Source organism: Rhizobium bangladeshense, assembly GCF_001662075.1.
Lineage (GTDB): Bacteria > Pseudomonadota > Alphaproteobacteria > Rhizobiales > Rhizobiaceae > Rhizobium > Rhizobium bangladeshense_B.
On the sequence record NZ_LYPL01000001.1, the window covers coordinates 449,044 to 674,269 of the forward strand.

A 225,226-nucleotide genomic window follows, 5' to 3' on the forward strand; every position below is an offset into this window, starting at 1 on the left:
CGGCCAGCGCTCGTGTTGCGACGTAGAGTACGGGGATCAAGAATATGCCAAGGAGCGTAGCGGAAATCATCCCACCCATCACTCCGATGCCAATTGAATTTTGACTACCGGCGCCGGCGCCGGAGGCGGTTGCCAAGGGCAGGACCCCCAAGATGAAAGCGAAGGAGGTCATCAGGATCGGCCGCAGGCGTTGACGAGAAGCCTCGAGTGTCGCTTCAACAAGACCCTTGCCCTTCGATTCCTCCGCAGTCGCAAACTCGACGATCAGGATCGCGTTTTTTGCTGTGAGACCGATTGTCGTGAGTAGCCCAACCTTAAAGTAAACGTCGTTCAGCTGCCCAAATTGCGTCGCTGCGACCAGTGCTCCCAGAATGCCCACCGGAACTGAAAGCATGACGGAAAACGGTATCGTCCAGCTTTCATAAAGTGCAGCTAGGGCTAGGAAAACGACGAGTACAGAGACGATGTAAAGCTGAAGTGCCTGGTTTCCGGCAAGCCGTTCCTCAGCTGATAGACCGGTCCATTGGTGGGAGAACCCCGCTGGCAAATCATCGACCATGCGATCGATCTCCTGCATAGCTTGACCTGAGCTCACTCCGGTTGAGGGGGAACCCTGAAGCTGGACTGCTGAGACGCCGTTATATCGCTCCAGTCTCGGTGAGCCGAAGCCCCAGTGCCCGGTCGATAAGGACGACAGGGGGACCATTTCACCTAGATTATTGCGGATATGCCAACGCTCGAAATCCTCAGGCTGCATGCGAAATTCAGCATCAGACTGCACATACACGCGCTTTACGCGACCGCGATCCAGGAAGTCATTTACGTATGTGCCTCCCCAAGCCGAAGACAATGTCGTGTCGATATCCGAGAGGTTAATGCCCAATGCGCTCGCGCGGTCCCGATCGATGGAGACTGAATATTGGGGAGTGTCGTCCTGTCCGTTCGGACGTGTACCCGTCAATCGTTCGTTTCGCGTCGCGGCGCCCAATAATTGGTTTCGGGCTGCCATGAGGGCCTCGTGTCCCGCGTTCCCAGTGTCGCGGAGAAAGAGATCAAAGCCGCTATTGTTGCCGAAACCTGGGATAGCAGGAGGAGCAAGTGCGACCACGCGACCATCGGATATCTTCGCGAAAGCGGCCATAGCGCGTTGTGCAATCGCTGCCGCCGAGGATTCCGGGGTTTGCCTTTGCTCAAAGTCTTTAAGCGCCACAAACACGGTTGCCACGTTCTGCCCTTGCCCGCCAAAACTGAAGCCAACCGAGCCGAATATGCCCTCCACGTAGTCACGTTCGTTCGTCAGATAATGTTCGATCACCTGATCAAGGACTCGCCGAGTCCGGTCAGCCGTTGCGCCCGGTGGCAGCTGAACCGCGGTTACAAGGCGTCCTTGATCCTCCTCGGGCAGGAAAGCGGAAGGCAGCCTTGTGAACAAAACACCAACTGCAACCGAGATCACGATGATCATTACGACGCCAGCGGCAATGCGGCGAAGCAGGAGTGCGGTGGTACGCTGATAGACGTTCGTGAAGCTCAAGAAGCCTGCATTGAACCAGCGAAATGGTGCAGCCCTGGTTGATCCATGCGTCGGCCTGAGGAGCGATGCGCAGAGAGCTGGCGTGAGCACCAATGCAACAAGAACAGACAGGATCATCGCCGTGACAATAGTCACTGAAAACTGCCGGTAGATGATGCCGACGGAGCCGGAGAAGAAGGCCATTGGAATAAACACAGCGGCCAGAACGGTTGTTATCCCTATCAGGGCGCTGCTGATCTCGCCCATTGACTTGATCGTCGCCTCGCGTGGGCCGAGGTCCTCTTCCTCCATCACCCGCTCGACGTTCTCGACGACAACGATGGCGTCGTCCACCAGAAGGCCAATCGCCAACACCATTCCGAACATTGTCAGCGTGTTGATGGAATAGCCGAGTAGCCCCAGAACGGCGAACGTTCCGAGCAGCACAACAGGAATGGCCAACGTCGGAATGATCGTGGCCCTTATATTCTGCAAAAACACATACATGACGACGAAGACGAGAAGGACGGCTTCGATCAGGGTCACCACCACGCCCTCGATCGACAATCGGACGAAAGGCGATGTGTCGAATGGGTAATGGACTTCGACATTCGCAGGAAAATTCACCCGTTGCCGCTCGATCTCGGCGCGAATGCCCTCCGCCGTCTCCAGCGCATTCGCTCCGGACGTTAATCTGAAACCAATTCCTGCGGCTGGTTTGCCGCTGTACGTACTCGAGTTGGTGTAGCTCTCGGCTCCGAGTTCGACCGTTGCAACGTCATTAAGGCGGGTGACCGAGCCGTCTGCGGCGCTATCCAGAATGATTGCCTCGAACTGCTCGACGGTTTGCAAACGACTGCCTGCCGTGACCGTCGCATTGAGTTGCTGACCCCGGCGTTGCGGTAGAGCACCGAGCTGTCCAGCGGAAACCTGCGTGTTTTGCGCGCGTACAGCTTGTGTTACATCGCTCACCATCAAACCGTGCTGAGCCAACTTGTCGGGATCAATCCAAATCCGCATCGCGTAACGGTCCGATCCAAGCAGCCGTGCCTCCCCTACGCCTGGCACCCGTCTGAGCGTGTCCATGAGCGATGTATCGATGAAGTCGGCGATATCGTTGCCATTGAGACCGCCGTCGGTCGAGGCAAGGGCAGCAATCAGGAAGAAGCTCGCAGTCGACTTTGAGACTGTCAGTCCGCTATCGAGAACCTCCTGCGGCAAGCGCGCTTCAACGAGCTGAAGGTTGTTTTGAACCTGCATCTGCGCCACGTCAGGGTCGGCTTCGCTGGTAAAAGTCAGCGTGATCGAAGCCTCACCGGTCGCTGTAGAGTTCGATGAAATGTAATCGACGCTGTCGATCCCGGTCATCCCCTGCTCGATCACCTTCGTGACCGAGTCCTCAACTGTCCTGGCATCAGCTCCAGGATAATTTGCGGTGATGCGAACGGCAGTCGGCGCGATTTGGGGATATTGGGATATCGACAATGTCGGGATCGACAAAGCCCCCACCATCATGATCGCTATAGCAAGGACGAAGGCAAAGATAGGTCGTTCGATGAAAAAACGGGACATGGCCGGAATGATCCTACTGAAGCGACGGGGTCAGTGTGCCGGCGAGAGCCTGCGCCTCGCGTCTTGGCTCCGGCGATGACGCAGAAGCTTCCGCTGCATCTCGCACCTCACCCGTTTCATCTTCGACCACCACAACCTTCGTCCGGACCTGCTGTCCCACTCCGGCTCGCTGAAAACCCTCAACGATGACGCGATCTCCCTCGGCCACACCATCGGTGACGAGCCAGCTGTTTCCGATGGCGCGATCAACGCTGAGGACACGCTCTTCGACCTTCATCTCGTCGGTGACGAACTTAGCGGTGGCTTGTCCCCGCGGATTGCGGGAGACGGCTCGTTGCGGTACGAGGAAACTGTTTTCGACGAAGCCTTCTTCAATCAGTGCACGCACATACATGCCCGGCATCAAGATGCCGTTCGGGTTGGGGAAAACAGCACGCAACGAGACCATGCCTGTCGACTGCGAAACCGCCGACCCTAGAAACTGCAGCTTGCCGGGATGAGGGTAGCGCGAGCCGTCCTCGAGCTTGAGCTCGACCGTTACAAATTCGCCGTTTGATTTGACGCTGTTGGATGTGCGCGCCTTGTTCAGCGCCAAGAGGCTGGCACTTGAGCGCACAAGATCGACATTGATGATATCGTGCTGACGAATGACGGTCAGGGGCTGCGCCTGGTCCCGCGTGACAAGCGCGCCTTGCGTGACGTTAGAGGCATCCACACGCCCGGCGATTGGTGCCACAATCGTCGTATAGCCAAGTTCGATACGCGCCGTTTCCAATGCCGCTGCCGCCGCTGCGACGTCCGCCTCTGCTTGAAGCAACTGAGTGCGGGCCTCGTCCAGATCCTGCTGGCTGACAGCATCATTGATGCTCAGCCTTCGGTAACGATCAAACCTGGCGCGAGCGCTGGGGACAGCGCTCTCGGCCCGGCGTAGGGCAGCCTGTGCGTTTCGGTAGTTGGCTTCGAAGGACGTCGGGTCGAGTTCGTACAATATATCGCCAGCTTTGACGACGCTGCCTTCTTCAAACACACGGCGGCGGATGGTGCCGGTCACCCGGGGCCTGACCTCGGAGATGACATGGGCGCTTGTTCTTCCCGGCAATTCGCGCGTGAGCGTCACCACCTGCTGCTCCAGTGTCTGGACGCTTACTTGCGGCTCCTGGCCCGTTCCCGATTGCTGAGCCGCGACGTCAGCGTAAAAGGCAGCCACCACAAGGGCACCGCATAGACCAACGACCATTCGAAAGGAGACTTCTCGGTAACGTCGCATCATTTGAAACACCATCGTGCAAAAGGTCATTTGCGGCGGCAAAAACCCGCCAAACGCGCCCTGCGGACGTTCGGCGGAACTTAATGGGGAGTTGTCGTGCGGCTATGCCGCAAATCCCTCAAAATGTATCAATCTGTAATTCGCCCGTCGCATCGGGAGCTGGGGAAATTCGATGCGATGTCACACAGGGCACATCTAGCAACGCTTTCACTGACCTGTATTGTCATTTCGTAAGTGACGAAGGAGTTGGTCCGAAGTGCCGGATCGCTGTTGGGCAACTTGCAGGAGTTGTTGTGCCGCCTTGAGGGCGGCCTCATCATTCAAGCTGAGGTTGTTGTCCTCACAGAAGATGGTCAGAGCCCGTTTGGCCTCGCGGAGCTGCCAAAGTCCAAGAGACATTTTCTTTCTCCAGGTTGTTTCCTTCCTCGATAGTGGCATCGCGATGTCACCTGGATGTGCCGAAGATGTAACAAGTGATGCCGGACAGTGACCCTCCAGGCCAGGCGGAGGGCTTTTGACTCAGTCGCAGCGAAAACGAGGCAGGCGATGTGCGGTCTGTTGTTGACCGCTCGTCGGGTCGAGAGCACCTAGAGCTTTTCCGGGTTAGATTGAAGCATTCTGTTGGCTCAAACGGGGGCGGATGGTCGACCGGCTGGCGCGCGTCGTAGCCCAGCTCTACGGCCAAGCCGGCCGGCCGATCAGCCGGCCCCGTTTGAGCCAACCCTGCCGCAGATTTGCCCAGCAAATCTGCAAGACTTGAAAATCGCCGGACGCACTGATCGCTTCGCCATGGCGAAGCGGTGCGGCCGGTGGGCCGGGCATCTCTAGCCAGGATCAAAGGCGATCGGCTCGGACGTACCTAGGGGTATGCCCGTCGCCAATCGCCTTTGCCCTGACGAAACCCTGCTCCGGCAGAACGCTTCAATCTAACCCGGAAAAGCTCTAGCAGCGCGTCGTATCGCGCGGCGGTGAATGCGGCTTCCAGCCGCGTTCCTCTAGCGGCGCTATCTCCATTGCAAGCAAGAACACGTCCGTTATCTGTTCGCATTCCACTTGTAGCTTCTCAAGTGGTTGAGAAACGCGCGCATAGCTGCGCTCGGAAGATGGCGGTTGGGATAATACAAGAACCAGCTTGGCAAGACGGGACTCCAGTCGAGGAGCAGCTCAACTAGCGCTCCGCTCTCGATATGCGGCCTGGCATAGTCACTCAGAATATGGGCGATGCCCCTGCTGGCCAGAGCCGCTTGAAGCTCATTGTGTGCCGAACTGAGCGTCAGGCGCCCGGTCGGCGTAATGTCGAGTTCCTCGCCCTCACGGGCAAACCGCCATGTCACAAGTGTACCCCCCGGGAACTTTCGCCTTATGCAGTCATGGCCGACGAGGTCATGCGGCGCTCGCGGCATACCCTGTTGTTGAAGATAAGCCGGTGAGGCAACAATGGAATAGCGAAGAGATGGCCCGAGCGGTACTGCGATCATGTCATGAGCGAGCTGTTTGCCGAATCTCACCCCAGCATCGAAGCCCTGGTCGACGATATCGATCACCGCCGCATCACTGATGATCTCTATCTTCACCTGCGGGTGTTTTTCCATGAAATCGAATGCGAGAGGACAGAGAAGGTGATCGACGGCAGGCGCAGGCGCGTTGATGCGCAGAGTGCCTGAGGGGCTGTCTCTGAGTTCATCGACTTCGGCGATAGCGAGCTTGATGTCCATCAAAGCCGGGGTGAGGCGGTCCAAGAGACGCTGACCTGCTTCCGTTGGAGAAACGCTCCTCGTGGTCCGGTTGAGGAGGCGAATGCCGAGCGCTTCTTCCAGCGCATTGATTGTTTGGCTCAAGGCCGAAGAGGAGACGCCGCGTTCCAGGGCCGCGGCCCGAAATCCGCCGCAGCGCACGATCGCTACGAAAACATCAAAGCTATCCAGACGAAGCGGGATCATTGCGAAGCTGACCTTATCAAGCTGATCTGGATTGGATGACTTATCAGCGCGCAGCGCGGCTGTCATCATCGATCCTATTCAGTCCCAGCGCCGTCCTTTCGTGCGCAGCTGCTTTGGAAGGAAATACCGTGAACTCGTTTAGTCTCAACAGACGTGCTGTGATGCTCGCTGCGGCCGCTGGCGCAGCAGGCATGCTTCCAACGGGGATTGGTTTCGGAAGGGGCGCCGCAAACGCACAGACCGCAACCCGCCTCAGCGACAATGCCGGCCACTATCGCTTCCGCGTCGGAGAAATCAATGCAACGGTCCTGAGCGACGGCGTGATCGGCGGTCCGCCTCGAGTATACGCGAGTGATGCCCCGGAAGCAGAGCTCCAGGAGGTGTTACGACGCGCCTTTCTGCCCACCGACCATATGACACTCAACCTGAACACTCTTCTCATCGAAACCGCTGGCCGACGAATTCTCATAGAGGCGGGCGCCGGCGCGACCATGGGGCCGAAGGGCGGTCGCATCTTCGGGAACTTGGCAGCGATTGGACTCAAGCCAGAAGACATCGACGCCATCATCATTTCGCATACCCATCCGGACCATGTCGGCAATCTGAGATCCGCAGACGGCGGCAAGGCTTTTCCGCGTGCAACTGTCTTCCTGCCGAAGGCCGACTGGGATTTCTTTGTCGGGTCAGCTCCCGATCTGTCCTACATGCCGGTTCCCGAGGAGTTCCGTGTGCGCTTTGCAGCGGCCATCAAGAGCAGTCTTGAGCCAGTCGAGAAGGATGTGGAACTGTATGAGGCAGGGGCAGAAATCGTACCGGGCCTCACGACGATCGTCGCATCCGGCCACACGCCGGGCATGGCAACCTTCCTCATCCATTCCGGAAGCGATCAATTGTTGCTGACAGCGGATCTTGCCTATCACCCCGTCGTCAACGTCGACAATCCGTGGCGCCCCGGCCCCGATCGCGACAAGGAGATGGCACTGGCCTCTCGCCAGCGCATCTTCGACAGAGCGGTCGCCGACCGCATGCTCGTACTTGGGTTCCACTTTCCGTTCCCGGGCCTCGGCCGGATGCTCAAGACCGACGGCGGCTACGCCTGGATACCCGCCGTCTGGCAGTTTGACACTAACGCTTGAGTACCAGGAGATCTCAGATGGATGAGTCCAAGTTCAACAGACGTGGATTTCTCGGGGCAATGGGGGTAGCGGCAACAGGCCTGGCCTTGACCGCCCACAGCTCCGCGCAGGGGCAGGAGACTAGCTCTGCAGCGCCTGATAGGGTGTCAAATCCTGATCTCCTTACCCGCTCCTTGCCGCGCACCGGCGAAAAAGTCTCGGCCCTCGGCCTTGGCACGTTCCTCACCTTCGATCTTAAGCCGGGCGATCGCCGCGACGATCTCCGTCAGGTGTTCAAGCGATATGTTGAAGCTGGCGGCCGTGTCGTCGACACGTCTCCGCTCTACGGCTCCGCCGAAGTCAGCGTCGGCCAATTTATGGGAGAGACAGCGCACGCTGATCAGTTGTTCCTTGCCAACAAAGTCTGGTCGACGGGAGAGTATCTCGGCGACGAAAGCCATGCGCAGGAAAGCTTCAGGCAATCAAGGCTGCGGACATGGCGTAACACCATCAATCTCCTGCAGTGCCACAGCCTCACCAACGCGCCCGTCATCATTCCATTGATGAAGGCGTGGAAAAAAGAAGGCCTCATAAGACACGTTGGCGTGACCCATCACGAGTCTGCGGCGCAGGAACAATTGACAGCAATCGTGGAGCGCGACGATGTGGATTTCGTCCAGACGAACTACTCGATCTTCAATCGCGACGCCGAACGACGGCTGCTTTCTGTTGCGGCCGACAAGGGCGTCGCGGTGCTGGTCAACCTGCCGCTTGAAAAGGCGCGGCTGATGAAGGTGGTTGAAGGCCACCGTCTTCCAGATTTCGCGCAGGAATTCGGGGCGACAAGTTGGGCACAGTTCTTCCTGAAATGGGTCATGGCCAACCCCGCCGTCACGAGCGTTCTTTGCGGAACGTCAAACCCCGATCATATGAGCGATAACATTCAGGCGATGACCGGGCCCCTTCCGGACGACCGTATGCGCGAGCGCATGGTCGCACATATGGAAACGATCCCCGGCTTCTCTTCCATCGGCTCAATGCCGTGGTATCCGGGCAAAGAACAGATGTATTCGGGCCTCATAAGAGAAGCGCAGGCAAAGGCTGCGAGACGGCTACGGTAACCGAACCGAAGTCGCCCAACGCACCGGGCGCCTCAGGGCCTTGAAACCATTTTGCCCTCGACGGAACGAAAGGACGAGGGCCGATTTGGCAAATCGGCGTCGTTTGATTGTAAATCGCAGAAACTGGAGATGAACGATCGTCGTGAAGATCGGCTCGCTCGAGGTGATATCTTCATCACGACGCGGCCTGCCGGCCTACCCGTTTCCCGCGTCGTGATGAGCTTCCGGTGGGAAACCCGATCAATGAATTGCGGCGCTCTCCCTCGGCCGCCTTGAGAAGGTCACCGTGTGGAATGGCTGTCCGTCGGACCCGCAGACTTGCCCGGCCGAGCAGCACTTTCTTGGATTGATTCAGCAATCCACCCATCGCCTCTTCGGCCCGACGTCGACATGGACGATGCCGTTGCAATAGGTGCCGATGCCGCCGATGCCCGGCGCGCTTTTTGCGGCGGCAACGATGGTGCGCTCCGACAGGCCGGGCATCCTGATGTCGGCGGCCAGGCATTTACCATGCAGAGAGCCGTGGCGGCGGGGATGCGGCCTGTGACCCGACGTCACGATCGGGCGGCGGCCGGTCTTCGCGGCGATGTGGGAGAGGATGGCCCGCAAACGGGTGGGAAAACAGCCGGCGCGAACACTGACGGTCTGCACCGCGTAAGCGAGGCGCGCCTCGTGCCTGGTGAGATGCAGGGCTTGTCTCTTGAAGTCTTGACTGACGGCGATGGTTGCTGATTGTAGGGCGAAAAGGCCTGCCATGGCGAGCGAAGCGAGGTTCTGCATGGGTCCCTCCGGGCGGTTGGCGCGGCGACCATTGGGCCGCCAGCGCGGCCGAGGATTTTCAGTTCAATAAAAGCTTTTTTGTGAAATTTTATACTCAATTTTAGCTAAACATCCTGATCAATTTGGCTTAAAATCAGGGAAATTCCCGCCTCGAAATGGAATAAACATCCACCAGGAGATCGAATGACAGCCCAGTCCCTGTTCCTCGTCACCCTCGTCGTCGACGATTACGACCGCGCCAAGGCTTTCTATTGCGATGCCCTCGGCTTCGATTGCCTTCAGGACGAACAGCAGCCCGACGGCAAGCGCTGGGTGGTCGTGAAGCCGAAAGGCGGGGACGGCGCCGCCTTTCTGCTGGCGCAGGCAGCAAACGAGACGCAGCGCGCGGCGATCGGCAATCAGACGGGCGGTCGCGTCGGCTTCTTCCTGAAGACTGACGATTTCGCGCGCGACCACGCCGCAATGCTTGCGGCCGGCGTGCGCTTTCTAGAAGAGCCGCGCCATGAGGTTTACGGCACGGTCGCAGTCTTTGCGGATCCCTACGGCAACAGCTTCGATCTGATCCAGCATGCCGCAGGCTGAACCCCTTGATTGCGACGGGTTGCCCGTGCATAAGCCGCCGCGTTAGCAACACAGGCGAAGAAGCCCTGGGGCCCTCCACCAGCCTATTGAGGACGACATGAGCGAATTCAAGAAACTCGTATTCTCCGGCGTGCAGCCGACCGGCAATCTGCATCTTGGCAATTATCTCGGCGCGATCCGCCGCTTCGTGGCGCTGCAGGAAGGCAATGACTGCATCTATTGCGTCGTCGACATGCATGCGCTCACGGCGCAGCTCGTCCACGAGGACATGCCGGGCCAGACGCGCTCGATTGCCGCCGCCTTCATCGCCGCCGGCATCGATCCGGACAAACATATCGTCTTCAATCAGTCGGCCGTGCCGCAGCATGCGGAACTTGCCTGGATCTTCAATTGCGTCGCCCGCATCGGCTGGATGAACCGCATGACGCAGTTCAAGGACAAGGCCGGCAAGGACCGCGAGCAAGCCTCGCTCGGCCTCTACGCCTATCCGAGCCTGATGGCCGCCGACATTCTCGCCTACCGCGCCACGCATGTGCCGGTTGGTGAGGACCAGAAGCAGCATCTCGAGCTTGCCCGCGACATCGCCATGAAGTTCAACCTCGATTATGCCGAGCATATCAGCAGGACCGGCTACGGCGTCGACATCACCGTCGGCGACGAGCCGGTGCATGCTTATTTCCCGATGGTCGAACCGCTGATCGGCGGACCGGCACCGCGCGTCATGTCGCTGCGCGACGGCACCAAGAAAATGTCGAAATCGGATCCTTCGGACCTGTCGCGCATCAATCTGATGGATGACGAGGATGCGATCTCGAAGAAGATCCGCAAGGCAAAGACCGATCCGGACGGCTTGCCGAGCGAGGTCGACGGGCTGCAGGGCCGGCCGGAAGCCGACAATCTGGTGGCGATCTATGCCGCGCTTGCCGACAAGTCGAAATCGGAAGTGCTTGCCGAATTCGGCGGCCAGCAGTTCTCGGTCTTCAAGCCGGCGCTGGTCGATCTCGCCATCCAGGTGCTGGCGCCGATCACCGGCGAAATGCGCCGGCTGATGGACGATACCAGCCACATCGATGCGATCCTGCGCAAGGGCAGCGAACGCGCCCGGGCTCGCGCCGAGGTGACGATGAACCAGCTGCGGGACGTCATCGGTTTCCTGTATTAAGGCACATCTCCTCTCCCCCCGGTTGGGGGAAGAGGAGCAAAAACTGAGCTTGCAATTTTTCCCCTTCGGGTGTCAGAGTCCGCCGCATGGTATCGAAGCGACTCTCACGGCTCGAAGGTCATCGCCGCAAATTCATGGCGGTGATCGACGGTACACCCGAATGCCAACGCGCCGTTCATTATGCCGGCCGGCGCGCGAAGAATTCCAATGGCGGGCTGGTGCTGCTCTACGTCATTCCCGACGGGGATTTCCAGCAATGGCTGGGCGTCGAGGCGATCATGCGGGCGGAAGCCCGCGAAGAGGCCGAAGCGACCGTCGCCAAGATCGCCCAGATCGTGCGCGAGACGATCGGCATCGAGCCGGAAATCGTCATCCGCGAAGGCGGTGCGGCCGAACAGATCAACGCGGTGATTGAGGACGACCGCGATGTGGCGATCCTCGTTCTGGCCGCCGGTTCGGCGAAGGAAGGTCCGGGACCGCTGGTCTCGTCGATCGCCGGACGTGCGGCGGCGTTTCCGATTCCGGTGACCGTGCTGCCGGATACGCTGACGAACGAGGAAATTGACGCCCTCTGCTGAGCCTATTTCTTGAGTACAAGTCTCTTGATTAGATCCGGCAATGGGCCTATTTTCTTTTGAAGAATTCTAAAGACGGCTGAGGTCTTGGGCCCGCCGCATGGAGAGCCAGATGTTCATTCAGACCGAAGCCACGCCGAATCCCGCCACGCAGAAGTTCCTGCCGGGCAAGGTGGTCATGGAAAACGGCACCGCCGAATTCCGCAGCGCCGAGGAGGCGGAGGCCTCGCCGCTCGCCGCCCGGCTGTTCGAAATTCCTGGCGTCACCGGCGTCTATTTCGGTTACGACTTCATTTCCGTCTCCAAGGACAATGCCGAATGGCAGCATCTTAAGCCGGCTATCCTTGGCTCGATCATGGAGCATTTCATGTCCGGCAAGCCGGTCATGGGCGACGCGTCCATCCTTTCCGAAGACGCCGATGCCGGCGACGAATTCTTCGACGAAAGCGACGAATCGATCGTGCTGACCATCAAGGAACTTCTGGAGACCCGCGTGCGCCCGGCCGTCGCCCAGGATGGCGGCGACATCACCTTCCGCGGCTTCAAGGACGGCAAGGTCTATCTGAACATGAAAGGCTCCTGCTCCGGCTGCCCGTCTTCGACGGCGACGCTGAAGCACGGCGTCCAGAACCTGCTACGCCATTTCGTACCCGAAGTGCAGGAAGTGATTGCCGCTTGAAAATCTCGAATTCGTTCCGGCCGTTCATCTCTCATTCGGCCGGACGGGTTTATGGTTAGCGACAAGAGTTTATTCGGAAATTGATAGCATGATCGTTCTGGCGCTCGACACGGCAGGTGTAGATTGCTCTGCCGCCGTTTATGACAGCGGCAGGAATACGGTGCTGGGGGAGGCATCGGACATGATCGGCAAGGGGCATGCTGAACATCTGATCGATATCGTCGACCGTGCGCTGGCTCAGGCCGATATGACGCTTTCCCAGGTCGACCGCCTCGCCGTCACCATTGGCCCCGGCTCCTTTACCGGTATCCGCGTCGGCGTTGCCGCAGCGCGCGGTTTTGCGCTGTCCCTGCAAATCCCCGTCGTCGGCGTTACCACACTCGAAGTGATGGCGGCCGCAGAGCGTGAGAGGACGCCCGGCCGCGCGGTGCTTGCGGCCGTGGACGCCAAGCGGGACGAAATTTATCTCCAGTCCTTTGCGGCGGATGGTTCTCCGCTCGATGCGCCGCGGGCGGCAAGCGTCGCCGATGCCCAGGCTTTCGCCGCCGGCTTCGACGGCGAGATCACTGGCTCGGCAACGCCGCTCCTGAAGGCGGACGCGGGCGGCGACCATGCCAACGTGTTTCCGATTTCGGTAGTGGCGCGCCTCGGTGCTGCCGCCGCCGATGCCGGAAAGCCAAAGCCCCTTTATCTGCGCGGACCGGATGCCAAACCGCAGGCCGGATATGCGATTGCGCGACGAGTGTGACATGCTGGAAGCCTATCTGACGCTGAAGCCGGAATTCGAGATTATCGCCATGGAGCGCGAGGATTGCCGCGACGTCGCCATCCTGCATGGCGAGCGTTTCGCAAGGCCCTGGGGCGACGGCGAGTTCCACAGCCTGCTGTCGCAGGAGACCGTGTTCGGCTTCGTCGCGCGCCAGACCAATGCCATCCTGAAAAAGCCGCTGCCCGGCTTCATCCTTGCCCGCGAGGTCGCCGGCGAGGCGGAAATCCTGACGATCGCCGTGCAGGCCAAGGTCGCCCGTTCCGGGCTCGGCTGGCGGCTGATGCAGGCGGCGATGCGGGAGGCGCGCGCGCGCGGCGGCGAGAGCATGTTTCTCGAGGTCGACAACGGCAATACGGCCGCGCTCGGCCTCTACCGCAAGCTCGGCTTCGAGAAGGTCGGTGAGCGCCAAGGCTACTACAAGCAGGAAAACGGCGCCCTTTCCACGGCGCTTGTCATGAAGTGCGTTCTTCGGTAGTTCCGTGGCAGAGAGATGACAGGCCGGCCGGCGCGACGACCGTGCGGGCGTTGTCGAAACGCGAATATTTTTGAAGGCGGGCCATGCCTGATGTAGCCAAGACCCTTGAGGAGCTTTGCGCCGAACGCGGCATGCGCATGACCGAGCAGCGCCGCGTGATCGCGCGTATCCTGGAAGATTCGGCAGACCATCCCGACGTCGAAGAGCTCTACCGCCGCTCGGTGAAAGTCGATGCAAAAATCTCGATCTCGACCGTCTATCGCACCGTCAAACTGTTCGAGGATGCCGGCATCATCGCCCGCCACGACTTCCGCGACGGGCGCTCGCGCTACGAAACGGTGCCGGAAGAGCACCACGACCACCTCATCGACCTGAAAACCGGCACGGTCATCGAATTTCGCTCGCCGGAGATCGAGGCGCTGCAGGAACGCATCGCCCGCGAACACGGCTTCCAGCTGGTCGACCATCGCCTGGAGCTCTACGGCATTCCGTTGAAGAAGGACGATCTCTGAAGCAATGGCCGCCCGGGAGCAGCACCTTTGATCGCCTGGCTGCGCATTGCCTTGGCTGCGGCCGTCATCCTTGCCGTCAGCATCGTGCTCATACCGCTGCAGCTGCTGTCGCTGCGTTTCGACTGGCGGCTGCGCCGCCGGCTGCCGCGCGTCTGGCACCGTATCATCTGCTATTGCCTTGGCATCCGCGTGCGCGTCACCGGCAGGCTGGAAGATCGCCGGCCGCTGATGCTTTGCTCCAACCATTCGTCCTGGATGGATATCATGGTGATGTCGGCCGTGGCCGACGTCGCCTTCATCGCCAAGATCGAGGTGGCCGACTGGCCGATCTTCGGAACGCTCGCCAAGCTGCAGAAAAGCGTCTTCGTCGTGCGCGAGGAGAGGCGCAAAACCGGCCATCAGGCCAATGAGATCGCCGGGCGCATGGCCGACGGCGAAATCATCGTGCTTTTCCCGGAGGGCACGACCTCGGACGGCAACCGGCTGCTGGAGGTGAAATCCTCGCTGTTCGGCGCCGCCGCGATGGCCGTGCCCGCTTCGCCGACGGGGACAGTCGTGGTGCAACCGGTGGCGATCGCCTATACCCGGGTGCACGGCATTCCGATGGGACGCTATCACAGGCCGCTCGCCGCCTGGCCGGGTGATATTGAGCTCTTGCCGCACCTGATCGACATCGTCAGATGCGGCGCCCTCGACGCGGAGGTTTCCTTCGGCGAAGCGGTGGAATACCGCGCCGACACCAACCGCAAGGAGGTGAGCGCGACGATCGCCTCGCGCATCCGCAACCTCTTGAATAGCCGCCTGCGCGGGCGGGAAATTTCCTAAAGCGCGTCGCGATCTCTCAGATTCGCCCCCCGCGCTTTAGCTCCTTGTTCCTCGCATGTCGTTGCGCGGCTGCTAAAACAAGATTTTGATTTTCTCGGGCGGCAAAAACCACTACATAGCCGCCATGACACAGGACAGCGCCCTTCTCCAGGCCCCGGAGCCGACACTCCGCGACGGCTCCAACAGCCGCAAGGTCTTCATCAAGACCTATGGCTGCCAGATGAACGTCTATGATTCCACGCGCATGAGCGATGCGCTTGCCCGCGATGGTTACGAGCCGACGGAGGACATGGAAGAGGCCGACCTCGTCCTCCTCAACACCTGCCATATCCGCGAAAAGGCGGCCGAGAAGGTCTATTCCGCGCTCGGCCGGCTGCGCGAGATGAAGAAGAAGAAGGCAGCCGACGGAAGGGAGATGATGATCGGCGTTGCCGGCTGCGTCGCCCAGGCCGAAGGCGAGGAGATCCTGCGCCGCGCACCGGCCGTCGACGTTGTCATCGGTCCGCAGACCTATCATCGCCTGCCGGAAGCGCTGCGGCGGGCCAAACAGGGCCAGCGCGTCGTCGATACCGAATATGCGATCGAGGACAAGTTCGAACATCTGCCGATCGCCGAGAGCCGGAAGATCCGCGCCCGCGGCGTCACCGCGTTTCTGACGGTGCAGGAGGGCTGCGACAAGTTCTGCACCTTCTGCGTCGTGCCCTATACGCGCGGCTCGGAAGTGTCGCGGCCGGTTTCCCAGATCGTCGAGGAAGCCGAAAAGCTCGTCGAAGCCGGCGTGCGCGAGATCACCCTGCTCGGCCAGAATGTCAATGCCTGGCACGGCGCCGGGCCGAAGGTCGAGGCATGGAGCCTCGGCGACCTGCTCTATCGCCTTGCCGAGATCCCCGGCCTCGCCCGCCTGCGTTATACCACCAGCCATCCGCGCGACATGGACGACCGGCTGATCGAGGCCCACCGCGACTTGCGGGCGCTAATGCCCTATCTGCACCTGCCGGTGCAATCGGGCTCGGACCGCATCCTGAAAGCGATGAACCGGCGCCATACGGCCGCCGAATATCTGACGCTGATCGAACGCATCCGCACGGTGCGGCCCGACATCGCGCTGTCGGGCGATTTCATCACCGGCTTTCCGGGGGAGACAGACGCGGATTTTGAGGATACACTGAGACTTGTAGAGGAGGTGCGCTACGCGCAGGCCTTCTCGTTCAAATACTCGACACGGCCGGGCACACCCGGTGCGGAACTGAAGGACCAGGTGCCGGAAGAAATCAAGGCAGAACGGCTGGAACGCCTGCAAGCGCTTCTTTTGAAGCAGCAGCAGGAATTTGCCGAATCCTGCATCGGCAAGGAGATCGATCTGCTGCTCGAAAAGCCCGGCCGCATGCCCGGCCAGCTGATCGGACGTTCTCCCTGGCTTCAATCCGTGAATGTTGATGCAAAAGCATCGCAAATCGGTGACATTATTAAAGTGCGAATCACCGGAACCGGAACGAACAGCCTGTTTGCCGAACGCGCAGAGGCTGCGGTCTAACCCAAGGAGCCCGACCGCTTGAACGGACAAGAATTGGTTTCTTCTTCACCGCGCCACCCCCGCACGCCGAGCGACACCAATCACTTCGTCCTGACGTTCGAGAACAATCGGTTCGCCAGTGAGCTCTTCGGTCAATTCGACCAGAACCTCAAGCTGCTCGAGGAGCGGCTCAACATCGATGCGCGGGCGCGCGGCAATTCCGTCGTCATATCAGGCGATGTCGTGACCACCAACCAGGCACGGCGCACGCTCGACTATCTCTATGAAAAGCTTCAGAAAGGCGGCAGCGTGGAACGATCCGACGTCGAGGGCGCAATCCGCATGGCGGTCGCCGCCGACGACCAGCTCAGCCTGCCCACAATGGAGCGCAAGGCCAAGCTGACGATGGCGCAGGTCTCCACCCGCAAGAAGACGATCATCGCCCGCACACCGACCCAGGACGCCTATATCAGGGCGCTGGAACGCTCTGAACTGGTCTTCGGCGTCGGCCCGGCCGGCACCGGCAAGACCTATCTCGCCGTCGCCCATGCCGCCCAGCTGCTGGAACGCGGCGCCGTCGAAAAGATCATCCTGTCGCGTCCGGCCGTCGAGGCCGGTGAGCGCCTGGGCTTCCTGCCCGGCGACATGAAGGAAAAGGTCGATCCCTATCTTCGCCCGCTCTATGACGCACTTTACGACATGATCCCCGCCGACAAGGTCGACCGGGCGATCACCGCCGGCGTCATCGAGATCGCGCCGCTCGCCTTCATGCGCGGCCGTACGCTGGCCAATGCCGCGATCATCCTCGACGAAGCGCAGAATACGACGTCGATGCAGATGAAGATGTTCCTGACGCGTCTCGGCGAGAATGCCCGCATGATCGTCACCGGCGACCCGAGCCAGATCGACCTGCCGCGCGGCGTCAAATCCGGCCTGGTCGAGGCCCTGCAGCTGCTGAACGGCGTCGAGGGCATCTCGATCGTGCGCTTCAAGGATACCGACGTCGTGCGTCATCCGTTGGTCGGGCGCATCGTCAGGGCCTATGATTCCACCTATGCCGTCGATGCTGCTGAAGACGTCAGCCGGCAGGACTAATGGCCGAGCTCGACATCCAGATCAGCATCGAGAATATCGGCTGGCCCGAGGAAGAGACGCTGCTGGCTTTTTGCGGCCGCGTGCTCGGGGCAGCGGCGGTCTATCTCCGCGACAGCGAACGGCAGCCCTTCCCGACGATACCGCCCGAGGTTTCGCTGGTCTTTACCGACGACGCCTCGATCCAGGACATCAACGCCGAGTGGCGCGGCAAGGACAAGGCGACCAACGTGCTCTCCTTTCCGGCCTTTCCGGTTCAGCCGGGAAAAATGCCCGGCCCGATGCTCGGCGATATCATCATCGCCCGGGAGACGGTGGAGCGGGAGGCCCATGAGCTCGAAAAGAGTTTCGACGACCACCTGACCCATCTTCTGGTGCACGGTTTCTTGCATCTTCTCGGCTACGACCATATGAATAGTACCGAAGCCGAAATTATGGAGGGGCTGGAGACTCGCATTTTGGCGCAGCTCGGCCTATCTGATCCTTACGAGGGTCAAGACCTTAAAATGGAACCATGAGCGACTTTACGACGAAGCCGGCGGCAGACGCCAAGGACTCCGAGTCATCCTCCTCTTCGGACGAGGCGGGCAGTAGTAGTCGGCCATCCGGCCGATCCCAATCCTTCTGGTCGCGCGCCGCGCGCATTCTCCGCCCGCAGCAGGGCTCGCGGCTGCGCGAGGATCTGGCCGACGCGCTGATGACCGACGCGGCCGGCGACGACGCTTTTTCGCCGGACGAGCGGGCGATGCTGCACAATATACTGCGTTTCCGCGAAGTGCGCGTCGCCGACGTGATGGTGCCGCGCGCCGATATCGAGGCCGTCGACCAGAACATCACCATCGGCGAGCTGATGATCCTGTTCGAGGAATCCGGCCGCTCGCGCATGCCCGTCTATGCCGATACGCTCGACGATCCGCGCGGCATGGTGCATATCCGCGACCTGCTCTCCTATGTCGCCAAGCAGGCGCGCAACAAGCGCCGCGGCCCGACGAAACCTTCGGTCGCCGCGCCGGCGATCGAGGTTGCGCCTGAGAATATCCAGAAGCCGCCGCGTTCGGCCAAGTCGAATTTCGATCTCGCCCGCGTCGACCTGCAGAAGACGTTGGCCGAGGCCGGCATCATTCGCAAGATCCTGTTCGTGCCGCCGTCGATGCTGGCCTCGGACCTGCTGCGCCGCATGCAGGTGAACCGCACGCAGATGGCGCTCGTCATCGACGAATATGGCGGCACCGACGGTCTCGCCTCGCATGAGGACATCGTCGAAATGGTGGTGGGCGACATCGACGACGAACATGATGACGAAGAGGTGATGTTTAAACGCGTTGCCGAAGACGTCTTCATAGCCGACGCCCGCGTCGAGCTGGAAGAGATCGCCGAAGCGATCGGGCCGGATTTCGACATCAGCGAGCAGGTCGACGAAGTCGATACGCTGGGCGGATTGATCTTCTCGGCCCTCGGTCGCATTCCGGTGCGGGGCGAGGTCGTTCAGGCGCTGCCGAATTTCGAATTCCACATCCTCGACGCGGATCCGCGCCGTATCAAACGGCTGCGCATCACCCGCAAGCGCCACGCGATCCGCCGCCGCGCCAAAGAGGCCGGCGACATCACGCCCGGCTCCGAGACCGGCGACGACCGGCCGGCCGAATCGACCGCCAACTAGTCCCTTGCTTGACCATGTTGTCAGGAACGGCTGCACGGCTCCTGACGACAGGCATTAGAGCTTTTCCGGGTTAGATTGAAGCATTCTGTTGGCTCAAACGGAGTCGGATGGTCGACCGGCCGGCGCGCGTCGTAGCCTGGCTCTACGGCCAAGCCGGCCGGCCGGTTTCAGCCAACCCTGCCGCAGATTTGCCCGGCAAATCTGCAAGACTTGAAAATCGCCGGACGCACTGATGGCTTCGCCATGGCGAAGCGGTGCGGCCGGTGGGCCGGGCATCTCTAGCCAGGATCACAGGCGATCGGCTCGGACGTACCTAGGGGTATGCCCGTCGCCAATCGCCTTTGCCCTGACGAAAACCTGCTCCTCCGGCAGAACGCTTCAATCTAACCCGGAAAAGCTCTAAAGCGTGTCGCGATCTTTCAGATTCGCTCCTTGCGCTTTAATTTAACTCTTTGTTTTTGCGCATGTCGTTGCCGCAAAACCGCGGCACACTTTTGCGCGACATGCTCTAACAGGACAAAGGGCCGCTTTTTTGAAAGACTGCGAATGGGTTGATTCGCGGTTTGATGGGAGTACGCATGGAGCGGCTTGCGGACAGGGTTATCCTCGTCTGGGGGTTCAAACGGTCGTTGCTGGCCGTTGCCGCAGGGGCATTCGCCGTGCTGGCGCTGCCGCCCTTCGGCTTTTTCGCGGCGATGTTCCTGTCCTTCACGCTGCTCGTCTGGCTGATCGACGGGGCGGCGGCTTCTCCTGAAAGCGGCCTGATCGGCAGGCTGTGGCCGGCCTTTGCGGTCGGCTGGCTATTCGGCTTCGGCTATTTCGTCGCCGGACTCTGGTGGCTCGGCCACGCACTGCTGGTCGATTCGGAGGAGTTCGCCTGGGCGCTGCCGCTCGCCATCCTCGGTCTGCCGGCCGGTCTGGCGATCTTCTACGGGCTGGCTGTTGCCCTAGCCCGCATCTTCTGGTCCGACGGCATGGGGCGGATCGCCGCACTTGCGGCCGGCTTCGGGCTGATGGAATGGCTTCGCAGCGTCATCCTCACCGGTTTTCCCTGGAACGCCATCGGCTACGGCCTGATGCCGGTTCCGCTGATGATGCAGTCGGCGCATGTGATCGGGGCGATGGGCGTCACCGCCCTTGCCGTCTTCGTCTTTTCCGCCCCCGCCCTTGTCGGGACCCGGCAGGGCGCACGCACCGGCATTGCGCTTGCCGTCCTGCTGTTTGCTGCCCATCTCGGCTACGGCGCCTATGCTCTCTATCTGGCGCCGCGGCCCGTGCCGTTGCCCGAGGACAAGCGGCCGGTGGTGCGGTTGGTGCAGCCGACCATCGACCAGGCGGCGAAGATGGATAACGACGCCGATCGCAATGCGATCTTCGAGTCACATCTCAAGCTTTCGGCCGAGGCGCCGAGGAATGGCGGGCGCAAGCCCAATATCATCGTTTGGCCGGAAACCTCGATCCCCTTCATCCTGACCGACAACCAGGATGCGCTGACGCGGATCGCCGATACGCTCGACGACGACCAGATCCTGATCGCCGGCGCGGTGCGCGCCGAGGAGATGGGACCGGGCACACCGGTGCGCTATTATAATTCCATCTATGTGATCGACGGCCGCGGCCAGATCATTGCCGCCTCCGACAAGGTGCATCTGGTACCCTTCGGCGAATATCTGCCCTTCGAAGACCTTCTCACCGAACTCGGCATCCAGAACGTCGTCGAGATTCCGGGCGGGTTTTCGGCTGCCGCAAGCCGGCACCTGCTGGCGCTGCCCGGAGGCCTCAATCTTTATCCGCTGATTTGCTACGAGATCATTTTTCCTGATGAAATGACCGGCGACATAAATGACGCCAACGCCCTTCTCAACCTCACCAATGATGCCTGGTTCGGCATGACGCCCGGCCCCTACCAGCATTTCCTGCAAGCACGGGTGCGGGCGGTCGAGACCGGCCTGCCGCTGATTCGCGACGCCAATAGCGGCATTTCAGCATTGGTGAACGCCCACGGAGAAATAATCGCCGGCCTCGATCTTGGAGAAACCGGCTTCATTGATGCAACTGTCGATAGCCTCGGTGAAGGGTTCGGAACCACATACCCCCACCAGACATACTTCTGGTTGATCGAGGCTCTGCTGATTTTGATTGCGCTGATCTCGCGCGGAGGTTTTATTTTAGGGTTGAATTGACCAAAAACCCCTAAAATTGCATAGTGATGACAATCGGCGTTCCTAACGTATGTTGGAAGGTGGGTTCCCACCGACTGCAACGTGGCGTTTTGGGATGGATCAGGGGCAATGCCGGTTGGACACAGGTTGAAATTCGTAGCTAGGGCACGACCATGATAGAAAACAAGAAAAAGCCGAATCCCATCGACATCCATGTTGGCAGCCGCATTCGCCTCCGCCGAACGATGCTGGGCATGAGCCAGGAAAAGCTTGGCGAAAGCCTCGGCATCACCTTTCAGCAGATCCAGAAGTATGAAAAGGGCACCAACCGCGTCGGCGCAAGCCGCCTGCAGAACATCTCGAGCATTTTGAACGTCCCGGTCTCCTTCTTCTTCGAGGATGCACCCGGCGAACATTCCGGCGCCATCGGCGGCATGGCCGAAGCCTCCAGCTCGAATTATGTCGTCGACTTCCTCTCCTCCTCCGAAGGCCTGCAACTCAACCGCGCCTTCGTGAAGATTTCCGATCCCAAGGTTCGCCGCAAGGTCGTGGAACTGGTCAAGGCGCTCGCGGCCGAAGCCGACGCAGACTGATCACAGCTCCCTTCACAGAATGGAAGGCGGCCGAAAGGCCGCTTTTTTGCGTTTTTGGGGCAAAATTTGTCACTTTGTCGCGGATATAAAGATATATTTATGTCCTTCTGCGCTTGTCATCGGCGCTCGAACTGAGTACCTACTAGCAGGCTTTTATTCTTTGAGGGGAATCCCGGAATGCGCGCGAATTATCTCTTTACCAGCGAATCTGTTGCCGAAGGTCACCCGGACAAAGTGTGTGACCGCATCTCCGACGAGATCGTCGATCTGGTCTACCGCGAAGCGGCCAAGACCGGCGTCAATCCGTGGGGCGTGCGCATTGCCTGTGAAACGCTGGCGACGACCAACCGCGTCGTCATCGCCGGCGAAGTCCGCCTGCCGCCGAGCCTGATGAAGAAGGACAAGGACGGCAACGACGTCATCAATCCCTCGAAGTTCAAGGCCGCCGCTCGCCGCGCGATCAAGGATATCGGCTACGAACAGGACGGCTTCCACTGGAAGAAGGCAAAGATCGACGTGCTGCTGCACTCGCAGTCGGCCGACATCGCCCAGGGCGTCGACAGCGCCGCCGACCAGCAGGGCGACGAGGGCGCCGGCGACCAGGGCATCATGTTCGGTTATGCCTGCCGCGAGACTCCGGACCTGATGCCGGCGCCGATCTATTATTCCCACAAGATCCTGCAGCTGCTGGCGGTCGCCCGCAAGAAGGGTGATGGCGAAGTCGCCAAGCTCGGCCCCGACGCCAAGAGCCAGGTGACCGTGCGTTACGTCGACGGCAAGCCGTCGGAAGTAACCTCGATCGTGCTTTCCACCCAGCATCTCGACGACAGCTGGGACTCCAACAAGGTCCGCGCCGTCGTCGAACCTTACATCCGCGAAGCGCTCGGCGAGCTGAAGATCGCCGATGATTGCAAGTGGTACATCAACCCGACCGGCAAGTTCGTCATCGGCGGACCGGACGGTGACGCCGGCCTCACCGGCCGCAAGATCATCGTCGACACCTATGGCGGTGCGGCCCCGCATGGCGGCGGCGCATTCTCCGGCAAGGACACGACCAAGGTCGACCGTTCGGCCGCCTATGCCGCCCGCTACCTCGCCAAGAACGTCGTCGCCGCCGGCCTTGCCGACCGCTGCACGATCCAGCTCTCCTACGCGATCGGCGTCGCCCAGCCGCTGTCGATCTATGTCGACCTGCACGGCACCGGCAAGGGCGTTTCCGAGGACCAGGTCGAAGCGGCGATCCGCGAGAATATGGATCTGTCGCCGTCCGGCATCCGCCGTCACCTCGACCTCAACAAGCCGATCTACGCCAAGACTTCAGCTTACGGTCATTTCGGCCGCAAGGCCGGCCGCGACGGCTCGTTCTCCTGGGAGCGCACCGACCTCGTCAAGGCGCTGAAGGAAGCCGTCAAGACCAAGGTCGCTGCATGACGGATATGGAACGCCGGGGCCGGGCGACCGAAGCCTTTTTCGGTCGCCGCAAGGGCAAGGCCCTGCGCGAACAGCAGGCTGAGACGTTAAACAGCCTGCTCCCGGCATTCCTCATCGACCTCTCGGCGGCTCCTCCGGAGCCGCTGACCTCCCTCTTCCCGGTTCCCGCCAAAACAGTGCGGCTGGAAATCGGTTTTGGCGGCGGCGAGCATCTGATGCACCGCGCCTTGGAAAGGCCTTCGACCGGCTTCATCGGCGTCGAGCCCTTCGTCAATTCCATGCAGAAGCTGTTGTCGCGCATCGGCGAGACGGGCGCGCGCAATATCCGCGTCTACAACGACGATGCGACACAGCTGCTCGACTGGCTGCCGGACGCGTCGCTCGACCAGATCGACCTGCTCTATCCCGACCCCTGGCCGAAGCGGAAGCACTGGAAACGGCGCTTTGTCTCGAAGGCCAATCTCGACCGCTTCCATCGCGTGCTGAAGCCCGGCGGCCTGTTCTGCTTCGCCTCCGACATCGACACTTATGTGAACTGGACGCTGCTCAAATGCCGCGATCATGGCGGCTTCGACTGGATCGCCGACAATGCGGCCGACTGGCTGACGCCCTACGAAGGCTGGCCGAGCACGCGCTACGAGGCCAAGGCGCGGCGCGAGGGCCGGTCTTCGGCCTATCTGACATTCCGGAAAATCTGAGATTCAACGGCAGCTAAAGGGCAATAGTGACGGGCGTGCCGTGCGGTCCCCTCGTCCGACCCTTGGGGCCACCTTCTCCCCGCTGGGGAGAAGAGAGAGAATGCCGCTTCGGCATCGGCCCCATTTGGACGGAGTGCCTTTAAGCAGACAGGTTCATTTTAGGCAGTGTCTGCACAGCTTGCTCCCTCTTCTCCCCTCGGGGAGAAGGTGGCCCGAAGAGTCGGATGAAGGGCCACAGGCACAGCACCATCGGCGATCAGCCTATCCTGAAGCAGCGTCGCGACAATTAGGCACTTTTTGACGCTCAGTGCAGGCTGACCGTCTTCAGTTCGTCCTCAGCGGCCTTGAAGAAGGTGCTGGAGCGGTTGTCCGTCAAGAGGATCGGCGTGCCGTCGGCGCCGAAGAGTGCCCAGAGATCGACGTTCGGATCGATATCCGGCGCCTCGGGGAAACACTTGGCGACCTCTTCGGTGCGCATTTTTCTGATGTAGGCGACCTCGCCGTTGCCGATGTGGGCAAGCTCGGATTTGGTCAAGTGAGACGTGGCTTCTTTCATCAACATTCCTGTTCCTCCGGAAGAAGGGACCAACGGTTCGACAAACCGTTGTGCTACTGTGAAACCGAAATGTTAATTTTCTTGACCATGCGCGCGGGTTCCGGACGAATTAGATCGACGGAGAGCAGGCCGTTCTTCAGGCCGGCGCCGAGCACCTGCATACCGTCGGCAAGAACAAAGGTACGCTGGAACTGGCGAGCGGCGATACCGCGATAGAGATAATCCCGATCGCCCTGCTCCACCTGGCGGCCGCGGATGACAAGCTGGTTCTCCTCGGTGGAGACCTCGAGTTCCTCCTCGCTGAAGCCGGCGACTGCAAGGGTGATGCGCAGACGTTCCGGCGCGCCGCTGTCGGCGGCGATGCGTTCGATATTGTAGGGCGGATATCCGTCGCTCGCCTTGGAAATGCGCTCCAGCGTCTTTTCCATGGCATCGAAGCCCAGAAGCAGCGGGCTGGCGAAAGGGGTAATGCGGCTCATCTCTTTTCAAGTCCTTGATGCAAGCGACCATCCCGGACCTCAAGCGCAGCATCCGGATGCCGCTAATATGGGGACAGGACCCCGGCGCTGCAAGGCGCAGGCCGCCTGTCGGCGACGCCGCCCCGATTTTTAAGCCCTCTCAAGTTTAAGATGGCCGGCGCCCGCCTGCTTGCTTGACAAAGCGGCTATCGCCTCGCATCAAAACATGCCCGTGGCGAAATGTGCTGATTTGTGACGGGAAATGAACAAGTGGTGCATGCCGCAGCAACCGGCATGGCGAGGACGGGACGGTCGCAATGGCAAGCGCAAGAAAAATCATCATCGACACGGATCCGGGCCAGGACGACGCGGCCGCCATCATGCTGGCCTTCGGCAGCCCCGATGAGCTGGAGGTGCTGGGGATCACGACGGTCGCCGGCAACGTGCCGCTTTCGCTGACCAGCCGCAATGCGCGCATCGTCTGCGAGCTCTGCGGCCGGCCGGAGACGGAGGTTTTCGCCGGCGCCGACAGGCCAATCGCCCGCAAGCTGGTGACGGCGGAGCACGTGCACGGCAAGACCGGCCTCGACGGCCCCGAACTCGCCGAACCGACGATGGCGCTGCAGCCGGGCCATTCCGTCGACTTCATCATCGAGACGCTGCGCCGCGAGCCGGAAGGAACCGTGACGCTCTGCACGCTCGGGCCGCTCACCAATATCGGCATGGCCTTGCAGAAGGCGCCGGACATCGCACCCCGCATCCGCGAGCTGGTGATGATGGGCGGTGGCTTCTTCGAGGGCGGCAACATCACGCCGGCGGCCGAATTCAACATCTATGTCGATCCGGAAGCCGCCGACATCGTCTTCCGTTCGGGCGTGCCGATCGTGATGATGCCGCTCGACGTGACGCATCAGTTGCTGACCCGCAAGGACCGGGTGAAGCGCATGGCGGAGATCGGCACGGCGCCGGCAAAGGCGATGGTCGAAATGCTGGAATTCTTCGAACGCTTCGATATCGAGAAATACGGCTCCGACGGTGGGCCGCTACACGACCCCACGGTTATCGCCTACCTCCTGAAGCCTGAGCTTTTCCAGGGCCGGGACTGCAATGTCGAAATCGAGGTCCGTTCGGAACTCACCGTCGGCATGACCGTGGTCGACTGGTGGCATGTGACGGATCGCAAGCGCAATGCGAAGGTGATGCGCCATGTCGATGCGGACGGCTTCTTCGATCTTTTGATCGAACGCTTCGCCCGCATCTGATTTTGTCTTTCCTTCTCTAAAGCGCGTCGCGATCTTTCAGATTCGCTTGCCGCGCTTTCGTCTCTTATTTTCTCGCATGTCGTTATCGCAAAACCGCTGCACACTTTTGCGCGACATGCTTTGGCGAAAGAGAAGGAAAGCGATCTCAGGCGTCCTTCTCATCGAAGACGGAATTGGTTTCGGCTTCGGCCGGCTTCGGGCCGCCCTTGGCGACACCGACCATGGCCGGGCGCAGCACGCGCTCGCCGATGGTGAAGCCCGCCTGCACGACCTGGACGACCGTGTTGTTCGGCACCTCGGGGTTCGGCACCTCGAACATCGCCTGATGAAAATTCGGATCGAACTTCTGGCCGACCGGCTCCAGCTTGCGCACACCATGGCGCTCGAGCGCCGACAGCATGGCGCGCTCGGTCATCTCGACTCCTTCGATCAGCGTGGTCAGGCCGGCATCGGCCGTGGCCTTGGCCTCCGGAGAGATGGCATCCAGCGCGCGGCGCAGATTGTCGGAGACGGCCAGCATATCGCGGGCGAAACCGGCGACGGAATAGGACTTGGCGTCCTTGACCTCGCGCTCGGTGCGGCGGCGCAGATTGTCCATCTCGGCGGCAAGGCGCAGGTAGCGGTCGCGCAGCTCGCTGTTTTCGGCTTTCAGAAGCTCAAGCGGGTCTGGCTGGGCGGTCTCTTCCTGCACGGTATCGTTCTCGACGTAGGCGGCGGCGTCGGCTGCGGAATCGGCCGCAGTTGCGTCAGGTCCGTTTTTCGTCGTTTCATCGATCATGACGGTCTCCGGTTGGTGTCTTCAGATGCGCCCGATATCGAGGTTTGACCGAAAAAAATCAAGTCTGCGTGACAAAGAAGCGAAAATTCCGCGGAGTTGCGCGCTAATGCATGTCGCCCGGAAGTGTGCCACGGTTCCGGGATAACGACATGCATCTAAACAAAGGGCTGATGCGCGTCAAAGCGGATTGCGCGAAAGGCGGGAGACGAGCTGGGCGGTGTAATCCACCATCGGCACGATGCGGGAATAATTGAGCCGCGTCGGGCCAATGACGCCGACGGCGCCGACGATCCGGTCGTCATCGTCACGATAGGGGGCGACGATCAGCGATGAGCCCGACAGCGAGAAGAGCTTGTTTTCCGAGCCGATGAAGATGCGCACACCCGAGCCGCTTTCGGCCAGATTGAGGATCTCGATCAGGCTGTCCTTCTTTTCGAGATCGTCGAACAGCATGCGCAGCCGGTCGAGATCCTCGGCGCCTGCGAGTCCCTCGAGCAGGTTGGCGCGGCCGCGAATAATCAGCTGAGCGGGCTTTCCTTCGTCCGGGCTGCCGGCCCGGACGGCGATGCCGCGCTCGACCAGATCGCGCGACAGCGCATCGAGCTCGTGGCGGACATCATCCTTTAACTGGCTCAATTGTTTGCGCAGCTCCGGCAGGGTCTGGCCGGACATGTGCGCATTGAGGAAATTTGCCGCCTCCGTCAGCTGCGAGGAGGTGACACCAGCCGGCAGCTCGATGATGCGGTTTTCCACCTGGTCGTGATCGCCGACGAGCACAGCGAGCGCCTTTGTCGGCTCGAGCCGGATAAACTCGACATGTTTCAGCACCGGATCGCTTTTCGAGGTGATGACGAGGCCAGCGCCGCGCGAAATGCCCGACAGCATGCGGCTCGCCTCATTCATCATCGATTCGACAGGATTGCCGCCGCTTTCAGCCCGCACCTGACGGTCGATATTAGCGCGCTCCTCGGCGGAGAGATCGCCGATCTGCATGAAGGCATCGACGAAGAAGCGCAGGCCGATCTGGGTCGGCAGCCGGCCGGCGCTGACATGCGGCGAATAGATCAGCCCGAGCTCTTCGAGATCGCTCATGACGTTGCGCACCGAGGCCGGCGACAGCGACATCGGCAGGAGGCGGGATAGATTGCGCGAGCCGAGCGGTTCGCCGCTTTCCAGATACCCTTCGACGATGCGGCGAAAGATTTCCCGGGAGCGCTCGTCCAGCACGGCAACGGCATCCGAAACCGACGTCGACCTGATGCCCATGAACCTCTCGAACCCACACTGATGATGCTTCCCGAAAATATAGTCAAACTCGCCCCCGTGGCAAAAGGGAATTTGCAAATGGGCGCTGCCAATCGTAGAAGCGGTCAGCAACTCCAGGAGATAAGAATGCGGCCTTCAGGCAGAAAAACCGACCAGATGCGCAAGGTCTCGTTCGAGCGCAACTTTTCCAAGCATGCGGAAGGCTCCTGCCTGGTGAAGTTCGGCGATACCCATGTGCTCTGCACCGCAAGCCTCGAGGACAAGACCCCGCCGTGGCTGCGCAATACCGGCAAGGGCTGGGTGACGGCCGAATACGGCATGCTGCCGCGGGCGACCGGCGAACGCATGAAACGCGAGGCCGCGGCCGGCAAGCAGGGCGGCCGCACCCAGGAAATCCAGCGGCTGATCGGCCGGTCGCTACGCGCCGTCGTCGATCTGCAGGCGCTCGGCGAACGGCAGATCACCCTCGATTGCGATGTCATCCAGGCCGATGGCGGCACGCGGACCGCGTCGATCACCGGCGGCTGGATCGCGCTTTACGATTGCCTGAAATGGATGGAAAGCCGCAACATGATCAAGGTCGACCGGGTCCTGAAGGATCATGTCGCCGCCATCTCCTGCGGCGTCTTCGCCAGCCAGGCGGTGATCGACCTCGACTACCTCGAGGATTCCTCGGCTGAGACCGACGCCAATTTCGTCATGACCGGCGCCGGCGGCATCGTCGAGATCCAAGGCACGGCCGAAGGCACGCCGTTTACCGAAGAGGAATTCACCTCGCTTATGGGTCTTGCCAGGAACGGCATCGGCGAACTCGTCGCCCTGCAGAAACAGGCGATTGCGGGATGAACCCCATGCTGGAAGGCATGCTGGAAACGGCGCTCTATGCGCGGGATCTCGATGCGGCCGAGGTCTTCTACGAAGACGTTCTCGGACTTGAAAAGATCACCCGTGCGGCCAACCGGCATGTCTTCTTCCGCTGCGGCCCCGGCGTGCTGCTGATCTTCAACCCCGAGGAAACGGTCAAGCCGCCGGCGCCCAATGCCCTGCAGGTGCCGCCGCACGGCACGCGCGGCGAAGGCCACGCCTGCTTCCGGGTCGCCGGCCACAATATCGATGCGATGGCCGAACGGCTGAAAGCGGCAGGGGTGGCGATCGAATCCGAGGTGCATTGGCCGAACGGCGGCCGCTCGATCTATTTCCGCGATCCGGCCGGCAACAGCCTGGAATGCGCGGAGGCCAAAATCTGGGGCATCGAACAGGATATCTGAATGCGCAAGCTTGAAACGAAGACCATCGTCGTCGCCAGTCACAATGCCGGCAAGATCCGCGAGATCCAGGAACTGATCGGGCCGCTCGGCTTCACCGCCAAATCGGCCGCCGAGCTGAATTTCGTCGAGCCCGACGAGACCGGCACCAGCTTCGAGGAAAACGCGACCATCAAGGCGGTCGCCTCTGCCAATGCCGCCGGCATGCCGGCGCTGTCGGACGATTCTGGGCTAGTGGTCGACGCGCTCGGCGGCGATCCCGGCGTCTACACCGCCAATTGGGCGGAAAGAGCCGACGGCACGCGCGATTTCGACATGGCAATGGCGAAGGTGGAAAAGGCGCTGCAGGATGCAGGCGCCACCATGCCTGAACAGCGCACCGCGCGTTTCGTCAGCGTGCTGTGCCTCGCCTGGCCGGACGGACATACAGAGCTCTTCCGCGGCGAAGTGGAGGGCAATGTCGTCTGGCCACCGCGCGGCACGCAAGGCTTCGGCTACGATCCGGTCTTCCAGCCGAAGGGTTACGGCGTTACCTTCGGCGAGATGAGCGGCGAGGAAAAACACGGCTGGAACATCGGCAAGCCGCAGGCGCTGTCGCACCGGGCGCGCGCCTTCAAACTCTTCGTTGAAACCTGCCTGGAGGCATAAGGTCACCACGTGGACAATTTCGATACGCCAGGATCCTCGCGCGATGCGGCGCTGCTGCCCGATACCGGCGAGCCCGGCTTCGGCGTCTATGTCCATTGGCCCTTCTGCGCGGCGAAGTGTCCTTATTGCGACTTCAACAGCCATGTGCGCCACCAGCCGGTGGATCAGGAGCGCTTTGCCGCCGCCTTCCTGAAGGAGACGGCGGCGGTGCGGGCGATGAGCGGGCCGAAGACGGTGACGAGCATCTTCCTCGGCGGCGGCACGCCCTCGTTGATGCAGCCGGAAACGGTCGCCGCCATTCTCGACGGGATTGCCCGGCACTGGCACGTGCCTGATGGTATCGAGATCACCATGGAGGCCAATCCTTCCAGCGTCGAGGCCGAGCGCTTCCGCGGCTACCGGTCGGCCGGCGTCAATCGCGTCTCGCTCGGCGTGCAGGCGCTTGATGATCGCGACCTGAAATTTCTCGGCCGGCTGCATGATGTCGCCGATGCGCTGAAGGCGATCCGGCTCGCGCGCGACATTTTTCCGCGCATGTCCTTCGATCTCATCTATGCCCGGCCGGACCAGACGGTCGAGGAATGGGAAAGGGAGCTAAAGCAGGCGATCTCCTACGCGGTCGACCATCTTTCGCTCTATCAGCTGACCATAGAGGAAGGCACGCCCTTCTACGGCTTGCACAAGGCGGGCAAGCTGATCGTGCCGGATGGCGAGCAATCGGCTGTGCTCTATGAAGCGACACAGGAGATCACGGCGCGTGAGGGGATGCCCGCCTATGAGGTTTCCAACCACGCCACGCCGGGTGCGGAGAGCCGGCACAATCTGACCTACTGGCGTTACGGCGACTATGCCGGCATCGGGCCGGGCGCGCACGGCCGGCTGACGCGCGGCCGCGAGAAGATCGCGACGGCGACCGAGCGCAAGCCGGAAGCCTGGCTCAAGATGGTCGAGCGCGACGGCCACGGCATTCTCGACGAGGAACGGTTGGGTTATGAGGAACAGTCCGACGAATTGCTGCTGATGGGGCTACGGCTCCGGGAAGGTGTCGATCTCGCCCGCTGGCAGCAGCTTTCCGGCCGCGAGCTCGACCCGAAGCGCGAAGAATCCCTGCTTGAGCATAAATTCATCGAGAGGATCGGCAATTCACGGCTGCGCTGCACGCCGGCCGGCATGCTGATCCTCGATTCCGTCGTCGCCGATCTCGCCTGCTGACATCGGCAAGCAGCGTTTCCGGCGCGGCGATAACCTTACCGCCGCGCCGATATCTTTTCAGCCGTGGTTGGTGGCGCCCGCCTTGAACAGGCTGCCGGTCGGCGTCTTCAGGAACATCTCCAGCGGAATATGCTCCTGGTGCAGGAAGCCGGTCGCCGGCAGCAGCCCGTCACGGACCATCTCGATGACGGCGACGACCGAAGCCGATGTCGTCCAGGCGATCGCCGTGCGGCGCGCGCCGGCAATCTCGATCGGATAATAGGCGCGCACGAACTCCTTGCGGCGCAGGCTGCCGTTCTCCGTCCCCTCGGCGGCGACATGAACATAGACGACATCGTCTTCGACGGGCGGCTTGGCATTGGTCAGGATCTCTCCGGCGAGTGCGCGCTTGTCGCGCATCAGAAGCTCATGGAAGAAGAAGTTCATCAGCTCCATATGGCCCGGATAACGCATGGTCTTGTAGTCGAGATTGTCGATCTTGCCGAGCATGGTGTCGCACATGGTGCCGAGACCGCCCGAGGTGGTGAAGGCTTCGAGCTTGACGCCGCCGACATAGATGGTCTCGTGCCATTCCATCGGCGAGACCAGCTTGCGCACCCCGCCCTCGATGACTTCGCAATCGTTCAGATATTCGTTGACGACGCCCTCTGGCGACCAGTTGAAGGCATAGCCGAGCAGACCGGTCGGATGCTGCGGCAGGGCGCCGACGCGCATGCGAATCGAGCGGCAGCGCTCGAAGCCGTCGGCAAGGCTTGCGCCGACAATGCCGACGAAGCCCGGCGCCAGGCCGCATTGCGGCGCCATCAGGCCGCGGGCCGTCTTCGACAGTTCGATGATGAAGTTGGTTGTGGGAACGTCTTCGGTCAGATCGAAATAATGGATGCCGGCAAGATGGGCGGCGCGGGCCAGTTCGATGTTCAGATGGTAAGGAAGGCAGGAGAGCACCGCCTCGACAGTGGAGAGCAGTTCGCCAATGACCTGAGCGTCGGAAATATCGCCGCTGCGGCACTTGAAGGGCAAATCGCCCAACGGCAATTGCGCATCGACGCCGATGACCTCGAAGCCGCCTTCATGCAACAGCGTCGCCGCCAGCCGTCCGACCTTGCCTAGGCCGAGAACGGCAATCTTTTTAAAACTCATGCATATCCTCCCACGCGCCCGCTTCGGCGCTTTCATTTTGTCCGATGCGCGCCGCTCCAAATCGGACGTGCACGGGATGGCCGGAGGTATAGAATAAAAAGCTTATAAAGGAAAACGGCCGGAATCGCTCCCGACCGCCGAATGTCCTCGAAAATCCACCACTTATTCGTTGATCAGCCGCTTCAGCAGCTCGATTTCGTGCGAAAGCTTGGTGTCGCCCGATATCAGCTCCTCGATCTTGCGCACGGCGTGCAGCACGGTCGTGTGATCACGCCCGCCGAAACGACGACCGATCTCGGGGAAGGAGCGCGGCGTCAGCGTTTTCGACAGATACATGGCGATCTGGCGCGGCTTGACGATGACGCGGGTGCGGCGATTGGAGACCAGTTCCTGGCGCGAGACATTGTAGTGCCTGGCGACGATGCGCTGGATATCCTCGATGCGCACACGGCGCGGCTCGCCGGAGCCGACGAGATGGGCAAGCAGTTCGTCGACGCGCTCGATCGACAGGTTGGGCTCGAAGGAGCGACGGAAGATCAGCTGGTTGAAGGCGCCTTCGAGTTCGCGGCCGCTGGCCGTGATGTTGCGGGCGACGTGCTGGAGCAGGTCAGCCGGAATTTCGAGCGACGGATCTTCGAGCCGGGCGGCCGCAAGGCGCCGCTTGAGGATTTCGAGACGCATTTCGTAATCCGGCGCATCGAGTTCGATTGCCACACCGCCCTGCAGGCGCGAGCGGACGCGGGGATCGAGCGATTCCAGCTCCCAGGGAGCGCGGTCGGCGGCGACGACCACCTGTTTGGCGCTGTCGAGCAGCATGTTGAGGAGATGGCAGAATTCGTGCTGGATCATCTTGCCCTGCAGGAACTGCATGTCGTCGATGATCAAGAGGTCGATATTGCGCAGCGAATCCTTCAGCGTCAGCGCGTCGTTGTCGCGGATCGCGGTGGCGAAGCGCCACATGAAATATTCCGCCGTCAGATAGACGACGCGCAGCGCCCGCGGGTTCTGCACCGCCGCATTGGCGATCGCCTGCAGCAGGTGCGTCTTGCCGAGCCCGACCGTCGAATGGACGAAGAGCGGATTAAAGCGCACGGCGCCGGAACCGGCCTCAGCAATCGTCTTGGCAGCCGCAAGCGCGACGCGGTTGGAGCTGCCTTCCACGAAGGTTTCGAAGGTGAAACGGCTATCGAGCGGCGAACCGAAGAGCGGCGAACCAAAGCTTGCCGGCCTTGCGGCGGCAACAGCCGAAACCGCCTGCTGGACGGCCTGGCCGGCCGGCTGGGCGCTTGGCTGGCGGCGCATCTGCGCGGGAGCAGCCGGCTCGGGCTGGACCACCTCGTCGGCGGCCTTCATGCCGCTGCGCGTCGCCGTGCGCACCAGGATTTCGATCTTCAAGATTTCCGGATCTTCGGCCTGGAACAGACCGGTGATGAGATCGAGATAACGATTGTTGATCCACGACTTCAGGAAGGTCGTGGGAACCGACAGGCGAACGACGCTCTTCGATACCGAATGCAGCTTCAACCTGGCAAACCAGCTGGCATAGACATCAGGGCCGACCTGGGCCTTCAAGCGCGCGCTGACGCGCTCAAACAATATGCTCTGCTTCATTTCCGCCTTTGCTTCCCCCATTTCCAGGCGAATGGAGCCGAACGCCTGCGGTGCCGCATCCCCGTTGTCGTGCCCGCCTGCCGTCATCGTATTCATCTGCATAATGCCGCCTTTCAATTCCACCGGGCGGCCTCCGCTAAAACAGCCGCCCGAGCATTCCCCGCCTTTGACGGGCTGGCGGCATCCTCATGAAGCCACTCGCCTGCCGGTTCACTCAAACATGGCGCAGAACACCGGTGCAGGTACCGCGTTCATGCGGCAACCTTCATCGGCTTCCGTGCCAGGCTGGCGGTCGATCCTCGTTTTCGGCCGACCAGCCCGAACGCAATATTACTATCCCTATCCGGCAGCTCACGTTAAACGTGTGGTTGCCATAGGCACAAAACATCCCTGCCCCGTAACAGCCACGTTACGGCTCAAATCCGTCGAGTGCTTGAAAAAACGGAAGCGCAAGGCTCCGTAACAAATGGCACAAACTTATCGCCCTGCCGACGTGGCAGTTAAGACCGAGCCTCTGCAGGTGATGTCCGCGCCCTTTGTTGGAAGCCATTTAGGCAGGATCAAATGGCAAGATCAACGATGAATTTTACGCAAAATTAAGATGCGGCCATTGACTCCGCCCGGCCTTTTCGGGCGTCACACCAGCGTCAAAAAAGAATCGCTTTTGAATCAAGGAGATTCCCCATTCGGGCTATTTTGACACGCAAAGAAAGAAAAAAAATAAAAATCCTCTTGACTCGCCCAGGGTCCCCGGAGTGCAGGCCAGAGTCGCGCAGCGCGAAAGCATCCTTGCGCAAGCCATTGTTTTTCAAAGACTTTTCCTGTCATGGCGTTGACACGAAACAGTCGTGCGATTAACCATGAAGACGCCAATCAGCGGAATCGAAAAAGCCCGGTAAAATTACCGGGCTAATCATAACGAGGAGGTCGTTAACGGAAGATTACGCGGTCGCGGAGACCGAAAGAGCCTTCACACGAGCGGCCAGGCGCGAGACCTTGCGCGATGCCGTGTTGGAGTGCAGCACGCCCTTGCTGGCGGCGCGGGCAAGCTCCGGCTGAGCGGCCAGGAAAGCGGCCTTCGCCTTGTCGACGTCACCGGATGCGATAGCCTCTTCGACCTGGCGAACGAAAGTGCGAACGCGCGAGCGACGAGCCTTATTGACGTCGGTACGGCGGGCGATCTTGCGGGTCGCTTTTTTCGCCGAAGTTGTATTGGCCATGGATGCCTCTCTCAAGAATTCGAACAAACTCCGCCATTACCGCGGGCCCTGCGGCCACAAAATCCAGCAATGCGGGAGCAATCGCGGAAAACCAGAGCGGCTTTCCGAACCGTGGGCGGGCATATAACCCTAAAGCCGGCCCACGTCAACGTGGATTTTCAAGTTCCAGCCGGAAGCGCCGAAAAGAATTCAACGGTGCTTAAAGGCAGGTTTGCGCTTCTCGACAAAGGCCGTCATGCCTTCTTTCTGATCATCGGTGGCAAAGAGACTGTGGAACAGGCGGCGCTCGAAGCGAAGCCCCTCCTCCAGCGTCGTCTCGAAGGCACGGTTGACCGCCTCCTTGGCCATCATCACCGAGGGCTGCGAAAGGGAGGCGATCTTTTCCGCCGCGGCAAGCGCCTCGTCGAGAAGACGCTCGGGCGCCACCACACGCGAAACGAGTCCCGATCGTTCGGCTTCCGCCGCATCCATCATCCGGCCGGTCAGGACAAGATCCATCGCCTTCGCCTTGCCGACGGCGCGCGTCAGCCGCTGCGAGCCGCCCATGCCGGGGATGACGCCGAGGGTGATTTCCGGCTGGCCGAATTTCGCCGTTTCCGAGGCGATGATGAAATCGCACATCATGGCCAGCTCGCAGCCGCCGCCGAGGGCAAAGCCGCTGACGGCGGCGATGACAGGCTTGCGCGCCTTGGCGATGTCGTCCCAGCCGCTGATGAAATCACTCTTATAGATGTCGGCGAACTGGAGCGACTGCATCTCCTTGATATCGGCGCCGGCGGCAAAGGCGCGTTCGGAGCCGGTGATGACGATCGCGCCGATCGCCTCGTCGGCATGGAAGCCGGCGTAGGCCGCCTTCAGCTCCTTCAGGACGGTGGAATTCAATGCATTCAGCGCCTGTGGGCGGTTCAGCGTGACGAGGCCGATATTGCCTCGGGTTTCGACGATCAGCGTCTCGTAAGCCATGCAGTTCTCCCGGTTCTCTCTTATTTCTGGCAGGCGGCGCAATAGAAGGTGGAGCGACCCGCCTGCACGATACGGGCGACCGTACCGCCGCAGCCGGGCGTGCCGCAAGCCTGACCTTCGCGATCATAGACCGAGAAGGAATGCTGGAAATAGCCGAGCGATCCGTCCGTCTGGATATGGTCACGCAGCGACGATCCGCCGGCGGCGATCGCGTCGGTGATGACGTCGCGGATCGAGGCGACGAGCAGGCCGAGCTTTTCCTTCGGCTTGCCGCCCGGAGTGACCAGGGTGCCGGCGGCGCGGATGGGCGAAAGATGCGAACGCCATAGCGCTTCGCAGACATATATATTGCCGAGACCGGCAATGTTTTTCTGGTCGAGCAACGCGCTCTTCAGTGGCTGCGCCTTGTCGCGGAACCGTTCGGCGAGATAGGCGGCGCCGAGCTCGTTTCCCGTCGGCTCCGGGCCGAGATCGCGGAAGAAGGGATGAGCAGAAAGATCGGCGCGCCCGACAATATCCATAAAGCCGAAGCGGCGCGGATCGTTATAAACAACGCGGCGCGGGCCACCGCCACCTTCGAGGTGGAAGATGACGTGATCGTGCTTCTCGTCTTTAGAACGGGCATGGTGGAATTCGCCCGGTGTTTCGGAAGCGGCCCCCTCCTCGATACGGAAGGAACCGGACATGCCGAGATGGGAAATCAGCGTATTGCCGTCGTCGAGATCGACCAACAGATATTTGGCGCGGCGGCCTAGCCCGATAATGGTGCGGCCGGAAACCCTGTCGGCCAGGGCAACGGGAAAGGGGAAGCGCAGATCCCTGCGGCGCAGCTCCAGTCTCGCGACCCGGGCCCCCTCCATCGCCGGCGCCAGCCCGCGTTTGACCGTTTCGACTTCTGGCAATTCCGGCATCTTAACCCATCTATATCGAACGTGTTTCAACCGAGGACGATGTGCGCTATAGCGCCAGTGAGCCGCGGAGAGCGCGGCCCAGTGATAACGTCGCGCGCGGTCTTTCGCTATGGCCGCCGTGCCCGAATCTTGAAGGAACGGAGCAGCCTGATGTCAGAAAGCCGCACTTCCGCCGATGGCGGCATGGAGACCTCCTACGGCTTTCGCGAAGTGCCCGGCGGCGAGAAGCAGGGCATGGTCAACCAGGTGTTCCACAAGGTCGCCAAACGCTACGACATCATGAACGACGTCATGTCGATGGGTATGCACCGGGTCTGGAAGGATGCGATGATCGCCGCGCTCAATCCGCGCAAGGAACCGGGCTACAAGGTGCTGGACGTTGCCGGCGGCACCGGCGACATCGCCTTCCGCATCGTCGAGGCTTCCGGCCGGCAGGCGCATGCCACCGTGCTCGACATCAACGGCTCGATGCTCGGCGTCGGCGCCGAGCGGGCGGAAAAGAAAAAGCTGTCCGGCAATCTCACCTTCGTCGAGGCCAATGCCGAAGAGCTGCCCTTCGAGCCCGCCAGCTTCAACGCCTATACGATCGCCTTCGGCATCCGCAACGTGCCCCGGATCGACGTCGCGCTGGCTGAGGCCTATCGTGTACTGAAGCGCGGCGGCCGGCTGCTGGTGCTCGAATTTTCCGAAGTCGACATGCCGCTGCTCGACAAGATCTATGACGCCTGGTCGTTCAACGCCATTCCGCAATTCGGCAAGGCGATCACCGGCGATGCCGAACCCTACCAGTATCTGGTGGAATCGATCCGCAAGTTCCCGAACCAGGAGAATTTCGCGGCGATGATCCGCCAGGCCGGCTTTTCGCGCGTCAGCTACACCAATTATACCGGCGGCATCGCCGCACTGCATTCCGGCTGGAAGCTCTGAGGGATGATTAGAGCTATATGTTTTCGCTCATTCCTGTGCTCGTCACAGGAATCCAGCGCAGCCCGGTCCCGGGCTGCATGGGACTCTTTCATACTTCCTGACTCATTCACCGCGCAGACGCGCGGTGGCTGGATTCCTGTGAAATCCCTTGGGCAAAGCCCGGAGGGCGCAGGAATGAGGGTAGAGAGATTGGCCACGCTTATACAAGCAGGCAAGTCTGCATGAGCACTTTCGGAGCATATCTCAGGCTCGTCCGAGTCGGCTGGATTCTCGTGCGCGAAGGGGTGATCTCGGCATTGCCCTCCGAGGGGCTGCCGCCCTCGATCAGCCTCGCCAAATCCTTCGTCGGCCTATTTGCGCGCAGCCGCGCCAAGGCGATCAAGCGCAGCGACCGGCTGGCGCAGGCCGTCGAGCGGCTTGGCCCCTCCTATGTGAAGATCGGGCAGTTCCTGGCAACGCGGCCGGATGTCGTCGGCGTCGAATTCGCCAACGACCTGTCGCAGCTGCAGGACCGGATGGCCTTCTTTCCCTCGGCTGCGGCAAAGGCGAATATCGAAGGCTCGCTCGGGCGGCCGATCGGTGAACTCTATGCGAGCTTCGGCGAGCCGATCGCCGCCGCCTCGATCGCCCAGGTCCACCCGGCCGAAGTCGAGACATCGCAGGGCCGCAAGAAAGTCGCCGTCAAGATCGTACGACCCGGCGTGCGCCAGCGTTTTGCGCACGACATCGAGGCCATGTACCTCGTCGCCCATATGCAGGAGCGCTTCATGCCGTCCAGCCGGCGGCTGCGGCCGGTCGAGGTGACGAAGACGCTCGAACAGACGACAAAGGTGGAGATGGATCTTCGCCTGGAGGCAGCAGCGCTTTCGGAGATCGCCGAAAACACCGACAGCGATCCCGGCTTCCGCGTACCGAAGGTCGACTGGGAGCGCACAGGCCGCGACGTCATCACCATGGAGTGGATCGACGGCACGAGAATGTCTGATGTCGAGGGGCTGCGCGCCGCCGGCCACGATCTCAACCTGCTTGCCGACACGCTGATCCAGTCGTTCCTGCGCCATACGCTGCGCGACGGCTTCTTCCATGCCGACATGCATCCGGGCAATCTCTTCGTCGATGCCGGTGGCATGATCGTCGCCGTCGACATGGGCATCGTCGGGCGGCTCGGCAAGAAGGAACGGCGGTTCCTCGCCGAAATCCTCTATGGTTTCATCACCCGCGATTACATCCGCGTCGCCGAGGTACATTTCGAGGCGGGCTATGTGCCTGGACATCACAATGTCGAGAGCTTCGCCCAGGCCATCCGGGCGATCGGCGAACCGATCCATGGGCAGCCGGCCGAAACGATCTCGATGGGCAAGCTCTTGACGCTGCTGTTCGAAGTGACCGAACTCTTCGACATGGCGACCCGGCCGGAACTGGTGATGCTGCAGAAGACCATGGTCGTGGTTGAGGGCGTGTCACGCATGCTCAACCCCCGCTTCAACATGTGGAAGGCCTCCGAGCCTGTCGTCGGAGACTGGATTCGCAACAATCTCGGGCCGAAGCGGATCGCCACCGATCTCAAGGATGGGCTGAAGGCGGCGGTCAAGCTTGCCGAAGCCGTGCCGGAAATTGCGGCGAAGACCGAAAAATTCCATCATCAGCTGCTGCATATGAGCGAGCACGGCCTGCGTTTCGACGAGGAGACAGCCGAGGCGATCGGCAAGGCGGAAGCACGGCACAACCGCTCGGCCAGGGTCGCGCTGTGGGTCATCGCATTGACGCTTCTCTATATTGCCTGGATGCTGAGCTGACCGCCTCTCGATAACATGCTGTGTTCGGCATTTAGGATATCCCATGTGACGGAGGGCTCGCTTAGTCTCACCGTTAGAGCATGATGCCGAAAAGTGTGAGCGGTTTTCGGGCGACACATGCTCTGGCTCTTTAATTTAGAACAGGATTCAGATTTTCGGCCGGACCGGCCTAAAATCATCGTGTTCTAGGAGATCTGGCACATGCAGCACGAACGCCCTGGCATCGAACTTTCCGGACGACCGCTCGGTTTCGCCGAGATGGTGACCATCGGTGCGGGCAAGGCGACGATTTCTGCTTCGGCAACCGGCATGGCCCGCATCGCCATCGCCCGCGAGATCGTCGAGGATGCGATTGCTTCGGGCATGCCGGTCTATGGCTCGACAACCGGTGTCGGCGCGATGAAGGATGTGGAGTGGTCGGCCGACGAACTCGACACTTTCAATCTCGGCCTAGTGCGCGCCCATCATTTCGGTACCGGCACGCCGTTTTCCTGCAACGTCGTGCGCAACGCCATGGCGATCCGCGTCAATACGGCGCTGACCGGCCAAGTCGGCTGCACCCCGGAGCTGATCGAGGCCTATATCAGGATGCTGGAGGCCGATGTCGTCCCGGTCGTGCGCCGCACCGGCTCGATCGGCTGCGCCGATATCGGCCTGATGGGGCAGATCGGCGCAGTGCTGACCGGCGTCGGCGAAGCAGTCTATCGCGGCAAGCGGATGCAGGCCGCCGACGCCTTCCGGGCGGCAGGGCTGGAACCGGTGCGGATGGCGCCGCGCGACAGCCTCGCCTCGCTCAGCATCAATGCGGTGAGCTTTGCCGCAGCTGCGGAAACGACACGCAATGCGGCTGCCTCGATCCGCATCCTGCTGGCGACGGCGATGATGGCGGCCGGTGCGCTCGGCGCCTCCCGCGATCCCTGGAAAGCCGTCCGCCATGTCGGCACGGCGCGCGAGGCGCTGATCGGCGCCTGGCTCTGCAATGCGTCGGAGGACTGGAACTGGCCGGTTGCAACACATGTGCAGGATCCGCTCAGCCTGCGCATGATCGCCCAGGTGTTCGGCGCCGTCATCGAAAACCTGCTGTCAACAGGCCACAAGATCCTTGCCGCCACCGGCCGCTCGGACGACAATCCAGTGGTGGTGGAAGGCAGGGTGATGACCTCCGGCGGATCGCTGCCGCTCGATGTGACCATTCTGCTCGAATCGGCCGCCCTCTGCATGGCGCATGCGGCGCGCAACGCCTTCAACCGCTGCGTCATTCTCGGCAACGGCCAGCGGCGCGACTTGCCGGTCAATCTCGTGCCCCCGGGACGGATCGCCACCGGCTTCGGGCCGATCATCAAGCTTGCCGGCGAGATCTTCTCGCGCGTCCTGTCGATGTCCGGTCCCGTTTCGGCGCAGTCGCTCGTCGTTGCCGCCGGCCTCGAGGACGAGGCGGCCTTCCTGCCGCTGGTCATCGAACGCTTCGAACGGCAGATGCAGGCGCTGAAGCGGCTTGCGGCACTCGAGGCACTGCTCTCGGCCCAGGCAATCGACATTCTCGGAGACGAACCGAAGGGCGTCGCCGGCATGCTTTATCAGGTCGTGCGCAAACACGCGGCTTTTTATACCGTCGACCGGCCGCTTTCGGCCGAGGTGGAGGCGATCGAGGAAGAGCTCGGATCGGACCATTTTCTGGCAAAACTGATCGAGCAGGTGCCGATCGCCTCCTTCGACGATTTCTTCGCGCTCGGCTCGCCGGAACCCATCGAGGAGCGGCTGGCCAGCCGAACAGGATGATGTCAGGCCAGGGCCTGAAAATCCGGATCCTGTTCTACATTAACCAGTCGGGGCATGAATGCCGTGCGAAAGCAGCTCGCGCTTTGGCATCCTGCTCCGGCCGGCAACGGTCTGACTTCAGTTAGGAGGAAGCGGCATGGACTTCGATCTCGTTCTGCAGGGCACGGTGGTGCTGCCGGACCGCATTCTCGAAGAGGGCTATGTCGCCGCCCGCGACGGCAAGATCGCCGAGGTCGGCCTCGGCGTGCCGCCTGCGGCGCGCGAACGGCATCTGCTCGGCAGAGCGCTGATCCTGCCCGGCGCCATCGACGCCCAAGTGCATTCGCTTTCCCAGAAGGACCAGGAGGACTTCATCTGGTCGACGCGGTCGGCAGCGGCCGGCGGCGTGACCACGATCGTCGACATGCCCTATGACGAGGGTGATCTCGTCTCCTCGGCGGCGGCGGTCAAACGCAAGATCGACCATGCCGGGCAGCAGGCGCGCGTCGACTTCGCGCTTTACGGCACCGTCGATCCGGAAGAAGGCCCGGCGCGGATCTGCGAGATGGTCGAGGCGGGGGTTGCGGCTTTCAAATTCTCGACTTTCGGCACCGACCCCAAGCGCTTTCCGCGCATCCCGCCGGCCCTGCTCGACGCCTGCTTTGGCGCCATCGCGCCGACGGGGCTGACAGCAGGCGTGCACAATGAAGACGACGAGGCGGTGCGCAGCTACATGGAACAGGTGAAGGCGAGCGGCATCACCGATTGGCGGGGGCACGGCCTGTCGCGGCCACCGATCACCGAACTCCTGGCGATGCACACGATCTTCGAAACGGGTGCAGCCACCGGCTGCCCGGCGCATGTGGTGCACTGCTCGCTCGGGCGCGGCTACGATATCGCCCGCGCCTATCGGCGTGACGGTTTTGCGGCGACCGTCGAATGCTGCATCCATTATCTGACGCTCGATGAAGAGAACGACGTCAAGCGCCTCGGCGGCAAGGCGAAGATCAATCCTCCGCTGCGGCCGCGCGCCGAGGTGGAGACGCTCTGGCGGAAGGTGGCCGACGGCGACGTCTGGCTGGTTTCGACCGATCACGTCAGCTGGTCGGAGAACCGCAAGACCAATCCCGAGATGCTCGCGAACGCATCCGGCGTGCCGGGCCTCGAGGTGATGATGCCGCTTTTCGTCAAAGGCGCCATCGAGCGCGGCATTCCACTGACGTGGGCGGCCAGGCTGATGGCGGAGAACCCAGCGAAGCATTTCCGGCTCGACCATATCAAAGGGGCGCTGACGCCGGGCAAAGATGCCGATATCGCCGTGCTGGAACCGCGGGAAAGCGTCTATGATGCGTCGGCAAGCGGCAACAATGTCGTCGGCTGGAGCCCCTATAACGGCATTGCCCTACCGTGGACGGTGGCGGCCACCTACCTGCGCGGCCAAACGATCGCCGAGGGCGGCAGGGTGCTGGCCAAACCCGGCACTGGCCGGTTCGTCCGGCCGCCGTCGCGCCACGTCATTGCGGGAGCCGGTGCATGAGCCGCAATCTTCCCGTCAATGCCAACCGGATCGCTGAGGATATCGAGGCGCTGGCGGCGATCACCGAGCCGGGGCATCCCTGGACGCGGCGGGCCTTCTCGCCGCTCTTTCGCGAAGGCCGGAGCTATCTCGAAGCGCGGATGAAAGCGGCCGGACTGGAAACGCGGATCGACGCGGCCGGCAATCTGATCGGCCGGCGCACCGGCCGCAAACCATGGCTCGGCACGATCATGCTCGGCTCGCATTCCGACACGGTGCCGGACGGCGGCCGCTTCGATGGGATTGCCGGCGTGATCGCGGCGCTTGAGGTGGCGCGTGCGCTCAGCGACCAGACCATCGAGCTCGACCACGATCTGGAGATCGTCGATTTCCTCGCTGAAGAAGTCAGCATCTTCGGCGTCTCCTGCATCGGCAGCCGCGGCATGACCGGGCAACTGCCGGAGGCCTGGCTTTCGCGCGTCAGCGGCGATCTTGATCTTGCTGGAGGTATTGTCCAGGTGGGCGGCGAGCCTGGTGTCCTGGCGCAGCAGAAGAGGCCTGACATAGCGGGCTTTCTCGAGCTGCACATCGAGCAGGGGCCGGTGCTCGAAGCCGAACGGAAGGATATCGGCATCGTCACCGCGATCGCCGGCATCACCCGCATCGAAATTGCCGTCGAGGGACGGGCCGACCATGCCGGCACGACGCCGATGGACCGGCGGGCGGATGCGCTGGTGGCGGCATCGCAGCTGGTGCTCGACATCCGCAACGCCGCCGCCGAGCTGGCCAAGACGCCGGGGCATTTTGCGGCGACGGTCGGCGAATTCAGGATCGAGCCGAATGCCGCCAATGTCGTGCCGTCGAAGGTCGTGCTGCTGATCGACGGGCGCGCGGAAATCCGCGCCGATATGGAGGCCTTCTGCCGCTGGCTCGACGGCCATGTCGAAAAGCTCGCGACCGCCTATGGCGTGAGGATCGAGGCGCCGACCCGAGTATCCGACAATCTGCCGACGCCGGGCGATGCCAGGCTGCTTTCGACGCTCGAGGCCGCCTGCGAGCGCGTCGGCGCGAAACATCGGCGCATGGCCTCGGGCGCCGGACACGACACGGCATGGATCGCCAAGGTGGCGCCGGCGGCCATGATCTTCGTGCCCTGCCGGGCAGGCCGCAGCCATTGTGCCGACGAGTGGGCCGACAATGACGACATCGCGCTCGGCGCCGCCGTGCTGTTCGAGGCGGCGCGCGAGTTGGACACGGATTCGAAGCGGGAGAAGGCTGATGGGACGCATACTGGTTGAGAAGGACGTCGAAGCCGCCGTCAAGGGCGGCTCCGTCTATGCCGCCGGCGGCGGCGGCTGGGCCGATCACGGGCGGATGCTCGGGCTTGCGGCCGTCAATACCGGCAAGCCGGAGCTGGTCTCGATCGACGAGCTGCGGGACGATGACTGGATCGCGACGGCTGCTGCCATCGGCGCGCCGGCCTCCACCACGCCCTGGGAAATGCAGGGCATCGATTATGTCAAGGCCGTGCAGCTCCTGCAGGAGGCGCTGGGCGAAAAGCTTTCCGGGCTGATCATCGGCCAGAATGGCAAGTCCTCGACGCTGAACGGCTGGCTGCCGTCGGCGATCCTCGGCACCAAGGTGGTCGATGCCGTCGGCGATATCCGCGCCCACCCCACCGGCGACATGGGCTCGATCGGCATGGCGGCCTCGGCCGAGCCGATGATCCAGACGGCCGTCGGCGGCAACCGGGCCGAAAACCGTTATATCGAACTCGTAGTGAAAGGGGCGACGGCCAAGATCTCGCCGGTGCTGCGTGCCGCCGCCGATCAATCCGGCGGCTTCATCGCCAGCTGCCGCAACCCGCTGCGCGCCTCCTATGTCCGCAGCCATGCGGCGCTCGGCGGCATCTCGATGGCGCTTGCGCTCGGAGAGGCGATCATCGCGGCGGAGAAACGCGGCGGGTCCGCCGTCATCGACGCGATCTGCAAGACGACGGGCGGGCACATCCTCGCCGAGGGCGTCATATCTCGAAAAGAGGTCGTCTACACCAGGGAAGCCTTCGACATCGGCACGGTCATTGTCGGTTCGGGGGCAAAATCGGTGACGCTGCATGTGATGAACGAATATATGGCGGTGGACGATGCCGATGGCGGGCGGCTTGCCACCTTCCCCGCGGTGATCACCACGCTGTCGCCCGAGGGTGAGCCGCTCAGCGTCGGCCAGCTTAGGAACGGCATGCAGGTCTTCATCCTGCATGTGCCGAAAGATATCATTCCGCTGTCGGCAAGCGTGCTCGATCCGACCGTCTATCCAGTCGTCGAAAAGGCGATGGGGATCGAGATCGCCCGCTACGCATTGGAAACGAAGGCCTGAGCCATGACGCGCGATCCCGGCCTCGAAGAACTGCTGCGCCAGGAACTCGGCGACCGGTCGGGGCTCACCGAAAAATCCATGTTCGGCGGCCGGGCCTTCCTGCTGAACGGCAACCTGCTTTGTGGTGCGCGCAGTGACGGCATGCTGATCCGCCTCGGCAAGGGCAATGACGGCTGGGCGCTGGCGCTGCCTGGCGTGATCCAGATGCTATCCGGCGAACGGGTGATGCAGGGCTGGGTGCGGGCGACGGCCGAGGTTTATGGCGACGATGCGCTGAGACGGCGTTTACTGGACGGCGCGCTCGCCTATGTGAAATCGCTGCCGGCCAAATAACCTGCCACTCCCCTTCTCCCCCCGGGGACAAGGGAAAAAGCAGAGAATCAAGCGAGGAAATCACCATGCCGAAGGCCAATCCGCGTCATCCGAAATTTCCGATTCCCGGCGGGCCGGAGCTGCGCGCCAGAGGCTGGCGGCAGGAAGCGCTGTTGCGCCTGCTCGAAAACGTACTGTCGGTCGGCGAGGATCCCGACAACCTGATCGTCTATGCCGCGCTCGGCAAGGCGGCCCGCAGCTGGGCGGCGCACAAGGGCATCGTCAAGGCGCTGACCGAGATGGAGGAAGACCAGACGCTGCTCATCCAGTCCGGCAAGCCGATCGGCCTGGTGAAGACGCATGCCAGGGCGCCGCTCGTCATCATGGCGAACTGCAATATTGTCGGGCAATGGGCGAAGGCCGAGGTGTTTTACGAGCTGCAGCGCAAGGGACTGATCTGCTGGGGCGGACTGACGGCGGGTGCCTGGCAATATATCGGCAGCCAGGGCGTCATCCAGGGGACCTACGAGATCTTCATGCGCATCGCCGAGCGGCGCTTCGGCGGCGATCTCGCCGGCCGCTTCGTGCTGACGGCCGGTCTCGGCGGCATGGGCGGAGCCCAGCCGCTCGCCGGCCGCATGGCGGGCGCTGCGATCCTCTGCATCGACATTGATCCGGAGCGCGCCCACAAGCGCCAGCAGATCGGTTATCTCCAGGAGATCGCGCCCGATCTTGATACCGCTCTTGAGATGATCGATGCGGCGGTGAAGGACAGGCGGGCCCTCTCCGTCGGCCTCGTCGGCAATGCGGCGGAGGTTTATCCCGAAATCGCAAGGCGCGGCATCGTGCCCGACATCGTCACCGACCAGACCTCGGCGCACGATCTGGTCTATGGCTATGTGCCGAAGGGCATGAGCCTCGATCAGGTGAGAGAACTGCGCGACGATGGCCAGGGACAATTGATGGCGGCGAGCCGCGCTTCGATCGTCGAGCATGTGACGGCGATGCTGGATTTCCAGAAGCGCGGCTCCGAGGTCTTCGACAACGGCAACCTCATCCGCACCCAGGCGAAAGAAGGCGGCGTCACCCACGCCTTCGAGATTCCGATCTTCACCGAAGCCTATCTGAGGCCGCTCTTTGCCCGGGCGATCGGGCCGTTCCGCTGGATAGCGCTGTCAGGCGAGGAGAGCGATATCGCCCGCATCGACGACCTGCTGCTCGAACTCTTCCCCGACAACAAGATCATCACCAACTGGATCCGGCTGGCGCGCGAGCACGTTCCCTTCGAGGGGCTGCCGGCCCGCATTGCCTGGCTCGGCCACGGCGAACGCACGATGCTGGCGCGGCGCGTCAATGCGCTGGTCGCAGGCGGCGAACTGAAGGGCCCCGTCGCCTTTTCCCGCGACCATCTCGATGCCGGCGCCATGGCGCATCCCAATATCATGACGGAGCGGATGAAGGACGGTTCCGACGCGATCGCCGACTGGCCGCTGATCGACGCGATGATGCTGTGCTCGTCGATGGCCGATCTCGTCGTCGTCCATTCCGGTGGCGGCGGCTATGCCGGCTACATGACGAGCTGCGGCGTCACCGTCGTCGCCGACGGCACCGATGACGCCGACGAGCGGCTCGACCATGCGCTGACCAACGACACCGCTCTTGGCGTCATGCGCTATGCCGATGCGGGCTACGAGGAGGCGCTGGATGAGGTGGCGAAGAAGGACGTGCCCTATATCCGGCTGGATTGAAATGAACCACGACATGCTATATATCAATGTCATATCTCATTGAGGTTTTGACATGGAAACAGCAAAGATTTTCTGGTCGGGACGTTCCCAGGCCGTCCGGCTGCCCAAGGAATTCCGCTTCGATGGTGATAGTGTCGCCATTCGGCGGCAGGGGCGTGCGATCATTCTCGAGCCGATTTCCGACGATTGGGAGTGGTTAGCCGACGTGATCGGTCCTGTCGATCCCGACTTTGCGACGGCGGCGGAAGAGCAGCCTGCCCCGCAGGAGCGACCCGAGCTCGACTTCTTCAAATGACGTATCTGCTCGATACGAATGCAGTCATTGCCTTGATGAAGGGTAACGAGAGGCTGATCGCCGGACTGCGCAGACACAGGCCGCAGGATTTCGCCATCCCGGCAATCGTCGCGCACAAACTCTTCTACGGTGCTTACAAAAGCCTCCGCATCGAAGAGAATCTGGCACGGATTGGCGGGCTGCAATTCGCCGTCCTGGAATTCGACCGGAACGATGCGCAAAAGGCGGGGGAAATCCGGGCCGCACTGCAAGCGTCGGGAACGCCGATCGGACCCTATGACGTGCTGATTGCCGGGCAGGCCGTCGCACGCGGCCTCATTCTGATTACCCGCAATCTCAGCAAATTCGAACGCGCGGCGGGTTTGCAGGCCGAGAATTGGGAAGGCTAAGCTCGGCACTCCAAAACTATCGGGCGTCCCTCGCAAGGCGCTGGGCGGCACAGGCGGAGGTAAAGGCAAGCGCCAGCATGACAAGGGTGAAGGTGACGACGGCGGCCCAGCCGTCGATTGCGAAGAACCAGCCGCCCGCCGACCCCATGACGCTGGAGCCGACATAATAGGCCAGCATATAGAGCGACGAGGCGTGGCCCTTGGTGCCATGCGCGAGCCTGCCGACGAGGCCGCTGGCGATGGAATGGCTCATGAAGAAACCGGCCGTCAGCACGATAATCCCGAGGATAATCGATGGCAGCGCGGCGGAGAGTGTCAACGCGGTGCCGGCGGCGGTCAGCGCGAGACCGAAGAGAAGCACGGAGAAGTGCCCGACCCGATCTCCGATGAGGCCGCCGACCGAGGCGCCGCCGATACCAAAGAGATAGACGGTGAAGATCAGGCCGAGTTCGGTCTGGTTGAGGCCATAGGGCGGAGCCACGAGACGGAAGCCGGCGTAATTGTAGATGGTCACGAAGGAGCCCATCGCCAGGAAGGCAATGGCGAAGATGAAGGGCAGCGCCGGATTTTTGAGATGGCCGAGCCAGGCCTTGGCGTGAAAGCGCGGATCGAAGCCCGGCCGGCGGACGAAATTCCGCGATGGCGGCAGCAGGGCGATGAAGCCGAGCGCGGCGGCAAGGCCGATGGCGCCGATGAGGAAGAGGGCCGGCCGCCAGCCAAGATATTCGGCGAAGATGCCGGTCAGCACGCGGCCGGACATGCCGCCGAAGGCCGTGCCGCCGACATAAAGGCCCATGGTGGCGCCTAGGCCGCGCGGGTCGATTTCCTCGGCAAGATAGGCCATGGCGACGGCGGGCACGCCGCCGAGAACGAAGCCCTGCAGGGCGCGGATGACGAGCAGCAGCTGCCAGCTCGGCGCGAAAGCCGTGGTCACCGTCAACAAGGCCGCGCCGAGCAACGATATCGACATCAGGCTGCGGCGGCCGAGGCCCTCCGAGACGGCGGCGGCGCAGACGATGGCGAGTGCGAGGAATCCGGTGGAGAACGACAGCGCCAGCGAGCTTTTCGCCGGACTGACGGAGAATTCCTGCGAAAAGGTCGGCAGCAGCGGCTGCACGCAATAAAGCAGCGAGAAGGTGGAAAAGCCGGAGAGGAAAAGGGCCAGGCTGGCGCGGCGATAGGCGGCGGTGCCGCGCGTCAGATAGTGCCTTTCCCCCTGGAACGCGGTCTTCACGGGACGGGGTGACGACATATTTTCATCCTGACGAACCTTCGACTTCATGGATTATCCGCAATATCCCAATAGGGCGGATCGCCAAAACTCTTCTTCAGATGATCGGCGATCGCGCGCAGCTTGGTCGAGGGGTTCCGGCCGGCGGGATGGGCCATGTAGATGAATTCGGCCTCCGGCCTGTGACCGACATCGATTTCGGCAAGCAAGCCCTCGCGGATGGCCGGGCCGGCAATGAAGGTGGGCAGCAGCGCAATGCCGAGGCCGGCAATCGCGGCATCGCGGAGCATATCGCCGTTGTTGATGCCGAGCGCCGGTTTTGCGCGGACGAGGATCGCACCCTCCGGCGTCTGGAAGCGCCAGTCGGCGACACCGCGATTGGTGTAGAAGATACCGCGATGGCTGTTCAAGTCGGCGAGCGAGGTCGGCATTCCCTGGCGGGCAAGATAATCCGGTGAGGCGCAGAGTAGGCGGCGGCTCGGCGCAAGCTTCCACGCGACCAACCGGCTGTCGGCGAGCGGGCCGTTGCGGATGATGGCGTCATAGCCGTCCGAGGCGGCGTCGACACGGCGGTCGTCGATATCGAGCGTCAGGTGGATATCGCGATGTTCGGCGAGAAAGGGATAGAGCGCCGGACCGAGATGCATGCGGCCGAAGGTGACGGGTGCAGCAATGCGGATCGGCCCCGACAGCGTGCCGCGCCGCTCAGCCATATCGGCGGCCGCCTCCTCGATCTCGCGCACGATGCGCCCGGCCCGTTCCAGGAAGGCCGCACCGTCCTCGGTCAGAGTGAGTTTGCGGGTCGTACGGTGCAACAGCGTGCCGCCAAGCGCCTTTTCCAGTTCTGCCAGCCTTTCGCTGACGACGGATTTTGAGAGCCGCAGCCGCCGGGCCGCCTCGCTGACCGAGCCGGCCTCGACGACGGCAACGAAAGCGGCAATGCCTTCGACCCTGATCATCGTTCGGTCTTTCCGAATTCGAATTCCCCGATCTGGAGACTAATCCGAACGAAAAGAAAATGCCATCTTCCATTCAACGGAAGGGACGGCAGGGGCCGTCTCGCTTCAACATTAGGAGATGGAACTATGAACCGCTTGAACAACAAGGTCGCAATCGTCACCGGCGCAAGCTCCGGCATCGGCCGCGTCACGGCAAAGCTCTTTGCCGCCGAAGGCGCCAAAGTCGTGGTCGGCGCCCGCCGCGAGCGCGAACTCGACAGCTTGGTGGCGGAGATCAAGGCCGAGGGGGGTGATGCCGTGGCCGTGGCCGGCGACGTCCGGTCGGAAGACTATCACAAGGCGTTGGTCGCAGCTGCCGTCGCCAATTACGGCAAGCTCGACATCGCTTTCAATAATGCCGGCATCATCGGCGAGGCGGGTCCGAGCACCGGCATCTCGGAAGCAGGTTTCAGCGAGGCGCTGGCGGTCAATCTCACCGCATCCTTCCTCGCCGCCAAACACCAGATCGGCGCGATGGCGGAAAATGGTGGCGGCTCGGTGATCTTCACCTCGACCTTCGTCGGCTACAGCTTCGCCTTTCCCGGCGTTGCCGCCTATGCCGCCAGCAAATCCGGCCTGATCGGCCTGACGCAGGCGCTCGCCGCCGAATTCGGACAGCAGCGCGTGCGCGTCAACGCCGTGCTGCCGGGCGCCGTCGATACCGATATGTACCGCGACATGAACGATACGGCGGACAAGCAGGCTGCCGTCACCAATATGCATGCCCTGAAGCGTGTCGCGACGCCGGACGAAGTCGCCCGCTCGGTCCTCTACCTCGCCTCCGACGATGCCAGCTTCGTCACCGGCACGGCGTCGCTGGTCGACGGCGGCATTTCGATCGCCCGCAACTGAGACGGCGCGGCATGATATTGGCCGGCGGGCTGGGGATTCCTCTCCAGCCCGTTCGCGATTGCATGTTCTGCGCCAAAGGCTTAGGGTCGAAGCCGGGCAAAAAAAGGCGACGGGTAGAAAGCCATGGCTCTCAGCGGCAAACGCATCCTCCTCATCATCTCCGGCGGCATCGCCGCCTATAAGAGCCTGGATCTGATCCGCCGGCTGCGTGAGCGCGGCGCAAGTGTGCGCCCCATCATGACCAAAGGGGCGCAGGAATTCGTGACACCGCTTGCCGTCGGTGCCCTGGCCGCGGATCACGTCTTCGTCGATCTGTTTTCACGGCAGGACGAACAGGATGTCGGCCATATCAGGCTGGCGCGCGACTGCGATCTCGTGCTGATTGCGCCCGCCAGCGCCGACCTGATGGCGAAGATGGCGAACGGGCTTGCCGACGATCTCGCCTCGACCGTGCTCCTGGCAACGGCGAGGCCGGTGCTTGCCGCTCCGGCAATGAATCCGAGAATGTGGGCGCATCCGGCCACCCGGCGCAATGCGGCAAGGCTGAGGGACGATGGCGTCCGCTTTGTCGGGCCGATGGCCGGCGAGATGGCGGAAAGCCACGAGGCCGGGCTCGGCCGGATGGCGGAGCCGCTGGACATCGTCGCTGCTGCCGAAACCATGCTCGACGAGGGGGAAAAGCCGCTGAAAGGCCGCAAGGCGATCGTCACGTCAGGACCGACGCATGAGCCGATCGATCCGGTGCGCTACATCGCCAACCGCTCCTCCGGCCGGCAGGGGCATGCGATCGCCGCAGCCCTTGCCCAGCTGGGCGCCGAGGTGACGCTCGTCTCCGGGCCGGTGACGATCGCCGACCCTGTCGGCGTCCACACCATTCATGTCGAGCGGGCAGAGGAGATGCGCGATGCCGTGCTGGCGGCGCTGCCGGCCGATATCGCCGTGATGGTGGCGGCGGTGGCGGACTGGCGCGTCGCCTCGGCCGCCGACCAGAAGCTGAAGAAACATCCGGGCGAATCCATCCCAACGCTGGCGCTGACGGAGAATCCCGACATCCTCAAAACCGTCGGCCATCACACGATGCGGCCGAAACTGGTGATCGGCTTTGCCGCCGAGACGCAGGATGTGGAGAGCAATGCGAGGGCGAAACTCGAGAGGAAGGGCGCCGACATGATCGTCGCCAACGACGTCTCTCCGGCGACCGGCATCATGGGCGGCAGTCACAACAGCGTCAGACTCATTCGCCACGATAGTGTCGAGCAATGGCCCGACCTGACCAAGGAAGAGGTCGCCAAACGGCTAGCGGCGCTGATCGCCGAGCGTTTCCGCGGATAGTTAGAGCATGTCTCGCAAAAGTGTGCAGCGGTTTTGCGAGACATGTGTGAAAACAAAGACCTAAAGCGTGAAAAGCGAATCTGAAAGATCGCGACACGCTTTAGAAAATCGCGTCGATTTTCGACGAGAATTATGCGGAGGCGGCCAAAGGCTGCAGCTTGGCGACGCGCCGATTTTCCGGCCGGAAATCCGCGACGTCGATGCCGTTTTTGCCGACGGTGACGGCGCTGCCATCGGGAATTTCCGCCCAGGCGTCGACATCGTCATTCAACGGCTCGGAGACGAGGCAATAGCCGGCGCCGACCGGCGAGGCATAGAGCGTCGGCGCCTTGCGATCCGTGGCATAGCGGATCGCATAGAGCGTGTTGCCGTCGGAGAAGGCGGCGGTAAAGCGCAGCAGGATCGAGCCGATGGTGTTCTCGGCCAGGTCTTCGACGAAGCCGACCATCGCAGCCATCGCGGCGATCGGCGCCTCGCGCAGGCCGAACTGCAGCGCCAGCAGGAACATCAATTCGGAATCGGTCGTGCCGCTGCGGACATTAAACAGTTCGTCGTCGAGCATCGCCTCCATCGGCCGGCGCAGGCGCTCGAAGCCTGAAATTTGGCCGTTGTGCATGAAGGACCAAGTATCGTGGGTAAAAGGGTGGCAGTTGTCGCGGCGCGTGCCGCCGCCCGTAGCAGCGCGGACATGGGCGAGGAAGAGCGGCGAACGGATCTGCCGCGCCAGGCTCTTCAGATTGCAGTCCGACCATGCCGGCAGGATATCGCGGTAGCGGCCGGGCTCTGGCCTGTCGCCATACCAGGCGATGCCGAAGCCATCGCCATTGGTCGCCGTCTTGGCGCGGGTAGCGCAATGGGACTGCTCGATCAGCGAATGGGCGGGCGAGGATACCAGCTCCTCGAGATAGAGAGGGTCTCCGCGATAGGCTGCCCAGCGACACATGGCTTTTGCTCCGGGACCCGCCGCGGCTTCGGCGGGAATGCTGAAATTGTCGAACGTCAAGGCTAATAACAGCTTAACGCGCGGCGGGTTTGCAAGCGCAAGGTGACGGTTTCGTGGCACCCGGCGCCTTCAAATTCAGCAAAGCTCTGTGTTTTTTTGTGAACGGTCAGATCCGTCGAGGCCGGGCATTGACGGGGATTTCTGCTTGCATCTCGAAAGAATCAGCCTACCTTGGGTCTATCAGCAACAGAACGAAAGGAAGGTGATCCAATGTCTAATGAGATTTCGGACCTCGTAACGGGCATGGAAGAGGTGATGAAAGCGAGGCAGCCCTCGCTCTAAAACCCGCCTTCCTGGGGCTGCTTTGACAGTCCAGGCCAGTTCGAGGCCAAACTCATGGAAAGGGTCGCTGAGGCGGCCCTTTTTTATTGCCCGGATTTTGCTTTGACGAGAAGAAGAAAGTCCATTACTCATAAAGTCATCCGATGACTTTATGAGTGGCTCCATGCGTGCGATCAGCAGGACAAATCTCGCCGATGAGGCGATCGAGGCGATCCGCGGCGACATCCTCAGCAAACGCTGGGCGGTCGGCGATAAATTGCCGAATGAAGCCTCGCTGTCGGCCATGCTCTCCGTCAGCCGCGGCACGGTGCGCGAAGCGGTACGTGTCCTCGTCTCCCAGGGCTATCTCGAAACGCGGCAAGGGTCGGGCACCTATGTTCGCTCCACCACCGATGCCGGCCGGCCGCTGACGATGGCGCGGCGGGCCAGCCTGCGAGACCAGTTCGAGGCGCGTCTCGCGCTCGACGTCGAGGCCGCCCGGCTGACGGCGATCCGCAAGACGCCGGAGACGGTAACGGAGCTTCGCCGGTTGCTTGCCGAGCGCGGCACCTATGACGGCGACGACAAGGCCGGCTTCATCGAGCGCGACCTCGCCTTCCATAAGGCTGTCATCGCCGCGTCGGGCAACCGGGCGATGGTCGAGATCTATGATTTCTTCTCGGCCTCGATCGCCGAGACCATCGCGGCGACGCTGGGCAAGGATATTCCCGAACCGGATATGCAGGCGCATGCCGATATCGTCGACGCGATCGAAACCGGCGATCCCGGCAAGGCGGATGCGGCGGTGCGCCGCTTCATGGCGCCGGTTCTCGCCGCCCTCGACCGGATGATCCTGTCATGACGCCTTCCAACGATCTCGCCGCCACGCTCGACCCGGCCGACGAACTGCTTGTAGACGCCGAGGCCGGCAGCCTGATGCCGCCGCAGGCGACACCGGTGCAGGGTGCCGCAGATCGTTTGCTGCTCGGCGCCAGCCTGGTGCTGATCGCCTTCAACCTGCGTCCGGTCTTTTCAAGCGCCTCGGCGCTTCTGCCCGAAATGCGCTTGGAACTTGGTCTCACAGCGCTCGGCGCCAGCCTGCTGACGACGCTGCCGGTTGTTTGCCTCGGCGCCTTCTCGCCGCTGGCGCCGCGCCTTGCCCAGCGCCTCGGTTCGGAGCGTACGCTGCTCGCCGTTATGCTGCTTCTCGCCCTTGGCACTGCATTGCGCGGGCTTTCTTCCCTGCCGCTGCTCTTTATCGGCACGGCGCTCGCCGGCGCCTGCATTGCCGTCGGCAACGTGCTGCTGCCGGGGCTGGTCAAGCGGGATTTCGCCACACGCACCGCCCTGATGACCGGCTTCTATACGATGGCGCTCTGCGCGGGTGCGGCAAGTGCCGCCGGGCTGACACTGCCGCTCGAGCACGCGCTCGGCGGCTCGCTTGCGGGTGCGCTCGCCATCTGGGCGCTGCCGGCGCTTGCCGTCGGCCTGATCTGGCTGCCGCAGGTTCTGCGCAGCAACGGCCAGGCAAGACGAAACGGAACCCACGTCAAAGGCCTCTGGCGGGACCGGCTTGCCTGGCAGGTGACACTGTTCATGGGCCTGCAATCGGCGCTCGCCTATTGCGTCTTCGGCTGGCTGGTTCCGATCCTGCGCGAACGCGGGCTCGACGGCGTCACCGCCGGGGTGATCGTTTCACTGTCGGTGATGGTGCAGGCCGCATCCTGCCTTGTTGTGCCGCATATCGCCGTGCGCGGCCGCGATCAGCGGCTGATCAATGCCGGCCTCTGCGGCGTCGCCGTCGTCGCCCTGCTCGGCCTGCTCTTCGCGCCGCTGTCGACGGTCTGGCTCTGGGCTTTGCTGCAAGGCATCGGCCAGGGCGGGCTGATCGCGGCGGCGATGACGACGATCGTGCTGCGCTCGCGCGATCCCGATGTCGCCGCCCATCTCTCCGGCATGGCGCAATGCGTCGGTTATCTGCTTGCCGCCGTCGGCCCGCTCATCGTCGGCCTCATTCGCGGCTGGACCGGCAGCTTTGCCTGGTGCGCGCTTCTCTTCGTCGCGCTCGGGCTCGCGGCCGCGATCAACGGCTGGAAGGCCGGCCGGCCGCTGGAGGTGAATGTACGAGCGATCGAGACGGCATCCTGAGCCGCTCGCTCACGCGCTCACTTGCTCACTCAGTCGCTCGCTCACCGGCCCATCACCATCTCTTGATGCCGGTCGCCTGCTGCGGATGCTACGCTATCTCAACCCGCATGCCGCACCGCCGGAGGAGACATTTTGCGTATACAACCCCTGTTTCTGCTGGCCGCGCTTGCCGCGTCGCTGCTCCCTGCGCTTTCTCCCGCACAGGAAGGCGGTCAACCGAAGGCGAATGTCGAGCGCAGCGTGCGCGAGGGCGTGCTGAAGCTGCTGCCGGCCGATTCCGTCACGGAACACGAGCTGACGATCGGCGATCGCAAGATCGCCTATACCGCGACCGCCGGCACGCTCGATCTCTTCGGCCAGGACGGCGCCCGGACCGGTGCGATTTTCTACACCGCCTATGTCGCGAAAGACGCGGGGGCCGACCGGCCGTTGACCTTTGCCTTCAATGGCGGGCCGGGCGCGGCTTCCGCCTTCCTGCATCTCGGGCTGGTCGGACCGAAGGTGCTCGATTTCGGGCCTCAGGGCCGCGACGGCGCCAACGCCAAGCTCATCGATAACGAGCAGACCTGGCTCGATTTCACCGATCTCGTGCTGATCGATCCGATCGGCACCGGCTGGAGCCGGACGGACAAAGCCGACGACGCCTCGAACTATTACAACGTCAATTCCGACGCCCAGAGCATCGCCAAGGCGATCGCGCTCTATGTCGCCCACAACAACCGCTCGAGCTCGCCGAAATATCTTCTCGGCGAAAGCTATGGCGGTTTCCGCGCCGCCAAGGTCGCCGCCGTGCTGCAGCAAAGCCAGGGTATCGTCGTCGCCGGCGCGGTGATGCTTTCGCCCTTGCTCGAAGGCCAGTTGATGTTCAACGCCGATCAGTTCGCGCTCGGCGCAGCACTTGAGCTGCCGTCGCTGGCGGCCGCCGAGCTCGACCGGCAAAACGCCTTCGACGAACAGAAGCAGCGCGAGGCCGAGACCTTCGCGCTCGGCGATTACCTGACGACGCTGGCCGGCCCGCCCCCGACAGGCGCCAAGGCGGCCGCCTTCTATAGGAGGATCGCCGCTATGACCGGCATCCCTGAGGATATCGTGGCGCGCAACCGCGGCTTCCTCGGCAATTCCTTCGTCAAACATTCGGATGGCGCCAGCGGCGCGGTGATGAGCCCCTACGACGCTTCCTTTGCCGCCCCCGACCCCTATCCGGAATCGGATTACGACCGCGGCGACGACGCCATCTTGGACGGTTTCACCCGCGCCTATGGCGGCGCCTTCGCCGACTATGCCCGCAACCAGCTCGGCTTCAAGACCGAGATGACCTATTCGCTGCTCGACAGCGACATCAGCCGGCGCTGGGAATGGGGCGGCGGGCGCGGCGGCGGATCGCGCTTTCAGGCCAGCGCCACCGATGACCTCAGGCAACTGCTTGCCTCGAACACGGCCTTCCACCTGCTGATCGCCCATGGCTACAGCGATCTGGTGACGCCTTACGGCGTCAGCCGCTACGTGGTCGATCACCTGCCGCCCTCGCTCGCCGGCGGCCGGGTCGGGCTGAAGCTCTATCGCGGCGGGCATATGTTCTACACCAGAGCCGACCAGCGGGCCGCCTTCACGGCGGATGCCAGGGCCTTTTATGCCACGCGCTCGCCCGCTTCGCCGGCGGATTAAGGAATGCCGATGCATATATCAGGAGGATGCCATTGCGGCGCGATCCGCTATCAGGCGGAAATCGACCCGGAGCGAGTTTCGATCTGCCATTGCACCGATTGCCAGCGGCTGACGGGTTCGGCCTATCGCGTCACCGCGCCGGTTCGATCGGAACGCTTCACGCTGATATCGGGCGAACCGCGCGAATACAGCAAATATGGCGACAGCGGCGGCCTCAGCCGGCAGTTCTTCTGCCCGAATTGCGGATCTCCGCTCTACCGCACGAATGGCGAAGGCAGCGCCATCGGCATCCGTCTCGGCAGCATCGACCAGAGGCGGGAACTGATGCCGAAGAAACAGATATGGTGCCGCTCGGCATTACCCTGGGCAGGGAATATCGAACCGCTGCCGCGGTTCGACTGCGAGGACTGAGAAACATTCCAACGCCGCCCGTCCGAAAAGACGTGAAGCGCTGCAATCGGGAGTGCCGTTTCCGACCGGCGCTTATGACATCGGCCTGTACTGTTCCCGCTTCGCTTGGGTTTCTCTCGTCGCAACCGGACGCGCGTCGGATCTTCAACTATCCGCTGCGCCGCAGTTCCCCGGCGGAAATCCCAACCCAAATGTATTCCTTTTTGGAATTAAGAAAAAATTACGTTCAAAATCAAAACATTGCACACCTTAGCTCGAAGTGGCTAAGTGAAATTTCGCCCAACTTGTAGTATAAAGAAAGCGGAGGGGAAATTCTCGTGCCGCGTTTGGTGATGGTTGCATAGTCCTACATACCTTTCTTTCGAATTTTACAAACTCTTTCTTGTGATTGCGAGAATGTAATCTTCGAAGTTGTTTTTATGGCAACCTTATGCGTAGACTTTGGTCTTAATCAATTACGGACTTTAGTCTTAATTCCCTCCAGCTGAGACGGGCTGGCGCTCTTGATCAGCGAGACAATCGCCATCGATGGAGAGCTGCGAGTTCCGATGCGCAAGGAGTGGACCGGCCGGATGCATTCGGCATCCGGGGCCTAGCCTCCCTGCGACCTAACCGAGGGAGAATTTCCATGGCACTCGACATCACAACCCAAGATCTCGTCATCGACGAGACCGCCAACTTGCAGGACGACGATATCGATCCGTCGCTTTTGCCGCATAGCACCAACACGACGCTGACATACATGTTGGGCCTCGATAGCTCAGGTGGGCTATCCTCACCCGAGGTCGCCTACCAGTCCAATTTCGTGGTCGCCTCGGCGAGCGCAGGGGAAACCATCACGTCGGTGGTTCTCACGCAAAGCGCCTCCGGCACCCCGTATTCCACCACAGTCGGCGTCAACAGCGGCATTCGCACCATCGATGGCAATTATGTCTGGCTATTCCAGAGCGCCAATGCAAACGTCGTGATCGGCGTCATTGGCACCTCTGACGTGTCCGCCGAACCTGCCGAGAGCGGGCCGCTCGCCTTCTCGCTCGGCCTGGTCAGTACCAGCGCCACCAATGCTGACCTCTACACCGTCCAATACGTGCCGCTGCTCCATCCCAATGCGGACAATCCCGACGACCGTATCGATCTGACCAACAAGGTGTTTGCCTCGGTCACAGGGACCACCGACATCAGCTTTACCGGCGACAATGCCCATCCCGGCAGCAATCAATTCAACCTGCTCAGTTCGCCCGATGACGCTTCCAAACAATTGCTGGTGACGGGGCTCGTACGGTCGAGCCAACTCGACCCCAACAGTGCGCTGGTCAACAGCGAGTGCAACGTGAGTGAGCAAGGTTTTGGTGTCGACAACCAGAGCATCAACCCGGATACCGATGGGCAGAATCAACCTTTAGGACGTGAAGTGCTGCAGGTCGATTTTGTGACAGGCGGCACACCCAGCGCGGGTGACGGCGCGGACATCGCATATGGCAGCCATCTCGACAACATCCTACAGGCCGGTTTCATCATCAACCAGCTCACGCCGTCTACTCCGACTGAACGGGTGGACATCAAGATCAGCGCTTTTGACGTTCAGGGAAACGAGCAGGGTTCAAACTTTTTTGACGGCAGTCCCACCAACCCCGTTGATATCACCAGCCTCACATTGACGGGGGCGTCAGCCTTGGCCAAAATCACCGCTGATGGCACCTACGCCACAGCAAGCGGCAACGTCACCGTAACCGGGCTCAGCGGCACCGGGAACGTCGTGACCATTACCGGGCTCGACAACATCACCACCGTCGATTTCACCACAAGCAGCCAGATGGATCGGCTGCATGTGGAGGCGATCGATGCGACCGAAGGGCTTGACATCACCGAGGTCCATTTCGCGCAGCAGACCCCCAACGCCCACAGCGAAGAGGTCGGCTCCTTCATCAACTTCGACGATGACGGGCCGACGATCACGGCAACCGGCACCCCGCCGCAACTGACGGTCGACGAGAGCGACCTGGCGACCAACGCCACTGGCAACTTCGCCGCCGTCTTCACCTCGACTCCCGGCGTCGACGGCGCCACCATCACCTATGCGCTCGGCATCAGCCAGGTCACCAATGTCAGCGGCCTCACCGACACCGCTACCAACCAGGCCGTCTTGCTCTTTCTGGAGGGCGGCAGTGTGGTCGGCCGGGCCGGAGCCGGCGGACCTGTTGTCTTCACCGTCAGCGTCAGTGCTACCGGCGTCGTCACCCTCGACCAGCAGCGGGCCGTCGTCCATGCCAATACCACCAATCCGGACGACAGCCGGACCTTGGCGGCCGCCGACCTCGTGACCCTGACCGCCACCATCACCGACGGTGACGGCGATCACGCCCCGGCCACCCACAATATCGGCCAGAACCTCAACTTCGAAGATGACGGACCGACGATCGCGGCAACCGGCACTCCACCGCAGGTGACAGTCGACGAGACCGTCCTGACGACCAACGCCACCGGCGACTTCTCAACCTCCTTTACTTCGAATGCCGGGGCCGATGGCGGCGCCGTCGGCGGCGCCATTTCTTATGCGCTCGGCATCAACGTAAACAACAATGTCAGCGGCCTCACCGACACCGAAACCGGCGCGTCCGTCCTGCTCTTCAAGGAAGGCAGCAATGTCGTCGGTCGCGCCGGCGTCGGCGGTCCCGTTGTCTTCACCGTCAGCGTCAGCGCTGCCGGGGTCGTCACCCTCGACCAGGCACGGGCAATCATCCATACCGATACCACCACCCCGGATGACAGCCGGACCCTGGCGGCCGCCGACCTCGTAACCCTGACCGCCACCATCACCGACCGTGACGGCGATCAGGCCGAGGCCACCGGCAATATCGGTCAGAACCTGAACTTCAAAGACGACGGGCCGACGATCACAGTGCCGTTCGACGGCGACCCCGTTGCCGCCGGCATCCAGCACGAGACCCTGGCCAACCTGCTCAACGCATCGGCCAGCGGCGCCTTCGGCTACAATATCGGCGCGGATAGCCACCCGGCTGCCTTCTATGCCACCGGCTCCGACTTCGTCGACCAGGACGGCGGGACAGCCGGCGTCCAGATCGGACTGACCGGCACGATCATCGGCGGCGGCGGGGGCAATCTCGTTACGTCGAATGTGACGCTGGCGTCGGAGAGCCTCACCTCCGCGACGTTCAACTTCACCTTCACCTATGACAGGGATCCGGCGGCCGGCGTCCAGGCAGGCACGGCGGGCGGCACCCTCGTCTTCGACAAGGCCGCCGACACCTATACCATCAACCTGTCAGACCCGCTGGAAGGCTTCAGCTTCGACATTCTCCATACCAGCGAGCTCCTCTCCAAGCAGCCGACGAGCAATACCGGCCACCCGCCGATCGTGCTGGAAAAGCTGCAGGCCGATGATGCGACTACGCCTGCCGATGAAGACTTCTACGTGCAGTTCACCGGCAACCTGATCAATAGAGGCAACCCGTTCAGCCTGACGAGCAATGGCGAGGGCTCGTCCACTGACACCACCTTCACCCCCGGCATCAGTCACGACATGGTGAGCAACAACAATGAGACCTGGGTCTCCGCAACACAGAGCACCAACGGCGTCGCCGGCGACACGATCCAGAAAGACGAACTGCTGACCTTGCGGTTCTTCAACAGCGATGTCGGAATCACCAACGAGGCTCTCACCCCGACGGCGACTGCCGGGGCGATGGCGATCAAGTTCGACGGCATCGGCAACAGCGAAGACCTGATGCTGATCCTCAACCTGATCGATGTGAACGGCGCCGACAACATCGCCGGCAACGGCGACGACAATGCCACGATCACGCGGGCCATGTATGTGTCGAACGCCGACATCTACAAGACCGGCCAGGTCCCGGCTCCCTACAGCAGCGAGTTCACGCTCGACAATAATGACGGCCTCGTGATCGTCGAGCAGAACGACTACAACGCGGCTGGCGAAGACTACGTGCTGCAGGGCGCGCAGATCATGCAGTCGGGCAACGGGATCACCGGCAATAATACCGCGATCGACCTCAACAGGGTGACCGGCGCCGGCGGGGGCAGCAATGCGACCTCCAGCCTGGTGAACTTCGACGCCACCGACAACGACGTGCTGAAGATCACCGATATCGGCTTCACCTCCACCGTGACCCAGACGCCGGACGCCAATCTCGACTTCGCCTTCCAGGTGGTCGATGCGGACGGGGACCAGACGGAGATGCAACACATCCTCGTCGACGTCGCCTGACGTGTCACCAACGGGGGCAGCATCCGCTCCGCTGCCCCCGTCATGCATTGCACAAGGTGTGATCTCGAGTACCAGAGATAAAAAAGATGAAAACCAAACAGCCGCACCCGGCGCTTCAGGTGGTGATGAAAGAAGCCAGACGGGCCATCCGGCCGCTTATCTGGTTCAGCGGCGGCATCAACGTCCTGATGCTGACCGGGGCGCTTTACATGCTGCAGGTCTATCATCGCGTCTTGTCCAGCCACAGCCTCGAGACGCTGCTGATGCTGTCGCTGATGGCGGCAGGCGCACTCGCGGCAATGGCGGGGCTGGAGGTGGTGCGCGGTCGCCTTCTGGCAACCGTCGGAGCGTGGATGAACGCGCGGCTGGCGCCCGTTCTGCTGACGGCATCGGTGGAATATGCCGCCTCAGCACCCGGCCAGGCCAATGCCCGTCCGCTGCGCGACCTCGATCAAGTCCGGAATTTCTTTAGCAGTCCGAGCATCTTCCCGATTCTCGATGCGCCTTGGGCGCCGCTGTTTTTCGGTGCCATATTCTTCATGCATCCCTGGCTGGGCTGGCTGGCGCTGTCGGGCGGAGCGGTGCTGTTTGGGCTGGCCTTGCTCAACGAATGGCTGACACGCAAGCCATTGACCGAGGCCACCGGCGCACAGTCGCGGGCCTACACCCAGGCCGAGGCAGCGATCCGCAACGCCGAGGTCGTCCAGGCGATGGGCATGCTGAAGCCGTTGCTCGAGGGCTGGAAGGTGCAGCAGGACGAGGCAAACAGAGGCCAGGTTCTTGCCGCCAACCGCGGCGGGATCATCTCGGCCATTGCCCGTTGTCACCGGCTGGCCCTGCAGATGGGGATATTGGGCCTCGGGGCCTATCTCGTCCTGCGCAACGAGGCTTCCCCGGCGATCATGGTCTCCGCCTCCATCCTGATGGGGCGCGCATTGTCGCCGGTCGAGCAGGCGATCGGCACGTGGAAGGCGACGGTCGGCGCGCGCGCCGCCTACCGGCGTCTCACCGCCGTCGCCGGCCAGCACCCCGAGGCCACGCCGGTTTTGGCACTGCCGCGGCCGACAGGCCGGTTCGAGGCCGACAACATCGTGCTTGCCCGACAGGGCGGCGAACATATTCTGAAAGGGATCAACTTCCGTCTCGACCCGGGTGAATCCATGGCTTTGATCGGCCAGAGCGGGGCGGGCAAGACCAGCCTGGCACGCATACTGGCCGGCGCCTGGCGCCCTTCCGGCGGACGAGCTTTGCTCGATGGCATGGATGTCGCCCAATGGGCGGCGGAGGACCGCGGTCATCATGTCGGCTATCTCCCGCAGGACATCGAGCTTTTCGCCGGGAACGTCTGCGAAAATATCTGCCGCTTCGCCACGGTCAGTCCCGTAGTCTTCGACAAGGCGGTCAAGGCAGCGCGGCTGGCGGGCGTCCACGATCTGATCAAAGGGCTGCCGAAGGGTTACTTGACCGAGATCGGCGAATCCGGCGCGGTGCTGTCGGGCGGACAGCGCCAGCGCATCGGCCTGGCGCGGGCGCTCTACGGCGACCCGGCGCTCATTATCCTGGACGAGCCCAATTCGAACCTCGACCGCGAGGGTGAGGAGGCCTTGATCGCAGCGCTCGGCACGGTCAAGGCGGCGGGCACGACCGTTATCCTGATCGCGCACCGACCGAACATCATGGAGACCGTCGACAAGATCCTGGTCCTTAACCGGGGCCAGCAGGACCTGTTCGGTCCGCGCGACCATGTCTTCAATGAACTCGCCGCACGCGTCCGCAAGGTCGCTCAGATGCCGACGATCGTGGCGAAGCAGCAAGGAACGAAACAGCCATGACGGACATGAAGGTCGTCCCGTTACCGGTTTCGCCGCCCCCTGCGCCAGTCCCCTTGCGTCTCACAGGCGTAACGGTCGCAGGGTTCGCGATCATCTTCCTGTTCTTCGGCATGGCCGGGGGCTGGGCGATGCTCGCGCCGCTGGACAGCGCCGCGGTGGCGCCTGGTGTCATCAAGGTGGCCGGCGATCGCAAGCTCATCCAGCATCTGGAGGGCGGCATCATCGCCGATCTGAACGCCGCCAATGGCGATATCGTCAAGGCGGGCAAGGTGCTCATCCAGCTCGACGGCACGCAGGCGAGGACGAAGCTCGATCTGGTCCAGAACCGGATCGCAACACGTGAGGCGTTGGCCGCGCGGCTGCGGGCCGAGCGGGACGACAAGGCCGAGATCGAATTCGACCCGGCCTTGCTGGCAAACCCGACCAGGTCGGCAAAGGACGCGGTGGCCGCGCAGCGCGATGTCTTCGCGGCGAAGCACCACAATTTGAAGGACGAGCGGGAAATCCTCAGCCAGCGCCGTCGTCAGACCCAGGAAGAGATCACGGGGCTGGAGCAGCTGATCGCCACCGAGGACAAGCAGATCGAGGTATTCGAGGGGGAAACCAAGGACCTTGAAAGTCTCCTCAAACGCGGCCTTGTCACCCGGGAGCGGTGGCTGCTGCTCCGACGGCAGCAGCGGGAGGTCGAGGGCGAACGTGCGACCAATGTCGCGGCCATTGCCCGCGCCAAGAGCGCCATGGCCGAGATCGACATGCAAATCCTCAATCTCAGCACCTTGCGGCTGAACGAGGCGGTCGAAGAGCTGAGCAAGGTCGAGGCGGAACTGTTCGATCTCAGGCAGGAGGAGCGCGCCGCCATGGACGTGCTTTCCCGTACCGATGTCGTCGCACCGGTTGACGGCATCGTCATGGACCTGAAGGTCCACACAACAGGCGGCGTCGTCAAACCCGGCGAGACGTTGATGACGGTCGTGCCGCTCGGGCAGCAGCTCGTGGTCGAGGCCATGGTCAGGCCGGAGGATGTCGAGACGATCGCGCCCGGGCAGCGCGCACGCGTCAGCTTCCCGGCCTTTGCCCGCTACAACCTGCCGCCGCTCGACGGCGTCGTCGAGATCGTCTCGGCCGACCGGATGGTGGAGGAGCGCAGCGGGGCGCCCTATTTCGCCGCAACCGTGCTGATCGACAAGAGCGAACTTGCCAAGCTGGAGGGCCGCAAGCTCATGCCCGGCATGTCGAGCGAAGCGTTGATCCGGACGGGTGCCCGCACCGTGCTTTCCTATCTGGCCGAGCCGATCACGCAGAGTTTCCGCCGCGCGCTGCGGGAAAAATAACTGAAGTCGAGGATTGAGGAACACCGACGCCGAAACGCCGCCAGCTATTCCTGTGCCGGCAGATCGGGCCAGCTGCCTGTTACGCCGGCCTGCACCGGACGTTCGAGATAGGTGGAAAGAGCGATGTAGCTGCGGGTGCCGGTTACACCGGGGACGGCATGGATCTGGGCGAGAAATGCCTCCAATGCCTGTGGGCTTGCGGTTCGGACCTTGAAGAGAACGCTGACATCACCGGCAACCGAATGCATTTCCTCGACCTCAGGAAAATTCAGGACCTGCATCAGGCGCTCGCTCTTGCCCCAGCCGGCCGCCTCGACATGCACGAAGGTAAGCAGCGGCTTTCCAAGGGCTGCTCCATCCAGCGCCGCATGTGCGCCTTTGATGGCGCCCGATTGCTTGAGCCGACGCACGCGCTCATGCACGGCCGGCGCCGAAAGGCCGACCGATTCGCCGAGCCTCTGATAGCTCTGGCCGCTGTCGGCAGCGAGTGCGGCTAATATTTTTCGGTCGAAAGCATCGATGACAGGCTGCTGCGGACGCTTCTGCCGAAGATCGTCTGTATTTTTTCCCATTCGGCAAATCTCCTTTCTGCCGAAGAATAATCAGCGATATTGGTGTTCTTCAATAGATCATTCGGAAAGGGGCGGGTCGATGGAAATGATTGAGCGCAATCCAGCCACCGGTATCTACCCGGCAAGCCCCGATTACATCCATGCGCTGGAGGTCGGACATCACGCCAGGCTGCTCTTCGTCAGCGGCACGATGGGCCTCGATGAAAGGGGAATGGCGGCGGACAGCCTTGAAGGGCAGCTGGATCTCATCTGGTCCAACCTCGGCAACATCCTCGCCTCGGCCGATATGACGGTGGACAATATCGTGCGGCTAACGAGCTATCTCCGCGACGGCGCCTTTGTCGAGGCAAACCAGAACGCCCGTCTTCGCGCACTTGGCGGCCGCGCCGTACCGACCACGGCGATCATCGTCGAAACGCTCCGCGACGACTGGCTGGTCGAAATCGAGGTCATCGCGGCCGGCTGACGACTCACCAATCTCAAACCACAACCGATTCAGGCATTAGCTTCGGCGTGTTCCGCGCCGGTGGCGATCACGCCGCCTTGGCGGCGTGATATTCCTTGATGGCGACCATCTTGATTGCCGGATAGCGCTCCGCCTCATAACGCAGCGAGAAGGCGTCCTGGGCGAGGAAGACGGGATCGCCGTCGAGATCGCGGGCGATATCTCCGCGTTTGATGGTCAGGAATTTTTCCAGATCGGCCGGCTGGTCGGCGGAGATCCAGCGGCAGACGGAGAAGCGCGACATTTCGAAGGAGACCGGCAGGCCGTATTCGGCCAGCAGCCGCTCCTTCAGGACGTCGAGCTGCAGGGCGCCGACGACGCCGACGATCGCCGGCGAGCCGTCTTCCGGCGAAAACAGCTGGACGACGCCTTCTTCCGCCATCTGCTGCAGGGCTTCCTTGAGCTTCTTCGCCTTCATCGCGTCTTCGAGGCGCACGCGCCGCAGGATCTCCGGCGAGAAGTTCGGCACGCCCTGGAAGACCAGCGATTCGCCCTCGGTCAGCGTATCGCCGATGCGCAGCGTCCCGTGATTGGGGATGCCGACGACATCGCCGGCATAGGCGGTATCGGCAAGCTGGCGCTGCGAGGCGAAGAAGAATTGCGGCGCCGTCAGGCCGAGCTGCTTGCCGGTGCGGGCGAGGCGCGCCTTCATGCCGCGTTCGAGCTTGCCGGAGCAGATGCGGGCAAAGGCGATGCGGTCACGATGGTTGGGATCCATGTTGGCCTGGATCTTGAAGACGAAGGCGGTCATCTTGTCGTCAGTCGCATGCACCGTCCTGGTATCGGCGACCTGATCGCGCGGCGGCGGCGCGAATTCACCGAGTGCATTGATGAGATCGCGAACGCCGAAATTGCGCAGCGCCGAGCCGAAGAAGACGGGCGTCATATGGCCTTCGAGGAAGGAATCGCGGTCGAAGGGGCGGCAGGCCTCGATGGCGAGCTCGGTCTCGTCGATGAAGGCCTGGCGTTCGTTTTCCGGCAGTCTGTCGGCGACGGCCCGCGGGCCGTTGACGGGCGTCGTCTCGACCTCGATGTCGGATCCGCGGGCGGTGCTGTTGGCCAGATGATAGGAGCCGCAGAAGGTTTTCGAGCGGCCAATCGGCCAGGTGATCGGCGCCGTATCGAGCGCCAGCTTCTCTTCCACCTCGTCGAGAATCTCGAAGGGATCGCGGCTTTCGCGGTCCATCTTGTTGATGAAGGTGATGATCGGGATATCGCGCATGCGGCAGACTTCGAAGAGCTTCAGCGTGCGCGGCTCGATGCCCTTGGCGGCATCGATGACCATGACGGCGGCGTCGACGGCCGTCAGCGTGCGATAGGTGTCGTCGGCGAAATCCTCATGGCCTGGCGTGTCGAGGATGTTGAAGACATTGTCGTTATATTCGAAGGTCATCACCGAGGTGACGACGGAGATGCCGCGCTCGCGCTCGATCTTCATCCAGTCGGAGCGCGTCTGCATGCGATCCTTCTTGGCCTTGACTTCGCCGGCAAGCTGAATGGCGCCGCCGAACAGCAGCAGCTTTTCGGTGAGCGTCGTCTTGCCCGCATCCGGGTGGGCGATAATAGCGAATGTGCGGCGGCGGGAGACCGCCTCGGCGAGGCTTTCGGCCATGGTGTGAATCCTGTGGAATTGCCGCGTATCTAACGATTAAAGCCCGGCTTTGCAATTGACCTCGGCCTCCATGGCGCAAAGTAATGGCCCATGACCATTCATCACGATATCAGCCCGACGCTGAACCTCATCCGCCTCCCGAACGGCGAAGGCCTCGACCTGCCCGCCTATGAAAGCAAGGGGGCGGCCGGCATGGACCTGCGCGCCGCCGTCGACGCGGATGCGCCGCTGACCCTTGCGCCCGGCAAACGGGCGCTGGTGCCGACCGGCTTCATCTTCGAAATCCCGGAAGGGTTCGAAGGGCAGGTGCGGCCGCGCTCCGGCCTTGCCTTCAAGCACGGCATCACCTGCCTGAATTCGCCGGGCACCGTCGACAGCGATTATCGCGGCGAGGTGAAGGTGCTGCTCGCCAATCTCGGCGAAGAAGCCTTCGTCATCGAGCGCGGCATGCGCATCGCCCAGATGGTGATCGCGCCGGTGACCCAGGCGCGGGTGGCCGAGATCACAGCGGCAAGCGAAACTGCGCGCGGCGCCGGCGGCTTCGGCTCCACCGGCGTGTGATCGTGAAGCGCCTCGACAGCGCAGGCCTCACGTTCCGGCAGGAATATTTCGGCGACGCTGCAGGATGGGCGGCACTTGTCCGCCTGCTCCAGGATATTTTCAGCATCGATATCGGTCCGCTGCAACGGCTTGGCGGTCCCGATCCGACCAGCATGCCGTTCGGCTGGTTTGACCCCGGCGGCGAGCTTGCGGCCAATCTCTCTGCCTTTGCACTGCCCTTCGTTCTCAACGGCAGGATCGTTCATGCCGCCGGGCTGCAATCCGGCGCGGTGCGGCCGCAGTGGCGCGGCCGCGGGCTCTATCGCGACCTGACGGTGAAGGCGCTCGACTGGTGCGAGCGGCAGGGCTTCGAAGCCGTCATCCTCTACACCGACAAACCGTCGCTCTATGAAGCTTATGGTTTTCGCGCGATGCCGCTGCACCGATATGAGGGAACGGCACCCGCCCCCGCGATTGGCGCCACACCCGCTCGGCCACTTTTGCCGGCGAATGCGGACGATCTCGCCCTGCTGCAATTGCTGCTGAAAGCACGCAGCCCGGTTTCGGCGACGCTCTCGGTGGCCACAAATGCAGCGATGTTTTTCATCAACACGCAGCTCGATGCCGATGTCCGCATCAGCTTCCTGGAAGACTGCCAGGCAGCCATCGCCTGGAAGATGGATGGGCCAGGCCGCTTCAGCCTTCTCGATGTCGTGGCAGCGGAGATCCCGTCGCTTGCCGCGATCTTCGGCGGGCTCGACATTGCCTCGGCCAGCGTCGAGGTGCTCTTCCGGCCCGACAAGCTCGACTGGACGGGCGCTCCGCAGCCGTTTGAAAGCGGCACGGTGCTGATGTTGCGCGGGCTCGGCGACGATGCCCCGCATTTTCCGGCGATGCTCTCGCCGATGGCCGATTTCTAACCGCGACCTACCTTCCGCGCGAAAGCGGCGGCAGGCGCCGCTTGACCGGCGAGGCTTTGATCATCGCGGTGTTGGTCTCGGCGCGTTCGGCGACCCTGTCCAGGAGGCCGTCGAGTTCCGCCATCGAGCGGATGACCAGGCGGGCGATAAAACAATCCTCGCCGGTCACCTTGTCGCATTCGACGATTTCAGGAATTTCCTGAATAAGGCGCTCGACGAAATGCAGCTGCCCCGGCAGCGGCCGCACGCGGACGATGGCCTGTAGGGGATAGCCGACGGCGGCAGGATCGAGATCGATCGTGAAGGCCTTGATTACGCCGCGCTCCTCCAGCCGGCGCAGACGCTCGGCCGCACTCGGCGAGGAAAGCCCCACCTGCTGTGCCAGCTCCTTCAGCGAGGTCCGGGCGTTGCCGGCCAGCGCTTCGAGAATGGCCTGATCGATTTCATCGAGCGGCTGGGCATCGTTAGGCATGACCGTGGCTTTCCCTTTTATTATTAGGCTACAGCGATGAAGTTCGTTTTTATCATTATATAATTTCGCTCGTCGCCGCAATATTATCACCTCAGCAAAACGGAGGCCATTATGAGCGGCGACACCAAAAGAGGCACGGCGGAAATGGCGGCAGCGATGCTGATCTCGGGCACGATCGGCTGGTTCGTCGTCATGTCGGGCCAGCCGGTCAGCGGCGTGGTCTTCTGGCGCTGCCTGTTCGGCGCGCTCACCCTGCTTGTCATCTGCGGCGCGCTCGGGCTGCTGCGGCCCGGCATCCTCACGCTGCGCGCCTTCGCCATCGCCGTCTTTGGCGGCATCGCCATCGTCGTCAACTGGCTGCTGCTCTTCGCCTCCTACTCGCATGCGACGATCTCGATCGCCACCACCGTCTACAACACCCAGCCCTTCATGCTGCTGGTGCTCGGCGCGCTGTTTCTCGGCGAGAAGATCACCGCCGCCAAGCTGTTCTGGCTGACGCTCGCCTTTGCCGGCATGATGGCGATCGTCCAGGCAAAACCGGGCGGAAGCGGCGATACGTTCGCGAGCTACGGCCTCGGCATCCTGATGGCGCTCGGCGCGGCCTTCTTCTACGCGCTCGCAGCGATTGCCGCGAAGTGGCTGAAAGGCACGCCGCCGCATCTGATCGCGCTGATCCAGGTCGCAACCGGCATGCTGATGCTGGCGCCGATCACGGATTTTTCGCAGCCGCCTCAGGATGCCCGAAGCTGGGTGATCCTCGTTTCCATCGGCGTCGTCCATACCGGGCTGATGTATGTGCTGCTCTACGGCGCCATCCAGCGGCTGCCGACCCATCTGACCGGGGCCTTGTCCTTCCTCTATCCAATCGCCGCAATCCTCGTCGACCGGCTGGCCTTCGGCCACGCGCTGCAGCCGATGCAGATTGCGGGCGCCGCCATCATCCTGCTTGCCGCGGCCGGCATGAATCTCGGCTGGACGCCGCGCTGGCTGCGGCCGCGGGCGCTTCAGGGCTGACGAAAGGTGGGCGAGCACAGGGCGGCAGGCATTTCTTCTCGTGATGGACCCATCAACGCCGGGCGATTGATGGCAAGGCTGACCGGATATAAAACCCCGGGAAAAAGGAGCCACACATGAGCCTTGCCGCCTTGCTTGCCTATGCCGGAGCGCTGTTCATCGCAGCCGCCATTCCCGGACCCGGGATTACCGCCATCGTCGCCCGCGCGCTCGGCTCGAATTTCCGCGAGACCTTCTTCATGGGTCTCGGCCTGGTGCTTGGCGACATGACCTATCTCACCGCCGTCATTCTCGGTCTTGCCTTCGTGGCGCAGACCTTCACCGAGGTCTTCCTCGTCATCAAGATCGCCGGCGCCCTCTATCTCGCCTATATCGCCTGGAAGCTCTGGACGGCGGGGCTGCTGCCGCAGGACATCGCGGCGAAGAAATCCAGCAATATCGGCCTGTCCTTCCTCTCCGGCCTGCTGGTGACGCTCGGCAATCCGAAGACCATGCTGTTCTATGTCGCGCTGGCGCCGACGCTGATCGATATCGGCAATATCAGCCTCAGCGACTATGCGATGCTGCTTGCCGTCACCTTCGTCGTGCTGATTGCCGTGCTCGTGCCCTATATGCTGCTGGCCGCACGAGCCCGCACGATGCTGAGGGAGCCGCGCGCCCTGCAGGCGCTGAACCGGGTTGCGGCCGGCATCCTGGCCGGCACCGCCGCCTTCATCGCCACGCGGGCGGCCTGAAATAAACATTCGCCAAGAAACGGTTTTCAAAGCTTTTTTTCTCCGCGTCCGGCTCCGCCGGCATCAACGCGGGCTGGCCTCATTCGGCCTTTGCCCCTATTCTCCTTTCGATTTCAGGGACCGAAGTCCAAAGGGAGGCATCCATGTCGCACAAGCCCGGCCGCGGCCGCATCTATTCTTCGATCACCGAGACCATCGGCAACACGCCGCTGGTGCGCTTCGACAAGCTGGCGCGGGAAAAGGGCGTGGTGGCCAACCTGATCGGCAAGCTCGAATTCTTCAACCCGATCGCCTCGGTCAAGGACCGCATCGGCGTGGCGATGATCGAAAGCCTAGAAGCGCAGGGCAGGATCACCCCCGGCAAGTCGGTGCTGATCGAGCCGACCTCCGGCAACACCGGCATCGCGCTCGCCTTTGCCGCCGCCGCCAAGGGCTACCGGCTGATCCTCACCATGCCGGAAACCATGTCCGTCGAGCGCCGCAAAATGCTGGCGCTGCTCGGCGCCGAGCTGGTGCTGACCGAAGGCGCCAAGGGAATGAAAGGCGCGATCGCCAAGGCCGAAGAGCTGGCGGAATCGCTTCCCGACGCCATCATTCCGCAGCAGTTCGAAAACCCCGCCAATCCTGAAATCCACCGTAAAACGACGGCCGAGGAAATCTGGAACGACACCGACGGCACGGTCGACATCGTCGTCTCCGGGATCGGCACCGGCGGCACGATCACCGGCGTCGGCCAGGTCCTGAAAAGCCATAAGCCCGAAATCCAGATGATCGCCGTCGAGCCCGCCGATTCCCCCATTCTCTCCGGCGGCAATCCCGGCCCGCACAAAATCCAGGGCATCGGCGCCGGTTTCGCACCGAAAATCCTCGACACCGGCATCTATGACGAAGTCGTCACCGTGACCAACGACGAGGCCTTCGAACAGGCTCGCCTGGTCGCAAGGCTGGAAGGTGTGCCGGTCGGCATCTCCTCGGGTGCGGCACTGACGGCGGCGATCAAGGTCGGCAGCCGTCCGGAAAATGCCGGCAAGAACATCGTCGTGATCATCCCCTCCTTCGCCGAGCGTTATCTCTCGACGGCGCTGTTCGAGGGGCTGGGGAGCTAAAGTGGGCTGTAGCCGAGTCTTTCGGCCGGCGCTTTGTCGTGCAGAATGTCGGGGCGCTTCAGCGCCCCTTCTTTTGTGCCGTCATCTGCATCCCAATCGAACTGTGACGAAAGTTCTATGGCAGTCCGCAATAACGATTGCCGATGTCCAGCTGAGCTCGTTGAATGCAGGTGTTTGCCAACCTTCGCCATGACTTCCGACAGCGTCGCGTTCAGTCGGTTCAGCGCAGTGTGCTCCCTCGTCCGCTCCGGAGCATAGCGCGATATGATATACTCACGTTTTGTTGTCATTGCCTCCAGATGCAGGGCGGTTTTCTTTCTCAGTTTAAGTTTGGCAACGAACATTGGCTCAGCGAGGTTGTGCATCCGTTTTCGTATTTCCTCGGGAGCAACGCCCTCATAGCGCAGGAAGGCATTTAGGTAGAGTTCAATAGCGTGAATGGCGCACATTCGCGCCGGTGCGAGGGATAGTGCAATCTGCTTCCGACCCTCGTTGAACAGGAGTTTGGAAGCGTCAAAGTAGGCATTCGCCAAGTCTAGAACTTCCAAAGGATTGGCGTTTGAGCCCGGATATTCATTACTCATGGACATTCCCGGCAACAGGCTTTTCATCCGTCGCCTCCGACCGACTATGTCGAACGGACCGACATCATTCTCGAAATTTTTCCAGCCGAAGCCAATATTGTAAATAGCGACGAAGTGAGGAGAGGCTCTTACCGCTAACGGATAAGCAACACAGCGCAACCGCGATCGGCAGATCGCTGGCGGCCTGACGACTAAAAGTTCAAAATAGCTGCGCGCATTCGCCCTAAGCCGCCGCCGTCAACCTCTCCCCCGCGATCCGGTAGGAGATCGCCTCAGCCAGATGCAGGCGGCCGACCGTCGGTTTGCCGTCGAGATCGGCGAGCGTGCGGGCGACCTTGAGGACGCGGTGGTAGCCGCGGGCGGAGAATTTCATTTTTTCGGCGGCGTCGCGCAGGAGCTGCAGGCCGCCGGCGTCGGGTTCGGCGAGTTTCTCGATCATCGCGGTGGAGCAGCGGGCATTTGTGCCGATGCCCTTGGCGCCGGCGGCCTCGAAGCGCTCCTGCTGGATCTCGCGGGCGCGGGCGACGCGGCGGGCGACATCGGCGCTCGCCTCGGCGGCCATCGGGCGGATCAGGTCGGCGGCGGAGACGGCCGGCACGTCGATGCGGATATCGATGCGGTCCATCAGCGGGCCGGAGATGCGGGCCTGGTAATCGCTCATGCAGCGCGGGCCGCGGGCGCAGGTGTGGCCGGGTTCACCGGCCATGCCGCAGCGGCAGGGGTTCATGGCGGCGATCAGCTGGAATTTCGCCGGATAGGAGACGCGGTGATTGGCGCGGGCAATGACGCATTCGCCGCCTTCGAGCGGCTGGCGCAATGCGTCGAGCGCCTGCGGCGTGAATTCGGGAAATTCGTCGAGAAAGAGCACGCCGTGATGGGCGAGCGAGGCTTCGCCGGGGCGGGCGCGCAGACCGCCGCCGACGAGGGCGGCCATGGTGGCGGAATGATGCGGCGTGCGGAAGGGGCGGCGATCGGACAGCTTGCCGCCGGAAAGCTCACCTGCGATCGAATGGACCATCGACACCTCGAGCAGCTCGGCCGCCGAAAGCGGCGGCAGGATCGACGGCAGCCGGGCCGCCAGCATCGATTTGCCGGAGCCGGGAGGGCCGACCATCAGCAGATTGTGGCCGCCGGCCGCCGCTACTTCGAGCGCACGCTTGGCGCTTTCCTGGCCCTTGATCTCGGCGAGATCCGGCAGGTTGGCGGCATTGGCGCGGATCGACGCCTCCGGCCGCGACAGGACCTGGGTGCCGCGGAAATGATTGGCAAGGGCGATCAGGCTGCGGGGAGCGAGGATATTGACCTCGGCGCCGGCCCAGGCGGCCTCGGCGCCGCTTTCAGCCGGGCAGATCAGCCCCTTGCCGAGTGCATTGGCGCCGATCGCGGCCGGCAACGCACCTGCGATGGCGGCGATGGTGCCGTCGAGATTGAGTTCGCCGACGACGACATAATCCGACAGCGCATCGGCGGGAATGGCGCCAAGGGCCGCCATCAAGGCGAGCGCGATCGGCAGATCGAAATGCGAGCCCTCTTTCGGTAGGTCTGCCGGCGCCAGATTGACGGTCACCCGCTTGGCCGGCAGCGCCAGGCCGGAGGCGTGAAGGGCGGCCTGCACCCGCTCGCGACTTTCGGCCACCGCCTTGTCGGGCAGGCCGACGATCTGCATGCCGATCTTGCCGGGCGCGATCATGACCTGGACCTCGACCGGCACGCCTTCTATGCCCTGGAATGCCACCGTACTGACACGCGCGACCATATGCCCATCCCCTGCCCGCAAACTCTTATACCGCCCGCAACCCTTCAGGGCCAGCGGTTGCAATCTGGCACGGAAGCGTGAATAAAACAAGAACGATCAAGGAACGTTTTCGGATATGAATGGTGACCGGGGTTGTACCCGGTCACAGCAGGCGTAGGGCTGAGCCTCAGCCGCGTTTGCGCTCGATCGCATCCCAGAGCAGGCTTGCTATATCGGCGCCGCCGAACTTTTTCACCTCGCGGATGCCGGTCGGCGACGTGACGTTGATCTCGGTCATGTAATCGCCGATCACGTCGATGCCGACGAGCAGGAAGCCACGCTCCTTTAGCGCCGGGCCGATGCGTTCGCAGATTTCCTTTTCGCGCAGCGTCAGTTCGGTCGCCTCGGCGCGGCCGCCGACATGCATGTTGGAGCGGCTGTCATGCTCGGCCGGCACGCGATTGATGGCGCCGGCGAATTCGCCGTCGACCAAGATAATGCGCTTGTCGCCCTTGCGCACGTCGGGCAGATATTGCTGGGCGATGAAGGGCTCGCGGAACATCTGGCCGAACATCTCCAGCAGCGAGGAGAGATTGCGGTCGTCGCGGGTCGAATGGAAGACGCCGGCGCCGCCATTGCCGTAGAGTGGCTTCAGGATGATGTCGCCCATCTCGTCGCGGAAGCGGCGGATTTCGGCCGGGTCCTTGGTGATCAGCGTCTTCGGCATCAGGTCGGAAAATTCGGTGACGAAGATCTTCTCCGGCGAATTGCGCACCCAGGCCGGATCATTGACGACGAGCGTCTTCGGGTGGATGCGCTCGAGCAGATGCGTCGAGGTGATATAGGCCATGTCGAATGGCGGATCCTGGCGCAGCAGCACGACATCCATGCTGGAGAGATCGACGCGCTCGGGCGCGCCGAGTTCGAAATGATCACCCTTGACGTCGCGCAGCAGCATCGGCTCGACGCTGGCAAAGAGCTTGCCGTCGCGGAAGCTCAGGCGGTCGGGGGTGTAATGGAAGAGCCGGTAGCCGCGCGCCTGGGCTTCCAGGCTCATGGCGAAGGTGGAATCACCTGCGATATTGATGCCGGCGACATGATCCATCTGGACCGCTACATTGGTGATCTTGGCCATTTCCGTCCCTCGCTGAATGCCGGACAGATGTAGGTCGGCCCGGTATCAAACGCAACGGTCAATCAAGGCTTGCCGCCGCCGGTGGTCAGGCGGCGATCCCCTGGTTGCCGTTGTTGCGCAGCAGGTTGCGCAGGCGATAGGCTATCGCCAGGGGCTTCGGGAACGGCTTGCGCAGGAAGGCGACCTTGCGGACGTAATTGTCGACCCGCCAGCTTGCCCAGGTTCCGCCGGCGAAAAAGGCGACGTCGCCGGCGCATAGGGTTCGTTCGGTGCCGTCCTCGGCGGTGATATGAACTTCGCCTTCGAGGATCATCACCGTCTCGTCCCAGCCGAAATACCAGCGGAATTCGCCTGATGTGCAGTCCCAGATCGCCGTCAGCGAGGCCTCGTCATGGCCGCGCGAATGTTCGGCGGTGCGCGCCTCAGGATTGCCGCTGACGATCCAGTCCGGATTGATCGGCGTGGATTTGAGCGGCAGCAGGTCGCTTGCATGGGCGATGAAGGATTTCCCGGCCGGCTTCGCCACGGCATAAGGCACCGAACGCACAGCCATGGCGACCGCACTTGCAAACATCAGCTTCCAGGCCATGAAACAACCCCCCAATCATTACCCCTACGGCGATGCCATAGCAGAGAGTCGTAAGAAGCTTGTTCAAACCGGAACTAAAATTTTAACGATCCGAAAGCGCCGGACCGGGAATGACTAAAAAGCGTCCGGAAAATGGCGCGGCAAGCGGCCGGGCGTGACCGCGACGATATCATAGCGCTGGGAAAGACGGGCCTGATCCGCCTGGCGGGCGAGCCAGAGATCGCTTGCCGCCCGTATCCGCTTCTGCGCGGCGGCGGAGACGGCGTCGACGGCCGCCGCCTCGCCATGGCGGGCCTTGACCTCGACGAAGACGGCGAGATCGCCCTTGCGGGCGACGATATCGATCTCGCCGAGCCGGGTTCGGTGACGCAGCGCCAGGATGCGATAGCCTTTCAACATCAGGAAGATGGCCGCGGCATATTCCGACATCAGGCCGCGGCGCAGCGCCTTCCTTCTGATGGCGGTGAGGTCGTTATCGCCCATCGGCGCCCTTCATCTCCAAGAGGCGCTGATAGAGCGCCTTGCGCGGCAGGCCGGTGAGACGGGCGGCCTCGGTCGCGGCCTTTGCGGTCGGCATCGTCTTTGCCAGATCCGCCAGCACGGCCTCGACGTCGGCCTCCGGCGTCTCCACCGGCTGCGGCGGACCGACGACGAGAACGATCTCGCCCTTGACGTTGTCCACCTCCCGGTAATGGGCGGCGAGCTCGGCCAGCGTGCCGCGGCGGAACTCCTCATAGGTCTTGGTCAGCTCGCGGCAGACGGAGGCCGGCCGCGTGCCGCCCAGCACATCGGCGGCAGCAAGAAGCGTGGCGCCGATGCGATGCGGCGATTCAAAGAAGATCAGTGTCGCGGGGGCGGCGGCAAGTTCGCCCAGGCGGTCGCGGCGGGCCTTGTCCTTGGCCGGCAGAAAACCGGCGAAGAGGAAGGCGTCGCTCGGCAGGCCGGAACCGACAAGGGCTGCAAGCGGCGCCGAGGCGCCGGGGATGGGGACGACACGATAACCGGCTGCGATCGCCTGCTGCGCCAGCCGATAGCCGGGGTCGGAAACCAAAGGCGTGCCGGCATCCGACACCAGCGCCACCGACCGGCCGGCCTCCAGCGCCTGAATGAGGCGCGGCCCTGCCTCATCGGCATTGTGCTCGTGATAGGCGAAAGGACGGTTCTGGATGCCGTAGCGGTCGAGCAGAACGCGGGTGACGCGCGTATCCTCGCAGGCAAGAACGTCGGCGCTGGCCAGCGTTTCCAGCGCGCGCAGCGTGATGTCGCCGAGATTGCCGATCGGGGTGGCGACGAGATAGAGCGCCGGCTCCAGCGGCCGCGCCGGCACCGCCATATTGTGCAGGCGGAAGCTTCGCCGCGTCGCCGCCTCAGCCGTCGTTTCCTCGTTCATGCCGTTTGCTTTCGTCCCGCCGTCATCGAACCTCTATGGGGGAACCTTTATGGGCGAGCCGCACCGCTTCGGCAAGGGTTCGGATTTCTGTGAGGATTGCTCCGGAAAACCTGAAATGCGGGCCTCCCGGCGCCCATGCCTCTTGCAAACCGGTGCTGAAGTCTGCCATTTTGCCCGTCCACTCCCCCGACCTCAATCGGGAAAGCATTCTTCGGGTGCTCGATGCGCCCGGACAGTCACGGTCGAAAGCGGTAGCATCCCATGCGTATTACTATTGAGCGGTCAAACCTGTTGAAATCGCTGAACCACGTCCACCGCGTGGTCGAACGTCGCAATACGATCCCGATCCTGTCCAACGTACTGCTCAAGGCCGACGGCCAGAACCTCGACATGAAGGCGACCGACCTCGACCTCGAGATCACCGAGGCGACGCCGGCCAGTGTCGAGCAGGCCGGCGCTACCACCGTTCCCGCCCATCTTCTCTACGATATCGTGCGCAAGCTTTCCGACGGCTCGGAAGTGCTGCTGGCGACCAGCACCGACGGCGGCTCGATGACCGTGCAGTCCGGCCGTTCGAAATTCTCGCTGCAGTGCCTGCCGGAATCCGATTTCCCGGACCTGACCGCCGGCACCTTCACCCATTCCTTCAAGCTGAAGGCGACCGATCTGAAGATGCTGATCGACCGCACGCAGTTTGCCATCTCGACTGAGGAGACACGCTATTACCTTAACGGCATCTTCTTCCACACGATCGAGAGCAATGGCGAGCTGAAGCTCAGGGCAGTCGCGACCGACGGCCACCGGCTGGCGCGCGCCGATGTCAACGCGCCCCCGGGCTCCGAGGGCATGCCGGGCATCATTATTCCGCGCAAGACGGTCGGCGAGTTGCAGAAGCTGGTCGACAATCCGGAAGCGATCGTCACGGTCGAGGTTTCCGACGCCAAGATCCGCATGACGATCGGCTCGATCGTCCTGACCTCGAAACTGATCGACGGCACTTTCCCTGACTACCAGCGCGTCATCCCGACCGGCAACGACAAGGAAATGCGCGTCGACTGCACGAGCTTCGCCCAGGCCGTCGACCGCGTCTCGACCATCTCGTCCGAGCGCGGGCGCGCCGTGAAGCTGGCGCTGTCCGAGGGACAGCTGATGCTGACCGTCAACAATCCCGATTCCGGCAGCGCCACGGAAGAAGTCGCCGTCGGCTACGACACGGATTCGATGGAAATCGGCTTTAATGCCAAATACTTGCTCGACATCACCGCGCAGCTTTCCGGCGAGGAAGCGATCTTCCTGCTCGCCGATGCCGGCTCGCCGACGCTGATCCGCGACACGGCCGGCGACGATGCGCTTTACGTGCTGATGCCGATGCGCGTCTGACGGGAACGAAGGCCGCCTGCCGTTGTTTTCCTCCTGTCAAAACGGGAGGATCTCCTGATGAAAAAGACGGGAACTGTGCGCATCGGCATATCCGGCTGGACCTATGCGCCCTGGCGCGGCCAGTTCTATCCGGAAGATCTGCCGCAGAAGCAGGAGCTTTCTTACGCCGCCCGCCACTTCCCGTCGATCGAGATCAACGGCACCTTCTACAGTCTGCAGCGGTCCGAAAGCTTTGGCCGCTGGCGGGACGAAACTCCCGACGATTTCGTCTTCGCTGTCAAAGGCCCGCGCTTCATCACCCATATGCTGCGGCTCAGGGATATCGAAACGGCGCTCGCCAATTTCATCGCCTCCGGCCTGCTGCGGCTCGGCCCCAAGCTCGGGCCGATCCTCTGGCAGTTCCCGCCGAATATGTCCTTCAATCCCGATCTGTTCGAAAATTTCCTGTCGCTGCTGCCGCGCGACGGGGAAGAAGCGACAGCGCTCGCCAAGCGTCATGACGGGCACGTCAAGGGACGCGCCTGGCTCAAGAGCGATGAGCGCCAGCCGATCCGCCACGCCCTCGAGATTCGCCACGACAGCTTCCGCTCGCCCTCCTTCATCGACATGCTCAGGCGACATAACGCCGCCCTCGTCTGCGCCGACACGGTGGAATGGCCGCTGTTGATGGACATCACCGCCGACTTCCTCTATTGCCGCCTGCATGGTTCCGAACAGCTTTATGTCAGCGGCTATGAGGATGAAGCGCTCGATCTGTGGGCAGAGCGCGTCCGTGTCTGGGCACAGGGCGGAGAACCTGAGAATGCGACGCGGGTGCTTGCGCCCCTGCCGTCGCGCAAGAAGGGCCGCGACGTCTATCTTTATTTCGACAATACCGACAAGAAGCTGCGCGCACCCGTCGACGCCGCTCACCTCAGCGAAAGGCTTGCCGATCTCATGCCTCGTTCCGACCGAACGGCGGCATGAGCTGTTGATGCCGATGTCCTCGTTGCGAAAATCCTTGTCGCGGGAGCGACAACCAGCATATTAACACAGTCGATCAACGTGCGGATGGGTGGAGAAAAATGCGCTTAAGGGTCAAGGTGAAGGAACATTTCGGGAAGAGATTCGATGAGGAAATCCGCTTCTTCCGCGGCATGATGCAGGGGCCGAAGACGGTGGGCTCGATCGTGCCGACCTCCTCGATCACCGCCAAGCGCATGGCCAGCGTCATCGATATGCATTCGGGGCTGCCGGTCCTCGAACTCGGTCCCGGCACAGGCGCCATCACCAAAGCGATCCTCGGCCGCGGCGTGAAGCCGGACAATCTGGTGGCGATCGAATATTCGACGGACTTCCACCAGCATCTGCTGCGAACCTATCCCGGCGTGCACTTCATCAACGGCGACGCCTTCGATCTCCAGACGACGCTTGGCGCCTTCGCCGACCAGACGTTCGATTGCGTCATCTCCTGCATTCCGATGCTGAACTTTCCGATGGCGATGCGCGTCGCGCTGCTGGAAAGCTTGCTCGACCGCCTGCCGCCCGGCCGGCCGGTGGTGCAGATCTCCTATGGCGCGATCTCGCCGATCGCCGCCAATCCCGATCGCTACCATATTCAGCATTTCGACTTCGTCATGCGCAACATTCCGCCGGCGCAGCTCTGGATCTATAAGCGCGGCTGAGATGTTCGGGCTCTATATCACCCATCCGCAGGTCAGTATCGATCCGAACGTGCCGGTGCCGAAATGGGGGCTTTCCGATGTCGGCGCGGCGCGTGCCCGCAAAGCGGCCGAGAGCGGCTGGGCCAGGCAATTGCGGCGCATTGTCTCCAGCGACGAGACGAAGGCGATCGAGACGGCCGAAATCCTGGCGGAAGCCTCCGGCGTGAGGATCGAAATCGTCCACGGCATGGATGAGAACGACCGTTCGGCCACCGGCTTCCTGCCGCCGCCGCAATTCGAGGAGGCGGCCAACTGGTTTTTTGCGCATCCGGAAGAAAGCTTCAAAGGCTGGGAGCGTGCCGTCGATGCGCAGGCCCGAATCGTCGAAGCGGTGAATACGGTTCTCGCCACGCATGATCCGACTGCGCCCATTGCCTTCGTCGGTCATGGCGGCGTCGGCACACTGCTCAAATGCCATCTGGCGGGGAGGCTGATCGGCCGCGACCACGATCAGCCGCCTGGCGGCGGAAATCTCTATGCTTTCGGCCTTGCAGACCGCCGCTTATCATGCGACTGGACACCCATCGAAGACTGGCGGGGGTGAGTTGCAATGGACGCACGCGAGCGGTTGATCGTCGGCCTTGATGTTCCGACGGTCGGTGAGGCGGAAAAACTGGTTTCCACGCTCGGCGACGACATTCTCTTTTACAAGATCGGCTATCAGCTGGTTTTTGCCGGCGGGCTGGAATTCGCCCGTGATCTTGCCGCAAGCGGCAAGAAGATCTTTCTCGACATGAAGCTGCTCGACATCGACAACACTGTCGCCTCGGGCGTCGAAAACATCGCCAGAATGGGCATGTCGATGCTGACGTTGCATGCTTATCCCAAAGCAATGAAGGCGGCAGTCGAGGCTGCGGCCGGCTCCGGCCTCTGCCTGCTCGGCGTGACGGTACTGACCTCGATGGATGCCGACGATCTTGCCGATGCCGGCTACAACCAGGATCCGCACAGCCTGGTCTTACGCCGCGCCGCACAGGCGCGCGCGGCCGGCATGGGTGGTATCGTCTGCTCGGCGGCGGAGGCGGCCGAAGTGCGCGAGGTCCTCGGACCTGATATGGCGATCGTCACCCCCGGCATTCGCCCGGCCGGCAGCGACCATGGCGACCAGAAGCGGGTGATGACGCCTTTCGACGCATTGAAGGCGGGGGCGACCCACCTCGTTGTCGCCCGTCCGATCGTCAAAGCCCCTGATCCCCAGCATGCCGCCCGCGCCGTCCTCAACGAAATGGTGGGCGCGCTCTGGCCGGCAAACCGCTGACGAGAACCAAAGGGAGAAGATCATGGCCAAGGGATATTGGATTGCCCGCGTCGACGTTCGCGACGCCGAACGCTACAAGGATTATGTGGCGGCGGCCAAGCCCGCCTTCGAAAGATACGGCGCGAATTTCCTGGCCCGCGGCGGCGCGATCACTGAGCTCGAAGGCAAGGCGCGCGCCCGCAACGTCGTGATCGAATTCCCGTCGATGCAGCATGCCGTCGACTGCTATAATTCGCCGGAATACCAGATCGCCGCCAAGATCCGCCAGGAAGCGGCGGATGCGGAAATGGTCGTCGTCGAAGGCGTCTGAAGCACCCTCGCATCCGCAAAACTCGGCGTGCGATGGGCCTTCCCGTCGCGCTGGGATTGGGCTAAGACGGGTGCCGATACAGCATCCCGCACAGCCTTTCGAGGAACCTGCCATGACCCTTGCCAACCTGCCGCCGCTCGTCACCGTGTTCGGAGGGTCCGGCTTCGTGGGCAGGCACGTGGTCCGGGCGCTGGCCAAGCGCGGGTACCGCATCCGCGTCGCGGTGCGCCGTCCTGATCTCGCCGGCTTCCTGCAGCCGCTCGGCAATGTCGGCCAGATTTCCTTCGTGCAGGCGAACCTGCGTTATCGCAACTCGATCGACCGCGCCGTCGAAGGCGCAAGCCACGTCGTCAACTGCGTCGGCATTCTGCACGAGACCGGCCGCAACACCTTCGACGCCGTGCAGGAATTCGGCGCCCGCGCGGTCGCCGAGGCGGCGCGCAACGCCGGCGCGAGCCTCGCCCATATTTCGGCGATCGGCGCCAATGCCAATTCCGACTCGGGCTATGGCCGCACCAAGGGCCGCGCCGAGACGGCCATCCTCTCCATCAAGCCGGATGCGGTAATCTTCCGTCCCTCGATCGTCTTCGGGCCGGAGGACAGTTTCTTCAACAAGTTCGCCAAAATGGCGCGCATGTCGCCGGTCCTGCCGCTGGTTGGTGGCGGCAAGACGAGATTTCAGCCCGTCTATGTCGAGGATGTCGCCGAGGCCATCGCCCGCGCCGTCGACGGCAAGGTCCCCGCCGGCAAGGTCTATGAGCTTGGCGGGCCCGAGGTGCTGAGCTTCCGCGAATGTCTCGAGACGATGCTAAAGGTGACGAGCCGCAAGAACCCGCTCGTGTCCCTGCCCTTCGGCATTGCGTCGATGATCGGCAGCATCGCCTCGCTGATCCCATTCGTGACGCCGCCGATCACCCCCGACCAGGTGCGCCTGCTCAAGCGCGACAATATCGTCTCCGCCGAAGCCGAAGCGGAAGGCCGCACGCTGAAGGGCCTTGGCATTGCGCCGACCATGGTGGCCTCGGTGCTGGAATCCTACCTGGTGCAGTATCGTCCGCACGGCCAGTACACCGGCTCCGGAAAGGCTGCCTGAACAAATTTTTGCCTTCGACATAGCGCCGTTCGCGCATAGCGCGGACGGCGTTTTGCATTTTCGGCTGAAGCAAAGCCGGCGCAAGTTTCAAATGTTGGCCGTGCCGGTCATATCAAGTTCAGTTGCATAAAAGACGCAGCGGAAATTTTGTGGAATTAACGCCAAATTTAGCAGGAACGTTTATTGCTATTTGCCATTCCACTGACTACCAAACCCCGCGCGTCTCCAACGGACTCGACGCCTGCGTAAGCGTGCGGCAATCACTGTGAAAGGCAATACTCGATGGGCAAGTCAATCGCGCTCCTGTTTGCGTGTGCGGCGCTGGTTATCCTTGCAGGCTCCTTCGTCGCGTCCGGTTCGGTCGCGGCGGTAAAGGGCGGCTGCTCGCCGGCCTACGGCGTCGATCCTTGCTCGACGGCTTCGATCAGCCATTGACGAAAAGGCCGGCTTCGGCGCCGGCCTCATAGAGACAGATAGCGGCCGGAGCGTCTGAACCAGGATGTTCCCAAATAAGCGCTCGGTCTTGCCCGCTTCAAAAGCAGTGGATCCTTACTTTCTCAAACATTGCCAGATGGGACCGTTTGGGCCTGTCGCTTAGAAGTCACTTCGCGACATCTGACGGGCAATTGCATCCGCGCCTGGGAGACGCGCGAATGCAATGCGATGGGAATGGCTCAGGCGATCAGGCCTGATGTGGCCATGCCGAGCAGCAAAACGCCGAGAATGATGCGGTAGATGGCAAACAGTGTGAAGCGGTTGCTCCTGATATAGGCGAGCAGCCATTTGACCGCGATGAAGGCGACGATGGTGGAAACGATGAAGGCGATCGCCAGCGCCGTCCAGTCTTCGCCGGCCGCGCCGCCGTCACTGAACGTCTTCAGCAGCTCATAACCGCTTGCGGCATACATTGTGGGGATGCCGACGAGAAAGGCGAATTCCGTCGCCGCGGCGCGATTGCCGGTGCCGGCGAGCATGGCGACGAAGATCGTGGCGCCGGAGCGCGAGGTTCCCGGAAAGACACCGGCAACGATCTGGGCAATGCCGACCAGGATGGCGACGAGCCAGGTGATCTCCTTATGGGGAGCCTTACGCGCCGCAGCCCATTCGGCGAAGATCATCCAGATACCGCCGATAATCAGCGCCCAGGCGATCGGCGTCGCAGTTTCTGGAAGTTCGAAGCCGAGTCTCTTGACGACGAACCCGAGGATTGCGGTGATAAGAAAAGCGACGATCAGCTTGGCGGCATAGTCGCGATTCGCCGGCTCGCGCCAGCCGAGCACCAGATCCAGCAGGCGACGCCAGTAGATAATGGTCACCGCCAGGATGGCGCCGGCTTGAATGACAATATTGAACATGTCCGACCGATGGCCGAGCCATTGCTCCGCGATGATGAGATGGCCGGTGCTCGAAATCGGCAGAAATTCGGTGATCCCCTCGATGATACCGAGCAGGACGGCATTGATATAGTCCATAAATTGTCTCCGGTTTAAAGGTCTGTCGGACTTGAACAGCGCTTGAGCCGATCAGGCGCTGCATCTATCCTCAATCGCAAGACGGTTGTTTTATCCCTTGTCAGATGGCGTGGAAGCCGATTCGCTTGTATTGGCCGGGCCAAGCTCCTATAGCTTCAACCAATGAGTCACGACTAAGGCGCTATAAACGAGCTGCCACACAGTCCTGTAACAGCAATCATAAAGCCCGAGTATCGATGCCCACGCTTTATCATCATCCCATGTCCTCCGCATCTCGCTTCGTCCGGCTGATCCTGGCCGAATACGGCTATCAGGCGGATATGATCGAGGAGCAGACATGGGAGAAGCGCCGGGATTTCCTGGCGCTCAATCCGGCCGGCACGCTGCCGGTCTATGTCGACGACAGCATGCGCGCGCTCTGTGGCGCGACCGTCATTTCCGAATATCTCGACGAGACGCACGGCGTATTGAAGCGCGACCGGCGGCTGCTCGCCGAGGACCCTTTCCAGCGGGCAGAAATACGCCGGCTGAGCGAATGGTTCATGCAGAAGATGGAAAACGACGTGACGAAACCGCTCGCCCGCGAGCGTGTCTACAAGTTGCAGATGACATCAGATCAGGGCGGCGGAGCGCCGGATTCCAAGGTTTTGCGCACGGCACGCGCGAATATCCGCCAGCATATGCGTTATCTTACCTGGCTTGCCGGCTCGCGTCAGTGGCTGGCCGGCGAGCGGATGAGCTATGCCGATCTTGCCGCTGCCGCCTCGATCTCAATCCTCGATTATCTCGGCGAAATCGAGTGGGCCGACGCCCCTGTCGTCAAGGAATGGTATCAGCGGCTGAAGTCGCGCCCCTCCTTCCGGCCGATGCTGACCGAGCGCGTGCGCGGCCTGACCCCGGTTTCGCACTATGCCGATCTGGATTTCTGACGAGGGCTTTTCATGCCCGACAATGATGACAAAGAGCGCCGCCGCCGCGACAATTTGACCGAGTTCGTCCGGGCGGAATCCGCCGCCAGGGGCTTCGATCTGTGCCGCATCACCCGCCCGGACGCGATCCCTGAAGCGAAAGAGCGCCTCGGCGAGTTCATCGATGCCGGGCGCCACGGGACGATGGAGTGGATGGCGGAGACGCGCGACCGGCGCGGTGATCCGCTGACGCTCTGGAGCGAGGTCCGGTCCGTCGTCGTCTTCGGCCTCAACTACGCCCCGGAAGAGGATCCGCGCGGCATCCTCGACAAACCGGACAAGGCGGCGATCTCCGTCTATGCGCGCAACCGGGATTATCACGACATCATCAAGGGCCGGCTGAAGGAGATCGCCACGCGTTTTGCGGCACGCGCCGGCGCCGACGTGAAAGTGTTCGTCGATACCGCGCCGGTCATGGAAAAACCGCTGGCGGCAGCGGCCGGCCTCGGCTGGCAGGGCAAACATACCAATCTCGTCAGCCGTACGCATGGTTCCTGGCTGTTTCTCGGCAGCATGTTCACCACCGCCGACCTTAACGTCGATGCGCCGGAAACGGACCATTGCGGCTCCTGCCGCGCCTGCCTCGACATCTGTCCGACGGCTGCCTTCCCGGCGCCCTATCAGATCGATGCGCGCCGCTGCATCTCCTATCTCACCATCGAGCACAAGGGGCCGATCGACCCCGAGCTCAGGCCGCTGATCGGCAATCGCATCTACGGCTGTGACGACTGTCTTGCCGCCTGTCCCTGGAACAAGTTCGCGGTCTCGGCCTCTGAAATGAAGCTCAAGGCCCGGGACGATCTGAAGGAGCCGTCTCTCGCTTTTCTGCTGACGCTCGACGATGCCGCCTTCCGCGCCTTCTTCAGCGGTTCGCCGGTGAAGCGGATCGGCCGCGACCGCTTCATCCGCAATGTGCTGATCGCCGCCGGCAATTCCGGCCAGACGGCACTTATTGCGCAATGTCGCGAGCTCGCCGGCGATGCCGCCCCGGTGGTGCGCGGCATGGCGGTGTGGGCACTTTCCCGGCTGATGGAGGCTGGCGAATTCTCCATCTTTGCAGCAGAAAGGACCGATGAGAGCGACGACGATGTGCTGAACGAATGGCGGCTGGGGGGAGTGGACTGATGCATGTGATGATCTTTGGCTGCGGCTATTCCGGCACGGCGATCGCAAAGGCCTTCGCCGGCCAGGGCGTGCGCGTGTCCGGCACCACGCGCTCGGCCGACAAGATGGAGGGGTTGCGAGCCAACGGCATCGATGCGTTCCTCTTCGACGGCGAGACCATGGGAGACGGGTTGCGCCGGGCGCTGGAGAGCGTCACCCACCTCGTGCAATCGATCGCGCCTGGAAAGGCCGACCCGCTGTTGCGGCTGTTGGGCGACGACAGCGCCCGTCTCCTGCCCCGGCTCGAATGGATCGGCTATCTCTCGACGGTCGGCGTCTATGGCGATCACAAGGGCGCGTGGGTGAGCGAGGAAACGCCCTGCGTACCCGTTTCCGGACGATCAAAAGAGCGGCTCGAAGCCGAACAGGGATGGCTGGCGATCGGCCGGGAACGCGGAGTGCCGGCGGCGGTGCTGCGTCTTTCCGGCATCTACGGGCAGGGGCGCAACGCCTTCTGCAATCTGGAAAAGGGCACGGCGCGGCGGCTGATCAAGAAGGACCAGGTTTTCAACCGCATCCGCGTCGAAGATATTGGTGCGGCGACCCGCTTCCTGTCGGAACGCGGTCTCGGCGGCATCTATAATGTCACCGACGACCGGCCCGGCCCGCCGCAAGACGTGATCGTCGAGGCAGCCCGGCTGATGGGCGTCGAACCGCCGCCGGAGCAGGCATTCGAGACCGCAGAACTGACGCCGATGGCGCGCACCTTCTACGGCGAAAACAAGCGCGTTTCGAACGGGAAACTGAAGGCGGCCGGCTTCAAATTCTCTTTCCCGACTTATCCGATGTCGCTTGCGCAATTGTGGCAGGACGGACGCTGGCGCGGCTAGAGCCTGTAGCGACCACGGCTGGCCCGAAAGGAGTAGGAAATTCCTACTTTGCACGATCACAGGGACAAATTTCGCCCTGTATTATAGTTAACGGCCTTTAAATTTGCCCAAATGTGGCAATAAATATGGCAAAGCGAGAAAAGAATTTTCGCCGTTTTTGTGAATGGCGGCATTATGGCTTCAGCCTCGGAAAATTCATTCTCATTTTAACTGATTTCATTATGTTTTTTCCACATCGATGGGTCGCCGTCCATTTCCGTCATTATATCAATATGCTGACAAATGTTACAGGCTGTAACACTCCGTGAACGAGAGCGGCACTTTTTCGCCACTTTTGAGCAGATTTAAGCCCCGCCGCCTGCAAGGGCGTGAGTTCAATAGTTGAGGGATACTCTGTTTTGAAGAACATACGTCGTTCTATTATCGCTGCCGTAACTATTGCAGCCTGCTCTTCCATGCTTCCGGCGGAGAGTTTTGCTGGCAATGGCTGCGGCGGTGCTTCATGGTACGCGCTTCGCTCCAAAACTGCTTCCGGGGAACGTATGAACCCCGCCATCTTGACTGCCGCACATCGTTCGCTCGCGTTCGGCACCAAGGTGAAGGTCACCAACCGCAACAATGGCCGCACCGTCGTCGTCCGCATCAATGATCGCGGGCCGTTCATTCGGGGACGCGTGCTCGATCTGTCGCGCGCCGCCGCACAGAATATCGGCATGGTGAGCTCAGGCACGGCGAAAGTCTGCTACCAAGTGATCAGCTAAAGCTGACACTCGAAGTTAACAGCTAAGGCTGACAGCGCCGTACAACCGGCTGCGCCCTGACCGGCGCTTGCTCTTGCCGCCAATCGCGGTTACCACGCGGTTGAAACTTGTCAACAATCCGCCCGGCCTGTGCGGATCGTTCGCACGTCATGGCAACAGGAGATATGTGAATGCGTCTGGGCGGCCGCCTCGAAGGGGCGATTTCTGTGCTCGCGGATATCGATGCCCGCAAGCGGCCCGTCGCCGACGCGCTCAAGGACTGGGGCCTCGCGCACCGCTTTGCCGGTTCCGGCGATCGTGCGGCGATCGGCAACATCGTCTACGACGCCTTGCGCATGCGGCTTTCCCATGCCTGGCTGATGGATGACGACAGCGCTGCGGCCATCGCCCACGCCGTCATGTTTCGCCAATGGGGCTTCACGCCCGATCGCCTCGTCACCGAACTGACGGACGACAAGTTTGCGCCGCCGCCGCTTTCAGCTGATGCCCTCGCCGCCTTTGTGAGCCGCTCGCTCGACGATGCGCCGCCGCATATCCGCGGCGATATTCCCGAATGGATCCAACCCTCCTTCGAACAGGCCTTCGGCGCCGGCTGGCTCGCCGAGGCACAGGCGCTCGCGGCGCGCCCGACACTCGATCTGCGCGCCAACATCCTGAAGGCCTCCCGCGACAAGGCCGTCAAGGCGCTCGAACGCGCCGGCGCACATGCTGCGAAGATAGCCCGCTACGGCATCCGGATTGCCGCCGGCGAAGGCGCCTCGCGCCTTCCCAACGTGACAGCCGAGCTTTCGTTCCAGAAAGGCTGGTTCGAGGTTCAGGACGAGGGTTCGCAGATCGTCGCCGACCTGGTGCTGGCCAAGGACGGCGAACAAATTCTCGACTATTGTGCCGGCGGCGGCGGCAAGACCCTCGCCATGGCGGCCGCCATGCAGAACAAGGGACAGGTTCACGCCTATGACGCCGACCGCAAACGGCTGGCGCCGATCATCGAACGGCTGAAGCGGGCGGGCACGCGCAATGTCCAGGTGCATGACGACGCCAGGGGCCTATCCGGCCTTGCCGGGCGCTGCGACAAGGTGCTGGTCGATGCGCCGTGCACCGGAACCGGCACATGGCGCCGCCGCCCCGATACGAAATGGCGGCTGACGGCGAAGAACCTCGACGAACGCACCGCCCAGCAGCAGGATGCGCTGGCGCAGGCGAGCGGCTTCGTCAAACCGGGCGGCGAGCTGATCTATGTCACCTGCTCGGTTCTGCCTCAGGAAAACGAGGAACAGGTGCGCCGTTTTACCGCCGGCAATGCTGATTTCCAGATCGTCAGCGCCCTGCCCGCCTGGGACGCGCTCTTCGGCAAAGAGGCCCCGCGGCCGCACTCGTCCGACGGCCTGACGGTGACGCTGACGCCTGCCTCCACCGATACCGACGGCTTCTTCTTCTGCCGTATGCAGCGCAAAGACTAACCCGCGGCGAGGAGCGCGGTGTTGCCTATTTTTCCAGGCGAATGCCCTGCAATACAAGCGTGTTTGTGGCCCCTCTTCATCCTTAAAACCGTTCCAAACTAGAGCATTTGACACCAGTTTGCTTTTGCGCGAAGAGACGGAGCCCCGATTAGACGGAAGATCCGTCACAGGAGAGGATCATGAAGCTCAACAAACTCCGCGCAGCCGTGCTGGCGATCGCCCCCGCAGCCCTGCTCGCTCTTCCCGCGCATGCCGCGACCGATGCGGCGGCCGTGGTGAAACATTATGCCGACGTGGCGCATGCGAAATACGAAGACTCGCTGACGACGGCAAAGGCGCTCGATGCCGCGATCGACGCCCTTCTGAAGGCGCCGAGCGATGCGACGCTCAAGGCGGCCCGGGAGGCCTGGATCAAGGCCCGCGTCCCCTACCAGCAGACGGAAGTCTATCGCTTCGGCAATCCTGTTGTCGACGAGTGGGAAGGCAAGGTCAACGCGTGGCCGCTCGATGAAGGCCTGATAGACTATGTCGATCCCTCCTACGGCACCGAGAGCGACGAAAACTCCCTCTATGTCGCCAATGTCATTGCCAACAAGACGGTCAAGATCGACGGCAAGGATGTCGACGCCTCGAAGCTGACGCCGGAATTCCTCTCCGGCACGCTGCAGGAGGCCGGCGGCATCGAAGCCAATGTGGCAACAGGCTACCACGCCATCGAATTCCTGCTGTGGGGCCAGGATCTGAACGGCACCGGTCCCGGCGCCGGCAATCGCCCGGCAACGGATTACGATCTCAAGAACTGCACGCACGGCAATTGCGACCGCCGCGCCGAGTATCTGAAGTCCGCCGCCACGCTGCTGGTCTCCGACCTGCAGGAAATGACCGACACCTGGAAGCCGGACGGGGCTGCGACGAAGAACGTCGAAGCCGATCCGAAGGCCGGCCTCGTCGCGATCCTGACGGGCATGGGTTCGCTCTCCTACGGCGAGCTTGCCGGCGAGCGCATGAAGCTCGGCCTGCTGCTGCACGATCCTGAGGAAGAGCATGATTGCTTCTCCGACAATACCTACAATTCGCATCTCAACGACGCGATCGGCATCGCCGCTGCCTATACCGGCAACTATACCCGCGTCGACGGCACCAAGCTCACGGGCCCCTCGCTGCATGACCTCGTGGCCGCCAAGGACAAGGCGCTCGATGCCGAGATGGAAGGCAAGCTCAACAAGACGCTCGATGCGATGAACGCCATGGCCAAGCGCGGCGAGACGGTCGAGAAGTACGACCAGATGATCGGTGAGGGCAACAAGGAAGGCAACGCCGTCGTCCAGGCCGCCATCGACGGGCTGATCGACCAGACGAAATCGATCCAGCGCGTTATTGCCGCACTCGATCTCGGCACGGTTCAGCTTGAAGGTTCCGACAGCTTGGATAATCCTAACGCTGTCTTCAAATAAGCAAAAGGCGGGCCGCTTCGATGACGAGGCGGCCCGAACCCTGAAATGTCGCATGCCCCGGCCCGCCGATTGATCGCCCGCGCAATGCTCTGCGCCACGCTTGCCGGTTTTCCCGAAGCACTCGCCACCGGTTTCGATCTTCCCGCGAAACGCACCGACCTCTCCGAAGCCGACCTGAAACGCGTCGCCGACGTCATCCGGCCGACCGGGGATTTTTCCAAGGCCGAACAATATGAGGCGATGCAGGCGGGTGGCGCGACCTCGATCGACCCGGTCACCGAAGACAGCTTCTCGCATATATCGGCCAATATCCCCTTCGAGGAAGAGCAGAATTTCAAGCTCGGCAATGCGCTCTTCCGCAAGCTCTGGGTTTCCTCGCCCTCCTCGACGCAGGCCTCCGATGGCCTCGGGCCGCTTTTCAACGCCCGCTCCTGCATGAGCTGCCATGTCAATGACGGCCGGGGCAAACCGCAGGAGGGTGGTCCGAGTGCCGTGTCGATGTTCCTGCGGCTTTCCCGCGCAGCCAGGACGCCGGAAGAGGAAAAGGCGATCGCGGGCGCTGACATCCTCAACTTCCCCGATCCGGTCTATGGCCATCAGCTGCAGGATCTTGCCGTTCCCGGCCTTGCCGCCGAAGGCCGAATGGCGATCCGCTATGATGAGGAGACGGTAACACTTGGCGACGGCGAAACCGTATCGCTGCGCCGGCCGCATTATGCGGCGACCAATCTGGCCTATGGACCGCTCGATGCTGCGACGACGATCTCGGCGCGTGTCGCCCCCGCCATGATCGGCCTCGGGCTGATCGAGGCGATCCCCGCGGCCGATATCCTTGCCCATGCCGACCCTGACGATGCCGATGGCGACGGCGTCTCCGGCAAGGCGGCGATCGTCCGCGATCATCGCGGCGGCGAGATCGCGCTCGGCCGGTTCGGCTGGAAGGCGCAGAACGCCACGGTGCGCGACCAGAATGCTGACGCCTTCGCCAATGATATCGGCATCTCCACGCCCGACCATCCGGACGCGCATGGCGATTGCACCAAGGCGGAGGAGAAATGCCTCGAAATGCCGACCGGCGTACAGAAGCGGCTGGGCGAGGAAGAAGCGCCGGGGCCCATTCTCGACCTCGTGACCTTCTATTCGGAAAATCTTGCCGTTCCGGCGCGCCGCAAGGCGAGCTTCCCCGAGACACTGAAGGGCAAACGGATTTTCTACGAAAGCGGCTGCATTTCCTGCCATGTGCCGAAATTCGTCACGCGCCGGGATTCGCCTGACAAGGCGCAATCATTCCAGTTGATCTGGCCCTATTCCGACTTTCTTCTGCACGATATGGGTGACGGGCTTGCCGACGGGCAGCAGGTCGGGCTTGCAAGCGGACGTGAATGGCGCACGCCACCACTATGGGGTATAGGACTGACCCGTACTATCAGCGGACACAGCTTTTTCCTGCATGACGGCCGTGCGCGAGATCTCACCGAGGCGATCCTCTGGCACGGCGGCGAAGCTGAAAAGGCCCGCAACGCTTTCGCCGCCCTGTCGAGAGACGACAGGGCGGCCCTGATTACATTCCTGGAGTCACTTTGATGCGCCTTCGGCACCCCCTGCTCTGCCTCACTCTGATCGGTCTCGCCACATCGGCAGCCGCCCAGACCGCCGCTCCTTCGGCAGGGCTCAACGAGGATGCCGTTCCCGCCGTCATGCAGCGCGCCGTCGACGAGGTGATCCGACCGGGCTACCGCAACATGCAGCAATCGTCCGCCCGGTTGACGACGGCGATGAAGGATCTCTGCGACGGCGGCACGGAGCAGACGCTTGACAAGGCGAAATCCGCCTTCGACGATACGATCCGCTACTGGTCGATCATCGAGATCGTTCAGACCGGGCCCGTCATCCAGGACAATCTCTTCGAGCACATCCTGTTTTATCCCGACCGCAAGGGCGTCGGCCTGAAGCAGGTGCAGGCGCTGATCGCCAAGGCCGATCCGAAGGATGCGACGGTCGATGCGATCGCCGGCAAGAGCGTGGCGCTGCAGGGCCTGACGGCGCTGGAATACGTGCTTTACGGCAACGGCTCGGAAAATCTGGTCGGGCAGAAGGGCGGCTTCCGCTGCCTTTACGGCGCCGCCGTCGCCGGCAATATCCAGCGCGAAGCCGGCGAAGTCGTCGCCGCCTGGGAAAAGCCGGACGGGGTGCAGGCGAGCTGGAAACATCCCGGCCCGCAGAGCAATGATTTCATGGACAACAAGGAGGCCGTGACTGCACTGCTCGGCATTCTCGTCCACGGCGCGGAGAATGTCCGCGATCAGCGGCTGGAACAGTTCTACAAGGGCAAGGATAACGCGCCGCGGCCGCGCATGGCGATCTACTGGCGCTCCAAGAACACCTGGAAATCGATGGCGGCCAACATCGACGGCCTGCGCACGCTCTGGCAGAAGGCCGGTATGGCCGAGCTCCTGCCGCCGGACAAAAAGGCGATCGCCGCCTCGATCGACGAGGGCTTCAAATCGCTGCTCGACAGCGTGCCGAAGCTCAATCCCGACATCGACGCCGCTGTCAGCGATGCCGAGAAGGCCAAGCTCGACACGCTTTTGGCCGAAAGCCGTGATCTGATCACCCGGATCAGCGACGAATATGGCGCGGCCATCGGCCTTTCGGCCGGCTTTTCCTTTTCTGACGGAGACTGAAGCGATGATGCAAAGTGCCCCGATCAACCGACGCAGTTTCGTCAAGGCGGCAGGAATCGGCTTCCTGGCGAGCTTGGCGCCAAGGTCGCTGATGGCGCTTGAACGGGCCGACGCGGTCTATGCCTCGGGTATTCGCACGGCGAACGGTTCCTTTGCCATCGCGACCGTGACCGAGCACGGCGAGATTATCGATCAGGTGGCGCTTCCGGCCCGCGCCCACGGCATGGCCTTCAGCGCCGCCACCGGCAAGACCGTCGCCTTCGCGCGCCGGCCGGGCACCTATGCGATGATCTTCGATCCACGAGATAAGGGCGAGCCAATCGTCATCAGTTCCCGCGAAGACCGCCATTTCTACGGGCACGGCGCCTTCTCGCCCGATGGCCGGATCCTCTATGCCAGCGAGAATGATTTCGACGGCAATCGCGGCATGGTCGGTCTCTACGACGCAACCGATCGCTTCACCCGCATCGGTGAATACGAAACCTATGGCATCGGTCCGCACGATATGACGGTTTCCGATGACGGGCGTCTTCTCATCGTCGCCAATGGCGGCATCGAGACGCATCCGGATTTCGGCCGCACCAAGCTCAATCTCGGGGCGATGCAGCCGTCGCTGGCGCTGATCGACGCGGCAACCGGCGCGTTGATCGAAAAACACGTGCTGCCGGCCGAATGGTCGCAGCTGTCGACCCGCCATGTCGACCTCGACGGCGAGGACCGCATCTGGTTCGCCTGCCAGTACGAAGGCCACCGCAAGGACTTGCCGCCGCTCGTCGGCCATTTCGCCAAGGGAGAGGATCTTTCCTTCGTCGCGCTGCCGGAGGAGACGACGCGCAGGCTTGCCAACTGTGTCGGGGCGATCGCCGTCAACCGCAGCGAAGGTCTCGTCGGCATCACCTCGCCGAAAGGCGGCGCCTCGGTGACCATCGACGCAAAAACGGGCAAGGTATTGGCCGAGATCGCCGTTCCAGAGGCCGCCGGCATCGCTCCGGCAAGAGATGGCTTTGCCGTCTCCTCCTATGACGGCGACTTCCTCTCGAGGCGCAGCGATGTCGCCTGGGATCAGCACATCGTCCGGGTCTCTCAGCGGGTGCGCGCATAGGTCTTCTGCTCGGCGCTGACGCTCGATGCCGCGGCTCTTGCCGCCTCCTGCAGCCATTCGGGTGCCCGGGCCTGCAAAACCTGCAGGATCGCTGCGGCCGCCGCCGCATCATCGGAATGGCAATTGGCGATCTCGAAGCCCATCAATTCGAGCATTGTCGGCGAAAGCAGGATCTCCGCATGCTTGTCGATCTCGATCTTGCGGCTGTTTGGCGAAAGCCGGCGCACGAGGATGCGGGCGCAGACGTGATAATGAGGATCGCTCGAGCGCGCCCGCCCGCCGGCGATTTCACCCGCACGGATCGTCACATCAAGCGGCCTGTGGCAAAGCGACCAGGTCGACGGCACCAGCGCCTTCGCCTCGCGCAAGACCGGCCCGCCTTGCCATTCGGCATAGGCGACGAAACGCGGGCGGCCGAGGCTGCCGGTACCGGCGCTGCGCCGCTTGGCCGTGAAGGGGCCTGCCCCGGGCGGAAACGCGCCCGCAAGCGCCTCGGTATAGGCTGACGGCGCCTTCTTCTTGCCCGCAGGCAGCATCTCGTATTTTTCCCAGAATTCCCGGCGTTCGGAATTCGACAGCATCAGCGCCTTGCGCAGCCAATTGTGATCGCGTTCGAGGATGACCGGCAGCGGATTTTCAAGGCCTCTGCGATAACCGCCGAGGATCAGCTATTCTCCAGATGCGTATCGCCGATCGCCAGCACCTCAGGCGCGCGGCCGAGCTCCGGGCAGATATCGAGGATGACCTCGCACCAGCGCCAATAGGTGGCACGCAGGAAGCCGAAATCGTCGCTGCGCATCTTCTCGTGCTTTTCCTTAAGATCGTCCTTGACGAGATCGCCGCCAAGCTCGCCCGCTAGCCAGGTCTCGAAAATCCGAACCGATTGCGATATCGTCGTCATGGCGCCGACGCTCCCTCATTTCGAGATAGAATGTCGGAGAATACCCGCTGAGCGCGAAGCTGCAATCGTCTTCGCGGGGCATGCGGGGCAACAGCACGGCGAAGGGTTGCGCTGGCGACACGCCTTGACGTTTCCATCGCCGTCCGGATCGATTTCAGCGATGTCCAACTTGTCGAATCCGGCCCGCCATGCCAATTTCCCCGCTTCGAGAGGGGTAGCCATGAGCGAGACTGACAGGGGCGATTTCCGAGCGCGAATCCGCCGCAACTTTGCGCGCCAGGCGGCGATGCAGACGATCGGCGCGGAGCTGACGCGCGTCGAGCACGGCGTTGTCGAAATCGAGCTTCCCTTCGACATTAAACTGACGCAGCAGCACGGCATCCTGCATGCTGGCATCATTTCCGCCGCGCTCGATTCGGCCTGCGGCTTCGCCGCCTACAGCGTCATCGACCCGGAAGCCTCGATCCTGACGATCGAGTTCAAGGTCAATCTCATGTCGCCGGGACGCGGCGAGCGCTTCCTGTTTCGCGGCGAAATCACCAAGCCGGGCTCTACCATCATCGTCGCCGACGGGCGAGGCTACGCGATCAGCGACGGGCCGGCGAAACTTATCGCCTCCATGACCGGAACGATGATGGTCATCCGCGGCAGGGAAGGAATTACGGGATGAAGTTCGAACTGAAATCGGTCGCGGGAAAATCTATGCTGTTCGTCATGGCGGCAGAGGCCGAATACGGCCCCTTCCTACGTTCACGCATCGAACCCTTGATGACCGGCGTCGGTCCGGTCGAGGCGGCGGTTGCGCTGACCAAGACGCTAGCGCGGCTCGATGCGGCCGACGATCTGCCGGATCTCGTCGTTTCCCTCGGCTCGGCCGGCTCGGCGAAACTGGAACAGACCGAAATCTATCAGGTAACGTCGGTTTCCTACCGCGACATGGACGCCTCGCCGCTCGGCTTCGAAAAGGGCAGGACTCCCTTCCTCGACCTGCCGGCGACGCTCGAGCTGCCGCTGCGCATTCCGGGTATTGCCGAGGCAAGTCTTTCCACGGGCGGCAATGTCATCTCGGGTGCTGCCTATAGCGACATCGACGCCGACATGGTCGACATGGAGACCTATGCGGTGCTGCGTGCCTGCCAGGGCTACAAGCTGCCGCTGATCGGTCTTCGCGGCATTTCCGACGGCGCCGTCGAACTGCAGCACATCTCGGGCTGGACCGAGTATCTACATATCGTCGACCGCAAGCTCTCCTACGGCGTCGACAGCCTGTTCACGGCGCTGGAGGACGGGGTTTTCTGGTTCTAACCCTTGAAAGCCGCGCGTCTTGCAGACGCGCGAGGGACAATCGGAACAATAAAAACCGGATGCCGCCGATTTCCCGGATTGCCAGGCGAAGCGCTTTTCATTAAAGCCTCGACATGACCCAGACAGCACATCCCGACTCCGTTCTCATCGTCGATTTCGGCAGCCAGGTGACCCAGCTCATCGCACGGCGCGTGCGCGAGGCCGGCGTCTATTGCGAAATCGTTCCCTTCCAATCGGCCGACGAGGGCTTCAAGCGCCTTCAGCCGAAAGCCGTGATCCTGTCCGGCAGCCCGGCTTCAACGGTGGACGAGGGATCGCCGCGGGCGCCTCAGATCATCTTCGACAGCGGTCTGCCGGTCTTCGGCATCTGCTATGGCCAGCAGACGATGTGCATGCAGCTCGGCGGCAAGGTCGAGAGCGGCCATCACCGCGAATTCGGCCGCGCTTTCCTGGATGTCGACAAGGACTGCCAGCTGTTCGAGGGCCTCTGGTCCTCCGGCTCGCGCCATCAGGTCTGGATGAGCCATGGCGACCGCGTGACGGCGCTGCCCGATGGTTTCGAGGTGGTCGCCACCTCCTCCAACGCGCCCTTCGCCTTCATCGCCGACGAGAAACGCAAATATTATGGCGTGCAGTTCCACCCCGAGGTCGTGCATACGCCCGACGGCGCCAAGCTGATCGGCAACTTCATTCACAATATTGCCGGCATCAAGGGCGACTGGTCGATGTCGGCCTACCGACAGAAGGCCGTCGACGAGATCCGCAAGCAGGTGGGCGACAAGCGCGTCATCTGCGCCCTCTCTGGCGGCGTCGACAGCTCGGTCGCCGCACTGCTGATCCACGAGGCGGTCGGCGACCAGCTGACCTGCATCCTCGTCGACCACGGCCTGATGCGCAAGGACGAAGCGGTAAACGTCGTCGCCATGTTCCGCGAGCACTACAATCTGCATCTCCTGCACGTCGATGCATCCGATCGTTTCATCGGCGAGCTCGAAGGCGTCAGCGACCCGGAAACCAAGCGCAAAATCATCGGCCGGCTGTTCATCGAAACCTTCGAGGAAGAGGCAAAGAAACTCGGTGGCGCCGATTTCCTCGGCCAGGGCACGCTCTATCCCGACGTGATCGAAAGCGTTTCCTTCACCGGCGGCCCCTCGGTGACGATCAAGTCGCACCACAATGTCGGTGGCCTGCCGGAGCGCATGAAGATGCAACTCGTCGAGCCGCTGCGCGAGCTCTTCAAGGACGAGGTGCGCGCGCTCGGCCGCGAACTCGGCCTGCCCGACAGCTTCATCGGCCGCCACCCCTTCCCGGGGCCCGGCCTTGCGATCCGCTGCCCCGGCGGCATCACCCGCGAAAAGCTGGAGATCCTGCGCGAGGCCGATGCGATCTATCTCGACGAAATCCGCAAGGCCGGCCTCTACGACGCCATCTGGCAGGCCTTTGCCGTGCTGCTTCCCGTCCAGACCGTCGGCGTCATGGGCGACGGGCGCACCTATGAATTCGTCTGCGCGCTGCGCGCCGTCACTTCCGTCGACGGCATGACCGCCGATTTCTACCATTACGACATGGAATTCCTCGGCCGCGCCGCAACGCGGATCATCAACGAGGTGCGCGGCATCAACCGCGTGGTCTACGACGTCACCTCGAAGCCGCCCGGCACGATCGAGTGGGAATGACGGAAACAAGGCGGCAATAGCGTCGTTTTCGCGGTTGTTGCCGCCGCCCGGCGATCAGTGATCGGTGCGAGAGAGCTGCTGCCTGTCTCGCTGTTCATGCCGTTCACCGATCGGCAAAGAAGCGCTTTGCATCCACGATCGGCGCGTATCCCAACCTGCATATATTCGAGTCCGCTTCGCGCCATCTTTGTCGTCCAGCAACTGGTTCACCTCCGAGAAACCAATTGCAATCCACAATCAGTCGATCTAACCTATGATCGATGGCGCAGCGCAATCTACCGCATGCGGATGGAGCCTCGAAGGAAAGGAGTGAGCATGGCCAAGCTCGTGTTCGGAATGAACCAATCGCTGGACGGCTACGTCGATCATACGGCGTTTGCGCCAGGGCCCATACTCTTCCGTCACTTCATCGAAGCGACGCAGCGGCAGGCGGGCAGTGTGTACGGTCGGCAGATGTACGAGATCATGCGTTACTGGGATGACGACCATCCTGAATGGGACGCGGAAAGACGCGCCTTCGCGGCGGCCTGGCGGAACCAGCCGAAATGGGTCGTCTCGCGCTCGTTGAAATCGGTCGGTCCAAACGCCAGCCTTGTTGACGGCGATCTCGAGGGCGCGATCCTTAAGCTGAAAGCCGAACGCGACGGAGAGATCGAAGTCGCCGGCCCGGACTTGGCGCAAAGCCTCACCGAACTTGGCCTCATCGATGAATATGTCATCTATCTGCACCCCGTCGTGCTCGGTCACGGCAAGCCATATTTCGCCGGACCCCGACCGCCGCTCCGCCTTGTGGCCAATGACCGAATTGACGAGAATGTGATCCGGCTGGTCTACGTTCCAGCTTGATTTCCCAAACCTCAGCAGTCGGCCAAGGTTTCCTCGGCCGACCGGCGTTCGATAGGGACAACAGCCGTGACGACGGTCAGCGGCCGTAAGTGACCTCGATCGAGGCCTTGTCGAGCGTATTTGCCCTGACATAGTAGCCAACCATCGCGCCCGGCGCCGTATCGGGAAGCGGCAGCTTGTCGACCGAGAGCGCGTAGACGGTGAACTGGTAGTGGTGCGGCGCATCGCCGACCGGCGGGCATGCGCCGCCATAGCCTGATGTACCGAAATCCGTACGGCCTTCCACGGCGCCTGCCGGAAGCTTCTTATCTCCGCTTGCGCCGGTGGCAATCGTCGAGGCGTCTGCCGGAATGTTGAACACCGACCAATGCCACCAGCCCGAACCGGTCGGAGCATCCGGGTCGTAGACCATGACTGCGAAGCTCTTGGTTCCCTCCGGAGCACCCGACCAACTGAGTTCTGGCGAGATGTTCTTGCCCGTGCAGCCGAAGCTGTTGAAGACCTGCGCATCGGCCATGGTCTGGCCTGATGTCAGATCTTTCGAAGTGAGCTTCATTTCGGCTTGGGCGGCAGTGGCGCCAAAGACGGACGCCGCCAGAAGTGCTGCTGTTATAAGACGCATGTTGTTTTCCTGCGGTTGATGATGCGGGAAACTACCGTCATCACGGCAGCGCATCTGCCCCGCTATGCTCAACTTCTGCCCCGATCCGCTCAAAACGCTCAGTTCCGCCGCGCACATGGCGCGGATTGACGCCGAACCGCTCTTTGAACCGCGCCGAAAATTGCGACGGCGAATCGTAACCGACTTCGAGCGCCACCTGTGCCATCGGCAGGGTTGTGGTTTGAATGAGCGCGAGGGCGCGATTCATCCTTGTATCGCTCAATATCTCGCTGAAACTTGTCTTTTCGGCGGCGAGCTTACGCCGGAGCGTCGCTTCGCTCATGTTGAAGGCGCCCGCCGCGTGCCCCAGCGTCCAATCAAAGGCCGTATCACTTTCAATCATCTGCCTCAGCCGGTCCTCGAGCCGAGGACTTTCGCATCGGCCGAGCACCGCGCCGCAGAGCGCAAACCAGGTGACCAGCTCCATCAAACGCGCCTTGGCAATGGCGCCGGGAAGCCTCGTCAGATTGCCGGGCTGACAGCAATAGGCAAACAATGCCGCCGCTTCCTCCGGCAGGTTCGAGGCACTTGCCGGGAGCGGCCGCAAGGGCACGGCGATCGACCCCATGGCGATATAGGCATCCTCGAACAGCTGTCTTGGAACAGGAAGCGCCAACGTCTGATACTTCTGCGGCGCCTTTGGAATGTTCTCCATCGTCAACGGCCGATAGTCCGGCAGCAGCGCATAATCGCCCGCCTCAAGGCGCAAGGCCTTGTCATCCGCCATGACGATCTTCGTTCCCGACTGCACCTGGATCAACAGGGGGCTCGTATTGACGAGACGGAAAAAGCAGGCCCGCCCACCTTGGCGGATCAGGGCCCTGGTTGGAATGCGAAAGACGTCGTCCAGCATGGCTTCTCCGGCAACAGGCTGCCCCTCGCCCCTGATCCTTGGCGATGGGAAATAACAAAACCGCGTTACAGGAGCAACCTTGTGCGGGAGCGTATGCCGGCAGGAACCGCCACATCCCCGGCCGCAAAGACTGACTTTAGTTCGCTTGGATCGACCGCAAATTCGGCAAGGGCTCGACATATCTAACGCCAGGCAGACCTCTTGATATGCTCAACCAGCGCCCGCAGCTTCAGCGGTTGCCGCTCGCGCCTGGGATAATAGAGATAAAAGCCGGGAAAGGGCGGGCAGAAATCTTCCAGCAGCGGCACGAGCTCGCCGCGATCGAAATAGGGCTGGAAGGTTTCGACCATGCCGAAAGTGATCCCTGCCCCGGCACAGGCCAGGCGGATCATCATTCCCATATCGTTCGTTGTGACGGCAGGGTCGACGGCGACGTCGAAATCGCGATTGTTTTCGGTGAACTCCCAGCGGTAGGGCGCCGTATCGGGTCTAGGCCGCCAGCCGATGCAGGCATGGCTTTGCAAGTCACGGGGATGGCGCGGACGGCTGTGCCGCTTGATGTAGGCAGGAGAAGCCGCCGGGCATTGGCGCTGCTCTTGGGAGACGGGTATCGCGATCATGTCCTGCTCGATCACCTCGCCGAGCCGGACACCGGCGTCAAAACCAGCCTCAACGATATCGAATTCTTCATCGGTAATGGTGATATCGAGTTTGATTTCGGGACAGGCTTCGATGAAGCCGGCGAGCAACGTGCCGGATAGGAAGCTTTCGGCGATCGAGGACACCGTGATTCTCAGCAGGCCGCTCGGGCGCGCCTGCATGTCCCGCACCGTCTGCATCGCATCCGTGACCTGCCGGACCGATGGACGGACCGCCGCGAAGAACACTTCGCCTGCTTCGGTCAGGCTGACGCTGCGCGTTGTGCGCTGGACGAGCGCGACGCCAAGACGATCCTCCAGACGTTGCAGGGACTGACTGACGGCGGAGCGGGTGACGCCGAGACGCTCGCCCGCACGGCGAAAGCTCCGCGCCTCCGCCACGGCGAGAAAGACTGAGATGCCTTCTAGATGGTCGACCATTGGTTAGGAAACCTAACCAAGCCATCGCGGATTGGCAACTTAATCACTTCACTTCATGCGCCTATCTTTTCTGTCGAGGCCCGCCAAAAGCAGCGGTCCTGACCTCGAAAGGAAGAAGGATGCAAAACACTTCCATGAAATCCGTTCTGCATTTTTGCGCCGCCGCCGCCTTAGCCGGTACGGCGGTCAGCCCGGCGACCGCGGATAGCGTCGGCGGCCACCAATCCATGCGTCAACAAGCAAGCGAGAACACGATGCAGCAAAATCCCTATGTCGGCATGTGGGTGACCGACGACGGCCGGGTCCGCCACCAGCTTCTGCCCAACGGTCGCTACGACGAGGCGCGAGGAAACCGGGAGAGCGCCTATCGAGGCCGTTACGAAGTGGTCGGGAGCCACATCGAATACTGGGACGATACCGGCTTCACGGCCGATGGCGATTTCATTGACGGCAACACTCTCCATCACGGCGGCATGGTGCTTCGCCGCAAATGACAAGCTCGCTCAATAAGGCTCTATCCGGCCGGAAAGGATGAGGATCATGTCTTCCACCACACCCATCTGGTTCATAACAGGCGCATCGTCCGGCCTCGGCCGGGCGCTCGCCGAGGCGGTTCTCGCCCGTGGCTGGCGCGCCACGATGACGGCGCGCAGACCCGAGACCCTCCGGGATCTCGCGACGGAACACGGCGACCGCGCCCTTGCTCTCGCCCTCGATGTGACGGATAGCCGCTCAGTCGCCCGCGCGGTTCACGACGCCGAGGCGCATTTCGGAGCGATCGACGTCGCCGTCAACAATGCCGGCTACGGTTACCTCTCAGCGATCGAAGAGGGCGAGGATGCAGAGATACGCGCCCAGTTCGAGACCAATGTCTTCGGCCTGATCGCCGTCACCAAGCATGTCCTGCCGGGCATGCGCGCGCGCCGGCGGGGGCATGTCTTCAACGTCTCGTCGCTCGGCGGACTCGTCGCCTTCGCCGCGACCGGCTACTACCACGCCACGAAGTTCGCGGTCGAAGCCCTGTCGGAATCCCTTTCCCACGAGGTCAAGCAGCTCGGCATCAGGGTGACGATCCTCGAACCCGGTGCCTTCCGCACGGATTGGGCCGGCCGGTCGATGATCGAATCCAGGACTGTTATCGACGATTATGCCGAAACCTCAGGCAAGCGGCGCCAGGCCACCCGTTCGATCTCCGGCAAACAGCCGGGCGATTCGGCGCGTGCCGCCGCTGCCATCATATCGGCATTCGAGGCGAAGGAGCCGCCATTGCGCCTGCTGCTCGGCGCGCCCGCCCTGAAGATCGCCCGCGAAAGGCTTGATGCGCTGCGGGCAAATTTCGACGCCTGGGCGCAGACAACGCTCAGCACCGATTTCCCCGACTGAGCCGCGCCCGAGAAAACACTCGATAGACAAATGGAGCTTGAAATGTCGAACATCGAAGGAAAAGTCATTGCCATCACCGGCGCCAGCAGCGGCATCGGCGAGGCTGCTGCAAAGGTGCTGGCTGCGGCCGGCGCCCACATCGTGATCGGCGCCCGCCGCACTGAGCGCCTGGAGAGGCTCGCCGGCGACATCGAAGCCAGGGGCGGAACGGTACGGCTGCGAAAGCTTGACGTCACCGACCGCTCCGAGGTCGAGGCCTTTGCAGGCTTTGCCAGATCGGAGTTCGGCCGGCTTGATGTCATCATCAACAATGCCGGCCTGATGCCGCTCTCGCCGCTCGAGGCCCTGAAGGTCGATGAATGGGACCGGATGATCGACGTCAACATCAAGGGCGTGCTCTACGGCATCGCCGCAGCCCTGCCGATCATGAAGGCGCAGGGATCCGGGCAGATCATCAACCTGTCTTCGATCGGCGGTCACAGCGTCTCGCCAACGGCCGCCGTCTATTGCGCGACGAAATTCGCAGTCCGTGCAATTTCGGACGGGCTGCGGCAAGAGACGGATCGCATCCGCGTGACCGTCATCTCTCCCGGCACGACGACCTCGGAACTGGCCGACACGATCACCGACCCGACCGCGCGCGACGCCATGAAAGCCTTCAGGGCGATCACGATCAGCCCCGATTCTATCGCCAATTCGATCCTCTATGCCGTCAGCCAGCCTGACGATGTCGATGTCAGCGAGATCATCATCCGGCCGACGGCCAGCCCGCATTGAGCAGCCATCCAATTGAAATTGCCCCGCCGCCTAAAACCCCAGCGACTGCTGGGCGGGCGGCGGCGGGGCGAGGTTGACGCCTTCGAGCTCCAGCATGCGGGTCTTCGAGGTCGAACCGCCAGGAGCGGAGAAGCCGCCGATCTTGCCGCCGGCCGCCAACACCCGGTGACAGGGAATGATCAGCGCGACGGGGTTCTTCGCCATCGCCTGGCCGACGTCGCGGGCAGCTTCCGGCCCGGCGCCCAGCTCTTTCGCCAGCGCGCCATAGGTGGTCGTGCGGCCCCACCCGATGCGCCTTGCCGCCGCATAAATCTCCCTGAAAAAAGCATCCTGGCCGGCAAGATCGAGTTCGACGCCAGAAAAATCCGTCTCCTCACCCTGGAAGTAGCGCTTCACTGCCGCCACGGTCTCGAGCACTTCAGGCGTCGGCGCACCGGGCAAGCCATCGGGCAGACGGCGCAGCAACAGCCGCTCGGTTGCCTCCGCAGTTTTCGTCGGCAGCTGGAAACGGACGATGCCGGCGTCGCTCCAGGCAATGCCGCAGAAACCACCCGCGGTTTCGAAGATGAGATAGTGGTGTATCGTCTGGGCCATGACACAGCCTCCGCGTTTTCGATCACCAGCAAAATCGTACGGGACGGCCGCTGTTTCAACCCGATTCTTGCGCATTTCGTTCTTTTTTTGTTCCTTCCATTTCCATGGCTATATCAGCATGATGCTAGAGCGAGAGCGAGAGCGACCGTCTCTAATAGTATTTTGGGATCAAAATAATTTCTTGCTAAAAAAGCCCGCTCATTTGGCGGGCTCTTTGGTTTCAGGGTTTGGTCTTTCCGCGGCAACGATCTTGCCTAATCCGTTCAAGGTGCTTTTCGTCGTCGTTCGCTTTGAGTTTGCGAGCGGCTTCTTCGAATTTCTGCCGTTGAGACTTCTCCGAAGCCTTCTTTCTTCACTGGTTGTCGTTCGACTGATCTTCATCGTCATTATCGAAAGGACCATCGTCGTGATCTTCCATTGCCTCAAACGCCGCCTTTTGAGCCTTGAGCACCTTCATCAGGCGATCAATGTCGCGAACACTCTTGATAGCAATCGTGCCAGTCAATATCGTCCCATCAAAGCCAATCGTGAATGGCTTGCCGCTTGGCGGCATTATGGGCGCCGGCTGAGTAACCTCCATGATTGGTGTGTTTGGCATGGTGCTCTTCGCCTCCTTATGCTCATGATCCGATGACGAATCATGCACAATTTCGCGAGGCGTTACAATTTCTGATGTTTCGCGATAATATTGGATAACGTCGGAAACGACCCCTTGAGCGAAGCCCTCTCTTACAAGATAAGAGCGAAGACTTTCATCGCTTGGAGGGCGATCTGGCCATTTATCCCTCAGTTTGGCAAAGAGAGCCGGCCGGAATGCCGCCTCAGTTAGAGCATCTTGCTTTTCTGCGAGATCATGAGGGAAAAGGATCTTAAGTGACAAATCGCTTACCCTCGCTTCTCCATCACCAACCGCCTCCAACAACCCATACTTCGCCAAAGCAGATAGCGCTGTAGCGGAAGCGCCGTTTAATCCACCAAATCCTATATGCTTTGCAATTGCTTCACGAGATGCCGGGTTGCGACCTTCCGCGCCGTGGATGACCTTTATACGGTCAATCGCAGTCGGCAAGCTGAACGCGGGATAATTGGGGCTACGTTGGCGGGCCATGGGAATCTCCTTTTGCCCCCATTTAACGTATTACGCGGATAATATCAACTTTTATCTAAATTTCGTTTGAGCAGGTATTGCAAACGCCTTTAACGCCTGTATCTTCAGTTCACAAAGAATCGAGGAAAGCCTATGCCAAGACATATTTAGCCCCTCGCGCTCCGGCCATTGGCGCCCAGAGGGGAGACCAATAAAAAGCCGCCCGACCTGTTTGCACCAGGAAGGACGGCTCAGATGACCAAGTAATCGGGAGAGGCGGTAGACGCCCAGCGATCATTTGACCACTCCATTTCAAAGATTCGCACGTCTGCCATCTTCTTTCAAGGCCCGTCGCTTTGCGAAAGGAGAACGATATGGTTTGGGTTAATCCTTACAGCCGTATCCGCTTCGGCAAGCTCGAATTTGTCTGCGGACACTTTCGTAGTCGTTAATCGGGCTTAAGCGGCTCAGGCCGCTTGCCTCTGTCGTCAACGCCTTGCCGGGAGATTATTTGTCTTCCGGCTTTTCCTTTGGATATTTCCGCTTCCACAGCCGGAAATTAATTGAACCAGTTTGCGGTATTGGCGGCATTTAGATTGCAGCAGGTTTGCGATATGTGAGCCGCTTGCCGTTGACACCCATCAAAGCATTAAGAGCCCGAGCACCGTCCACCTGGCCGGCGTATTTTCGATCGCGTTTTTGGAACGGCGAGGCGGATCATCACGCAGTAAAAGACCAGGAACCGAATTTCCTTCGATTTCGGCCATGCCAGAATCGGCGCCGCAGCCACATATGACGCTGCTCTATGCCGCAAAAACGGCGTCGCCAACATTCTCGGAAGACCGGAATACCAAATCATCGATCGCTGGCCGCTTCTCGGCTGAGGGTACCGTGGCCGGTGAGGCTTGCACTTGCCGGATATCCGCGCATAAAGCTGGACGAACCGTTGGGTCGGCAAACGCGGAGCACGACAGCATGGACGTTTCAGAGATCATCATCCCGGGCGATACCCCGGGGACCGAATGGCGGCTGCCAGTGCTGCGCTTCAAGGGTCGCGATCCGAGGGCGCCGAAGATCTATATCCAGGCGGCACTGCATGCCGGCGAACTGCCGGGAACGGCGCTCCTGCATTTCCTCTGCGAGCGGTTGCGGCGGGCGGAAGACCAGGATGGAATCCTGGGCGGCATCACAATCGTGCCGCAGGCCAATCCGATCGGTGCAGCGCAGTCGCATTTTGGTGACCTGCAGGGCCGTTTCGACCTTGGCTCCCGCACCAATTTCAACCGGGATTTCCCGCTGATCTCCATTGCCGATCGAGCGACGCTGATCGAAGAGCTCGACGATTACACGGCTACCGACAGGTTGAAGCGGCAACTTCTGCATATGGCGCTCGGCGCCGAGCTCGTCCTCGACCTGCATTGTGACGACGAATCGCTGCAATATGCCTATATCGACGAGGCTTTCTGGCCGGAGGCGGCCGATCTCGCCGCCGCGCTCGACATGGAAGCCGTGCTGCTTTCGGATGGCGAAAGCTCCGCCTTCGAGGAGGCTGTCGGCTTTGCATGGAAATATGAAATCCCCGGCGAACGACGGTCCATGCTGCCGGGCAAGCTTTCGGTCACGGTCGAGCTGCGCGGCAAGCGCGACGTCGATCCGGCGCTGGCGAAGCGGGATGCGGACGGGCTCTGGCGTTTCCTCACGGCACGCGGGATCGTCAGCGACGAACCGGTGGCGCCGGCGTTTGCCGGCCCCGCCGTGCCACTCGACAATGTCGAGATCATCCGGGCTCCCGAAGGCGGCGCCGTGCTCTTCCATCGCGCGATCGGCGAGAGGGTTGTGGAGGGCGAACGTCTGGCGACGATCATCACCCGGCCGGGGCAGGTTGATGGCAGCATCGATTTGCAGGCGCCGCAGGACGGGCTGATTCTGACCCGAACGTCGGACCGGCTGGTGCGGCGGCGCGGCGATCTGATGAAGATCGTCTGCGCCGAGCCCAGCAAGACGTCGCGCGAGGCCGGCACGCTGGAGAGCTGAGGAGGCGCTGCCGGGGATAAAGCTCACATGGCGTTTGCGCCTGCCTTCGCGCATGCTATCCCGCTGCCATCACAGGGAGATCGATCGGGCATGGCCGTTACCATCTATGGCATCAAGAATTGCGACACAATGAAGAAGGCACGCAGCTGGCTGGAAGACCACGACGTCGCCTTTGAATTTCACGATTATAAGGCGCTCGGCATCGACCGCGCCCATCTCGAAGCCTGGATCGACCAGGCCGGCCTCGACACGGTGCTCAACCGCGCCGGCACGACATTCCGCAAACTGCCCGATGCCGAGCGTGAGAACCTGACCCGGGAGAAAGCCATCGCGCTGATGCTCGACCAGCCGTCGATGATCAAGCGGCCGGTGCTGGAGGCGAAGGACAAGCTGGTAATCGGCTTCAAGCCGGAAATTTACACCAGCACATTTGGCGGCTGACAGGCCCCTTATGTCCAAGACCACACGTGCGACACAGGTTCTTTCCAAAGCCGGCATCGCCTTCACCGTCCACACCTATGATTACGATCCCGGCGCCGAGCGCGTCGGGCTCCAGGCGGCCGAGGCTTTGGGCGAAGCACCGCATCGGGTGATGAAGACGCTGATGGCGGAGCTGGACGGCAAGCCGGTCTGCGTCGTGGTGCCGTCGGACCGCGAAGTCAGCATGAAGAAGCTCGCCAGCGCCTTTGGCGGCAAGTCGGCCAACCTGATGAAGCCTGCCGATGCCGAGCGGCTGACGGGCTATCATGTCGGCGGCATCAGCCCCTTCGGCCAGAAGAAGACCGTGCCGACGGCGATCGAGGCGGCTGCCCTGGCCGAACCGCTCGTCTATATCAACGGCGGGCAGCGCGGGTTGCAGGTGCGGCTGAATCCTAAGGAGGCGTTGAAAGTGCTCAACGCCGTTGCCGCGCCGCTGATCGCCTGACCAGGGCCGAATGGACAACCTCCTGAAAGCTCACATCTAGAGAAAACGGTCGAGCAGGCCGGCGATCGCCCTCGCCTCGCTTTCGGTTATCTTGCCGCCCACATGGGTCTTGATCGATCTACCGTAGACGGCCCACATGCGCTCGCGGAGCTGACGCCCGGCTTCGGTAATGACGATCCAGCGGCCGCGTCCGTCTTCGGCGAAGACCTCGCGCCGGATCAGACCCTCTGTTTCCAACCGATCGAGCAGGCGCGAAAGATTATACTGCGTCAGCAGCGTGCGCTCTTCTATCTCGTAGGGGCGCAGCCTGCCGGATTGCGAGCGCGCCAGTTCCCATAACACGTCGTACCAGGCAAGCGGTGGCATGCCGGCCGCTTTCAGATCGGCTTCGATTGCGCCGAGCAGGCGCTCGCGGGCGCGCATGATGTGCGTCCAGGCTGAGATGACGTCTTCGCTCGGCTTGAGCATCTTTTCGGACATAAATGCAATTACATCTATCTTGAATATCGCTGCAAGCGGTATTAGATGCATTTGCATGCATTTTGACACCGATCCCTTCCATAAAGCGCCAGGAGATTTTCATGAGCAGGCTTACCCTCATCAGCCACCATCTCTGCCCCTATGTGCAGCGCGCGGCAATCACGCTTCTCGAAAAGGACGCGCCGTTTGAACGCATCAACATCGATCTTGCCGACAAACCGGAATGGTTCCTGAAGATCTCGCCGCTCGGCAAGGTGCCGCTGCTGAGGATTGAGGAGGAGGACGGCAGCGAGGCCGTTCTGTTCGAGAGCAGCGTCATCTGCGAATATCTGGAGGAAACGCAGACGGGCGCCGCCCTGCTTCCGGCCGATCCGCTGACCCGCGCCCGCCATCGCGGCTGGATGGAGTTCGGTTCGTCCGTGCTTTCCGATCTCTGGGGCTATGAGACCGCGCAGGATGCAGCGCAGCTGGAGGTCAAGCGCAAGGCCCTTGCCGCCAAATTCGCAACGATCGAGGATGCATTGGCGGACGGGCCCTATTTCGCCGGCAGCAGCTTCAGCCTGGTCGACGCCGTCTTCGCACCGGTCTTCCGCTATTTCGATCTCTTCGATGCGCTCGGCGACAGCGGCATCTTCGACGGGCTCGATCGGGTCAAATGCTGGCGCAAGGCGCTGTCGGCGCGGGCAAGCGTTCGGGACGCAGTCGGCGAGGACTATCCGCAACGGCTGACGGAGTTCCTCGAGAAACATAACTCGATCCTGCTCAGGCTGCCCGCCGCCGCCTGAAATCCGCGCAAGCGGTCGGACAGGCACCCGGCCGCCTTTTCGCATGCGGCACGCTTCAATTTCGCCGCAAACGGGTCTAAGTCTTCCAGCCTCCCACCGTCACAAGAGGCAGGTTGCACCATGAATTTCATGCCCCAGACCCAGAACACCGTTGATCCCGTCAAGCTGGAGAAGCTTGCGGAAGTTGCCGTCAAGGTCGGCCTTCGGCTGCAGAAGGGCCAGGATCTGGTGATCACCGCACCGGTCGTGGCGCTGCCGCTCGTGCGCCTCATCACCAAGCACGCCTATCAGGCCGGCGCCGGGCTGGTGAGCGCCTTTTATTCCGACGAGGAAACGACGCTTTTACGCTATCAGTACGGCAGCGACGAGAGTTTCGACCGCGCCTCCGACTGGCTTTATGAGGGCATGGCCAAGGCCTACGCCAACGGAGCGGCCCGTCTTGCGGTTGCCGGCGACAATCCGTTGCTGCTGTCCGAGCAGGACGCCGGCAAGGTCGGCCGCGCCAATCGCGCCACCTCCACGGCCTACAAGCCGGCGCTGGAAAAGATTTCGAATTTTGACATCAACTGGAACATCGTATCCTATCCCAATCCGTCCTGGGCCAAGGTGGTCTTTCCCGACGATCCTGACACAATCGCGATCGCCAAGCTTGCCAAAGCGATCTTTGCCGCCTCGCGCGTCGATTTGGACAATCCCATCGCTGCCTGGGCGGAACACAATGCCAATCTCGCCAAGCGCTCCGCCTGGCTGAACGGCGAGCGCTTCGCCTCGCTGCATTTCAAGGGACCGGGCACCGACCTGACGGTCGGCCTCGCCGACGGGCACGAATGGCATGGCGGCGCCTCCACCGCCAAGAACGGCATTACCTGCAATCCGAACATTCCGACCGAGGAGGTGTTCACCACGCCGCATGCGCTGCGCGTCGAAGGCCATGTTTCCAGCACCAAGCCGCTGTCGCACCAGGGCACGCTGATCGACAATATCCAGGTACGCTTCGAAGGCGGGCGGATCGTCGAGGCCAAGGCGTCACGCGGCGAAGAAGTGCTGAACAAGGTGCTCGATACCGATGAAGGCGCGCGCCGCCTCGGCGAAGTGGCGCTGGTGCCGCATTCCTCGCCGATCTCGGCGAGCGGCATCCTGTTCTACAACACGCTGTTCGACGAAAACGCCTCCTGCCACATCGCACTCGGCCAGTGCTATTCCAAGTGCTTCCTCGACGGCGCGAATTTGAGCCAGGAGCAGATCAAGGCGCAGGGCGGCAATTCCAGCCTCATCCATATCGACTGGATGATCGGCTCTGACAAGGTCGATATCGACGGCGTCAAGGCTGACGGATCGCGGGTTGCGGTGATGCGGCAGGGCGAGTGGGCGTAACGACGCCCGCCTTCGGCATCAGGCTCCGCTGGCTGAGCCAAACGCTGATCAATACCATGGCAAAGCCGGCAAGCTGGGTTGGCGTCAGGCTTTGTCCGAGCGCCAGCCAGCCGAGCAGGGTCGCGACAACAGGGCTGAGGAAGCCGAGCGATGCCGCGGCCGAGGGCTCGATGCGCGATAGGCCACGAAACCAAAGCAGATAGGTGAAGCCCGCGCCGATCAGACCGAGATAGGCGATGCCGAGAATATTGGCTGGCGTCGGCACGGGAAGCGCCGGCTCCAACAGGAAGGCAACGGGCACGAGCAGAATGCCGCCAGCGGTCAATTGCCATGAAGTGAAGGTCAGGCTTGAAACGGACGGCTGCCAGTGGCGGCTCAAGACCGTGCCGAAGGCCATGGACACCGCCCCGGCGAGACCGGCGGCAATGCCGACCGGATCGAGCGCCGCATTCGGCGTCAGCACCAACAGCGCCACGCCTGACATGCCGATCAGGCCGGCAATGACGGCGAGGAAGCGGATCGGCTTGCCGAGAAAAAGGCGCGACAAGGCGATGACGATCAGCGGCTGCACGGCGCCGACCGTGGCGGCCACGCCACCCGGCAAACGGTAGGCCGAGACGAAGAGCATCGCCCAGAAGAACGAGAAGTTCAGGGCGCCAAGAATGAAGGCGCGGCCCCACCAGACACCCGTCGGCAGCTTGCGGACGATGAGCAGCAGAAGCAGGCCTGCCGGTAGGGCGCGCAACATGGCAACAGTCAGCGGATAACCATGCGGCAGGAAGGATGTAGTGACGAAATAGGTACTGCCCCAGATGGCCGGAGCGATGGCGGTGATCAGCACATCGGCTAGATATCGCGAATTTGTCTTCATATCAAGAATCTCTACATCAAAATAAATTCATGATAGCGCAATTTATCTTGACGTCAAGATATCTGCTGATATCGATGTGGCATGAGTGAAGAGAAGCAAGATCATGTCGACAGGATCCTGGCGCAATGGCGACGCGAGCGGCCGGACCTCGATGTCGAACCGATGGGCATTCTCGGGCGCCTGAAACGTCTCGGGACGCATCTCGGCCGTGAAGTGGAAACCGTGCTCATGCAGCACGGGCTTTCGACCTCAGCTTTCGATGTGCTGGCCACGCTTCGCCGCTCCGGCGCCCCTCACCGGCTCTCGCCGGGCGAGCTTCTGGAGATGACGATGGTCAGCTCCGGCACGATGACGAACCGCATCGACCAGTTGGAGAAGGCGGGCTTCGTCGAGCGCATCGTGAATCCGGACGACAGGCGCAGCGTGTTGATCGCGCTGACGGATAAGGGGTTCGCGACCGTCGAAGAGGCAGTCGGCGCCCATGTCGCCAACCAGCAGCGGCTGACGCGCAATCTGACCGCCGAGGACAAGGCCGCGTTCGACCGGCTGCTCAAGAAGTTTCTGTCGGATTTCGAATGATCAGATGGCGGCGACCGCCTTGCGGACGCGCTCCAGATGCGCCTTGCGCCTGGCTTCCGTGGCGCGGTCCATGTCGTGCAGGCTCAGCATGCGGAAAACGAGCTTCTTCGAACAGAAGTTGGCAATGCCCCGCTTCAGCAGGCGGCGGACGGGGTTGCCCATATAGAGATGAGCCAGCCACCAGGGCGAACCCGTCGTCGTCAGCGCATAAAGCAGCCTGATATTGGTGAGCTCAGGCACGATGCGGCCGCCGGCGGCATCATGCGTGAAGGCCACACCTGGCGCGAAGATGCGATCGAAGAACCCCTTCAGAATGGCCGGGAAATTGAACCACCACTGCGGAAAGACGAGGATGAGACCGTCGGCCGACCGCAGCCGGGCAACGATATCGGCGACGGCCGACGTATCGTAAGGCGTGTCGAAATACGTGCGGCGCTCGGCCTCGGACAGGCGCGGATCGAAATCCTCGGCGTAGAGGTCAAGCAGATCGACGATATGGCCGGAGCCTTCCAAGGCTTCGCGAGCCGTGCGCGCCACCGAGGCGGCAAAACTTTCCGGCAGCGGATGGGCAAGCACCAACAGGATCTGCATCGTCAGAACAGACTTCCCTGTTTCGTCGGCTCTGCGGGCTTTGCGCTGCGCTTCTTGGCGCCGGCGGGCGGCATGCTGCCTTCGGTGGTGATGGCGCCGATGCGGCCGTCGGCGAATTCGATCGAGACCGCAGCGCCGGCCGAAAGACCTGCCGCCTGCGAGACCGGCCTGTCCTCCTCGTCGCGGATGACGGCGTAGCCGCGCTTCAGCACATTCTTATAGGAGAGCGACTGCAGCACGCGATCCTGCGCGGAAAGCTCGGCCCGGGCACGCGTCAACTGGTGGCGAATTGCCGTGTCGGCATGGCGCGAAAGATTGCCGAGACGCTCGCGGGAGCGGTCGGTTTGCGTCTTCAACCGTGCCGGCAGCGAGGCAAGGATCGCCTCGGCGCGCTGGACGCGGGATGTCGAACGGTCAATCAGCCGCTCGACCATACGCTCGGCCCGCACCATCCGCTCATTCAGCCTCTGCCGCCGCTCGGCGATACGATTGGACAGAACATCTGGGCGCAGATGCGCCGCGACACGCTCGAAGCCGCGGCGCTTGTTGACGGTGTTGAGTTCGAGCCCACGGCCAAGGCCGGCCGCCGCCTCGTCGAAACGACGGCGCGGCAAGGCGAGAAGCTGGTCGAGCGAGGGCAATGCCCGCATCAAACCACGGACGGACTGGCGGCGCTGATCCATCTGCCGGCTCATGCAGCCTTGCAGGCGGGCAGCAAGGGCCGCAAGCTGCGCCTCGAGTTCCGCCTTGACGGGCACGGCCATTTCCGCCGCTCCGGTCGGCGTCGGGGCCCGGACATCGGCGGCATAATCGATCAGCGTCCAATCGGTTTCGTGACCGACAGCCGAGATCAGCGGGATCCGGCTTTCGGCCGCCGCGCGCACGACGATCTCATCGTTGAAACTCCAGAGATCTTCCAGGCTGCCGCCGCCGCGCGCGACGATCAGCACGTCGGGACGGGCAACCGCATCTCGCGGCTCCAGCGCATTGAATCCGCGAATGGCGTTCGCCACCTCTTCGCCGGCCCCCTCCCCCTGGACCTTGACCGGCCAGACGAGGACATGCACTGGAAAACGATCGGAGATGCGGTGCAGAATATCTCGGATCACGGCGCCGGTCGGCGAGGTGACGACACCGATCACCTTGGGCATGAAGGGCAGCCGCTTCTTACGGGCGGCATCGAACAGGCCCTCGGCGCCGAGCTTGCGTTTGCGCTCTTCGATCAGCGCCATCAGCGCGCCGGCGCCGGCCGGCTCCAGCGTCTCGATGACGATCTGATATTTCGAAGAGCCGGGAAAGGTGGTGACCTTGCCGGTGGCGATCACCTCCATGCCCTCTTCCGGACGGAATTTCAGCCGCGAGAAGGTGGTCTTCCAGATGACGGCGTCGATGCGGGCGCGATCGTCCTTCAGCGCGAAATAGGCATGGCCCGAGGAGTGCGGCCCACGATAGCCTGATATTTCGCCACGCACGCGAACCTGGTCGAAGGCCGTTTCGACGGTACGCTTGATCGAGCCGGAAAGCTCAGAAACCGAATATTCGGCAAGGTTGGTCGGCGAATCGCTGTCGAAGAGGTTGCTCATTCCTTCTTTCTATGTCGATCGGCGGCAAACAGGAAGGTCGCGATCGCGCCAGGCCAGTTTCCCCGGCAGTCGAGCCGATGATGAAAAGACTCCGTAGAGCGGCGCTGATCCACGTCTGCCTTACATGCGGTCGTTGTGGGCAAAAAAAAAGCAACAAAATCGAGTAAATCTGTTTCGCGGGGGAACGCTTAGTTAGACTGTGCGTTCCAGTCGAAAGGGATTGCTAACCACCGCAAAGCAAAGGCTTTTCGGCCGATAGGACCGGTAAATCTTTGTTAGGTGGCGCTTCCTATGCTTCCCCTCGTTCTCATCGGGAAGGTGCTGAAATGATTATTCTCACAGCAGCAGCATTAGGCATCAGCGCCGCACAAATGCGCTCGGCCGCAGCGATCGCATTGATCGCCGCGCTGATCGGAATCACCTTCGCGCTAGCGGCGATAACCTCGCCAGGGCCGGTGTCGCTCCTGGCGCTCCTCTATGCCGTTCTCGGTTACAATGGCGGCCTGATCCTTTACGTGCTCGGCCTCTATGCCCATGCACGCTTTCGCGCGCCGCGTGTTTCCCATTAGAGCCTCTCCTGGTTAGATTGAAGCATTCTGTTGGCTCAAACGGAGTCGGATGGTCGACCGGCCGGCGCGCGTCGTAGCCTGGCTCTACGGCCAAGCCGGCCGGTCGATCAGCCGGCCGGTTTCAGCCAACCCTCCCGCAGATTTGCTAGGCAAATCTGCAAGACTTGAAAAGCGCCGGACGCTCTGATCGCTTCGCCATAGCGAAGCGGTGCGGCCGGTGGGCCGGGCATATTTCCGCCAGGATCAGAGGCGATCGGCTCGACGCACCATGAGACATGCCCATCGCCAATCGCTTCTGCCCTGACGAAAACCTGCTCCGGCAGAATGCTTCACTCTAACCAGGAAAGGCTCTAACGATTTGCCATCACGATGATCGCCGGCGTCAATTCGTCGCCGGCCGATAACGAAAGAACTGCACAGCCGCATCCGCCGCTTTCGAAACCGGCTCCAGATAGGACGGAATATTTCCTTTGCCGAGCTGCGCATAGAGGCCGTCCGGCTTTAGTTTCGCCAGCTGCCGTGTCTGCGGATCACCAGGGCAGAAGGCAAGCGTCGTGACGCCTGCCCCCTTCAGAAAAGCTTCCGCCTCCTGCGGCTCAGCCATCCCGATATGCAACTCCGTCAGCATGCCGCCCTGATTGCGGTGATAGGGGGCCGAAAGAACCCGGTTTTGTGTAAATCGGAGAATTGCGACGCCCATTTCCGATGGCGCGGAGATGACGCCGACAGGAAGCCCGGCGAGCGGCGCCAGTGCCTCTCTCGATGCACAGGCCTTTTCCTTTGCCGGTTCCGACGCCTTCTTCTGCGCCTCATTCTGCATCTGCAGCGAGATGAGCCCACCGCCGACGGCCCAGGCGGCGGGGACGCCTGCAAGCACCGTGACCACATAGACGAAGGCGACGGCGATATTTTCGCTGTCACTGTTGGAGATGCGCCTGATATCGATGATCAGCAGGGCAAGCGGCAGGATGGAGATGAGGTTCGAGAAGGTCGAGCCGCGCACCTGGACGAGCGCGATCGCCCAGCTGATTGCAAGCAGGAACAGCAGAACAAGGTGAATCTGCACGCGATCGCGCTGAACGATGCGGAAGAAGCAGACGGCGATGCCGAAAAGACCGGCCGCATAGAAGGCGCCGATATCGAAAGGTTCGCTGCGCGCCAAAGCGAAGATCGACTTCGCCTCGGAAACATTCCGCAGCCAGAGTTCGACGAGCATGGGATCGAGACCGGCCAGCGGATCGCTCAGGCACTGCGGCGCGATCACGACGGCCGAACCGAGGACCCCGGCGCCGACGACGGCAAGCGCCGCAAAGCGCAGCGCCCTGGTGAGTCCGCTCGCAAACACCGCGCAAAACAGCAGAAGCCCGCCGCCGATCGCCGACAGGCTGTAATAACCGAGCGAGAGATTGTCGCAGGTGACCATCGAATAGAGCCGCGGCGGCACCGTTGCGAAGAACAGGATGCTGATCATCATCGCCAGCGCAAGCCCGAAGGACTGGGCGGCGACGGCGAAATCTTTTCCCTCCCATGCCCAGAGAACGGCGACCGTCAGGCAGACGGCGGCAACGAAGGGCGTCGTCTCGGCGCCGATGGCGATGGCGATGGCGGCCGCAATGCCGGCAACCGCATAGCTCCAGCCGCGACGCTTCGGATCCAGCAGCATCGCCGTCATTGTCGCGACCAGCGCCAGTTGCGCATTGTGATGATCGATGGCGCCCGGCGCGAACCGGTTTCCGGTATAGATCGTGAGCGCGGTCAGCCCGAGACTGATATGCATGCCGGCAGCGCCGCCGATGCGCCGGCCGGCAATGGCCATGGCGAGCATGGCGGGCAGGATGAGCGATACTGGCCAGATGCCGAGCGCGATCGCCTCGGCCGTCTCACGCGGCGCAAACAAGCGGAAGAACCAGATCAGCGAAGCGATCGGCAGGTCGATCAACCGCGACCAGTGCATCAGCGTGCCGCCATTGGGGCCGAGACGATACTGCATCAGATCGAACCAGCCCTGGCCGGCGAGAAAATCGCGCACCTCGACGAGGCGCATACCATCGTCATTGTCGGGGCCGACGTAATCGGTAGCGCCATAGAGCCTGGTGACGACGATGACGGCGGCAAGAATGACGCTATAGGCGATGACGGTCGGCCACAGACGCATCAGCAGGCCGCGGATGCCGCCGCTCGGGATATCGGTCGCGGATGAGGCGTTGGTGATCGGCTGTACGGCGTTCATCGTGGTTAGCGGCTCGTTTCCGGATGGCGAACCTTAGCCGCCGCGGATCAAGAAAGTGTAAAGCCGGCTGCCTTCGCGGCCGTTTTTGCCTGCATCATAGGGTCTTATTAACGCTGCATGATTTAGGCTGGTGGCGGCTGTCAGTGTAACGAGTAGAGTCATGGCCCGATCGCGTACCCATCACCCCGACATTGCCGTCCTGCTTCCCTGTTATAATGAAGCCGCGACGATCGGCCCTGTGGTGCAGGGCTTCCGGGCAACGCTGCCGGATGCCGCGATCCACGTCTACGACAATAATTCCACCGATGGGACCGCGCTGCAGGCGATGCTGGCCGGTGCGCATGTCGTGCGCGAGCGGCGGCAGGGCAAGGGTCATGTCGTGCGCCGGATGTTCGCCGACATCGAGGCCGACATCTACATCATCGCGGACGGCGACGGAACTTATGCGCCAGGTGATGCCGAGGAACTGGTGCGCACGCTTCTGACCGAGCGCGCCGACATGGTTGTCGGAACCCGGCGCGGCGTGCATGCCGATGCCGGCCGTCAGGGCCACGCGCTCGGCAACCGGCTTTTCAACCTGCTCTACCGGACGATCTTCGGTCCTGATTTCACCGATATCTTTTCCGGCTACCGCGCCTTCTCGCGCCGTTTCGTCAAGAGCTTCCCGGCCGTATCGGGTGGCTTCGAGATCGAAACCGAGATGTCGGTGCATGCCTCGCGGCTGAAGCTGCCGGTCAGCGAACTTGAACTGGATTATGGCCGCCGGCCGGAAGGCTCGCACTCCAAGCTTTCGACCTTCCGCGACGGCGCCAAGATTCTCTGGATGTTTGCGATGCTGATGAAGGAAACCCGGCCCTTCGCCTTCTTCAGCGCGATCAGCGGTCTCTTCATGCTGGCGAGCCTCGGCTTCATGACGCCGGTGCTGGCGGAATATTTCGAGACGGGTCTCGTCAGCCGCATGCCGACCTGGGTTCTGTCGACGGCGCTGATGATGATCTCTTTCATGCTGTTCACCGCCGGCGTCATCCTGGATTCCGTCGCCCGCGCCCGCGCCGAACAGTTGCGCATCCACTATATGAGCCTGGAGACGCCAAGTGCAGCCAAGCTGCCCGATCGCGAGCCAGCGCCGGCGCTCCGCGCCGGCCGCGGCAAGGCGGATGCAGCGTGAAGAAGCTCATCCGTTTCGCGATTGCCGGGGGCATCGGCTTTCTCGTCGATGCAAGTGTGCTGTCGGCGCTGCTCGATCTGACGCCGCTCGGGCCCTTCCTGGCGCGGCTGATTGCGATCGCCCTCGCAATGGCCGCGACCTGGGCTTTCAACCGGAACTTCACCTTCGATCGCTCCGGCCGCTCGCTCGCCGCCGAAGGCTTCCGCTACGGCTCGGTCGGCGTTACGGCGGCGCTCGTCAATTACGGGCTTTATTCCGCACTGCTGCTTTCGCTGCCCGGGCTTCAGCCGCTTGCGGCGATGGTGGTTGCCAGCGTCGCCGCAATGGTCTTCAGCTTCTTCGGCTATTCGCGCTTCGTCTTCCGCGCGTGATCACACTGCCTCCCAGCCGTCCTTCTCGCTGGCGCGATAGATCGCATCGATCACCTTCTGGTTCAGCTTCGAATTTTCGAGCGTGACGATCTCTTCCTTGCCGTTCTTTACCGCCCGAGCGAAAGCCTCGACCTCGCGCCTGTACTGGCGATTGTCCTGGAAGCGGAAGATGCGCGATTCATTGTGGCTGCGATCGGCAAGTTCGATCTCTTCCGGCCCCCAGCGATTGGCGTTGAACGGCGACTTGACCTCGATGTAACCGTCGGTGCCATGGAAGACCATGATCTGGCGGTTGGCCATCTGCGTCGAGACATAGAAGCTCAGCTCGAAATCGTCGAAGTCGGCCTTGACGCTCGAATAGATATCGGTGCCGAAATCCGGATCGCGCTCGGTAATCGCCTGGATCCGGAGCGGCTCCTTGCCGGTCGAAAAGCGCGTGCTCATGACGGGATAGACGCCGATATCGGGAAGGCCGCCGCCGCCGAGTTCGGGAACGTTGCGCATGTTGGCGGGATCGCGGTTGAAATAGGTGAAGGCGCCCTGCACATGCCGGAGCGAACCGATCGCGCCCTCATCGATCAGCGAGCGCACCTTCTGCCAGACCGGCGAATAGGTGATCATATAGGCTTCCGTGACCACCACCTTGTTGCGGTCGCGAGCGGCGATCACCGCGTCGATATCGTCGGCCTTCAGCGCCAAGGGCTTTTCGCAGAGCACATGCTTGCCGGCATCGGCTGCTTTGATCGACCATTCGATATGCTGCGAGGTCGGCAGCGGGATATAGACGGCGTCGATGACATCGGAGGCCAGCATTTCCTCATAGGAGCCGAAGGCATGCGGCACGGAGAAGCGGTCGGCCATTTCCCTTGCGCGCACGAGATCCCGGCTCGCAATCGCCGTGACGACACAATTTTCCGCGTCCTGGATGGCGGGAACGACATTGTCGCGACCGATCTTCGCCGTCGAAATGATACCGAAACGCAGCATGTCCAAACCTCCCGGGACTGATGTCCGCGAACCATATTCAGGGCTTCGGTGCGGCGCAATGGTGCGACATGAAATCACGAAAGTTTGGTTTCCCGGATGCCGGGATCGCGCTAGTTTACCTCAGGCGGCGTTCTGCCGTATCCGCGATTTCACTCACCTAACGATTTTGGAGGGCGTCATCGAAATGCGCCGGCTTGGAAAAACAGGTCTTTCGGTCGCGCCGATCGTCATCGGCGGCAATGTCTTCGGCTGGACGGCCAACGAGAAAACATCCTTCACCATTCTCGACGCCTTTTTCGATGCGGGCCTGAACGCAATCGATACGGCGGATGTCTATTCCGCCTGGGCTACCGGCAACAAGGGCGGCGATTCCGAGGAGATCATCGGGCGCTGGCTGAAGCAGGCGAGGATTTCGCGCGACCAAGCTGTCGTCATCACCAAGGTCGGTTCGGACATGGGACGAGGAAAGACACTGAAGGCGAGCTATATTCTGAAGGCGGTCGAAGCGTCGCTCAGCCGGCTGCAGACCGACTACATCGACCTCTATCTCTCGCATTGGCCGGACGCCGATACGCCGCACGAAGAAACGCTCGGCGCCTATGCCAAGCTGAAAGCGCAGGGCAAGATCCGCGCCATCGGCTGCTCGAATTATGATGCGGGGCTGCTGCAGGCTTCCTTCGACGCCGCCGAAAAGGCCGGTCTGCCGCGTTACGACGTGCTGCAGCCGGAATATAATCTCTACGCACGTGCGAGCTTCGAGGGGCCGTTCGCCGAGCTTTGCGTCAAGGAAGATATCGGTGTCATAACCTATTTCAGCCTTGCCGCCGGCTTCCTCTCCGGCAAATACCGCAGCAAGGCCGATACTCAGGGCCGCGCCCGCGAGGGCCGGGTTTCGCAATATCTCGACGAAAAGGGCCTGCGCATTCTCGCCGCGCTCGACAAGGTGTCAGCCGAGACCGGCGCCAAGCCCGCGGAAATCTCGCTTGCCTGGCTCTTGCGCAAGAAGGGAGTGACGGCGCCGATCGCCAGCGCCACCAGCCTTTCGCAGCTCGAAAGCCTGGTGAAAGCGGCGACACTTTCGCTTTCCGATGACGCGATGGCGTTGCTCGACGAAGCCGGGCGCTGAGAGAACAGGACGATGACCATGACGATACGCGATGCCCGCCCCGAAGACGAAACCCGCTGGCGCCAACTCTGGGCGGCCTATCTCGCCTTTTACCAGGTGACCGTCGACGTCGATATCACCGACCAGACCTGGCGCCGGGTCTTCGATCCGGCCTCGGCGATTGCGATGCGCGTCGCCGAGATCGACGGCAGGATCATGGGCTTTGCGCTCTATCTCACCCATGAGGGCACGTGGATTCGCGGCAGGGACTGCTATCTTGAAGACCTGTTCGTCGATCCCGAGGCACGCGGCAAGGGCATCGGCCGGGCACTGATGGACGACCTCGTCGCGCTCGGCAAGGCGAAGGGCTGGTCGCGGCTCTATTGGCATACGAGCGAAACCAACAGGACCGCCCGGGCGCTCTATGACAGCTATGTCGAGAGCGACGGCCACATCCGCTATCGCATCAGCTTCTGAGCGCGGGAAATCCCTGGTAGAAAGCGCCATGATCGCCCGCCCAGTTCGCCATGCCCGGCTTGGTGAGGATGCCGCGCGGGCTGACATAACTCTGGATGACCCGCTTCGGCCGTTCGTGCCACTGGATATTGAAGGCCCAGAGCTTGGGGAAGAAGCAGAGCGAAGCATAAGGCAGGTGGTCATGGATCCACCAGGCGAGCCGCTGCCAGTCGCTTTCATCGCGATAGCGGTCGATCATCCACGGCACGGCAATACAGACGGCAGCGCCCATGCAGCCGTCGAAATCCCTGATGTCCCAGATGTGATGGGCTGATGTGGCGGCGTTGGTCGAGCAGTTCAGCTTGTTCTCATTTCCAAACCTGTTGACAGCAGGCGAGCGATAGCCGGAGCGGATGTGCAGTCGCCCGAAGGTTGCCTCCAGCGGCTCCAGCAATTCCTCGCAAAGCCGCCTCCCCGCCTCGATCGCCAGGTCGGGATCCTCGGGAATGTTGGGGATGCGGTAGAAATCGGCGATTTCGGAATGCAGGAAATCGCGAAAGAAGAATTTTTGCGACAGCCGCACGCGACCAAGATCCTCCAGACCTTTCATCGAACCCGGCTTCCGCATCATTTTTTCTCCCGACGTCAACGGCGGGATGATTGCCCGGCGGAGATTTCCAGTCCACCCGAAATCGATCGGGAACAATTTGCGCAATCCTTGCTTCTTAATGTGTCGCCGCGTTCGCGGCTTTTCCCAAAACAAGGATCGAGAAAATGGCCAAGGAAAAGACGTTGGAAGATCTCTTCTACGACACGCTCAAGGATATTTACTTCGCCGAGCGGCAGATATTGCGCGCCCTGCCGAAGATGGCGCGCGCCGCCCAGTCCTCCGATCTGAAGGCGGGCTTCCAGAAGCATCTCGAGGAAACCGAAGCCCACGTCGAGCGCCTGCAGCAGGTGTTCGAAAAGATCGGCAAGCGCGCCCAGGGCAAGACCTGCGAGGCGATCCAGGGCATTATCGCCGAGGGCGAAGAGATCATGGAAGAATTCAAAGGCACGCCGGCGCTGGATGCCGGTCTGATTTCGGCCGCGCAGTCCGTCGAACACTATGAAATCGCCCGTTACGGTACGCTGAAAACCTGGGCTGCAACGCTCGGCCTCAAGGATGTCGTCAGCCTGCTCGATCAGACGCTGCAGGAAGAGACGGCCACCGACAAGAAACTCTCGCAGCTCGCCACCACCGCGGCGAACCAGAAGGCGAAGGCCGCCTGACCTATATGGAAAGGGTGGCCGTCATTTCTACCGGCCACCCTCATCCGTCTCCGCATATTTGAAGAAGTCAATGAAGGCGCGCAGCGCCGGCCGCATCTGCCGCCGGCTCGGATAATAGACGAATGGGCCGGGATAGGGCGCGCACCAATCTTCCAGCACCCGCACCAGTCTGCCGGCTGCCAGTTCGGCATGAGCCCGCATGTCGAAGAGATAGGCGAGGCCGGCTCCGTTCAGCGCCGCGAGCAGGGCCAGCCGGTCTTCGCTGACAACAAGCGGCCCATCGACTGCAACGATCAGTTCCTCACCGTCCCTTTCGAACTCCCAGCGATAGATGGAGCCGTTGGTGAAGCGCCGTTTGATGCAGCGGTGATGGACAAGATCGCGCGGATGCTCCGGCTTCGGGTAGCGCTCGAAATAGTCCGGCGAGGCCGCGATGACGGTGGTCAGCTTGGGCGAGATCCTGACGGCGATCATATCGGCCTCGAGACTCTCCTCTAGCCGGATGCCGGCGTCGAAACCCTCCCTGACAATATCGGTGAAACCGTCCTCATTGGCGATCTCCAGTGTAATGTCGGGGTAGAGATGGAGAAAATCGCCGAGGCGCGGGGCGAGCAAAATATCGGAGGCGAAGCGCGGCGCGGTGATGCGCAGATTTCCCGCGGGCTTGCCGCGCGTATCTCTGACGGCCTCCAAGGCGACATCGATCTCCTCCAGCGCCGGGCGGAGCCGTTCGAGGAGCAGGCGGCCCTCCTCCGTCGGCGCGACGCTGCGAGTGGTGCGCGCCAGAAGTCTGACGCCCAAGCTTTCCTCAAGGCTCGAGATCGCATGGCTGATGGCCGACGGCGCGACGAGGAGCTCCCTGGCCGCTGCACGAAAGCTGCGATGCTCGGAAACGGCAGCGAGAACCGCGAGTTGCGAGAGCTGAGTTCTGTTCATTGATCTAAATTATAGAACAGGCTGTTAGAAACTGCATGCATTTTCTGATCGATGCCCCGCCGATATCATCTGCCCGTACCGAAACCATATCCCCGTCGGTTCACAATCAGCTCAGAACAAGGAGCGCGGCATGAAAACCCGGAAACTCGGAAACGATCTCATCGTCTCAGCCGTCGGCCTCGGCTGCATGGGCATGAGCTTTGCCTATGGCGCCAGCGATGAAGCGGAATCGGTCCGGACGCTCAATCGCGCCGTCGATCTCGGTGTCACCTTCTTCGACACCGCCGAAATTTACGGCCCTTTCACCAACGAAGTCCTCCTCGGAAAAGCACTGAAGCCGTTTCGCGACCGCGTGGTGATCGCCACCAAATTCGGCTTCAAGATCGATACAAGTAAAGCAGGCGCTGCCGCCATCACCGGCGTCGACAGCCGCCCCGAACATGTCAGAGCGGTTGCCGAGGCTTCGCTGAAACGTCTCGGAATCGAGACCATCGACCTGCTCTACCAGCACCGGGTCGACCCCAACGTGCCGATCGAGGAGACGGTCGGCGTCATGGCCGAACTGGTGAGGGAAGGCAAAGTCCGCGCGCTCGGACTTTCGGAAGCCGGCAGCGCCACCATCCGCCGGGCGCATGCGGTCCATCCGATCGCAGCGCTGCAGAGCGAATATTCGCTTTGGACTCGCGATCCCGAAGAGGACGTGCTTGCCACCTGCCGTGAACTCGGCATCGGCTTCGTGCCCTACAGCCCGCTCGGCCGCGGTTTCCTGACGGGAGCGATCCGGAAGGCCGACGATCTCGCCGCCGACGACTTCCGCCGGCAGGTACCGCGTTTCCAAGCCGAAAATTTCGATGCCAACGCCGCCCTCGTCGCAGTGCTCGAGCAGCTTGCCGCCGAGAAGGGGGTAACGGCCGCGCAGCTGGCGCTGGCCTGGGTGCTGAGCCAGGGCGACGACATCGTGCCGATCCCCGGCGCTCGCAAGCTTCACCATCTCGAACAAAACGCCGCCGCTGCCGATATCACGCTCAGCGCAGCAGAGCTCACGCAGCTCGGCGAAGCGATCCCCGCCGCACAGGTGGCGGGAAAACGCTATTCGGACGCCTCGCTTGCAATGACGAATCTGTGATCGAAGAAGCCCGGCATAGGCTAACGCAGCCGGCCGGGCTTGCCTTCGCGGCCGGCGAAACTATCTAACGCCATCTCGGAGAACGGGATGGAAACATGTCGGACAGGCAAGCAGTCGAACAGACGGTTCATCTCTATGTCGAAGGGATGGCCTTCGCCAATGCGGCAGCCTTGAAGAAGGCCTTTCACCCGCAAAGCTCGATCATCGGCTACTACCAAAATGCCGTCGAATGGCTGACGCGGGACGAATTCATCACCGCGATCCTGGCGGAGGAGCCGGCGCCGCCCGGCACGCAGCCCTTCATGGACATACAAAGCGTCGATGTCGAGGGTGAGGCGGCGAGCGTCAAGGTCACCGACGATTTCGCCGGAATGCGCTTTACCGACTATCTCTCATTGCTGAAGATCGATGGCCGATGGGTCATCGTCAGCAAGCTCTACCATCTTCACACGTGAAAGAACCGGCCGCCGCAACGACCGGTTCTTTGTTTTTGGCGAAGACTGGCGGGATCAGCTTCTGAGGACGCCGCCGGTGAACTTCGCGACGCTGGCGACGATCTTCTGCGTCAGCGCCTCGAAATCCTCATCCGTCAGCGTGCGCTCAACCGGCTGGATCTGAACCTCGATCGCCACCGACTTCTTGCCGTCGCCGACAGACGCACCTTCGAAGATATCGAAGACATTGACGCCGGTGACGAGCTTGCGGTCTGCCCCGGTCGCAGCCTTTATGATGGCGCCCGATTCCACCGTCTTGTCGACGACGAAGGCGAAGTCGCGCTTGACCGCCTGGAAGGGTGACAGTTCCAGCGCCGGCTTGGTGCGGGTCGCCTTCTTCTTCGGCTCGGCCATCGCGTCGAGATAGACCTCGAAGCCACAGAGAGCGCCGGAGACATCGAGTGCTTCCAGCGTCAGCGGGTGAAATTCACCGAAGTAACCGAGCACCACCTTCGGCCCCATCTTGATCGTGCCGGAGCGGCCGGGATGATACCATTCCGGGCCGCCCTGCTCGATCTGGATATTGCCCATCGGCAAGCCGCAGGCTTCGATGACGGCGAGCGCATCGGCCTTGGCGTCGAAGACGTCGACCGGTTTGCCGCCGCCCTTCACTGCATTCGACCACATGCGGCCTCCGCCGGCGAGCGAGGCGGTGCCGCGGCGGATGCCGCCGGCAACGCGGCGCTGGCCGTCCGGCCGGTCATTCTCGTAGGTGCCCGAGACCTCGAAGATCGCCACGTCACCATAGCCTTTGTCGGCATTGCGCTGGGCAGCCGTCAGCAGGCCCGGCAGCAGCGAGGGGCGCATATCCGACATTTCTGCGGCGATCGGATTGGCAAGCTTGAGGGCCGGCGAACCGCCGCCGAAGAGCTTCGCCTGATCTTCCGGGATGAAGGACCAGGTGACGGCCTCCAGCATGCCGCGCGAGGCAAGCGCACGCTTGGCCGCGCGGGTGCGAATCTGCAGCGTCGTCAGGATCCTGCCGTTGACGGCGGCATGGCTTTCGAGCGGCGCCGGCTTGATCTTGTCGACGCCGTGGATGCGCATGACCTCCTCGACGAGATCGGCCTTGCCGTCGACATCGGGACGCCACGACGGAACGGAGACGGAGACGCGCTCGCCAGAGCCGGAAACCTTGAAACCGAGGCGGGCTAGGATCGCGTTGCTTTCCTCCGTCGAGACCTCCAGGCCCGTCAGGCGCTTGACCTCCGAATAGGGGAAATCGACGACCTTCGGCTCATGGCCCTTGTAGCCGACGACCTCGGCGCGCGCGGCCGTGCCGCCGCAAAGCTCGAGCACCAGTTCCGTCGTGCGCTCGAGACCGGGAACCATATATTCCGGATCGACGCCGCGTTCGAAGCGGTAGCGGGCATCGGTGATGATGCCGAGCGTACGGCCCGACTTGGCGATGTTCATCGGGTCCCACAGAGCGGATTCGATCAGCACGTCGACGGTGTTCTCGTCGCAGCCGGAATGTTCGCCGCCCATGATGCCGCCGATCGATTCGATGCCTTCTTCATCTGAGATGACGACGTTGTTCGGGCCGAGCTTGTATTCGCGCTGGTCGAGCGCCAGCACGGTCTCCCCTTCCCTGGCGCGGCGGACGGTGAGATTGCCCTTGATCTTGGCGGCATCGAAGACATGGATCGGCCGGCCCTGATCGAAGGTCACGTAATTGGTGACATCAACAAGCGCATTGATCGGGCGCAGGCCGATGGCAGTGAGCCGTTGCTGCATCCAGCGCGGGCTCGGGCCGTTTCTGACGCCGCGCACCAGACGCAGCGAAAAGCCGGGGCAGAGCTTGGGATCATCGAGATCGAGCGTCAGCTTGACCGGCGTTTCGCCTTCGACGGCGAAGCTCGGCGCGCCCCGTGTCTTCAGCGTGCCGAGACCTGAAGCGGCGAGATCGCGGGCGATGCCGTGGATCGACGTGCAGTCCGGCCGGTTCGGCGTCAGATTGATCTCGATAACGGGATCATCGAGGTGAGCATAGGCGGCGTAGCTCTGGCCGACCGGCGCATCCTTGGGCAGATCGATGATGCCGTCATGATTCTCGGAGATCTGCAGCTCTTTTTCGGAGCACATCATGCCGCGGCTTTCGACGCCGCGGATATTGCCGACGGCAAGTGTCGCGTCGATACCAGGAACATAGGTTCCGGGTGCGGCGAAGGCACCGACGAGGCCGGCGCGCGCATTCGGGGCGCCGCAGACGACCTGGACCGGCGCACCGGCGCCGGTGTCGACCATCAGCACCTTCAGGCGATCGGCCTGCGGATGTTTTTCCGCCGAGACAACTCGAGCGATGACGAAGGGCTTGAACGCCGCCTTGTCGTCGACATCCTCGACCTCGAGCCCGATCTCGGTCAGGCGGGTGCAGATTTCATCGAGCGTGGCATCCGTTTCCAGATGCTCTTTCAGCCAGGAGAGCGTGAATTTCATCGTCTCAATTCTCCGTTCAAGCGCTGAGGCCGCCGAACAGCGTCGGCATGTCGAGCGGGCGGAAGCCGTAATGCGTCATCCAGCGGACGTCGGCATTGAAGAAGTCGCGCAGGTCGGGCATGCCGTATTTCAGCATGGCGATGCGGTCGAGGCCCATGCCCCAGGCAAAGCCCTGATACTCGTCCGGATCGAGGCCGCCATAACGCAGCACGTTCGGGTGAACCATGCCGCAGCCGAGGATCTCCATCCAATCGGTGCCTTCGCCGAACTTGACGATCGGGCCGGAGCGGTCGCACTGGATATCGACCTCGAAGGAGGGCTCGGTGAAGGGGAAGAAGGATGGGCGGAAGCGCATCGTCACGCTGTCGACCTCGAAGAAGGTCTTGCAGAACTCCTCGAGCACCCAGCGGATATTGGCGACATTGGCCTTCTTGTCGATGACCAATCCCTCGACCTGGTGGAACATCGGCGAATGCGTGGCATCGCTGTCCTGGCGATAGGTCTTGCCGGGAATGATGATGCGGATCGGCGGCTTCTGCGCTTCCATGGTGCGCACCTGCACCGGCGAGGTATGCGTGCGCAGCACCTTGCGCTCACCGTTTTCGTCAGGATTGAAGAAGAAGGTGTCGTGCATCTCGCGGGCTGGATGGCCTTCGGGAAAATTCAGCGCGGTGAAATTGTAATAATCGGTCTCGATATCGGGGCCTTCGGCGATCGAGAAACCCATGTCGGCGAAGATCGCAGTGATCTCATCGACGATCTGGCTGATCGGATGGATGCGGCCGCGCTCGGCCGGCGAGGAGCGCACCGGCAGGCTGACATCGACGGTTTCGGCCTTCAGGCGGGCGTTGACCGCCGCCATTTTCAGCACCGACTTGCGTTCGGCGACGGCATCCGTCACCGCATTCTTCAGGGCGTTGATCGCAGCACCCCGGGTCTGACGCTCCTCCGGCGTCATCGCGCCGAGCGTCTTCAGGAGTTCCGAGACCGAGCCCTTCTTGCCGAGAGCGGAGACGCGCACGGCTTCCAGGGCGGCCTCGTCATTGGCGGCGGCGATTTCCGCGAGCAGCGATGAGTGGAGCTGGTCAATATCTGACATTGTCACTTCTTTCCGTCCAGTATCAGGCGGGGATCGGGAGGCAGGCGGCGCCGACCGGCGCAAGGGATATAAAGAAAGAAAAACCCGCGCTAGCCCAAACCAGCGCGGGTTTCCCAAATTTCAATAGAGCATAGAGCCTGGGAAGCGCTGGTTAACGAACCGCGCCTTCAAACTCGTTGGCCGTACCGGTTTCCTTGAGGTATTCAAGGGCCTTCTTGGCGGCATTGACGAGCGCGCCGAATGCTTCCGGCTCGTGGATCGCCATGTCGGAGAGAACCTTGCGGTCGACTTCGATGCCAGCCTTGTTCAGGCCGTCGATGAAGCGGCCGTAGGTCAGGCCGAATTCGCGGACAGCAGCGTTGATGCGCTGGATCCAGAGCGCGCGGAAGTTGCGCTTGTTGACCTTGCGGTCGCGGTAAGCGTACTGCTTCGACCGGTCGACAGCGGCCTTGGCGGCGCGGATGGTATTCTTGCGGCGGCCGTAAAAGCCCTTGGCGGCCTTCAGAACCTTCTTGTGCTTGGCGTGAGAGGTGACGCCTCTTTTTACACGTGCCATATCATGATCTCCTTAAATCTAGCGTTCGCGGACGAGTCTCAGAGACCGTTCGGCAGGTAATTCTTGATAACCTTGCGGCCATCCGGTTCTGCAAGAACCATCGTGCCACGTGCATCGCGAATGAACTTGTTGGTACGCTTGATCATGCCATGGCGCTTGCCGGCAGCGGCAGCCTTGACCTTGCCCGTCGCGGTGATCTTGAACCGCTTCTTGGCAGAGGACTTCGTCTTCATCTTGGGCATTTTGCTACTCCTTCTGTCCTCCCTGCGCGCTTTATCAAAAAAGCCCTCTCGCGAAGTCCGGTTCTCCGGCCGTCGCAACAAGGTGCGGGAGCGTTTGTTGTTGATCTGCGGCTTCGGCGACGAACCGTTCCGCAAGCATTCGAAACTGCCACGGCATGCCCTGCCGGTCAGTTCGGACGCGCGCTTATAACCGCAGCGTCATGAAAGTGCAACGGGGCCGCGGAGGAATATTCGCCAGCCCAAAATCGCGATGGCCGAAAGCACAAAAGCCGCCCTTGCGGACGGCCTTGGGCAAAAAGGTGTCTGGCGCTTACTTCGGCGCCAGCACCATCATCATCTGACGGCCTTCGAGCTTGGGCTCGGCTTCGACCTTGGCGATCTCAAGCGTGTCGGCCTTGACCTGCTGCAGAAGCTTCATGCCGAGCTCCTGGTGGGCCATTTCACGGCCGCGGAACTTCAGCGTCACCTTGACCTTGTCACCCTCGTCGAAGAAGCGGCCCATCGCCTTCATCTTCACCTCATAATCATGGGTGTCGATGTTCGGGCGCATCTTGATTTCTTTGACTTCGACGATCTTCTGCTTCTTGCGCGCCTCGGCGGCCTTCTTCTGGTTGGCGTATTTCAGCTTGCCCAGATCGAGGATCTTGCACACCGGCGGTTCGGCATTGGGGGAAATTTCGACAAGATCGAGGCCGGCTTCTTCTGCCATTCTCAAGGCCTGGTCGGTGGGCACGATGCCCATATTCTGTCCGTCAGCCGCGATCAGCTGAACTTTGGGAATGCGGATTTCACGGTTCGAGCGCGGGCCGTCCTTCACGGGCGCATCGGTCTTAAAAGGTCTGCGAATGGTCGTATTCTCCTCGCGTTGTTTCCGGAATGTTGCAGCCGCGCGCTCCCGACCAGGGTGCACAAACGTATCTCGTTATCGCTGCAACGGAGTCAATATCATCCTTTAGCGGAAAAATCACCTGCTGTCAGCCTGCCAAGAATCTGTTTTATAGGCCAAAACAACAGGAGTTCCGCCGATGTCCTATCAGACGCCAAATGTCCAGCCGCAGTTTCTGACGGTCGGTGAAGGCGAGGCGGCGCGTGAGATCGCCATGCTGGTGCGCCCGGCGCAAGCCGGCAACAATGCCCCGACACTCGTTTGGCTATCCGGCTACCGTTCCGACATGTGCGGTACTAAGGCATTGGAGCTCGATGGACTGGCGGGCGAACTCGGTACCGCCTGCATCCGCCTCGACTATTCCGGCCACGGACTTTCCGGCGGCAGCTTTCGCGACGGCACGATCTCACGCTGGCTGGAGGAGGCGCTGGCCGTCATTCTGCACATCGCGCCCGATCGCATCATCCTGGTCGGCTCCTCGATGGGGGGGTGGATTGCACTCAGGCTGGCGCAGGAACTTGCGCGCCAGGACGGTCCAGAGCTCGCCGGCATGATACTGATCGCGCCGGCGCCCGATTTCACCTCCGAGCTGATCGAGCCGAATCTCAAGGCCAGGGAGCGCAAATTGCTGGCGGAGCGTGGCTATTTCGAAGAGCGCTCGCAATACAGCCCGGAACCGAACGTCTATACGCGGGCACTGATCGAGGACGGACGCAAAAACAGGGTGCTGGATGGGATGATCGAGACGGGCTGCCCAGTGCATATCCTCCAGGGCATGAAAGATCCCGACGTGCCGCATGCCCACGCGTTGAAACTTCTGGAGCACCTTCCCGCCGACGACGTCGTGCTGACCTTCATCCGCGACGGCGACCACCGCCTTTCCCGCCCCGGCGACATCGCCCTTCTCCTCAGCGCTGTCAAAGGCATCATTCGTTCATCAATAAATATGCAGATGCCCATTTGAACAGCACCGACCGAGAAATTCCCCAAACGCAAGCCGCCAACCCGTTGCATTTTAACCATGTTGGCGCGTCGCAAGGCGCTCCCAAGAAGTAACGATTGACTCTTCTCGGCCCTCTCCATTAACAGTTTGTTAATAATTAAGGGGCGATCGAGGAAAGAGCGGGCGTGCGGATCAAAGGTATCTTTGTGGCCATGATGGCCGTGTTTGCGATGGCGACTGCCGCCATCCCAGCTCCAAGCAGAAATGCTTCCATGGTAACAGGCAACGCCACTTCGCAGCCGATCGGCCATTATGATTTCTGTCAGACCCACAGCAGTGAATGCGGCGCAAACCGCAATGCTGGCCCCGTCGAGATGACCCCGGCCAAGTGGTCGCTCGTCCGTTCGGTCAACGCCACCGTCAACCGCACGATCACGCCGATGACCGACAAGGAAATCTACGGCAAGGACGAAGTCTGGGCCTATCCGACCACCGCCGGCGACTGCGAGGACTTCGCGCTCTTGAAGCGGCGCATCCTGATCCAGCGCGGCGTTCCGGCCGCCGACCTGCTGATGACCGTCGTGCGCAAGCCTGACGGTGAGGGCCATGCCGTCCTGACGCTGCGCACCGCCGAGGGCGACTTCGTGCTCGACAACCTCGCCGCCGACGTCAAGCCATGGTTCGGAACGCCCTATTCTTTCGTCAAGCGCCAGTCGAGCTACAATGCCGGCCGCTGGGTCACCATCGAGAATGGCCGCGACGTGCTGGTCGGCGCACTGCGCTGAGGATTTCAGGGGGATGCGGGGAAAAAGGCCGGCGAAAGCCGGCCTTTTGCTTTTGGGGGAATTGGAACCGCGTCGACCGTCACCTTTCGCTTCCGCTCAAGCTGTTCGTCGCTCACGCTCCTCACCCCATCATCTGCCCTTCGGGCATCTTCTCCCCGCTGGGGACTCCCAACGTGTAAGGATGAGGGCTGTTTGTTGTGGCTGCCGACCAGGATGAGGGAGGTGGCTTGGTGATATAAATCGACGTGGAGATTGCGACACTGTAAGTGGTGGGTTGCGTTTGCCGCGTCCTATCCCGGCCCTTCGCGTGGCTCCGGGCGTTCGCTGTGCAATCGATTCACTGGATCGATTGCTCGGGCTCTGCCCGACCGCAACTCACCCATTCCCGATCAAAATTCCCGCTCCGAGCACCAAGCTGCCGCCGAGGACGACCTGGAAGGCGGCGCGCAGGAACGGCGTTTCCATGTAGCGGTTCTGGATGAAGGCGATTGCCCAAAGTTCGAAGAAGACGATGATGGCGGCGGTGATCGTTGCCGTCCAGAAATGCGGGATCAGATAGGGCAGCGCGTGGCCGAGGCCGCCGAGCGTCGTCATGATGCCGCAGGCAAGGCCGCGCTTGACCGGCGAGCCCCTGCCGGAGATCTTGCCGTCGTCATGGGCGGCCTCGGTGAAGCCCATCGAGATGCCGGCGCCGACGGATGCGGAAAGGCCGACGAGGAAGGTCTGCCAGGTGTCCTGGGTGGCAAAGGCGGCGGCAAAGATCGGCGCCAGAGTCGAGACCGAGCCGTCCATCAGCCCGGCAAGGCCCGGCTGCACATAGGTCAGCACGAATTGCCGGTGCGCCGCCTCGTCCTCGTCGTGCTTGATATCTTCGGGCGTATGTTTGTCGCCCAGCATGCGGGCAATATCCTCATGTCCCTGCTCGGCGAGCGCGAGATCGCCGAGAAGCTCTCGCGTCGAGGCGTCCGAGGTCCGCTTTGCCGCTTCGACATAAAAGCGGTAGGCCTGCTCCTCCATTGCCTCGGTCTCCTGCCGTATCGCATCGAGGGAAAGGCTTGCCCTGAGCCAGTCGGGCTTGCGTTCGTAGAAGCCCTGCACATGTTCGCGCCGGATCAGCGGGATGCGCTCGCCGAAACGCTGGCGATGGATCTCGATCAGGGATTTGCGATGGGTATCCTCGACCTCGGCCATATCTTCGAAAACCTTTGCCGAGGCCGGGAATTCGTTCCGGAGCCTGTCGGCATAAGCAAGGTAGATGCGGGCATCGTCTTCCTCGGAGGCGATTGCGAGGGCGAGAATCTCCTGCTCGGACAGCGACTCGAAAGACCGTTTCGGTGATCTGAAAAATCGCGCCAACATAACTATTCTCCATAATTTAGAATTATTCTAAATCTAAAGAAGGAGCCAATGGCGGTCAAGGGTGCAGACAGGCCGGCTGACAGATTGCCGCAAGCCGCACGGATGCCTTTGGCGCGCCGGCACAAATACCTATATGAGAGAGCGCCGCATTATGCGGCACCGGGGTTTATGATGGATAATGACATTCAGGGCCGTCCTGCCCACGTCGCGGCGATCCGCGAAAGGGCGGAAGTCGAGATGCAGGCGATGGGCGTCGACGAGGTCTTCATCGGCAGGCTGGTCGAGACTTTTTACGGGCGCGTGCTGACGCATCCCGATCTCGGTCCGGTGTTCGACGCCAGGCTCTCCGGCCGCTGGCCGGAGCATATGGAGAAGATGAAGAGCTTCTGGTCGGCCGTCGCCTTCCGCAGCGGCGCCTATGGCGGCAAGCCGGTGCAGGCGCATACCGGCGTCGCGGACCTGACGCCGGATCTCTTTCCGAAGTGGCTGGCGCTGTTTGCCGCAACGCTCGACGATATCGCCCCGTCGCCGGAGGCCAAGACCTGGTTCATGGCGACGGCGGAGCGGATCGCCAAAAGCCTGACGCTGTCGCTGTTCTACAATCCGGCGCTCGACGACCCGGCGAAGAAGGCGGGCTGATCACTGCCTTGCGGAAAAGGTCGCGCCGGCGCTTGCGGCGACGACCAGGGCTGTTCCGGCCATCTGCAGCAACGTCATCGGCTGGGCCAGAATGACGAAGCCCGCGAGTGCGGCGATGGCCGGTTCGAGGCTCATCAGAATGCCGAAGGAGGTTGTCGGCATTCGCCGCAAGGCGATGAGCTCCAAGGTGTAGGGCAGCAGCGGCACAAGAATGGCAAGGCCCGCCATTTCAATCAGGCCGTAGCCATCGAGCGCGGACACGGCGCCGGCAAAGCCGAAGGGTGTGGCGACCAGTGCGGCAACCATCAGCGATAAGGAAAGCCCTTCCAGCCCCTTGAAGCTCGCACCGATTTTCTTCGTCAGGACGATATAGACCGCCCAGCCGGTTCCGGCACCGAGCGCGAAGAGAATGCCCTCGATATCGCCGACCCAGCCTTCACCATCATGAGCAAGCGCCAGAACACCAAGTGCTGCAATGAGAGGCCAGACGAGACGCCGGCTGAGGCCATAGCCGATGGTCGCAACGGAAAGCGGACCGAGAAAATCAACCGCCACGGCCAGCCCGAGCGGAATGCGCTCGATCGCCGCAAAGAAGCTCATGGTCATCAGCGCCGTCGTCGCGCCGAGAACCAGAGCACTCGTCCATTGCGCCCTGTTGTAGCTGACGATGCGCGGCCGCACGACAACGGCGAGAATGATGGCCGCAAAAGCGAGGCGCAGCCAGCTGGCGCCGGCCGGTCCATATGTTGTGATAGCGGAAGATGAGAGTGCCGCGCCGAACTGGATCGACGACATGGACAGGAGGCACATCAGCCCGCCGGCCGCCACGCCGCCGAATGCTGTCGACGCCCCTGCGGTCAGCGTGCCCGCTCCGGCATTTGCCTTTTCTTCCATACCCGCCCCCCAATTGTGCGCTCTTCTTACGAAGACGGCTCAAGAGCGACAAATTCAAACTTCTGATCGAGGCAGCAAAAGGCCTTATGCATCAGCGGCCAGCGAAGATGACTTCTTCGGCGTCCTCAAAACTCATTTCGAAGACCTTCCTACCGATCTCGAAGCTGAAACCGTTGCGGGCGAAGGCGGAAAGTTCCTTTGCCTTCCGCTTGTCGTCGAGTTCGACGCGACGGAAAGGGCCGAAGGCGCGTTTGCGGGCAAATATCGTCGCGGCATAGAGGTCATTCGCTTCTCCAAGCGCAGCCTCGACCTTGTCACTGGAGACACCTTTGGCCACAAGCTTCTGCCCGATAACACGTTTCGATTTGCCGCCGCGCACGGCGGAGCGCGTGCTGATTTCGGCATAGGCACCATCGTCGAGAGCCATATTGTCATAGGCGAATTTGACTGCGGCATCGGCGACGGCCTTGAGTTGCGCCTCGCTGATATCCTCGAACTTCTCCTTCGCCTTGCGGCTGATGGCACCGAAGAGCTGTTTTTCCGTCATCATCCGCCGTTCGAGGCGATAGATCGTGGAATTGCGCGCCCAGCTCAGCATGCGCGGAGTCGGGATATCGGATGGAACGGTTTCGTCGGTCATCGGTGGATCAGCCTTCCAGGCCTTTGAGGACGTTGACGACGTTGAGCCCGATCTCGGGCACGCCGTAGCCGCCTTCCATGCAGGCAAGCACGGGCAGCCCGGTGGATGCGATCATTGCGCCCATGCGGGTGAAATCATCGGCGGTGAGGCGGAAGAAGGAGATCGGATCGCGTTCGAACGTGTCGACGCCGAGCGCCACGACGATCGCTTCCGCGCCGAAGGTCTTGATGCGGGCAAGCGCATCGGCAAGGGCCGCAGACCAGGCGTCCCAAGGCGTGCCGGGCGGCATCGGATAGTTGCGATTGGCGCCAATGCCCTCGGCCTCACCCTCTTCGTCGGCATGGCCGAGAAAATAAGGAAAGGCATGGATGGGATCGCCATGCAGCGAGGCGGTGAAGACATCACCTCTGTGATAGAAGAGATCCTGCGTGCCGTTGCCATGATGGAAATCGACATCGAGCACGGCGATCTTCTTTGCACCATGATCAATGAGACGCTGGGCCGCGACCCCCGCATTGTTGATGAAACAATAGCCGCCGAAGAGGTCGATGCCGGCATGGTGACCGGGCGGGCGGCAAAGCGCGAAGGCGAAACGATGGCCCTCAGCCAGCCAGTCGGCGCCCGTTATGGCGCAGCGCATCGAGGCGATCGCCGCCGCGTAGGAGCCCTTGGTGATCGAGGTGTCGGCGGCGTTGGCGTAATGGCCGATCGCCCCGACGATATTGTCGGGCACGCGCTGGCTGGTGCGGCGCACCGGGAAGGAGTTGGCGATCGCCTCGCCTTCGAAGCCGGCAGCCACCCAGCGGTCCCAGATGGTGGCGAGAAAATCGAGATAGGCGGGGTCATGCACCTTCCTGGCCGTTTCCAGCCCGTGCGCATCGGGTGCGACGACATCGGCAAAGCCCGCCTCCTTCACCGCCGCCAGGATCCATTCGGCCCGGAAAGGCGCCTCGAAGGGGGTCACCAGCTGACCGGCATAGAGCTCGGTCCTGGCATCGCGCAGCTTATGGTCTTCGGAATAGATGACGCGCATTGCAGATTCTGCTCCTGATTGTAAATCGAGATTTACACGGCTTCGCCCCAACGAAAAAGCAGTGTGTCGGCTTGATCGCCGAGCTAAATGACGCGACCTTCGCCGATGTTTTCAGAACGAGGAAATTTTCCGCATGAAAGTGCTGATGGTCGATGTCGACGGTGTGCTCATTCATGGCCGACCGGCCGATGGCCTGCCGCACTTCACCTATCTCGAGCGCGATCTCGGCTTGCGACCCGACTTGCTGCAGCAGGCCTTCTTCCAGACCTGTTGGAACGACATCGTCATCGGCCGCGAGGCGTTGGAGCCGCGGCTTTCCGCCGTGCTTGCAAAGATCGCGCCCCATCTCAGTGCGGCAACGCTGATCGACTATTGGTTCGAAAACGATTCCCACCTCGATCTCAATCTTCTGGAAGAGCTTGGGACTATCCGGCAAAGCGGTGTCGCGCTGTTCCTGGCGACCAACCAGGAGCACAGGCGCGCGCGCTGCCTGATGGAAGAGGCCGGCCTTGGCGCGCATGTCGACGACATCATCTATTCCGCCGCCCTTGGACACCGCAAACCTTCGCCGGACTTTTTCCGCCTGGCGACCGCACGCGCCGGCGTGCCGCCCGGCGACATCGCCTTTATCGACGATATGGCCGAAAATATCGAAGCGGCGCGGCAGTTCGGCTGGCATGCCGCGCAATGGACGGCCGGTGCCACATTGGGCGGTGCACTTCCGGTTTTCGGCAGGCGGGCTTGAATGAGGCCGGATTGAGCAGGACCGGGGCAATCAGGCGAGCCGCTTGTAAAACAGGGTGGTGTCGCAATAGCCGCCTTGCGGCCACAGCGCATAGTCGGGAATGACGCCGACGCGTTGCCAGCCGAGACGCGGATAGATCGCTTCGGCATCGCTGCCGGTTGCCGTGTCGAGCACGAGCAGGGTCTTGCCGTGCTTTGCCGCCTCGCGTTCGGCAGCCTCCATCAGCAGCCGGGCGACGCCGCGCCCGCGGGCGGAGCGATGCACCAGCAGTTTCTTCAGATCGCCGCGATGCGGCTGGTTCGGCATCTGCGCCGACCCCACCTGCACCGTTCCGACGATCCTGCCTTCCAGTTCGGCGACCAGAAGCAGGCTGACGCCCGCCCCGACCGCATCGGCGACATCACGCCAGTAGGGTTCGGCATCGTCGGGCCCATAGGGCTGCATGAAGCCGACGGAGGCGCCGCCGGCGACGCAATCGGCGAGCACGTCCGCAAGATCGGCGATGGCGGCGCGGGCCTCCTCGGCGGAAAGGGCACGAATGTCGGGCATATGCTTCTCCTGAAGTGAATATCGTTATCGGCCGCCGCGATCGAGCACGACGCAATAACGCGCCGGCGCGTTGCCGGGATTGTGAAAGACATGGCCCTCGCCGACCGGCATGAAGAGGCAGTCGCCGGGGCGCAGCCGGTAAACGGTTTCGCCCGCCGTCATCTCCAGCTCACCGTCGAACAGCCAGATATGCTGCGTCATGCCGTCGGATGCCGCATGCGGGGGAAAGCTGACGCGGGCGCCGGCGGGAAATTCGACCTCGACGATATCGACATCGGAGGCCGTGCCCGGCGCCGAGACCGACCGCCTGAGATAGCCGGTTTCCGGATCGCGCCAGACCTGCTGCTCCTGCCGGCGGGCAAGCGGCGAGGCCTGCTCCCCCTCCTCCGCGAAGAAGGCGGAGAGCGACTGGCCGAGCGCGGCGCAGATCCTTGCCAGCAGCGAGGCCGTCGGGCTCGCCTCGGCCCGTTCGATCCGCGAAATCATTGCGCGGCTCACGCCGGAAGCCGCGGCGAGATCCTCCAGCGTCAAGTCCTTTTCCAGCCGCAGCGTGCGGATGCGAATGCCGATCGCCTGTTCGAGTTGCTGCTCCATCGTCCCATCCGCGATTCTATTATAAGAGAATTACATGATCTAATGATGGAATCAAGTCAATGAGCGGCGCGCACGCAACTTGCTTTCGCCGCAGCCTCGCCGGTATATGTCAGCGCGATCGATGGAGGGAATAATGGACGCCAGCACGCAGAGCACGGAACTGACGGGAAGCTTCACGGCCGCCGCCTGGGACAGGATTGCGCCCGTCATGGCCGAGATCGAGGCGCTGCCGCTTCTGACGCGCCTCTCCGACGGCACGCTTCCGCCGGAAATCTTTCGCCACTACATCCTGCAGGACGCGCTTTATCTCAAGCACTATGCGCGATGCCTGGCCATCGTCGCGGCCAAAGCGCCCGACAATGCGCAGGTGCTGCGTTTTCTCGGCTCGGCGCAGAAGGCGATCACCGTCGAGCAGGGCCTGCATGCTGGCTTCCTCACCCAGTTCGGCATCACGGCCGCGGATGTGACCTCGGCCGAGCCGTCGCCCACCTGCTTTGCCTACACCAATTTTCTGCTGGCCACCGCCTATCACCGCTCCTACGCGGTGGCGCTTTCCGCCATTCTGCCCTGCTTTTGGATCTACTGGCACGTCGGCGAGGCGATCAAGAACCGGCCTGTTGTCGAGGGCAATGCCTTCCAGGCCTGGATCAACACCTATGGCGATCCGCAATTTGCCGCCGGCGCCCGCGAGGTGATCGCGCTGACCGACATCGCCGCCCGCGCCGCCTCGCCGGCGGAACGCGTAGAGATGACCGATGTCTTCGTGCGCGCCTCGCAATATGAATGGATGTTCTGGGATTCCGCCTGGCGGCTGGAGACCTGGCCGGTCTGAGACGCGCTCGACCGCCCCGTAAAATAGCGTAAACGGCGGGATAATTACCGCTTTGCGGCCGAGGGCGGCGCTGCTATATGGCGCGCATGAGCACCAATTCGACCACTCCGCTGTCCCATATCCGCAACTTCTCGATCGTGGCCCATATCGACCACGGCAAATCGACGCTGGCCGACCGCCTGATCCAAACGACAGGCGGCCTTGCAGAGCGCGAAATGTCCGAGCAGGTGCTCGACAATATGGATATCGAGCGCGAGCGCGGCATCACCATCAAGGCCCAGACCGTGCGCCTGCACTATCAGGCCGACAATGGCGAGAAATACATTCTCAACCTGATCGACACGCCCGGCCACGTCGACTTCGCCTATGAAGTCTCGCGGTCGCTATCGGCCTGCGAGGGCTCGCTGCTCGTCGTCGACGCTTCACAAGGTGTGGAAGCACAGACGCTTGCCAACGTCTATCAGGCGATCGACAACAATCACGAGCTCGTCACCGTGCTCAACAAGATCGACCTGCCGGCCGCCGAACCCGACCGCATCAAGGAACAGATCGAGGAAGTGATCGGCATCGACGCTTCGGAGGCGGTGCTGATCTCGGCCAAAACAGGCCTCGGCATTCCCGACGTGCTGGAGGCGATCGTCAACAAGCTGCCGGCGCCGAAAAGCCCGGGCGGCGAAAAGGCGCCGCTGAAGGCGCTTCTCGTCGACAGCTGGTACGACACCTATCTCGGCGTCATGGTTCTGGTGCGCATCATCGACGGCGTGCTGACCAAGGGCCAGACGATCCGCATGATGGGCACGGATGCTAAATACCAGGTGGAACGCGTCGGTGTGCTGACGCCGAAAATGGTCAATGTCGACAGTCTCGGCCCCGGCGAGATCGGCTTCATCACCGCCTCGATCAAGGAAGTGGCCGATACCCGCGTCGGCGACACGATCACCGAGGATAAGCGGCCGACGGCGCAAGCCTTGCCGGGCTTCAAGCCGGCGCAGCCGGTGGTCTTCTGCGGCCTCTTCCCGGTCGATGCCGCCGATTTCGAGGACCTGCGCGCCGCCATGGGCAAGCTGCGTCTCAACGACGCCTCCTTCTCCTTCGAAATGGAATCCTCGGCCGCGCTCGGCTTCGGCTTCCGCTGCGGCTTCCTCGGCTTGTTGCATCTCGAAATCATCCAGGAGCGGCTGGAGCGCGAGTTCGACCTCGACCTCATCGCCACCGCCCCTTCCGTCGTCTACAAGATGTTCATGACCGACGGCACGGAGCGCGAGCTGCACAATCCGGCCGATATGCCCGACGTCGTCAAGATCTCCGAAATCCACGAGCCGTGGATCCGCGCGACGATCCTCACACCCGACGATTATCTCGGCGGCATCCTGAAGCTCTGCCAGGACCGGCGCGGCATCCAGATCGAACTCACCTATGTCGGCACGCGTGCGATGCTGACCTACGACCTGCCGCTCAACGAAGTCGTCTTCGATTTCTACGACCGGCTGAAGTCGATCTCGAAGGGCTATGCCTCCTTCGATTACACGCTCACCGACCACCGCGAGGGCAACCTCGTGAAGATGTCGATCCTCGTCAACGGCGAGCCGGTCGACGCGCTGTCGATGATGGTGCACCGCACCGCCGCTGAAAAGCGCGGCCGCGACATGTGCGAAAAGCTCAAGGAACTGATCCCGAAGCACATGTTCAAGATCCCGATCCAGGCCGCGATCGGCGGCAACGTCATCGCCCGCGAGACGATCTCGGCGCTGCGCAAGGACGTGACCGCGAAATGCTACGGCGGCGACGCCACCCGCAAACGCAAGCTGCTCGACAAGCAGAAGGCCGGCAAGAAGCGCATGCGCCAGTTTGGCAAGGTCGAGATTCCGCAGGAAGCCTTCATCGCCGCGTTGAAGATGGGCGACGAATAGGCTTTCGCAGGGCCTCTCTTTGACGAAGAGGCCTGAGTCTCCTTGGTTTGTAGAAAAGCCTCGCTCTTTTTCTCCGTCATCCTCGGCCTTGTGCCGAGGATCTACGAACCTATCAACCGGCTGCAGATGCTCGGGACAGGCCCGAGCATGACGGAGGAGACGCGGTCACGCTCTATCAGTCGTCCAAGGAGACAGAGAAGAACGCGAAAGACTTTGGCGAATTGAAAATGCCGAGGCGATCGCGGAGCAAAATGAGTATGTCGCGAAGCATGGCCTGCCGTTCGCGAAATACAGGCAGTTTTGACTCATCCCCTGCCCATATACTCCTTCACCAACCCCTCATAGGCCGCCATCTCCGGCAGTGCCGCGTAGCTGTGCACCGCGCCGGTCTCAGCAAAGGCCAGCTTCTCGCTCGTCCATGTTTCGATGAAAGGCGCGAACCAGCTGGGGTCATCGAGCATGGTGACGCGCAGGTTGACGAACCAGTCCATGCCTTCCGGACGGGTGAACATCCAGCTCATGCAATGCGGGCAGAAGTAGTGTTTCGTCGTGCCGTGCAGACCGCCGATGACCGGTTCGCCCTTCGTCACCTCGAAACCTTCGCTGGGGATGGCGGCACTCAGCGAATAGGCGCTCGCGGTCATCCTCTGGCAGCCCGTGCAATGGCAGGCCATAGTCAGCAGCGGCGGCGCGCTGATCTTCAATCGCACCCGGCCGCAGCGGCAGCCGCCTTCCATGGGTAAGTTCTTTGCTGTCATCATGACTCTCCCCTTCCGCCACCTGATCTAGCGGAGCCGGTGCCATTGTCGAGGGAGCCCGCGGCTACGAAGCTCAGAGGCGGCTTATTGGGCGCGCGGGATTGCCGACTACAGTTGCGCCCGCTGGCACATCCTTCGTCACGACCGCACCCGCGCCGACGATCGCGCCATCGCCGATCGCCACGCCGCCGAGGATGATGGCACCGCCGCCGATCCAGACGTCGCTGCCGATCGTGACCGGCCGGGCGACCTCGATGCCCGCGCCGCGGAGGGGAAGATCCCTGTGATGCTCGGCGCAATAAATCTGTACGCCCGGACCGAGCATGCTGCGATCGCCAATCGTCACCCGGCCGGAATCGAGAATGGTGCAGCCGGCATTGAAATAGACGCGCTCGCCAAGAACGATGTTGATACCGTAAGAGCAATGAAACGGCGCTTCAATGAAGATATCGGGCGCAGCCTGCGCAAAGAGCGCCCTCAAGGCAGGCGCTGCGGCGCCGCGCTCGTCGGGCGGCAGGGTGTTGTGGGCGTGGACGGCCACGCGCGCCTGCTGGCGCAGGCGATCGAGTTCGTCGTCGAGGCAGCAATACCATTCCCCGGCCGCCATCTTTCCGCGTTCGCTGACCGGCATCGTCTCGTTCGTCACGCGCTCGCCTGCGACAGCAGTCCGGCCTCTTGCCGCTCGATGAGGCTGACCCAGGCGCGCGCTATGGCACGGCCTGCGGCATCGGCGCCGGCGCCATGGCGCGCTGCCAATTCGTCATAATTCTCCAGCCAACCGGGAGCGATACGCTCGATCGTGCCGGCGAATTCGTCTTTCCACTGCCTGACGACCTCAGTGTCGGCCTCGAAGTGAAACTGCGTGCCGTAGACGGCGCGGCCGATGCGGAAGGCCTGGTTCGCGGCGACGGAGCTCGTCGCAAGACACACCGCACCTTCGGGCAAGGAAAATGTGTCGGCGTGCCATTGAAAGATGGTGAATTCGCCCCCCACATCGGACAGCAGCGGATCGGACCGGCCTTCACCCGTGACGCCAATGCTGTGCCAGCCGAATTCACGAGCGGCATCCAGCAGATTGTCGGCGCCATAGGCGCGAGCGAGGATTTGGCTGCCGAGGCAGATGCCGAGCACGGCTTTGCCGGCATCGCCGAAGCGGCGCGTTAGCCGCACGAGTTCCGGCAGATAGGGGTGCGTCTCGTCATCCAGCGCGCTCTGTTCGCCGCCGAGAACGACGAGCGCGTCATGGCTGGATATATCTTGCGGCAGATTGCCGTCCCGCCACACGCGGAACCACTCGATTTCCGCTTCCGCCTCCTCGAGCGCTCTGGCAAGCGCGCCGAGCCCGGTATTTCTCATATTTTCGACGACTGCGACTCGCATGGCTTTTCCCGATCTGGCCGATGGCGGGAGGAGATCATGCCCGGATGCAGCGCGCAAGACGCTTGTGCAAGGTCGATTGCGCACGCCGGCGGCAAGGCTTAAACCTGCAGGAACGAAAGGAAATCGCCATGACCGAAAAAGCCCGCGTCTCGATTCTCTACTGCACCCAGTGCAATTGGCTGCTGCGCTCCGCCTGGATGGCGCAGGAGCTGCTGCACACCTTTTCCGACAGCCTCGGTGAGGTGGCGCTGATCCCCGGCACCGGCGGCAATTTCGAAATCCGCGTCAACGGCGACCTTATCTGGGAGCGCAAGCGCGACGGCGGCTTTCCCGGGCCGAAAGAGCTGAAGCAGCGGGTTCGCGACATCGTCGAGCCCGGCCGCGATCTCGGCCATGTCGACCGCGCCTCGCTCGAGAGCTGATCTCAGCGATAGGGCGACCGGCAGACCCGGTAGACGCCCTCATAGGTGAGGAAGTGATCCGTCCGCGGATTGTAGGAGCGGTATTCGTTGGTGCACCAGGCGATATGCTTGTTCATATCGCGCGTCGCCGGCTGTGCGCGGCGCACCGGCGGCGGATCATAGGTCAGTTGCGGCCGCCCGGCCGCACCCGGCAGATAATAGGTCGGCCCGGCGCCACGCGGACGGTAATTCGGTTGGACATAGGCGGGCCGATGCCATTGCTGCGGCCCGAAACCGAAGCAGCCGCGGAAATCGCAGAGCGTCGACCCCGTGTTGACCGGCCCGAGACCCGGCTTCGGCGAATCAGCGCTGGCCATGGCAGGCGCGAAAACGGCGAGAAGACCGGCGAACAGAAGCGTGCGGGCAGCAGCCATGAGGCATTCCTTTCGATACTCCCTCCATATAGGGCGTCGCGAGCGAAGCGCTATGCCCATCCTCCGGCGGCTCTTTCGCATGTGATCGGCAGTTTTTTGCCGACTGTCAGGAAAACTTCAAAAACCCAGTTGACAGTCACGAGCCACCCCCTTACATCGCTCTCCGTCGCCCAGATGGCGGAATTGGTAGACGCGCAGGTTTCAGGTACCTGTGCCGCGAGGCGTGGAGGTTCGAGTCCTCTTCTGGGCACCATTCCCAATTTCAGGCCGCCGTTCCAGGCGGTTTTGAACACCGCAAAACCCTGCTCTCAAGTGCTCTTCTGCTATTCTCCGCAATTTCGGTGCATTTGAACATTTGTTGACAGCAGACAAGTCGATGCCGGCTCGCCCAAAGCCAAGAGAAGCTCCCGAAACATAGCGACGCACGGGTTTCCCTGTTTCGTTTTGCTGTCGGCTCTGGATCGCTATAATCGCGACTATTCTCGATGCAGATTTTTCCGGCCATCGCCAGTCAGCAATACAGTGCGTAAATAGGCAGCTCTCGACTTCGCTTGAAACGAATGACATCGATAATCAGAATTTTATACAGCAGTCTGCGTAGCGCGTTTCTCGCCAAAAAGCACGCTCGAGAAGAACTGAAGCGCTTGGCTGCACCGTTGGCGCTAGCCGCGCAGAATGTGCAGCTGCGCAATCGGCACGCCGGCCAGCGTTGCTTCATACTTGCCAACGGACCAAGCATAAAGCAGCAGGACATCCGCGTACTCAAGTCCGAGCATGTGATTTCGGTATCCAGTGGTTATCTACATTCCGATTATGCAGAAATCGCGCCCGCATATCATTGCGTGCCGCAGATTACCTACGGTTTGATGTCCCGAGCCGATGTTGTTGCCTGGTTTCGCGAAATGCACCAGAAACTCGGCCACGCGGTGCTTTTTCTCAATCACACGGAAGAGGCCGTCGCGCGCGAGGAGAAGCTCTTCGCCGGCCGCCAGGTACGATATACGGTTTTCTCGGGCGGCTTTTCCGAATATCCGACAGATGAGATTCCGGACATCGCATCCCGCATACCCGCCGTTCAGTCGGTGCCGGTCATGGGTTTGATGATCGCTATGTATATGGGGTTTTCGGAAATATATCTTCTTGGCACCGACCACGACCACTTCCGCACCGCTGAATACAAGTATTCCTTCGAGCCAACGGTTTTGCGCGGCAAGGACAGTACCGTCGATGCCGGCGGCAAGCCCACTTCCTGGTATGCGGAGTTCGTGGGATTGGCGCGCCTGTGGGAGCAGTACCGGTCGATCAAGCAGATCGCCCAGCATCATGGCATTCGTATTTTCAACGCGACTGCCGGCGGCGAATTGGACGAATTTCCCAGAGTGGACTTTGCGTCGTTGTTTCCGCCAGCACCGGCGCAATCTTCAGCCGAATGCTGATATCCGCGATCCCGTCATTATCCGCAGCTCGACCGCTCCAAGTCGATCTCCGAGGCGTCAGATAGTCTCGTGCCGACGATGCGTCGCAGGCGAATATTGCAAAGGTGGTCGATTTTCGGCGAGATCAACACCGTAACGCCGTTCGGATCGGAAAAACGTCGTTGCATTGGCATCGTCCGTTCAATAGTTAGTACACCGATTTCGCAAACCCTTGATCAATTGAATCCAGCGGTCTGCCGTCAACAGAGTGCGTCCCCAGTTGGGTTCAGGCTACAGAAATAAAGGGATATCACCCATGAATTGTCGTATGTGTGGCAGCACCAAGTTGCATAAATTTCTCGACTTGGGTTTTACACCTCCAGCCGACCAATTCCGGCGCAGGGATCAGGCGCGTGAGCCGGACGTTTATTATCCCTTGCAGGTAATGATGTGTGACGATTGTGGCTTGGCCCAGTTGAGTCATGTCGTCTCTCCAGAAGTCTTATATCGAAACGACTATCCTTATGAGTCGTCCACCACCCGTACCGGTCAAGCACACTGGTCGGAGTTCGCTGCCAGCGTCGTTGAACGCCTTAAGCTAGGACCAGAGGATTTGGCGGTCGATATCGGCAGCAATGTGGGCGTGTTGCTGGGAGCTTTCCAAAGCCAAGGCTTGCGGGTGCAGGGCGTCGACCCTGCAGCCAACATCGTCCTGATCGCCCAGGCAAATGGGATCGACACGATCTGCGATTTCTTCAATGAAGACACCGCTCGCACGATCGTCGCCGACAAAGGTCACGCATCGGTGGTTACCGCAACCAACGTATTTGCCCATGTGGATGACCTTGATCGCTTTATCTCCAGCGTCAAGGAATTGCTTAGCGAAAAAGGCGTGTTCATTTTTGAAGCGCCGTATTTCGTCAATCTGCTCAAGCACAACGAATACGACACGATATATCACGAGCATCTCTCGTACCTGTCGGTCAAACCTCTGCTGGCCTTTTTCCGCAAGCACGACATGGAAATATTTCATATCGAGGAGCGCGATATTCATGGCGGCTCTTTCCGTGTGCATGTGGGCCGGACCGGCATGTGGCCTGCTTCGTCAGACGCAGAACGGATGGCGCAACAAGAAGTGGAAATGGGCATATACAGCCACGAAAAACTGGCCGAGTTTGCCGCTGCAGTCCGGCGCAACAAGGACGAACTGACCTGGCTGCTTCATTCCCTCAAGCATCAGGGCAAGCGGATCGCCGCCGTCAGCGCCCCCGCAAAGGGTATGACGCTGCTCAATTACTGCGGGCTTGACGCCGACATACTGGATTTCGTCACGGAGAAGTCGAAGCTGAAAATTGGCCGTTATACCCCGGGCGCCCACATTCCCGTGGTATCCGACGAAGAACTGCTCAACCGTCAGCCTGATTATGCATTGCTCTTGGCCTGGAATTTTGCCGAGGAGATCATCGGAAACCTGCACGAATTCCGGCGCCGGGGAGGCAAATTCATTATCCCGATTCCCTTCCCCAAAATCGTCGACTGACTGTTCTTAAGGAGCACGTAATGGAGAAAATCTCCCTGGCCCCCGCATTCAAGGATGCTCGCGGCGAAATCACCGATCTTCTCGAAAACGAGACGATCAACGCAATTACGCGCATCACCTTTTCCAAAGGCGCTGTACGCGGCAACCACTATCACGAGCAAACCACCCAGTGGAACTATGTGATATCGGGCCGCATCAAGTTGGTCAGTCAGTTGCCCGGCGAGCCGGTTGTTGAGATTGTGATGAATCCGGGCGAACTCTTCGTTACGAAGCCCCATGTGCGCCATGCTCTTGTAGGCTTGGATGATGCTGATCTGCTCGTCTTTACCAGGGGACCGCGTGGCGGTAAGGAATACGAAAGCGATACATTCCGTCTCGACGTTCCCCTGGCAACCGGTATCTGAGCCATGTCAACACAATCCCTGCGCCAGGATTCCTCCGCATCCGTACGTCGCGTGCCCGTCTCGCAGCCATTGCTGGGGCCGGAGGAAACCCATCATGTCAACGCGGCCTTGGCCCAAGGCGCCATCTCGGGTTTCTTCGGCGACTACCTGTCAACGTTCGAGCAGGAATTCGCCGCCTATTGCGACTGTGCTCATGGGGTATCGGTGTCCAGCGGAACCACCGCGCTTCACCTGGCGCTGGCAACCCTGTCGATCGGTCGCGGCGACGAGGTGCTGGTGGCCTCGCTGACCAATATGGCAACGTTTTTCGCGGTGCTGTACCAGGGGGCGCATCCTGTCCCGATTGACTCCGAAGCCGATACTTTGAACCTCGATCCGGCGCTGTTACGCGCAAAGATCACCTCGAAGACCAAAGCCATTCTGGTGGTGCATCTGTTTGGTCACCCGGTCGACATGGATCCCGTCATGCAGGTTGCCCGCGAGCACAATCTGTACGTCATCGAGGACTGTGCCGAGGCTCATGGCGCCCTGTACAAAGGCCGCAAGGTCGGCGGTATCGGCGACATCGGCTGCTTCAGCTTCTACGCCAACAAGGTGATCACAACAGGTGAAGGCGGGATGCTGACACTCAATAACGCCGGGTGGGCTGACCGCGCCCGTAATCTCAAGGGATTGGCGTTCGGTGACAAGAACAAATTTATGCATAAGGACATCGGATACAACTTCCGGATGACCAATCTGCAGGCAGCGATCGGGCATGCCCAGTTCGGCAAGATCGAACAGATCATCGATGCCAAGCGAAGCATTGCAAATAAGTACACGCAGCGCCTGCGCGGGCGCGACGACCTGCAGTTGCCGGTGGAAAAGCCTTATGCCCGCAATGTTCACTGGATGTACATGGTGCTCGTCAGCGGACGCAACGCGGGGCGGCGCGCAGAAGTGATGCGTGCGCTGGCACAAAAGGGCATCGAGAGCCGCGAGAATTTCCTGCCTTACAACATGCAGGAGATTTTTATCAATCGCGGCTGGACCAGCGCCGATGAATGCCCGGTCGCGAACGACCTCGGCCTGCGGGGCTTTTATCTGCCGAGCGGCCCTGCGATTTCTGATGACGACATCGATTACGTCTGCCAGAGCCTGATCGAAGCATTGGACCAATGAGTGTTTTTGCGCCGTGACAGGGAAAGAACAAGAGCCGATTCCGTTCGGCGAATACTCCGCGATCTATGATCTTATATACCGGGACAAGGACTATGCTGGTGAGGCTGGTTTTGTCGCGGCTCTGATTGAGCAATACGCGCCGCGTCAAAATGATGCGCCTATTCGGGTTCTGGATCTGGCCTGTGGTACAGGTCGTCATGCCATGGAACTGGCGGCCGGGGGCTATGTTGTCGAAGGCAGCGACATCTCATCGGGGATGGTGGCGGTGGCGCGCAACAGCGCCAGGGATCGCGGGCTCGATGTCCGGTTTCACGAGTGTTCGTTTCAGACTGCTGATACAATCCCGGGTTCTTTCGACGTCGTTCTGGCCATGTTTGCGGCACTGGGCTATCTCACCCATTTTGCCGATTTTGAACTGACCTTGAGGAATGTCGCGCAGAAAATGGCCCCGGGCGGCATTTTCATTTTCGATGTGTGGAACGGCGCGGCGGTGCTGCCGCAATATTCCCCCCACAAGGTGAGGCACGAGGCGGACGATAAACGCAAGGTGGAGCGCGTTTCCCGTACGACCCTCGATGAGATTGCACAACAAGCCGTCGTCAAGTTCGAATTCAGGGTCGAGTATGCCGATGGGACCGTGAAGCATTTCAGCGAGAACCATCACGTGCGGTTTTATTTTCCGCAGGAAATGGTCGACTTGCTGACAGCGCTCGGTTTCGAAGTTCTTCTGCGATGCCCCTTTATGCAGCCGGAAAAAGCAGTGTCTAAGGACGACTGGAACATGACTTATGTTGTGCGGAAAATGTCGGACAGGCCGACGGCTGCGCACCAAAGCCAGTAACGGAGCGCAGTTTGAAGGTCGGCTTTTTTTTCAATGATCCTTCTCCGCACTCTGGCGGCGTATTTACTTATCAGCAGGATATCTTCAGATCCTTTCTGGAACTGGCGGCGGAGTCACGTCACGAATTCCACGTGATTTGCGAACACGATAAGCAAGGGGATTTTTCCGCCCTTCCGGGCCGTCCTTCCAACGTTCATATTTCTCCCATGGCCGCTCCCGAGCCGCCGCTCACGCCACGCCGGCGCGCCAAGCGCTTCTTGCGGCGCGTGCTGGGAAAAGACAAAGGAGCGCTTGAAAATGGGCCTCAGCTCAGCCGTGCCGCGGCGGTCCTGGCGCGGAATGATATCGAGTTCACCTGGTCGATCGGGCACTATGAGCATGAAGCTTTCGACGTGCCTTACATTACCACCGTCTTCGACCTTCAGCACAGGCTGCAGCCGTTTTTTCCCGAAGTCAGCCTGGGCGGATTGTGGGATATACGTGAGGAGTTCTTTAGCCGCTATATCAGGCGTGCTGCTTATGTGATTACCGGCACCGAAGAAGGCCGGCGCGAAATCGAAAATTTCTACCGTGTTCCGGCAAAGCGTATCCGTGTTATTCCCCTGCCAACGCCTAGCTTTTGCTTCAATCCTCCGCAGATCGACACGCCGTCCCGGCTCCAGGCTTTGGGAATTACCGGCCGATATCTGTACTATCCAGCGCAATTCTGGGCACACAAGAACCACGCCAACCTACTGCACGCGTTACGCTTGATCAATGACGGAGAGGCGGAGCCTTTCCAGCTTGCCTTGGTGGGGTCCGATCACGGCAATCTTGAGCACCTGCGCTCGCTGGCGCGCAACCTTGGTATAGAAAAACAGGTGCTGTTCCTCGGTTTTGTCGCCCGTGAGGATCTAATCGCACTCTATCAGGGAGCGTTCGCACTGACTTATGCAAGCCAGTTCGGACCGGATAATTTGCCGCCCCTGGAAGCCTTTGCCCTTGGATGCCCGGTAATTGTCTCGAATTATGACGGGGCCTGCGAACAATTGGAGGACGCCGCACTCTACGTCGACGCCTTGGCGCCGGAATCAATCGCTGCTGCGGTTCAACAGTTACTGCAGAAGCCTGATCTGCGCCAGCAGATGATAGAGAAGGGTCATATACGAGCTCGCAAATGGACCGCCACCGATTACGTGCGGCAGATATTATCTATACTTGACGAATTCGAAATGGTTCGTCGATGCTGGCGCTGAATAACAATCCTATAGCTCAAACAAGTGTCTACAGCTCTTAGGAGATGCTTGATGAGGTAAAAAATGGCCTCTACGCCGCCATGTGCGGCGTTGTTTGACCGCTGTCGGGAATCACCGACAAAACGGCGATGCCAGCCTCCCTGGCGGCGCTCAATAGCAAATCCCTAAGCTGATCCGTCCCCGCTTGCCCCGTAATGGCATCAGCGCAAGCCTTCACGGCCGCGACGTACTCCTCTCCATCCTCAAGCGGCCATTCCGTCATTAAAACCTCGGCTGCGTCGCGGAGCGTTCTCACGATCCTACGCTGGTGCCGGGCGCCAAGAAAGAGAACAAGAGGCGAAAAATCCGCCGATGTGTTCCATTGCATTGCACTTTCTCCCCAAGGATTAGAATATTAGTAATAATGCAAGGAGCGTGCCGGGCAAGATGGAAAGCGGCTTTGTTGCTCGACAGAGCCATTTTCTTCTGATCCCCCGGCAACGACTTACGTGACTGGTGCGGCCGGCTCAGCTGTTCCATTGCTCAATGCATGGCTTTGCGGAAAGCGCCGCTCCCCGTCCAATCCCTCCGCAAGCCTCGCACAAGAACGAAATCGGATACCGAGAGAAGGATAAACATCCGGCCTTTCCGCCCGAGGAGAGTCATCCCGCCTGTCGGGGTCTCAGCGAACTTTCGCGGAAAGCCGATTGCTGGACACTCTGGAGTTCACCTGGGATGAAAGTTGTAATTCTCGCCGGTGGCCTTGGCTCGCGTCTTGCCGAAGAGACCAGCGTGCGGCCCAAGCCCCTGGTTGAAATCGGCGGCATGCCGATCCTCTGGCATATCATGAACATCTATGCCCACCACGGCCTCAACGATTTCATCATCTGCGCCGGCTACAAGGGCTACATGATCAAGGAATACTTCGTAAACCTTGTTCTGCATCACAGCGACATCACCGTCGACCTCGGAGCCAACAGCATCAACTACCACGGCGGCAAACGACCGGATTGGCGCGTGACCGTGGTCGATACCGGCATGCATTCGATGACCGGCGGCCGTCTGGGGCGCATTCGCGAGCATCTCACACCAGGCGAACCCTTCTGCATGACTTATGGCGACGGTGTCGGCGACATCGACATCGCGGCCGAAGTCGCCTTCCATCGCGATCATGGTCTGAAGGCGACGATGTGCGCGGTAACCCCGCCCGGACGTTACGGCGCCACGAATATCGAGGGTCAGTTCATCACCTCCTTCGTGGAGAAACCGCGAGGCGACGGCCAGCGTATCAATGGCGGCTTCTTCGTGCTCGACCCCTCGGTGATCGATCTCATCCCGAGCGACGACACGATCTGGGAAGCCGGACCGCTGGAATGGCTCGCCGCCAACAATCAGCTTGCCGCCTTCAAGCATGACGGCTTCTGGCAGCCAATGGATACGCTTCGCGAGCGCACCCATCTGGAGGAACTCTGGAATTCCGGAAAGGCGCCGTGGAAGCTATGGGCCTGACGGACTTCTGGAAAGGGCGGCGGGTCTTCCTGACCGGACATACGGGCTTCAAGGGATCCTGGCTCTCCCTTTGGCTGGAGCGCCTCGGCGCCGATGTCGCCGCGGTTTCGCTGGCGCCGGAGACCGAACCGTCGCTCTATCGGAAACTCGCGCCCTGGAACGATCGCGACCACCATATCATCGATATCCGCGATGCCGGCGCACTTCTTGGCGTCTTTCAAGGCTTCGAGCCGGAGATCGTCATTCATATGGCGGCGCAGGCACTGGTACGGCGCTCTTATGAGAACCCGGCCGAGACCTTCTCGACCAATGTCATGGGAACGGCGAATGTTCTCGACGCGGTCAGGCAGGCGCCCTCTGTCAAAACCGTGCTGGTCATCACCTCCGACAAGGTCTATGCCAACAACGGCAGCGGCATACCCTTCATCGAGACCGATACACTCGGCGGCAAGGATCCCTACAGCAACTCCAAGGCCTGCACGGAACTCGTCTGCCAGAGCTACCGCGACAGTTTCTTCAAGGGGCGCGATATCAAGGTTGCCACAGTGCGTGCCGGCAATGTGATCGGCGGCGGCGACTGGTCGAAGGATCGGCTGATCCCGGATTTCATTCGCGCTTTCGAGAGCAACCAGCCGATCCTGCTGCGTTATCCCGAGGCGGTCCGTCCCTGGCAGCATGTGCTGGAGCCATTGGGCGGTTATCTCGCCTTCGCCGAAGCACTGACGCTCGGCGGTGACAGGAAGCTGCCCGATGCCTTGAATTTCGGTCCGCATCCCGAGAGCTTCGCGACCGTTTCCGAACTTGCCGAAGCGCTCGGGCGTGCGCACCGCGTCGAAGACGTGTGGCAGCTTGCGCCGGGCGAACATCTGCCCGAAGCGCCGGCCCTGACGCTGAGTTCGGCGCTGGCGTTCGACACCATCGGCTGGCGGCCGCGCCTCAGCCTGCAACAGACCATCGACTGGACTGCCGCCTGGTACCGGGCCAACCGCGAGGGCGAAGACATGCGCGCCTTCTCGCTCGGTCAGATCACGGCCTATGAGGAAGCCATATCATGACAGCGCACAATTGCCGATTTTGCGACGCTCCGTTGCAACATCGTTTCGTCGATCTCGGCTCGACCCCGCTCGCCAATGCCTATCTGACGGCAGAGCAGCTCACACAGCCGGAGCCGTCCTATCCGCTGCGCGCCTTCGTGTGCTCGCAATGTTGGCTGGTGCAGGCCGATGCCTTCGTGCCGCCGGAGGACATCTTCAGCCATTACGCCTATTTCTCCTCCTACAGCGACAGCTGGGTGGAGCATGCGCGCCGCTTCACCATCATGGCCCGCGAGCGCTTTGGCCTTGGCGCGACATCGCAAGTCATCGAAGTGGCGAGCAATGATGGTTACCTGCTGAAGCATTTCGTCGAGGCCGGCGTGCCGGTGCTCGGCATCGAGCCGGCAGAAAACGTCGCCGAAGTCGCGCGCGGTATAGGCGTTCCGACGGAGGCACGATTCTTCGGCAAGGCGACCGCCGCCGATCTCGTGTCGCGCGGCCACGCCGCCGACTTGGTCATCGGCAACAATGTGCTTGCTCACGTACCCGACATCAACGACTTCGTCGGCGGGCTCTCGGCCGTGCTGAAGCCGGATGGCGTCGTCAGCGTCGAATTTCCGCATCTCCTGCGGCTGATGGAAAGTATTCAGTTCGACACCGTCTATCACGAACATTTCTACTATCTCTCGCTGCTCGCCGTCGAAAAGGTCTTGGCCGCTCACGGCCTGAAGGTGTTCGACGTCGAGGAACTGCCGACTCATGGCGGCAGCCTGCGCATCCTCGCGTGCCGCGCGACCTCGACCGCCCACGCGACAGGCGCTGGCCTGGCCAAGGTGCAGGCCGACGAAAAGGCCGCCGGCTTCGACAGGACGGAAATATACGAGGCGTTCCAAAGCCGCGTCGCGCCGATCAAGGAAGGGCTGCTCTCCTTCCTCGAGGAGGCAAAGCGGAACGGCAAGAGGGTGGCCGCCTATGGCGCCGCCGCCAAGGGCAATACGCTGCTGAACTTCTGCGGCGTCGGCACAGATCTCATCGACTATGTCGTCGACCGCAACCCGCACAAGCAGGGCCATTACCTGCCGGGCAGCAAGCTGCCGATCTATGCGCCGGAGAAGATGGAAGAGACGAGGCCGGACTACGTGCTTATCCTGCCCTGGAACATCAAGAACGAGGTTGTTTCCGGCAACAGCAAGGTCGCCACCTGGGGCGGACAATTTGCCGTCGCCGTGCCTGAATTGACGGTGCTCGGATGAGATTCGCGCCGACCGCGGTTGCGGGCGCCTTCGTCGTCGAAATCGAGGTACACGCCGACAACCGCGGGATGTTTGCGCGGACCTTCTGCGCCAAAAGCTTTGCCACGCACGGGCTTGCCTCGGTCTATCCGCAATGCAACCTCTCCCAGAACCACCGGCGCGGAACTTTGCGAGGCATGCACTATCAGGCTGATCCGAAGCCGGAGGCGAAACTGGTAAGGGCTGTGCGCGGCCGGGTCTTCGACGTCGCGCTCGATCTGCGACGGGAGTCGCCAACCTATCTCAAATGGGCCTCCGTCGAACTCGATGCGACCAGCCACAATGCCTTCTATATTCCCGCAGGCTGCGCGCATGGCTTCCTGACGCTCGAGGACGACTGCGAGCTCTTCTACCAGATGTCGGAAGCCTATGTGCCCGAACTCGCCCGCGGTGTTCGCTGGAACGACCCCACCTTCTCCATCGGCTGGCCCTTTACGCCGAGCGTCATCAGTGACCGCGACGTCGCGCTTGCAAGCTACTGCCAGGAGAGCACCCTTTGACCGGCATCAAACTCAGCATCTGCATCCCGACATACAACCGCCAAGCCTATCTCAGAAACGCGCTGACCTATTGCGGGAATGATTACAGGTTCGACTTTCCCTTCGAGATCGTCATCTGCGATAATGCCTCCACCGATAATACCCAGCAGGTTGTCGAGGAGTTCATCGCTCACGGATTACCGATCCGCTATTACAAGCGTGAGATCAATGCGGGTGCCAACGCCAACGTTACGAGCGCCCTGCGCCTCGGCAGGGGCGAATACCTCATCTATCTCGCGGACGACGACATACTGATTGCCGATGCGGTGGCCGAAACCGTCAAATATCTCGATGAGAACCAGGATGTGACCTGCGCTCATGCACCCTGGTTCCTGTATGACGAAGTCGCCAAAACCGACATCACGACGTTCTATCATGTCGAGGAGGACCGGAAGTTTGCGCATGGCAGCTTTACCGAGGTCTTTCACTATATAGTCGACCGCCATATCTTTCCGGAAATCGCGATATACCGCGCGTCGGCTCTGCGCTCGGCCTGGATTCCGCGCGATATATGCTTCTATCCGTTCCCGTTCCTTGCGCATTTCCTCGATCAAGGCGCAGTCACCTTCCTGCAGCGGCCGTTCTATCGCTCCATCGGCAATTCGGCGATCGTTCGCGACCGGCCCCAGGAAGGCACCAACGACGTTATGTCGAGTTGGGACCGCTATCGCGGAGGGCTTGAATATTTCCTCTATACCGCGGTCAGACGCGGCGCCCTGAACCTGACGCCCGAGACACGTCTCAAATATGAGGAGATGTGCAGGATCTTCACGCTCAACCGCATGGCGGTCGCCTTCCGCTTCTGGGCCGCGCGCAAGAACTTCCTCAAGGCGTATGAACTCTATACGCGCCTCATGTGGGGCGGAATGCTTGACCACCCGGAGATCCGACCCTTCCGCGAAGGGCTGCCCCTGATGGTCGCCATCCAGACGCTGGTCAGCGAGGTGAATTCTGCAGTTGGAACCGACACGCTGCTTCTGGCTGGCTTCACGGAGATCATCGCGCTCGAAAATCTAATGCGGGAACTTGGCCTCAGCGAAAGGGTGAAGGTGACGACGGAACTCAGCGCCAGCCCACTGGAAAGCACAGCCGTCTTCGTCAGCGTCGAAAGGGACCGGGAATATTTCGTGGCTCTCGGCTACCTGCCCAATCTGGTGTTCCACGAGCACGATGTGGCTCGGCACATTCTCATGTGAGCCTGGCGCCAGTTTCAAAAGCTAGTGTCGTGGCAGGCGCCTGCGTCTTGACTTCAATTCAACAGAAATAGCGGCATGACAAACAGGATCTTTTATACCAAGCCTTCCATCACCCAGCTTGAAACCGATTATGCCGCGGACGCAGCAGCGACCGGCTGGGGCGCACGCTGTTACGACTACATCAACCGCTTCGAACGTGACTTCAAGACCTATCTCGGCAGCGACTTCGCCATCGCCACATCGAGCTGCACCGGCGCGATGCACATGGGTCTGGCCGCACTCGGCATCGGCGAAGGCGACGAAGTGATCCTCGCCGACACCAACTGGGTCGCCACCGTTTCGCCGATCGTCCATCTCGGCGCCAAGCCGGTCTTCGTCGACGTGCTGCCGGATTCCTGGTGCATCGATCCCGAAGAGGTCGAGCGGCACATCACGCCGAAAACCAAGGCGATCATTGCCACCCACATCTACGGCAATCTCTGCGACATGGATGCGCTGCTCGAAATCGGCAAGCGCACCGGCATCCCTGTCGTCGAGGATGCGGCGGAAGCGATCGGCTCGGTCTATCACGGCCGCCGCGCCGGCTCGATGGGTGCCTTCGGCACCTTCTCCTTCCACGGCACGAAGACGCTGACGACCGGCGAAGGCGGCATTTTCGTCACCAGCGACGGCGCTCTCTACGAGCGGGTGCTGACGCTCAGCAACCATGGCCGAGCCCGCGGCCAGACGAAGCAGTTTTGGCCGGATGCTATCGGTTTCAAATACAAGATGTCCAACATCCAGGCGGCCATCGGCTGCGCGCAGCTCGAGCGCGTTGAAGAGCTCGTCGCCCGGAAGCGGGAGATCCTCGCGGCCTATATGGTCAGGCTTTCCGCCCTGCCCGGCATCTCGATGAACCCGGAGTATAGCGGCACGATCAACGGTGCGTGGATGCCGACCGCGGTCTTTCATCCCTCGACCGGTACCACGCGCGAAATGATGCAGCAGGCCTTCGAGGCCGCCAATATCGACGCGCGCGTCTTCTTCTATCCCCTCTCCAGCCTCGACATGTTCGAGGATCGGCCCGAGAACGCGAACGCCTGGAGCATTCCGGGCCGCGCAATCAACCTGCCCAGCTATCATGACATGAGCGAAGCCGATATCGACAGGGTGGCGGCAACGCTGCTCGAAATGGCGGCCGGGCGAACCTATCACAACAGCACGGCATTGCGGCGGTCGGTCTAAGACAGCCATACAGCGAAGGACAAAGAACAGTCATGACCACCACGGACGACCGTCTCGAATTCGAAGCCCATAAGCGGGAGATGTCGCTTGCGCTCGGCAAGGACGAGACAAGCTTCCAACAATCACTGAATACGCTGATCGGGCTCGACAAGTTCGACTATTTCTATCTCTGGTCATGGATGGGCGTGCCGATCATCCAGCTTCCCGCCGATATCCTGGCGACCCAGGAAGTCATTTGGGCGAGCAAGCCCGATGTCATCATCGAAACCGGCATCGCGCGCGGCGGCTCGCTGATCTTCATGGCGTCGATTCTCGCCGCGATGGGCAACGACAAGGCCAAGGTTGTCGGCGTCGACATCGACATCCGGGCCCATAACCGCGAGTCGATCGAATCGCACCCCATGTCGAGCCGGATCAAGATGATCCAGGGCGGGTCGGTCGACGACGAGGTGCTTGCCGCCGTGAAGGCCGAGATTCCGCCGGGCGCACGCGTGATGGTGGTGCTCGACAGCGACCATTCCTACGAGCATGTGCTGGCGGAATGCCGCGCCTACGGTCCGCTGGTGACGGAAGGCTGCTACCTCGTCGTCGCCGACACACTCATCGGTCACCTGACCGAGGAACAAGCCTTCACGAAGCGCTCCAAGGTCTGGCTGCGCGGCAATGAGCCGCTGAAGGCCATTACCGATTATCTGACGGAAACCGACCGCTTCGAGGTCGATCCGATTCTGAACGGCAAGCTCGTGCTGTCTTCCTCGCCGGGCGGTTACTGCGTCTGCCGAAAGGCGTGAGCGGACAATCAGGGATCGTCTTCATGGCGCAGGTCGATATCGTCAGTCTTAAGGACAATGCGGATCCGGCCAGACGGCTCCGGCTTCGGATCGGGGACGATAGCGGCAGGCACGTAGGTGACCTGCAATGCATCGACAGGTCGATGCTCGACGAGCCCGGCCTGATCGACGAACTGACGGCGTGGCGCAACCGGTCGATGCCGTTTTTCCTCACTCAGTTCAACGCCACCGCGGAACGCACGCGGGGGTGGCTCGAAACAATCTCGCTGCCCGCCGCCGATCGCATCCTGTTCGTCATTTGCGATCCGGATGGAAACCGCTTGGGAAATTTCGGCCTCTGCAACATCCGGCAGGGCTCGGCCGAGTTCGACAACGTCATCCGCGGCCGGCCGAGCGAGATCCGAAATCTGATGTTTCATTGCGGCGTGACAATGCTGGAGTGGATGTTTTCCGGTCTTGGGGTGGAAACGGCCGAGCTCCACGTCTTCTCTCAAAACGAAAAAGCGATCGGTCTTTACAAGCGGCTGGGCTTTGCGGCAGCCGAAAGCCTGCCGCTGCGACGCACCGAAGAAGAAGGCATGGTCAAATATTCGGTCGTCGATCGATCGCAAGCAAATGCCGGCTTCGACTATCTGAGGATGGAACTTCCGGCCCAGCGGTTCCGACAGGCGTACCCAACGGCTCTGCTGACCGGCTAAGACGCCTATCGCACCGGCTGATAGTGGCCGCGCAGCGGCACCTTGCCGCCCATGGTGACGAAGCCGTCGCGTTCGCAGACATACATCAGCGTCGGCATGCCGCCGGAGCGGAAGATCTCGTCGTAACGGCGGCGGATCTGGACGGTTTCAGTGCGACAATTGTAGGATTCCTCTTCCTTCTTGTCCGGCTGCGCCTTGACGCCGGGCAGACCCTTGTAGGGATAGAGGGCTTGAGCGTCCGAATTCACCGGTTTTGTCCAGTCGACGGCAAAGGCGGCGGCTGGCGCAAGGCCTGATAGGACAGCGAACAATATCGGAAACATCAGCACAAGCCGCATGGAACTCTCCTGCCGGCATCGTCGGCCGCCGATAGGATGTAGGAAAACCGAGGGTCGTGATCAAGCAGCCGCAGCGGGCGTTTTCCTGAAATAACTTCTGGTGATGGGATGGCGGAAGAGGCTGGCGAGAATGGCGAAGCCGGCGCCGATGACGAAACCGGCAAGGAGACCGCCGATGAGGCCGGCCACCAGCAGGATCTTCTTTCCAGGGCCATCGGCTTTGACCGGCGGCTCGGCCGGCGAGATGACGCGAATGTTGCTCTGGCTGAGGTTCTGCTCCTCACTCGTCTGGCTCGAGCGCTTCAGCACCGTCTCGTAGATCTCGCGCGCCGCCGTCGCCTTGCGCTGCAATTCGTTCAATCCCACCTGCTTGTCCGAGGTCGTCGCCTGCAGCGCCTTCTGGACGGCAAGCTCCTTGGCGATGCTGTCTTCGGCCGCCTTGGCCTGCTCGTATTCACCTCGTGCCGAGGTGGCGAGGCGCTGCAATTCACCCTTGATTTCGCCGGATATGCTCTGCAGCGAGGAGCGGGCCGCCTGCAGGCGCGGATGACGCGTGCCCATCTGGCTTTCAAGGCTGCCGACGGCGGCGGCCTGGCTGGCATATTGCTGGCGCAGGCTGACCAGCGGCGAAGTGGCGCCGCCCTCGGTCTGATTGCCGGCGACGATGTCCTCGACGCGCAGATTGGCGACGGCGTCGGCGCGGGCCTTCGCCTGGATGGTTTTTTCCTGCGCCGTCACCAATAGTGTGTTCAGCGAGCCGAGCCGTTGATCGGAAATCAGGTTGCCCTCGGTCGCGGCCATGTCATTGTCAGCGCGGAAGGTCTCGACCGCCTGCTCGGCCTCCAGCACCTTCTGGCGCAGGTCGTCGAGGCGTCCGTCGAGCGTCGAGGAGGTGTTTTCGTAGAGGCCGTTCGAGGCGCTGTTTTCCTCGTCGGTGAAGGCGGTGACGACCTGGTTGGCAAGCTTTGCCGATTTTTCCGGATCATTGGTCGTCGCGGCAAGCGAAACGACATAGGTGCTGGCCTGGCGGGTGATGACGAGCGCCTTCTGCAGGGTGCCGATGACGGCAGCGCCATCGTTCCGGCCGCCGGTGAATTCCGGATCCTGATCGAGCTTCATCGCCTCGACGACGCGACGCAGCACATTGCCCGAGGTCAGGATCTGCACCTGGCTGTCGATCAGCGCCGAGATCATTTCCGGCGATGGACCCGAAGATTGCGCGCCGACCTCGGCAAGGCCGATCTGGCGCGGATCGAAATAGAGGCTGCTGACGGCGGTGTATTTCTGGCCGATGAACGGCGCCACCGCGCCGCCGGCAACAGCGCCGAGAAGAGCGAGGACAAGCACGACCAGCCGGCGGCTCCAGATCGCCGCGATGCTGGAGCGGAGATCGAGAAGCGGGGCGGCGGGTGCCGACGCGCTTCGCGGCGGCACATCAAACGCGGGCCGCTCGGCAGGTGGAGGCGACGGCTGCTCGTATCGGCCCGTTTGCGTAACGTTTGCCGGCGGCACGAAAGGCGGAGGAGCGGGTTCGGGCGCCGGGCGGGCGAAATCATCCGGGCGGACGACAGGACTGCGCAGCCGCACGCCTTCCGGTGCAGTCTGAGGTGGCTCATAACTGCGCCAGCCGGGCAGCCGGCTTACTCTATTCCTGTCATACTGGCTCATACGCGCACTCGTGTCCCGCCCAGCGTGAAAGACTGAAGCCGAGGTGCCGAGACTTTAGAAATTCTTAGCTAACGGACCGTTAAGATACTGGCGGCCATAGAGATGTTGGCGTTTGCCGCGACTGCGAGGGATAGCCATGAGGACGACACGACATCTGACGGCGCTGCTGCTTGCGGCCACCCTCATGCCGTCGCCGGCGCTTGCCACCGACAAGCCCTGCTATCGCGGCGTCAATCTATCCGGTGGCGAATATGGCGAGCGCGGCGGCACCTACGGCACGAACTATATCTATCCGAGCGAAGAGACGATCGGCTATTTCGCCAAAAAGGGCATGACGATCATCCGGCTGCCTTTCCGCTGGGAGCGACTGCAGCCGGCGCTCGGCGGGCGGCTCGACGAGACCGAATTCAAACGGATCAAGGATACCGTCGATCTAATTCGCAGGCACGGCATGGCCGTCCTGCTCGACCCGCATAATTTCGGCTATTACGACAAGGTTCAGATCGGCACCGCGCCGGCGACGGAGGCTGCATTCGCCGACTTCTGGGCGAGGCTCGCGGTCGAATTCGCCAATCAGGACGGCGTTCTCTTCGGCCTGATGAACGAACCGCATGACCTCAAGGCGACGGACTGGCTCGATGCCGCCAACGCCGCGATCCGCAGCATCCGGGCCGTCGGCGCCCGCAACCTTATCCTCGTGCCGGGCACCGCCTGGAGCGGCGCTCACAGCTGGGAAAAGGATGTGATCGGCGGCGCCAACGGCACGGTGATGCTCGGGGTGCGCGATCCGCTCGATTTCTACGCCTACGAGGTCCACCAATATCTCGATGTCGATTCGTCGGGAACCCATCCGACCTGCGAAGGTGCGGCCGCCGCGGTCGAGGCAATCGCCGGCGTCTCCGCTTGGCTGAAGCAGAACCACAAGCGCGGCTTTCTCGGCGAATTCGGCGCCTCCGCCGACAAGGATTGCATGGGCGGGCTGAGAGAAATCTACGCCACCATGTCCGGAAATAGCGACGTCTGGCTCGGCTGGTCCTATTGGGCGGCGGGCGAATGGTGGCCGGCGAACGAACCTTTCAACGTTCAGCCGCGTCAGGGCCCTGAGCGGCCGCAGATGAGGCTTCTCGCCGAGTCGGCCGAAGCCGATCGCAGCGCCTGCACCGCCGTCAAGCCCGCGGAGAACTGACCGTGCCAGCGCTCGATCAGAAGGCAGCGACGTTCACCGTGACGGGCAACCGGGTTGATGCGGCCGCGAGCGGATCGCGCGTCGACTATCCGGTGCTCTGGCTAGGCCTGCTGTCGGTGCTCTATAACGGCATTCTGGCCTATATCAACCACAACATCATGCCGCTTTCGCTGACGCATGTCGCCGCCAGCGAAGGCCTCATTCTGGCAAGTGCCATCATCTACATCCTCCATAAGGGGATCTACGAGACCGACCTGCCGGCATTCCTGTTCCTGCTGTTCACGCTTGTCGTGACTATCTATGTCAGCGTGCTCAACCGCACGCCCTTCGTCGATCATTTCCGCAACGTGCTGATCATTTTCTGCTTTTCCGGCCTCGGCGGCTGGAGCAACGAGAAAACGATGAAGCTGGCCTTTCGCTGGGCCAGCCTTGCGGTGCTGATCTTCCTGATCTTCGAGATTGCCAGCGTGCCGTTCTATGTCAGCATCGTGCATCCGTCCGATTATTTCGCAAATACGCGCGGGCTGCTGCCGCTGAGCTACAATAAGACAGGCCTCTTCCAGAATGCGCTCGGTTTTCCCGAGCGCTTCTCCTTCGGCATCATCGACCACCGCTCATCGTCGATCTTTCTCGAGCAGGTGTCGCTCGCCAATTTCTGCGGCGTGATCGCGATCTACCTGATTTCCATGTGGGAAAGAACAGGCCGCTGGGACCGGCTGCTGTTCATCGCTACGGCGGTGCTGATCCTGGTGACGAACGATACGCGCACGATGCTGATCTTCTGTTTTGCCTGTATCGTCGGCTATTTCGTCTTTCCGAAGATCCCGAAGAATTTCAATCTGGCGCTGATGCCGCTGATCGTCGCTGCGGGTTTCCTGGTCTATACCCTGAAACCCAATGCGACAGGCGACAATTTCACCGGCCGCATCAACCTGACCATGAAGAAGATCATGGAGCTCGATCCTCTGGCCATTCTCGGGCTTTCGGTCGACCGGGTGGGCGAATTCGCCGACAGCGGCTATGTCTACCTGATCTACGCGGCGACCATCTTCGGCGTCATCGCCTTCTGGCTGTTCGTCTGCCTCTTCCCTGCCGGCCGCACCGCGGCGCAGCGGCGTTGCGCCCATTCACTTTCTCTTTTCATTTTTCTGAATATGATGATCGGAGGGACCGCCGTCTTCTCGATGAAGATTGCCGGCCTCCTGTGGTTCGTCGTCGGATATATGCGCTTCCACGACAGCCCGCGCATCCGGCAGGGTCGTGCGGCAGATGTAGAGAGTTGACCGCAGCGGCACGGTGGCGACCGTCGTCCGCAAGCCCGGGGAGCAAGACGCTCGATGCTTGTCCAGCTTCAGTATCTGCGCGCCGTTGCAGCGCTGATGGTCGTTTATTTCCATGCGATATTGCAGCTTGCCAAAGTCGATCCCGCCATTGACGCCACGGCCTTTCTTTATGGTGAAACCGGCGTCGACATCTTCTTCGTCTTGAGCGGTCTCGTGATGTGGCTGACGACGAGCGGGCGCGCGACGAGCCCTATCGATTTCGCCCGCCGTCGCATCAGAAGGATCGTCCCGCTCTATTGGCTGGCCACGTTGTTTTCGGCGGTCGTGGCGCTGGCGGCGCCGTCGCTCCTAAAGTCGACCGTGTTCGACCTTCCGCATCTGACCGCCTCGCTGCTCTTCCTGCCATGGCCCAATGCCGCCGATCCGAGAACGATCACCCCCGTCGTCGTGCCGGGCTGGACGCTGAATTACGAGATGTTCTTCTATTTTGTGTTCGCGCTGCTGCTGCCACTTTCGGAAGCCCGCCGGATTCCAGCCATGTTTGCCGTCTTTGCCGTGATCCTGATCGCCTGCCGGTTGCTGCCGGAAACGACCGCCACCCGGTTCTACGGCGAGCCGATCATGCTGGAATTTCTCGCCGGGGTGGTGCTCGGCTGGCTTTACCGACAGAAGGTGCTTCTGGCCAACCCCTGGGCATGGGCGGCACTGGCCACCGGCTTTGCGTTCCTCTTCGTCAACGAGGCGCTGATGCAGCCGGAGAGCCGGTTCTACGCCTGGGGAATTCCGGCGATCTTCATCCTCTACGGCGCCGTTTCCATCGACTTTTCGCGGCTGCCGGTTCTCGGATGGCTGAACTATCTCGGCGACTGCTCCTACGCCATCTACATCACCCACGCCTTCACACTCGCTTTTCTGAGGGTCGCCGCCGACCGCCTGCCGTTCGGTATCCTGCAGCAGCCGGTGCTCTTCGTGATCTTGTCGCTGGTGCTCTCATCGATCGGCGGCGCCATCATCCACGAAGTCACCACCCCGCGCCGCAAGGTGGCCGCCGCAAGCCGTCCGCCGGCCTGACTTTCGTGCCGAAGGCGAGAATACGCATCCCCGCGGCGCTGGCGGCACAGTTTTTCGCGCAACTTCTTCTAAGCTAAGGCCTGGAAGCGAGAGAACTTGCAGAAGCATGATAGTTCATCTTGCAATTTGTCGCATGAATGAAAGCGCACCGGCCTATTCGCGATCCGGGCTTTGATCTAAGCACGGCGGCGCTCTTGAAGATGGAAGAGGGACAGACATGACAAGCTATGTATTGACGGTATCCTGCAAATCGACGCGCGGCATTGTTGCTGCGATTTCGAGCTATCTGGCCGAGAAGGGCTGCAACATCATCGACAGCTCGCAGTTCGACGATCTCGATACCGGCAAGTTCTTCATGCGCGTCAGCTTCATTTCGGAGGAAGGCCTGTCAGGCACCGCCATCAGCGCCGATTTCGCCGCCGTCGCCGCCCCCTTTGCGATGGACTATGATTTCCACAACAGCGAAAGCCGCATGAAGGTGCTGCTGATGGTGTCGCGCTTCGGCCATTGTCTCAACGACCTGCTCTACCGCTGGAAGATCGGGGCGCTGCCGATCGACATCGTCGGCGTCGTCTCCAACCATTTCGATTACCAGAAGGTCGTCGTCAATCACGACATCCCCTTCCACCACATCAAGGTGACCAAGGAGAACAAGCCGCAGGCCGAAGCCCAGCTGGTCGAGCTCGTCGAGCAGACCGGCACCGAGCTGATCGTGCTCGCCCGCTACATGCAGGTCCTCTCCGACCAGCTCTGCAAGCAGATGTCGGGCAAGATCATCAACATCCACCATTCCTTCCTGCCGTCCTTCAAGGGTGCCAATCCCTACAAGCAGGCCTATGAGCGCGGCGTCAAACTGATCGGCGCCACCGCCCATTACGTCACCGCCGATCTCGACGAAGGCCCGATCATCGAACAGGACACGGCCCGCATCACCCATGCCCAGAGCGCCGACGACTATGTCTCGATCGGCCGTGACGTCGAAAGCCAGGTACTGGCCCGGGCCATTCACGCCCATATCCATCATCGCACCTTCATCAACGGCAACCGCACCGTTGTCTTCCCGGCCAGCCCCGGAAGCTACGCATCCGAACGCATGGGCTGAGGCTCGTCACGACCCGCATCTCTTTTGCTGGCAAACGACAATCACCCGTTGCCTGCCGGCAGCAAGTATTTGATTATCTCGCTCAACGGGTAATCGAATCATGCTGCGGGAGGGGGTGTCATGACCGACGAGGCGCTTGTTGATCGCATCGCGCTGCCGCGTCCCGACGTCACCGTCGCGGACGCGGAAGAGATCCTGCTTGATCATTACGGCCTGTCCGGCACCGTCGCCGAACTGGGCAGCCAGCAGGATCGGAACTACCGGATCGACAGCGATCGCGGACGCTACGTCCTGAAAATCTGCCACGCCGCCTACGAGACCCGCGAGCTCGAAGCGCAGAATGCGGCAATCCATCACCTCAAAAGCAAGTCGGACGCGCCGCGTGTTCCGAACGTCGTCGCCACGAATGACGGACGAGAGATCCTGGTCCTCACCGTGCGTGGGCAGGGCTACCAGGTCCGGCTGTTGGAATATCTCGAAGGTCGGGGGCTGACGGAACTAACATATGTCGCGCCGGCTTCCGTTGCGGCGCTTGGCGCTCTCTGCGCCAGGCTGGCGCAGGCACTTGCCGATTTCGACCATCCGGGTCTCGACCGCAGTCTGCAATGGGATCTGAGGCGCGCCGGGCCGGTCGCCGTGCAGCTGCTTTCCGCCATCACCGACAGCGCTGCCCGCGACCGGATCGCCAAAACCATGGTGCTGGCCGTTCGCCGCATCCAGCCCCTGGCGCCGTCGCTCCGGCTGCAGGCTGTCCATCACGATGTCACCGGCGACAATGTCGTCGGCCAACGTGACGCACGCGGCCGTACGATTCCCGATGGGGTAATCGATTTCGGCGACATCATCCGCGGCTGGCTGGTCGGCGACCTCGCCGTCACCTGCGCCTCCTTGCTGCATCAGGCAAATGGCGATCCCTTTCATATCCTGCCTGCCGTCACCGCCTATCAGGCGATCTACCCGCTGAGCGAGGACGAACTCAAGGCGCTGTGGCCACTGATCGTTGCCCGCGCGGTCATCCTCGTCGCCAGCAGCGAGCAGCAGATTTCAATCGATCCCGACAATGATTACGTCCGCGGCAATCTCGACCGCGAGCGGGCGATCTTCGATACGGCAATGTCGGTTCCGTTCGAACTCATGGAAGCCGCCATCCTCAAGGCAGCAGGCGCGGACGTCGCCGCTGCGCAAACATCGGAATGGCTGCCGCTGCTGCCGGACATCGATCCCGCCGCGATCGCCTATATCGACCTCGGCGTGCGAAGCCCGCATTTTTCCGCCGGCAACTGGCTGAATTCCGATATGGACTGGCGGCTGCTGGCTCGGGCTGCTGCCGAAAACGGTACGGCGGCAACGCGATACGGCGAATATCGGCTCTCCCGCGCGGCCCTCGGAAACACCAGGGGACAGGCGACCTGCGCCCTGCATGTCGACATATGCCTTGCCGCAGGAAGCGCGGTCACAGCACCCTTTGCCGGCCGCATCGGCTGGAAGGACCAGCATCTGACCCTGACCTCCAAGACGATGACCCTGCACCTCGATGGGCTTACCCCTTCGATCGACGGTGGGGTCGAGGATGGCGCCGCCCTTGCCGCCGGCGATCCGCTCGGTTCGGTTGTCGGAGAGGCGTCGTCGCTCGGCGGGCTGCGCCTCCAGCTCTGCAGCGTCGCCGGTCTCGAACCGCCGCTCTTTGCCACGCCGCGGGAGGCGGCCGCCTGGTCGGTGCTCTGCCCTTCGCCCTCGCCCCTTCTAAGCCCAGGAGCGGACGCGCCGCAACCGAAAACCGCCAGTCTGCTCGTCACGCGGCAGGCGCATCTCGCAGACCCGCAGAAGCACTATTATGCCGCGCCGCCGCAGATCGAGCGCGGCTGGAGGGAGCATCTGTTCGATGTCGAAGGCCGCGCCTATCTCGACATGGTCAACAACGTCACGATTCTCGGCCACGGCCATCCCAAGCTGGCGGCGGCGATCAGCGCCCAATGGCTGCTGCTCAATACGAATTCGCGCTTCCATTATGCCGCGATCGCGGAATTTTCCGAACGGCTCGCCGCCCTTTCGCCGGAGGGTCTCGATACGGTCTTTCTGGTCAACAGCGGCTCGGAGGCGAACGATCTGGCAATCCGGCTGGCGCAAACCCATAGCGGCGCGCGCAATATGCTCTGCCTGCTCGAAGCCTATCACGGCTGGTCGGCAGCGAGTGACGCCGTCTCCACCTCGATCGCCGACAATCCGCAGGCGCTGACCACCCGGCCGGACTGGGTGCATGCGGCCGTTTCGCCGAATACCTATCGCGGCGCGTTTCGCGGGCCTGACACGGCAGCGAGCTACCTCAGCGCCGTCATGCCGATGCTGGAGACGATCGACGCCGGCGGCGAAGGCTTGGCCGGCTTCATCTGCGAATCGGTCTACGGCAATGCCGGCGGCATTCCCTTGCCGGATGGTTATCTCCAGGAGATCTACGCGCAGGTGCGGGCCCGCGGCGGCCTCTGCATCGCCGACGAGGTGCAGGTCGGTTATTCCAGGCTCGGTCATTATTTCTGGGGTTTCGAACAACAAGGGGTCGTGCCCGATATCATCACCGTCGCCAAGGGCATGGGCAACGGCCATCCGCTCGGCGCCGTCATCACCACACGCGAAATCGCACAGTCACTGGAGAAGGACGGCCCCTTCTTTTCCTCCACCGGCGGCAGCCCTGTCAGCTGCGTCGCCGGCCTGGCGGTGCTCGACATCATGGCCGAGGAAAAGCTGCAGGAAAATGCCCGCACGGTCGGCGAACACCTGAAGGGGCGGCTTGCGGCGCTGATCAACCGCCACCCGATCGCCGGCGCCGTGCATGGCATGGGCCTCTATCTCGGCCTGGAATTCGTCCGCGACAGAACGACGCTGGAGCCGGCGAAAGAAGAGACGGCGGCGATCTGCGACCGGCTTCTTGATCTCGGCGTCATCATGCAGCCGACCGGCGATCACCAAAATGTGCTGAAGATCAAACCGCCACTCTGCCTTAGCATCGAAAGCGCGGATTTCTTTGCCGACATGCTGGAAAAGGTGCTCGACGAAGGCTGGTGAACCTAGCTCCTGCCGCCTTAACCAAATCGGTCATTTCGAGGCATTTCGATTTTTGCCGATGCGGCCCATTGCCGGAATCAGCAAGGCTTCCTATCTCTGCTGCGGCGGTCGAAAGAGTTTCGATTCTGTCATCCGAATTTTACGAAGAGCTGATATGTTTCTTTCCGTAAGTTTTGGGCAAGGCGGAATGATTTTTTTCGGATCGTCGATTTTTTGACACGTTTCGGAATATGTTTCTGACAGGCTCTCGGGTAATCTCTACCAAGTTAGTAGATTATAGAAGATAGCCATCGCCGGCCCCGGGCTCTTCCGGGACCACTCAAGCGCAACGCCAACGCAAGGAACGAGACATGATAGACATCGATATTCTCGCCGATCTCCTTGGGCGATCTGTGCTTGGCAATGACCGTCCGGGCGCCCTCTCCCGCCCGAACTGTCGAATGTGACGTTCGTCCTCCTTTCAACGGTACCAGACAAGTCAATTCGCCATGGCTGCGCATGTCGCGCGGCAGGAGTTCTATCGATGAAGAAGCAAGTTATCGAATATGCCGGCGTTCCCGTCGGAATCGTCATTCCCGACGAAGACCGGCTGAAGTTTATCGCCGTGAAATATCATGTCCACGACCTCGACGAGCAGCGGTTCGGTTCGCCCGACGAGGTGCGGCTGGCCATCCATGACCTGATGACCCGCCGTCATCCGAAGCCGGTTCATGCCTGAGGGCACGCGGCCGCTGCCGAGTTTGGCGGCTTTCCTGTTGTGACCGGTCCTTAGGGGCCGGTCTTGTTTTTTGGGGACAATTGCAGTCCTATCGGCGGCCCTTCGTGCACAAGGATCCGCCCTTGCCTGAGCTTCTAAACCTGATCACCGATATTGATGGCGTCGCCGTCGGCCATGCGACCGATCTCACTCTCGGCTCCGGCGTCACGGTCATCATCTTCGACGAGCCGGCCATCGCATCCGGCACGGTGCTCGGCGGCGCGCCAGGCGGGCGCGACACCGGCCTGCTCGACCCGTCGATGACCGTCAGCGCCGTCGATGCCTTCGTGCTTTCCGGCGGCTCGGCTTTCGGGCTGGATGCCGCCGGCGGCGTGCAGTCCGGATTGCGCGAACTCGGCCGCGGCTTCGCGGTCGGGCCGGTGCGCATACCGATCGTGCCGCAGGCGATCCTGATGGATCTGCTGAACGGCGGCGACAAGGATTGGGGGCTGCATTCGCCCTATCGCGACATGGGTTATGCCGCGGTGAAGGCTGCTACCCCGGGCGCCTTCCCGCTCGGCACGATAGGCGCCGGCACGGGGGCGACGACTGCCACCTTCAAGGGCGGGCTCGGCTCGGCCAGCGCCGTCAGCAGCGCCGACCATCGTGTCGCGGCAATCGTCGCCGTCAATGCGCTCGGCTCGGCAACGATCGGCGACGGACCGCATTTCTGGGCGGCACCCTTCGAAAAAGACGCAGAATTCGGCGGGCTCGGCATGCCTGCGATCGCCGATCACAGGATGCGGCTCAAGGGCATGAACGGGCCGGCGACGACGATCGGCGCGGTGGTGACCGACGCGCAGTTGACCAAGGCCGAGGCCTACCGGCTTTCGCTCGCCGGCCATGACGGTCTTGCCCGGGCGCTGCTGCCGGCGCACCTGCCGTTCGACGGCGACACCGTCTTTGCCGCGTCGACGGCCAGGCGTCGCCGCGACGACATGGCAAGCCTGATGGAGCTTTGCCATCTTGCCACCATCGTCATGGCACGGGCGATCGCCCGCGGCGTCTACGCCGCCACCGCGCTGCCAGCCGAGGGCGCGCAAAAGGCCTGGCGCGACCGCTATCCCGACGGCCACTGATTGAATGGGTCGTAATCCGGGTAGAGTGGCGGAGAGACGTGAATGCAGATCCGAGCGCTGATGTATTTCGACGAACTGGTCAGGACCAATTCTATGCGCCAGGCGGCCGAGAACCTCAACGTCGCGCCGACGGCGATCAGCCGACAGATCGAGAATCTCGAACATCATTTCGGTGCGCCGCTCGTCGAACGCAGCGCCCGCGGCGTCAAGCTGACGGCCGCCGGCGAGCTGCTTGCTGCCCGCGCCGGCCGGACGCTGCGGGAACTCGATCACGTGCAGCAGTTGATCGAAGACCTGAAGGGCCTTCAGCGCGGCCGTGTCAGCATCTATGCCAACGGCGCGACCGTCGCCAATCTGCTAGCGCCGGCGCTGGCTGAATTCAGCCTGAAATATCCGCAGCTGCGCTTTAGCGTGATGATCACCAGCGCACGGCAGGCGATCGATGCCGTCAACAGCGCCGAGGCGGATATCGCGGTGACCCTTTTTTCGCCGATTCTGTCCGGCACCAAAGTGCGGCTGCGCTCCGAGATCGCCTATGATCTCATCGCCACGCCGCAGCATCCGGCGGCCGCGCATGCCGAAATCCCGCTAAGGACGCTCGCCGACTACGCGTTGGCACTGCCGGATCAATCCTTCGGCTTCCGCCAGGCCTTCGACACGCTGTTCGAGAAGGAGGGGCTGAGCCTCGATCCGGTCTTCGTCACCAGCTCGCTCGAAATGCTGAAGGAACTGGTGCTCAGCGGGGCCGCAGCCACGCTGTTGCCAGCACTTGCCGTCCGCCGTGAGGTCGAAGCGGGCCAGCTTCTGGCCATCCCGCTTTCCGGCAAGACCGGCATCCGCACCCATGTCGATCTCTGCGTCGCGCCCGACCGGCAGCTGTCTTTCGCCGCGACGAAGCTGCTCGACTTCATCGAGAGATTCATGCGCGAGCAAACGAACCGCCGAGCCGAGCAATAGCCTGAAGCTTCCGGCTTGCCTTGACGGCCAATTTGCTGTGTAGCTTTTTCAGCTACACTGAGCACACAAAATCGCCATTGTGTGTGCACAGGGACAGTGCCACTCTCTTCGCAAAAAGGGCCTCGCCATCTGAGCGTGGCCAGAAAAGGGAACATGATGATCGAGCTTTGCTTTGCGCCGTCAGCGCGTTTCGTCCAACGGCTTTCCCTTGGCGCTGCACTTTCGGCCGGTCTGATGATGACGGCGATGACGCCAGCAGAAGCGGCGAAAACCACCCTCAACCTCGGCATGAGCGTCGAGCCGACCGGGCTCGACCCGACGATCGCAGCCCCCGTCGCAATAGGCCAGGTCACCTGGCAGAACGTGTTCGAGGGGCTGGTGAGGATCGACCAGGCCGGCAAGGTCCAGCCGCAGCTGGCCAAAAGCTGGGAGGTCTCGCCCGATGGCCTGACCTATACGTTCAAGCTGCAGACCGGCGTCAAATTCCACGACGGCGAGGCCTTCGATGCCGCCAGCGCCAAGTTTTCGCTCGACCGCGCCCGCGGCGCGGATTCGGTCAATCCGCAGAAGCGCTTCTTCGCCTCGATCGCCTCAATCGAAACGCCCGATGCCGAAACGCTGGTGCTGCATCTCTCAGCGCCGACCGGCAGCCTGATCTATTGGCTCGGCTGGCCGGCCTCTGTCATGGTCGCGCCGAAGACGGCGGCCGACGACAAGGTGACGCCGATCGGCACCGGTCCCTTCAAATTCGCCGGTTGGGCGAAGGGCGACAAGGTCGAACTCGCCAGAAATGCCGACTACTGGAACAAGGATGCCGCCGCCAAGCTCGACAAGGTGACCTTCCGCTTCATCGCCGATCCACAGGCGCAGGCGGCCGCGCTGAAATCGGGCGATCTCGACGCCTTTCCGGAATTTGCCGCACCCGAGCTGATGAGTTCGTTCGACGGCGATGCCAGGCTCGTCACCAGGATCGGCAATACCGAGCTCAAGGTCGTCGCCGGCATGAACAATGCCAGGAAGCCGTTCGACGACAAGCGCGTGCGCCAGGCGCTGATGATGGCGATCGACCGCAAGACGGTGATCGACGGGGCGTGGTCGGGCCTCGGCACGCCGATCGGCAGCCATTACACGCCGAACGACCCGGGCTATCAGGATATGACCGGCGTGCTGCCCTACGACGTCGAAAAGGCCAAGGCGCTGCTGGCCGAAGCCGGCTATCCCAACGGCTTCACATTCACGATCAAATCGCCGCAGATGGCTTATGCGCCGCGCAGCGCTCAGGTGATGCAGGCGATGTTTGCCGAGATCGGTGTGACGATGAATATCGAGCCGACGGAATTTCCGGCGAAATGGGTCCAGGACATCATGAAGGACCGCAATTTCGAGATGACGATCGTCGCACATGCCGAGCCGCTCGACATCGACATCTATGCCCGCGATCCCTATTATTTCAACTACAAGAACCCGGCCTTCAACGCGCTGATGAAGAAGGTCCAGGAGACGACCGATCCCGCCGCGCAGAATGCGATCTATGCGCAAGCGCAGAAGATCCTCGCCGAGGACGTGCCGGCGCTCTACCTCTTCGTCATGCCGAAACTCGGAGTCTGGGACAAGAAGCTGAAAGGGCTGTGGGAGAACGAGCCGATCCCTTCCAACGTGCTGTCCGGGGTTTCCTGGGAGGAGTGAGCTGCGGGCCGGTGGGGACGCGAAAAGAGGATGGCCTTGGACAGATCCGAGATGTATTTGGCCGATATGACGCGCAGCCCTTTCCCTGGCTCGCCAACTCCGTTCAGCCATGGTTTGATTTCGCTGGGTGGCACCCCTGGCGTCAGCGCGTTGGATGGCTCCCGCCACCCACCCCGCACTCCGTCATGCTCGGCCTTGAGCCGAGCATCCACACGGCATCCACCAGCAGCCGCGACATGGATCCTCGGCTCAAGGCCGAGGAAGACGGAGAGTGGGGTTGAGCTTCTCGCCAAACCCAACGCCAGCCCATGGGAGAGCAGCCGTGCCACCTCGGCAGCGTGGCCCACATGATCACCCTCCTCGCCCGCCGCTTCGCCGGCCTTGTCATCACGCTTCTCATCGTCTCGCTGCTGATCTTCACCGTCATGGATCTCCTGCCCGGCGATCCCGCCTCGATCATGCTCGGCACCTCTGCAAGCCCGGAGACCTTAGCGGCGCTGCGCCATGATCTCGGGCTCGACCAGCCGCTCATCCTGCGTTACGGGCAATGGCTGGCGGGGGTATTGTCAGGCGATCTCGGGCAATCCTACACCTATGGTGTTCCTGTCGCGGGATTGATCGTCGAGCGGCTGGCGGTGACGCTGCCGCTGGCGTTGATGGCGATCGCACTTTCGGTGGCGATCGCCCTGCCGCTCGGGGTGCTGGCCGCCTCGCGCCGCGGCCGTGCCTTCGATATCGTCGCAGCGCTGTTTGCACAGATCAGCATCGCAATGCCCGCTTTCTGGGTGGCGCTGCTGCTGGTCATCCTGTTTTCGACGATGCTCAGACTGATGCCGGCCGGCGGTTTCCCGGGCTGGGGCGCCGGTCTTCTGCCGGCATTGCAGGCGCTTGCTCTGCCGGCTGTTGCGCTGGCAATGCCGCAGGCGGGCGTGTTGACGCGGGTGGCGCGTTCGGCCGTGATCGAGACCATGCATGAGGATTTTGCCCGCACCGCGGTGGCCAAAGGGCTTTCGCGCAGCGCCGTGTTGTGGCGGCACGTCGTGCCGAACGCGCTGATCCCGATCCTCACCATGATCGGGCTGCAGTTCACCTTTCTCGTCGCCGGCGCGGTGCTGGTGGAAAACGTCTTCAACCTGCCCGGCCTCGGGCGCCTTGCCCTGCAGGCGCTTTCCCAGCGCGACATCATCGTCATGCAGGATGTCGTGCTGTTCTTCGCCGCCCTCGTCATCGTGGTGAATTTCATCGTCGATCTCTCCTATCTGGCGATCGATCCCAGGATGAGAAAGACGGCCTGACAGATGGCACCAATCACATCCACGGGCATCATCCACCGCCGTCCGGCCTCTAGACTTAGCCGGCGAAGGAACCTGATTTCTGGTGCTGTCATCGTCGGTCTGCTGGTCGCCGTTGCGCTGCTGTCTCTCGTTTGGACGCCGCTGCCGCCTGAAAAGATGCAGATCGTCCACAAACTGCAGCCGCCGCTTGCCTTCGGCCTGCTCGGCACCGACCAGTTCGGTCGCGACGTGCTGTCGATGCTGATGGCGGGATGCTGGAATTCGCTGTCGATCGCCATCAGCGCCGTAGCGATCGGCGGGACGCTCGGTTCGATCGCCGGCGTTTCGGCGGCAGCGATCCGCGGCCCGTTCGAAGCGCTGCTGATGCGCATCTGCGATGTCATCTTTGCCTTGCCGCCGATCCTGTCGGCGATGGTGCTCGGCGCCTTTCTCGGGCCGGGCCGGTTCACCGCGATCGCCGCGATCGCCGTCTTCATGATCCCGGTCTTTGCCAGGGTGACGCTTGCGACCTCGCTGCAGGCCTGGAGCCGGGATTATGTGACGGCGGCGCGCGCGATCGGCAATACGCGCCTGACCATTTCACTGCGCCATGTGCTGCCGAATATCATCAGCCAGATCATCGTTCATGGGGCGATCCAGCTCGGGCTGGCGATCCTGACCGAAGCCGGTCTCAGCTTTCTTGGACTCGGCATGGCGCCGCCGGCGCCGACGTGGGGCCGGATGCTCGCCGATGCGCAAACCTATCTGGCGCTGGCCCCCTGGCTGGCGGTCCTGCCGGGCCTTGCCATCGCGCTGACCGTCCTCGGCTTCAACATGCTCGGCGACGGCTTGCGCGATCTTCTCGATCCACGCGAGGCTAGGCGCTGATGTCCTCCCGAGACAAAAAGCCCAGGACCGAGGCCATGAACGACGCCAATCTGACCATCCGCGAACTCAGACGGCGCTTCGCCGATAAAAGCCTTTCGCCGCTCGAGTATTGGCTGACGCTCGAAGACCATATCGCCGCCTGGGAGCCGTCGATTTCAGCGCTCTACCTCTACGATCCGGAAGCGGCGCGTTCGCAGGCGAAAGCATCGACGGCGCGGTGGGCGAAGGGACGGCCGCTCGGCGCGCTCGACGGCATTCCGGTGACGCTGAAGGAATTGATCGCCACGAAGGGCCAGCCGGTACCGTTCGGCACCAAGGCGGTGGAGTTGAAACCGGCGGAGGCCGATGCCCCGGCAGCCGCGCGGCTGCGCGAGGATGGCGCAGTGATCTTCGCCAAGACTACCTGCCCCGATTACGGCATGCTTTCCTCCGGCCTTTCGAGCTTTCATCCTCTCAGCCGCAATCCCTGGAACATCACGCAAAATCCCGGCGGATCGAGCGCCGGGGCCGCCGGCGCGGCGGCGGCCGGCTACGGGCCGCTGCATATCGGCACGGATATCGGCGGCTCGGTGCGCCTGCCCGCCGGCTGGACCGGCATCTTCGGCTACAAGCCGAGCCATGGGCGCATCCCGGCCGATCCCTATTATGTCGGGCGCTGCCTCGGTCCGATGACGCGCAGGGTCGAGGATGCGGCCTTTTCCATGGCGACGCTGTCACGGCCGGACTGGCGCGACGGCACCAGCCTGCCGCCGAACGATTTCAACTGGATGGATCTCGACATCGACATGTCAGGCATGAAGATCGGCCTGATGCTCGATGCCGGCTGCGGGCTTGCGGTGGATGACGAAATCGGGGGCGCGGTCGAAGCGGCGGCAAAAGGTTTCGAGAAGGCCGGCGCCACCATCATTTCCGTCCAACCGGTGCTGACGCGCGCCATGCTTGACGGGCTCGACAGTTTTTGGCGCGCCCGCCTCTGGAGCGATATAGCAGGCCTGGAGAAAGAGCGGCGCGACAGTATCCTGCCCTACATAGGCGATTGGGCGAAGGCCGGCGCCGATGTCAGCGGCGTCGATGCGGTCAGAGGCTTTAACCAGACGATCGAAATGCGCAGGAGCTGCGGACAGCTGTTCACAATGATCGACGCGCTGCTCTCGCCGACCAACCCGATCATTTCCTATCCGGCCGAATGGGCATCGCCGACCAACGATCCGGCAAGGCCGTTCGAACACATCGCCTTCACCGTGCCATGGAACATGTCGGAACAGCCGGCCGCCTCGATCAATTGCGGCTTCTCCCGGTCGGGCATGCCGATCGGGCTGCAGATCGTCGGACCACGCTTCGACGACATGCGGGTCCTCAGGCTGTCGAGAGCCTTCGAAGACTGGACGGGCGGCGTGAGCGCCTGGCCGCAGCCACCAGTCACTTGAATGGGCGGCGATAACCGGTCGGCTGTTGGTAGAGCGAGCCGATGCGCTCGACGGCGGCCTCGAAATTCTCGCGCGCCACCGTCATGCTGCGACCATTGGCATGAAGGATGGTCTGCGGATCCTCGAAAATCGCCACATGGCCCTTCCAGAACACCAGGTCACCGCGACGGATTTCAGTACGATCGATCGCTTCGCCGAGGCCGGCTGCCTGCATGTCGGTATCACGCGGCGCCTGTCGGCCGGTCATCAGCATCGCAAGCTGGACGAGGCCGGAGCAATCGATGCCGAGACCGGAGCGCCCGCCCCAGAGATAGGGGGTCTCCAGGAACCGGGAGGCGATCTCGACATAATCGGCACCGTCGCAAGCGCCGATCGGCTGGACGTGCCGGGCGAAGATCGCGGTTCCATCCTCGAGCACGACATAATGATTGCCCCGCACTTCCGCCTCGCCGGCGACGTGAATGCGGCTTCCCATCGAAAGCGTCGTCAGGTGCGGCTTGCGCAGTTCGGGCTCCGGGTAGAGGAAGGTGCGCGCCACGGTGACGATATGGGTCGGTGCCGGGTCAATTTGCGAGAGCGCGTCTGCGGTTAGATAACCGACATAATCGTCCGAAGCGGCTTTCACCCAGCACCAGCCGTCGGCGCGATCGAAAACCGTCACCTGCTCGCCAAGGAGCAGCTCCGTATCGATGCCGCGCGCAAGCGCCGGCTCGGGGCGCAAGGCAATGACGGGAACGGCGACGCGCGCCGGGGCGCCTTCCACGAAGCGCGACGCCTCCACCTTGCCTTCGAGTTCTGCTTCCGCGAGATCGGGCCTATAGGCATGCAGGCGGCGGTCGAACATCGTCATTCCCATTCCTTTCAGATCGCCCGTTCAGATCGGCAGACGGCGACCTTGCTCCCGGACGAGATCGCCGAGTTTTTCCAGGTAAAGCGCCCCGCCGACGGTGCGCTTGATGATGACGTTGCGCCGGTCGGCATCGTCACGCACGCGATCGACCAGGCCCATCTCGCCCATCGTGTCCAGCGCGCGGGTGATGACCGGCTTGGTGACACCGAGCGTGGCGGCAAGCCCGCGCACGGTGTGGGGCGGCGGCACCAGATAAACATGCAGCAGGATCGCCATCTGGCGCAACGTCAAATCGCGATCGTCAAGGCGCACCTGATCGAGCGCCACGCCATGCCAGAGCCCCAGCGCCTGCGAGGCGGTCAGTTCGATCGGCACGGCCCCTCCGGAAATCGTTACGCTAGCGTTTCATTTTCCGGCAGTTGCCATGGACATGCAAGGGTAGCTGGAAATTGCCGTCCGGCAGGGTGAATAAAATTTTAACGATCGCCCTCTGCCCAGCGCTGGGTCGGCTTCCGACAGCCTGCCTTGGAACGGGATGATTTTAGGCCCGATCGGCCTAAAATTTGAATCCTCTTCTCAATTAAAGAGTTAGAGCATGATGTCGGTCCGAAAGCCGCTTACACTTTTCGGCATCATTCTCTAGCGCAGGCCCGTGCGGATATGATGAAAGAGCGCTCGGATCGCCTGGGCTTCGCCGCCGCCCGGCGAATGCGGCCGTTCAGACTGGGCCCAGCCGTAAATATCGAAATGCGCCCAGCTCTTCGTCTTGCTGACGAAACGCTTGAGGAAGAGCGCGGCGGTGATCGATCCCGCCATGCCGCCGGCCGGCGCATTGGTGAGATCGGCGAATTTGGCGCGGATATCTTTTTCGTAGCCGGCATAGAGCGGCAGGCGCCAGATCGGATCGTCCGTTTCCAGGCTCGCTTCGGTCAGGTCATGCGCCAGATTGGCGTCGTCTGTGAAGAACGGCGGAAGATCCGGACCCAGCGCAACGCGAGCGGCACCGGTCAGCGTCGCCATGTCGATCAAGAGCTCGGGCTCCTCCTCGTCGGCATAGGCGAGCGCATCGGCCAGGATCAGGCGGCCTTCGGCGTCGGTATTGTCGATCTGGACGGTGAGGCCCTTGCGGCTGCGATAAATATCGCCTGGGCGGAAGGCGTTGGAGGAGATCGCGTTTTCGACGACCGGGACGATGACACGCAGATCGACCTTCAGCTTGGCGTCCATGATCATCAGGGCGAGGCCCATGACGTTGGCGGCGCCGCCCATGTCCTTCTTCATCAGCAGCATCGAGGCAGCAGGCTTGATGTCGAGACCGCCGGTATCGAAGCAGACTCCCTTGCCGACGAGCGTCACCTTGCGATGGCCCTTCTTGCCCCAGCGCAGTTCGAGAAGACGCGGCGCATCGGCGCTGGCGCGGCCGACCGTATGGACAAGCGGGAAGTTTTGCTCAAGCAGCGCGTCACCTGTTATAACCGATACTTCCGCCTTGTAATGTTGAGCCAGGCCGCGGAAAGCCGCCTCGAGCTGGTCCGGCCCCATGTCGTTCGTCGGCGTATTGATGAGATCGCGGGCGAGAAAGACGCCGGCGAGCTGGCGCTTGATGTCGGCGCCGTCGGCATCGCTCGGAATGAGCATTGTCGCGGCGGGAGATTTCTCCGATTTATAGCGGTCGAAACGGTAGCTGCCGAGCCCGAAGCCGAGGGCTAGGCGATTTGCCGTCAGCGGCGCGGTCTCGATGTGCCAGTCGCCGGCCGGCAGCGCACGCGCGAGTCTGCCGGCGATATAGGGCTGTTCGGACGGGTTCGTACCGAGGCCGAAAAGCGCGCCGCCGAGATGGCCTTCGGCGGTCGGGATCAGCAGCAGCGATCCGCTCTCGGCCTTGAACCCTGCCTTTTTCGCCCAGTCGAGGGCGATCGGATCGATCGTGCCGGTCTCGATATGGGCGGGCGTAACGGCAAAGATCGGCAGCGTCGAACCGCCCTTCGTGTTGAAGGGGGTCGGTCTTTCGATGAACTGATAGGGGGCCATGATTGTCCTTCGGCGGTCGTCAGGAATCACTCCTTAACGGTCTGTTAGGGTTAACAGACTATTGCTGGAGCGAAGATTGCGTCAAACCTTTCCCTGTTCCGCGTTCGAGGTCAGGCGCCGATTTCGGAATCAGGAACGCGTCATGCCTGCCTCGCTCACCACCATATTCACCAATCGCTTCCTGCAGGGCGTCGCGGCGTCGCTGATCGTCCTTGCGCTGGCGGGCTGCTCGACGACCACGAAGGACCGGATGACGACAGGCTCGGTGCCGAAACTCACCAAGCCGGTCGAAGAGATGGACGCGACCGAGCTGCGCTCGGCAACGGATCGGCTCGGCCAAGCCTATGACAAGAACCCGCGCGATCCCGTCACCGGCGTCAACTATGCCAATCTGCTGCGCATGAACGGCCGTGACGCGCAGGCTCTCGCCGTCATGCAGCAGGTGGCGATCGCCAATCCCGGCGACCGAAACGTGCTGGCGGCCTATGGCAAGGCGCAAGCGGCAGCCGGACAGTTCCAGCAGGCGCTCGACACGATCGGCCGGGCCCAGACACCGGATCGTCCGGACTGGAGGCTGATCTCGGCCCAAGGCGCGATCCTTGATCAGATGGGCCGGGCAAGCGAGGCCAGGCAGCGATACCGCGACGCGCTCGACATTCAGCCGAACGAACCGTCCATCCTCTCCAATCTCGGAATGTCCTACGTGCTGACCGGCGACCTGCGCACGGCCGAAACCTATCTGCGCTCGGCCGCCGGCCAACCGAACGCCGACAGCCGCGTCAGGCAGAATCTTGCCCTCGTCGTCGGCCTGCAGGGACGTTTCCCGGAAGCCGAGCAGATCGCGCGGCGCGAACTTTCGCCGCAGCAGGCCGATGCCAATGTCGCCTATCTCAGGGGCATGCTCTCGCAGCAGAATTCCTGGCAGAAGCTCGCCGCCAAGGACAAGACGCCGACGGCGGACGGCAGCAATACCAACTAAACCGTGTTCAACGGGCGCTGAGGCCCGAAAGGATGAGACGGAGACCGAGGCCGCCCATGACGGCGCCGGCGGCCCGGTCGATCCAGCCTTTGGCATGGAGATAGAGCCGCCGCGGATGGCGGGCCGAAAAAGCGAACGCCACGATCGAATACCAGCCCGCCTCCACCGCAAAGACACCGAGCGGCAGCGCGAAGATGAGATCGAGCGGCACCGTCCTCGGCAAAAGCGCGGCAAACAGGCTGGCATAGACGATGATGGTCTTCGGGTTGCTGAGCTGGGTCAGCAGCGCGGTCGTGAAGCTGCGCATCGGCGCGCGGTGGCCATGGACGGCGTCGGAAACCTCGAGCGGCCGACCGGCGCCTTTCCAGATATTGACGGCGATATAGACGAGATAGGCGCCGCCTCCGACCTTCAGCAGGATATAGAGCCATTCGAATTGAGATAGCAGCGCCGTCAGCCCGGCGAGCGCCAGCACGGCAAACACCACACCACCGGCACCCATGCCCAGCGCGGCCGCAAGTCCGTCCAGCCGTGACCGTGAAATGGCGATCCTGGAGACGATGACGAAGCTCGGGCCGGGGCTCATGGCGCCGACCACCAGGGCTGCCATGATGCTGATGAAAATGCCCTGAGAAGACATGTGAACCTCTCTTTCGGGATGGAAGGCGCCAGAGACGCACGGCCTCCGCGCCGGCCGATCATCGTCCATCCCGTTTAGCAGCTATGCCGGCGCCCGTCGCGGGCACGGACGACATATCGTCTGCGCACCCGTCAGAACTTGTCCGCCACCTGGATGCCGGCCGGGCCGAGAATGACGGCGATCAGCACCGGCAGGAAGAACAGGATCATCGGCACCGTCAGTTTCGGCGGCAGGGCGGCCGCCTTCTTTTCCGCCTCGTTCATGCGCTCGTCGCGCCCCTCCTGAGCGAGAACGCGCAGCGCTTGGGCGACCGGCGTGCCGTAGCGATCGGCCTGGATCAGCGCCTGGGTGACTGAGCGCACCAGTTCGATCTGAGTGCGCGTGGCAAGGTTTTCGAGCGCCACCCGGCGATCCGGCAGGAAGGAAAGCTCTGCCGTCGTCAGGACCATCTCTTCGGCGAGCGGCGGCGACTGCTCGCCAAGTTCCTCCGACACGCGGCGCATCGCCGCCTCGATCGAGATACCGGATTCGACGCAGATCAGCATCAGGTCCAACGCATCCGGCCAGGCGCGCTTGATCGAATGCTGACGCTTGCCCATGCGGTTGGAGATATAGATGTTCGGTGCGTAGAAGCCGAGATAGCCGATGCCGATGACGGCGAAGAGGCGGATGGGCATGCCCCTTTCGGCGAGGTTGCCGAGGCCGAAGACCCAGAAGGCGGCAAGCGCCAGGAAGAGGAAGGGCAGCAGGAAGCGCGCGACGAGGAAGGTATTCAGCGCATTCTCCGATCGGAAACCGGCGGCACGCAGCTTGTTGACCGTATTTTCGTCGACCAGCGCCTGGCGCAGGTTGAACCGCTCGACGATCTGGCGGACCGAGCGATTGTTCTGGCTACGTAGCGACGCCTTGCCGGCCGCCGGGTCGGTATTCATGCGGGCGCGTTCGCGGGCGCGGATCTGCTCGCGCTCGGTCGAAACAGCCTTCATGCGCTTGGTGAGATCGCCGCGTTCGAAAAAGGGGATGGCGATCGTGTAGAAAGTGGCGAAGACGGCGATCGCGACAAAGATGGCGATCAGCATGCCCGGGTTGGTCAGCGTTGCGGCGAGGTCCTGCGACATGGTGCTTCCTTCCGCTAGATGTCAAAATTGACCATGTTGCGCATGACGAAGATGCCGATCGACATCCAGATCGCCGAGACACCCATGATGAAATGACCGCGCGGATCGGTAAAAAGGATCATCATGTAGTTCGGCGAAGTGAGATAGACGAGGGTCGCGACGATGAAGGGCAGCGCGCCGATGATGACGGCCGACGCCTTGGCTTCCATCGACAGCGCCGACACCTTGGCCTTCATCTTCCGGCGCTCGCGCAGCACCTTGGAGAGGTTGCCGATCGCTTCCGACAGATTGCCGCCCGCCTGCGACTGAATGGCGATGACGATCGCGAAGAAGTTGACCTCCTGGAGCGGCATGTGGAGCGTCATGCGGGCGCAGGCGTCGGGAATGCTGAGGCCCACCTGCTGCGCCTCGATTACCCGCCGGAACTCACTCTTGACCGGCTCGGTGCCTTCGGTTCCGATCAGCCGGATCGCATCGTTGAGCGGCAGACCTGACTTGATCGAGCGGGTGATAACGTCGAGGGCATTGGGGAGCTCGTTGAGGAATTTGTTCTGGCGGCGCTTGATCAGGAAGCCGAGAACCCAGCGCGGCAGGCCGAGACCGGCAACGACGGCAATGCCGATCATGACCAGCAGGGATGCGCCGAGGACGAAAGCCACAAGCAGCAGAACAGAGGCGAAGACGGCGCTGAAGAGATAGAACTGCGACAGGCTGACCGTCAGGCCGGCCTGCACCAGACGCGATTTGATCGACAGGGTCTTCTTGGTCTTTTCGTTCTGACGCTTTTCCAGGTCCTTCAGATTGTCCTGCACCGATTTGCGCCGCTTCGACAGTTCCTGCACGCGGTCCCGGGCAGCCTTGACCTTGACCCGGTCGACCTCTGCCGATTTCACACGATTGATGCGGCTTGCCGATTTTTTGTCCGCTTCGATCCGGGAAAACATCAGGGCATAGGCGACCGCCGCCGCGGAAACTGCGGCGAGGACGACGATTGCCAGGACTACCGGATCGAACCCGAACATCAGCCTAATCCTTGGTTTTCGCTTCCATCGCGTCGAGGGCGGCGGCCAGGCGCTTTTCCTCGTTGAAGTAACGAGCCCGATCCCAGAAATGCGGTTTTCCGACGCCGGTCGACATGTGCCGGCCGATCAGGCGGCCGCCCGCATCTTCGCCTTCGATCTCGTAGCGCATCAGATCCTGGGTGATGATGACGTCGCCTTCCATGCCGATCACCTCGGTGATCTGGGTGATGCGGCGCGAGCCGTCACGAAGGCGCGCCGCCTGGATGATGACGTCGACCGAAGTGGAGATGATCTCGCGCACCGTCTTTGCCGGCAGCGTGAAGCCGCCCATGGCGATCATCGATTCGATACGGCTCAGGCATTCGCGCGGGGTGTTGGCGTGGATCGTGCCCATCGAGCCGTCGTGACCGGTGTTCATCGCCTGCAGCAGGTCGAAAACCTCGGGTCCGCGCACTTCGCCGACGATGATGCGCTCGGGACGCATACGCAGGCAGTTCTTGACGAGATCGCGCATAGTGATCTCGCCCTCGCCTTCGATATTCGGCGGGCGCGTTTCCAGACGCACGACATGCGGCTGCTGCAGCTGCAGTTCGGCGGTGTCCTCGCAGGTGATGACGCGCTCGTCGCGGTCGATATAATTGGTGAGGCAATTCAGAAGCGTCGTCTTTCCCGAGCCCGTGCCGCCGGAGATGATGACGTTGCAGCGCACCCGCCCGATGATTTGCAGCACGGTCGCGCCTTCCGGCGTAATCGCGCCGAAACGGACGAGCTGATCAAGCGTCAGCTTGTCCTTCTTGAACTTGCGGATGGTGAGCGCCGGCCCGTCGATCGACAGCGGCGGCGCGATGACGTTGACGCGCGAGCCATCGGGCAGGCGCGCGTCGCAGATCGGGCTCGATTCATCAACGCGGCGGCCGACCTGGCTGACAATGCGCTGGCAGATGGAAAGAAGCTGCGCGTTGTCGCGAAAACGGATTTCCGATTCGATCGTCTTGCCGCCGACTTCGATGAAGGTCTGGCCGGCGCCATTGACCATGATGTCGGCGATGTCGTCGCGCGCCAGCAGCGGCTCCAGCGGGCCGTAGCCGAGGACGTCGTTGCAGATATCTTCGAGCAGCTCTTCCTGCTCGGAGATCGACATCGCGAAGTTCTTGATGGTGATGATGTCGTTGACGATGTCGCGGATCTCCTCGCGCGCGCTTTCGCCGTCGAGCTTGGAAAGCTGCGAGAGATCGATCGTGTCGATCAGTGCAGAAAAGACCTGCTGTTTGGTATCGTAATATTCATCGGTGCGGATCGGCCGCTTGCGCTGAGGCGCCTGCATCGGCGGCGGCGTCACCTGCTGGCGCTGGTTCTCGCGCGAGGGTTCGACCAGAATGGAGGGAGAGGAAGCCACGGGTGCGGGTGCGGGCGCGGCCGGAGCCGGCGGCGGAGGAGCGACCGCGCCCCCAGCCTTTCCGAAACCTTCGTTTCCGCGTTTTCCAAACATGCCCTCGATCCAATCTGCTCGTTCTTGTCGTTACTTGCGCTTCAGGAGGCCCAGCAGGCCTCCTTTCTTCGCCTTCCTGATCGCGACCCGGCCGGTGACAACGTGCGATATTTGCGAAAAGGTCTCAGCCGTCGGCGACCTGGGATCGACTTCCGAGATCATCCGGCCGCTGTTGGCGGCGTTGCCGAAGAGGTTGATGTCGAAGGGGATGATCGCGATCGGATCGATCTCCAAAGGCTCACAGAAATCCGACGGCGAGATCTCGGGACGTTTCGGCATGCCGACCTGATTGAGGATGAGATGCGGCGGCTTGTCATTCGGCCGCATCTTGCGCAGCGCATCCAGCATGTTTTTGGTGTTGCGCAGGTTGGCAAGATCGGGAACGGCCGCGATGACCACCTCGTCGACGCTCGCCAGCACCGACCGGGTCCATTCCGACCATGCATGCGGAACGTCGAGCACGGTGACCGGGGCGCTGCGCTGCAGGACGTCGAGCACCGGCTGGAAGGCCTGGCCGTCGAAATCATAGGCGCGGTCGAGCAGCGAGGGTGCGGCGAGCAGCGACAGATGCTCGGAACATTTCGTCAGCAGGCGGTCGAGGAAGACCTCGTCGAGACGCTCGGGCGCGAAGACCGCTTCGGCGATGCCCTGGGCCGGATCCTGGTCGAAGTCGATATTCGCCGTGCCGTAGGGCAGGTCGAGATCGGCGAGGATCGTCTCGGTGGAGAAGAGATTGGAAATGCCGAAAGCGCAATTATGGGCGATCGTCGAAGCGCCGGTGCCGCCTTTCGAGCCGATGAAGGCAATGCTGCGCCCGAGCGGCTCGGCCTCCGGATCGACGAAGATCGAAGCCATCGCCGCAAGGATATCGGGCATGGCCACCGGCTGGACCATGTATTCGGAAATGCCGTTGCGGATCAGCTCGCGATACAGTCCGATATCGTTATAGTAGCCGACGATGACGACCTTGGTGGTTGGATCGCAGACGGCGGCGAGCGGGGCGAGCTCGGCAAGGAGGCTTCCGACATTCGCCTTGGTCTCGAGGATGATGAGGTTCGGCGTCGGCGCGCCGGAGAACATATTGGCGGCAGCGGCGATGCCGCCGCTGGTGATGCGCAGGCTGACCTTCGCCATGCGCCGGTCATTAGCGCAGCGTTCCATGACCTGCTGCAGGGCCTCGCTCTCGCAGAAGGCATGGACCGAGATGCGCGGCAGTGGCCGCATGTATTCCAGATCCGCCATGCGCACTGCCTCCTCGGCGTGACGAAGCTCGCTGGGGTTCTTGATCTCGTATTCGATGGCGCTCATCGTCCCGTTCCGCCTCAGAAACTGCTGTCGCTGCCGGCGACATCCTCGATCGTCGATGTCGTCGTCCGGTATTCCTGGATCGCGTTGTTGCGCCGCTGCGCGTCGATCGGCGTCATGCCGCGAGGCGCCACCAGGTCCTCCGGATTGGCGATCTGGGCGGCAAGGTTGTTCTGCGAGGCGCAGCCGAAATTATAGTAATTCTGATTGGCGAAATCGTTCGAGATGTCCTTCGGCCACTGACCGCATTGCGTGGTGACCGCAGTCGTGCCGGTGAAGCTCAGCCGGATCGGCGCCGCATCGCCGGCACCGGCAGCGGCATAGGATGTATTGATGATTTTCGAGCTCGCGATCCCCCTCGACGCCAACTCGGCGCGGACCTGATTGCGCAGCTGATGGGCGGCTGCCGAATTCGGCGAGCCTTCCGGCGACAATACATACACCGGGCCGGAGGCGCGGGAGATATAGTTTGCGGCAAAGCCGCGGATGAGATCGCGCTGAGCGATGGTCAGACGCCGATCGGTGGAAGCAACCGGAATATCCACCGTCTGCTCGGCCTCTGTGACGATGATCGGGTGGCGGGCACGGTAATCATCCGGAATGCCGCCGGTTGTCAGCTGGTCGTGCGGGCCGGCGCATCCGGAAAGAATCGCCATCGAAACGGCGACCGTGACGAAAAGCGCCTTGGAGATTGCGAGCCGGGGGGTCGTCGAAGTCATGAAGGCCATCGCCTGATCTCTGTTCTGTGCCATTGCTGCCGATGCCTCTCCACTCATTTGTAGATAAACCCGATCGAGCCGTGGAACTGCGCATCGGCGACGGGTGCCTCTCGGCGGCCATAGACCTTGTTGACACGGTTGAGGAAGAAGGTCGCACCGTCATTCTCGGGGCTGAAATTGTCGTCCGGCCGGTTCAGCTGGTTGCGCGCCACCGGACGCACCAGATAGGGCGTTGCGATGATGACGAGCTCGGTTTCCTGACGTTCGAAGCCCTTCTGGCGGAACAGCGTTCCGAGCAGCGGAATCTTCGAAACGCCGGGCGTGCCGCCCATCGTCTGGGAAACGTTGTCGCGGATGAGGCCGGCGAGCGCGATCGAGCCGCCCGAGGGCAGCTCCACCGAGGTCTCTGCCGAACGGCGCTGATAGGTGGCGTTGCCGCTGCCGGCCACCGGCTCGGAGACGTTGGTCTTGATCTCCAGGCTGATGCGGCCCGACGACAGGACAACCGGCTTGAAGGCCAGGTTGATACCATAATTGAAGGGCACGACGGTGACATTGCCGTCGCTGTCGGTGGTCGAATAAAGCTGCTGGCCGCCGGAATTGAAGGTCGCCGCCTGGCCCGAGATAGCCGTCAGCGTCGGCTCGGCAAGCGTCCTGACGACCTTGGCCTGCTCCAGCGCATTGAGATAGGTGGAGATATCGTATTTGCCGATCGAGCTCTTGAAGAGTGCCGCCAGGCCGCCGCCAACCGTCGCCGTCGCGCCGTCGGCACTGGGAGTGCCGAGCTGGGCGACCGTCATGCCGGAGGAATTGGAAACCAGGTTGTCGAAGCCGAGCTGCTTCAGGACCTCACGACGGACCTCGGCGATCGTCACCTTGAGGGTGACCTGGTCCTCACCCTCGATCTTCAGCAGGTTAACGACCTGGGAAGTCTGCCGGCCTTCGGCAAAGAGCGCCACGGCGCTGTCGCCGCCGGTACCGGACGCCGTCTCCGTTCTGGTCGTCGCCTCGCCGCCCTTCAGGAAGACCTGGGCGAGATCGGCGGCCTGGGTGGCGTCCTGCGGGGTGCGCACGGAGCCGGTCAGGACGATGTTGTCGGAGACGATTTCGACATTGATGGCGGAATCAGGAATGAAGCGGCGGAGATTGGCTTCGAGACCGGAGACGTCGCGTTCGATCTCGATATCGAGATTGATGATCTCCTGCCCGCCGGCGCCGAAGACAAAAATATTCGTCTGACCGACCTTCTTGCCGAACAGATAGATGCGCCGCGAGGTACGGGTGACGGCATCGGCCATGCTCGGATCGGATACGAGAATATCGTGCGCATCCTCCGGCAGATCAACGACGACGGCCTTGTTCAGTCCGAGCTTCAGCCGACGATGCGCGTCGGGGCCGGTCTGCGCGATGCGGATGAGGTTACCAGAATCGGCACGCGCCTGATCGAGGGCGAGAAGCGGCCCGAAAGGGGCTGGCGCCAGGCCGGTGACGCTGATCGCAAACGAAAGACTGCCTGTCAGGAGAAGCTTGGCGCGCCGCGTTGAATTGCCCATTTGCACGTCCCCTTACTCCGGCTTCGGCGCTTCGCCGGCATCCGTTACGATGGAGCCCGACTTGATGACCTGAATGATCGCACTGCCGTTGTCACCGCTCAGCAGGTAGTCGGCGGCACTGGTATCCTGCTCCTGCGCATCGGCGACCGAGCGCAGCGCGAGCGACAGCCGGTCGGCCATCTGCTGGGCGACGGCGAGAACCTTCGTTTGATCGGGCGTAAGCTCGAGCGTCGCAGTGGTGCCGACCACGGCCTTCGAGCCATCATCCTTTTCCTGGATCTGCTGGTCGATGGCGAGAACGCGGACATTGCTGAGCACCGTTTCTGTGATGAGCTTGTTGGCCTCGGTGCCCTTGCGGACCATGATGACGTCGACGCGGTCGTTCGGCAGGATGAAGCCGCCGGCGCCTGTTGCCACGGATATCTCGGTCGCGACGGCGCGTTTGCCGGCCGGCAACAGCGAGGACAGAATACGGCTGCTGGAATCGGCGACTTTTTCAGGCCGGATCGGCTCGCCTTCGAAGATCGGCAGACGCACGACGGCGCCCTGCAGATCCTTGATCGCATCCGGCTTGTCGGCTTCGGTGATGAATCCCTGGACGACGCCGCCCTTCGGCCAGGCCATCCAATGCACCGTGTCGTCGCCCAGCCTTGCGCCAACCGGCAGATTGGCGCTCGAGACGAGGATGTTGACGGTGGGTTCTTTCTCGATGACCGACTGGACCTGGGTGACGACACTGCCACTGCTCGCCATTTGCATCGCCAGGAAGCCGGCGAGGCCGGCTGCCACCAGGGCGACAGCTAGGATTATCAGGCGGGCCGGTTTCATCGATCATTCCTCAAGGCACGATATGTTCGCCCTGCAGAATGCTCAGCAATTGGTATAATTATGGTTAATGGAACCCTTACATTTTAAGTTAACGGGCATTTAAAATGCCGTTATTTCAGGCTTTCCAGCGCGGCGATGAAGAGCGGCGAGGATGGGAAGGCCATGAAGCCGCCGATCGCGATCGCGATGCCGTAAGGGATCTTCTTGGCGAGCAGCACCGAGTTAGGCAGCGGCAGGCCGATGGCGAGAATGGTGTTCGACTGGGTTCTCACCAGCAGGATAAGCAAGGTGATGAGACCGCCGATCATGGCGACGTCGGTCATCAGCAGGGCGAGGGATTGGTTCAGGCCGAACCAGAGCGCGGTGGCGGTCAGAAGCTTGGCGTCTCCACCGCCCATCACATTGAATGCAAAAAGCGCAAAACAGGTGGCAAGCACGATAGCGGCAGCGGCAAGATGCATGCCGATTGCCGCTAGGCCCAGGCCGGAAAGCGGCGCGAGCACGAGAAACGAGACGATAAGGATCAGGGAAACGCGGTTCGGGATCGTCATGGTGAACAGATCCGTGAAGGCCGCCATGGCGAGGCAGAGTGGCAGAATTAGAAAGACTGCAGCTGCGATCATGCGCATACCCGATCATCGTAAGATACGAAAAAGGCTCACGGCCGTACAGCGCGTGAGCCCGCTCGATAGACCAGCCACCGGCCGGAATGGGAGATGCCGCGTTGCGGCAACTCGCTTAGTTGGCCGCCGAAGTGGCGCCGTCCATCTTGGTGCTCAGGCCGTTGAACGTGTTGCCGATCTTGCCGCCGAGGCTCGTTGCGCCGGTGATGAGCGCGACGGAAATGAGGGCGGCGATCAGGCCGTATTCGATTGCGGTCGCGCCGGATTCGTCCTTCAGAAAACGGCTAAAAAGCTTGGTCATGGTTACTCCTAACTCCAGTTGATGTTCAGCACGTCCGCCAACTGTTGCCGTTGATCGGATGACCGCAATCTAATGAATGGGCGTTTCCATCGGCTTAAGAAAAAGAGTTAACGAGGTGTGAAGGCAATAAGAGCCCGCTTTAGGGTAAGTATTACCTTATTCATTTCTCTAAATATTTAACAATATTCCTGGGTAACGACGGGTTTCATCTGGAAATAGCACGGGAGCCGTATCCAACTGAGACGTGTGCCGCCCGGAGCGCGTGCCAAATCAGATCATCCTGCCTCACCTCGAAACAACTGGGTGAGTTTAAAGCTTCATTCACCATTCTTTTCCATTCTATGCGCTATTGCGCTGTGATCGTGAAAGAGGACCAAATGTCATCGAGCGGCAAATCCATTTTCTTTGCCGGCATGATCGCCGTTTTCGGTGTTTCGGGAGTTTCCGCGGCCGCAGACGATGACATGCTGCGCGTCTATATGGATCACGCGCGCGTGTTGAAGCTCGACCGCCCCGTCAGCAAGGTGATCGTCGGCAATGCCAAGGTCGCCGACGCGACCGTGGCCGATGCCAAGACGATCGTCCTGACAGGACGCAGCTTCGGCACGACCAATCTCGTTCTGCTGGACGCCGACGGCAACGCCATCCTCGACGAGCGCATCCTGGTGTCGATCGATGAGGGCAACACGGTGCGCGTCTACCGGCTGACAGAGCGCTCCGTGCTGTCCTGCACGCCGAACTGCGAGCAGCACGCTCAGCAGGCGGCCGGCGGCACCACGTCCCCTTGATCGGCCAGGCGCAGATCTTCACATTCGTTAAAATCGTCGTATCGGACTGAAACGGAAAATCAACGAACGGACCCTAGTGTGGAAGGTAGATGTCGCTCGGGTCCAGGCAATGACGGTAGTTGATCAGAAGACGGATGGGAAGCGCGCCTTCGCGCCATTCCGTTTTTTCCAGTTTCGCGCTGCCGTCCGCTCGCGCGACGGCGCCGCGGCGATCGAATTCGCCCTGCTTGCCATCCCATATTTCGTCGTAATCTTCGCGATCCTCGAAACCTTCATCGCTTTCGCCGCCGAAGAACTCGTCTCCAATGCCGTCGATACGATGAGCCGCCGGATGCGGACCGGGCAGATCACTTACAATCTCGGCCGTACGACCGATATGACTCAAACGCAATTCCGTCAGGCCTTCTGCGGCGAGATCGCGATCCTGATCAGCTGCTCGGCGACCGAGGCCGCCACGCCGAGCAAGCTCTACCTGGATGTGCAGACCTTCGCCGCCTTCTCGGCCATTCCGACGACAATCCCCAAACTCTCCACCGACAGATATTCCGACATCAACACGGCGGCCATGAAATATTCGCCCGGCGGCGCCGGCACGATCAACATGCTGCGCGCCTATTATCGCTGGGAAATCATCACGGATCTGGTCCGGCCCTACATCACGACGATCCGTCCCTCCGACGGTTCGATGCCAACGCAATATCTGATTATCGCGACCGCGGCCTTCCAGAACGAGCAGTATCCATAATGGCGTTGCGCAACCCATTCACCAGACTGGCGCTGACGGCGCGGCGGCTGATCCGAAAGCGCCAGGGCGCCGGCGCGATCGAGTTCGCGATCCTCTTTCCCGTGCTGGTCATGCTCTATATCGGCGCTTTCGAGATCACGATCGGCCTCAGCGTCTCCAAGCGCGCAACCCGCGCCGCCGGTTCGATCGCCGATCTTGTCACCCAGCAGCAATCCGTCACGAAGAGCACGCTCGCAGAGATGCGTTCGGTCGCAACCGCGATCTTCGTGCCCTACAACTCGTCATCGCTGACGCTGAAGATCACCGGGATTACCATCGACGCCAGCGCCAATGCGACGGTGCTCTGGTCCTGGGCGCAGGACGGGAGCGTGCCCTATGCCAAGAACGGCGCGGTCAGCGACATACCCTCGGACATGAAGACGGCCAACAGCTTCCTCGTCCGCAGCGAACTCAGCATTCCCTATACAATGTTCCTGTTCGCGCCGAACTTCATGCCGGATGGGATGCGCACGATCACCATCAGCCGCAGCTATTTCTACCGCCAGCGGCAAGGCGATTCGATCCCCTGCGGCGACTGCTGACGGCTTCGCGATCTCGAATTTGCCAAGCCGGCCGCGGCATTATATGCCTGGGCCTTAGCCGCTTCCGACCTACCGGAGGGGTGATCGGTCTTTCGGGTGTAACATGGCGCGTGCCTTTCTCTTCGTTCTGGATTCCTTCGGCGTCGGCGGCGCGCCGGATGCGGCGGCCTATGGCGACGAGGGTGCCGATACGCTCGGTCACATCGCGGAATTCTGTGCAGCCGGCGCCGGCGATCGCGACGGATTGCGCGGCGGGCCGCTTTCCTTGCCCAACATGTCGGAACTGGGATTGATGCACATCGCACGGTCCGCCTCCGGCCGTTTCCCCGCCGGCATGCCAGTCCCGGACAAGGTTTACGGCGTTTATGGCGCCGCCAGCGAAATCTCGCGCGGCAAGGATACGCCGTCCGGCCATTGGGAGATCGCCGGCACGCCGGTCAGCTTCGACTGGGGGTATTTCCCGACCGAGGGCGAGGCCTTCCCTCAGCAATTGATCGAGGCGCTGTGCCGGGAGGCTGACGTGCCGGGCATTCTTGGCAATTGCCACGCCTCGGGAACTGATATCATCGCCCGGCTCGGCGAGGACCATATCCGCACCGGCAAGCCGATCTGCTACACCTCTTCGGATTCGGTCTTCCAGGTCGCAGCGCACGAGCTGCATTTCGGCCTCGATCGGCTGCTCGCCTTCTGCCGTATCGCTCGGGGACTGCTCGATCCCTACAATATTGGCCGCGTCATCGCCCGGCCATTCGTCGGCCATTCGGCTTCCACCTTTCAACGCACCGGAAACCGGCGCGACTTCTCCGTGCTGCCACCGGAGCCGACGCTGCTCGACCGGCTGCTCGAGCACGGCCGGCATGTGCATGCTGTGGGAAAGATCGGCGACATCTTTGCCCATCAGGGCATTTCCAGGCTGATCAAGGCAAACGGCAACGAGGCACTGATGGATGCGACGTTGTCGGCGATCGACGAGGCGGAGGACGGCGATCTCGTCTTCACCAATTTCGTCGATTTCGACATGAATTACGGCCATCGCCGCGACGTGCCGGGTTATGCCGCAGCCCTCGAAGCCTTCGATGCGCGCCTGCCCGAAGTCCACAAGAAGCTGAAGCCCGGCGATCTTGTCGTGCTCACCGCCGACCATGGCTGCGATCCGACCTGGCGCGGCACCGACCATACGCGCGAACGCGTGCCTGTTATCGCCTATGGCCCCGGCATCCGGTCGCGTTCGATAGGCGTACGCCGCACCTACTCCGATATCGGCGAAAGCATTGCGCGCCATCTCGGCATTCCGGCCGGGCCGCATGGGAGGAGTTTTCTGTGACATCGCATTTGAAGAAGGTCGAGCTGCATTGCCACCTTGAGGGCGCTGCACCCCCTGCCCTGACCGAAGCGCAAGCGCGGAAATACGGCATCGACATCAGCGGGCAGCTTCGCGACGGCGCCTATGTCTGGCATGATTTCGCAAGTTTCCTCGAATGCTACGACAAGGTTTCGGAGGTCTACAGGACCGAGGAGGACTATGCGCTTCTGACCGAAACCTATCTCGATGAACTGGCCGCCATCAACACCATCTACAGCGAACTCATCGTCTCACCCGATCACGGCAAACGCATCGGGCTCGGCGCCGATGCCTATATAGCGGGTGTCTGCGAAGGCATCCGGCGCGCTCGGGAAAAGAGCGGCATCGAGGCCCGGCTGATCGTCACCGGCGAGCGGCATTTCGGTCCGGAGAGCGTGATTGCGGCTGCCGAATATGCCGCCAAGGCCGGCAACCCGTTGATCACCGGTTTCAATCTTGCCGGCGAAGAGCGCATGGGCCGCGTGGCCGATTATGCCCGCGCCTTCGATATCGCCCGCGATGCCGGCCTGGGGCTCACCATCCATGCCGGCGAGGTTTGCGGCGCCTTCAGCGTCGCCGATGCACTTGATGCCGTGCGCCCCGCGCGCATCGGCCATGGCGTGCGCGCCGTCGAAGATCTCGATCTGGTGAAGCGGCTTGCCGATCTCGGCACCGTGCTCGAGATCTGCCCCGGCTCCAATATTGCATTGCGGGTCTTTCCCGATTTCGCTTCGCATCCGCTGCGCCGGCTGAAGGAAGCGGGCGTGCAGGTGACGATCAGCTCGGATGATCCGCCTTTCTTTGATACGTCGCTCGAACGGGAGTATGCGCTTGCCGCTGAAGCTTTCGGCTTCGGCGATGCGGAGATCGACGCCATGACGCGCACCGCAATCGAAGCGGCCTTCGTCGACGAGGACACGCGGAGGGCTCTGCTCGCCCGCCTTTGAGAGTGAGAGCCTGTCCTGACCAGGAAAGGCTCCGGAGGTTGGGGAAGATCGGCGCAAATTCGGCTGCACTCTTGCGGTCGGCCCGATTTCCGTGAAAGAAACATTCGATAGAAAGAATGAAAGGCTTCCCCATGGACGGCGTCACGGTCATCGATCACCCGCTTGTGCAGCACAAGCTCACCATCATGCGGCGCAAGGAGACATCGACGGGAAGTTTCCGGCGGCTGCTGCGGGAAATCTCCACGCTGCTCTGTTACGAGGTCACCCGCGATCTCGAATTGACGATGGCAACGATCGAGACGCCGCTACAGACGATGGAATCGCCGATCCTAGAAGGCAAGAAGCTGGTCTTCGCCTCGATCCTGCGTGCCGGCAACGGGCTGCTTGAAGGCATGCTCGACCTGGTGCCTTCCGCCCGCGTCTCTCATATCGGCGTCTACCGCGATCACGAAACGCTGCAGCCGGTCGAGTATTATTTCAAAGCGCCGGAAGATGTGGCCGAGCGCCTGATCGTCGTCGTCGACCCGATGCTGGCGACCGGCAACTCCTCGATCGCGGCGATCGACAAGCTGAAGGAACGCGGCGCCCACAATATCCGCTTCCTCTGCCTGCTTGCCGCCCCGGAGGGCATCCGCAATTTCCGCGCCGCGCATCCCGACGTTCCCGTCTTCACCGCGGCGATCGACAGCCACCTCAACGAGAAGGGCTATATCGTGCCCGGCCTCGGCGACGCCGGCGACCGCATGTACGGCACCAAGTAATTCAGCCTTCCTTTACCAAATCGAAAGAGTTTAACGGCCCGGCGGTTCGCCTCGGGCCGTTTTCCTGCCGATATTAGCAACTTATCAGCACTTGCGGCTTAGCAGTCTGGAAGCATGAGGCCCCGCATGAAGCGGGGTTTATACAGGAAGGATTTCTGTTTCATGCTCGTGCGTACGATCATATTCGCCAGCATCGCCGCGGTGCTCGCCACACAGGTACCGTCCTTCTTCGCCGGCACCGGCCAACAGTCCGCCGACACTCTTTCCGCCAATTACATCTCGACCGAAAGCAGTAAGCCCGCAGCCCCCGCACCCGTCTCCGGCAGCAATGTGATCCGGCTGCAGGCGGATGCGCAGGGCCACTATACCGGCAGTTTCAAGATCAACGGCAAGCCGGTGCAAGGCCTGATCGATACCGGCGCCACCTATGTCGCGCTCAACGAGACGCTCGCGCGCCGGCTGGGCTTCACAGCCAACCAGCTCGATTTCCGCTATGGTGTCAACACCGCGAACGGCCAGACCAAGGCCGCGCATGTGACGCTCGACCGGATCGAAATCGGCGGCATCCGCGTCCGCGATGTCGAAGCCTTCGTCCTCAAGGATGACGCGCTGACGACGACGCTGGTCGGTATGAGCTTCCTGCAGAAGCTCGCCTCCTATTCCGTCGCTGACGGCTCGCTCAGCCTCAAGCAATAGAATGCGTCAGATAAGACCCCCAATGACGGGGTTCAGCACCGGCTCATCCTCGGTGATAAGGTAGTGCGTGGCAAGTGCTGCGGCTGCCCTCTCCGCCGCGGCTTCGTCGGCGGCATGAACGAGGGCGATCGGCTCGCCGGCATTCACGCGGGTGCCGAGCGGCAGCAGTTCGGAGAAGCCGACGCGGTGGTCGATCCGATCCGCAGGATGGCGTCTTCCGCCACCGAGATCGATGACGCTGACACCGATACCACGGGCGTCGCAGGCGGCAAGCCAGCCGGACCGGGCAGCCGGGACAGGCTTTTCGACCGGCGCTCGGGCCAGGTATTTGTCGGGGTTTTCGATGAGATCGGCCGGGCCGCCGAGCATGGAAACCATGCGCGCAAAAACCTCGCCTGCCTTGCCCGACGACAGGGCCCGGCGCGCCATTGACTCGCCTTCCTCAGCCGAGGCGGCAATGCCCGATTTCTCCAGCATCTCGGCCGCGAAGGCAAAAACGACGGTCTCGAGCCGCGTATTCCCCTTCCTGCCGGCCAGGAAATCCAGGCAGTTGCGCATCTCGACGGAATTGCCGGCGCTATCGGCGAGCGGCTCGTTCATGTCGGTGATCAGTGCCGAGGTCTTCACGCCCGCGCCATTCGCCACCTCGACCAGCGACCGTGCCAGAATTTCCGCCTGATCGCGCTCAGCCATGAAGGCGCCGTTGCCGACCTTGACATCGAGAACCAGCGTCTGAAGACCAGCGGCAAGTTTTTTGGAGAGGATGGAGGCGGTGATCAAGGGAATGGAATCGACGGTGGCGGTCACATCGCGCACGGCATAGAGCCGGCCGTCGGCAGGCGCCAAGGCGCCGGTCTGGCCGATGATGGCGCATCCTGCCTGTTTGACCACTTGGTGAAACAGATCCGCCTCCGGGGTGATCATATAGCCGGGAATGGATTCGAGCTTATCGAGCGTGCCGCCGGTATGGCCGAGGCCGCGGCCTGATATCATCGGAACAGCAAGGCCGCAGGCGGCGGCGATCGGCGCCAGCATCAGCGAAACGTTGTCGCCGACGCCTCCCGTCGAATGTTTGTCGGCAATCGGACGGTCGATATCGGCCCATTGCAGCCGATCGCCGGAATCGGCCATCGCCAGCGTCAAGGCGACGATTTCAGCCCGCGACATGCCCTTGAACCAGACGGCCATGGCAAAGGCCCCGATCTGGCTTTCGGACAATCGACCGGCGGCAAGCGCATCGATGAAAGATCGGATCTCGGCAGCGTCGAGTTCGCCGCCGTCGCGCTTACGCCGGATGAGCTCCTGCGGGATCATCTCAATAGCCCGACGCCGCCGCCGATGCCGGCTGCGCTCCGCTTAGAACCGCCAGTATATCGTCGAGCAGGCCGGAAGCGCCGAAGCGGAAGGTCGAGGGCATCGCCCAATCCGGCGCCATGATGGTTTCGGCGAGGCTGAGATAGAGCGCCGCATCGGCCACCGAGCCGATGCCGCCGGCTGGTTTGAAGCCGACCTTGCGTCCGCTTTCGCGAATCGCCCGGATCATGATGTCGGCGGCTTCGAGCGTCGCGTTGACGGCGACCTTGCCGGTGGAGGTCTTGATGAAATCCGCGCCGGCTTCGATGGCAAGTTTGGAGGCGCGGCGGATTAATGCCGCCTCCTTCAATTCGCCGGTCTCGATGATGACCTTCAGCAGAACGGGGCCGCTGCATTCGGCGCGCACCGCCCTGACCATGTCGGTCACCGCCTTCTCGTTGCCTGATATGAACTTGCGGTAGGGGATGACCAGATCGATCTCGTCGGCGCCGTCGGCAATCGCCTCGCGGGTTTCGGCGGCGACATCGGCCACTTCCATCTCGCCCGCCGGGAAATTGACGACGGTCGCGATCCGTACGGCATGGCCGGTGCCGAGGATATTGCGGGCCTGGGCGACGAAGCGCGGCCAGATGCAGATCGCAGCGCTGTTGCCATAGGGCGTCTGCGCGCGGGTGCAGAGCGCTTCGATCTGCGCCTCGGTGCAATCGTCCTTCAGATTGGTGAGATCGAGAAGGGAAAGGGCGACCGCCGCCGTTTCCCGGATGGAATGGCTATTCATCTTCACTTCCTCTAGAGCATGATGCCGAAAAGTGTGAGCGGTTTTCGGACGACATCATGCTCTCGCTATTAGTGTAGAACAGGATTCAGACTTTAGGGCCGACCCGGCCTAAAATCATCCTGTTCTGGCCGCAATCATGTCTTTCAATATGGCGGCGAGACGGGCGCCACCGACAGGCGCCATGTCCTTGGTTTCTTCATGGCTGAGCTCATTGCCGGTCATGCCTGCCCCATAGTTGGTGATGACGGAGGCGGCGGCAACCCTCAGTCCCAGCATTCTTGCGATGATGACCTCGGGCACCGTCGACATGCCGACGGCATCGGCGCCAAGGATGCGCGCCATGCGGATTTCGGCCGGCGTTTCGAAGCTCGGGCCGGAGAACCACATATAGACACCCTGCGCCAGCTCGATCTTGAGCTTTGCCGCAGCCTTCCGCATCGCGCTAGCAAGACCGGCATCATAGGCATTGGTCATGCCGACGAAGCGATGATCGCTTTCCTCGCCGATCAGCGGGTTCATGCCGGAATAGTTGATATGGTCGGTGATCTGCATTACCGAACCGGGCGGCATGTCGTCACGCAGCGATCCTGCCGAATTGGTCAGGATCAGCGCCTCGACGCCGAGCGCCTTCAAGACCTCGATCGGCAGGCGCATGGCGTTGGGATCGCCCTTCTCGTAATAATGCACGCGGCCGGAAAGCATGACGACGGGCACGCCGCCGAGCCGGCCGGCGACGACCTCGCCGGCATGGCCGGAGACGGCGCTGACGGGAAAGCCCGGCAGGTCGCGATAGGGAATACGCACGGCGCCGTCCAGCTGACCAACGAGGGAGCCAAGACCGGAGCCGAGCACGATGCCATGGCGTGGCTTGATGGCGCCGAGCAAGGCGGCGAGCAGGTCGACCGTCGCCTTCATCCGAGTTCCGTCTCGAAGCTGAAGGGAAGAAGCTCTTCCATGGTCATGTTCTTCTGCACGCCGGCCTCGTCGCAGAGATAGATCTTCGTGTCCTTGGAAGCGAATTCGGAGATCTTCTGGCGGCAGCCGCCGCAGGGCGGGCAGAGCGGCAGCTTCTCGGCGATAACAGCCATTTCGACGATCTTCTTCGCGCCGCCCATGATCATGGCGCTGATGGCCGTCGGCTCGGCGCACCAGCCTTGCGGAAAGGAGAGGTTTTCAATGTTGGCGCCGGTATAGACCTTGCCGTCCTCGGCGCGGATCGCCGCGCCGACGGGAAATTTCGAATAGGGCGCATGGGCAAAGACCATGGCGCCGCGTGCGGCTTCGAACAGGTCATGGGACATGATCAACGTTCCTTCGTATAGGGCACGCCGCCGGCCTTCGGCGGGATCGCGATGCCGATGAAGCCGGCAAGCAGAATGCAGGTGAGGACATAGGGCAGCGCCTGGAAGACCTGAACAGGCACTGTGCCGATCAGCGGCACCTCCTTGCCCTGCATGAAATTCGCCAGCGCATCGAGGAAGCCGAAGAGCAGGCAGGCGAACATGACAGGCACCGGCTTCCACTTGGCAAAGACGAGGGCGGCGAGCGCGATATAGCCCTTGCCGGCCGACATGTCCTTGATGAAGGCGGCCGACTGGGCGATCGCCAGATAGGTACCGGCAAAGCCGCAGAGGATGCCGGCGCACATGACGGCGCGGTAGCGCAGCCAGGCGACCGAGATGCCGGCGGTGTCGACTGCACCCGGGTTTTCGCCGACGGCGCGCATCCGCAAGCCGAAGCGCGTACGGTAAAGCACCCACCAGGAGAAGGGCACCGCGAGAAAGGCGAGATAAGTGAGGATATTGTTGCCCGATATGACGTTGGCATAGAGCGGGCCGAGGATCGGCACGTCACGGAGGGCATCGGCACCCGGCAGGATGATCGGCGCGAAGCGTGCATCCGGCGGCAGCTGCGGCGTGCGCCCGCCCTGGCCGAACCAGGCCTGGCCGAGCACGATGGTGATGCCGGCGATGAAGAAGTTGATCGCCACGCCCGAAACGATCTGGTTGCCGCGGTTGGTGATTGAGGCAAAGCCATGCACCAGGCTCAGCGCCACCGAGCAGACGATGCCGGCGCCGAGGCCCAGCCAGGCCGAACCGGTGAGATAAGCCACGCAGGCAGCGGCGAATGCCGAGCCCAGCATCTTGCCTTCGAGGCCGATATCGAAAACGCCCGCACGCTCTGAAAATAGGCCGGCGAGTGCCGTGAAGATCAGCGGAATGGAGAGCCGGACCGTCGAACTCAGGACGTTGATGAAAATGTCGTAATAATCCATCGTCCGCTCCTCAGGCTGGCTTGAACTGCTGGTAGATGTGCACCATTGCCGGCCGGAACATATATTCCAGCGCGCCGGCAAAGAGGATCACCAGACCCTGGATGACGAGGATCATCTCACGGGTGATATTCGGCATTTCGAAAGAGATCCAGTCACCGCCCTGATAGAGGGTGCCGAAGAGGATCGCCGCCAGGATGATGCCGAGCGGATGGTTGCGGCCCATCAGCGAGACCGCGATGCCGACGAAGCCGGCGCCGCCGACGAACTCGACCTGCAGACGGGCGGAGGAGCCCATGACGGGATTGAGCGCCATCATGCCTGCGAGCGCGCCAGAAAGCAGCATGGCGATGATAACGATCCGTGCATAGGGAATGCCGGCATAGTCGGCGGCGGTCGAGCTCACACCCAGCGTGCGCATCTCGAAGCCGAGCTTGGTGCGCCAGATGAGGATCCAGACAAACCAAGCGGCAAAGAGGGCGACGATGAAGGAGACGTTAAAGGGGGCGGCACCGAGCTTGGCTCCGAACATCGTCATCAGCCAGTCGAGCTTGGGAAGCTGACCGCCTTCGAGGAAGGTGCGGGTTTCCGGCGCCATCTTGCCCGGTACGATCAGCACGTGCACCAGCAGATAGACCATGAGGGCGGCGGCGATATAGTTGAACATGATCGTCGTGATGACGATGTGGCTGCCGCGCTTGGCCTGAAGGAAAGCGGGGATGAAGGCCCAGGCTGCGCCGAAAATGCCGGCGCCGACGATGGCGACCGGCATCGTCACATACCAGGGCACGTAATTGTCGAGCGCGAGCGCCGCAAGCGCACAGCCGAGGCCGCCGATATAGGCCTGGCCTTCGGAGCCGATGTTGAAGAGACCGGCATGGATCGCCACCGCGACGGAAAGGCCGGTGAAAATGAAGCTCGTCGCATAGTAGAGCGTGAAGCCTATGCCTTCGCCGCTGCCAAAAGCGCCTTCGATCAGCAGGGAAAGGGCGGCAAGCGGGCTCTCGCCGATCAGCCAGACGACGAAGCCCGAGATCAGGAAGGCGACGATGAGGTTCAGAAGCGGTATCAGACCGTAATTGATCCAGTTAGGCAGCGGAATGGAAGCAGTGCTCATAAGGGCCTCACGCGGCAATGCCGGCCATCATCAGGCCGAGGGTCTGTTCACCGGCATCGGGCGTCTTCTCGCCGACGATGTTGCCGGCAAACATGACAAGGATACGGTCTGAAAGGGCGCGGATTTCGTCGAGTTCGACGGAGACGAGCAGGATCGCCTTTCCCGCATCGCGCATTTCGATGATCCGGCGGTGGATGAATTCGATGGCGCCGATATCGACGCCGCGCGTCGGCTGGCCGATGATCAGCATCTTCGGGTCGCGCTCGATCTCGCGGGCGACGACGATCTTCTGCTGATTGCCGCCGGAAAAGTTCGCCGTCTTCAGCCGCGGATTTGGCGGGCGGATGTCGTATTTTTCGATCTTTTCCATTGCGTCCTTGCGGATCGCCTCGAGATCGAGCAGCGGGCCTTTGCTATAGCCCGGGCGGCGGTGATAGCCGAGCACGGAATTTTCGTATTCCTCGAATTTCAGCACCAGGCCCATATGATGGCGGTCCTCGGGAATATGAGCGAGGCCGAGATCGCGCAGGCGGGCGGGATCGGCTTTGTCGATCGTCTGGCCGTCGAGGAGGATTTCGCCGGAGGTGGGCTTGCGGATACCGGCAATCGCTTCGAGCAATTCGGACTGGCCGTTGCCGGCAACCCCGGCGATGCCGACGATCTCGCCGGCGCGGACATCGAAGGAGACATTGTCGACCATGGTGACGCCGCGATTGTCCTTGACTGTGAGGTTGCGAACCGTGAGCACCGGCGCGCCGGGGTTCGCCTGACCCTTCTGAACGCGCAGCAGCACGCGGCGGCCGACCATCAGCTCGGCAAGCTCCTCAACCGTCGTTTCCGCCGTCTTGCGGGTCGCCACCATCTCGCCGCGGCGCATGACCGAGACCGTATCGGTGATCGCCATGATCTCGCGCAGCTTGTGGGTGATGAGAATGATCGTCTTGCCCTGATCGCGCAGCACCTTGAGGATGCGGAAAAGATGGTCGGCCTCCGCCGGCGTCAGCACGCCTGTCGGCTCGTCGAGGATCAGGATCTCGGCGCCGCGGTACATGGCTTTCAGGATTTCGACACGCTGCTGCAGGCCGACCGGCAGCTCTTCGATGAGCGCATCGGGATCGACTTCCAGCCCATATTCCGTTTCCAGCCGCTTGAGCTCGGCACGGGCCGATGCGACGCCTCTGGCCAACAGCGAGCCGCCTTCGGCGCCGAGCATGATATTCTCGAGCACGGTGAAATTATCGACCAGCATGAAATGCTGGTGCACCATGCCGATGCCGGCTGCGATCGCCGCCTGGCTGTCACGGATGGTGACGGGATTGCCGTTGACGCGGATCTCGCCGCTGTCGGCATGGTAGAAACCGTAGATGATCGACATCAGCGTCGATTTGCCGGCACCGTTTTCACCGATGATGCCGTGGATCGTTCCCTTGGCAACGGTGAGGTTGATATCCTTGTTGGCGTGGACGGCACCGAATTTTTTATCGATGCCGACAAGCTCGATAGCGGGCTTATCTGTCACAGCAGGCTCCAAATAAGAAAAGGGCGTATGGCGAAAATCCCCTCCGCCATACGCCCGATCTCAATCGTCAATTACATCAGGGCGCGGATCACTTCGGGCAAGCGTTGTCCGAGGTGTAATCGTGAACCTTGACGGTTCCGGCGATGATGTCGGCCTTGGCCTTGTCCACGGCAGCCTGCATTTCCGGCGTGATCAGCGACTTGTTGTTGTCGTCGATCGCGGCGCCGACACCATCTTCCTTGACGCCAAGCGCCTGGACGCCGCCGGTGAACTTGTCGTTCTTGGTGTCGGTGTAGGCGTTGTAGACGGCAAGATCGACGCGCTTGACCATCGAGGTCAGCACCGAGCCCGGATGCAGATGGTTCTGGTTGGAGTCGACGCCGATCGACAGCTTCTTGTTGTCGGCGGCGGTCTGCAGAACGCCGAGGCCGGTGGCGCCGGCCGCCGCGTAAATGACGTCAGCGCCCTGATCGATCTGGTTCTTCGTGAGCTCACCGCCGCGAACCGGGTCGTTCCAGGCCGCACCTGTTGTGCCGGTCATGTTCTGGAATACCTGGATATCGGCCTTGGCGGCGCGGGCGCCCTGCTCATAGCCGCATTCGAACTTGCGGATCAGCGGAATGTCCATGCCGCCGACGAAACCGACCTTGCCGGTCTTGGAGGCCATGGCGGCGAGAATGCCGACGAGATAGGAGCCTTCTTCTTCCTTGTAGACGACCGAACGGACGTTCGGCTTATCGACGACGGAGTCGACGATGATGAACTTGGTGTCGGGGAATTCGGCTGCGACCTTCTCTATGGCCGAAGTCCAGGCGAAGGAGACGGCGACCACGGGATTGAAGCCGCGGCTTGCGAAGTTGCGGATGGCCTGTTCGCCCTGGGTGTCGCCCGTCGGCTCAAAGTCGCGATAGGCAATACCGGTCTCGGCCTTGAACTTCTCGGCGCCGTTATAGGCCGCTTCGTTGAAAGACTTATCGAACTTCCCGCCAGTGCCGTAAACCAGCGCCGGCTTGACATCGGCGGCCAGCGCCGTCGTCGACATGGCAGCCACGGCAAGGAGAGTGAGAAGGGATTTTTTCATTGTGCAGCCCTGTTGTTGCTATTCGTTGGGGTCCTCCCGCAAGCCCTTTTCGGACATGTCTGCGGAACCACCGACCTCCCCCCGGAGGCCTGGCTGCGCGCATCCTTGCATGGCTCACGGAAAAATTCACCAGAAATTTTTCAGGCGGTAAAGATTTGCAGCGATTGCTGAAAATCAGTTCTGCTGGGCGGATTTTTGGACATCTCGCCGACCGAGATGCGGATTTTTTAGCCGATCCGCTGGCCGTTGCTGAAACCGGGGAAGAGCAAATGCACCCGGTCTTTTGCCGGATCGCACCGGCTCAACAGCGAAAGCGCGTCGCATCAAATTTGATTCATGCGACGCACTTTAGCACTTTGTTTTATGCATGTCGTTGCCCCGGAACCGCTGCACATTTCCGGGCGACATGCATTAAGCCGTGAAGCGACCGGCGATCGGCGGCTTCTTGTAGCCGATCATCCAAAGAAGCAGCGCGATCACCAGAAAGACTGCAAAGGCCGGCTGGAGCATCAGCCACTGGAAGATGAAGGCGTAGAAGCGGGGATGGATATAGTAGGAAAGCGCAGATTGCAGCGACGTCAGCGTGTCCGGGCTCACATCCTGCCAAGCCTCCGACATCGGCGTCATGACAACGGCGGAAGCCGCAACCGACTGGATCGAATCGATGGTCCCGGCAATAACGGCCGCCGCAAGCGCGACAAGACTGGCCAGACGCAACAGGAAACGCATCAACTCCTCCGACGCTTCGATATGCCGGACAATTCCGGCGGACCCGCGCCATTCTCCACCTTGAGAATTACATAGTCATCGATGGGGTGAAGCACAATGGACGGGCGCAAGCGAGTTTTATCCGAAGAAGTCAAAAAACTGTTAGATTTGGGTTGATCGGCAAAAATTCATCGGTATATATCGCGCCGTTCCGACGATTTGCTCCTCTCCTGGTGCGAACGCCAAAGGACAGGTGGCCGAGTGGTTTAAGGCGCACGCCTGGAACGCGTGTGTACGTGAAAGCGTACCGAGGGTTCGAATCCCTCCCTGTCCGCCATTTTTCGTTGGATCTTGTGTCATAGTGCGGCACTCTGTGCGGCGGTACGCAAATACTCCTGCCGCAGCTCTACAAAGACGGTCCAGCCATCCTCTCGACACCGAACTGAGGGGGTCCGCTTCATTTCCTGAGGAGGCGGCCGGATTCGGCAGGCCGCCTTCGCAAAAGATGCGCTTCCCCACTCTGATTGTCGCAAGCGCCAATGATCCTTTCCGCACGCTCGACCATGCCCAGGCCGAGCCGATCTCTGGGGTAGCGGCCTTGTCGAGATCGGTGCTTTCGGCCATATCAACGGGCAAAGCGGCCTTGAGGAGTGGACGCAGGGGAAGGCTCTGCTGACGGCCTTCGCCGCCGGATTGGCAAAACGTGATCGGGTGTGATCTAGCCGAATACACCACGCGATTCCTGAATTTTTACCATGCCGCTTCACCGGGTCTTTGCACGTGACGCGGTATGCTTTGGAAAATTAAAAACCAGAGGTAAAACAGATGGAAGAACTTTCGGTGAAGTCGAAGATCATCAAATCCGTCTATTTCAGCCAGGAAGACGGGCGGCTCAGAATCTGCTTCAAGAATGGCGAAGAGCGGCTGTTCGAGGGCGTTCCCTCTTCGGAAGCCCATGCGATGACGGCGGCCCCGTCTCCCGGCCATTATTACCTAGACCGGATCAGAACCCGGTTTCGCAGACTGGCAGCATGAACCGTCGAGCATGCCGTAGCCGACCTGACGGACGGTATGGAATCGGCACAGATCCGGTGGATATTAACCGGCCGTTCACTGTCCATATCATCTTTGTTGGATCGGCCCGGCCGGAAGGCGACAACTTGTCGATGCTGCCGTTTTACGAATCGGCCAGCCGGGAGGCTCGGCGGCGGACCCCAGCCAGGAAGCCGGGCCTCCCCGTCAACTCCGTGCGTCGCGATAGCGAATTAGGGCTAATCCTGTGAAAAACCGGAATCATCCCATCCGGACTCGACAAGGCTTCATTAGCATGATTGCATAAACCCAATCAAAACGGGGGGTGACGATGTTTGAGGATCTGCTTGAGATGCAGGAACGCGGTGCACGCGACCGTTCGCTCGGCCGCAGTCTGGCCGACAATCCGATGTCGAAACCGGATGTCCTGCCGATCACCGACCTTCAGGAATGGTTTTCGATGTTCGACGCCTGGCGCTTCGGCTGGGCAATCGAGGACGCGATGGCCGGGCACATCGATATGCCGCGGGACGGCCACGCCGCGCCCTGGGACGGCCACGCCGTATCCGGGGACGGCCGTGCGGCGCGGCGCGCTTAAACCAGGACGGTTTGATCGACCCTGTCCTCGGTGCCGAAGAATTTCAGGTAACGTTCGACCTCTGCCGGTTCGCCGGTCGCCTTCTGCGGATTGTCTGAGAGCTTCACCGCCGGACGGCCATTGGCATCGCTGACTTTGCAGACGACCGAGATCGGGTTGAGGCCCGAGATTTCGGTCGGGGCGCAGCCGGCAAAATCATTGGTCAGGTTCGTGCCCCAGCCGAAGCTCATCCGCACCCGGCCTTCGAAATGGCGGTAGGTATCGATGATGGCGTCGACATCGAGGCCGTCGGAAAAGATTAAGAGCTTCTGGCGCGGATCGCGGCCCATCTTTTTCCACCAGTCGATGATCTTCTCACCGCCTTCGATCGGCGGCGCGCTGTCCGGCCGGAAGCCGGTCCAGTCGGCCACCCATTCCGGCGCGTCGCGCAGGAAGGCCGCAGTGCCAAAGGCATCTGGCAGGACGATCAGAAGGTTGCCGCCATAGAGCTTGTTCCAGTCGCGCAGGATCTTGTAAGGCGCGTTGCGCAGCTGCTCGTCGGTTTGCGCCAGGGCAGCGGCCACCATCGGCAACTCATGGGCATTGGTGCCGACCGCCTCGAGATCGGAATCCATAGCCAGCAATACATTGCTGGTGCCGGTAAAAGCCGGGCCGATGCCTTCCTTCAGCGCCTCGACGCACCAGCGCTGCCAGAGAAAACTGTGGCGCCGGCGGGTGCCGAAATCGGAAATGCGTAAGCCCGGCAGTTCCCTCAGCCGCTCGACCTTCGACCACATCTTCGCCTTGGCGCGGGCATAGAGCACGTCAAGGGTGAAAGGGCCGAGCGCTTTCATCGCCGAGCGCGACCGGAGCTCGTTGACAATCGCGAGCGCCGGGATCTCCCACATCGTGGTTTCCTTCCAGGCCCCATGAAAATCCAGCACATATTGGCCGTCCTTCTTCGACAGCTCGTATTCGGGAAGCTGGAAGTTGGAAAGCCAGGCGAGGAACTCCGGCTCGAAAATCTGCGCGCGGCCGTAGAAGCTGTTACCCGCAAGCCAGATCATCTCCTTCTTGGAGAGCCTCAGCGTACGGGCGTGATCCAGCTGTTCACGCAGTTCGCCTTCGTCGATCTCCTCGGCGAGGTGGACGCGCTTGGTCCGGTTGATCAGCGTGAAGGAGGCATTGACGTCTGGATAGAGCTTCCAGATCATCTGCAGCATCAGCAGCTTGTAGAAGTCGGTATCGATCAGGCTGCGGATGATCGGGTCGAGCTTCCAAGCGTGATTGTAGACGCGTCTTGCAATATCGGTCTTGGCCATGAATTCCTGCCCCTGTCCAATCCGGTCAGGTGCTGCCAAGTTTGCGGGCCGGCGCACGAAACCGGCTCGTGCGTCTTCTTATCGAAAAATCGGCAGGAAAAGTCCAGACAAAACATAAACATCCCGCCGCGGCATGGCGGCGGGATGGGGAGATCATCTGGAATTGGTCTATTGGGCCGGCGCCGCTGGCTGGGCCGGTGCCGGCGCAGCATTCGGGGCCGGCGCTGTCGGCACGGCATTGCCGTTCTGCGGGGTCGGCGCAGGTGTTGCGTCCGATTGCTGTTGCTGGAGCTGCTGGCCGGGCTGCTGCGGCGTCACTTCCTCTGCCTCGCGATTGCCCCAGATCTCGACCGGGATCCAAACGACGAAAGCGAGGATCAGCGCGACGAGCAGCACCGTCAGGATGCGGTATCCCATGCGCCCCTGTTTGGCCTTGACCGGCGGGATCTGCTCTTCCTTGTGAAGCTTGCCGTCGGATTTTTCCCAGCGTGTTTCCGTCTGATGCGCCATCATCGTCTCCTTCCGCTGCCTTGGCGGCCGATCCGGCCGCAAGAAACTTTCGCAGAGAAAACGGTCAGTCGTCTCGAAGGTTCCGGACGCTCAATAGCCGGCGGCGCGGTCGACCACGAATTCCAGCGGCTCACCGCGCTCGAAGCGGGCGATCTGCGTCTCGACATGGCGGAACAGCGCGTTCTCTTCGGAGACCGCCGCGTCATGCGGGGTGATGAAGACGTTCTCCATATCCCATAGCGGGCTGTCTGACGGGAGTGGCTCCACCTCGAAAACATCAAGCGAAGCGCCGCCGAGGATCCCGTCCCGGATGGCCGAGACGATGTCGGCCTCGACCTGGCTCCGGCCGCGGCCGGCATTGATGAGGACCGGCCGCCCGAGCGCACCGTCGCGGCGAAGCCTTTTAAATAGCCCGCGATCATAAAAACCGGTGGTATCAGGTGTCAGCGGCAGAAGGCCGACGAGAATGTCGGTCCTGGCGAGGAACCCGTCCAGCTCGCGCGCGTCGAAGGTTTCGACGCCGTCGATCTCTTTGCGGGTACGCGACCAGCCGATGACGTTGAAACCCATCACCTTCAGCTTGGCGACCGCGTCCTGCCCGAGCACGCCGAGGCCCATGACGCCGACCGTCACCTCCGCTGCTTCGGGCGCGATCAACTTGGCCCATTCGCGCCGCCGCTGATGGCTGTCATGGGCGTATTGCCCACGCAGATGCATCAGGCATTGCATTACCACCCATTCGCTCATGCGGGTGGTCAGGCTGCGGTCGACGAAACGAACGATCGGTATGTCAGGCAGGCCGTCCATGCCGATGATATGGTCGACGCCGGCGCCGCCCGAGAAGATGACCTTGAGGTTCGGCGCCCGGTTGAAAAGATCGGCATCCGGCTTCCAGACAAGCGCGTATTCGGCCGCGCTGAGATCCCGCGTCCGATCGGCCGGATCGGCGAGATTGAAGCTGCCGCGGTCGGCAAAGGCCGTTTTCAGCACGCGGGCGACGCCTTCGGAATTGAACTTGATGTCGACGAGAACAGGAGAAGGTGTGGACATGATGTTCTTACTGCTGCACGGCGGGCGTCGGCACCGCCTCGATGTTGAAAGCGGCGGCCATCAGCGCCTTGGTGTAATCGTCTTTCGGAGCACGGAAGATTTCCGAGGAAGGCCCCTGCTCCACCACCTTGCCGAAACGCATGACGATGACGTCGTTAGCAAGCGCCTTCACCACCTTCAGGTCATGGCTGATGAAGAGATAGGCGAGGTCGTGCTTCTTCTGCAGGTCGCGCAGGAGATCAACGACCTGGGCCTGGACGCTCATGTCGAGCGCCGAGGTCGGCTCGTCGAGCATGACGAAGCGCGGTTTGAGCACCATGGCGCGGGCAATGGCGATGCGCTGGCGCTGGCCGCCGGAGAATTCATGCGGGTAACGCCACCGGGTCAGAGGGTCGAGGCCGACCTCCTCCAGCGCCCAGCAGACGCGCTGGTCGCGCTCTTCGGCGCTCAAGGAGCGCTCATGCACCTTCAGCCCTTCGGCGATGATATCGCCGACCGACATGCGCGGGCTCAGCGAGCCGTAAGGATCCTGGAAGACGATCTGCAGCTGGTTGCGCAGCGGCCGCATCTCGCTGAACGAATAGCCGGCTATATCCTTGCCAACGAAAGCGATCCGCCCTTGCGAGGAGATCAGCCGCGTCAGCGCCAGGCCGAGTGTGGTCTTGCCGGAACCGGATTCGCCGACGACACCGAGCGTTTGGCCGGCGCGCAGCGAAAGATCGATGCCGTCGACTGCCTTGACGTGGTCGACGACGCGGCGCATCAGCCCCGCCTTGATCGGGAACCAGACGCGAATGTCGGAACCTTCCATCACCACCGGCTTCGACGGATCGGCAAGCGGCGGCTCGCCGCGCGGCTCGGAGGCGAGGAGGTGGCGGGTATAGTCATGCTTCGGATTGGCGAAGACCTCGGCGACGGTTCCCGTCTCGACGATCCTTCCCTTCGTCATCACGCAGACGCGATCGGCGAATTTGCGTACGATGCCGAGATCATGGGTGATGAACAGCAGCGACATGCCGTGCGCCGCCTTCAATTGCCGCAGCAGTTCGAGAATCTGCGCCTGCACGGTGACGTCGAGCGCCGTGGTCGGCTCGTCGGCGATCAGCAATTCCGGCCGGTTGGCGAGCGCCATGGCGATCATGACACGCTGGCGCTGGCCGCCGGACAGTTCGTGCGGATAGGCCTTCAACCGCTTTTCCGGCTCGCGGATGCCGACCTGGTTCAACAGTTGCAGCACGCGCTGGCGCGCCGGCTCGCCGGTGATGCCCTGGTGCAGCGCGAGGATTTCGGCAATCTGCTTCTCGATCGTATGGAGCGGATTGAGCGAGGTCATCGGCTCCTGGAAGATCATGGTGATGTCGTTGCCGCGAACCTCACGCAACGCCCGTTCCGACGCCTTCAAGAGGTCGTTGCCCTTGAACAGGATTTCGCCGGAGGGGTGGCTTGCCGAGGGATAGGGCAAGAGCTTCAGGATCGAATTGGCCGAGACCGACTTGCCGGAACCGGATTCGCCGACCAGCGCCACGACCTCGCCCTTGGCGATATCGAAAGAGATGCGATCGACGGCAAGAGAGGTCTCGCCGCCCTGGTGAAAGGCAACCGAGAGATCGCGGACGGAAAGGAGCGGTTCTGTCATGTCATTCATTGAAACGTCTTCCTCGGGTCGAAGGCGTCGCGCACGGCTTCGCCGATGAAGATCAGCAGGGACAGCATGATCGACATGGCGAAGAAGGCCGTCAGCCCGAGCCATGGCGCCTGCAGGTTGGTCTTGCCCTGGGCGATCATCTCCCCGAGCGACGGGGAGCCCGGCGGCATACCGAAGCCCAGGAAATCGAGCGACGTCAGCGTCGTGATCGAGCCGGAGAGGATGAAAGGCAGGAAAGTCAGCGTCGCGACCATGGCGTTCGGCAGCAGATGGCGCCACATGATGGTGCGGTTGTTGACGCCGAGCGCACGGGCAGCGCGCACATATTCAAAATTGCGGGCGCGCAGGAATTCGGCGCGCACCACGCCGACGAAGCCGACCCAGGAAAAGAGCAGCATGATGCCGAGCAGCACGAAGAAGCCGGGCGGCAGGATGGCGGCGATGATGAGCAGGATGTAGAGCACCGGCATCGACGACCAGATCTCGATCAAGCGCTGCAGCAAAAGATCGGTCCAGCCACCGAAATAACCCTGAACCGCGCCGGCCGTGACGCCGATGATCGCCGAGCAGATGGTGAGCGCCAGCCCGAAGAGCACCGAGATGCGGAAGCCGTAGATGACGCGGGCGAGCACGTCGCGGGCCTGATCGTCGGTGCCGAGCCAATTGAGATTGCCGAGCGTGCAGGCAGGGTCGTTCACCCCTTGCGGATAGCCGGAGCAGCGCTCCTCCTTGGTCATCAGCCAGAAAGGAGCGGTCGGCGCCGAATGCGGAATGTTGGAGTTGACCGAGCGGTAGGAATAGCGGACCGGCGGCCAGATCATCCAGCCATTGGCGTTGATCTCGTCCGATATCACCGAGGAGCGGTAGTCGGTTTCGGCGAGAAAGCCGCCGAACTTTTCCTCGGGATAATCGATCAGCACGGGAAACAGGATTTCGCCCTTGTAGGAGGCGACGATCGGCCGGTCGTTGGCGAGGAACTCGGCAAAGAGGCTCAGCACGAACAGCAGCAGGAAAAGCCACAGCGACCAGTAGCCTCGGCCGTTCGCCCGGAAATTCTGCCATCGGCGGATATTGGTCGGCGACAGCAGTCCCTTGCGCGGCGGCTTGACGGGGGTTGCCGTGGCGGGTTTTGCGGCGGTGTCCATCAGACATCCCTCCGCTCGAAATCGATGCGCGGATCGATCCAGGTGTAGATCAGGTCGGAGATCAGGCTGACGAAAAGGCCGAGCAGCGAGAAGATGTAGAGCGTGGCGAAGACGATCGGATAATCCCGGTTGACCACCGAGAGATAGCCCAGGCGGCCGAGACCATCGAGCGAGAAGATGTTTTCGATCAGCAGCGAGCCGGTGAAGAAGGCGGAGATGAAGGCGCCGGGAAAACCGGCGATGATGATCAGCATGGCATTGCGGAACACATGGCCGTAAAGCACCTGCCGCTCGTTCAGGCCCTTGGCGCGGGCGGTGACGACATATTGCTTCTTGATCTCCTCGATGAAGGAATTCTTGGTGAGCAGCGTCGTCGTGGCGAAAGCGGCGAGCGAAAGCGAGATCAGCGGCAAGGTGAGGTGCCAGAAATAATCGAGCGGCTTCTGCCACCAGGCGAGCTGGTCGAAATTATCGGAAACCAGCCCCCGCAGCGGGAACCAGTCGTAAAAGGAGCCGCCGGCGAAAAGCACGATCAGCAGAATGCCGAAGAGAAAGCTAGGCACCGCGTAACCGACGACGATGACGCCCGAGGTCCAGACATCGAAGGTCGATCCGTCCTTGACCGCCTTGCGGATACCAAGGGGAATGGAAATCGCATAGGAGAAGATCAGGATCCAGATGCCGAGCGAGATCGACACCGGCAGCTTTTCCTTGATGAGGTCGAGCACCGAAGTGTTGCGGAAGAAACTCTCACCGAAATCGAAGCGGATGTAGTTCCACATCATCTCGCCGAAACGCGTCAGCGGCGGCTTGTCGAAGCCGAACTGTTTTTCGAGCTTGGCGATCAGTTCCGGATCGAGCCCCTGGGCGCCGCGATATCTGGAGCCTTCGTCCCCTCCTCCATCACCCATCAGGTCGCCGCCGCCCGACAGGCGCTGGTCGGCGCCATCGGCCTGGCCGGTCAATTGCGCGATCACCTGCTCGACCGGGCCGCCGGGGGCGAATTGCACGACGATGAAAGAGATCGCCATGATGCCGATGATGGTCGGGATCATTAAAAGCAGGCGGCGAATGACATAGGCGCCCATCAGCCTTCGGCCTCCGGAAATCTTCTTCTTGTCTGCCTGCCGTCCAGTCTAATGCCGCTCAATCCGCCAGCCTTCCCTTGCCGGCCCTGCCGGCTTGTCGTGATTCGATTGTGCCATTTGGAGCCCAGAGCCCCACCATTGCAAGCCCGCTCATTTTGCCGAGGCCGACCACCAGGCATCGGGGAAGCCAAGGCTGTAAGCCGGGAATTCGGCCGGATGGGTGATCGTGTTCCAATGGACGATGTTTTGGGTACCGCGGTAGAACAGCGGGATGACGTAATGGTTTGCAAGCAGGACCCTGTCCATCGCCTTGATCGCCGCGACCTGTTCATCGCGGTTCGGCGCGAAGATGATCATGCGGATGAGTTCGTCAACCGCCGGATTGGCGATGCCGGCATAATTTTGGGACCCTTGCTGATTGACCGAAGCGGATCCCCAATAGTCGACCTGCTCGTTGCCAGGGTTCATAGACTGCGCCCAAACATTCCAGATCATGTCGTAGTCGAAGCTGCGTTCGCGATTGACGGCTTGCGATGCATCGACTGTCCGCACCCGCGCATCTATGCCGATTTTCTTGAGATTGTTGGCATAAGGCACCGCCCAGCGCTCCAACATCGGGCTCGACAACAGTATCTCGAAGCTCATCGGCTGGCCGGTCTTGGTGTTGACCATGCGGTTGCTCTTGATCTCCCAACCAGCTTCTTTCAGTAGTGCAATCGCCTTGCGAAGGTTGTCGCGGCTTTTCTGCGGGTCACCGCCGACGGGATTGGTGTACGGCGTCGTGAAGACCTCGGGCGGAACCTTGTCCTTCATGCCCTGCAATATTTCCAGTTCACGTCCCTGCGGCAGGCCGGAAGAGGCAAGCTCGGTGTTCCAAAAATAGCTGTCGATGCGCTTGTAGCTGTTGAAGGCAACCGTGCGGTTCAGCTCCTCGAAGTCGAAACCGTAGTTCAGCGCTTCGCGGACCCGCTCGTCCTTAAACAGATCACGCCGCATATTGGGCACGAGAGCCTGCAGGATTCCGGTGGAGCGCAGCGGGTTTGCAACCTCTTCCTTCTTGACGCGTCCTTCCTTCACTGCGGGGAAATCATATCCCGTCGCCCAGCGGGCAGCTGTGGTTTCCTGCCAGTAGTCGCTGTTGCCGGCGCGAAAGGCTTCGAACTCGACGTCCCGATCACCGAAATAGGTGTAGATGATGTTACGGAAATTGTTCTGGCCGACATTCACATTGAGATCCTTGCCCCAATAGTCGTCACGCAGTTCATAACGGATCGTCGCTCCGGGCGAGAAGGATGCAATCTTATAAGGTCCGGACCCCATCACGGGCTCGAGCGTCGTCTTTGAAATATCGCGGGGCTTGCCGTCCGGTCCCTGCCCCTCCCACCAATGTTTCGGCACGACAACCAACTGGCCGAGAATGTTCGGAAGCTCGCGATTGTTCTTCTCGTCGAAAGTGAAGGTGATATCTCGATCGCCGGTTTTTTCGGCCTTTACCACGTGCCGATAGTAGTTTGCGGTGACGGGATTGAGCTCCTTGGTCTTATCCAGGCTGAAGATGACATCCTCGGGCGTGACCGGCTGCCCGTCCGCCCATTTTGCCTCCCTGCGCAGGCGAAAGGTCGCACTCGAAACATCGGCGGGGAAGGACAGCCCTTCGGCAAGGAGGCCATAGGACACAAGCAGCTCGTCATCGGCGGGCTTCATCAACGTGTCGTATACGAGCGTCAGGCCTACCGCCGTCTGGCCTTTGGCAAGCAGCGGATTGAACGTATCGAAGGCGCCGCTCGCGGAAAGGCGCAGATCTCCGCCCTTTGGGGCATCTGGATTGACGTAGTCGAAATGGGCAAAGCCCGGCTTGTACTTCATCTCGCTGATGACCGAGCTTCCGATCTGAAACGGCTGATCCTCAGCCATAGACGCGATCGGGACGAGAGCACCCGCAAGCGATAGAAACAGACCGATCCTCGACCACAAAGCCGCCATTCCCATTTCCCCTGAATATTGATGGATTCGACAATACGAGAAATAGGGGCGAAAAACAGGAGAGAGTTTGGTTTTTGCCTGGCTCGCGAATTTTTGAGCCGTAAACTCCTGTCAAAGGGCCGATCCGGTGGCGCTGCGGTGATCCGCCCGGCTTCTCGCGCGCTCGTCCGCCAAATCATCGATTCACCAAAATCGCTTTTCACTATAGATTCGCAGGCAAATCACTTCGGCATCGACTTAAGGGAACAGCATGGCTTTCGGCTTCGCGCAGGCTTTCAGAACATTCGGCAGACTGGCGCTTGCCGGCGCGATCGGCGCAGGCCTTGCCGCCGGCGATGTCGGCGCACAGCAGAAGACGCCGAGCCCGGGCAGCGCCAAGGCGCTATTTGCAGGCGCCAGCCTGCCGACGCAGGGGCCGGCGCAGCCGATAGGTTTCTATGCAAAGGGCTGCATGACCGGTGCGGTTGCGCTGCCGACCGACGGGCCGACCTGGCAGGCGATGCGGCTTTCGCGCAATCGCCGCTGGGGCAATCCGGCGATGATCGCGCTCCTGGAGCGGTTTTCGCAGGATGCGGTCAAATATGCCGGCTGGCCGGGCATTCTCGTCGGCGACATCGCCCAGCCGCGCGGCGGGCCAATGCTCAACGGCCATTCCTCGCACCAGATCGGCCTCGATGCCGATATATGGTTCACACCGATGCCCGCGCGCCGCCTGACCGCCGAGGAGCGTGAGAACCTGCCTTTCACCACCATGCTGCAGAAAAACAAGTTCCTGACCGTCGACCCCAAGGTATGGACGGAGTCGCGGGCGCGACTTTTGATGCTGGCGGCGAGCTATCCCCAGGTGGAGCGCATTTTCGTCAATCCCGCCATCAAGAAAAAGATGTGCGACACCTGGACGGGCGATCGCACCAACCTCGGCAAGCTCCGGCCGATATACGGCCATGATTCGCATTTTCACATCCGTATGAAGTGCCCGCCCGGTGCAGCCGGATGCACGCCGCAAGCCCCGGTCCCCGCCGGAGACGGCTGCGACAAGTCGCTCGCCTATTGGTTCACGCCGGCGCCATGGGCGCCACCAAAGCCGCCGAAGCCCGGCGCCAAGCCGCCGAAGCCGCCGCGCGAGATGATGGTCTCCGACATGCCAAAGGCCTGCGCCGCCGTGCTCGACGCCGCTTCCGTCACCTCGATGCAGGCCGCCACCTACGGCGGACCTTCCGCCGCGGGCGGACCTTCCGCCGCGGGCGGACCTTCCGCCGCGGGCGGACCTTCCGCCGCGAGCGCGCTTGCCGCCGTGCCGGCGGCGGCGCCGGTCGCCGAGGATGACGACGGAGAACTGCCTGATGTCGGCCCGGTTCCGAACGACAAGCCGGTGGTCCAATGAGGAGCGCCCGGCGCTGTCTTTCAAATCGCAAATTCTTGGTATAGAAGCGGTCAAATCGATTGAATTGTTGGGTCGGAGGGATTAATGGCCGGCGGCAAATGCCTCGCATTGATTGCGCATGATCAGAAGAAGGACGACATGGCCGCGTTCGCCCACGCCAACAAGGACCTTCTTTCACGCTGGAAGATCGTCGCCACCGGCACGACCGGCGGGCGGGTGCTCGATGCCGCGCCCGACCTCGACGTGGTCAGGTTGAAAAGCGGGCCGCTTGGGGGCGACCAGCAGATCGGCGCGCTGATTTCGACCGGTGAGGTCGGTGCCTTAATCTTCTTCGTCGACCCGCTGACGCCGATGCCGCATGATGTCGACGTGAAGGCGCTGATGCGGTTGGCGATCGTCTACGACATTCCGATGGCACTCAACCACGCGACCGCTATAAAGCTCCTTCCCACCCTCGAAGCCTGATCAGCACGGGACCGGCCATGCCAAAACCGAACAACAGTACCGCTCCGCTGCCCTTCCCGATCCTGATCGGCGATATCGGCGGCACCAATGCCCGCTTCTCCATCCTGTCCGATGCCTATGCCGAGCCGAAGCAGTTTCCGAACGTGCGCACGGCAGATTTCGCGACGATCGACGAAGCGATCCAGAAGGGCGTTCTCGACAAGACTGCGGTGCAGCCGCGTTCGGCGATCCTCGCCGTTGCCGGCCCGATCAACGACGACGAAATCCCGCTGACCAATTGCGATTGGGTGGTGCGGCCAAGAACGATGATCGACGGTCTCGGCATCGAGGACGTGCTCGTCGTCAACGATTTCGAGGCGCAGGCGCTGGCGATTGCCGCCCTGTCGGATGAAAACCGCGAGCGCATCGGCAATGCCACCGGCGACATGATCGCCTCGCGCGTCGTGCTCGGACCCGGCACCGGCCTCGGTGTCGGCGGCCTCGTGCATGCCCAGCACAGCTGGATCCCGGTCCCCGGCGAAGGCGGCCATATCGATCTCGGGCCGCGCAGCAAGCGCGACTATGAGATCTTCCCGCATATCGAGACGATCGAAGGGCGCGTCTCGGCCGAGCAGATCCTCTGCGGGCGCGGCCTCGTCAACCTCTATAACGCCATCTGTATCGTCGACGGCATCCAGCCGACGATGAAGGATCCGGCCGACATCACCTCGCACGCGCTTGCCGGCAGCGACAAGGCCGCGGTCGAGACCGTCTCGCTGTTTGCCACCTATCTCGGGCGCGTGGCGGGAGACCTGGCGATGGTGTTCATGGCGCGCGGCGGCGTCTATCTCTCCGGCGGCATCTCGCAGAAGATCCTCCCGGCCCTGAAGAAACCGGAATTCCGCATGGCCTTCGAGGACAAGGCGCCGCACACCCAGCTGCTTCGCACCATCCCGACCTATGTGGTGACGCATCCGCTGGCAGCCCTTGCCGGACTTTCCTCCTATGCGCGCATGCCGGCCAATTTCGGCGTCTCGACGGAAGGCCGCCGCTGGCGGCGCTGATCCAGGCGCGCGTCCCACCCGGACGCGCGGCGCTCTAGCCAAACCGATCCCAACTCTTTATAGAGCCGCCAAAAGTACGCGTCGCCCCGCGCCGCGTTTGGTCGAGACAGGAAAGCTCATTATTGGAAGCGGCGGAAAGCAGAAAGCAGAGCGTCAGCAGCGATACCGTCACCGGCATCCTGAAGCGCATTATCGCTGAAAACGGCCGCGACCATCTCTGGGGTTATGTCTTCGCGATTGCCTGCCTGATCATCGTGGCACTTTCGACGGCGTTCACTGCCTGGATCATGCGGGCGATCATCGACGAGGCTTTCGCCAATCGCCGCGCCGACGTCGTCTGGATCATCTGTCTTTCGATCTTCGTCGCCTTCGTGCTGCGCGGTTTTGCGAGCTACGGTCAGGCGGTGGCGCTTTCCAAGGTCGGCAACGATATCGTCGCCCGATATCAGCGCCGCCTTTACGCGCATCTGATGACGCTTTCAGTCGGCTTCTTCAGCGAGGCGCGCTCGGCCCAAATCGCCGCGCAGGTGAGCCAGAACGTCAGCGGCATCCGCGACGTGCTCAATCTGACGATCACCTCGACGGTGCGCGACCTCCTGACCTTCGTTTCGCTGATCGGCGTGATGGTCCTCCAGGACCCGCTGCTCAGCCTTGCCGTGTTCATCATGGCGCCGCCGCTGCTCTATGCGCTGCGTTACGTCTCCAAACGGCTGCGCTCGGCAACCCGCGAGGCCGTGCATCTGAACAGCCACGTGCTGGGCGCCATGCAGGAGACGATCCAGGGCATTGCCATCGTAAAAGCCTTCACGATGGAAGAGGAGCTGGAACGCAAGGTCAACAAACTCATCAAAGGCGCCGAAAACCGGGCAAACCGGATTGCCCGGCTTTCCGAACGCACCTCGCCGCTGACCGAGAGCTTCGCGGGCTTTGCCGTTGCCAGCGTGCTTGCCTATGCCGCCTACCGCTCGATCTATTACAACGTGCCGCCGGGCGCCTTCTTCTCTTTCGTCACCGCCTTGCTGCTGGCCTATGACCCGGCCCGCCGGCTTGCCCGCCTGCAGGTGCAGATGGAGCGCGCCGTCGTCAATGCGCGGATGATCTATGAACTGCTCGATATGGAGCCGCGCCAGCGTGACCTGCCGGATGCTCAGCCGCTGACGGTGACGCAAGCCAAGATCGAATTCCGCAACGTTTCCTTCGGCTACGGCAATGAGAGCGTGCTGAGCGGCGTCAGCTTCATCGCCGAGGGCGGCGCGACGACGGCGCTGGTCGGACCCTCGGGGGCCGGCAAATCCACGGTCATCAACCTCATTCCGCGCTTTTACGACCCGCGCGAGGGCGAGATCCTGATCGACGGGCAGGACATCGCCCACATCACCAAGAAGTCGTTGCGCCAGCAGCTCGCCTATGTCTCGCAGCAACCTTACCTGTTCGAGGGCACGATCCGCGACAATATCCGCTATGGCCGGCCGGAAGCGACCGATGCCGAGGTAGAGGAGGCAGCCCGGCTTGCCTATGCGCATGATTTCATCTGCGCCCAGCCGCAGGGTTACGATACGCCGGTCGGCGAAAACGGCGTGACGCTTTCGGGCGGCCAGCGCCAGCGGCTGTCGATCGCCCGCGCCCTGGTGCGCAATGCGCCGATCCTGCTTCTCGACGAGGCGACCTCGGCGCTGGACACGGAATCCGAAGCCGCCGTGCAGAAGGCGCTCGACGAGGCGATGACCGGACGTACCGTCGTCGTCATCGCCCACCGGCTTTCAACCGTGGTGCGCGCCGACAAGATCGTCGTCATGCAGCAGGGGCGGGTCGTGGAAGAAGGCAATCACGAGACGCTTGCGAAGGTCAGCGACGGTCTTTACGCTCGCCTCAACAATCTGCAGAGGCCTTCGGCCTCCGATCTAAACTGACCTGGTGAGACTGAGATGAGCGATGCTGCGATGAAACTGGTGGTGGTCGGCGCGGCAGGGCGCATGGGACAGACACTGATCCGGCTCATCCATTCCATCGAGGGCGTGACTTTGCATGCCGCCGTCGAGCGCCCCGGTTCGCCGTTCGTCGGCAAGGATGCCGGCGAGATTGCCGGGCTCGGCCCGACCGGCGTCATTATCGGCGACGATCCGCTCAATGCCTTCCTGCATGCCGAAGGCGTGCTCGACTTCACCTCACCGGCGGCGACGGTGGAATTTTCGGGCCTCGCTGCCCAGGCCCGCATTGTCCATGTCGTCGGCACCACCGGCTGTTCGGAAGACGACCATGCCAGGATCGCCGCCGCCGCTCGCCATGCCCGCGTCGTCAAGTCGGGCAATATGAGCCTCGGGGTCAATCTGCTGAGTGTGCTGGCGCAGCAGGCAGCCCGCGCGCTTGATCCTGTCGATTGGGACATCGAAATCCTGGAGATGCATCACAAGCACAAGGTGGATGCGCCTTCCGGCACCGCCCTTCTCCTCGGCGAAGCCGCGGCCAAGGGCCGCAATATCGATCTCGCCTCGAAATCGGTCCGGGTGCGCGACGGCCATACCGGGGCTCGCGAGGCCGGCACGATCGGCTTTGCGACGTTGCGCGGCGGCTCCGTCATCGGCGAGCATTCCGTGCTTTTCGCCGGAGAAGGTGAAATCGTCACCCTGTCGCATAGTGCGGCCGACCGCTCGATTTTCGCACGCGGCGCCATCAAGGCAGCTCTCTGGGCGCGCGACAAGAAGCCGGGTCTCTATTCCATGCTCGACGTACTCGGGCTTTCTTCCCAATAACGACATTTCGGAGACATTTTCATGAGCGGAACCCTCGTCCTCGTTCGCCACGGCCAGAGCGACTGGAACCTGAAGAATCTCTTCACCGGCTGGAAGGATCCCGATCTAACTGAACTCGGCATCCAGGAAGCCAATGCCGGCGGCGCAGCACTTGCCGAATACGGGATCAAATTCGACGTCGCTTACACCTCGGCGCTGGTGCGCGCCCAACACACGCTGAAGCTCATCCTCGACAAGGTCGGCCAGCCCGACCTGCAGACGATCCGCGACCAGGCGCTGAACGAGCGTGACTACGGCGATCTCTCCGGGCTCAACAAGGACGATGCCCGCGCCAAATGGGGCGAGGAGCAGGTGCATATCTGGCGCCGCTCCTATGACGTGCCGCCTCCCGGCGGCGAAAGCCTGCGCGATACCGGCGCCCGCGTCTGGCCCTATTACCTTACCGAGATCCTGCCGCGGGTGCTGCGCGGCGAAAAAGTGCTGGTCGCCGCCCACGGCAATTCGCTGCGTTCGCTGGTCATGGTGCTCGACAAACTGAGCAAGGAAGGCGTGCTTGCCCTCAACCTCGCGACCGGCGTTCCCATGGTCTACAAGCTGAACGCCGATTCCACCGTCGCTTCCAAGGAAGTGCTCGGCGACATGTCCGGCGCACATTGAAGCCAATTGCCGTGCCAGCCGACGACGCTGGCACGGCGCATTTATCAATTCTCGATGGTGAACTGCACCCGGTCGGCCGCAAACCGGCTGATCGAATATTGCACCGGCACGCCGTCGAGATCGGTATTCATCGCCTTGGCGATCAACAGGATCGCACCGGGGGTGAGTTCGAGATCGGCCAGATCAGCCGTGTCGGCATGCGCTGCCGTCACCTCGGTGGTCGCCCGGACATAATCCGCCAATCCAAGTTCGGCGAAAGCCTTGGTGATCGATTGATGTTTGCGGTAGGCCTCGCCAATCCCGGCGAAGCGTTCGGCGGGAAACCAGCTCGTCGCCTTTGACACCGGCCGCTTGTCGGCCTCGCGCAACGTCTCCAGCCGGATCACCTTTGCGCCCGTCTTCAGCCGCAGCCAGCGGGCGACCTCGGCGTTCGCCTCCACCGTCAGTTCATCGAGCAGCAGGCTGCGCATCTCGCGTGCCTGGTCGCCGATGCCGGCGGTAAAACGCGTGCGCCGGGTGATCGGAAAATTCAGCCGCTCCTTGCGTTCGATCAGCGTGCCGCGACCTTGCACCGCCCGGACGATGCCTTCCTGCGCCAATGCTGCCAAAGCGCTACGCACCGTATGCCGGTTGACGCCGAATTGCAGCGCCAGAACGGTTTCTGGTGGCACCATTCCGGTTCCATCATAGGCGCCGTTGCCGATCGCCTCGCGAATCCGGTCGGCGATCTGTCGCCAGAGCGCCACGCCGGTCTGTCTTTGCACCTGCTTCAGTCCCGCCATTCCATCCCCTGCCCTGCCATTTCGCGCCTTTTAACAGCCTTCACGCGCCTGAAAAGACGTGGCCGCGCTACGGGATGTCACACGCTTGTCACGGCATCGATTTAGGACTAGATATAGCTTGTATGGTTGTCTATATCAATAGACATATTGAAGGAAGCAGCGATGATATCAGCGGACAGTAACGACGCTACGTCACAGACGGCCTCCGGGCGTAAACGCGCCGCCGATCTGCTGGCGCGGGCGGAACGGAGCGAACTCTCGGCGGCCTGGGATGCGTTGCCGGAAAAGCCTGCGACGCATCCATTGCGCGGACCGGAGACAGGGCTGGTGATGGTGCGCGGACGCATCGGCGGCGGCGACGCTCCCTTCAATCTTGGCGAGGTGACGGTGACGCGCGCGACGGTCCGGCTCGACTCCGGCTCGGTCGGCCATGCGCAGGCGCTCGGCACCGACCGCGAGAAGGCGCGGCTTGCGGCGATCTTCGATGCGCTCTGGCAGGAGGAGGCGACGAAGGATTTCGTCGAACGGGCGCTGCT

222 protein-coding genes, 2 tRNA genes and 6 pseudogenes (2 of these 230 running past the window's edge) are annotated in these 225,226 nt (G+C 61.9%); 140 read left to right on the top strand and 90 right to left on the bottom strand.

The window, feature by feature from the left end; all coding sequences use genetic code 11:
* From A7X77_RS02175 to A7X77_RS02190, 4 genes are all read right to left on the bottom strand, one after another.
* Positions 1-3,085, bottom strand: the 5' portion of a protein-coding gene (locus A7X77_RS02175; RefSeq protein ID WP_064681368.1) for an efflux RND transporter permease subunit. The gene continues 59 nt to the left of window position 1, outside the view; 3,085 of the gene's 3,144 nt are visible here — the first part of the coding sequence; the start codon lies at positions 3,083-3,085; the stop codon falls past the left edge of the window.
* Between the two features lie 13 nt (positions 3,086-3,098).
* Complete coding sequence (locus A7X77_RS02180) at positions 3,099-4,355, bottom strand: efflux RND transporter periplasmic adaptor subunit (protein WP_082928757.1); 1,257 nt, start codon at positions 4,353-4,355, stop codon at positions 3,099-3,101.
* Between the two features lie 204 nt (positions 4,356-4,559).
* The gene (locus A7X77_RS02185) at positions 4,560-4,751 is read right to left on the bottom strand and encodes a hypothetical protein (RefSeq protein ID WP_064681370.1); all 192 of its coding nucleotides are present in this window, start codon (positions 4,749-4,751) and stop codon (positions 4,560-4,562) included.
* A 635-nt stretch (positions 4,752-5,386) separates the two neighbouring features.
* A complete protein-coding gene (locus tag A7X77_RS02190) occupies positions 5,387-6,358 on the bottom strand; it encodes a LysR family transcriptional regulator (protein ID WP_082928758.1) in 972 nt (323 codons plus the stop codon).
* A gap of 95 nt (positions 6,359-6,453) precedes the next feature.
* Here A7X77_RS02190 and A7X77_RS02195 point away from each other — a divergent pair, with 95 nt between their 5' ends.
* Positions 6,454-7,428 carry an MBL fold metallo-hydrolase gene (locus A7X77_RS02195; RefSeq protein ID WP_197486780.1) on the top strand — a complete coding sequence of 325 codons (975 nt, stop codon included), beginning with the start codon at positions 6,454-6,456 and terminating at the stop codon, positions 7,426-7,428.
* A 17-nt stretch (positions 7,429-7,445) separates the two neighbouring features.
* On the top strand, positions 7,446-8,528 hold the full coding sequence (locus tag A7X77_RS02200) for an aldo/keto reductase (RefSeq protein WP_064681372.1): 1,083 nt from the start codon (positions 7,446-7,448) through the stop codon (positions 8,526-8,528).
* 351 nt (positions 8,529-8,879) lie between these two features.
* Here the strand turns inward: A7X77_RS02200 and A7X77_RS02205 are convergent, their stop codons facing one another.
* Complete coding sequence (locus A7X77_RS02205; RefSeq protein WP_064681373.1) at positions 8,880-9,308, bottom strand: YcbK family protein; 429 nt, start codon at positions 9,306-9,308, stop codon at positions 8,880-8,882.
* Positions 9,309-9,491: 183 nt separating this feature from the next.
* Here A7X77_RS02205 and A7X77_RS02210 point away from each other — a divergent pair, with 183 nt between their 5' ends.
* The 16 genes from A7X77_RS02210 to trmB all read left to right on the top strand — a co-directional run bounded on the left by A7X77_RS02210 (position 9,492) and on the right by trmB (position 24,036).
* Positions 9,492-9,890 (top strand): VOC family protein, encoded by a 399-nt coding sequence (locus A7X77_RS02210; RefSeq protein ID WP_064681374.1) that lies wholly within the window; start codon positions 9,492-9,494, stop codon positions 9,888-9,890.
* A 97-nt stretch (positions 9,891-9,987) separates the two neighbouring features.
* Positions 9,988-11,052 carry a tryptophan--tRNA ligase gene (trpS, locus tag A7X77_RS02215; protein WP_064681375.1) on the top strand — a complete coding sequence of 355 codons (1,065 nt, stop codon included), beginning with the start codon at positions 9,988-9,990 and terminating at the stop codon, positions 11,050-11,052.
* A gap of 86 nt (positions 11,053-11,138) precedes the next feature.
* Complete coding sequence (locus tag A7X77_RS02220; protein WP_010027937.1) at positions 11,139-11,630, top strand: universal stress protein; 492 nt, start codon at positions 11,139-11,141, stop codon at positions 11,628-11,630.
* A 109-nt stretch (positions 11,631-11,739) separates the two neighbouring features.
* Positions 11,740-12,306 carry a NifU family protein gene (locus tag A7X77_RS02225; RefSeq protein WP_064681376.1) on the top strand — a complete coding sequence of 189 codons (567 nt, stop codon included), beginning with the start codon at positions 11,740-11,742 and terminating at the stop codon, positions 12,304-12,306.
* Between the two features lie 88 nt (positions 12,307-12,394).
* Positions 12,395-13,054 carry a tRNA (adenosine(37)-N6)-threonylcarbamoyltransferase complex dimerization subunit type 1 TsaB gene (tsaB, locus tag A7X77_RS02230; protein WP_064681377.1) on the top strand — a complete coding sequence of 220 codons (660 nt, stop codon included), beginning with the start codon at positions 12,395-12,397 and terminating at the stop codon, positions 13,052-13,054.
* A gap of 1 nt (position 13,055) precedes the next feature.
* Positions 13,056-13,550, top strand: coding sequence for a GNAT family N-acetyltransferase (locus tag A7X77_RS02235; RefSeq protein WP_064681378.1), 495 nt, complete (start codon positions 13,056-13,058; stop codon positions 13,548-13,550).
* 83 nt (positions 13,551-13,633) lie between these two features.
* Positions 13,634-14,062 (top strand): Fur family transcriptional regulator, encoded by a 429-nt coding sequence (locus A7X77_RS02240; RefSeq protein WP_010028198.1) that lies wholly within the window; start codon positions 13,634-13,636, stop codon positions 14,060-14,062.
* Positions 14,063-14,089: 27 nt separating this feature from the next.
* On the top strand, positions 14,090-14,887 hold the full coding sequence (locus A7X77_RS02245; protein ID WP_064681379.1) for a lysophospholipid acyltransferase family protein: 798 nt from the start codon (positions 14,090-14,092) through the stop codon (positions 14,885-14,887).
* 124 nt (positions 14,888-15,011) lie between these two features.
* Positions 15,012-16,421: a tRNA (N6-isopentenyl adenosine(37)-C2)-methylthiotransferase MiaB gene (gene miaB, locus A7X77_RS02250; RefSeq protein WP_064681380.1), complete on the top strand. Its 1,410-nt coding sequence runs from the start codon at positions 15,012-15,014 to the stop codon at positions 16,419-16,421.
* 18 nt (positions 16,422-16,439) lie between these two features.
* Entirely contained in the window at positions 16,440-17,495 is a 1,056-nt protein-coding gene (locus tag A7X77_RS02255) for a PhoH family protein (RefSeq protein ID WP_064681381.1), read from the top strand.
* Positions 17,495-18,010, top strand: coding sequence for an rRNA maturation RNase YbeY (gene ybeY / locus A7X77_RS02260; RefSeq protein WP_064681382.1), 516 nt, complete (start codon positions 17,495-17,497; stop codon positions 18,008-18,010). The genes A7X77_RS02255 and ybeY overlap by 1 nt, the downstream gene beginning before the upstream one ends.
* On the top strand, positions 18,007-19,152 hold the full coding sequence (locus A7X77_RS02265; protein ID WP_064681383.1) for a hemolysin family protein: 1,146 nt from the start codon (positions 18,007-18,009) through the stop codon (positions 19,150-19,152). Before ybeY ends, A7X77_RS02265 begins: the two co-directional genes overlap by 4 nt.
* A gap of 578 nt (positions 19,153-19,730) precedes the next feature.
* Entirely contained in the window at positions 19,731-21,335 is a 1,605-nt protein-coding gene (lnt, locus tag A7X77_RS02270) for an apolipoprotein N-acyltransferase (RefSeq protein ID WP_064681384.1), read from the top strand.
* 152 nt (positions 21,336-21,487) lie between these two features.
* Entirely contained in the window at positions 21,488-21,907 is a 420-nt protein-coding gene (locus tag A7X77_RS02275; RefSeq protein ID WP_004679846.1) for a helix-turn-helix domain-containing protein, read from the top strand.
* 177 nt (positions 21,908-22,084) lie between these two features.
* Entirely contained in the window at positions 22,085-23,338 is a 1,254-nt protein-coding gene (metK, locus tag A7X77_RS02280) for a methionine adenosyltransferase (RefSeq protein ID WP_064681385.1), read from the top strand.
* Positions 23,335-24,036, top strand: a complete 702-nt coding sequence (gene trmB, locus A7X77_RS02285; RefSeq protein WP_064681386.1) for a tRNA (guanine(46)-N(7))-methyltransferase TrmB — start codon at positions 23,335-23,337, stop codon at positions 24,034-24,036. The genes metK and trmB overlap by 4 nt, the downstream gene beginning before the upstream one ends.
* Before the next feature lie 304 nt (positions 24,037-24,340).
* Here trmB and A7X77_RS02290 read toward each other — a convergent pair whose 3' ends face one another.
* Together A7X77_RS02290 and A7X77_RS02295 are read right to left on the bottom strand one after the other, a co-directional pair.
* Positions 24,341-24,598 carry a DUF1150 family protein gene (locus A7X77_RS02290; RefSeq protein ID WP_008524631.1) on the bottom strand — a complete coding sequence of 86 codons (258 nt, stop codon included), beginning with the start codon at positions 24,596-24,598 and terminating at the stop codon, positions 24,341-24,343.
* A gap of 47 nt (positions 24,599-24,645) precedes the next feature.
* On the bottom strand, positions 24,646-25,071 hold the full coding sequence (locus A7X77_RS02295) for an Hsp20 family protein (RefSeq protein WP_064681387.1): 426 nt from the start codon (positions 25,069-25,071) through the stop codon (positions 24,646-24,648).
* A 296-nt stretch (positions 25,072-25,367) separates the two neighbouring features.
* Between A7X77_RS02295 and A7X77_RS02300 the strand changes: the two genes are divergently transcribed.
* Positions 25,368-26,312 carry a nucleoside hydrolase gene (locus tag A7X77_RS02300; RefSeq protein ID WP_064681388.1) on the top strand — a complete coding sequence of 315 codons (945 nt, stop codon included), beginning with the start codon at positions 25,368-25,370 and terminating at the stop codon, positions 26,310-26,312.
* A 145-nt stretch (positions 26,313-26,457) separates the two neighbouring features.
* Here the strand turns inward: A7X77_RS02300 and grpE are convergent, their stop codons facing one another.
* Positions 26,458-27,090 carry a nucleotide exchange factor GrpE gene (grpE, locus tag A7X77_RS02305; RefSeq protein WP_038686462.1) on the bottom strand — a complete coding sequence of 211 codons (633 nt, stop codon included), beginning with the start codon at positions 27,088-27,090 and terminating at the stop codon, positions 26,458-26,460.
* A gap of 177 nt (positions 27,091-27,267) precedes the next feature.
* Positions 27,268-28,356, bottom strand: coding sequence for a heat-inducible transcriptional repressor HrcA (hrcA, locus tag A7X77_RS02310; protein ID WP_064681389.1), 1,089 nt, complete (start codon positions 28,354-28,356; stop codon positions 27,268-27,270).
* 126 nt (positions 28,357-28,482) lie between these two features.
* Here hrcA and rph point away from each other — a divergent pair, with 126 nt between their 5' ends.
* Genes rph through hemW form a run of 4 tightly spaced genes read left to right on the top strand, consistent with a single transcriptional unit; the run spans position 28,483 to position 31,481 of the window.
* Positions 28,483-29,202: a ribonuclease PH gene (gene rph / locus A7X77_RS02315; RefSeq protein WP_064681390.1), complete on the top strand. Its 720-nt coding sequence runs from the start codon at positions 28,483-28,485 to the stop codon at positions 29,200-29,202.
* The gene (locus A7X77_RS02320; RefSeq protein WP_064681391.1) at positions 29,199-29,624 is read left to right on the top strand and encodes a VOC family protein; all 426 of its coding nucleotides are present in this window, start codon (positions 29,199-29,201) and stop codon (positions 29,622-29,624) included. The genes rph and A7X77_RS02320 overlap by 4 nt, the downstream gene beginning before the upstream one ends.
* Positions 29,625-30,269, top strand: coding sequence for an RdgB/HAM1 family non-canonical purine NTP pyrophosphatase (gene rdgB / locus A7X77_RS02325; RefSeq protein ID WP_064681392.1), 645 nt, complete (start codon positions 29,625-29,627; stop codon positions 30,267-30,269).
* 9 nt (positions 30,270-30,278) lie between these two features.
* On the top strand, positions 30,279-31,481 hold the full coding sequence (gene hemW / locus A7X77_RS02330) for a radical SAM family heme chaperone HemW (protein WP_064681393.1): 1,203 nt from the start codon (positions 30,279-30,281) through the stop codon (positions 31,479-31,481).
* Between the two features lie 57 nt (positions 31,482-31,538).
* Here hemW and A7X77_RS02335 read toward each other — a convergent pair whose 3' ends face one another.
* The 5 genes from A7X77_RS02335 to mutM all read right to left on the bottom strand — a co-directional run bounded on the left by A7X77_RS02335 (position 31,539) and on the right by mutM (position 37,326).
* Positions 31,539-32,621, bottom strand: a complete 1,083-nt coding sequence (locus tag A7X77_RS02335) for a saccharopine dehydrogenase family protein (protein ID WP_064681394.1) — start codon at positions 32,619-32,621, stop codon at positions 31,539-31,541.
* 162 nt (positions 32,622-32,783) lie between these two features.
* Entirely contained in the window at positions 32,784-34,334 is a 1,551-nt protein-coding gene (dnaA, locus tag A7X77_RS02340; RefSeq protein WP_064681689.1) for a chromosomal replication initiator protein DnaA, read from the bottom strand.
* Between the two features lie 839 nt (positions 34,335-35,173).
* Positions 35,174-35,452 carry a 30S ribosomal protein S20 gene (gene rpsT, locus A7X77_RS02345; protein ID WP_064681395.1) on the bottom strand — a complete coding sequence of 93 codons (279 nt, stop codon included), beginning with the start codon at positions 35,450-35,452 and terminating at the stop codon, positions 35,174-35,176.
* A 189-nt stretch (positions 35,453-35,641) separates the two neighbouring features.
* Entirely contained in the window at positions 35,642-36,415 is a 774-nt protein-coding gene (locus A7X77_RS02350; protein WP_064681396.1) for an enoyl-CoA hydratase, read from the bottom strand.
* A 20-nt stretch (positions 36,416-36,435) separates the two neighbouring features.
* Positions 36,436-37,326, bottom strand: a complete 891-nt coding sequence (gene mutM, locus A7X77_RS02355; RefSeq protein WP_064681397.1) for a bifunctional DNA-formamidopyrimidine glycosylase/DNA-(apurinic or apyrimidinic site) lyase — start codon at positions 37,324-37,326, stop codon at positions 36,436-36,438.
* Between the two features lie 150 nt (positions 37,327-37,476).
* Here mutM and ubiE point away from each other — a divergent pair, with 150 nt between their 5' ends.
* The 10 genes from ubiE (at position 37,477) to A7X77_RS02405 (ending at position 48,443) form a co-directional block, all read left to right on the top strand.
* Positions 37,477-38,253, top strand: a complete 777-nt coding sequence (gene ubiE / locus A7X77_RS02360) for a bifunctional demethylmenaquinone methyltransferase/2-methoxy-6-polyprenyl-1,4-benzoquinol methylase UbiE (protein WP_064681398.1) — start codon at positions 37,477-37,479, stop codon at positions 38,251-38,253.
* A 221-nt stretch (positions 38,254-38,474) separates the two neighbouring features.
* Positions 38,475-40,049: a 2-polyprenylphenol 6-hydroxylase gene (gene ubiB, locus A7X77_RS02365; RefSeq protein WP_064681399.1), complete on the top strand. Its 1,575-nt coding sequence runs from the start codon at positions 38,475-38,477 to the stop codon at positions 40,047-40,049.
* Positions 40,050-40,250: 201 nt separating this feature from the next.
* Entirely contained in the window at positions 40,251-41,828 is a 1,578-nt protein-coding gene (locus A7X77_RS02370; protein ID WP_064681400.1) for an aromatic amino acid lyase, read from the top strand.
* A gap of 136 nt (positions 41,829-41,964) precedes the next feature.
* Positions 41,965-43,344, top strand: coding sequence for a dihydroorotase (locus A7X77_RS02375; protein ID WP_064681401.1), 1,380 nt, complete (start codon positions 41,965-41,967; stop codon positions 43,342-43,344).
* On the top strand, positions 43,341-44,621 hold the full coding sequence (locus tag A7X77_RS02380; RefSeq protein ID WP_064681402.1) for a Zn-dependent hydrolase: 1,281 nt from the start codon (positions 43,341-43,343) through the stop codon (positions 44,619-44,621). The genes A7X77_RS02375 and A7X77_RS02380 overlap by 4 nt, the downstream gene beginning before the upstream one ends.
* Positions 44,602-45,699, top strand: coding sequence for a DUF917 domain-containing protein (locus A7X77_RS02385; protein ID WP_064681403.1), 1,098 nt, complete (start codon positions 44,602-44,604; stop codon positions 45,697-45,699). Before A7X77_RS02380 ends, A7X77_RS02385 begins: the two co-directional genes overlap by 20 nt.
* A gap of 3 nt (positions 45,700-45,702) precedes the next feature.
* Positions 45,703-46,032, top strand: a complete 330-nt coding sequence (locus A7X77_RS02390; RefSeq protein ID WP_064681404.1) for a TfoX/Sxy family protein — start codon at positions 45,703-45,705, stop codon at positions 46,030-46,032.
* 65 nt (positions 46,033-46,097) lie between these two features.
* Positions 46,098-47,759 (top strand): urocanate hydratase, encoded by a 1,662-nt coding sequence (locus A7X77_RS02395; RefSeq protein ID WP_064681405.1) that lies wholly within the window; start codon positions 46,098-46,100, stop codon positions 47,757-47,759.
* A gap of 52 nt (positions 47,760-47,811) precedes the next feature.
* Positions 47,812-48,054 (top strand): antitoxin, encoded by a 243-nt coding sequence (locus A7X77_RS02400; protein WP_064681406.1) that lies wholly within the window; start codon positions 47,812-47,814, stop codon positions 48,052-48,054.
* Positions 48,051-48,443, top strand: coding sequence for a type II toxin-antitoxin system VapC family toxin (locus tag A7X77_RS02405; RefSeq protein WP_064681407.1), 393 nt, complete (start codon positions 48,051-48,053; stop codon positions 48,441-48,443). Before A7X77_RS02400 ends, A7X77_RS02405 begins: the two co-directional genes overlap by 4 nt.
* Positions 48,444-48,459: 16 nt before the next feature.
* On the opposite strand, the gene A7X77_RS02410 is transcribed toward A7X77_RS02405, so the two are convergent.
* Together A7X77_RS02410 and A7X77_RS02415 are read right to left on the bottom strand one after the other, a co-directional pair.
* The gene (locus A7X77_RS02410) at positions 48,460-49,695 is read right to left on the bottom strand and encodes an MFS transporter (protein ID WP_064681690.1); all 1,236 of its coding nucleotides are present in this window, start codon (positions 49,693-49,695) and stop codon (positions 48,460-48,462) included.
* A 26-nt stretch (positions 49,696-49,721) separates the two neighbouring features.
* Positions 49,722-50,633, bottom strand: a complete 912-nt coding sequence (locus tag A7X77_RS02415; protein ID WP_064681408.1) for a LysR family transcriptional regulator — start codon at positions 50,631-50,633, stop codon at positions 49,722-49,724.
* 126 nt (positions 50,634-50,759) lie between these two features.
* Between A7X77_RS02415 and A7X77_RS02420 the strand changes: the two genes are divergently transcribed.
* Both A7X77_RS02420 and coaBC read left to right on the top strand, forming a co-directional pair.
* Positions 50,760-51,524 (top strand): SDR family oxidoreductase, encoded by a 765-nt coding sequence (locus A7X77_RS02420; protein WP_064681409.1) that lies wholly within the window; start codon positions 50,760-50,762, stop codon positions 51,522-51,524.
* A gap of 123 nt (positions 51,525-51,647) precedes the next feature.
* Complete coding sequence (gene coaBC / locus A7X77_RS02425; RefSeq protein ID WP_064681410.1) at positions 51,648-52,856, top strand: bifunctional phosphopantothenoylcysteine decarboxylase/phosphopantothenate--cysteine ligase CoaBC; 1,209 nt, start codon at positions 51,648-51,650, stop codon at positions 52,854-52,856.
* Between the two features lie 130 nt (positions 52,857-52,986).
* Here the strand turns inward: coaBC and A7X77_RS02430 are convergent, their stop codons facing one another.
* Entirely contained in the window at positions 52,987-53,799 is an 813-nt protein-coding gene (locus A7X77_RS02430; RefSeq protein WP_064681411.1) for a class II glutamine amidotransferase, read from the bottom strand.
* A 505-nt stretch (positions 53,800-54,304) separates the two neighbouring features.
* Between A7X77_RS02430 and A7X77_RS02435 the strand changes: the two genes are divergently transcribed.
* From A7X77_RS02435 to A7X77_RS02465, 7 genes are all read left to right on the top strand, one after another.
* Positions 54,305-54,982 (top strand): FadR/GntR family transcriptional regulator, encoded by a 678-nt coding sequence (locus A7X77_RS02435; protein WP_064681691.1) that lies wholly within the window; start codon positions 54,305-54,307, stop codon positions 54,980-54,982.
* Positions 54,979-56,268 (top strand): CynX/NimT family MFS transporter, encoded by a 1,290-nt coding sequence (locus tag A7X77_RS02440; protein WP_064681412.1) that lies wholly within the window; start codon positions 54,979-54,981, stop codon positions 56,266-56,268. The genes A7X77_RS02435 and A7X77_RS02440 overlap by 4 nt, the downstream gene beginning before the upstream one ends.
* Positions 56,269-56,400: 132 nt before the next feature.
* A complete protein-coding gene (locus A7X77_RS02445; RefSeq protein ID WP_064681413.1) occupies positions 56,401-57,933 on the top strand; it encodes a S10 family peptidase in 1,533 nt (510 codons plus the stop codon).
* A gap of 9 nt (positions 57,934-57,942) precedes the next feature.
* Positions 57,943-58,344 (top strand): GFA family protein, encoded by a 402-nt coding sequence (locus A7X77_RS02450; RefSeq protein WP_064681692.1) that lies wholly within the window; start codon positions 57,943-57,945, stop codon positions 58,342-58,344.
* 628 nt (positions 58,345-58,972) lie between these two features.
* Entirely contained in the window at positions 58,973-62,590 is a 3,618-nt protein-coding gene (locus tag A7X77_RS02455) for a DUF5801 repeats-in-toxin domain-containing protein (RefSeq protein WP_064681414.1), read from the top strand.
* An 86-nt stretch (positions 62,591-62,676) separates the two neighbouring features.
* Positions 62,677-64,422, top strand: a complete 1,746-nt coding sequence (locus A7X77_RS02460) for a type I secretion system permease/ATPase (protein ID WP_064681415.1) — start codon at positions 62,677-62,679, stop codon at positions 64,420-64,422.
* Entirely contained in the window at positions 64,419-65,753 is a 1,335-nt protein-coding gene (locus A7X77_RS02465) for an HlyD family type I secretion periplasmic adaptor subunit (RefSeq protein ID WP_082928750.1), read from the top strand. Before A7X77_RS02460 ends, A7X77_RS02465 begins: the two co-directional genes overlap by 4 nt.
* A gap of 44 nt (positions 65,754-65,797) precedes the next feature.
* Here the strand turns inward: A7X77_RS02465 and A7X77_RS02470 are convergent.
* Positions 65,798-66,378: pseudogene (locus A7X77_RS02470) on the bottom strand (Lrp/AsnC family transcriptional regulator).
* A 26-nt stretch (positions 66,379-66,404) separates the two neighbouring features.
* On the opposite strand from A7X77_RS02470, the gene A7X77_RS02475 reads away from it, so the two are divergent.
* Complete coding sequence (locus A7X77_RS02475) at positions 66,405-66,791, top strand: RidA family protein (RefSeq protein WP_064681417.1); 387 nt, start codon at positions 66,405-66,407, stop codon at positions 66,789-66,791.
* 67 nt (positions 66,792-66,858) lie between these two features.
* Here A7X77_RS02475 and A7X77_RS02480 read toward each other — a convergent pair whose 3' ends face one another.
* On the bottom strand, positions 66,859-68,442 hold the full coding sequence (locus tag A7X77_RS02480; protein ID WP_064681418.1) for a peptide chain release factor 3: 1,584 nt from the start codon (positions 68,440-68,442) through the stop codon (positions 66,859-66,861).
* Positions 68,443-68,532: 90 nt separating this feature from the next.
* Between A7X77_RS02480 and dut the strand changes: the two genes are divergently transcribed.
* Positions 68,533-69,003 (top strand): dUTP diphosphatase, encoded by a 471-nt coding sequence (gene dut / locus A7X77_RS02485; RefSeq protein WP_064681419.1) that lies wholly within the window; start codon positions 68,533-68,535, stop codon positions 69,001-69,003.
* Positions 69,003-69,902: a GNAT family N-acetyltransferase gene (locus A7X77_RS02490; protein WP_064681694.1), complete on the top strand. Its 900-nt coding sequence runs from the start codon at positions 69,003-69,005 to the stop codon at positions 69,900-69,902. Before dut ends, A7X77_RS02490 begins: the two co-directional genes overlap by 1 nt.
* A gap of 7 nt (positions 69,903-69,909) precedes the next feature.
* On the opposite strand, the gene A7X77_RS02495 is transcribed toward A7X77_RS02490, so the two are convergent.
* Positions 69,910-70,374: an Lrp/AsnC family transcriptional regulator gene (locus A7X77_RS02495; protein WP_064681420.1), complete on the bottom strand. Its 465-nt coding sequence runs from the start codon at positions 70,372-70,374 to the stop codon at positions 69,910-69,912.
* A 111-nt stretch (positions 70,375-70,485) separates the two neighbouring features.
* Here A7X77_RS02495 and A7X77_RS02500 point away from each other — a divergent pair, with 111 nt between their 5' ends.
* From A7X77_RS02500 to cysK, 3 genes are all read left to right on the top strand, one after another.
* Positions 70,486-71,388: a DMT family transporter gene (locus tag A7X77_RS02500; RefSeq protein WP_064681421.1), complete on the top strand. Its 903-nt coding sequence runs from the start codon at positions 70,486-70,488 to the stop codon at positions 71,386-71,388.
* A 116-nt stretch (positions 71,389-71,504) separates the two neighbouring features.
* Positions 71,505-72,122, top strand: a complete 618-nt coding sequence (locus tag A7X77_RS02505; protein ID WP_064681422.1) for a LysE family translocator — start codon at positions 71,505-71,507, stop codon at positions 72,120-72,122.
* A 143-nt stretch (positions 72,123-72,265) separates the two neighbouring features.
* Positions 72,266-73,228, top strand: coding sequence for a cysteine synthase A (cysK, locus tag A7X77_RS02510; RefSeq protein WP_064681423.1), 963 nt, complete (start codon positions 72,266-72,268; stop codon positions 73,226-73,228).
* On the opposite strand, the gene A7X77_RS02515 is transcribed toward cysK, so the two are convergent.
* The 6 genes from A7X77_RS02515 to rsmI form a co-directional block, all read right to left on the bottom strand.
* Positions 73,225-73,839, bottom strand: coding sequence for a hypothetical protein (locus A7X77_RS02515; RefSeq protein ID WP_245293697.1), 615 nt, complete (start codon positions 73,837-73,839; stop codon positions 73,225-73,227). The genes cysK and A7X77_RS02515 overlap by 4 nt on opposite strands.
* A 196-nt stretch (positions 73,840-74,035) precedes the next feature.
* Positions 74,036-75,568 (bottom strand): YifB family Mg chelatase-like AAA ATPase, encoded by a 1,533-nt coding sequence (locus tag A7X77_RS02520; RefSeq protein WP_064681424.1) that lies wholly within the window; start codon positions 75,566-75,568, stop codon positions 74,036-74,038.
* Positions 75,569-75,734: 166 nt separating this feature from the next.
* Complete coding sequence (gshB, locus tag A7X77_RS02525; RefSeq protein WP_064681425.1) at positions 75,735-76,682, bottom strand: glutathione synthase; 948 nt, start codon at positions 76,680-76,682, stop codon at positions 75,735-75,737.
* Between the two features lie 85 nt (positions 76,683-76,767).
* Entirely contained in the window at positions 76,768-77,271 is a 504-nt protein-coding gene (locus tag A7X77_RS02530; RefSeq protein WP_064681426.1) for a cupin domain-containing protein, read from the bottom strand.
* Between the two features lie 114 nt (positions 77,272-77,385).
* Positions 77,386-77,754, bottom strand: coding sequence for a YraN family protein (locus tag A7X77_RS02535; protein WP_064681427.1), 369 nt, complete (start codon positions 77,752-77,754; stop codon positions 77,386-77,388).
* Entirely contained in the window at positions 77,744-78,661 is a 918-nt protein-coding gene (rsmI, locus tag A7X77_RS02540) for a 16S rRNA (cytidine(1402)-2'-O)-methyltransferase (RefSeq protein WP_064681428.1), read from the bottom strand. Before rsmI ends, A7X77_RS02535 begins: the two co-directional genes overlap by 11 nt.
* A gap of 261 nt (positions 78,662-78,922) precedes the next feature.
* Between rsmI and dnaN the strand changes: the two genes are divergently transcribed.
* The 8 genes from dnaN (at position 78,923) to A7X77_RS33360 (ending at position 84,840) form a co-directional block, all read left to right on the top strand.
* Complete coding sequence (dnaN, locus tag A7X77_RS02545; RefSeq protein ID WP_064681429.1) at positions 78,923-80,041, top strand: DNA polymerase III subunit beta; 1,119 nt, start codon at positions 78,923-78,925, stop codon at positions 80,039-80,041.
* Between the two features lie 54 nt (positions 80,042-80,095).
* Positions 80,096-81,007 (top strand): DUF72 domain-containing protein, encoded by a 912-nt coding sequence (locus tag A7X77_RS02550; RefSeq protein WP_197486781.1) that lies wholly within the window; start codon positions 80,096-80,098, stop codon positions 81,005-81,007.
* Positions 81,008-81,105: 98 nt separating this feature from the next.
* Entirely contained in the window at positions 81,106-81,705 is a 600-nt protein-coding gene (gene pmtA, locus A7X77_RS02555; RefSeq protein ID WP_064681431.1) for a phospholipid N-methyltransferase PmtA, read from the top strand.
* A gap of 1 nt (position 81,706) precedes the next feature.
* Entirely contained in the window at positions 81,707-82,288 is a 582-nt protein-coding gene (locus tag A7X77_RS02560; RefSeq protein ID WP_064681432.1) for a histidine phosphatase family protein, read from the top strand.
* A gap of 6 nt (positions 82,289-82,294) precedes the next feature.
* Positions 82,295-83,002 carry an orotidine-5'-phosphate decarboxylase gene (gene pyrF, locus A7X77_RS02565; RefSeq protein WP_064681433.1) on the top strand — a complete coding sequence of 236 codons (708 nt, stop codon included), beginning with the start codon at positions 82,295-82,297 and terminating at the stop codon, positions 83,000-83,002.
* Positions 83,003-83,024: 22 nt separating this feature from the next.
* Positions 83,025-83,312, top strand: a complete 288-nt coding sequence (locus A7X77_RS02570; RefSeq protein ID WP_064681434.1) for a DUF1330 domain-containing protein — start codon at positions 83,025-83,027, stop codon at positions 83,310-83,312.
* Positions 83,313-83,424: 112 nt separating this feature from the next.
* Positions 83,425-84,405 carry a complex I NDUFA9 subunit family protein gene (locus A7X77_RS02575; protein WP_064681435.1) on the top strand — a complete coding sequence of 327 codons (981 nt, stop codon included), beginning with the start codon at positions 83,425-83,427 and terminating at the stop codon, positions 84,403-84,405.
* Between the two features lie 282 nt (positions 84,406-84,687).
* Positions 84,688-84,840, top strand: coding sequence for a hypothetical protein (locus A7X77_RS33360; protein ID WP_003570911.1), 153 nt, complete (start codon positions 84,688-84,690; stop codon positions 84,838-84,840).
* Positions 84,841-85,079: 239 nt separating this feature from the next.
* Here the strand turns inward: A7X77_RS33360 and A7X77_RS02580 are convergent, their stop codons facing one another.
* Positions 85,080-85,877 (bottom strand): undecaprenyl-diphosphate phosphatase, encoded by a 798-nt coding sequence (locus A7X77_RS02580; RefSeq protein ID WP_064681436.1) that lies wholly within the window; start codon positions 85,875-85,877, stop codon positions 85,080-85,082.
* Positions 85,878-86,113: 236 nt separating this feature from the next.
* Between A7X77_RS02580 and A7X77_RS02585 the strand changes: the two genes are divergently transcribed.
* The 9 genes from A7X77_RS02585 to A7X77_RS02625 all read left to right on the top strand — a co-directional run bounded on the left by A7X77_RS02585 (position 86,114) and on the right by A7X77_RS02625 (position 96,300).
* On the top strand, positions 86,114-86,806 hold the full coding sequence (locus A7X77_RS02585) for a glutathione S-transferase family protein (protein WP_064681437.1): 693 nt from the start codon (positions 86,114-86,116) through the stop codon (positions 86,804-86,806).
* Positions 86,807-86,818: 12 nt separating this feature from the next.
* Positions 86,819-87,970 (top strand): tRNA epoxyqueuosine(34) reductase QueG, encoded by a 1,152-nt coding sequence (queG, locus tag A7X77_RS02590; RefSeq protein ID WP_064681438.1) that lies wholly within the window; start codon positions 86,819-86,821, stop codon positions 87,968-87,970.
* Positions 87,970-88,839 (top strand): SDR family oxidoreductase, encoded by an 870-nt coding sequence (locus tag A7X77_RS02595; RefSeq protein ID WP_064681439.1) that lies wholly within the window; start codon positions 87,970-87,972, stop codon positions 88,837-88,839. The genes queG and A7X77_RS02595 overlap by 1 nt, the downstream gene beginning before the upstream one ends.
* Positions 88,840-89,237: 398 nt before the next feature.
* Entirely contained in the window at positions 89,238-89,600 is a 363-nt protein-coding gene (locus A7X77_RS02600; RefSeq protein ID WP_064681440.1) for a septal ring lytic transglycosylase RlpA family protein, read from the top strand.
* 170 nt (positions 89,601-89,770) lie between these two features.
* Entirely contained in the window at positions 89,771-91,060 is a 1,290-nt protein-coding gene (locus A7X77_RS02605) for an RsmB/NOP family class I SAM-dependent RNA methyltransferase (RefSeq protein WP_064681441.1), read from the top strand.
* Positions 91,061-91,239: 179 nt separating this feature from the next.
* Positions 91,240-92,514 (top strand): imelysin family protein, encoded by a 1,275-nt coding sequence (locus tag A7X77_RS02610; protein ID WP_064681442.1) that lies wholly within the window; start codon positions 91,240-91,242, stop codon positions 92,512-92,514.
* A gap of 45 nt (positions 92,515-92,559) precedes the next feature.
* The gene (locus A7X77_RS02615) at positions 92,560-94,098 is read left to right on the top strand and encodes a di-heme oxidoredictase family protein (RefSeq protein WP_064681443.1); all 1,539 of its coding nucleotides are present in this window, start codon (positions 92,560-92,562) and stop codon (positions 94,096-94,098) included.
* Complete coding sequence (locus A7X77_RS02620) at positions 94,098-95,198, top strand: imelysin family protein (protein ID WP_064681444.1); 1,101 nt, start codon at positions 94,098-94,100, stop codon at positions 95,196-95,198. Before A7X77_RS02615 ends, A7X77_RS02620 begins: the two co-directional genes overlap by 1 nt.
* A gap of 4 nt (positions 95,199-95,202) precedes the next feature.
* The gene (locus tag A7X77_RS02625; protein ID WP_064681445.1) at positions 95,203-96,300 is read left to right on the top strand and encodes a DUF1513 domain-containing protein; all 1,098 of its coding nucleotides are present in this window, start codon (positions 95,203-95,205) and stop codon (positions 96,298-96,300) included.
* Here A7X77_RS02625 and A7X77_RS02630 read toward each other — a convergent pair.
* Positions 96,282-97,201 (bottom strand): annotated as a pseudogene (locus tag A7X77_RS02630) (DUF2252 family protein). The gene A7X77_RS02625 and the pseudogene A7X77_RS02630 overlap by 19 nt on opposite strands.
* A 220-nt stretch (positions 97,202-97,421) precedes the next feature.
* Between A7X77_RS02630 and A7X77_RS02635 the strand changes: the two are divergent.
* From A7X77_RS02635 to A7X77_RS02650, 4 genes are all read left to right on the top strand, one after another.
* Positions 97,422-97,871, top strand: coding sequence for a PaaI family thioesterase (locus tag A7X77_RS02635; RefSeq protein WP_010028223.1), 450 nt, complete (start codon positions 97,422-97,424; stop codon positions 97,869-97,871).
* Positions 97,868-98,506, top strand: a complete 639-nt coding sequence (locus A7X77_RS02640) for a 5'-methylthioadenosine/S-adenosylhomocysteine nucleosidase (protein WP_004673906.1) — start codon at positions 97,868-97,870, stop codon at positions 98,504-98,506. Before A7X77_RS02635 ends, A7X77_RS02640 begins: the two co-directional genes overlap by 4 nt.
* A 113-nt stretch (positions 98,507-98,619) precedes the next feature.
* Positions 98,620-100,182 (top strand): glutamine-hydrolyzing GMP synthase, encoded by a 1,563-nt coding sequence (gene guaA, locus A7X77_RS02645; RefSeq protein WP_064681446.1) that lies wholly within the window; start codon positions 98,620-98,622, stop codon positions 100,180-100,182.
* Between the two features lie 315 nt (positions 100,183-100,497).
* Complete coding sequence (locus A7X77_RS02650; RefSeq protein WP_064681447.1) at positions 100,498-101,028, top strand: dihydrofolate reductase family protein; 531 nt, start codon at positions 100,498-100,500, stop codon at positions 101,026-101,028.
* A 76-nt stretch (positions 101,029-101,104) separates the two neighbouring features.
* Here A7X77_RS02650 and A7X77_RS02655 read toward each other — a convergent pair whose 3' ends face one another.
* From A7X77_RS02655 to A7X77_RS02665, 3 genes are all read right to left on the bottom strand, one after another.
* A complete protein-coding gene (locus tag A7X77_RS02655) occupies positions 101,105-101,650 on the bottom strand; it encodes a YbhB/YbcL family Raf kinase inhibitor-like protein (protein WP_064681448.1) in 546 nt (181 codons plus the stop codon).
* A gap of 40 nt (positions 101,651-101,690) precedes the next feature.
* Positions 101,691-102,542, bottom strand: coding sequence for a helix-turn-helix transcriptional regulator (locus A7X77_RS02660; RefSeq protein ID WP_064681449.1), 852 nt, complete (start codon positions 102,540-102,542; stop codon positions 101,691-101,693).
* A 182-nt stretch (positions 102,543-102,724) separates the two neighbouring features.
* Positions 102,725-103,621 (bottom strand): LysR family transcriptional regulator, encoded by an 897-nt coding sequence (locus A7X77_RS02665; protein WP_064681450.1) that lies wholly within the window; start codon positions 103,619-103,621, stop codon positions 102,725-102,727.
* 119 nt (positions 103,622-103,740) lie between these two features.
* On the opposite strand from A7X77_RS02665, the gene A7X77_RS31890 reads away from it, so the two are divergent.
* From A7X77_RS31890 to A7X77_RS02680, 3 genes are read left to right on the top strand one after another with little or no spacing between them, the layout of a single operon-like run.
* Positions 103,741-104,115, top strand: a complete 375-nt coding sequence (locus tag A7X77_RS31890; protein ID WP_082928751.1) for an Atu4866 domain-containing protein — start codon at positions 103,741-103,743, stop codon at positions 104,113-104,115.
* 37 nt (positions 104,116-104,152) lie between these two features.
* Positions 104,153-105,004: an oxidoreductase gene (locus A7X77_RS02675; protein ID WP_197486774.1), complete on the top strand. Its 852-nt coding sequence runs from the start codon at positions 104,153-104,155 to the stop codon at positions 105,002-105,004.
* A gap of 42 nt (positions 105,005-105,046) precedes the next feature.
* Positions 105,047-105,781: an SDR family oxidoreductase gene (locus A7X77_RS02680; protein WP_064681698.1), complete on the top strand. Its 735-nt coding sequence runs from the start codon at positions 105,047-105,049 to the stop codon at positions 105,779-105,781.
* 30 nt (positions 105,782-105,811) lie between these two features.
* On the opposite strand, the gene A7X77_RS02685 is transcribed toward A7X77_RS02680, so the two are convergent.
* Both A7X77_RS02685 and A7X77_RS02690 read right to left on the bottom strand, forming a co-directional pair.
* Positions 105,812-106,375: a methylated-DNA--[protein]-cysteine S-methyltransferase gene (locus tag A7X77_RS02685; RefSeq protein ID WP_064681451.1), complete on the bottom strand. Its 564-nt coding sequence runs from the start codon at positions 106,373-106,375 to the stop codon at positions 105,812-105,814.
* A gap of 352 nt (positions 106,376-106,727) precedes the next feature.
* Positions 106,728-107,483, bottom strand: a complete 756-nt coding sequence (locus A7X77_RS02690) for a hypothetical protein (protein WP_064681452.1) — start codon at positions 107,481-107,483, stop codon at positions 106,728-106,730.
* A gap of 954 nt (positions 107,484-108,437) precedes the next feature.
* On the opposite strand from A7X77_RS02690, the gene A7X77_RS02695 reads away from it, so the two are divergent.
* The 3 genes from A7X77_RS02695 to ybaK all read left to right on the top strand — a co-directional run bounded on the left by A7X77_RS02695 (position 108,438) and on the right by ybaK (position 110,421).
* On the top strand, positions 108,438-109,496 hold the full coding sequence (locus A7X77_RS02695) for a succinylglutamate desuccinylase/aspartoacylase domain-containing protein (RefSeq protein ID WP_064681453.1): 1,059 nt from the start codon (positions 108,438-108,440) through the stop codon (positions 109,494-109,496).
* A 90-nt stretch (positions 109,497-109,586) separates the two neighbouring features.
* Entirely contained in the window at positions 109,587-109,937 is a 351-nt protein-coding gene (locus A7X77_RS02700; protein WP_064681454.1) for an ArsC family reductase, read from the top strand.
* Positions 109,938-109,947: 10 nt separating this feature from the next.
* Entirely contained in the window at positions 109,948-110,421 is a 474-nt protein-coding gene (gene ybaK, locus A7X77_RS02705; protein WP_064681455.1) for a Cys-tRNA(Pro) deacylase, read from the top strand.
* Positions 110,422-110,457: 36 nt separating this feature from the next.
* Here ybaK and A7X77_RS02710 read toward each other — a convergent pair whose 3' ends face one another.
* Positions 110,458-110,901 (bottom strand): MarR family winged helix-turn-helix transcriptional regulator, encoded by a 444-nt coding sequence (locus tag A7X77_RS02710; protein ID WP_064681456.1) that lies wholly within the window; start codon positions 110,899-110,901, stop codon positions 110,458-110,460.
* A gap of 101 nt (positions 110,902-111,002) precedes the next feature.
* On the opposite strand from A7X77_RS02710, the gene A7X77_RS02715 reads away from it, so the two are divergent.
* Together A7X77_RS02715 and A7X77_RS02720 are read left to right on the top strand one after the other, a co-directional pair.
* On the top strand, positions 111,003-111,686 hold the full coding sequence (locus A7X77_RS02715) for a glutathione S-transferase family protein (RefSeq protein ID WP_064681457.1): 684 nt from the start codon (positions 111,003-111,005) through the stop codon (positions 111,684-111,686).
* Between the two features lie 120 nt (positions 111,687-111,806).
* The gene (locus A7X77_RS02720; protein WP_064681458.1) at positions 111,807-113,060 is read left to right on the top strand and encodes an aminopeptidase; all 1,254 of its coding nucleotides are present in this window, start codon (positions 111,807-111,809) and stop codon (positions 113,058-113,060) included.
* Here the strand turns inward: A7X77_RS02720 and A7X77_RS02725 are convergent.
* Positions 113,008-113,931, bottom strand: a complete 924-nt coding sequence (locus A7X77_RS02725) for an EamA family transporter (protein ID WP_064681459.1) — start codon at positions 113,929-113,931, stop codon at positions 113,008-113,010. The genes A7X77_RS02720 and A7X77_RS02725 overlap by 53 nt on opposite strands.
* A gap of 81 nt (positions 113,932-114,012) precedes the next feature.
* On the opposite strand from A7X77_RS02725, the gene A7X77_RS02730 reads away from it, so the two are divergent.
* Complete coding sequence (locus A7X77_RS02730) at positions 114,013-114,510, top strand: MarR family winged helix-turn-helix transcriptional regulator (RefSeq protein ID WP_064681460.1); 498 nt, start codon at positions 114,013-114,015, stop codon at positions 114,508-114,510.
* On the opposite strand, the gene A7X77_RS02735 is transcribed toward A7X77_RS02730, so the two are convergent.
* Together A7X77_RS02735 and xseA are read right to left on the bottom strand one after the other, a co-directional pair.
* Entirely contained in the window at positions 114,511-115,101 is a 591-nt protein-coding gene (locus A7X77_RS02735; RefSeq protein WP_064681461.1) for an NAD(P)H-dependent oxidoreductase, read from the bottom strand.
* A 2-nt stretch (positions 115,102-115,103) separates the two neighbouring features.
* Positions 115,104-116,684 carry an exodeoxyribonuclease VII large subunit gene (gene xseA, locus A7X77_RS02740; RefSeq protein WP_064681462.1) on the bottom strand — a complete coding sequence of 527 codons (1,581 nt, stop codon included), beginning with the start codon at positions 116,682-116,684 and terminating at the stop codon, positions 115,104-115,106.
* 326 nt (positions 116,685-117,010) lie between these two features.
* Here xseA and A7X77_RS02745 point away from each other — a divergent pair, with 326 nt between their 5' ends.
* Positions 117,011-117,253: a hypothetical protein gene (locus tag A7X77_RS02745; RefSeq protein ID WP_064681463.1), complete on the top strand. Its 243-nt coding sequence runs from the start codon at positions 117,011-117,013 to the stop codon at positions 117,251-117,253.
* Between the two features lie 382 nt (positions 117,254-117,635).
* Here the strand turns inward: A7X77_RS02745 and A7X77_RS02750 are convergent, their stop codons facing one another.
* Positions 117,636-119,483, bottom strand: a complete 1,848-nt coding sequence (locus A7X77_RS02750) for a hypothetical protein (RefSeq protein WP_064681464.1) — start codon at positions 119,481-119,483, stop codon at positions 117,636-117,638.
* Positions 119,484-119,643: 160 nt separating this feature from the next.
* On the opposite strand from A7X77_RS02750, the gene A7X77_RS02755 reads away from it, so the two are divergent.
* Both A7X77_RS02755 and A7X77_RS02760 read left to right on the top strand, forming a co-directional pair.
* Entirely contained in the window at positions 119,644-120,651 is a 1,008-nt protein-coding gene (locus A7X77_RS02755) for a glycosyltransferase (protein ID WP_064681465.1), read from the top strand.
* On the top strand, positions 120,648-121,022 hold the full coding sequence (locus A7X77_RS02760) for a GtrA family protein (protein ID WP_064681466.1): 375 nt from the start codon (positions 120,648-120,650) through the stop codon (positions 121,020-121,022). The genes A7X77_RS02755 and A7X77_RS02760 overlap by 4 nt, the downstream gene beginning before the upstream one ends.
* Here the strand turns inward: A7X77_RS02760 and A7X77_RS02765 are convergent, their stop codons facing one another.
* The gene (locus tag A7X77_RS02765) at positions 121,023-122,009 is read right to left on the bottom strand and encodes a Gfo/Idh/MocA family protein (RefSeq protein ID WP_064681467.1); all 987 of its coding nucleotides are present in this window, start codon (positions 122,007-122,009) and stop codon (positions 121,023-121,025) included.
* A gap of 178 nt (positions 122,010-122,187) precedes the next feature.
* Between A7X77_RS02765 and A7X77_RS02770 the strand changes: the two genes are divergently transcribed.
* Positions 122,188-123,135, top strand: a complete 948-nt coding sequence (locus A7X77_RS02770; RefSeq protein WP_064681699.1) for an aldo/keto reductase — start codon at positions 122,188-122,190, stop codon at positions 123,133-123,135.
* Between the two features lie 12 nt (positions 123,136-123,147).
* Positions 123,148-123,591, top strand: a complete 444-nt coding sequence (locus A7X77_RS02775) for a GNAT family N-acetyltransferase (protein WP_064681468.1) — start codon at positions 123,148-123,150, stop codon at positions 123,589-123,591.
* On the opposite strand, the gene A7X77_RS02780 is transcribed toward A7X77_RS02775, so the two are convergent.
* Complete coding sequence (locus A7X77_RS02780; protein WP_064681700.1) at positions 123,581-124,198, bottom strand: hypothetical protein; 618 nt, start codon at positions 124,196-124,198, stop codon at positions 123,581-123,583. The genes A7X77_RS02775 and A7X77_RS02780 overlap by 11 nt on opposite strands.
* Positions 124,199-124,344: 146 nt before the next feature.
* On the opposite strand from A7X77_RS02780, the gene A7X77_RS02785 reads away from it, so the two are divergent.
* Positions 124,345-124,842: a ferritin-like domain-containing protein gene (locus A7X77_RS02785; RefSeq protein WP_064681469.1), complete on the top strand. Its 498-nt coding sequence runs from the start codon at positions 124,345-124,347 to the stop codon at positions 124,840-124,842.
* Positions 124,843-124,869: 27 nt separating this feature from the next.
* Here A7X77_RS02785 and A7X77_RS02790 read toward each other — a convergent pair whose 3' ends face one another.
* Positions 124,870-125,778, bottom strand: a complete 909-nt coding sequence (locus A7X77_RS02790) for a LysR family transcriptional regulator (RefSeq protein WP_064681470.1) — start codon at positions 125,776-125,778, stop codon at positions 124,870-124,872.
* A 130-nt stretch (positions 125,779-125,908) separates the two neighbouring features.
* Between A7X77_RS02790 and A7X77_RS02795 the strand changes: the two genes are divergently transcribed.
* Positions 125,909-126,904: an aldo/keto reductase gene (locus A7X77_RS02795; protein ID WP_064681471.1), complete on the top strand. Its 996-nt coding sequence runs from the start codon at positions 125,909-125,911 to the stop codon at positions 126,902-126,904.
* A gap of 95 nt (positions 126,905-126,999) precedes the next feature.
* Positions 127,000-127,359: a nuclear transport factor 2 family protein gene (locus A7X77_RS02800; RefSeq protein WP_064681472.1), complete on the top strand. Its 360-nt coding sequence runs from the start codon at positions 127,000-127,002 to the stop codon at positions 127,357-127,359.
* A 54-nt stretch (positions 127,360-127,413) separates the two neighbouring features.
* On the opposite strand, the gene pheT is transcribed toward A7X77_RS02800, so the two are convergent.
* The 5 genes from pheT to infC all read right to left on the bottom strand — a co-directional run bounded on the left by pheT (position 127,414) and on the right by infC (position 132,581).
* The gene (gene pheT / locus A7X77_RS02805) at positions 127,414-129,837 is read right to left on the bottom strand and encodes a phenylalanine--tRNA ligase subunit beta (protein WP_064681473.1); all 2,424 of its coding nucleotides are present in this window, start codon (positions 129,835-129,837) and stop codon (positions 127,414-127,416) included.
* 16 nt (positions 129,838-129,853) lie between these two features.
* Positions 129,854-130,936, bottom strand: a complete 1,083-nt coding sequence (gene pheS / locus A7X77_RS02810) for a phenylalanine--tRNA ligase subunit alpha (protein ID WP_064681474.1) — start codon at positions 130,934-130,936, stop codon at positions 129,854-129,856.
* Positions 130,937-131,087: 151 nt separating this feature from the next.
* A complete protein-coding gene (gene rplT / locus A7X77_RS02815; protein ID WP_064681475.1) occupies positions 131,088-131,492 on the bottom strand; it encodes a 50S ribosomal protein L20 in 405 nt (134 codons plus the stop codon).
* Between the two features lie 38 nt (positions 131,493-131,530).
* Positions 131,531-131,734: a 50S ribosomal protein L35 gene (gene rpmI / locus A7X77_RS02820; protein ID WP_003570998.1), complete on the bottom strand. Its 204-nt coding sequence runs from the start codon at positions 131,732-131,734 to the stop codon at positions 131,531-131,533.
* 310 nt (positions 131,735-132,044) lie between these two features.
* A complete protein-coding gene (infC, locus tag A7X77_RS02825) occupies positions 132,045-132,581 on the bottom strand; it encodes a translation initiation factor IF-3 (protein WP_082928759.1) in 537 nt (178 codons plus the stop codon).
* A 178-nt stretch (positions 132,582-132,759) separates the two neighbouring features.
* Here infC and A7X77_RS02830 point away from each other — a divergent pair, with 178 nt between their 5' ends.
* Positions 132,760-133,584: an alpha/beta hydrolase gene (locus A7X77_RS02830; protein ID WP_064681477.1), complete on the top strand. Its 825-nt coding sequence runs from the start codon at positions 132,760-132,762 to the stop codon at positions 133,582-133,584.
* A gap of 164 nt (positions 133,585-133,748) precedes the next feature.
* The gene (locus tag A7X77_RS02835) at positions 133,749-134,348 is read left to right on the top strand and encodes a transglutaminase-like cysteine peptidase (protein WP_064681478.1); all 600 of its coding nucleotides are present in this window, start codon (positions 133,749-133,751) and stop codon (positions 134,346-134,348) included.
* A gap of 375 nt (positions 134,349-134,723) precedes the next feature.
* Here the strand turns inward: A7X77_RS02835 and mbfA are convergent, their stop codons facing one another.
* Entirely contained in the window at positions 134,724-135,707 is a 984-nt protein-coding gene (mbfA, locus tag A7X77_RS02840; protein ID WP_064681479.1) for an iron exporter MbfA, read from the bottom strand.
* Positions 135,708-135,878: 171 nt separating this feature from the next.
* Between mbfA and A7X77_RS02845 the strand changes: the two genes are divergently transcribed.
* Positions 135,879-136,346, top strand: coding sequence for a group III truncated hemoglobin (locus A7X77_RS02845; protein WP_064681701.1), 468 nt, complete (start codon positions 135,879-135,881; stop codon positions 136,344-136,346).
* On the opposite strand, the gene A7X77_RS02850 is transcribed toward A7X77_RS02845, so the two are convergent.
* From A7X77_RS02850 to A7X77_RS02860, 3 genes are all read right to left on the bottom strand, one after another.
* Complete coding sequence (locus A7X77_RS02850) at positions 136,347-137,240, bottom strand: EamA family transporter (RefSeq protein WP_064681480.1); 894 nt, start codon at positions 137,238-137,240, stop codon at positions 136,347-136,349.
* Positions 137,241-137,331: 91 nt separating this feature from the next.
* Positions 137,332-137,880, bottom strand: coding sequence for a recombination regulator RecX (gene recX, locus A7X77_RS02855; protein ID WP_064681481.1), 549 nt, complete (start codon positions 137,878-137,880; stop codon positions 137,332-137,334).
* Between the two features lie 7 nt (positions 137,881-137,887).
* Complete coding sequence (locus A7X77_RS02860; protein ID WP_064681482.1) at positions 137,888-138,913, bottom strand: histone deacetylase family protein; 1,026 nt, start codon at positions 138,911-138,913, stop codon at positions 137,888-137,890.
* Positions 138,914-139,046: 133 nt separating this feature from the next.
* Between A7X77_RS02860 and A7X77_RS02865 the strand changes: the two genes are divergently transcribed.
* The gene (locus A7X77_RS02865; RefSeq protein WP_064681483.1) at positions 139,047-139,658 is read left to right on the top strand and encodes an HAD-IA family hydrolase; all 612 of its coding nucleotides are present in this window, start codon (positions 139,047-139,049) and stop codon (positions 139,656-139,658) included.
* A 30-nt stretch (positions 139,659-139,688) separates the two neighbouring features.
* Here A7X77_RS02865 and A7X77_RS02870 read toward each other — a convergent pair whose 3' ends face one another.
* Together A7X77_RS02870 and A7X77_RS02875 are read right to left on the bottom strand one after the other, a co-directional pair.
* Positions 139,689-140,207 (bottom strand): GNAT family N-acetyltransferase, encoded by a 519-nt coding sequence (locus A7X77_RS02870; RefSeq protein ID WP_064681484.1) that lies wholly within the window; start codon positions 140,205-140,207, stop codon positions 139,689-139,691.
* Positions 140,208-140,231: 24 nt separating this feature from the next.
* Positions 140,232-140,801, bottom strand: coding sequence for a helix-turn-helix domain-containing protein (locus tag A7X77_RS02875; protein ID WP_064681485.1), 570 nt, complete (start codon positions 140,799-140,801; stop codon positions 140,232-140,234).
* Positions 140,802-140,934: 133 nt separating this feature from the next.
* On the opposite strand from A7X77_RS02875, the gene tenA reads away from it, so the two are divergent.
* The 3 genes and pseudogenes from tenA to A7X77_RS31895 form a co-directional block, all read left to right on the top strand.
* Positions 140,935-141,633, top strand: a complete 699-nt coding sequence (tenA, locus tag A7X77_RS02880; RefSeq protein ID WP_064681486.1) for a thiaminase II — start codon at positions 140,935-140,937, stop codon at positions 141,631-141,633.
* Between the two features lie 77 nt (positions 141,634-141,710).
* Positions 141,711-143,543: a translation elongation factor 4 gene (gene lepA, locus A7X77_RS02885; RefSeq protein WP_064681487.1), complete on the top strand. Its 1,833-nt coding sequence runs from the start codon at positions 141,711-141,713 to the stop codon at positions 143,541-143,543.
* Positions 143,544-143,739: 196 nt separating this feature from the next.
* Positions 143,740-143,847, top strand: a pseudogene (locus A7X77_RS31895) (type II toxin-antitoxin system CcdA family antitoxin); the annotation flags it as partial.
* A gap of 1 nt (position 143,848) precedes the next feature.
* Here the strand turns inward: A7X77_RS31895 and A7X77_RS02890 are convergent.
* The 4 genes and pseudogenes from A7X77_RS02890 to A7X77_RS02900 all read right to left on the bottom strand — a co-directional run bounded on the left by A7X77_RS02890 (position 143,849) and on the right by A7X77_RS02900 (position 145,681).
* Positions 143,849-144,301, bottom strand: coding sequence for a GFA family protein (locus tag A7X77_RS02890; RefSeq protein WP_064681488.1), 453 nt, complete (start codon positions 144,299-144,301; stop codon positions 143,849-143,851).
* 91 nt (positions 144,302-144,392) lie between these two features.
* A pseudogene (locus tag A7X77_RS34355) lies at positions 144,393-144,542 on the bottom strand (DapH/DapD/GlmU-related protein); the annotation flags it as partial.
* A gap of 234 nt (positions 144,543-144,776) precedes the next feature.
* Positions 144,777-144,932, bottom strand: a pseudogene (locus tag A7X77_RS34360) (maltose acetyltransferase domain-containing protein); the annotation flags it as partial.
* 11 nt (positions 144,933-144,943) lie between these two features.
* Positions 144,944-145,681 (bottom strand): type 1 glutamine amidotransferase, encoded by a 738-nt coding sequence (locus tag A7X77_RS02900; protein ID WP_064681489.1) that lies wholly within the window; start codon positions 145,679-145,681, stop codon positions 144,944-144,946.
* Positions 145,682-145,809: 128 nt separating this feature from the next.
* Here A7X77_RS02900 and A7X77_RS02905 point away from each other — a divergent pair, with 128 nt between their 5' ends.
* Complete coding sequence (locus A7X77_RS02905; RefSeq protein ID WP_009990553.1) at positions 145,810-146,103, top strand: SelT/SelW/SelH family protein; 294 nt, start codon at positions 145,810-145,812, stop codon at positions 146,101-146,103.
* Between the two features lie 2 nt (positions 146,104-146,105).
* Here A7X77_RS02905 and A7X77_RS02910 read toward each other — a convergent pair whose 3' ends face one another.
* Positions 146,106-146,516, bottom strand: coding sequence for a BA14K family protein (locus tag A7X77_RS02910; protein ID WP_064681490.1), 411 nt, complete (start codon positions 146,514-146,516; stop codon positions 146,106-146,108).
* Between the two features lie 168 nt (positions 146,517-146,684).
* On the opposite strand from A7X77_RS02910, the gene A7X77_RS02915 reads away from it, so the two are divergent.
* From A7X77_RS02915 to A7X77_RS02945, 7 genes are all read left to right on the top strand, one after another.
* Positions 146,685-146,769: transfer RNA gene (locus A7X77_RS02915), tRNA-Leu, on the top strand.
* A 307-nt stretch (positions 146,770-147,076) separates the two neighbouring features.
* Positions 147,077-147,952: a hypothetical protein gene (locus A7X77_RS02920; protein ID WP_245293698.1), complete on the top strand. Its 876-nt coding sequence runs from the start codon at positions 147,077-147,079 to the stop codon at positions 147,950-147,952.
* A gap of 295 nt (positions 147,953-148,247) precedes the next feature.
* Complete coding sequence (locus A7X77_RS02925) at positions 148,248-149,471, top strand: class I SAM-dependent methyltransferase (RefSeq protein ID WP_064681491.1); 1,224 nt, start codon at positions 148,248-148,250, stop codon at positions 149,469-149,471.
* Positions 149,472-149,491: 20 nt separating this feature from the next.
* Positions 149,492-149,875: a cupin domain-containing protein gene (locus tag A7X77_RS02930; protein ID WP_064681492.1), complete on the top strand. Its 384-nt coding sequence runs from the start codon at positions 149,492-149,494 to the stop codon at positions 149,873-149,875.
* A gap of 3 nt (positions 149,876-149,878) precedes the next feature.
* The gene (locus tag A7X77_RS02935; RefSeq protein WP_064681493.1) at positions 149,879-151,036 is read left to right on the top strand and encodes a DegT/DnrJ/EryC1/StrS family aminotransferase; all 1,158 of its coding nucleotides are present in this window, start codon (positions 149,879-149,881) and stop codon (positions 151,034-151,036) included.
* 13 nt (positions 151,037-151,049) lie between these two features.
* The gene (locus A7X77_RS02940) at positions 151,050-151,877 is read left to right on the top strand and encodes a class I SAM-dependent DNA methyltransferase (protein ID WP_064681494.1); all 828 of its coding nucleotides are present in this window, start codon (positions 151,050-151,052) and stop codon (positions 151,875-151,877) included.
* Positions 151,878-151,888: 11 nt separating this feature from the next.
* Entirely contained in the window at positions 151,889-153,112 is a 1,224-nt protein-coding gene (locus tag A7X77_RS02945; protein ID WP_064681495.1) for a glycosyltransferase, read from the top strand.
* Between the two features lie 70 nt (positions 153,113-153,182).
* On the opposite strand, the gene A7X77_RS02950 is transcribed toward A7X77_RS02945, so the two are convergent.
* Positions 153,183-153,479: a DUF982 domain-containing protein gene (locus tag A7X77_RS02950; protein WP_010030002.1), complete on the bottom strand. Its 297-nt coding sequence runs from the start codon at positions 153,477-153,479 to the stop codon at positions 153,183-153,185.
* A gap of 347 nt (positions 153,480-153,826) precedes the next feature.
* On the opposite strand from A7X77_RS02950, the gene rfbF reads away from it, so the two are divergent.
* From rfbF to A7X77_RS02990, 8 genes are all read left to right on the top strand, one after another.
* Positions 153,827-154,600 (top strand): glucose-1-phosphate cytidylyltransferase, encoded by a 774-nt coding sequence (rfbF, locus tag A7X77_RS02955; RefSeq protein WP_064681496.1) that lies wholly within the window; start codon positions 153,827-153,829, stop codon positions 154,598-154,600.
* The gene (rfbG, locus tag A7X77_RS02960) at positions 154,591-155,655 is read left to right on the top strand and encodes a CDP-glucose 4,6-dehydratase (protein WP_064681497.1); all 1,065 of its coding nucleotides are present in this window, start codon (positions 154,591-154,593) and stop codon (positions 155,653-155,655) included. The genes rfbF and rfbG overlap by 10 nt, the downstream gene beginning before the upstream one ends.
* A complete protein-coding gene (locus tag A7X77_RS02965; protein WP_064681498.1) occupies positions 155,652-156,887 on the top strand; it encodes a class I SAM-dependent methyltransferase in 1,236 nt (411 codons plus the stop codon). Before rfbG ends, A7X77_RS02965 begins: the two co-directional genes overlap by 4 nt.
* Positions 156,884-157,426, top strand: coding sequence for a dTDP-4-dehydrorhamnose 3,5-epimerase (rfbC, locus tag A7X77_RS02970; protein WP_064681499.1), 543 nt, complete (start codon positions 156,884-156,886; stop codon positions 157,424-157,426). The genes A7X77_RS02965 and rfbC overlap by 4 nt, the downstream gene beginning before the upstream one ends.
* Complete coding sequence (locus tag A7X77_RS02975) at positions 157,423-158,661, top strand: glycosyltransferase family 2 protein (protein ID WP_064681500.1); 1,239 nt, start codon at positions 157,423-157,425, stop codon at positions 158,659-158,661. Before rfbC ends, A7X77_RS02975 begins: the two co-directional genes overlap by 4 nt.
* Positions 158,662-158,736: 75 nt before the next feature.
* On the top strand, positions 158,737-159,885 hold the full coding sequence (locus tag A7X77_RS02980) for a DegT/DnrJ/EryC1/StrS family aminotransferase (RefSeq protein ID WP_064681501.1): 1,149 nt from the start codon (positions 158,737-158,739) through the stop codon (positions 159,883-159,885).
* Positions 159,886-159,917: 32 nt separating this feature from the next.
* Positions 159,918-160,676 (top strand): cephalosporin hydroxylase family protein, encoded by a 759-nt coding sequence (locus tag A7X77_RS02985; protein WP_064681502.1) that lies wholly within the window; start codon positions 159,918-159,920, stop codon positions 160,674-160,676.
* 23 nt (positions 160,677-160,699) lie between these two features.
* Complete coding sequence (locus A7X77_RS02990; RefSeq protein WP_064681503.1) at positions 160,700-161,374, top strand: GNAT family N-acetyltransferase; 675 nt, start codon at positions 160,700-160,702, stop codon at positions 161,372-161,374.
* 5 nt (positions 161,375-161,379) lie between these two features.
* Here the strand turns inward: A7X77_RS02990 and A7X77_RS02995 are convergent, their stop codons facing one another.
* Both A7X77_RS02995 and A7X77_RS03000 read right to left on the bottom strand, forming a co-directional pair.
* Positions 161,380-161,712 carry a hypothetical protein gene (locus A7X77_RS02995; RefSeq protein ID WP_064681504.1) on the bottom strand — a complete coding sequence of 111 codons (333 nt, stop codon included), beginning with the start codon at positions 161,710-161,712 and terminating at the stop codon, positions 161,380-161,382.
* Positions 161,713-161,772: 60 nt separating this feature from the next.
* Positions 161,773-163,380: a GumC family protein gene (locus A7X77_RS03000; protein ID WP_064681505.1), complete on the bottom strand. Its 1,608-nt coding sequence runs from the start codon at positions 163,378-163,380 to the stop codon at positions 161,773-161,775.
* 136 nt (positions 163,381-163,516) lie between these two features.
* On the opposite strand from A7X77_RS03000, the gene A7X77_RS03005 reads away from it, so the two are divergent.
* The 12 genes from A7X77_RS03005 (at position 163,517) to A7X77_RS03060 (ending at position 179,150) form a co-directional block, all read left to right on the top strand.
* Positions 163,517-164,566, top strand: coding sequence for a glycoside hydrolase family 5 protein (locus A7X77_RS03005; RefSeq protein ID WP_064681506.1), 1,050 nt, complete (start codon positions 163,517-163,519; stop codon positions 164,564-164,566).
* A gap of 2 nt (positions 164,567-164,568) precedes the next feature.
* Complete coding sequence (locus A7X77_RS03010; protein WP_064681507.1) at positions 164,569-165,849, top strand: hypothetical protein; 1,281 nt, start codon at positions 164,569-164,571, stop codon at positions 165,847-165,849.
* Between the two features lie 54 nt (positions 165,850-165,903).
* Positions 165,904-166,920 (top strand): acyltransferase family protein, encoded by a 1,017-nt coding sequence (locus A7X77_RS03015; protein WP_064681508.1) that lies wholly within the window; start codon positions 165,904-165,906, stop codon positions 166,918-166,920.
* A 217-nt stretch (positions 166,921-167,137) separates the two neighbouring features.
* A complete protein-coding gene (gene purU, locus A7X77_RS03020) occupies positions 167,138-168,022 on the top strand; it encodes a formyltetrahydrofolate deformylase (protein ID WP_064681509.1) in 885 nt (294 codons plus the stop codon).
* A 120-nt stretch (positions 168,023-168,142) separates the two neighbouring features.
* Positions 168,143-171,082, top strand: coding sequence for an aminotransferase (locus A7X77_RS03025; RefSeq protein ID WP_064681510.1), 2,940 nt, complete (start codon positions 168,143-168,145; stop codon positions 171,080-171,082).
* 523 nt (positions 171,083-171,605) lie between these two features.
* Entirely contained in the window at positions 171,606-171,800 is a 195-nt protein-coding gene (locus A7X77_RS03030; RefSeq protein ID WP_010033580.1) for a hypothetical protein, read from the top strand.
* Between the two features lie 122 nt (positions 171,801-171,922).
* Positions 171,923-172,918, top strand: a complete 996-nt coding sequence (locus A7X77_RS03035; RefSeq protein ID WP_064681704.1) for a P1 family peptidase — start codon at positions 171,923-171,925, stop codon at positions 172,916-172,918.
* 42 nt (positions 172,919-172,960) lie between these two features.
* The gene (locus tag A7X77_RS03040) at positions 172,961-173,875 is read left to right on the top strand and encodes a LysR family transcriptional regulator (RefSeq protein ID WP_064681511.1); all 915 of its coding nucleotides are present in this window, start codon (positions 172,961-172,963) and stop codon (positions 173,873-173,875) included.
* Between the two features lie 156 nt (positions 173,876-174,031).
* Complete coding sequence (locus tag A7X77_RS03045) at positions 174,032-175,561, top strand: ABC transporter substrate-binding protein (protein ID WP_197486782.1); 1,530 nt, start codon at positions 174,032-174,034, stop codon at positions 175,559-175,561.
* A gap of 347 nt (positions 175,562-175,908) precedes the next feature.
* The gene (locus tag A7X77_RS03050; RefSeq protein WP_064681513.1) at positions 175,909-176,856 is read left to right on the top strand and encodes an ABC transporter permease; all 948 of its coding nucleotides are present in this window, start codon (positions 175,909-175,911) and stop codon (positions 176,854-176,856) included.
* A gap of 3 nt (positions 176,857-176,859) precedes the next feature.
* Entirely contained in the window at positions 176,860-177,723 is an 864-nt protein-coding gene (locus tag A7X77_RS03055; protein WP_064681514.1) for an ABC transporter permease, read from the top strand.
* A gap of 35 nt (positions 177,724-177,758) precedes the next feature.
* A complete protein-coding gene (locus A7X77_RS03060; protein WP_064681705.1) occupies positions 177,759-179,150 on the top strand; it encodes an amidase in 1,392 nt (463 codons plus the stop codon).
* Here A7X77_RS03060 and A7X77_RS03065 read toward each other — a convergent pair.
* The 3 genes from A7X77_RS03065 to A7X77_RS03075 all read right to left on the bottom strand — a co-directional run bounded on the left by A7X77_RS03065 (position 179,143) and on the right by A7X77_RS03075 (position 182,031).
* A complete protein-coding gene (locus A7X77_RS03065; RefSeq protein WP_064681515.1) occupies positions 179,143-180,000 on the bottom strand; it encodes an NlpC/P60 family protein in 858 nt (285 codons plus the stop codon). The genes A7X77_RS03060 and A7X77_RS03065 overlap by 8 nt on opposite strands.
* Before the next feature lie 24 nt (positions 180,001-180,024).
* Complete coding sequence (locus A7X77_RS03070; protein WP_064681516.1) at positions 180,025-180,375, bottom strand: MarR family transcriptional regulator; 351 nt, start codon at positions 180,373-180,375, stop codon at positions 180,025-180,027.
* A gap of 264 nt (positions 180,376-180,639) precedes the next feature.
* Positions 180,640-182,031 carry a leucyl aminopeptidase family protein gene (locus A7X77_RS03075; RefSeq protein WP_064681517.1) on the bottom strand — a complete coding sequence of 464 codons (1,392 nt, stop codon included), beginning with the start codon at positions 182,029-182,031 and terminating at the stop codon, positions 180,640-180,642.
* Positions 182,032-182,173: 142 nt separating this feature from the next.
* On the opposite strand from A7X77_RS03075, the gene A7X77_RS03080 reads away from it, so the two are divergent.
* Positions 182,174-183,010 (top strand): tetratricopeptide repeat protein, encoded by an 837-nt coding sequence (locus A7X77_RS03080; RefSeq protein ID WP_064681518.1) that lies wholly within the window; start codon positions 182,174-182,176, stop codon positions 183,008-183,010.
* Between the two features lie 7 nt (positions 183,011-183,017).
* Here the strand turns inward: A7X77_RS03080 and A7X77_RS03085 are convergent, their stop codons facing one another.
* From A7X77_RS03085 to A7X77_RS03130, 10 genes are all read right to left on the bottom strand, one after another.
* Positions 183,018-183,650, bottom strand: coding sequence for a LysE family translocator (locus tag A7X77_RS03085; protein WP_064681519.1), 633 nt, complete (start codon positions 183,648-183,650; stop codon positions 183,018-183,020).
* A 131-nt stretch (positions 183,651-183,781) separates the two neighbouring features.
* On the bottom strand, positions 183,782-184,768 hold the full coding sequence (locus A7X77_RS03090; RefSeq protein ID WP_064681520.1) for a type II secretion system F family protein: 987 nt from the start codon (positions 184,766-184,768) through the stop codon (positions 183,782-183,784).
* A 14-nt stretch (positions 184,769-184,782) separates the two neighbouring features.
* Complete coding sequence (locus A7X77_RS03095) at positions 184,783-185,790, bottom strand: type II secretion system F family protein (protein ID WP_064681521.1); 1,008 nt, start codon at positions 185,788-185,790, stop codon at positions 184,783-184,785.
* Positions 185,791-185,794: 4 nt separating this feature from the next.
* Positions 185,795-187,279, bottom strand: a complete 1,485-nt coding sequence (locus A7X77_RS03100) for a CpaF family protein (RefSeq protein WP_064681522.1) — start codon at positions 187,277-187,279, stop codon at positions 185,795-185,797.
* Between the two features lie 30 nt (positions 187,280-187,309).
* Positions 187,310-188,587, bottom strand: coding sequence for an AAA family ATPase (locus A7X77_RS03105; protein WP_064681523.1), 1,278 nt, complete (start codon positions 188,585-188,587; stop codon positions 187,310-187,312).
* Between the two features lie 14 nt (positions 188,588-188,601).
* The gene (locus A7X77_RS03110; RefSeq protein ID WP_064681524.1) at positions 188,602-189,360 is read right to left on the bottom strand and encodes a CpaD family pilus assembly protein; all 759 of its coding nucleotides are present in this window, start codon (positions 189,358-189,360) and stop codon (positions 188,602-188,604) included.
* Entirely contained in the window at positions 189,357-190,856 is a 1,500-nt protein-coding gene (locus A7X77_RS03115) for a type II and III secretion system protein family protein (RefSeq protein ID WP_064681525.1), read from the bottom strand. The genes A7X77_RS03110 and A7X77_RS03115 overlap by 4 nt, the downstream gene beginning before the upstream one ends.
* Positions 190,857-190,868: 12 nt before the next feature.
* Complete coding sequence (gene cpaB, locus A7X77_RS03120; protein WP_064681526.1) at positions 190,869-191,684, bottom strand: Flp pilus assembly protein CpaB; 816 nt, start codon at positions 191,682-191,684, stop codon at positions 190,869-190,871.
* A gap of 110 nt (positions 191,685-191,794) precedes the next feature.
* The gene (locus tag A7X77_RS03125; RefSeq protein WP_064681706.1) at positions 191,795-192,307 is read right to left on the bottom strand and encodes an A24 family peptidase; all 513 of its coding nucleotides are present in this window, start codon (positions 192,305-192,307) and stop codon (positions 191,795-191,797) included.
* 115 nt (positions 192,308-192,422) lie between these two features.
* A complete protein-coding gene (locus tag A7X77_RS03130; RefSeq protein WP_064681527.1) occupies positions 192,423-192,608 on the bottom strand; it encodes a Flp family type IVb pilin in 186 nt (61 codons plus the stop codon).
* A gap of 377 nt (positions 192,609-192,985) precedes the next feature.
* Here A7X77_RS03130 and A7X77_RS03135 point away from each other — a divergent pair, with 377 nt between their 5' ends.
* The 7 genes from A7X77_RS03135 (at position 192,986) to A7X77_RS03165 (ending at position 198,468) form a co-directional block, all read left to right on the top strand.
* Positions 192,986-193,396: a pilus assembly protein N-terminal domain-containing protein gene (locus A7X77_RS03135; RefSeq protein WP_064681528.1), complete on the top strand. Its 411-nt coding sequence runs from the start codon at positions 192,986-192,988 to the stop codon at positions 193,394-193,396.
* A gap of 109 nt (positions 193,397-193,505) precedes the next feature.
* Positions 193,506-194,141 (top strand): TadE/TadG family type IV pilus assembly protein, encoded by a 636-nt coding sequence (locus tag A7X77_RS03140; protein WP_064681529.1) that lies wholly within the window; start codon positions 193,506-193,508, stop codon positions 194,139-194,141.
* Positions 194,141-194,722: a TadE/TadG family type IV pilus assembly protein gene (locus A7X77_RS03145; RefSeq protein ID WP_064681530.1), complete on the top strand. Its 582-nt coding sequence runs from the start codon at positions 194,141-194,143 to the stop codon at positions 194,720-194,722. The genes A7X77_RS03140 and A7X77_RS03145 overlap by 1 nt, the downstream gene beginning before the upstream one ends.
* Positions 194,723-194,825: 103 nt before the next feature.
* Entirely contained in the window at positions 194,826-196,046 is a 1,221-nt protein-coding gene (locus tag A7X77_RS03150; protein ID WP_064681531.1) for a phosphopentomutase, read from the top strand.
* Positions 196,043-197,011 (top strand): adenosine deaminase, encoded by a 969-nt coding sequence (locus A7X77_RS03155; RefSeq protein ID WP_064681532.1) that lies wholly within the window; start codon positions 196,043-196,045, stop codon positions 197,009-197,011. The genes A7X77_RS03150 and A7X77_RS03155 overlap by 4 nt, the downstream gene beginning before the upstream one ends.
* 131 nt (positions 197,012-197,142) lie before the next feature.
* On the top strand, positions 197,143-197,772 hold the full coding sequence (upp, locus tag A7X77_RS03160; RefSeq protein WP_064681533.1) for a uracil phosphoribosyltransferase: 630 nt from the start codon (positions 197,143-197,145) through the stop codon (positions 197,770-197,772).
* A 126-nt stretch (positions 197,773-197,898) separates the two neighbouring features.
* Positions 197,899-198,468 (top strand): TIGR02281 family clan AA aspartic protease, encoded by a 570-nt coding sequence (locus tag A7X77_RS03165; RefSeq protein ID WP_064681534.1) that lies wholly within the window; start codon positions 197,899-197,901, stop codon positions 198,466-198,468.
* A 6-nt stretch (positions 198,469-198,474) separates the two neighbouring features.
* Here the strand turns inward: A7X77_RS03165 and deoA are convergent, their stop codons facing one another.
* The 9 genes from deoA to A7X77_RS03210 form a co-directional block, all read right to left on the bottom strand.
* Positions 198,475-199,782, bottom strand: coding sequence for a thymidine phosphorylase (gene deoA, locus A7X77_RS03170; RefSeq protein WP_064681535.1), 1,308 nt, complete (start codon positions 199,780-199,782; stop codon positions 198,475-198,477).
* Position 199,783: 1 nt separating this feature from the next.
* Positions 199,784-200,560, bottom strand: a complete 777-nt coding sequence (gene deoC / locus A7X77_RS03175; RefSeq protein WP_064681536.1) for a deoxyribose-phosphate aldolase — start codon at positions 200,558-200,560, stop codon at positions 199,784-199,786.
* 114 nt (positions 200,561-200,674) lie between these two features.
* Positions 200,675-201,475, bottom strand: a complete 801-nt coding sequence (locus tag A7X77_RS03180) for a purine-nucleoside phosphorylase (RefSeq protein ID WP_064681537.1) — start codon at positions 201,473-201,475, stop codon at positions 200,675-200,677.
* Positions 201,472-201,861, bottom strand: a complete 390-nt coding sequence (locus tag A7X77_RS03185) for a cytidine deaminase (RefSeq protein WP_064681538.1) — start codon at positions 201,859-201,861, stop codon at positions 201,472-201,474. Before A7X77_RS03185 ends, A7X77_RS03180 begins: the two co-directional genes overlap by 4 nt.
* Positions 201,862-201,863: 2 nt before the next feature.
* Positions 201,864-202,835 (bottom strand): ABC transporter permease, encoded by a 972-nt coding sequence (locus A7X77_RS03190; RefSeq protein WP_064681539.1) that lies wholly within the window; start codon positions 202,833-202,835, stop codon positions 201,864-201,866.
* Positions 202,836-202,845: 10 nt separating this feature from the next.
* Positions 202,846-203,949 carry an ABC transporter permease gene (locus A7X77_RS03195; protein WP_064681540.1) on the bottom strand — a complete coding sequence of 368 codons (1,104 nt, stop codon included), beginning with the start codon at positions 203,947-203,949 and terminating at the stop codon, positions 202,846-202,848.
* Positions 203,950-203,956: 7 nt separating this feature from the next.
* A complete protein-coding gene (locus A7X77_RS03200; RefSeq protein ID WP_064681541.1) occupies positions 203,957-205,468 on the bottom strand; it encodes an ABC transporter ATP-binding protein in 1,512 nt (503 codons plus the stop codon).
* 88 nt (positions 205,469-205,556) lie between these two features.
* Positions 205,557-206,549: a BMP family lipoprotein gene (locus tag A7X77_RS03205; protein ID WP_064681542.1), complete on the bottom strand. Its 993-nt coding sequence runs from the start codon at positions 206,547-206,549 to the stop codon at positions 205,557-205,559.
* 411 nt (positions 206,550-206,960) lie between these two features.
* Positions 206,961-207,278, bottom strand: coding sequence for a hypothetical protein (locus A7X77_RS03210; protein ID WP_038686170.1), 318 nt, complete (start codon positions 207,276-207,278; stop codon positions 206,961-206,963).
* 226 nt (positions 207,279-207,504) lie between these two features.
* On the opposite strand from A7X77_RS03210, the gene A7X77_RS03215 reads away from it, so the two are divergent.
* From A7X77_RS03215 to A7X77_RS03225, 4 genes and pseudogenes are all read left to right on the top strand, one after another.
* Positions 207,505-207,594 (top strand) — tRNA-Ser (locus tag A7X77_RS03215).
* 114 nt (positions 207,595-207,708) lie between these two features.
* Positions 207,709-207,974: pseudogene (locus A7X77_RS31900) on the top strand (RBBP9/YdeN family alpha/beta hydrolase); the annotation flags it as partial.
* Between the two features lie 108 nt (positions 207,975-208,082).
* Positions 208,083-208,292: a KTSC domain-containing protein gene (locus A7X77_RS03220; RefSeq protein ID WP_064681543.1), complete on the top strand. Its 210-nt coding sequence runs from the start codon at positions 208,083-208,085 to the stop codon at positions 208,290-208,292.
* A gap of 328 nt (positions 208,293-208,620) precedes the next feature.
* Complete coding sequence (locus tag A7X77_RS03225) at positions 208,621-208,887, top strand: CrpP-related protein (protein WP_082928752.1); 267 nt, start codon at positions 208,621-208,623, stop codon at positions 208,885-208,887.
* On the opposite strand, the gene pncB is transcribed toward A7X77_RS03225, so the two are convergent.
* The 7 genes from pncB to A7X77_RS03260 all read right to left on the bottom strand — a co-directional run bounded on the left by pncB (position 208,884) and on the right by A7X77_RS03260 (position 217,609).
* Entirely contained in the window at positions 208,884-210,188 is a 1,305-nt protein-coding gene (gene pncB / locus A7X77_RS03230) for a nicotinate phosphoribosyltransferase (RefSeq protein ID WP_004673542.1), read from the bottom strand. The two genes, A7X77_RS03225 and pncB, sit on opposite strands and share 4 nt — an antisense overlap.
* A 168-nt stretch (positions 210,189-210,356) precedes the next feature.
* Positions 210,357-210,701 carry a hypothetical protein gene (locus tag A7X77_RS03235; protein WP_064681545.1) on the bottom strand — a complete coding sequence of 115 codons (345 nt, stop codon included), beginning with the start codon at positions 210,699-210,701 and terminating at the stop codon, positions 210,357-210,359.
* An 87-nt stretch (positions 210,702-210,788) separates the two neighbouring features.
* Positions 210,789-211,748, bottom strand: a complete 960-nt coding sequence (locus tag A7X77_RS03240) for a 2-hydroxyacid dehydrogenase (protein WP_064681546.1) — start codon at positions 211,746-211,748, stop codon at positions 210,789-210,791.
* A gap of 7 nt (positions 211,749-211,755) precedes the next feature.
* The gene (locus A7X77_RS03245) at positions 211,756-213,393 is read right to left on the bottom strand and encodes an ABC transporter ATP-binding protein (RefSeq protein WP_064681547.1); all 1,638 of its coding nucleotides are present in this window, start codon (positions 213,391-213,393) and stop codon (positions 211,756-211,758) included.
* The gene (locus tag A7X77_RS03250) at positions 213,390-214,538 is read right to left on the bottom strand and encodes an ABC transporter permease (protein WP_064681548.1); all 1,149 of its coding nucleotides are present in this window, start codon (positions 214,536-214,538) and stop codon (positions 213,390-213,392) included. The genes A7X77_RS03245 and A7X77_RS03250 overlap by 4 nt, the downstream gene beginning before the upstream one ends.
* Positions 214,538-215,626, bottom strand: a complete 1,089-nt coding sequence (locus tag A7X77_RS03255) for a microcin C ABC transporter permease YejB (RefSeq protein ID WP_064681549.1) — start codon at positions 215,624-215,626, stop codon at positions 214,538-214,540. The genes A7X77_RS03250 and A7X77_RS03255 overlap by 1 nt, the downstream gene beginning before the upstream one ends.
* A gap of 150 nt (positions 215,627-215,776) precedes the next feature.
* On the bottom strand, positions 215,777-217,609 hold the full coding sequence (locus A7X77_RS03260; protein WP_064681550.1) for an extracellular solute-binding protein: 1,833 nt from the start codon (positions 217,607-217,609) through the stop codon (positions 215,777-215,779).
* A gap of 250 nt (positions 217,610-217,859) precedes the next feature.
* On the opposite strand from A7X77_RS03260, the gene mepA reads away from it, so the two are divergent.
* The 6 genes from mepA (at position 217,860) to A7X77_RS03290 (ending at position 223,908) form a co-directional block, all read left to right on the top strand.
* Positions 217,860-218,993 carry a penicillin-insensitive murein endopeptidase gene (gene mepA / locus A7X77_RS03265; protein ID WP_064681551.1) on the top strand — a complete coding sequence of 378 codons (1,134 nt, stop codon included), beginning with the start codon at positions 217,860-217,862 and terminating at the stop codon, positions 218,991-218,993.
* An 84-nt stretch (positions 218,994-219,077) separates the two neighbouring features.
* Positions 219,078-219,458 (top strand): methylglyoxal synthase, encoded by a 381-nt coding sequence (locus A7X77_RS03270; protein WP_064681552.1) that lies wholly within the window; start codon positions 219,078-219,080, stop codon positions 219,456-219,458.
* Between the two features lie 17 nt (positions 219,459-219,475).
* Entirely contained in the window at positions 219,476-220,501 is a 1,026-nt protein-coding gene (locus A7X77_RS03275) for a glucokinase (RefSeq protein ID WP_064681553.1), read from the top strand.
* 122 nt (positions 220,502-220,623) lie between these two features.
* Complete coding sequence (locus tag A7X77_RS03280) at positions 220,624-222,411, top strand: ABC transporter ATP-binding protein (RefSeq protein ID WP_064681554.1); 1,788 nt, start codon at positions 220,624-220,626, stop codon at positions 222,409-222,411.
* Between the two features lie 15 nt (positions 222,412-222,426).
* The gene (gene dapB / locus A7X77_RS03285) at positions 222,427-223,251 is read left to right on the top strand and encodes a 4-hydroxy-tetrahydrodipicolinate reductase (protein WP_064681555.1); all 825 of its coding nucleotides are present in this window, start codon (positions 222,427-222,429) and stop codon (positions 223,249-223,251) included.
* 21 nt (positions 223,252-223,272) lie between these two features.
* Positions 223,273-223,908: a 2,3-bisphosphoglycerate-dependent phosphoglycerate mutase gene (locus A7X77_RS03290; protein ID WP_064681556.1), complete on the top strand. Its 636-nt coding sequence runs from the start codon at positions 223,273-223,275 to the stop codon at positions 223,906-223,908.
* A 44-nt stretch (positions 223,909-223,952) separates the two neighbouring features.
* Here the strand turns inward: A7X77_RS03290 and phnF are convergent, their stop codons facing one another.
* Positions 223,953-224,690: a phosphonate metabolism transcriptional regulator PhnF gene (gene phnF / locus A7X77_RS03295; RefSeq protein ID WP_064681557.1), complete on the bottom strand. Its 738-nt coding sequence runs from the start codon at positions 224,688-224,690 to the stop codon at positions 223,953-223,955.
* Between the two features lie 162 nt (positions 224,691-224,852).
* Here phnF and phnG point away from each other — a divergent pair, with 162 nt between their 5' ends.
* Positions 224,853-225,226 carry the 5' portion of a phosphonate C-P lyase system protein PhnG gene (phnG, locus tag A7X77_RS03300; protein WP_064681558.1) on the top strand. Its footprint extends 103 nt past the window's final position, so the window shows 374 of its 477 coding nt (coding positions 1-374); its start codon is at positions 224,853-224,855; its stop codon lies beyond the right edge, outside the window.

Bases quoted from the DNA above. Each gene is read 5' to 3' on its own strand.
- A7X77_RS02180 (WP_082928757.1), bottom strand. From the start codon at position 4,355: ATGATGCGACGTTACCGAGAAGTCTCCTTTCGAATGGTCGTTGGTCTA.
- A7X77_RS02185 (WP_064681370.1), bottom strand. From the start codon at position 4,751: ATGTCTCTTGGACTTTGGCAGCTCCGCGAGGCCAAACGGGCTCTGACC.
- A7X77_RS02190 (WP_082928758.1), bottom strand. From the start codon at position 6,358: ATGACAGCCGCGCTGCGCGCTGATAAGTCATCCAATCCAGATCAGCTT.
- A7X77_RS02195 (WP_197486780.1), top strand. From the start codon at position 6,454: ATGCTCGCTGCGGCCGCTGGCGCAGCAGGCATGCTTCCAACGGGGATT.
- A7X77_RS02200 (WP_064681372.1), top strand. From the start codon at position 7,446: ATGGATGAGTCCAAGTTCAACAGACGTGGATTTCTCGGGGCAATGGGG.
- A7X77_RS02205 (WP_064681373.1), bottom strand. From the start codon at position 9,308: ATGCAGAACCTCGCTTCGCTCGCCATGGCAGGCCTTTTCGCCCTACAA.
- A7X77_RS02210 (WP_064681374.1), top strand. From the start codon at position 9,492: ATGACAGCCCAGTCCCTGTTCCTCGTCACCCTCGTCGTCGACGATTAC.
- trpS (WP_064681375.1), top strand. From the start codon at position 9,988: ATGAGCGAATTCAAGAAACTCGTATTCTCCGGCGTGCAGCCGACCGGC.
- A7X77_RS02220 (WP_010027937.1), top strand. From the start codon at position 11,139: ATGGTATCGAAGCGACTCTCACGGCTCGAAGGTCATCGCCGCAAATTC.
- A7X77_RS02225 (WP_064681376.1), top strand. From the start codon at position 11,740: ATGTTCATTCAGACCGAAGCCACGCCGAATCCCGCCACGCAGAAGTTC.
- tsaB (WP_064681377.1), top strand. From the start codon at position 12,395: ATGATCGTTCTGGCGCTCGACACGGCAGGTGTAGATTGCTCTGCCGCC.
- A7X77_RS02235 (WP_064681378.1), top strand. From the start codon at position 13,056: ATGCTGGAAGCCTATCTGACGCTGAAGCCGGAATTCGAGATTATCGCC.
- A7X77_RS02240 (WP_010028198.1), top strand. From the start codon at position 13,634: ATGCCTGATGTAGCCAAGACCCTTGAGGAGCTTTGCGCCGAACGCGGC.
- miaB (WP_064681380.1), top strand. From the start codon at position 15,012: ATGACACAGGACAGCGCCCTTCTCCAGGCCCCGGAGCCGACACTCCGC.
- ybeY (WP_064681382.1), top strand. From the start codon at position 17,495: ATGGCCGAGCTCGACATCCAGATCAGCATCGAGAATATCGGCTGGCCC.
- A7X77_RS02265 (WP_064681383.1), top strand. From the start codon at position 18,007: ATGAGCGACTTTACGACGAAGCCGGCGGCAGACGCCAAGGACTCCGAG.
- lnt (WP_064681384.1), top strand. From the start codon at position 19,731: ATGGAGCGGCTTGCGGACAGGGTTATCCTCGTCTGGGGGTTCAAACGG.
- A7X77_RS02275 (WP_004679846.1), top strand. From the start codon at position 21,488: ATGATAGAAAACAAGAAAAAGCCGAATCCCATCGACATCCATGTTGGC.
- metK (WP_064681385.1), top strand. From the start codon at position 22,085: ATGCGCGCGAATTATCTCTTTACCAGCGAATCTGTTGCCGAAGGTCAC.
- trmB (WP_064681386.1), top strand. From the start codon at position 23,335: ATGACGGATATGGAACGCCGGGGCCGGGCGACCGAAGCCTTTTTCGGT.
- A7X77_RS02290 (WP_008524631.1), bottom strand. From the start codon at position 24,598: ATGTTGATGAAAGAAGCCACGTCTCACTTGACCAAATCCGAGCTTGCC.
- A7X77_RS02295 (WP_064681387.1), bottom strand. From the start codon at position 25,071: ATGAGCCGCATTACCCCTTTCGCCAGCCCGCTGCTTCTGGGCTTCGAT.
- A7X77_RS02300 (WP_064681388.1), top strand. From the start codon at position 25,368: ATGGCAAGCGCAAGAAAAATCATCATCGACACGGATCCGGGCCAGGAC.
- grpE (WP_038686462.1), bottom strand. From the start codon at position 27,090: ATGATCGATGAAACGACGAAAAACGGACCTGACGCAACTGCGGCCGAT.
- hrcA (WP_064681389.1), bottom strand. From the start codon at position 28,356: ATGGGCATCAGGTCGACGTCGGTTTCGGATGCCGTTGCCGTGCTGGAC.
- rph (WP_064681390.1), top strand. From the start codon at position 28,483: ATGCGGCCTTCAGGCAGAAAAACCGACCAGATGCGCAAGGTCTCGTTC.
- A7X77_RS02320 (WP_064681391.1), top strand. From the start codon at position 29,199: ATGAACCCCATGCTGGAAGGCATGCTGGAAACGGCGCTCTATGCGCGG.
- rdgB (WP_064681392.1), top strand. From the start codon at position 29,625: ATGCGCAAGCTTGAAACGAAGACCATCGTCGTCGCCAGTCACAATGCC.
- A7X77_RS02335 (WP_064681394.1), bottom strand. From the start codon at position 32,621: ATGAGTTTTAAAAAGATTGCCGTTCTCGGCCTAGGCAAGGTCGGACGG.
- dnaA (WP_064681689.1), bottom strand. From the start codon at position 34,334: ATGCAGATGAATACGATGACGGCAGGCGGGCACGACAACGGGGATGCG.
- rpsT (WP_064681395.1), bottom strand. From the start codon at position 35,452: ATGGCCAATACAACTTCGGCGAAAAAAGCGACCCGCAAGATCGCCCGC.
- A7X77_RS02350 (WP_064681396.1), bottom strand. From the start codon at position 36,415: ATGGCTTACGAGACGCTGATCGTCGAAACCCGAGGCAATATCGGCCTC.
- mutM (WP_064681397.1), bottom strand. From the start codon at position 37,326: ATGCCGGAATTGCCAGAAGTCGAAACGGTCAAACGCGGGCTGGCGCCG.
- ubiE (WP_064681398.1), top strand. From the start codon at position 37,477: ATGTCAGAAAGCCGCACTTCCGCCGATGGCGGCATGGAGACCTCCTAC.
- ubiB (WP_064681399.1), top strand. From the start codon at position 38,475: ATGAGCACTTTCGGAGCATATCTCAGGCTCGTCCGAGTCGGCTGGATT.
- A7X77_RS02370 (WP_064681400.1), top strand. From the start codon at position 40,251: ATGCAGCACGAACGCCCTGGCATCGAACTTTCCGGACGACCGCTCGGT.
- A7X77_RS02375 (WP_064681401.1), top strand. From the start codon at position 41,965: ATGGACTTCGATCTCGTTCTGCAGGGCACGGTGGTGCTGCCGGACCGC.
- A7X77_RS02380 (WP_064681402.1), top strand. From the start codon at position 43,341: ATGAGCCGCAATCTTCCCGTCAATGCCAACCGGATCGCTGAGGATATC.
- A7X77_RS02385 (WP_064681403.1), top strand. From the start codon at position 44,602: ATGGGACGCATACTGGTTGAGAAGGACGTCGAAGCCGCCGTCAAGGGC.
- A7X77_RS02390 (WP_064681404.1), top strand. From the start codon at position 45,703: ATGACGCGCGATCCCGGCCTCGAAGAACTGCTGCGCCAGGAACTCGGC.
- A7X77_RS02395 (WP_064681405.1), top strand. From the start codon at position 46,098: ATGCCGAAGGCCAATCCGCGTCATCCGAAATTTCCGATTCCCGGCGGG.
- A7X77_RS02400 (WP_064681406.1), top strand. From the start codon at position 47,812: ATGGAAACAGCAAAGATTTTCTGGTCGGGACGTTCCCAGGCCGTCCGG.
- A7X77_RS02405 (WP_064681407.1), top strand. From the start codon at position 48,051: ATGACGTATCTGCTCGATACGAATGCAGTCATTGCCTTGATGAAGGGT.
- A7X77_RS02410 (WP_064681690.1), bottom strand. From the start codon at position 49,695: ATGTCGTCACCCCGTCCCGTGAAGACCGCGTTCCAGGGGGAAAGGCAC.
- A7X77_RS02415 (WP_064681408.1), bottom strand. From the start codon at position 50,633: ATGATCAGGGTCGAAGGCATTGCCGCTTTCGTTGCCGTCGTCGAGGCC.
- A7X77_RS02420 (WP_064681409.1), top strand. From the start codon at position 50,760: ATGAACCGCTTGAACAACAAGGTCGCAATCGTCACCGGCGCAAGCTCC.
- coaBC (WP_064681410.1), top strand. From the start codon at position 51,648: ATGGCTCTCAGCGGCAAACGCATCCTCCTCATCATCTCCGGCGGCATC.
- A7X77_RS02430 (WP_064681411.1), bottom strand. From the start codon at position 53,799: ATGTGTCGCTGGGCAGCCTATCGCGGAGACCCTCTCTATCTCGAGGAG.
- A7X77_RS02435 (WP_064681691.1), top strand. From the start codon at position 54,305: ATGCGTGCGATCAGCAGGACAAATCTCGCCGATGAGGCGATCGAGGCG.
- A7X77_RS02440 (WP_064681412.1), top strand. From the start codon at position 54,979: ATGACGCCTTCCAACGATCTCGCCGCCACGCTCGACCCGGCCGACGAA.
- A7X77_RS02450 (WP_064681692.1), top strand. From the start codon at position 57,943: ATGCATATATCAGGAGGATGCCATTGCGGCGCGATCCGCTATCAGGCG.
- A7X77_RS02455 (WP_064681414.1), top strand. From the start codon at position 58,973: ATGGCACTCGACATCACAACCCAAGATCTCGTCATCGACGAGACCGCC.
- A7X77_RS02460 (WP_064681415.1), top strand. From the start codon at position 62,677: ATGAAAACCAAACAGCCGCACCCGGCGCTTCAGGTGGTGATGAAAGAA.
- A7X77_RS02465 (WP_082928750.1), top strand. From the start codon at position 64,419: ATGACGGACATGAAGGTCGTCCCGTTACCGGTTTCGCCGCCCCCTGCG.
- A7X77_RS02475 (WP_064681417.1), top strand. From the start codon at position 66,405: ATGGAAATGATTGAGCGCAATCCAGCCACCGGTATCTACCCGGCAAGC.
- A7X77_RS02480 (WP_064681418.1), bottom strand. From the start codon at position 68,442: ATGGCCGAAAGCCTCGCCGAGGCGGTCTCCCGCCGCCGCACATTCGCT.
- dut (WP_064681419.1), top strand. From the start codon at position 68,533: ATGACCATTCATCACGATATCAGCCCGACGCTGAACCTCATCCGCCTC.
- A7X77_RS02495 (WP_064681420.1), bottom strand. From the start codon at position 70,374: ATGCCTAACGATGCCCAGCCGCTCGATGAAATCGATCAGGCCATTCTC.
- A7X77_RS02500 (WP_064681421.1), top strand. From the start codon at position 70,486: ATGAGCGGCGACACCAAAAGAGGCACGGCGGAAATGGCGGCAGCGATG.
- A7X77_RS02505 (WP_064681422.1), top strand. From the start codon at position 71,505: ATGAGCCTTGCCGCCTTGCTTGCCTATGCCGGAGCGCTGTTCATCGCA.
- cysK (WP_064681423.1), top strand. From the start codon at position 72,266: ATGTCGCACAAGCCCGGCCGCGGCCGCATCTATTCTTCGATCACCGAG.
- A7X77_RS02515 (WP_245293697.1), bottom strand. From the start codon at position 73,839: ATGAAAAGCCTGTTGCCGGGAATGTCCATGAGTAATGAATATCCGGGC.
- A7X77_RS02520 (WP_064681424.1), bottom strand. From the start codon at position 75,568: ATGGTCGCGCGTGTCAGTACGGTGGCATTCCAGGGCATAGAAGGCGTG.
- gshB (WP_064681425.1), bottom strand. From the start codon at position 76,682: ATGGCCAAGATCACCAATGTAGCGGTCCAGATGGATCATGTCGCCGGC.
- A7X77_RS02530 (WP_064681426.1), bottom strand. From the start codon at position 77,271: ATGGCCTGGAAGCTGATGTTTGCAAGTGCGGTCGCCATGGCTGTGCGT.
- A7X77_RS02535 (WP_064681427.1), bottom strand. From the start codon at position 77,754: ATGGGCGATAACGACCTCACCGCCATCAGAAGGAAGGCGCTGCGCCGC.
- rsmI (WP_064681428.1), bottom strand. From the start codon at position 78,661: ATGAACGAGGAAACGACGGCTGAGGCGGCGACGCGGCGAAGCTTCCGC.
- dnaN (WP_064681429.1), top strand. From the start codon at position 78,923: ATGCGTATTACTATTGAGCGGTCAAACCTGTTGAAATCGCTGAACCAC.
- pmtA (WP_064681431.1), top strand. From the start codon at position 81,106: ATGCGCTTAAGGGTCAAGGTGAAGGAACATTTCGGGAAGAGATTCGAT.
- A7X77_RS02560 (WP_064681432.1), top strand. From the start codon at position 81,707: ATGTTCGGGCTCTATATCACCCATCCGCAGGTCAGTATCGATCCGAAC.
- pyrF (WP_064681433.1), top strand. From the start codon at position 82,295: ATGGACGCACGCGAGCGGTTGATCGTCGGCCTTGATGTTCCGACGGTC.
- A7X77_RS02570 (WP_064681434.1), top strand. From the start codon at position 83,025: ATGGCCAAGGGATATTGGATTGCCCGCGTCGACGTTCGCGACGCCGAA.
- A7X77_RS02575 (WP_064681435.1), top strand. From the start codon at position 83,425: ATGACCCTTGCCAACCTGCCGCCGCTCGTCACCGTGTTCGGAGGGTCC.
- A7X77_RS33360 (WP_003570911.1), top strand. From the start codon at position 84,688: ATGGGCAAGTCAATCGCGCTCCTGTTTGCGTGTGCGGCGCTGGTTATC.
- A7X77_RS02580 (WP_064681436.1), bottom strand. From the start codon at position 85,877: ATGGACTATATCAATGCCGTCCTGCTCGGTATCATCGAGGGGATCACC.
- A7X77_RS02585 (WP_064681437.1), top strand. From the start codon at position 86,114: ATGCCCACGCTTTATCATCATCCCATGTCCTCCGCATCTCGCTTCGTC.
- queG (WP_064681438.1), top strand. From the start codon at position 86,819: ATGCCCGACAATGATGACAAAGAGCGCCGCCGCCGCGACAATTTGACC.
- A7X77_RS02595 (WP_064681439.1), top strand. From the start codon at position 87,970: ATGCATGTGATGATCTTTGGCTGCGGCTATTCCGGCACGGCGATCGCA.
- A7X77_RS02605 (WP_064681441.1), top strand. From the start codon at position 89,771: ATGCGTCTGGGCGGCCGCCTCGAAGGGGCGATTTCTGTGCTCGCGGAT.
- A7X77_RS02610 (WP_064681442.1), top strand. From the start codon at position 91,240: ATGAAGCTCAACAAACTCCGCGCAGCCGTGCTGGCGATCGCCCCCGCA.
- A7X77_RS02615 (WP_064681443.1), top strand. From the start codon at position 92,560: ATGTCGCATGCCCCGGCCCGCCGATTGATCGCCCGCGCAATGCTCTGC.
- A7X77_RS02620 (WP_064681444.1), top strand. From the start codon at position 94,098: ATGCGCCTTCGGCACCCCCTGCTCTGCCTCACTCTGATCGGTCTCGCC.
- A7X77_RS02625 (WP_064681445.1), top strand. From the start codon at position 95,203: ATGATGCAAAGTGCCCCGATCAACCGACGCAGTTTCGTCAAGGCGGCA.
- A7X77_RS02635 (WP_010028223.1), top strand. From the start codon at position 97,422: ATGAGCGAGACTGACAGGGGCGATTTCCGAGCGCGAATCCGCCGCAAC.
- A7X77_RS02640 (WP_004673906.1), top strand. From the start codon at position 97,868: ATGAAGTTCGAACTGAAATCGGTCGCGGGAAAATCTATGCTGTTCGTC.
- guaA (WP_064681446.1), top strand. From the start codon at position 98,620: ATGACCCAGACAGCACATCCCGACTCCGTTCTCATCGTCGATTTCGGC.
- A7X77_RS02650 (WP_064681447.1), top strand. From the start codon at position 100,498: ATGGCCAAGCTCGTGTTCGGAATGAACCAATCGCTGGACGGCTACGTC.
- A7X77_RS02655 (WP_064681448.1), bottom strand. From the start codon at position 101,650: ATGCGTCTTATAACAGCAGCACTTCTGGCGGCGTCCGTCTTTGGCGCC.
- A7X77_RS02660 (WP_064681449.1), bottom strand. From the start codon at position 102,542: ATGCTGGACGACGTCTTTCGCATTCCAACCAGGGCCCTGATCCGCCAA.
- A7X77_RS02665 (WP_064681450.1), bottom strand. From the start codon at position 103,621: ATGGTCGACCATCTAGAAGGCATCTCAGTCTTTCTCGCCGTGGCGGAG.
- A7X77_RS31890 (WP_082928751.1), top strand. From the start codon at position 103,741: ATGCAAAACACTTCCATGAAATCCGTTCTGCATTTTTGCGCCGCCGCC.
- A7X77_RS02675 (WP_197486774.1), top strand. From the start codon at position 104,153: ATGAGGATCATGTCTTCCACCACACCCATCTGGTTCATAACAGGCGCA.
- A7X77_RS02680 (WP_064681698.1), top strand. From the start codon at position 105,047: ATGTCGAACATCGAAGGAAAAGTCATTGCCATCACCGGCGCCAGCAGC.
- A7X77_RS02685 (WP_064681451.1), bottom strand. From the start codon at position 106,375: ATGGCCCAGACGATACACCACTATCTCATCTTCGAAACCGCGGGTGGT.
- A7X77_RS02690 (WP_064681452.1), bottom strand. From the start codon at position 107,483: ATGGCCCGCCAACGTAGCCCCAATTATCCCGCGTTCAGCTTGCCGACT.
- A7X77_RS02695 (WP_064681453.1), top strand. From the start codon at position 108,438: ATGGACGTTTCAGAGATCATCATCCCGGGCGATACCCCGGGGACCGAA.
- A7X77_RS02700 (WP_064681454.1), top strand. From the start codon at position 109,587: ATGGCCGTTACCATCTATGGCATCAAGAATTGCGACACAATGAAGAAG.
- ybaK (WP_064681455.1), top strand. From the start codon at position 109,948: ATGTCCAAGACCACACGTGCGACACAGGTTCTTTCCAAAGCCGGCATC.
- A7X77_RS02710 (WP_064681456.1), bottom strand. From the start codon at position 110,901: ATGTCCGAAAAGATGCTCAAGCCGAGCGAAGACGTCATCTCAGCCTGG.
- A7X77_RS02715 (WP_064681457.1), top strand. From the start codon at position 111,003: ATGAGCAGGCTTACCCTCATCAGCCACCATCTCTGCCCCTATGTGCAG.
- A7X77_RS02720 (WP_064681458.1), top strand. From the start codon at position 111,807: ATGAATTTCATGCCCCAGACCCAGAACACCGTTGATCCCGTCAAGCTG.
- A7X77_RS02725 (WP_064681459.1), bottom strand. From the start codon at position 113,931: ATGAAGACAAATTCGCGATATCTAGCCGATGTGCTGATCACCGCCATC.
- A7X77_RS02730 (WP_064681460.1), top strand. From the start codon at position 114,013: ATGAGTGAAGAGAAGCAAGATCATGTCGACAGGATCCTGGCGCAATGG.
- A7X77_RS02735 (WP_064681461.1), bottom strand. From the start codon at position 115,101: ATGCAGATCCTGTTGGTGCTTGCCCATCCGCTGCCGGAAAGTTTTGCC.
- xseA (WP_064681462.1), bottom strand. From the start codon at position 116,684: ATGAGCAACCTCTTCGACAGCGATTCGCCGACCAACCTTGCCGAATAT.
- A7X77_RS02745 (WP_064681463.1), top strand. From the start codon at position 117,011: ATGATTATTCTCACAGCAGCAGCATTAGGCATCAGCGCCGCACAAATG.
- A7X77_RS02750 (WP_064681464.1), bottom strand. From the start codon at position 119,483: ATGAACGCCGTACAGCCGATCACCAACGCCTCATCCGCGACCGATATC.
- A7X77_RS02755 (WP_064681465.1), top strand. From the start codon at position 119,644: ATGGCCCGATCGCGTACCCATCACCCCGACATTGCCGTCCTGCTTCCC.
- A7X77_RS02765 (WP_064681467.1), bottom strand. From the start codon at position 122,009: ATGCTGCGTTTCGGTATCATTTCGACGGCGAAGATCGGTCGCGACAAT.
- A7X77_RS02775 (WP_064681468.1), top strand. From the start codon at position 123,148: ATGACCATGACGATACGCGATGCCCGCCCCGAAGACGAAACCCGCTGG.
- A7X77_RS02780 (WP_064681700.1), bottom strand. From the start codon at position 124,198: ATGCGGAAGCCGGGTTCGATGAAAGGTCTGGAGGATCTTGGTCGCGTG.
- A7X77_RS02785 (WP_064681469.1), top strand. From the start codon at position 124,345: ATGGCCAAGGAAAAGACGTTGGAAGATCTCTTCTACGACACGCTCAAG.
- A7X77_RS02790 (WP_064681470.1), bottom strand. From the start codon at position 125,778: ATGAACAGAACTCAGCTCTCGCAACTCGCGGTTCTCGCTGCCGTTTCC.
- A7X77_RS02795 (WP_064681471.1), top strand. From the start codon at position 125,909: ATGAAAACCCGGAAACTCGGAAACGATCTCATCGTCTCAGCCGTCGGC.
- A7X77_RS02800 (WP_064681472.1), top strand. From the start codon at position 127,000: ATGTCGGACAGGCAAGCAGTCGAACAGACGGTTCATCTCTATGTCGAA.
- pheT (WP_064681473.1), bottom strand. From the start codon at position 129,837: ATGAAATTCACGCTCTCCTGGCTGAAAGAGCATCTGGAAACGGATGCC.
- pheS (WP_064681474.1), bottom strand. From the start codon at position 130,936: ATGTCAGATATTGACCAGCTCCACTCATCGCTGCTCGCGGAAATCGCC.
- rplT (WP_064681475.1), bottom strand. From the start codon at position 131,492: ATGGCACGTGTAAAAAGAGGCGTCACCTCTCACGCCAAGCACAAGAAG.
- rpmI (WP_003570998.1), bottom strand. From the start codon at position 131,734: ATGCCCAAGATGAAGACGAAGTCCTCTGCCAAGAAGCGGTTCAAGATC.
- A7X77_RS02830 (WP_064681477.1), top strand. From the start codon at position 132,760: ATGTCCTATCAGACGCCAAATGTCCAGCCGCAGTTTCTGACGGTCGGT.
- mbfA (WP_064681479.1), bottom strand. From the start codon at position 135,707: ATGTTGGCGCGATTTTTCAGATCACCGAAACGGTCTTTCGAGTCGCTG.
- A7X77_RS02845 (WP_064681701.1), top strand. From the start codon at position 135,879: ATGGATAATGACATTCAGGGCCGTCCTGCCCACGTCGCGGCGATCCGC.
- A7X77_RS02850 (WP_064681480.1), bottom strand. From the start codon at position 137,240: ATGGAAGAAAAGGCAAATGCCGGAGCGGGCACGCTGACCGCAGGGGCG.
- recX (WP_064681481.1), bottom strand. From the start codon at position 137,880: ATGACCGACGAAACCGTTCCATCCGATATCCCGACTCCGCGCATGCTG.
- A7X77_RS02860 (WP_064681482.1), bottom strand. From the start codon at position 138,913: ATGCGCGTCATCTATTCCGAAGACCATAAGCTGCGCGATGCCAGGACC.
- A7X77_RS02865 (WP_064681483.1), top strand. From the start codon at position 139,047: ATGAAAGTGCTGATGGTCGATGTCGACGGTGTGCTCATTCATGGCCGA.
- A7X77_RS02870 (WP_064681484.1), bottom strand. From the start codon at position 140,207: ATGCCCGACATTCGTGCCCTTTCCGCCGAGGAGGCCCGCGCCGCCATC.
- A7X77_RS02875 (WP_064681485.1), bottom strand. From the start codon at position 140,801: ATGGAGCAGCAACTCGAACAGGCGATCGGCATTCGCATCCGCACGCTG.
- tenA (WP_064681486.1), top strand. From the start codon at position 140,935: ATGGACGCCAGCACGCAGAGCACGGAACTGACGGGAAGCTTCACGGCC.
- lepA (WP_064681487.1), top strand. From the start codon at position 141,711: ATGGCGCGCATGAGCACCAATTCGACCACTCCGCTGTCCCATATCCGC.
- A7X77_RS02890 (WP_064681488.1), bottom strand. From the start codon at position 144,301: ATGACAGCAAAGAACTTACCCATGGAAGGCGGCTGCCGCTGCGGCCGG.
- A7X77_RS02900 (WP_064681489.1), bottom strand. From the start codon at position 145,681: ATGCGAGTCGCAGTCGTCGAAAATATGAGAAATACCGGGCTCGGCGCG.
- A7X77_RS02905 (WP_009990553.1), top strand. From the start codon at position 145,810: ATGACCGAAAAAGCCCGCGTCTCGATTCTCTACTGCACCCAGTGCAAT.
- A7X77_RS02910 (WP_064681490.1), bottom strand. From the start codon at position 146,516: ATGGCTGCTGCCCGCACGCTTCTGTTCGCCGGTCTTCTCGCCGTTTTC.
- A7X77_RS02920 (WP_245293698.1), top strand. From the start codon at position 147,077: ATGACATCGATAATCAGAATTTTATACAGCAGTCTGCGTAGCGCGTTT.
- A7X77_RS02925 (WP_064681491.1), top strand. From the start codon at position 148,248: ATGAATTGTCGTATGTGTGGCAGCACCAAGTTGCATAAATTTCTCGAC.
- A7X77_RS02930 (WP_064681492.1), top strand. From the start codon at position 149,492: ATGGAGAAAATCTCCCTGGCCCCCGCATTCAAGGATGCTCGCGGCGAA.
- A7X77_RS02935 (WP_064681493.1), top strand. From the start codon at position 149,879: ATGTCAACACAATCCCTGCGCCAGGATTCCTCCGCATCCGTACGTCGC.
- A7X77_RS02950 (WP_010030002.1), bottom strand. From the start codon at position 153,479: ATGCAATGGAACACATCGGCGGATTTTTCGCCTCTTGTTCTCTTTCTT.
- rfbF (WP_064681496.1), top strand. From the start codon at position 153,827: ATGAAAGTTGTAATTCTCGCCGGTGGCCTTGGCTCGCGTCTTGCCGAA.
- rfbG (WP_064681497.1), top strand. From the start codon at position 154,591: ATGGGCCTGACGGACTTCTGGAAAGGGCGGCGGGTCTTCCTGACCGGA.
- A7X77_RS02965 (WP_064681498.1), top strand. From the start codon at position 155,652: ATGACAGCGCACAATTGCCGATTTTGCGACGCTCCGTTGCAACATCGT.
- rfbC (WP_064681499.1), top strand. From the start codon at position 156,884: ATGAGATTCGCGCCGACCGCGGTTGCGGGCGCCTTCGTCGTCGAAATC.
- A7X77_RS02980 (WP_064681501.1), top strand. From the start codon at position 158,737: ATGACAAACAGGATCTTTTATACCAAGCCTTCCATCACCCAGCTTGAA.
- A7X77_RS02985 (WP_064681502.1), top strand. From the start codon at position 159,918: ATGACCACCACGGACGACCGTCTCGAATTCGAAGCCCATAAGCGGGAG.
- A7X77_RS02990 (WP_064681503.1), top strand. From the start codon at position 160,700: ATGGCGCAGGTCGATATCGTCAGTCTTAAGGACAATGCGGATCCGGCC.
- A7X77_RS02995 (WP_064681504.1), bottom strand. From the start codon at position 161,712: ATGCGGCTTGTGCTGATGTTTCCGATATTGTTCGCTGTCCTATCAGGC.
- A7X77_RS03000 (WP_064681505.1), bottom strand. From the start codon at position 163,380: ATGAGCCAGTATGACAGGAATAGAGTAAGCCGGCTGCCCGGCTGGCGC.
- A7X77_RS03005 (WP_064681506.1), top strand. From the start codon at position 163,517: ATGAGGACGACACGACATCTGACGGCGCTGCTGCTTGCGGCCACCCTC.
- A7X77_RS03015 (WP_064681508.1), top strand. From the start codon at position 165,904: ATGCTTGTCCAGCTTCAGTATCTGCGCGCCGTTGCAGCGCTGATGGTC.
- purU (WP_064681509.1), top strand. From the start codon at position 167,138: ATGACAAGCTATGTATTGACGGTATCCTGCAAATCGACGCGCGGCATT.
- A7X77_RS03025 (WP_064681510.1), top strand. From the start codon at position 168,143: ATGACCGACGAGGCGCTTGTTGATCGCATCGCGCTGCCGCGTCCCGAC.
- A7X77_RS03030 (WP_010033580.1), top strand. From the start codon at position 171,606: ATGAAGAAGCAAGTTATCGAATATGCCGGCGTTCCCGTCGGAATCGTC.
- A7X77_RS03040 (WP_064681511.1), top strand. From the start codon at position 172,961: ATGCAGATCCGAGCGCTGATGTATTTCGACGAACTGGTCAGGACCAAT.
- A7X77_RS03045 (WP_197486782.1), top strand. From the start codon at position 174,032: ATGATCGAGCTTTGCTTTGCGCCGTCAGCGCGTTTCGTCCAACGGCTT.
- A7X77_RS03050 (WP_064681513.1), top strand. From the start codon at position 175,909: ATGATCACCCTCCTCGCCCGCCGCTTCGCCGGCCTTGTCATCACGCTT.
- A7X77_RS03055 (WP_064681514.1), top strand. From the start codon at position 176,860: ATGGCACCAATCACATCCACGGGCATCATCCACCGCCGTCCGGCCTCT.
- A7X77_RS03060 (WP_064681705.1), top strand. From the start codon at position 177,759: ATGAACGACGCCAATCTGACCATCCGCGAACTCAGACGGCGCTTCGCC.
- A7X77_RS03065 (WP_064681515.1), bottom strand. From the start codon at position 180,000: ATGACGATGTTCGACCGCCGCCTGCATGCCTATAGGCCCGATCTCGCG.
- A7X77_RS03075 (WP_064681517.1), bottom strand. From the start codon at position 182,031: ATGGCCCCCTATCAGTTCATCGAAAGACCGACCCCCTTCAACACGAAG.
- A7X77_RS03080 (WP_064681518.1), top strand. From the start codon at position 182,174: ATGCCTGCCTCGCTCACCACCATATTCACCAATCGCTTCCTGCAGGGC.
- A7X77_RS03085 (WP_064681519.1), bottom strand. From the start codon at position 183,650: ATGTCTTCTCAGGGCATTTTCATCAGCATCATGGCAGCCCTGGTGGTC.
- A7X77_RS03090 (WP_064681520.1), bottom strand. From the start codon at position 184,768: ATGTCGCAGGACCTCGCCGCAACGCTGACCAACCCGGGCATGCTGATC.
- A7X77_RS03095 (WP_064681521.1), bottom strand. From the start codon at position 185,790: ATGTTCGGGTTCGATCCGGTAGTCCTGGCAATCGTCGTCCTCGCCGCA.
- A7X77_RS03100 (WP_064681522.1), bottom strand. From the start codon at position 187,279: ATGTTTGGAAAACGCGGAAACGAAGGTTTCGGAAAGGCTGGGGGCGCG.
- A7X77_RS03105 (WP_064681523.1), bottom strand. From the start codon at position 188,587: ATGAGCGCCATCGAATACGAGATCAAGAACCCCAGCGAGCTTCGTCAC.
- A7X77_RS03110 (WP_064681524.1), bottom strand. From the start codon at position 189,360: ATGAGTGGAGAGGCATCGGCAGCAATGGCACAGAACAGAGATCAGGCG.
- A7X77_RS03115 (WP_064681525.1), bottom strand. From the start codon at position 190,856: ATGGGCAATTCAACGCGGCGCGCCAAGCTTCTCCTGACAGGCAGTCTT.
- cpaB (WP_064681526.1), bottom strand. From the start codon at position 191,684: ATGAAACCGGCCCGCCTGATAATCCTAGCTGTCGCCCTGGTGGCAGCC.
- A7X77_RS03125 (WP_064681706.1), bottom strand. From the start codon at position 192,307: ATGATCGCAGCTGCAGTCTTTCTAATTCTGCCACTCTGCCTCGCCATG.
- A7X77_RS03130 (WP_064681527.1), bottom strand. From the start codon at position 192,608: ATGACCAAGCTTTTTAGCCGTTTTCTGAAGGACGAATCCGGCGCGACC.
- A7X77_RS03135 (WP_064681528.1), top strand. From the start codon at position 192,986: ATGTCATCGAGCGGCAAATCCATTTTCTTTGCCGGCATGATCGCCGTT.
- A7X77_RS03140 (WP_064681529.1), top strand. From the start codon at position 193,506: ATGACGGTAGTTGATCAGAAGACGGATGGGAAGCGCGCCTTCGCGCCA.
- A7X77_RS03145 (WP_064681530.1), top strand. From the start codon at position 194,141: ATGGCGTTGCGCAACCCATTCACCAGACTGGCGCTGACGGCGCGGCGG.
- A7X77_RS03150 (WP_064681531.1), top strand. From the start codon at position 194,826: ATGGCGCGTGCCTTTCTCTTCGTTCTGGATTCCTTCGGCGTCGGCGGC.
- upp (WP_064681533.1), top strand. From the start codon at position 197,143: ATGGACGGCGTCACGGTCATCGATCACCCGCTTGTGCAGCACAAGCTC.
- A7X77_RS03165 (WP_064681534.1), top strand. From the start codon at position 197,899: ATGAAGCGGGGTTTATACAGGAAGGATTTCTGTTTCATGCTCGTGCGT.
- deoA (WP_064681535.1), bottom strand. From the start codon at position 199,782: ATGATCCCGCAGGAGCTCATCCGGCGTAAGCGCGACGGCGGCGAACTC.
- deoC (WP_064681536.1), bottom strand. From the start codon at position 200,560: ATGAATAGCCATTCCATCCGGGAAACGGCGGCGGTCGCCCTTTCCCTT.
- A7X77_RS03180 (WP_064681537.1), bottom strand. From the start codon at position 201,475: ATGAAGGCGACGGTCGACCTGCTCGCCGCCTTGCTCGGCGCCATCAAG.
- A7X77_RS03185 (WP_064681538.1), bottom strand. From the start codon at position 201,861: ATGTCCCATGACCTGTTCGAAGCCGCACGCGGCGCCATGGTCTTTGCC.
- A7X77_RS03190 (WP_064681539.1), bottom strand. From the start codon at position 202,835: ATGGATTATTACGACATTTTCATCAACGTCCTGAGTTCGACGGTCCGG.
- A7X77_RS03195 (WP_064681540.1), bottom strand. From the start codon at position 203,949: ATGAGCACTGCTTCCATTCCGCTGCCTAACTGGATCAATTACGGTCTG.
- A7X77_RS03205 (WP_064681542.1), bottom strand. From the start codon at position 206,549: ATGAAAAAATCCCTTCTCACTCTCCTTGCCGTGGCTGCCATGTCGACG.
- A7X77_RS03210 (WP_038686170.1), bottom strand. From the start codon at position 207,278: ATGCGTTTCCTGTTGCGTCTGGCCAGTCTTGTCGCGCTTGCGGCGGCC.
- A7X77_RS03220 (WP_064681543.1), top strand. From the start codon at position 208,083: ATGGAAGAACTTTCGGTGAAGTCGAAGATCATCAAATCCGTCTATTTC.
- A7X77_RS03225 (WP_082928752.1), top strand. From the start codon at position 208,621: ATGTTTGAGGATCTGCTTGAGATGCAGGAACGCGGTGCACGCGACCGT.
- pncB (WP_004673542.1), bottom strand. From the start codon at position 210,188: ATGGCCAAGACCGATATTGCAAGACGCGTCTACAATCACGCTTGGAAG.
- A7X77_RS03235 (WP_064681545.1), bottom strand. From the start codon at position 210,701: ATGATGGCGCATCAGACGGAAACACGCTGGGAAAAATCCGACGGCAAG.
- A7X77_RS03240 (WP_064681546.1), bottom strand. From the start codon at position 211,748: ATGTCCACACCTTCTCCTGTTCTCGTCGACATCAAGTTCAATTCCGAA.
- A7X77_RS03245 (WP_064681547.1), bottom strand. From the start codon at position 213,393: ATGAATGACATGACAGAACCGCTCCTTTCCGTCCGCGATCTCTCGGTT.
- A7X77_RS03250 (WP_064681548.1), bottom strand. From the start codon at position 214,538: ATGGACACCGCCGCAAAACCCGCCACGGCAACCCCCGTCAAGCCGCCG.
- A7X77_RS03255 (WP_064681549.1), bottom strand. From the start codon at position 215,626: ATGGGCGCCTATGTCATTCGCCGCCTGCTTTTAATGATCCCGACCATC.
- A7X77_RS03260 (WP_064681550.1), bottom strand. From the start codon at position 217,609: ATGGCGGCTTTGTGGTCGAGGATCGGTCTGTTTCTATCGCTTGCGGGT.
- mepA (WP_064681551.1), top strand. From the start codon at position 217,860: ATGGCTTTCGGCTTCGCGCAGGCTTTCAGAACATTCGGCAGACTGGCG.
- A7X77_RS03270 (WP_064681552.1), top strand. From the start codon at position 219,078: ATGGCCGGCGGCAAATGCCTCGCATTGATTGCGCATGATCAGAAGAAG.
- A7X77_RS03275 (WP_064681553.1), top strand. From the start codon at position 219,476: ATGCCAAAACCGAACAACAGTACCGCTCCGCTGCCCTTCCCGATCCTG.
- dapB (WP_064681555.1), top strand. From the start codon at position 222,427: ATGAGCGATGCTGCGATGAAACTGGTGGTGGTCGGCGCGGCAGGGCGC.
- A7X77_RS03290 (WP_064681556.1), top strand. From the start codon at position 223,273: ATGAGCGGAACCCTCGTCCTCGTTCGCCACGGCCAGAGCGACTGGAAC.
- phnF (WP_064681557.1), bottom strand. From the start codon at position 224,690: ATGGCGGGACTGAAGCAGGTGCAAAGACAGACCGGCGTGGCGCTCTGG.